A 206,987-nucleotide genomic window follows, 5' to 3' on the forward strand; every position below is an offset into this window, starting at 1 on the left:
AGCGTTGCGGAAGCTTCGTTCGGGAAAATCCCCAATGCTGATAGCAACGGATGTAGCGGCAAGGGGGCTTGATATTAAAGGCCTTACTGCTGTCGTTCATATTGATATGGCCGACAACATCGAACAATATATCCATAGATCTGGGAGAACTGGTCGTGCAGGTGCAGATGGCACTGTCATTTCAATCGTAACGGAAAGAGAAGAGCGAGAGTTGAAAAAAATGGCCCGTGAACTGGAGATTCCATTAACGAGAGTAACCTTCTATGGTGGAAACATTGTAGTAGATGAATGATACGAAAAAAGGGACAGCCATGGCGGCTGTCTTTTTTTTTCGCAAATGCCCGCTAAGATATAAAAATTAAAAAGTTGCTCATTGTGCAGAATTCCCAGTAGAAAAGTGTCTGTTATTGCTGAATAAATTGAACCATGGATGCCTCGGCAAATGGGCCGTTCAAAAAGAAATGATCCAATAAGGATCAGGATATTATCACCTAAAAGCATTTGATATTATAAAAATTGGATTGTGAAATGATTCTAAATTCAGGAGTTCATTAATGGGGGATAAAGATGCATGAAAACGCTTCCTTTATATGGTTTTTTGACATATGATAGCAATAGACATAGGTTAGGAGGAGACGGTATGACAGGAAAGTATAAACAGTTTGAAACGGCAGTCATCCATGAAGGATATGACTCGAAGAAGCATTTAGGAAGCTTGGCAACACCCTTATTCCAAACCTCAACATTCACTTTCGAAAATGCCGAGCAGGGGGAAAGGCGTTTTGCCGGTATGGAAGATGGATATATTTATTCTCGCCTTGGGAATCCAACGGTACAAGTACTTGAAGAAAAGATTGCCGCTTTGGAAGGAGGGGAAGCTGGCCTTGCTTTCGGTTCAGGTATGGCTGCCGTTTCAGCAGTGCTTTTTGCGTTAACAAAAACAGATGACCACATCCTGTGCTCACAGGGGCTATATGGTTGTACATTTGGCCTCCTTCAGCTAATGAAAAATAAATACCGCATCACACATGATTTTTGTGAAATGGATTCAGAAGAACAGGTAAGGAAAATGATCCGGCCGGAAACGACCTGCATATATGTGGAGACCCCTATCAATCCGACGATGAAAATGATTGACTTACAGATGGTGGTGAGAGTTGCGAAGGAATATAATGTGACGGTCGTAGTCGATAATACGTTTGCGACTCCCTACCTACAGAGACCGCTTGAATATGGCTGTGATATCGTCCTTCATAGCGCTACGAAATATCTTTGCGGGCATGGTGATGTCGTTGCAGGCCTTGTCGTCGGTAAGAAGGAATTCATGAATCAAGTAGCCGGGACTACACAGAAGGATATCGGTGGAATCATTTCACCATTCGATGCCTGGTTACTATTACGGGGGCTGAAGACCTTGCCTGTCAGGATGGACCGTCATTCGGCCAATGCAATGGCAATCTTTCAAGAACTTAAGAAACATCCAAAGGTGAAAAAGGTATATTATCCAGGTGATGTAGCTTCACCGGATCATTATATAATGCAAAAACAAATGAAACATGGCGGCGGCCTTATCTCTTTCGAACTGCATGGCACAAAACAGGATGCACAGGAATTCCTCAATAAATTGAAACTTATCAAAATTGCCGTAAGTCTAGGTGATGCTGAAACATTGATCCAGCATCCCGCTACCATGACGCACTCTGCCGTTCCTGAAGATTCACGGGAACAAATGGGCATCAGTGACCAGCTGGTCCGTCTCTCAGTTGGCCTTGAGGCTTGGGAGGATATCTGGCAAGATCTTCAGCAAGCATTTTAGGGTAACATATACCTTATTTGTTCTTCCTATTTTGAATGAAGATGGTGATGGATACGATAAAAGTGATGGCAGCCAGGATATAAGAAATGTCTGTGATTATCGGATAGGCGTCGCTATTTCGTATCCCGATGCCTATGAATGCCCAAACGAATACGAGAGGATAGCACCAATCCCGGTTTTTACCTGCAAAGACAAAGGCCAAGGCTGTTGCTGCAATCAGCAGGACGATCGTCCAGGTTATACGGGAAGCTCCAAAACCGTCCCATTTGATATAGGTGAGGTAATAAGAAATGTCAGCTATGGTTGCAACACTTACCCAGCCTGTATATACGGAAAACGGAAATAGGTCAAAAGTATCATGATCCACTTTTTTCATTTTTGTATATATGACCATTAAAGTAGCCAATAGAGCAATGATAATGAATACGGATAACAAAAAGCGTTCATAGTGCCAAGCCAAAAGCCAAGCGCCATTCAAGACACAGCTTAAAGCAAACCAAGGATAGGATGCCTTATATGCAGGGCTCTTTTGATTTAAAAACTGCCTGAATACCCAGATGGCGAGCAGGAAATAGATCAAGCCCCATATGGAAAATACATAACCGGCAGGAGTGAAAAGGACATCCAGTTTATCGGAAATCTCTCCTGATGTTTGGCCGTTCAATGGCAGGAAATTGGCTAAAAAATTCATCGTGACGACAAATAGATAGAAAATCAAGTTAATGATGGAAATAATCATCGGCTTCCTCCTTGTATGAATGGTGATCCTTCTAACCTTATTCCACATATTCAGCCTGGTTAACCTTTTCGGAGCACATCGGGGGTACTTGGAGACATTTTTCCATAAAAAGAGGAAGTTCCTGTAACAATGGAACCATTTAAGGTTAGAAATTTTACTTCTTCACTTTATGGTGATAAAATATTCAAAGATTCATATTATTTTAGTCCTTCGGGGTCGGGTGAAAATCCCAACCGGCGGTGATGAAGAAATTCTAAGCCCGCGAGCCTGATAAAGGCAGGATTTGGTGAGATTCCAAAGCCGACAGTACAGTCTGGATGGGAGAAGGACGTGTGGAACCCAAGTGTATACGTATGCCTAATTTTTCGAAAATGAAAATATTAGGCTTTTTAGGTATACAATTTTTTTCACTCATTTCTCCTGCTAACTCCTTAGGTCATCCTATGGGGTTTTTTATATTTTATAAAAGGGGGAAAAACATGTTTACGGGAATCATTGAGGATATCGGTACCGTGCATTCCTTAAAAAAAGGAAAAAGCAGTATGGAGTTATCGATTCGTTCTGAAAAAATCCTTGAAGATGTGCAACTGGGGGATAGCATTTCAGTCAACGGGGTCTGCTTAACGGTAACATCCTTCACGAAAAGTTTGTTTACGGTCGACGTGATGCCGGAAACGGTCAAAGCTTCCACGATCCGGACATTGAAATTGGGATCACCTGTTAATCTCGAACGAGCAATGAGTGCACAGGGGAGGTTTGGCGGTCATTTTGTTTCAGGTCATATCGACGGAACCGGAACGATCATAAAAAAAGAACGGAAAGAAAATGCCGTATATTATGTAATCCAATTGGATGAAGGGCTTAGTACCTTCTGCATTCCAAAAGGTTCCGTGGCCATTGATGGAACAAGCTTGACGATATTTGGGATCGAAAGGAACCTTTTGACTGTATCACTGATTCCATTGACTCATCAGGACACCATATTGGGACAAAAAGCGGCTGGCGATATCGTTAACATCGAAAACGACATGATAGGGAAATATATAATACATCAAATGAAAAATGGCAATCCGAAACCAGGACTGAATTTAGAGTTTTTGGCAGAGCATGGATTCTAATAAAAGGGCGGTGTAATGATGTTCCATACAATAGAAGAGGCAATAGAAGATTTGAAGGCTGGCAAGGTAGTAATCGTATCCGATGATGAAGACCGTGAAAATGAAGGGGATTTTGTAGTGTTGGCCGAAAAGGCGACACCGGAAGCGATTAATTTCATGGCGACCCATGGACGTGGTTTGATTTGTACCACCATCACTGAAGAACTGGCAGCGAAATTGAAACTGCATCCTATGGTAGGTGAAAATACCGACCATCATGGCACTGCTTTTACGGTAAGTGTCGATCATAAAAGCACCTCTACAGGAATCAGTGCTTTTGAACGGTCCTTGACCATCCTTGAACTTCTAAATGAAGATTCTGTCGCTGAAGATTTCCAAAGGCCTGGTCACACTTTTCCGATAGTCGCTAAAGAAGGCGGCGTATTAAGTAGGGCAGGACATACGGAGGCATCGGTGGACTTGGCAAAGTTATGCGGTGCCGCTCCAGCTGGTGTCATTTGTGAAATCATGAATGAAGATGGGTCAATGGCCCGCGTATCCGATTTAGAAGTCATCGCTGATAAATTTAACCTGAAATTCATTACGATAGCCGATTTGATTCGGTATCTTGAACAAAATGATTCAATTGGGAAACAGGAACTTGAACTGAACATCCCTAAAGCTTGAATGATTATTAGAAATTAAATCTTAACGTGAAAGAAATGATATTGTTTTTTAAAATTAGGAGGAATTAGACATGGGGAAAACTATTGAAGCACAATTAATCGGATCAGGATTGAAAGTCGGAATCGTGGTAGGAAGATTTAATGAGTTTATCACAAGCAAGCTTTTAGGAGGGGCATTGGATGGCCTTAAGCGTCATGGCGTTGATGAGAATGATGTTGACATCGCGTGGGTCCCGGGTGCATTTGAACTACCGTTAATTGCTAAGAAACTTGTGAATACAGGTAAATATGATGCTGTAATCGGTCTTGGAACGGTAATCAGGGGTGCCACTTCACATTATGATTATGTCTGCAACGAAGCAGCTAAAGGCATGGCTTCCGTTTCATTGGAAACAGGTGTACCGGTTATCTTCGGTTTGCTGACAACTGAGAATATTGAACAAGCCATTGAACGTGCAGGAACAAAATCAGGTAACAAAGGATATGAAGCTGCGGTTAGTGCCATTGAAATGGCCAACCTTGGAAAATTAATCGAACAATGATTTCACATAAGGAAGCCACAGGGAATAACATTCCTGTGGCTTTTTTTAGTTGTCCAGTTGGAAATACCTTTATTTCAGAGTAATGTGTTTTTGAGTATGAATCATGGAAAATAAAGAACAATTAGGGAATTTCAAAAAAAAAAAACGAACAAAAGCATCACGTAATGGAAGCATGATAAAATATGCGGATATGATTATGCTACAATTGTAAAGATTGCAATTGAAATTCATGACTTTAGGGAAAAGTAATTTTATTAGTTATTAGGAGGGGTTTGTGTGTACCATCTCTTTACACATAATGATTTAGATGGAGTCGGCTGCGGCATTGTAGCTAAGCTGGCATTCGGAGAAGATGTAGTGGTCAGTTATAATTCAATTGGGCGCCTTAACCAGAATGTAGGAGCATTTCTTGAGCAGGCTAAGATTGAAGATAAATTGATTGTTACTGATCTATCGGTTGATGAAGATAACGAAAAAATGATTACTCAGTTTGTGGAAGATGGAGGAAAGGCACTGCTGATTGATCATCATAAGTCAGCACTGCATTTGAACGAACATGATTGGGCATCTGTAACTGTCGAACAGGAAGATGGTAAACAGACGGCAGCGACATCTCTATTCTATCAGTATGCAGTTGAAAATAAATTGCTGGAACCTTCAAGCATTGTCGCTGAATTCGTTGAATTGGTTCGTCAATACGATACTTGGGAATGGGAAGTCAATAAAAATACGACGGCAAAACGATTGAATGACCTGTTTTTCATGATTCCGATAGAGGAATTCGAAATGAAAATCGCAAATAAGCTGTCCACGGCTGAAAGCTTTACTTTTGACGAAGTGGAGCAAACCCTTCTTAATGTTGAAGAGAGTCGAGTAGATCGGTACATAAACAGGAAAAAAAGAGAAGTCTATCAGGCTACGGTCGGTCCCCATACAGCTGGTGTGGTCCATGCAGAGTCATACCACTCGGAATTGGGTAATGAACTGTCGAAAGAGTTCTCGCATCTGGATTATATAGCCATTCTGATGGTAGGAAGTAAGAGAATCAGCTTCCGGACAATCCACGATGATATAGATGTTTCTGAGGTTGCCGGCAAGTACGATGGGGGCGGTCACCAAAAAGCCGCCGGTTGCACCATGTCCGAAAAGGCATATAGCCAATATGTTGAAAAGACCTTTCATGCCGAGCCCCTTAAACGAGACGCACATAAGAATCAATTGAATGTAAAGGAGTCCCCAGAGGGTTGCCTATATTCAACGAGGGACAAACAGGACATATTCATCTATGAAGATGAAGAAGAGGAATGGATTGTTGAAATCAACGGAAAACAACAGAAAAAAACATTCGATACTTTTGCGGAAGCGGAAAAATACATGAAGCGGAAACACGCTGCATGGCTGGCCCATGATGAAAGGTATGAAGAGTTCGTCAATAAAGGTTGAATAAGAAAGCGGCTGTCCGAATGGGACAGCCGCTTTTCAATCTTCCATTGTCATTCATGATTTACCTTTTAAGCGGGACAGGATGCACGATCGTGCGGGACTGTTTTTTCGGAATGGAATTTTGGCGATGTAGAATTGCATTGATTTCACCGCCGATTACAAAAATCAGACCACTCAAATACAGCCATAGCATCAAGATGATCACGCCTCCCAAACTGCCGTAAGTGGAAGAGTAGTTGGAAAAGTTACTGACATAGAATGAAAATCCAAGTGATATTCCCAGCCAAAGTACAGTTGCGGTCACTGCCCCTGGGATGACATGTTTAATGGGAAAACTTTTATTCGGTGCAAAGCGATATAAAAAGGCCAGGACAAGTGAGATGACCACAACCGCAATGACCCACCGTAATAAGCTGAATAATATTTGCGTTTCCTCAGGGATCGGAATGACCTGCTGTAATAAATCGATGATGACTTTTCCGAAGACGGGGAGACCCAACATGACGATGAATGCTACAACCAGGCCTAATGTCAATACAATGGAAATGATGCGGGCTTTGATGAAATTCCTTGTTTCTTCTACATCATAGGCGATATTCATGGAATGGATGAACGCATTCATTCCGTTGGAAGCTGACCAAATGGTCCCAAGGAAACCAAAAGTCAGTAAGCCGCCGTTCCGTTCAGATAATATGTTGATGATATTTTTCTCGACGACTTCCATCGTTTCCGCAGGCATGAAGGTTTTTAACGTGTCAAGGGCTGTCTGAATATCGATGTTCAGATAAGGTAATATGGACAGAAGTAAAATGAGCAAAGGGAATAGTGCCAGTAAATAGTAATAAGCTTGTTCTGCCGCCAGCCCTGTAATACGATCTTCCTTTATTTCTTTAATCAGCTTCTTTGAAAATTTTATCGACTTATTCATCTGGGCATCACTCCTGAATAGTTACTTAGGTTATCTCTTCTTTTCCCTCTGGTCATGTAAGTTAATCCTCAAAACAAAAGAAATTGAAAGTTCTAATCGGCGCACTTGTAGAAGCTTGTGATAATGACATAACCTCATAATAACCAAAAACAAATTTGGGGAGAGGAAAATCTATTTTAAATGCACCAGTAAAGTGCAAAATCAGAATGATGGAGCTGAAGAAATGGCAATCCAAGGATGATCGACTTTAGCCTATTTTTATGACACTCTTTTTTGGGGGATTTTACAGTTAACTAACTGTAAATAGGTGCTGTTGATACTTCAAGCCTATGAATAATATAGTTAAACACTACTACTAGGTGATTTTATGCCTTCTTTATAACAAGTATAATAATTATGATAGCAAGTTATGGAAGGTAAACAGAAAAAAGGCCAGACATCAATGTCTGGCCTTTTTTCTCTATTGCACTTCTTTTCCCTGTTCCTTTTGAACCTTCGGAGGGGTCCATTTGAAGACTTTATTTAGGATATTATAGATGTGTTTGGATTCCTTGGTCAGGATAGGTCCAAGAATCGCTAAGGTCAACACATATAATGCAGCAAACGGGGTGAGTATAGGCATTAAACCGCCTGCAATGCCTAAGTTGGCTAAAATGATGGAGAATTCGCCGCGTGAAACGATTGTTAAACCGATGTTTGCGGAAGCTCTGTGAGATAAACCGGATTTGCGTCCGGCAATCATACCAGCTGCAAAGTTACCGATTATGGTGATGATGACTGCTCCAAGAACCATCCAGACTGCTCCCCCAAGGGTCGTCGGATCGATACTCAAGCCAAAGCTGAAGAAGAATATGGCCCCGAAGAAGTCTCTAAAGGGAATGACAAGTTTTTCAATCCTGTCGCTATGTTCCGTTTCCGAAAAGACTAGGCCGAGCAATAATGCACCAATGGCTTCTGCAACATGAATCGTCTCCGAGAAACCTGCAATGAAGAATAGTAACGCGAACACGACAATGATAAATATCTCATCTGAGGTTATATTGAATAATTTATTCAATACCCCAGAAGCCTTCCGGGCAATAACGAAGAATATCAGCATATACCCGATCGCGATAAATGTAGAAAGTAATGTTCCCCAAACGGAACCAGAAGAGCTTAATACCAATCCGGATACGACTGATAAATAAACAGCGAGGAAGATATCTTCAAACATGATAATACCAAGGATTAGCTCCGTTTCATTGTTACCGGTCCTTTTAAGGTCCACAAGTACCTTTGCCACAATGGCACTTGATGAAAAGCTGATAATCCCTGTTAGTATCAGCACCTCTTTTAATGGGAGTCCGAGCAGGAAACCGTACAGCAAGGCCATTCCCACGTTGATTAAAATGTAATAGGTTCCGCCTGTCACGATATTCTTCCCGGACTTCATGAGTTTTTTTACGGAAAATTCAAGCCCTAGGTAAAACAGAAGGAATAAAATACCGACACGGCCAAGGAAGGCAATGATTTCATCACTTTCAATGAAACGCAGGTCAATTAATCCGAAGTGCGGGGCATGGGGGCCAACAAGCATCCCGATGATAATTAATAGTGGAACATTTGATATTTTGAATTTACCTGCTACGAGAGCGGCTAATGCCACTAGAAGTAGGGCAGTTCCCACTTCAAAGACTAAATGGTCCATATGAGCTTAGTCACTCCTTTCGTCAGTCAATAATTCTCTTGTCAAGTTACGGATATCTTTTCTTTCACCGGATATCACAAGAGTGTCGCCTGTTTCAATGATGGAGTCAGGACCAGGATTACTCAATTGTTTTTTTCCTTTTTTAGAATGGGCGATGACGGTCACGTTATAATTACTCCTGATATCAATCGAACCGATCGTTTGATTGATGGCCTTTGAACCTGGTTCGACTTTGAACCATTCAATCACCAAGTCACCCAATGACATTTCAATTGTTTCAAGTGCTTGTGGTTTATAAACCATACCGCCTATGATGGAAGCCATTTGCCGGGATTCCTGATCGTTAAGGGTGATGCTCGATATGACGTCCTCATGTTCATTATCAAAATGGTATAATTCCCGACGGCCGTCATCGTGAATGACGATTACTAACTTTTCATCATTTCTCGTTATGATTTCGAATTTTTGGCCAATACCAGGAAGTTCACTTTCTCTAATTCTCACTGGAATTCCTCCTTAAAATGTTGGTTAGAGTTAAAAGAAGATAGCAGGATGTTTATAAGTTAACGTCAATATTCGTTTTGAATTTCTTCTCCTTGGATATGCCGATGTACTTTAATGTCTCCGATGGACTGGAATGATGGTAATGCTTCTGTATCAAGGCCAGTGAAACTCCTTGTTTATAGGCATGGTAGCCAAAAGTTTTACGCATCGAACTTGCTCCGAATTTGCCTGTCAGCCCTGCACCTTCCACTGCATCATGGATGATTCGGTGCGCCTGTTGACGTGTTATCGGCTTTTTTGTCTTAGGGGAAAGAAATAAAAATTGACCTTCGATAACCTTAGAGCCTTTAAGGTATTCTTGTAACGCGGTACGGACTTTCAGATTCAAATAAATTTGATTGACTTCGTCATTTTCCGTCCGTTGTTCATAGAACTCCTTGATTTTTCCCGTTTCATCCAGAACGCTGGCCACGGTGATTTCAAGCATTTCATTTATCTTCATACCTGTATTGATGCCGAGTACAAACAATAAATAATCCCGACTGGAGTGAGCGCGTAGGTATGTTTTTATTTTGCTGATTTGGTTGATATCCTTAAAGGCTTCTACATATTCCATAAATCTTCTCCTCTTGCTAATGTAACATAATTACATTATAACACAAGTTATGTAACATTGCATACATTTAGTCCTGAGGTGATTTCTATCCAAACAGTAATGCATGCTATCGAACGTAAAAAAACCTTTTCTTTATTCTCTGCTCAAACGAGGTGAATTATTTCAGGGAAGTTATTTAATGTGGAGATTACTGTTTGCATCATCGAGGATATCAGTCTGGAATGATAAAAAAAAGAAACCCCAAGTTGGGGTTTCCTCATCTTTTTAGTACACGGCTTTTTGTAGTTTGTGAATGACCTCAAGTGAAAGCCCGGTTCCGATGGCAACTGATTCAAGCGGGTTATCTGCAAGTTGGACTGGGACGACAATTTCATTCGTCAGCCATTCTTGTATCCCGTTGAGAAGTGCACCCCCGCCGGATAAGATGACACCTTGATCGACGATATCCCCGCTCAATTCAGGAGGACAATCTTCCAAAGTGGCCCTAATTGCTTCCAGTATATGAAGAAGCGATTCCTGAATGGCTTCCTGGACGTCAGTGGATGATATTGTAATCGGCTTTGGAAGACCCGTTACAAGATCGCGGCCCCTGACTTCCATGCTGATCGCGGAATGTTTAACGAGTGCGTAGCCGATTTCTTTTTTTATTTCCTCGGCTGTTCTTTCCCCAATCAGCACATTATGTTTTTTTCTAACATATTGGCTGATATCTTCATCCAATTGATCTCCGCCAATTCTGATTGAATTGCAAGAAACGACGCCGCCATAAGAGATGATCGCGACCTCAGTCGTTCCGCCGCCGATATCAACGATGACATTGGCAACAGGCTCTTCGACAGGCAGGCCCGCACCTATTGCAGCTGCTACTGGTTCCTCGATCAGGTGGACCTGTTTCGCTCCGCAGCTTTTGACTGCATCCTGAATGGCCCTTCTCTCAACTGATGTGGAACCTGATGGTGTACAGACCACTACACTAGGTTTGCGAATCGATAAACCTAGGGCCTTACTTGCTTTTTTCATGATTTCCCGAAGCATTTGCGCGGTTACATTAAAATCCGCAATGACACCATCCTTAAGCGGACGGATTGCCACGATATTTCCGGGTGTTTTCCCGATCATGTTTTTTGCATCCACACCGACTGCCAATACTTTATTAGTCTCTATATCAATGGCCACCACAGATGGCTCATTAAATACGATTCCTTTATTTTTACTGTAAACTAGCGTATTTGCAGTCCCTAAGTCAATGCCTATTTCTGTATTTGATAACATTTAGTCACCCCTCCATAAGAGTTTGACCCCCTATATACTCATTCTACCTTTTATTGCGAGTTTGTGGGGGTGGGAAATCTAGTAAATGGTGGAATTGCCATGCCGTTTCTTTTCAGAGAGCGAAAAATGATTTAAATATAAAAATGCACTGGCGATGGCAAGCAAGCGGATAACGGCAAATGTCCAATTGTAACCAATCCACTGATATCGTAAAGGCTGATGGCGCCAACATTCTGCTATTGTAAATAGTGACCCTTCATATGTACCGTTCTTAATATATTTCACATAGCGCACCTCGCTTCAGTCGAAAACAAGCATGGGTGGCAGCTTTGAATCAGCTTATTTTATGTTAAGATATAGATGAAAATCCGCTTAGATAAAGAAGGTAATTTTGTGAGTGCAAATTTAATCGAGAGTAAGAGTTTTAGAGTCATCTTTACAGCTTTTCTAGCCTTCCTAGGTGGTTATGCGTTTGATAGCCTTGGAATATACCTGCCATGGATGCTTGGACCATTATTCGTCGTGATGATCGCGAAAGTTAAGTTAAGGAAGTACTTGTTTTGGTCTAAAACTTTTAGAAGTACTGGATTGGTCATTCTAGGTTTACAACTGGGCAGTTCATTCACGAAACAATCGTTGAATGAGATGATTGAATATCTGCCTGTTATGCTTTTTACAACAATTGCGATCATTTCATTTACAGTGTTGACTGGCTGGTTTGTAGGAAAACGGATGAACTTATCCTTGGGCACATCCATGCTTGGAAGTTTTCCGGGAGGTCTTTCGCAGATGGTGGTCTTAAGTGAGGAAATGAAGGATAGTGATGAAACGGTAGTGGGTTTCATGCAAACACTGCGGGTCATCCTGGTGATATCCATTGTTCCTTGGATTGTGACTCATGTAATGTCAGTTGAATCAGGTGCGGTAATGGCCGTATCGGAGCGGCCGTTTTTCTTATTTGAATATGATGGGAAATTAGCCATCATGATGTTGTTAACCTTGCTATTATTCATCCTCATCACAAAGAAGGCGAATTTTCCGCTGCCTTTTTTGCTAGGACCTCTCATGGCTGCAGCACTTTTCAATTTAGCAGGCCCAGGTGCCCCGCAGATTCCTGACTTTTGGTTGAATTTGTCGCAATTGTTGATCGGTGCACATTTAGGCTATACACTTAAGGTTGATAATCCCCGACTTTTCAGAAAGATGTTCGGGGCTGTATTCGTCAGTAATGTCCTATTGATTGGATTTTGCTATTATCTTTCCATTCAGTTTGCTCCGATCTTATCTTTGCAGCCGAATGAATTATTTTTGAGCATGGCGCCAGGCGGCGTCGCCGAAATGGCCGTCACAGCCATGTCTGTGCATGTGGATTTATCAGTTGTCACTAGCTTTCATTTATTCAGGATCCTATTCATTTTATTTTTTCTGTCCCCCGTCATAAAATGGCTGGTTGGAAGAAGCAAGGGAAAACAAGAACAGGGACAAAGCTGACAGGCTTTGTCCCTGTTTCTTTTCTGAAATACTGAAGTGTGAAAAGAATAAATGCCAGGCGTTATGCGGAAATCACGAGTAAAAGTAGAGAATTCACGAGTAAACCGCTGAAACTCACGAGTAAAAGCAGAAAATTCACGAGTAAACCGCTGAAACTCACGAGTAAAAGCAGAAAATTCACAAGTAAACCGCTGAAACTCACGAGTAAAAGCAGAAAATTCACGAGTAAACCGCTGAAACTCACGAGTAAAAGCAGAAAATTCACGAGTAAACCGCTGAAACTCACAAGTAAAAGCGCATATTCCAGACGTTATGAGAAAAGTACGAACGGAACATGCTTGAAATTTCCATTCTCGAAAGAATATTGTACCCGAACCATTGAAATGTGCTGTTGAATAAGCTCATGTAGGCGCCAAAGCTGGTAGCTTTTGTGATGATATATTGAAAATTGAATTCGAATAATAAAATAATCCTCACTTTTTTTGAACTTCATCCGATATAAGGAGGAGATGAGACTTTAAATGAATGGGTGAGTATTATGGATATAACATCAGTTTTGGGCGTAGTTCTCGGTATTGTGGCCATCTTGGTCGGAATGGTGTTGAAAGGCGTTAGTGTAACGGCGTTGATTAACCCGGCAGCTATTTTGATCATTATTGTAGGGACGGTAGCTGCTGTCGTAACGGCTTTCCCTTTGTCGGAATTAAAAAGACTACCAAAAATATTCAAGATTTTATTCTTTGAACAAAAATTGACAAAGCCTGAAGATTTAATAAAAACCTTTTCGGAATGGGCGGTCATTGCCAGGAAAGAAGGCTTATTGGCATTGGAAAGCATTTCGGATCAAGTGGATAATGCCTTTTTGAAAAATGGCTTGAATCTTGCAGTCGAAGGTCAGAGTGCCGATTATATTCGTGATATTTTAGCGGAGGAAATAGACGCGATGGAAGAACGTCATTTAAGCGCGGCAGCGATTTTCAGTCAAGCCGGTACATACGCACCGACTCTTGGCGTATTGGGAGCAGTAATAGGGCTGATTGCTGCATTGGGGAATATGGCTGACACGGAGGCATTGGGACATGCCATATCAGCCGCTTTCGTCGCAACCTTGATGGGGATTTACACGGGGTATGTGTTATGGCATCCATTTGCCAATAAGCTCAAACGGAAATCGCAGCAGGAAGTCCGAATCAAAGAAATGATGATCGAAGGTATTTTATCGATCATCGAAGGGGAAGCGCCAAGAACGATTGAACAGAAATTAACATCCTATTTGCCTGCTGGAGATCGTAAGAAGTGGTTGGAAGGCGATGTGAGAGAAGATGGCTAGGCGCAAAAAGAAACAAAGGCATGAGGAGCATATCGATGAATCATGGCTGGTTCCCTACGCCGATATCTTAACGTTGCTTCTCGCGCTCTTTATCGTCTTGTTCGCTTCAAGTTCGGTTGATGCAATAAGGTTCCAGCAATTGTCCAATGTATTTAATCAGGTTTTTACAAGCGGAACGGGTTTTATGGATTTCCCAAGTGATTCCCCCAGCAATGAGCCGACGTCACCAGAGCAGAGAACAGGTGCAGAAGAACTTGAGAAGCTTGGGAAAAACGAACAAGAAGAACTTATGGAGGTTCAGGAGCGTGTGAATGCCTACATAAAAAAGAATGATTTAACGGATAAATTGGGAACGAACCTTACTGATGAAGGAATGTTGATTTCAATTAGGGAAAACGTGCTGTTCGAATCGGGGGTGGCTGAGGTGAGACGTGAAAACCGAAAAATCGCTAAGGAAATCTCAGATTTATTGGTCATGGACTTACCCAGAAACATTATCGTAAGCGGGCATACCGATAATATTCCGATTAAAAATTACCAATATGAATCTAACTGGGATTTGAGCGTAATGCGATCCGTGAATTTTATGAAACTTCTTCTAGAAAATAAAAAGTTGGATCCCGAAATGTTCAGTGCTAAAGGACATGGGGAATTCAAGCCGGTTGCTTCTAATGAAACGAAAAAAGGAAGGGCGAAAAACCGGAGGGTTGAAATTCTAATTGTTCCACGGACAGCGATAAATGAGTGAAAACCTGTCAGGAATGGACGGGTTTTTCTTTTTGAAGGAGAATATATGGAAAGAGAATATAAGAATGTGATGGAAGAAATCGTTGTGACATGGGTGCATGTATTAATGTCTGGTATGGAATACCAAACATTTTGTTCGTGCAGGAAATGTAAGAATGACATCATCACATTATCATTGAATAACCTGCCTAATTATTATGTAACCACGGAAGAAGGGCGGAAAAGGATATTTGGAAATTTGAATACAGAAGAAAACAGGAAATGGATCAATAAAAGAATCATCAATGCGATACATGTAGTTGGCCAGTATCCTAAACATTGATCAAAAGGCTGCCATTACCTTTTTTTCGATATTAAAAAGGTGGACAGCGACGCCGAAGGGATGGCGGAAATATCTCGGAATATTACTCATAAACAAAAGGGAAAACCATTAATTATGTGTTTTATTTATGGTGTCAGAGGGAACATAAATAAAGTACAAAGTAGGTTCATTCGATAAAAATTGAGGAGTTGAATGATTATGGGTAAAAATATCGCATGTGTTGTAACGAATATGTTTGAGGACTCGGAGTATAGTGAACCGGCAAAAGCATTCGAGGAAGCAGGCCATACGGTAACGACGATTGAAATGGTAAAAGGGAAAACGGTTAAAGGGAAACAAGGGGAGGTAGAAGTAGAGATTGATGAAAGCATCGACTCGGTGAAACCGGAAAATTTTGATGCATTATTCATCCCCGGCGGTTTTTCCCCTGATCAACTGCGTGCTGACGAACGCTTCGTAACTTTCGCCAAATCGTTTATGGATGATAAAAAACCAGTATTTGCAATCTGTCATGGACCACAGTTGCTGATTACGGCCAAAACACTTGAAGGACGCCACGCAACAGGATATACATCCATTAAAGTCGATATGGAGTATGCAGGTGCCACATATTTGGACAAAGAGGTTGTGGTTTGCGGCAACCAGCTTGTAACCAGCAGGACACCTGAAGACCTTCCGGCATTTAACCGGGAATCGCTCAATCTATTGAAATAATGGAAAATCCCGGCATCTGCCGGGATTTTTCAATTTAAAGGATTCATATACTTCAATCTTTGCAGTAAAATAAAAGGAGAGACGAATTAAAAAGGAAGTGTCACGATTGATCGTATTAAAATCTGCACGTGAAATTCAAGCGATGCATGAATCGGGTAAAATTTTGGCAGCCTGTCATAGGGAGATTGCAAAGTTGATTGTTCCTGGGGTGACAACATGGGAAATTGAAGAATTTGTTGAAGGGTTCTTAAAAAAACATGGTGCGAAGCCGGAACAAAAAGGTTACAAAGGGTATGAGTATGCGACATGTGCTAGCATAAATGAAGAAATTTGTCATGGTTTCCCTCGTAAGACCCCTTTGAAAAACGGGGATATCGTAACGATTGATATGGTCGTCAATTATAACGGGGCCCTGGCTGACTCTGCCTGGACGTATACGGTCGGTAAGGTTTCAAAGGAAACCGAACATTTAGTGAATGTGACCAAGGAATCTTTATATAAGGCGATTGAAGTATGTGTGGAAGGCAATCGGATTGGAGATATAGGTCATGCCATACAATCTTATGTCGAAGCGGAAGGCTTCTCTGTCGTTCGTGATTTCATCGGACACGGGATAGGAAATGTCATTCATGAAGAGCCGCAGGTTCCGCATTATGGACTGCCGAATAAAGGTCCGCGTCTTAAGGAAGGCATGGTATTCACCATCGAGCCAATGGTAAACGTAGGTACATATAAAGCAAGCCGGGATCCGAATGGATGGACGGCATCCACTGCAGATGGGAAATACTCCGCTCAATATGAGCATACGATTGCCATTACGAAAAACGGTCCGCTTATTTTGACCGAACAATGAACATAAAAAAACAGCATCAATCATGATGCTGTTTTTTCATTTAATCAATAGGACGTTCCAATGAATACAAATCATCTTCAATATTTCCTAATCTGTCCTCAATGACTTTTTGAGCATCTTTAATACCTTCATTATAAATAAAAGGAGCAATATTTTCGAAAATGAACTGCAAATGATTTTCAGCTGCGATTTCACCGATTTCCTTGCCATGTTCCTGATACACATATTCTTGGATGCTTTCGATCATTTTGCGGCGTTTTTCTATGGGAAATTGTATGAACATTGTGCCCTCCTTCATATTTGTTCTAAAAACCATGTAATGAATTGATCCGAATCCAAAGGGAAGACGGGTACTGAAGCATGATTCCTTGTTCGTTCCAGACATTCGGGCCAAGCCACAGCTGCTTTGACATTAGTAAGCCGTTCCAATAACAGGAGGTCACTTTCTTCTTTTATTAAAATGACCTTAGGAAAGCCCTCTTGCTTATAACCTTCAATTAAAATCACATCAGGGAGAAATAGGCACAGTAATTGAACGAGCTCAGTGATAGGGGCTTTACCCTTGAAATTGCCGAGCAGCTCGATTGTGCCATCTCCTTCAACAAGTGATGCGGCCGCGCCTGCATGAAAGTGTTTATTAGAATCCTTCGTGCCTGTTACATCTGGTTTTCCGCCATGTCCATGATGTTTTAAAACGGCTGTCTCTAATTTTGCTTCGCGAAGCTGTTTGATTATATTCGTTATGAAGATCGTTTTTCCTCTATTTTGGTAGCCAACAACCTGAAAAATAAAGGGCTTTACCAAGGCCATTGGCATCCTTCTTGGTCATCGAGAAGCAGGATGTCCACAAAATCTCCAGTTTGGAAACCACGTGTCCCCCCAGGTAAGATTGTCAGTGAATTGGCACCTGCCAAGCTTGTAGTAATATTGGATTTATCCACACCGCTAGGAGTTACCTTCAACTGGCCGGATTCGTAAAATAATCGGGTCCGAAGCAGACGTGAGAATGGATTGGGTTTTAAGAAGTCTTCTGCCAATTGTGCCGTCTCTTTTCGTAAATGCGGATGCTCCGAAAACAGCATGGTGCGTATGATCGGTCTTACAAATAGTTCAAAGCCGACATAACTGGCGGATGGATTGCCGGATAAACCGAATAAAAATTTGTTATTATATACGGCTACGGTCGTCACGCTGCCGGGGCGCATGGCCACTTTGTTGAATAAGACATCAGCGCCAATTTTTTGATAAATATCCGGGAGAAGATCAAAATCACCGACAGAAACTCCTCCTGTCGTAATGAGCAGATCCACTTCCTCCAAGGCAGTGGAAATGGCTTCGTAGCTTAATTCGAATTCGTCCTTAAGCTTTCCATAGAAACGGACTTCTCCTCCTGCCCTTCGAATTTGAGCGGAGATGGCATGTGAATTGCTGTTGCGAATTTTGCCGGGCTGCAACGGTTCATTAACATCAAGAAGTTCAGACCCCGTAGCGAATAATCCAACGACAGGCTTAGTGGCAACTGGCACTTCGGCATAACCGAATGTTGCGAGCAAGCCGATGATCCCTGGATTGATCGCTGTTCCTTTTTTCACAAGAACATCGCCTTTCTTTGCATCCTCACCTTGAAAAGAAACGTTTTCGCCTTCCTTAAGAGAGCGTTTAAATGATATGTACTTCTTTCCTTCCTTTTCGAGTTCCTTCGTAAGCTCGAGCATGATTATGGCATCACACTCAGCTGGCATCTGAGCACCAGTCATGATTCTTGCCGCTTGATTTTTTTGAACAGGAATTTTCGATACCATACCCGCAGCCAACTCTTCAACCACTTCGAACTCGAGAGGGGTATTTATGGAACCTTCTGCCGTATCCTTGGACCTAAGGGCGAATCCATCATATGGTGAGCGGTTAAAATGCGGAACATCATTTGTAGCTACAATATCTTGAGCCAAAAAACGGTCGTGGCTTTCCTCAAGGGGGATCAGTTCCGTATGTCCTGTTAATTTATGCTTCATCACTTTTTCCACTGCTTCTGCAATACTGATGGGCGTTCTTCTTTCTACCATGCTTACAACTCCTGTCGGTTTTCAAATTCTATATCAAATGTAGCAGAATTTTTTTAAAAATGAAAAAAATCCTCACCGGAATGGGAGGATTTGAATGTTACTTATTACGCAGTCTTCCAAGTTCTTCAGCGATAGCTTCCATTTCACGGACACTGAAATTCGTTTTTTTCATCACCATTGTATAAATATCGTGCAGTTCTTCGTACATCTCGATATCAAAATGGGTCGATTTGATTGCACCGAAGTTCATAACTTTTAATTTATCCTTGATTGCTTCAATCATAAACTCTACACTTTCGGCTGTGTTTTGCGTTAAATCCATTTCCTTCATCCTTTCATACGTTCCTAAATATTTTCATCTTTGCATGATTACCTTGAGAAGTCAATGAATATTCGGGTGGGAAACGCGATATACTTGGTCATCTCCACGTTTTAAAGTGAGAGAGTTTGGGAAAAGATAGGAAAAAAAATATTTAAACATTGTATAATGGAGATAGCTACTATTATACATCAACTAATATATGACGAGGAGGAGAATATATGAGCAACATTCGTGAAGAATATAAGTGTGCCAAGAAAAGCAAATTTATGCAAGCGGTCTTTATTGGGGCGTTGGCTGGGGCAGCGATAAGCCTTTTTGATAAGGATACGCGTTATTCTGTATTGGAAAACAGTAAAAGCTGCATGGGTAATATGAAAGAATTCATAAAGAATCCCAATGGGGTGCTTACACAAGTACGTGAAACATCATCTAAGGTCCGTTCCACTGTTGAAAAAATTTCCGATGATGTCTCCTTCATTTCCCAAAAGGTGGAGGAAATGAAAGATATTCCTTCGCAAGTTGCCCAAGTGGTGATGGAGACGAAGGAAGTTTTTGCTGCAGAGGAAGAAGAGCCAACTTCAAGTCACCATGAACGGATTTCCTTAAATTAAAAAATGGGGTGGAGGTATGGCCAATAAAAAAGAATGGCTGAAAAGCTCATTCTTCAAGGCTTTCATAAAACGGTTGCAGGTCGATGATGTGTCTGGTCTTGCCGCACAACTGTCTTATTTCTTTTTACTTTCCCTGTTTCCATTACTTATTTTTTTATTCACTTTATTGGCCTATCTGCCATTTTCCCAAGAAGATATATTAAATACTGTCCGTACATATGCGCCTGACGATTCGATGAGAATTATTGAGGCTAACCTATCGGAAGTGATGGAAGCGAATGGGACTTTATTGTCGTTTGGTGTCATCGGAACGATATGGTCGGCATCGAATGGGATGAATGCAATCATTAAAGCTTTTAACCATGCATATGGTGTAAAAGAAAGTCGAACTTTCTTTATTTCCCGGGGAATGTCGATTCTTCTCACTTTAGCGATGATTTTTGTTTTTATTGTCGTTTTATTGCTGCCGGTATTCGGAAAACAAATCGGAGTGTTTTTATTTGCCGAAATTGGACAATCAGATGAATTTCTTACGATTTGGAACCAACTTCGCTGGGTGATCAGTACGCTTGTATTTTTAATTGTGTTCACCATCCTTTATTGGATTGCGCCGAACATAAAGCTGAAGTGCATAACCGTACTGCCTGGTGCTATCTTTGCAACGGCAGGATGGAGTCTCGCTTCCTTTTTGTTTTCATTTTATGTGGAGAACTTCGCTAATTATTCAGCAACATATGGAAGTCTTGGAGGAATCATCGTATTAATGGTCTGGTTTTATTTGTCTGGGCTCATAATCATAATGGGTGGGGAAATAAATGCGCTCATTAGTGAAAAGAAAAAACCGGAATGTGGATGATCTTCCTGGAGTTTCCGTAATAGCGGATTAACATGCTGCGGATACTATTCATGAAATGACAACTTTAGAAGAGGAGGAGTTCTTTAATGAGTAAAAAGGATGGCAGCACAAAGCAAAAAGGAAAAAATAAAGGTTCGAATCATAAAACTTCAGGTTCTGCAAACGGTAAGAACGGATATCACTAAATGAAACGATCATAAAAAAAGGGAGCCTTGGAAGGCTCCTTTTTCATGTTCAGTTTCTCAAAAGTCTTAAGCTGTTCAGTATAACGAGAATTGTACTTCCTTCATGGCCTATGACGCCATATGGGAGGTCTAGAAATTGAAGGAAATTGGATGCTATCAGGATCATGATGACCGAAATTGAAAAGATGACGTTTTGTTTGATGATCCGATTCATCTTCTTGGATAATTTGACTGCTTCCGCAATGCGCGGAAGGTCATTCTTCATCAGAACGACATCCGCTGTCTCCAAGGCAACATCCGTGCCTTCACCCATTGCAATTCCAACAGATGCTGTTGCAAGTGCAGGTGCATCATTGATGCCATCGCCAACCATTGCTACAGTGCCAAATTGTTCTTTCAGCTTTTTCACTTCAGTCACCTTGGTTTCAGGTAGACATTCGGCAATATATGCATCTATATGGCTCTCCGAAGCAATCGCTTTAGCCGTTTTTTCCCCATCCCCTGTAAGCATGACGGTATGGATGCCCTCATTTTTCAAGGCTTCGATGGCTGTAACGGTTTCTTCACGCACGACATCTTTCAAAGTGAGTATGCCTGCAATTCCTTGATCATCTTTTGCATAAACGATTGTCTTGCCTTGTTCAGCCAATGTCAGTGCAATGCCATTGTGGAATCGTTCTGCTTCACTGCGACCGACGAAATCAGCCTTTCCGACTTGCCAAAGCACGCCATTGATATAGGCTTGAACCCCATTACCTGAGATATCTTCCATGTTATTTGGTTTAATGATATCCTTTTGCAATTTCGATTTGGCATAACGTACGATCGATGTTGCCAAAGGGTGATTCGAATAATTTTCAACAGATGCAATATGAAATAAGAAGTCATCTTCGTTTAGATCTTCGCGGATAATAACATCGGTTACCTCTGGTTTTCCTTTTGTCAATGTACCGGTTTTATCTAAAGCAATTGCCTGCAGATTACCTAGATTCTCAAGATGGATGCCTCCTTTAAATAAAATGCCATGACGCGCTCCATTTGAAATGGCAGAAAGTGTAGCTGGCATGATAGAGGCCACAAGGGCACAAGGAGAAGCGACAACGAGCAGGATCATCGCTCTGTAGAATGTCTCGGTCCAGCTCCACCCCAATAGGAAATGGGGTATGAACATCATCAGGGCGACAACCGTCAATACTACTTTTACATAAGTTCCTTCAAACCGTTCAATGAACAGCTGGGAAGGGGACTTTTCACTTTGTGCGGATTGAACAAGAGTGATTATTTTTTGAAATAAAGTTTCACTTGCCGGTTTGGTGATTTCCACGGTAATCGTTCCACGGAGATTGACCGTTCCCGCAAATACTTCATCATCCAATGATTTACTGACTGGTATGGATTCGCCAGTGATGGCGGCCTCATCGATATTGGTACGGCCGTCCGTGATTTTTCCATCTGAAGGGACTCTCTCACCTGGTTTCACTAAAATTAAATCCCCGATATGCAGCTGTGAAACGGATACGGTTTCTTCATATCCGTTAGTGATGCGCAGTGCTTCTTCCGGCTGTAAGTCCATAAGTGCCGAAATTTCTTTATGGCTTTTATTCATCGTGTATGTTTCAAGGGCACCGCTTAAAGCGAAGATGAAAATCAATATGGCGCCTTCCGTCCAGTATCCGATGACCGCAGAACCGATTGCTGCAAAAATCATCAGCATCTCAACATTCAATTCCCGGTCGGCAATCGTATCTTCTATGCCTTCTTTTGCCTTGGCATATCCGCCAATCAAGAAAGAGGCCAAGTATATGATTATGGAGGCAGTTTCCATTCCGTTCTTTGAAAGGGCCCAGCCCAATACTATAAGTAAACCGCTGAATAATGCAGCAATAAGTTCTAGATGAGGTTTTGCTTTTTCCAACCAAGTGGTTTTGCATGCAGCCGGTTGGGTTAAATGTTTAGTATCTGTAGTCATAAGATTCCCTCCCACATTCTTCTCTATTTTTGTGTAAATGATATAGATTATCATTTGTGTTATATCTAATTGAGAAAGATAATCAACGTCATTTCTCTGGATAAAATATGAAAGCTGCCACCGGAATTGCGATGACAGCAATGTTTTCAAAGGTTTATATACGTGATGTCCCTTTTGTTATTATTATAATACCACATATCCTATTCGGAAATAAAGAAGAATGATTCTAATCTAGTAAAAAATATAAAGTATTTTCTAACAAGTCTATTGAAAAACTGAATAATAAAAGAATCAGTCAAGATAAAAAATTATACTACATTGCGGGAGCAGGCATTTTTTCCTTAAACAAGGCCAATGATATGAAGACAAGGAAAAGCATGATACTTATCATATAGAAAAAACTTCCTCCATCAATATGTTCTATAACCAGGCCGCCAAAGAATGGACCGCCGATGCTGCCGAGACTAAAGAATATACTGCATAATAAATTCCCGGCAGGTAACAGGTTTCTAGGTAAAAGATCTGCCATATAACTGATTCCCAGCGAGAAAGTCGAACCAACCATCATTCCGCCAAACATAAAACAGAGGAATAGGCCAAGCACTGAATAGGAATATATCCCTGCAAGCGTGAATATGGCAAACCCTGATATAAGAATCGTCAGTAAGGTCTTTCGCCGTCCAAAGCGGTCACTGACCATCCCCAAGGGAATCTGGGTAAGCAGAGTCCCTGCCGAAAATGCCGGAATGATGATGGATACTGCGGTTAAATCGATTCCGGAGCGCAGGGCGAATACAGGGAAATTGCTATTCAATGAGGCTTCAAGCACGCCAAATGTAAACGGAAGTAAAAAAGCGACCCAGGCTATGCGGCTAACTTTCGTAAACCTTTTGATTGTGCCAAGGAATGATGTGCTTTCAGAATCATCTTGTTCAGGAAGCTCATTTCTAATAAGGTAAACAGTGGACCAAGCCAGAAGGCTAAGTATGGATGTGATGATGAAAGGCAAAGACTGATTGATCTCAAGAAGCTTCGTCATCAGTGGGCCAACCATGAAGCCAAGACTGAAGAAGAGTCCATAAATGGCAAGATTCCTTCCGCGCTTCGCTATTGGTGAAATGGCCGTGATCCAAGTCTGTGTAGCAAAGTGAAGTGTATGATCGCCGATACCAATGAAGAAACGCAGTACGAACCAAAACCAGAATGATTTCCAGACAGGAAATAGGGCAAGTGATACGATGACCGTTATCCCGCCAAATAATATCAATGGCTTATAGCCGTATTTACGGAGTGGGGCTTCCATAAAAGGAGAAATCAATAAAATTCCAATATAAAGGGAGGCTGCATGAAACCCGTTTAGGGATGAGCTAATTCCTTCATTTTCAAAAATGATGGCAATGATCGGCAGAAGCATCCCTTGAGAAAACCCCGATATACCGACAATTAAGATTAAAACGCTTAAAAGCAATTTACTATTCATAAAATCATGTCTCCTAAGAATTGTATACCTTCTTGATGTTACAACTTAGGAAGAGGATTAAGCAATAGAAATTTGGGTAAATATTGTCAAGAAGAGAGGGTATGATAAAATTTTCCTTTGTCAACACCCGAAGATTATGTATGATAGCTTTTGTTACATAAAAAGAACTATAGGATTGTGAGGAGAAGTATCGTGAATAAAATATTTTTGGGGCTTGTCCTGTTAGGCGTCCCTTTATCTGTCATTGGGTCGTTATTGCATTGGCCGAGTGTAATCATGTTCATAGTATATTGCTTAACAATCGTGGCGCTGGCAGGCTTCATGGGCCGGGCAACCGAAAGCTTAGCGATTGTTATGGGACCAAGGATTGGCGGTCTCTTGAATGCAACCTTTGGTAATGCAGTAGAATTGATCATATCCATCTTTTCATTAAAGGCAGGGCTAGTTGGTGTCGTGCTGGCGTCTTTGACTGGTTCCGTTTTAGGGAATTTATTGTTGGTGGCAGGACTTTCATTCTTTATCGGAGGGACTAAATACAAACGGCAGAAGTTTAATGTATTCGATGCGAGGCATAATGCCGGTCTATTGATTTTTGCAGTAATTGTAGCTTTCGTCATACCGGAAGTATTCACACAAAACATGGGTGAATCAAGCACGATGTCGTTAAGTGTCGGAATTTCCATTATCATGATCTTATTATATCTTGCTGCATTATTCTTTAAATTGGTTACACACCGCGGGGTATATCAGCATAACGAGAAGCTCGAGGATCATGAAGCGGAAGTACCGGAGTGGAGCAGGAAAAAGGCAATTATAATACTTGCAGCCGCTACATTGGCTGTTGCTTATGTATCGGAAAAACTTGTCCATACGTTTAGCGAGGTAGGGGAAGCCTTCGGATGGTCGGAGTTATTCATCGGTGTCATTATCGTAGCGATTGTCGGTAACGCGGCAGAGCATGCTTCCGCCGTCATAATGGCCTATAAAAACAAAATGGATGTCGCTGTGGAGATTGCCGTTGGTTCCACGCTTCAAGTAGCGATGTTCGTTGCTCCTGTACTCGTATTGATTTCGTTAATGTATCCAACGAGTATGCCGCTTGTTTTCACAATGCCAGAACTAATATCAATGGTTACAGCAGTCTTTCTGGTGATCATGATCTCTAATGACGGGGAAACGAACTGGTTTGAAGGCCTTACCTTATTGGCCGCTTACTTCATTATGGGAATTGGATTTTATTTATTATAAGAATGCAGGCCTTCCGATGTGGAAGGTCTTTCTTTTTATAAAATGAAAAAATAAAAATGACTCTGCTCGGGTTAGATTTAGCAGAGTCATTTCTATATTAGTAAATTACCATTCATAAGTTATTCCAAAATTTTTCATCATGCTTTTGAAAAAGTTGAGAAAATATTCTAGAGGGTCACACCATCCTTTTACATCAGATTTAAGTATAGGCGAATTCGTTTTCTGTCATCCTTTAAAAGGGTGTCATGGATTGTTCGATAAGCATACCTCCTGAAGGTTTAATAGGTATGAACGATTTCGCCTCCTTTTTATAATGTAAAATAAGTATAACTGATTTAAATAGAAAAGTAAATATTCTGAACTTTACAAATTTATTACAAAGTTGAAATCGGAATGAAATGTATAGAATGTTGGCTAAAAACAAAATCTATAATCAATATGATTGAACCCCTCAAAAGGAGTGCGACAGAATGAAAAGAACTATTATTATTATTATGATTGCCCTAATTGCCTTCATTCAGGCGAATGTAAGTTTTGCAGCTGATATACCAGAAGTCAAAGCAAATCAGAATAAGGTGAACATCCCACCTTCAGTATTGAATATTGCAAAGGAGAATACGTATCCGAACCCGACCCAGGATCTTCCGATGCTGCAGCCAAGTAATCTGGCCAAACAATTGATCGATTCGTCGGATATCAAGATTGAAAACCCAGAACTAATCCAAATGTTGAATGAATCCGCAATTGCAAAAGCCCCGCTTGCTTTTGGATACAGGGCAACCATTTACCTTGGCCATTGGGCCTTGAATTATGAGTCTTCTGAAACTGCACCAAACTGGGAATACCAAAAGATCAATACGAATTACTATGATAATCGCGGTGGTGATGTTCCCTATAAGATCCGTTATGTCCAGGAAAGTCAGAAGGCAGTGAGTGGCGGTCTGACAGCGAAAATTCCAAAGGCTGAGGATGTTCAAAAGATGATGCTGCTAAAAGCCACTGAAAAAACGAATTTGCCTTTAGCTTTTGAAACGATCATCGGCGCTGGTACGAAAAAAGACCAAGTATATAATGTGGCTTCAAATAGGATTGGTTACTTATCCAGTTTTGCTTCCGCCGTCAATGAAAAAGGCAAGGTCACATATGGGGAAGTATATTTGAATCTAAAAGGAAATAAAAGAACCATTACGATAAAGAACATCACATCACAAGGCATCGGTGCATGGATACCGGTTCAGGACCATGTTTCCTTCAGCTTTACAGTCTCGCAGCAACCAAGGTAAATTTAAAAAACTCGCCGGATTGGCGAGTTTTTCTTCATATGGTTGACTTCCTGATCCTGAAGTCCTCATTCGGGTAGTAAGCATTTTTGACGAGAACATTCGGGCCTAGACATTTGACTGATGGGCAGTGGCAGTTCAATTCATTGGCCAGTTTCGAATTCATCCATGTGTCATAGGAATCGGTCAAGGGCTGATCTTTAATATTCCCTAATGTAGGCGCGTCCCCGAAATCGGTCACGATCACTTCCCCGGTGAAAATATTGATGTTTAACCTGGAACGTCCATCAGGGTCATTCCGTACGGTCACTTTATGTGAACCATAAAGGCGTTGAAGCAGCTTTATATCCTCTTTACTGTTATTGCAAGGATAAAATGGCAGGGTACCGAAAAGCATCCAAACATTCTCATCACGGATATCAAGCAAATGATGAATCGCTTCACGCATATTATCCAATGGTAAAGTTTCAAGTGCCGAAGCGAAATCGCTTGGATACATCGGATGAATTTCATGCCTTTGACATCCCATTTCATCGACGACCTGTCTGTGAATATGCTCAAGATGAGGCAATGTCCGTTTATTAAGCATCGTTTCAGCAGATACCAGCACACCAGCTTTTGTCAGGGCACGGGAATTTTCGATCATTTTATCGAATAGTTTCTTTCGCTGTTCCCGAGATGGTTTTCGATCCATCATGGCAAAGCCGATATCAATGAATTCATCGATCGTTCCCCAATTATGGGAAATATGCAGAACATCCAAATAAGGAATGATTTCCTCATACCGTTCCAAGTCAAGGGTCAAATTGGAATTGATTTGTGTCCGTACCCCGCGGCTGCGGGCATATTTCAATAGAGGCAAAACATAATTCTTCACTTGTTTTCTTGAAAGCATCGGTTCCCCGCCAGTGATGCTGAGCGAGCGAAGCAAGGGGATTTCATCAAGGCGCTGAATCAGTAATTCCAGAGGCAGGGCATCCGGGTCCTTGGGCTGAAGTGTGTAACCGACGGCACAATGCTCACAACGCATATTGCAAAGGGTGGTGGTGGTAAATTCCACGTTGGTGAGGCTGAGTTTTCCATATTGTTCAACGTCCATATATGCTTCCCAAGGATCATACTTGGGTGTAATTGGTGTTAAAAGATCTTGCTTGATTATTGACATATTTAAAACTCCTTACGTAATAATGCACTAACCCATTATGAACAATGGGAACAAAAATTGTCAAATCGCGGAGAGCTGTATTTATAGCTTGCCATTGCACTTTGAAGCAGATTTCGTTACGATGAAAGAAGAACGGAAGGAGAGTGCCTCATGGGAAAATCCATTACAGGTAAAAACGAACAATTAACATACTTAAAAGAACGCCTCACGATGTTCATGGAAGTTCTTGATCATATCGAACCGGAAACTACGGAGTTGGAAGATATAGACCGTTTAATCGGCATGATAGATGATTTGGAAGGCAAAGTGGAACAATTCAAAACCCGGGAAGACTAATATCTGTTTCGATAGTATGACTTTTTCAATGTTAATATTCATGAAGGGATGACGAGAAACCTGCGTCATCTCTTTTTAATATCAAATCTTACTGGAAATGATTGGCTATGATATTTGACCTATGGGCTATTTAAGGCGCTTTGATCATTTCTCTCCAAATTGCTGTTCATTAAGAAAAATAATTACTTGTTTTCGAAAGATTATGTTAGATGTATAATAAAACGGGTGTTGAATCATTCGCTATTTATAGAGAAGCAGGGAAATGATTAAATCTAAATCTAGGGGAAATAAGAGGGGGAAGAGAAATTTGGATATTCAAAAATTCCAAGAAAGTATGTACAGTCTTATCGTTGAAACTTCAACGAATCTTCCAAAGGATGTTCGTCGTGCGGTCAAAAGTGCAAAACAACGTGAAAATGCAGGTACTCGTTCTGCATTAAGCTTGGACACCATTACGAATAATATCACAATGGCTGACGACAATGTATCACCGATTTGTCAGGATACTGGTCTGCCGACTTTCAAAATAAAAACTCCAGTTGGCGTGAACCAACTTGAAATAAAAAAAGCAATCCGAAATGCGATCATTTTAGCGACTAAAGGCGGAAAACTTCGTCCAAACGCAGTTGACTCTTTATCGGGTGAAAATAGCGGGGATAACCTTGGGGAAGGTCTTCCGGTCATTAAATTCGATCAATGGGAAAAAGACTATATTGATGTTCGCCTTATCTTAAAAGGCGGCGGCTGTGAAAATAAAAACATCCAATACAGTCTGCCTATGGAACTTGAGGGATTGGGGAAAGCGGGCCGTGATTTGGACGGAATCCGTAAATGTGTACTTCACTCTGTCTACCAAGCACAAGGACAAGGCTGCAGTGCCGGCTTCATCGGCGTTGGTATCGGTGGGGACCGTTCATCCGGATATGATCTGGCAAAGGCTCAACTCTTCCGCAGTAATGAAGATGTGAATCCGAATGAAGACCTTCGTAAACTTGAAGATTACATCATGAAATCAGCTAATGAATTGGGAATCGGCACGATGGGCTTTGGCGGCGAAACTACACTGCTTGGGTGTAAAATCGGTGTCATGCACCGTATTCCGGCAAGCTTTTTCGTATCCGTTGCTTACAACTGCTGGGCGTTCCGCCGTTTAGGAGTGAAAGTCAATCCTGAAACAGGTGAAATCAATGAGTGGTTGTATCAAGAAGGCGAGAAAATTGACTTTGCTTTAGAAGCAGAAAAAGCAGCGAAGGACGAAGTGGCAGCCGCTGCTGAACCGGACGTTAAAGCTTCCCGTGAAATCACCCTGCAAGCACCAATCACGGAAGAACAAATCCGCGAATTAAAAGTTGGTGACGTCGTTCATATTAACGGCAGAATGTATACAGGCCGTGACGCGATCCACAAGCATTTATCTGAAAATCCTGCACCAATCGACCTGGATGGACAAATCATCTATCATTGTGGTCCGGTTATGCTGAAGGACGAAGAAGGTAAATGGCATGTGAAGGCTGCCGGACCGACAACGAGTATTCGTGAAGAACCATACCAAGGCGATATCATGAAACGATTCGGCATCCGTGCAGTTATCGGTAAAGGTGGAATGGGACCAAAAACTCTGGAAGCACTTAATGAACACGGCGGCGTTTATCTAAACGCAATCGGCGGGGCTGCTCAATATTATGCAGACTGCATCAAATCCGTCGAAGGCGTGAACTTCACTGAATTTGGTATTCCAGAAGCGATGTGGCATCTGAATGTTGAAGGATTTACTGCAGTAGTAACTATGGATTCACATGGAAACAGCCTGCATAAAGACGTTCAGCAATCTTCATTGGAAAAGTTGGCACAATTCAAAGAACCAGTATTTAAATAAATGTATGGAAAAAGACGCTCACCAAACGGTTGGGCGTCTTTTTCATAGCTTATTCTTCTATTTCCGGCAGTGGATCGATCCTTGATGCATCCTCTAAATTCAATCCACTTTTCACAAAATGAACAAACACTCCACCACTTAAACCAAGACAACCAACAAAGCCTAAAGTGATAACCCATTCCAGCATTTCATTCCCCCCCTGCTAATGTATATGAAAAAAAGGCGAAAATTACCTCAGAAAAGTACAATCTTTTGGAAAGGTCGCACATACATTAGAAGAGAAAGGGGGGATTTTCATGCAGAATAACTACTTCTTATTCTTTATGGCCATGCTAACTGGTTTTGCTTTCATCAAACTTCCTGTGGCAAACACGATTTTCTCCGGACTTGAAACATTCCTTGACGTAGTCGGAATTGTAATCGTTCTCATTTTCGCTATCGCCATTATTTGGAAGGCGGCACAAGCGTTATTTAAAGGATAAACAAAGCATGGGGGGCCTATCCTTTTTGGAGGATGGGCCTTTTTTTGGTGGATTTAAGTTTGGCGGGGAAATACCTCTAATAATTTGGCCCGCGGTACTAAAATTGGTTCCTGAGCGTAGTGAATTAGACATGGAATCCAATAATTCGACATTCACAATATCATGCATATAAATCTCCATGTTCCAAACAATAAGAAAAAAGGACATGGGGGATATTCCAATGAAAAAAAAGGTGATTTTATCCGCTTTAATATGCTTGATATGCTCTTTGGCAAGCCCAGCTTTTGCAGAATCCTATAACTGGGGTTTCAATAAAGGAAAAAATGGGACACCTGCCGATGCAGGTGAAAAATTCAATAAGATGCTGCCTGAATATGAAGCGATTTATAAAGGGGATACAAGGAAAAAAGTCGTTTATTTAACATTTGATAACGGTTATGAAAATGGCTATACGGCCCAGATTTTAGATGTTCTGAAGAAACATGGTGCTCCAGGAGCTTTTTTTGTCACGGGTCATTATTTAAAGACCGCACCTGAGCTTGTTGTCCGTATGGCTAATGAGGGGCATATCGTAGGAAACCATTCATGGAACCATCCGGATATGACCAGCGTGACGGACGATGTGATACGCATGGAACTTGAGCGGGTAAAAAAAGCAACGGAAAAATTAACGGGGCAAAAAGGAATGAATTACTTAAGGCCGCCTCGTGGGGTATTTAATGAGAGAACGATGAGAGTCGCAAAAAAAGAAGGGTATTACCACATCTTCTGGTCACTGGCATATAAAGACTGGATTGTTGATCAACAAAAGGGTGCCGCGTTCGCACACGATGAAGTGCTTAAGCAGATTCATCCTGGCGCGATTTTATTACTGCATACCGTATCGAAGGATAATGCGGAAGCATTGGACTCGATTCTGACGGATCTTGAAAAACAGGGGTACACATTCAGTAGCCTTGATGCTTTAATGATTGAGAAACAATTGCCGAACCGAATGCTTTATTAAAATGAGAAGCGGGTCCTGTAGTGATAATTCAGGTCCCGCTTTTATCCATTCTCTTTAATTTCAAGTAATATTTCTGGAAACATGCTATAATACGTGGAAAACTGCTAAAGGATGGATCGCTTGTGTGGACAGAAAAATTACAGGTTCAAGGACCCTATAATTTCGATCTAGTTCTCGAACGGTTATCGTTAGACCCACTTCAGGTAGTTGATTTTACTAACAGGACGGTAAAAGTTCCGCTATATATAGAAAAAGAACCAATCGTTTTGCAGGTTCAGGCAATAGGAAATATCGATGAACCATCTTTTATCATCAAAGGTCATTCAGAGGTTTACAAGTCAAAAGCAATCGAACGGTTAAAAAAGGTTTTTCATTGGCATCAGCCATTAGAAGGCGTTTCCCGGCATTTCCGGGAAACAGATTTAAGTAAAATCTTCGAAGAGCACCGCGGTACTGCCATAGTCTTGGACTTCGATTACTACAGTTGCCTCGTCAAATGCATCATACATCAGCAATTGAACTTATCCTTTGCCCATACGCTCACGGAACGATTCGTTAAAACCTTCGGCTACCAGTTGGAAGGTGCCTGGTTTTACCCGACACCGGAAACAACAGCCCAACTTCGAATCGAACAATTAAGAGCCATTCAATTCAGTGGCCGGAAAGCCGAATACGTCATCGGACTTTCAGAGCAGATCACTCAAGGCCATCTCAACCTTGATATAATGGAGAAGCTATCCGATCAAGAGGTTATGGACACACTAATAAAAATACGCGGTATCGGTAGATGGACGGCTGAAAACTTCCTGCTTTTTGGACTTGGCCGGCCGAACCTATTTCCTAAAGCCGATATTGGCATTCAAAATGCCTTGAAAATATTATATGGCTTACCGCAAAAGCCAACCCAAGAAGAAATGGAGTCCTACAGTGTGAAATGGGCCCCATATCTAAGCTACGCTTCCCTCTATTTGTGGAGAAGCATTGAAAAACGGAGTGAAAAGAAATGACAAACATTCAAGATACAAAACTGGAAGTGAATCAAACCCTTCCCCTTACGATTAAACGGCTTGGCATTAACGGGGAGGGAGTAGGTTATTTCAAAAAGAAAGTCGTCTTCGTCCCAGGTGCATTGCCTGGTGAAGAAATTGTAGCTTTGGTCACAAAGGTTCAGCCAAACTTCACCGAGGCGAAAATAAAAACCATCCGTAAAGAATCACCGCATCGCATTGCAGCGCCATGTCCAGTTTACGCTGAATGCGGCGGATGTCAGTTACAGCATTTAAGCTATGCCCAGCAGCTAATTGAAAAACGCGATATCGTCATTCAAGCGATGGAACGTCATTATAAATTCCCAGTTTCTTCATTAAATGTAAGAGAAACAATCGGCATGGAAGATCCTTGGAATTACCGCAACAAAAGTCAGTACCAAGTCGGCCAAAAAGATGGCAAATTGATTGCTGGCCTTTACGGCTTGAATTCCCACACACTGATCGATATCCCGAATTGCCTTGTACAGCATAAGGCAACAAATAAGGTAACGCGGACAGTGAAAAAAATACTAAAGAACCTGAACATCTCGATTTATAACGAAAGAAAAAGAAAAGGTGTGATCCGTACGGTCATCACACGGGTAGGATTTGAAACGGGTGAAGTGCAGGTTGTCCTCGTTACTGGTGCGGAGGAAATTCCACAAAAAGACCAGTTGCTTAAACAAATTCGTGACCAACTGCCAGAAGTGAAATCGGTCGTTCAAAACATCAACAACCGGAACACATCACTTATCTTTGGCGAAAAAACGATTCACCTGGCAGGCGAAAAAGTCATCAACGAAACATTGGGTGACCTATCATACGAACTATCAGCCCGTACATTCTTCCAGCTTAACCCGGTCCAAACTGTTCGCTTATATGATGAAGTGAAAAAAGCGGCAGCCTTAACCGGCACGGAAAAAGTGGTTGACGCTTATTGCGGTGTCGGGACCATTGGCCTGTGGCTGTCCGAAAATGCCAAGGAAGTCAGAGGAATGGACGTCATTAAAGAATCCATTGAGGACGCCAAGAAAAATGCAAAAAAACATAAACGGAACAATGTATACTATGAAACAGGCAAAGCCGAGAATATCCTTCCACGCTGGACCAAAGAAGGCTGGAAACCGGACGTATTGGTCGTCGACCCGCCAAGATCCGGCTGTGATCAATCGTTACTGCAGACAATCTTGAAAGTTAAACCGAAAACCATTGTGTACGTATCATGCAACCCGTCCACATTGGCGAAGGACTTACAAGAACTGGGCTCTTCTTATAGTGTGGAGGCCATGCAGCCGGTGGACATGTTCCCTCAGACGAGCCATGTTGAAGTAGTGACCTCATTGAAGCTGATTGAAGAATAAGCAGAGTGATCCGGGAATCTGTAAAAGGTTCTCGGATTTTAATCTGCGTTTATTTCCATCCATTTGTGAAATAATGAAAGTACTGTGAAAATCGAGAAATACGTAGGAGGGTTTTGGATGCATAATCATGATATATTAATTCGATTAAGATATGCGCTGGATATTAAAGATAAAGACATGGTTGAGATATTTAAACTCGGGGAGATTGAAGTGACAAGAGAAGAAGTCATGCAGATGCTCACAAAACCAAAAGATGATTATTATGATGAATATGATGATGATATGGATGAAGCTGAAGATGGGGTAAACTGTAATAACATGATGCTAGAGTCCTTCTTAAATGGTTTGATCATTTTTAAACGAGGGAGACAAGAGCCAAAACCTGGTCAGCCTCAAAGTCAGGCACCGGCTGTAAAGAATAAGGAAAGTATGAATAATATCCTTCTGAAGAAACTGAAAATAGCATTGACATTAACAAGTGAGGATATGATTGATATCTTGGAAGATGCAGGAGTTATGATAACCAAAGGGGAATTAAGCGCTATATTAAGAAAAGTGGGTCATAGGAATTATAAAGAGTGCGGGGATCGATACGCTAGGAACTTCCTAAAAGGATTAACTTTGAGATATAGGGGATAAGGGTTCTGTAACCTCATGATATTTAGGCCGTGATTTCGTGAAAAGCACTTTTTCGATTTCAGGGTCTTTTTCTATTCGAAGACATTAGAAAGTGAGAAATAATTTGAAAACAGAAGGCACCCCTTAGACACCTTCTGCACATTCATACAAGTTGATTAACCTCTTAAAAAGTCTGGTTTTGCGAAATGTGGGTTGGGATATTTATAGAAGCCTTCTCCTGCTTCTCTTCCGATTTTCCCTTTATCGATATATTCTGTTTTCAATAAGTTTGCCAGCTTTTCAACCTCTGGATCACCTGTCGCTTTCGCTTTTGCAAGTGAAATATTATAAGCGGTATTGATTCCTACCACATCTAAAATGGCGAAAGGTCCAAGCGGTGCTCCTGTTGCGACCATCCACGTTTTATCGATGGTTTCCGTATCAGCCACTCCTTTTAATAAGAGCATTTGGGCAGCATCCAAAAGAGGAACCAATAAGGAATTTAAAATATAGCCTGGCTGCTCTTTATGTAAAGGCAGAGGAACCATTCCAATCGCTTTTGCAAATTCAATCACTTCATCGAACACTTCATTATCCGTTCCTGGATGTTTCATGATTTCTGCGGTATTGTTTTTCCAGATTTCATTAGCGAAGTGTAAAGCCAGGAATTTTTTTGGACGGCCTGTCGCTTCGGCAAATTGGCTTGGTAATAATGTAGAAGAGTTCGTGGCGAAAATTGTTTTTTCAGGAGCAACTTTTCCTAACTCTGTGTAAAAATCCGTTTTGATTTGAACTACTTCTGGAATCGCTTCAATCACAAGGTCAGCTTCGGCAACTGCTACAGATAAATCACTGTGGAAAGATATGCGGGCATAAGCAGTATTAAGATCTTCCTCAGTAGCGCCTATGTCTTCTTTATAATATGGCTTCAAATTAATGATCCTATCTTTTGCACGTTCTAATGCTTCATCATTAATATCATATACTGACACGTTGAACCCTTTGAATGCGGTTTGAAATGCGATCTGACTTCCTAAAACGCCGCTGCCGGCAATCGTGATATTTTTATAATTCACAGCCATTCTCCTTTATTTCTTTAAATATCTCTTCTTGTTAATTATTTCACTTATCTTGAAAATAGATGCAGGAATAAACTTGATATAGTTTTTTTTCCTTTAAAAGAACGGATAAACACGCATATAGGCAGACCGTTTTTAATGGTCTATATCATTCGTATATGGGAAGAAGAATCATAGAGAAGCATGATAGGAGGAATGAAAGATGGCCAAAACAATTTTCATTACTGGAGCGGGCAGCGGGCTTGGTAGAGGAGCTGCACTCGGGTTAGCAAAGCAGGGACACCGTGTAATCGCCACAACGGAAATCACTTCCCAGAAAACGGATCTTATGAGGGAGGCGCAGGAACGGGGCCTGGATATGGAAGTCTTCAAATTGGATATTGCAAATGAACGTGATCGAGCAAGGATTGATAATCATGACTTTGATGTATTTGTTGCAAATGCGGCGATCAATGAAGGAGGACCGCTCGGAGAAATGCCGATGGATCGATTCAGGGCAATCTTCGAAGTGATAATTTGTAAGTTGTGCATGAATTGTGGACAAAGGAAAAGAAATAGGGAAAATCCTTATTCTTATTTTCTTTCTCCCATTCTTTTGCATGACTTTTTGTTTTTTTTGATCGCTATGTGAGACTTAATTGTATCCGAGCTGATCAGCAGCTCTCTTTTATTGTTGTATTGGACTTAAGCGTCCATTAGTACAATGTATAACAGACAAAAAAGAGGATGATTAATCCCCTTAGTTTACTTGTCTTCATTTGTTTGTTCATCAGGTTTTTGGACGATTTCTTTTAGTTCCCCAATGTCACCTTTTGCATTGATAATCTCAAAAATCTCATTTAGGCCTTCTGAGGTTTTTTCATCTTCTGTTTTCACTATATCCCTCCTTACTTGTGGTTATTTGTTAATGTCTCCAAAAAACAGAAGATAAAACATCGTTTACATTGAAAAGTGATGATGATTTTCTCTTCGTATTTCCGTTGATATAAGCGCATTCTAGGCGGATGTTTATTGTAAAACTACAAAAATTTCGATTTTTTTGTCCGCACAATATGGACAACGTTAAAATTATCTATTATTATGATTGTTATAACTCTTAGTATAAAGGGGTTTAGGTTAATCTGGTGTGTGTTTTTGGAGAAGACACATGTATTTTCAGAAAAAATGAAATAAATACAATGTTTTTTTTAATAGGGGTAAAACATATAAAAATCATACATTTATTCCAGCCAGCAATGAGGGGGTATATTAAATGTCAAGTGAAGTATTAAATCAATTTTTGAAAGAAAATTTGGAAGATTTAAAAGAAAAGGGACTATACAACGTAATTGATCCGGTGGAAGGTCCAAACGGTCCGGTAATCACGATTGCAGGCAGGAAGTTAATTAATTTATCATCAAATAACTATTTAGGTTTAGCAACAGATCGACGATTAATAGAGGCTTGCATAGAAGCGACGAAAACATATGGTGTCGGAGCCGGTGCTGTTCGTACAATTAACGGAACATTGGATATTCACGTCAAATTAGAAGAAAAGCTTGCAGAATTTAAACATACAGAAGCCGCAATTGCTTATCAATCTGGATTTAACTGTAATATGGCAGCGATTTCAGGAGTGATGGATAAACATGACGCCATCCTTTCAGATGAACTGAATCATGCTTCAATCATTGATGGATGTCGATTATCCAAGGCGAAAATTATTCCCTTTATCCATTCCGACATGGACGATTTACGGACAAAAGCGCGCCAAGCAAAGGAGTCCGGGTTGTATAACAAAGTCATGATCATTACTGATGGAGTTTTCTCGATGGACGGGGATATTGCCAAGCTTCCTGAAATTGTGAAAATTGCAGAAGAGTTTGACTTAATCACCTATGTTGATGATGCACATGGATCAGGTGTATTGGGTAATGGTGCAGGAACGGTAAAACATTTTGGGTTATCGGATAAAGTGGATTTCCAAATTGGAACATTATCCAAAGCCATTGGTGTTGTTGGAGGCTATGTAGCAGGAAAGAAAGATTTGATTGACTGGTTAAAGGTGAGAAGCCGTCCATTTTTATTTTCAACGGCTGCCACACCGGGTGCAGTTGCAGCTAGTATAGAAGCCATCGAGATTTTGATGAATAGCTCAGAACTTCAAAATAAGCTGTGGGAAAACAGCGATTACTTGAAAAAAGGCCTAAAGGAATTAGGTTTTGATATCGGGGAGAGCGAAACACCGATTACGCCTTGCATCATAGGGGATGAAGCAAAAACCCAGCAATTCTCAAAGAGGTTGAATGAAGAAGGTGTATATGCTAAATCAATCGTATTCCCTACCGTTCCAAAGGGTACAGGAAGAGTTAGGAATATGCCTACTGCTGCTCATACAAAAGAGATGCTGGACCGTGCAATTGCCATTTATGAAAAAGTGGGAAAAGAGATGTCGATCATATAAGAGATTGCTTGTTTCAGAGTTTAAAACATAGGGAGGGATTTTTGATGAAAAAGGTCTTAGTAACGGGGGCTTTAGGTCAAATTGGTTCAGAACTTACGCTGAAAATGAGAGAGATTTATGGAGCTGACAATATCATTGCAACAGATATTCGAAAAACGGACAGCGATGTTGCCCTATCAGGTCCATTTGAGATTTTAGATGTTACAGATGAAAAAGCGATGTTTAACATGGCAAAAAAACATGAAGTGGATACAATTATACATTTAGCCGCTTTATTGTCAGCAACAGCTGAAAAGAAACCTCTTTTAGCTTGGCATTTAAACATGGGCGGATTGGTCAATGCTTTAGAATCGGCACGGGAACTCGATTGCCAATTATTCACACCTAGTTCGATTGGTGCGTTTGGCCCAACCACACCTAAAGATTGGACACCGCAAGACATCATTCAACGGCCGAATACGATGTACGGGGTGAATAAAGTATCCGGAGAGTTATTATGTGATTATTATCATCATAAATTTGGGGTTGATACGAGGGGGCTTCGATTCCCGGGACTGATTTCGTATGTCACGCCTCCTGGCGGTGGAACTACCGACTATGCAGTTGAAATTTACTATGAAGCGATTAAAAATAAGCGATATACTTCTTACATTGATAAGGGAACGTATATGGATATGATGTATATGCCTGATGCTTTAGCTGCCATCATTAATCTAATGGAGGCAGATGCCTCAAAATTAAAACATCGCAATTCTTTCAATGTGTCAGCCATGAGCTTTGATCCGGAGCAAATTGCTGCCGAGATTAAAAGGCATATTCCGGAATTTATCATGAATTATGAGGTCGATCCTGTAAGACAATCCATTGCCGATAGTTGGCCGAATACAATAGATTCAACTTGTGCAAAGGAAGAGTGGGGATTCAAGGCGGAATATGATTTAGAGAAAATGACGAATGATATGTTGTTGAAGCTGAGGTTAAAGTCCCTTTTAGTAACAGCATGAATTAACCTGCCTGCCGAATAAAAGAGTTGCAATACTCTTTTATTCGAGTTATTTTATACAGAGGAATTTTAACGCTTAAGGGATGGGCTGTTATAAACGATAAAAAGTAAGCGCTTTCTATGACGCCTTGAACAGAATTAAGATATACATGAAATTTGATAGTAATCTTTCTAACTGTCAGGATTGATTAAGAGTGAAGAATGATTTTATGAGGCAGCTTTAAGAAAGATTCAAAAAAGTGGGGCCTGCTATATCATTTCTATACTAAATAGGGAGTGTATTAAGCATCTTGCATTAAATTTCGACTATTAGTAGTGTAGGGGGAAATGGAATGGCAAACAAAGATTTGAATAGGGACTTGAAAAGTCGTCATATTCAGATGATCGCTTTGGGCGGAACGATTGGTGTCGGTTTATTTATGGGTTCAGCCAGCACGATTCAATGGACAGGTCCGTCAGTGATGTTAGCTTATGCGATCTCTGGGATATTTATATTCTTGATCATGCGTGCAATGGGGGAAATGTTGTATTTAGAGCCAAGTACAGGTTCATTTGCAACATTTGGTTATAAGTACATTCATCCATTGGCAGGGTATATGACAGCATGGAGTAACTGGTTCCAGTGGGTTATTGTCGGGATGGCAGAAATAATTGCAGTGGGGACGTACATGCAGTATTGGTTCCCTGATCTCCCGGCTTGGATTCCAGGTTTAATCGCAATGGTGATTCTTGGAGCAGCGAACTTAATTTCCGTTAAATCCTTTGGGGAAATTGAATTTTGGTTTGCACTGATTAAAATCGTAACGATCATATTAATGATCGTTGCAGGATTTGGACTTATTTTCTTTGGAATCGGTAATGGAGGGGAAGTCTTAGGATTATCGAATCTTTGGGAACATGGTGGTTTATTTACAGGTGGTTGGAAGGGCTTCTTCTTTGCTCTCTCACTGGTGGTTGCCGCTTATCAAGGTGTAGAATTAATCGGGATTACGGCTGGTGAAGCAAAAAATCCGCAAGAAACGATAACCAAAGCAATTCAAAGTACCATTTGGCGTATTTTAATTTTCTATATCGGTGCGATTTTCATTATTGTAACCGTTTACCCTTGGGATCAATTAAGTGCGATTGGCAGTCCATTTGTTGCTACTTTTGCGAAGGTTGGTATCACGGCAGCAGCTGGAATCATTAATTTTGTCGTAATCACGGCTGCAATGTCTGGCTGCAATAGTGGTATTTACAGTGCAGGACGCATGCTTTACACATTAGGGATGAATGGCCAAGCGCCAAAATTCTTTGCGAAAGTATCTAATAGCGGTGTACCTTTATTCGGTACGTTCGGAGTGATAGTAGGATTAGCAATTGGGGTTGTTTTAAGTTATATTGCACCAGAAAATTTATTTGTGCATGTATATAGTGCGAGTGTACTTCCTGGTATGATTCCGTGGTTTGTCATTCTGATCAGCCAAATCCAATTCAGGAAAATTAAAAAAGCCGAAATGCACAATCATCCCTTCAAGATGCCTTTTGCACCTGTTACAAACTACCTGACCATCGCTTTCTTGATCATGGTATTAATCGGTATGTGGTTTAATGATGACACCCGTATATCACTAATGGTTGGAATAGGTTTTCTGGCTATCGTTGCAATTAGTTATTTCGCTTTTGGAATAGGCAAGCGTGTACAAGCCGATGCTCAGACAATGGCTCAGAAGGAAGATAAAGTGGGTTGATCCATCATTCACTTTGGGTTTTGAAAAGGGTTGCTTCGGCAGCCCTTTTCCAATGAAACTAAAAGGGCAGTTTAGTTACCAAGAGATGATAAAATGATAGTTGAAGATGAAAGTTGTGTCATAGATATTGCTTGTTGGATATATGAGGTGTATAGTGACCTTGGATATCCCGAGAAGCAACTGAAAACAGTAAGTAAGGTTCTTGTTGAGCTCCCTTAGTTAATTAACAGCTTTCTGGGCTATGGTGATTGGGGCGAGGGCAATCTAGTTAATGACATCAGGATACGTTTCCGCCAAAGTTTAGCGTAAGTTAACTGTGCGATGTGATTACTTCTTAAGATAGAATGTTAAAAATCATCAAAAAAGGAGACATTGACAATGACCACTTCAAAAAAGAATTTGAGGACTTGCGAAAAGGGTCACAAATACTATAAATCCAGCGACTGTCCGAACTGCCCTGTATGTGAGCAAGAACGCAAACCTGACATCGGATTTCTTTCAGTGCTTTCGGCACCAGCCAGACGCACATTGGAAAACAATGGGGTAACCTCTTTACATCAGCTATCAACATATAGTGAAAAAGAGATTTTGAAGTTTCACGGTATGGGACCAGCTTCCTTACCTAAACTTAGGGATGCTCTGGAGACAGGTGGGTTATCATTCAAAGATTAACCACCTAGAATGTTTAATCATGCAGGAACGCCCTTTATGCCTGCTAGTTCCATACATTCAACTTCTTTCATCAAGTCATAGGGTCTTTATGTAAATAAGGGATCAGGAACATCTTTTTTTATGGTCATCATCCTTGTTAAACTGATAGTAACTCTAAAAAGTGAGGTAACGAAAAATCATGAGTTCCTATACTCCCTATTATGAATTCAATCGAAAAAAGTGGGCATCTTTGCGAAACCATACCCCTCTTCCTTTAACTGAAGAAGAATTGGATAACTTAAAAGGAATTAATGAAGAAATATCCATTCAGGAAGTAGAAGAGGTTTACTTGCCCTTGACTCGTTTAATCAATTTATATGTTGAAGCATCTCAGCAGCTTAATACAGCCACTTCTTCCTTTCTAAAAACTGATGATAAAAAAGTACCTTATATCATTGGAATTGCAGGGAGTGTTGCTGTAGGAAAGAGTACGACAGCAAGGTTACTTCAGACCTTATTATCTAGATGGGATAATCATAGAAACGTAGGTCTTGTCACTACCGACGGGTTTTTGTACCCCAATGATCTATTAGAAGAAAAAGGACTGATGAAAAGAAAAGGGTTTCCTGAAAGTTATGATACGCAAAAATTAATTAACCTTATCGGGGATGTAAAAGCAGGAAAAAATAAAGTGGAAGTTCCAATCTACTCACATTTGAAGTATGACATTTTGCCAAATGAAGTGCAGACTATCTATAATCCGGATATTTTAATAGTGGAAGGTATTAATGTTCTTCAAGTTGATAAGGAAAATCAAGTATTCGTCAGTGACTTTTTTGATTTCTCACTTTATGTAGATGCAGACGCAAATGACATAGAGCGGTGGTATGTTGAAAGGTTCCTATTACTTCAAAAGACCGCATTTCAAAGTCCCGAATCCTATTTTCATCGTTATATTGACTTGTCCGAAGAACAAGCCATTAAACAAGCGACCCAAATTTGGGAAGAAATTAATTTGAAAAATTTACATGAAAATATACTGCCGACAAAAGGACGGGCAAAACTCGTTTTAACAAAAGGACCAGATCACAAAGCTGAAAATATCTATTTGCGAAAATGATAACTTGAATAATGTTTTTTTATAATAACAATAAAGGATAAAATTTCATTTATAAGGGACATGCAATAAGTCTTAAAATTAGGAATATTTTCAATGACCGTACCTAATATTGGTTTAATTATCAGTAATTATTGGTATTGTTATAATATCTAATTATTGGGTGAAATTTATGATCCGAGTTAAAAAGGTAGTAGTTTAGCAATTTCAGGAAGGGCCTTGTTTTTTCGGGAAATGGTTACAGAAACTTCTAATTCCACTTCCGATTTTGTCAATAAATGTGTATTTTCGTTACTTTTTCTGATGTGTCAATATTATTTCGCTAACAGTTTCTTCCTTCGATAAGGGGAAGTTGCTGAAGAAATCTTTTTCTTCGACTATCATGGCGGATAAGTTTAAGCTAATTTCTTCACAAAATCAATTTTCTAACAAAAAAAGTAATAGTAGAATATTTTAATCTATGAAATAATAATAATAGATTATGATATAGTTATAAGGAGACAGAAAAGGTGTGTTCCTAGTTCATGCCTGGCTTTTGGTGACACCTAAACAGGAGCGCCTACATCTTTTTTGCAAATATAGGGGATAAGGAAGGTTATAATGAGCAACATACAGAAACAAACAGACGTTATCTTAATTGGCGGCGGAGTCATGAGCGCGACTTTGGGATCATTACTGAAAGAGTTAGCACCGGAATGGGAAATCAAAGTATTTGAGAAGCTTGCAAACGCAGGAGAAGAAAGCTCTAACGAATGGAATAATGCGGGTACGGGACATTCTGCACTGTGCGAGCTTAACTATACATCCGAAAAATCTGACGGATCTATAGATATTAGCAAAGCAATTAAAATTAATGAACAGTTCCAAGTTTCATTGCAGTTTTGGTCGTATCTTGTAAACTGTAAGCTGATTGATAATCCGCAAGACTTTATCATGCCATTGCCTCATATGAGTATGGTACAAGGGGATAAAAATGTAGCGTTCTTAAAGAAACGTTTTGAAGCACTGTCAAAAAATCCTCTGTTCCAAGGTATGGAGTATTCCGATGACCCAGCAAAACTGATGGAATGGATTCCACTTATTATGCAAGACCGTCCATCGAATGATTCTATAGCGGCAACAAAAATTGATTACGGTACAGACGTTAACTTTGGTGCTTTAACACGCATGTTGTTTGACCATCTAAAGACTAAAAACGTCGATATCAAATATAAACATAGTGTTGATAATGTTAAACGTGCCAGCGATGGCTCATGGGAATTAAAAGTGCGTAATGTCGATACTGGCAGCGTAGAACGCCATAATGCTAAATTCGTCTTTATCGGAGGCGGGGGCGGAAGCTTGCATTTGCTGCAAAAATCCGGTATTCCTGAAGGGAAACATATCGGCGGATTCCCGGTAAGCGGATACTTCATGGTATGTAATAATCCTGAAGTTGTTGAGCAGCATCATGGAAAAGTATACGGAAAAGCTAAAGTTGGCGCACCGCCAATGTCTGTTCCGCATCTTGATACACGTTTTATCGACAATAAAAAATCGTTGCTATTTGGACCATTTGCGGGCTTCTCACCGAAGTTCCTAAAAACAGGTTCAATGTTCGATTTAATAACTTCCGTAAAACCGAATAATGTTTTAACTATGTTGGCGGCAGGCGCAAAAGAAATGCCATTGACAAAATACCTGATCCAGCAGGTTATGTTATCGAAAGAACAGCGCATGGAAGAGTTAAGGGAGTTCATCCCGAACGCTAAGAGCGAGGATTGGGATTTAGTAGTAGCTGGCCAACGTGTACAAGTCATCAAGGATACTGCAGAAGGCGGCAAAGGTACACTTCAATTTGGTACGGAAGTTGTCAGTGCATCCGATGGCTCGATTGCAGCATTGCTAGGTGCATCTCCAGGTGCTTCTACTGCTGTTCACGTTATGCTTGAGGTAATTAATAAATGTTTCCCGCAACGTATGAAAGAGTGGGAACCGAAAATTAAAGAAATGATTCCTTCTTATGGAGAATCACTCATGCAAAATCCAGAGCTGCTGCACGATATTCAAACTTCAACTTCAGAGACGCTTGGTCTGAGCAAAAAAAAAGAGCTAGTTTATAGTTAATTTTTGGATGTGAAGCAACATTGAAATTAAAAACAACAGAACCTTTAATCGATCTTTGATTGAAGGTTCTGTTTTTGTCTTGAAGCTTACTCAATTAATGGTGCTTACTTGTAGACAAACTCGATGAAAATTGAGTTTGTCTATATTTTTTTATGCGAAATCTTTTTGGGATGCATTAATTGCAACCCTCAGTTTGTAGGCAAAAAGGGTTCTATCTAAAAGTTAAAAACAAAGTTGATTGGAGCGGGTGTTCGAGACTCCAGCTTAGTAAAGTGCGTCTAGGGGAGACCCCGCAGGCGCAAGCCGAGGAGGCTCCCAGACTGCCCGCGGAAAGCGAATGCCCTTCGTTCCAATCTACGTCCAAATTGTACAAGCGCTTCTAATGTATATCTGAATTTATTTGGGAAATGGTCTCTTTATCACAAATGACGAAAAGCTGTGCATCGTCAGGAATTCGTTCATCTAATTTTTGGTTTATGTTGAGATCACCACGATTTGCTACCAGTGTGGCTCCTTTATTAAGGAGATCTATGAACGCATCACGATAGGTTAACCATTCATCTTGTTTAGAAATCTCATACATAGTTTCTTCATACTTTGTGCTCATAAGTTCAGAATACATATGGATGACTCCATGAGAAAATAATGACCGTACTGCAGCGTGGGAGATCATTTCTTGTGTAGGAATAAACTCATCCACCTGTACACGCTCGAATAAACGAATATGCTTTTGATTGATCACTTCGGCGGTGACATGAATGGACGTACTCGTTTTTTCCTCAATGGCCGTTATGGCAGTGGCGACCAATAATGTCTTTCCATCGACGAGTAATGGATCTTTTGTAGCATAATTATCTTGTGTTATTTGGTCAGCAAAAATGATAACACCTTTTGCTCTAGGAAGATTTGCACGGAGTAAAGTTTCTTCATCGGTAGCATCACCGCGAACATAAAACAGACGCTCCTCCAACATGGGGGCTTTTTCCAAGTTATCAATGATTACAATATCAATGGTTTCATCAGATTTAAAAATTTCTTGGAGTGCTGATTTTGACTTATCACTCCATCCAATCAGAATGATATGATTTTTACCTGTATATTTCATTTTTCCACCAACTTTACGTTTTTCGATAAGATATACAGATTTAATGATTTTTCCAATGAAAAGACTAACAAGCCCGATACCAGTGATGTAAAGACCAATGGTAAATGCTTTTCCAAGGTCGGTGACCGGCGCATAGTCTCCAAAGCCAACCGTAGCAAGCGTTGTAAGAACCCAGTAAACTGAGGTTAAATATGATTCGAAGGTCTGTGGCTCTATAGAATAAGCAACATACGCAGCAACTAATATGTATAAAATGGCAAATGGAATAAAGATTCTACCTCTTAATTTAATCAGGTAATATATTATTTTTTTTACCGTAATCCTCATCATACCCATCCTAGTTTTCAAGTCATCATCAATTAAATTTTATAATTCCCCAATTTAACAATTAATTAAACGTAAGTTTGTCATCCCTAATAAGAAATCCCCCTTTAGTTGCATAAGAAAAAACAATTCAATTAACATTTGAACGCTCATAAACTAGAATATAACCGCCCTCTAATGGTCTTGTTTTACAGGTATCGATGGCATGTCGGCTATTTTAAAAGTGAAGGTTTCCATATCCTTTTTTTGATTTTCCATCACTGAAAAAATATTGGGGGAAACATCCAAAAAAATTATTTAAAGAAAATAATGTATATTCTAAAAATTCATATTATAATACTTTATTCTTATGCTATATTATAGGGAGAATTATTTATTATCACGTATAATCTAAGAATTGGAGTGATTTGAATGAAGAAACTTGGTTTATTGAGTATGTTTTTGATTCTAACTATCTTTATCTCGGCTTGTGGAACCAATGAAGAAAAAAGTGCAGGTGAGGAAAAGGAACCAGAAAAGGTATATAAAATTGGTGTGGATACGACTTATCCTCCTTTTGAATTTAAAGAGGGGAACGAATATAAAGGTATTGATATAGAATTGATTAATGCAATCGCGAAAGACCAGGATTTTAAAATCAAATTGTCTCCGATGGATTTTGGCGGAATCATTCCGGCCATGCAAGCCAATCAGCTTGATGTGGCCATTGCGGGCATGAGCATTACAGAGGAAAGAAAAAAGGTAGTAGATTTCTCAACACCGTATTTTGATGCGGGATTAACAATAGTTGTTAAAAATGATAATACAAGCACTAAAACTGTTAAAGATCTTAAAGGAAAAACCATTGCAGTCAAAAAAGGGACAACAGGTGCTAAATATGCACAGGATAATGCTACGAAACTAGGAATTAAAGTAGTTCAATTCAATGATAGTCCAGCGATGTTCCAGGAAGTGGCCAACGGTAATGCGGATGCTCTTATAGAAGATTACCCGGTTATCTCCTATGCGATCGCCCAAAAAGATCTTGGGTTGAAAATCGTAGGTGACCGTTTGAATGGTGACCAATATGGAATTGCTGTATTGAAGGGACAAAACAAGGATTTATTGAAGAAAATAAATGATGGTCTTGCCAATCTGAAAAAAGACGGCACGTATGATGAAATTATTAAAACGTATCTTGGTGAATAAACAATAGATTAAAGCTCGGTAGGCGCGCTTATTGCGCGCTTTCTTTTTTAAAGGGGTGAAAGAAATGGATATAATTGTTGCGGCTTTGCCAATTTTATTAAAAGGACTTCAGGTGACACTTTATATCTTTGTGATTGCCATTATCCTAGGTTTTTTGATTGGTTTACTGGTCGCTTTGCTGCGACTTGCCCCCATCAAGATCTTGAACTGGATTGCAAAGGTTTATGTGGATGCGATACGAGGGACACCGTTCATCGTGCAGTTGTTCTTTATCTATTTTGGTGTGAATTCACTGAATTTGATTTCTTTGGACAGTACAACAGCTGGAATAATTACCGTTGCCATCAATGCAGGGGCATATTTTGCTGAAATAATAAGGGCGGGGATACAATCCATCGATAAAGGACAAACGGAAGCCGCAAGATCGATCGGGTTCACGGGTACTCAAACAATGAGGTATGTCGTGCTGCCGCAAGCCTTTAGAAGGATGCTGCCTACGATTACGAACCAATCGATCATCAGCTTGAAAGACACTTCGCTATTATCCGTCATTGGTATAGCCGATTTAACCCAGCAAGGTCAGATTCAAGCTTCGGCAACCTTTGAAGCATTCAAGATTTGGCTGGCCGTTGGTGTGATTTACTTTATCATCATCTATTTGTTAACCCTAATTGCTAATTTCATAGAAAGGAGGGTACAAGTTCGATGAGCATCATTACTGTAAAAAACCTGAGAAAATCATTTGGAACTGTCGAGGTTTTAAAAGATATTAATGCAGAAGTGCAGGAAAAGGAAGTAATTTGCGTAATAGGCCCTTCTGGATCTGGAAAGAGTACATTCCTGCGTTGCCTGAATCTCCTTGAGGAAGTTACGGGCGGTGAGGTGGTCATTAACGGACATGATATAACCGATCCTAAAAGGAAAATCAATATAAACAAAGTCCGGCAAGAAGTTGGAATGGTTTTTCAACATTTCAATCTATTTCCCCATAAAACCGTCCTCGAGAACATAACATTGGGCCCTATTAAAATTCGTGCCACCGAGAAAGCGGAAGCAGGAAGGTTGGCGCTTGAGTTATTGGATAAGGTTGGTCTTAGGGAAAAAGCAAATAGCTACCCAGGGGAACTTTCCGGCGGACAAAAACAGCGGGTCGCCATCGCAAGGGCATTGGCGATGAATCCGAAAATCATGCTATTTGATGAACCGACTTCGGCCCTTGACCCTGAAATGGTCGGCGATGTTTTGGAGGTAATGAAACAACTTGCCCAGGAAGGCATGACAATGGTCGTCGTTACGCATGAAATGGGCTTTGCCCGGGAAGTCGGGGACCGGGTCATATTCATGGATGGAGGGTATATCGTGGAAGAAAATGAGCCGAATGAATTATTCGGTAACCCTCAGCACGAAAGAACGAAAGCATTCTTGAGCAAAGTGCTTTAATGGGATGCCTGTTAGAGACCATGGTACATCATAAATGAAATTGTGCATGAAGTGTGGGAAAGGAATGCGGGAAATGAGGGGCAACCCAAACGCATCAGCCTTTCCTTATCTTTGTGCATGACTTTTTTGTTTTTTCAGAGCAGGAATCAGTCAGGCATGTTTATTAAATCATCGGGCAAGCATCAAAAAAACCTATGCATTCGACACATGCATAGGTTTTTTTCTTATTTACTTGGCACCGTAACTGATTAAGTTCGTCATGATTCGATATCCGCCTGGTACCTGGCTTTGAATTTGCCTATATAGGACAAGGTTGGTATAGAGGTAGGTGCCGTTGCCGTATTTAGTCATAAGGATTCCGCCATCAAACGGTTCTTCATTTGGATCGGCCATGGAAATGAATGTTTCAAACCGTTCATCCCATTCCATTGGAAAATACAATCCTCTTTCTTGGACCCAATTGCTCCAGTCATCACTAGTTATTTTATTTGGATAGTTAAAGAGAGTCGATTCTGGTTTCAAGACGTTTACCTTGGCATTTTCATCGGTTACCCGCCAACGAATGGAAGGATTCCCGAGGGTAAGGGGATATGGAGCTGTCTTCAGGGCATCCCATCCATCACCCGGTTTATGGTATTGAACGACGAGATGACCGCCGTTTTCCACATATTCAAGTAAGCGCGCGTTATTTGCCTTTAAATCTTCCCTTGATAGATAAGCACGGATGCCTGTAACGATCGTATCATATTGACTTAAATCACCTTCAGCTAAATCGGCTGCAGTTAACTTCGTAATGTTCAGGCCTGCATTGCTCAAATAATCTGCCACTTTATCGAATCCACTTTCAATGTACCCCACTTTTAATGAAGCTGGCTTCAAAAGCTCAAATGCAACGGTGTCGATAGCTGCTGGGTATTGGTAATAGAATGTTCCGATATGGTTATAGGACATTTCCTGAATGGTCGAATCAAAGGTTTTCCCATTGACAGTAGCAGCTGCCTTAACCTGATATTCACCATTTTGGATTGCCTTCGGCGGTCTGAGAGTGAACTTCACTTGTTTTTCCTCTGATTTTTCATTAAATGATACAGTGGCATTTTTGGGATGAACTCCCCAATTTTCTGGGACTTTTAAAGCGACCTTAGCTGATGTTTTTCCTTCTGTGTAGTTTTTCAAGGTTACAGTCACTGGGACTTCTTCTTTTACATCTGCTGTATTTACGACTATATCTTCAGGAGATAGTGTAAGGCCAACGTCGGGTAGGACAGCGATCGTTCCGTCCAATTCTTCCTTGATGGCCGTTTTTGTGCTGCCGTATTTATAAGAAATGCTCGTTGTAATGGTTGAGTTATCATAGGCATGGTAATAGGCTGCATCTTCTGGGACCTCGACCAGGTAGGTCATTGTCGCTGATTTATTTGGTGCCAGATTGACATCTTTAGCTTTTGTTTTGGTCTTCCATCCTTTAGGCACGTTCAATGCAGCAGTGACTTTTTTCAAAGTTTGTTTCCCGTTATTCTTCACGGTAACGGTAACATTCGTTCTTTGGCCTTTCGTAAGGATCTTTGAAGCTGCGTTAGCTTGAACTTCGAGTCCTGAAGAGACATAACTGACGTTTTGCAATTGCTCTTCTTTTAATAAGAGCTTATGAAGCAAGTCGTTCTTAATGGCAGGGCTTAGCTTTGCCTTTTTGACTTGCGCAGTAATTGAACGAACATTGGAGAGAGCATTTTGGGATGTTGAAAAAACACGTTTTTCATTTGGATAAGCCGCAATGACGGCGTCCAAATTCCGTTGCAGGTATTTAAATTCACCTTTCAATTTTGAGGCTTGGCGAGGGAGTTTTTCAGCCCATTCAGTAAAATTGTAAGGTACACCTGCAAAAAGGTCAGACTGGTTTTTTGTATCAACGGCGCTTTGCTTTAAATCCAGATGGATCTGGCGAGGTGCTGCAGGGATATCAGAACCCATGCCTTGGCTTTTATGCAGATAGCGTGATTGTTCTCCAAGCTGAGGGTAAGTCATATTATAAATTGGGTCAAATTTACCGATTTCAATCGAAGTGGTTGCTTGATCTGCCGAGGAAACGGGTAAATATAACTTTTTTACCTGCCATACCGAGAGACCTTGTTTCAATTGTTGTGGAAACACGGTTGGGTCGGCGGCATCCTTAAAGGCACGTTCACTTAAGATTGTCATTGTTCGGTGATGTCCATGCTGGGTATCATCATTTTGAAAGGATGGCATCAATATATCCGGCTGATACGTCCGAATAAAGCGGATTAGCCTTTCATAGGTGAGTTCCTCACCCCATTTTTCCAATGTTTCCTCTGGTGTTTTAGAGAAGCCGAAATCATAAATGGGATCTGAGGTAGTTTCACTTAAATGATAGGCCTTAACCCCGGTGATTTTTGCAGCTTCTATCATTTCCCTTGAACGGATGATCCCAAGGGCATTATCCAGTTCATCCCCAATTTCATTTTGTCCTCCTTCACCACGGTTTGCAATCAGGCTGGATGTCTTAACCCCTAACCCTCTAGATAGATAAGCGAGAAAGTCACTGCGTTCATCATCCGGATGTGCACCGCTGTTCAAGAATGTCACGGTCGTCTCGAGCGGCTTGACCGCATTCCATAACTCAACGTTGGCTTCCTCAGGATTTGCAGCTCTACCTCCAAGCGGCAATAATGCAAGGACCAACAAAAGGGAAAGCAACGATAACAGAGCTTTTTTCATTATTCTTTTAACCCCCTTCAATTTTATAAAACACCTAAAAAAATGTAGGTTAGTAATATTTTCTAACTAACCTAGACGAAAAAAACTTATCTAATAAATAGCATTAATGGTTATAAATGTAAATGATGCGAAGTAACTATTAAAAAGTAAACATTCTAAAAGTTCAGAAAAAAACTTGTGTACTGGATTTTTTTAAGTTATATTTTTACTTAATTAGGAAGATTTACTAACTAAATGATGTAAGGCCGTGATGTGATGAGTTTTAAAAGGACACCCAATCATCAAAAATATGTCAATAAAAAAAGAATCATTCAATGCATCCAAGAATGTTCGCCCATTTCAAGAGCTGAAATTGCCGTTAAGCTTCAGCTAAGTAAACCGACTGTTTCTCTTGCTGTGGATGAACTTATACAGGAGAAATGGGTATTCGAGAAAGGAATAGGAGAGTCCTCCTCTCAAGGAGGTAGAAGGCCTATCCAGCTCTTTTTTAATGAAAAGGCTGCCTATATCATTGGGGTCGATATAGGCGGGACGAAAGTGAAAATCATTTTAAGTGATTTAAGCGGCAACATCCTTGCCGACACTAGTTTTTCAACTAACACCTATTTACAATCAGGGCTTCTTAAACAAATGGCGATTGAAACGGAACGGTTAATTGCAAAGAATCAGATTACGAAAAGCAGGGTATTGGGGATGGGAGTCGGGATCCCTGGTATAACGCAAACGGCAAGCGGATTGGTAATAGAGGCACCGAGTTTAGGCTGGGTACAATATCCCTTCATAGCCGAAGCGAAACGGTATTTTGATTTCCCCATTTTTCTGGACAATGATGTAAACGCGGCTGCGCTAGGTGAACAGTGGCTGGGCAATGCCCAAAATAAGCGGAATTTACTGTTCATTGCGGTTGGTACGGGGATAGGAAGCGGCATCATCTTGAATAACCAGTTATACAGAGGAGCTTCCAGTGCAGCTGGGGAAATGGGATATATGGTAACGGACAAAGAGGATATGAAGCGTGAATTCAAGCCGGTTTTCCATAGATACGGCTATTTGGAAAGTGTCGCAGGAGGAAAGTCGATTGGCAGTCATTATACAAGGGAGGTACTCAAGGATCCTCAGCATTCTTTATTCGAACGGGCCAAATCTTCCGAACTGTCGGGGGAGGATGCCTTTTTGTCAGCAAAAAAAGGAGACGCGACAGCCATTGCCGTCATAAATGAAGCCATCGAGCATTTGGCCTGCGGCATTGTCAATGCGGCAAGTTTACTAAATCCAGAGGTAATTATTTTAGGAGGTGGTGTTTTAAATTCATCTGAATACATTTTACCTAGAATTCGGGAAATCGTTGATCGATATCTTCCTAGTTTAGTAGAAATGAAAACTTCACAACTGGGAGAAAACGCAGGAGTACTTGGAGCGGTTTCCCTTGTCTTAAGGGAACATGATGGCATTTTGAATTTTCGTGATGAGGGGGAGTATTAATGAAAAATAAGAAAAAGTCGCTTGTTTCAGTAATGGCCTTATCGGCAGCACTATTGATTTCGGGATGTAACGGTGCAGATACGAAAACGAATTCGGAAGCTGGCGGTGCCAAGGGAAAAAAAGGTGAGCTGGAAGATAAGATCGTTGTTTATTCACCGCATGGCAAAGATATTTTATCAAAATTCGAAAAACAGTTCGAAGATGAGTATGGTATTGATGTTGAGTGGCTTGATATGGGGTCTCAGGAAATCCTTGACCGCGTTCGATCAGAGAAAAGCAATCCGCAGGCAGACGTTTGGTGGGGGGCACCTTCCACGAACTTCAATCAAGCAAAGAGCGATGGGCTGCTGGCTGCTTATAAGCCTAGCTATTCCGATAGTCTTGATGAAGGATTCCGAGATCCGGAATGGTATTGGACGGGAACGAGCCAGACGCCGGAAGTCATCATGTATAACAGCAAAGAACTATCAAAAGACGAGGTGCCGAAAGATTGGGATCAGCTGCTTGATCCAAAGTGGAAAGACGAAATCATCATTCGCTATCCGTTAGCCTCCGGAACGATGAGGACAATTTTTTCTGCGATGATCTATCGTACGTATAAGGATACGAATGATCCAAAAGAAGGGTATGACTGGTTAAAGAAGCTTGACCAAAACACAAAGGAATATTCAGCAAACCCGGAAATGATGTATAACAAGGTGGCCAAAGGAGAGGGCTCACTTTCCGTTTGGGCAATGCCGGATGTTGTCATGCTTAAGGAAAATAAAAATTATCCGTTTGAGTTTGTCATTCCAGAAAGCGGAACGCCAGTATTGACAGAAGGTATCGCCATCGTTGAAGGTGCCAAGCACCCCAAAGCGGCAGAGGCCTTTTATGAGTTTGTGAATTCACCGGAAGCCGCAAAAATTCTAGCAGATGAATTTTACAGGATTCCGACCAGAAATGATGTGAAGGATCTACCTGAATGGATCACGGAAACAGAAATTAAAGCGATGGATATTGATTGGGATGCATTCGAAGAAAAAGGTGACGAGTGGATGAAATATTGGGACGAAAATATTAAAAGTGGAGATAAAGAAATTAAAGAATAAGGAAGTGTCGTTGGGATGGCGTCAATAAAAATAGAGAATGTCCAAAAAGCCTTCGGGAAAACGATAGCTGTCGACCATTTAAATCTGGAAATAAAAGAGGGGGAGTTTTTTACCTTTCTTGGTCCAAGTGGCTGCGGGAAAACGACAACGCTTCGGATGATTGCCGGTTTTTATTATCCGACAAAAGGTGTCGTCCGATTTGGCGACAAAGATATGACGCGTGTACCTCCGGAGAAAAGAAATACTGGCATGGTTTTTCAAAACTATGCCCTCTTTCCCCACATGACTGTTTTTGATAATGTAGCATTTGGCTTGCGTGTAAGAAAAGTTTCTTCTGCTGACTTAAAGAGGAGAGTGCTGGATGCCCTCCAAAAGGTCAGGCTGGAGAGCTACTCGAATCGGCAAGTGAGCCAGTTAAGCGGAGGGCAGCAGCAGCGGGTGGCCCTTGCGAGAGCACTGGTCATTGAACCGGAAATATTACTGCTGGATGAGCCATTAAGTAATCTGGACGCCAAGCTTCGTGATGAAATGAGAGTGGAAATCTTAAGGCTGCAGCGTGATTATAAGATTACCACCATTTATGTCACACATGATCAGGCCGAGGCATTATCCATGAGTGATCGGATCGCTGTGTTCAATTATGGTGTATGTCACCAGGTCGGGACGCCGACAGAAATTTATAATCAGCCGGCCAATGACTTTGTGGCGAGTTTTATAGGCGAGATTAATCTATTGCCCGTTCAGGTCGAAAACGTTCAACAAGAGAATATAGCGGTTGCCCTTAAAAATAGTGAACAACCGATTAAATTGATTGTAGAAAATCAAGCTAGGGAAGGAATTTCAATCGTACAGACTGATGCTGATCTTGCTGTTTCGATTCGTCCTGAAGCAATCAGAATTCTGGATGCAGTCGAAGAAGGAACGAATATCTTTAAAGGTAAAATAGATTCCGTCCAATTCTTTGGATCTGTTGTGAATGTCATGGTGGATGTTCAAGACGTGTTACTAAGGGTTGACGTATTCAACACTCAGGATTTTGGATACTTTCATCAAGGAAAGGAAGTGTATGTCCAGCTTCCTGAGAAACAGCTGCGTCTTATCCCTATCATAAGCGGTGATGCTCCATGATTAAAAATCGTGATACGAGATTGACGATTTTGCTCCTTATACCAGTTGTCATGGTGCTCGTAGCGTATGTTCTCTACCCATCGTTGAGGACCTTTATCGAAAGTCTTCAAAAAGACGGAACGATGTCCCTTGGAAATTATCAGGACTTCTTCGTGCAGGAATCGAAAACGAACCTAGAGGCGCTATGGAATTCCGTTTATATATCCTTATTGAGTGTATTGGTCAGTGCCTTGATTGGCATTCCGCTTGCATTTATCTTTAACCGTTATGACTTTCCCGGCAGAAGCTTCTTTTCATCGGCAGCGATTTTGCCGATTGTCCTTCCATCATTGGTAGGGGTCATGGCTTTTATGTTTTTATATGGAGAATCGGGATTGATTCCGAATGCCATCAAGGATCTGTTTGGTCTCGATAAAGTTCCATTTAAAATTGGCGGGGTATCGGGAATCCTTATCGTGCATGCCTATACGATGTATGTCTATTTTTATATGACCGTATCCGCTGCAATCAATAAAATAGATCCATCCCTTGAAGAGGCTGCTTATAACTTAGGAGCTAATAAATTCAAGGTTTTTTGGAAGGTGACATTTCCATTATTGACACCTGCCATCGTTGCCGCTTCTTTACTTGTTTTCATGATATCAATGGCCTCATTCAGTGCCCCGTTTTTATTGGCTGGCGGATACAGGGTGTTGAGCCTGCAAATTTATTTTTCAAAAATAAATGGTGATATGGAAATTGCCGCTACTCAATCCGTCATTCTATCCATCGTTTCGATTTCATTTCTATTATTCATGCGTTGGTATCAGAATAGGAAAGATTATCGCATGGCTTCGAAAGGGATTGGGGCACACAGGAGCGAAGTGAAGAGCCCGATTATGAAATGGGTGATGGTCGTAACGGGCATCATTGGCGTAATTATTTTGCTATTACCGCACTTTACGATTCTTTTGCTTTCACTTGTGCCGGATGGAACCTGGACATTTCAAACGTATCCAACAGTATTTAATGTGGAAAATTACAGGCTTTTGTTTGAAGATCCTAATATCTTCAAACCGTTACGAAATAGCTTACTGATGGCGGTTATGGCAACGTTGGCAAATCTGGTGTTTGGGGTCATAGCGTCCTATGTGCTTGTCAAACGCAAATTCGTCGGGAAAAGTTTTGTCGATATTCTGGTCATGATTCCTTGGGCGTTGCCTGCAACGGTCATAGGGATGAACTTGATATTCGCATTCAATGAACCTAGCGTTTTTTCTTTCGGTCAAATATTGGTAGGAACATTTTGGATTTTGCCTCTTGCCTATTTCGTCAGACATATTCCACTCGTTGTCCGCTCGACTAACGCCGTTCTGGAGCAGCTCGATGATTCGATTGAAGAAGCGGCCAGAAACTTGGGGGCAAAGTGGTTTTATACCTTCAGAAAGGTAATTTTTCCGATTATTATGCCTGGCGTTTTATCAGGGACATTATTGGCATTTATCGAATCTGTGGGGGAATTCCCGACCTCGGTCCTGTTGTACACGATTTCAAACAGACCCATATCCATTGAAATCATGAATCAGCTTCGAATGTTCAATATGGGGCAGGCAGCTGCCTATGGGATGATTCAAATCACGCTGATTGTAATCGTTCTCTTTATTTCGAACAAGTTTTTTGGAATCAAAGCGGAAAAAGCTTTATAAATTTGGAGGTATAAAGATGAGCAGGATTGAAGATTTTATCAAAAATGAAGGTAGTGTCTTTCCCGGAAAAACCTATGCAGAAGAGCTTCTGATGCCTGTTTTTAATGATCAAAGAGATTACTTATTTCATGCAATGTTCGATATTCATCGGGCGCATGTCATCATGCTTTCGGAACAAAAGATCATTAAAGAAGAAGAGGCGAAAACCATGCTTGACGGGATTCGGAAAGTGGCCCAAACAGATCTCGAGCAGTTGACCTATCAGCCCCAATTCGAAGACTTATTTTTCATGATGGAGGCAAAGATAGGTGAGGAAATCGGTCATGAACTTGCAGGGAAGATTCATATCGGCCGCAGTCGTAATGATATGGGAGTCGCGATGTACCGGCTTGTTTTGAGAGGCCATATGCTCCAGTTGATTGGCTATGCAAACCATTTGAGTGAGGCATTCCTGGTGCAGGCTGATAAACATACAGAAACCTATATAACTGGTTACACGCATACCCAACCGGCTCAGCCGACTACGATAGGACATTACTTTTTAGCCATTTATGATGTGCTTCAAAGGGATATTGGCCGGTTATGGGCAGCCTATGAAACGGTTAACCAATCGCCTTTGGGCGCTGCCGCGTTAACGACCACCGGATTTCCAATCAGCAGGAACCGTACTGCCGAACTGCTTGGATTTGATTCGGTGATCGAGAATTCCTATGATTCGATAGGAGGGGCGGATTATTTATTGGAAACCGCAACGGCCATCATGACGTGCATGGTCAATACAGGGAGATGGATTCAAGATTTCCTGCAGCATGTGACAAGGGAGTTTGGTACATTTCATGTGGCGGATCCTTATGTTCAAGTGAGCAGCATCATGCCGCAAAAAAGAAATCCGGTTTCCATTGAACATTCCCGTTCGATTGCTAGCAGTGCATATGGTGATGCACTCGCTGCAATGAATATGATCCACAATACACCATTTGGTGATATCGTCGATACGGAAGATGATTTACAGCCGCATTTATATCGAGCTTTTTCGAATGCGGGGCGTGTCATGAAACTTATGTATGCCGTCATATCGACTTTGAAAGTAAATGAAGAACATACAAAGAAAATGGCCGCAAAATCCAGTATAACAGTTACTGAATTAGCGGATACCTTATCAAGAGATTACGAGATATCATTTAGAAAAGCTCATTCCATAGCCAGTCATATTGCAAAACGGTCGATAGGTGATGGGAAGGAGCTTTATGATTGGGACACACAAGACATCAATAAGATCATCAATGAATTCGTTGCAGTGAATTTAACTGAAGACGAATGGAAAAAGATCATCTCTCCCGAATACTTTGTGGAAATTAGAAGTATTCAAGGCGGGCCCAGCCCGAAAGAGGTTACGAGGATGATCGTAAAAAGAAAACAAATTCTGGAGCAACAGTTGCACGAATATAAGGGAATCGTTGAAGCAATCAATGACGGCAGGAAGGCTTTAATGGATTACGGAAGGTGCGGGAAAGAAGGAAGTGAGTTTTAACGGGCATGAAATCCATGAGTAAAAGCCCGAACCTTTTAAAAAGAGTATTTTTTGTTGGCTTGGGTTTGGACGCAATACGATGCATTTCACTGCGAAAGCTCATATTTTATGATAAATAGTCATTCTTTATTAGGGTGACTATTTATTTTGGATTTTTTATTGCAACTGAGATATCCCTAGTGATACTGGATGTATATTATTTCCATTAGGTATGCTATTATTTGTCTAATGAACAATATAAGGCGGAATGTTAATGTCAAATAGATTTCAGTTCGGTTTTATCCTGGTTTTAATAACCTTCGTAATATCGATTACTTTATGCTTTAACCCTAAATTATTAATACCTAAAGGATATGATTTAGCTATTGATGGTCTGGTAGTATCCAGAACCTTGATGATTATTTTTTCGTTGCATTTATTAGTTAAAATAGGGGATTTGTTTATAAACAAAAAAGATTAGTAGTTTATTATGGGGCTTTGTCTTTTGGCTGCTATTAACTTTCTATAATCACTCTTAAGAAAAAGGCATTATGACTTTGGATGCCGATAATAAGGAAGGCTCAGTCTTTTGACTGAGCCTTCAATGTTTATTTATCCAAAAAACCAGTTTCAAATTTGTTTCATATGTCGTTAATGGATTTAGGTTCCAACTGAACCGCGTGCTTTCTTAAAGCAAGACTTACCGAGATCATCACAATGAAATTGACCGCCAAAGCTATGATTCCCACATTCAAATCTTTCGCGGCTTGCGGCAAGGTTGGAAACAGGGTTCCTATTGTCGATTGACTGAGTGTAATGCAAATTACGATGGCCAATCCGGTGATGATGCCGGCGATTGCGCCATATTTATTGATGGGATTATTCTTTTTCAGGCTAAAGAGCAGGGACGGGAATAGCTGTGTAATGAGACTGTATCCCATAAGAATTAATGCTGACATCGTTTCACCGCCGTTTAAGGTGAAGTAGACGGCTATAAGGGCAATGACTGGAACAAGGAACTTTGCCAATCGTACAACGTGGCGATCGGATACTGCAGGTGCAAATTCCTTATAGACGTTTTTCGCGAGCAGTGTAGCGACGCTCATCAAAAGCATGGATCCCGGCACCAAGGCGGTCAACAATCCAGCTCCGCCGATTATGCCAATAAACCATGGATCAAAGGTCTCGATCGAAAGGCGCAGCAATGAGAGGTCTGCATCTGCCCCAACGAGTCCGGGCACTTTCAATATAGCTGTAAACCCAACGAAAAACACGAATAACAGCATGAGCGTATATAAAGGGCTGATGATGGCATTTTTTCGAAATACCTTGCCGCTGCGTGCTGAAAAGACAGCGCTGAAAACTTGCGGCCACATATAGAAACCGAATACGAGCAATATTACCGTGGAGATAAACCATGCTACGCTAAGTCCCTGGTCAGGGAACTTTAGAAAACCAGGCTTGGCCGCATCAATCGCTTCAAACATCGGCTGAAATCCGCCAAAGTAATGAATCGGCAGATAAATCCCCAAAAATCCTATTATGGCGACCATCATGATATCTTTAATGACCGCTGTCCAAACGGAACCGTGTATACCGGAGATCATCACATAAATGGTAAGGCTGATCGCCCCCATCCAAACTGCCTCGGACATTGAGATGGCACCATAAGATGCTTCTGAGACAATGATTCCCAATCCTTTCAGCTGCACGACGATTACAGGAATCATCGACACCACACCTACAAGTGCAGCCAAAATTCCTAAACTGGGACTCTTATATTTGCTCACAAAGAAATCGGATTGGGACATCAGTTTATTTTCTTTGGCATATTTCCATATTTCCGGAAGGAGCCAATAGGATAATACGTAAGACAAAGTAATGTAAATTAGAACATATAGAGCGGGTGCGCCCTTGCCATATGCCCAGCCGCTGCCGCCAAGGAAGGAGAAGGTCGTATAGATTTCACCGGCCATCAGCAGAAAGACGAAAATCGCACCAAAACCACGTCCGCCCACCGTCCATTGTTCCAAGTCCATATCTTTTCCTTTTGAAGAGCGTATCCCTAAAAATATCGATAGAAGTAAAAATGCTAAAATGATTAAGAGAGCAATATTCATTCCTGGTCACCTTCCCGATTCCTGGGATCCAGTTTATACATGATGCCCAATATGGCAGAGGTAAGGACCACCCACATAGCCATCCAGAACATATTGAAAGGCATCCCTAATACGTATGGTTCTATTTTATTAACAAAAGGTAGAAATCCTAGTATGCCTATAAAAGGAACTAGAGTAAGGATATATATAATCTTCATTAAACAAACCCCTCCGTTTTAAATAAGTGAAACGTCCATCAATGGGGTTTATTCTTCAAGGCCACTGATGGCTGGGTGAAGCAATCGGGAAGGAAAATTCATGCAAGACGGATTTCCCTTCTTTTAAAAAGGTCCGATGATATATAATAGCTTACACTATTTTGATATAAAATTTAATGCAATTAGCTGATATATTTTAGCAAAAACACGCCAATTGCCTATTCTTGATCTGTTTCATGGACGGATAAAGCCTTGAATTCGAATCGAATTCAAGGCTTTATTTCCTTTAGTTATATTTTTTCCGATAGTTATAGAGTATCACCAAGAGTATGAACCAGATTGGGGTCAAGAGCAGTGATAGTCGTGTAGCTTCAGCGAATAGCATAACAATAAGGATGAATAGGAATAATCCTAAAATGGCGTAATTGACAAAGGGTGTAAAAGGAGCCTTGAAAGTCGATTGAGCTCTTAGATCAGGCCTTGTTTTCGAATATTTAATATGGGAGATCAAGATGATGCTCCATACCCAAATGAAACAGATGGCACTGATGGTCGTCACCACGGTAAACGCCTGTTCCGGTATCAGCTTGCTCAATAATGCCCCTATTGATACAACGATGGTGGATGTTAATAAGGCATTGCTTGGAACAGCCTGTTTATTTAATTTTTCCAGTTTAGCAGGGGCTTCGCCATTCCTGCTTAACGTATAGAGTATCCGGCTTGTTGAAAATAAACCGCTGTTGCATGCAGAAGCAGCGGATGTCAACACGACGAAGTTGATGATTCCTGCAGCGACAGGAATGCCGATTAACGCAAAGACCTCTACAAATGGGCTGCTCGAGGCATCAAGTTGTGTCCATGGGTTGACACAGAGAATGACGAATAGGGCACCAACATAGAAAAGTAAAATCCGGACAGGGATTTTATTGATGGCAGAGGGAATGTTCTTTCTCGGGTTCGCCGTTTCCGCTGCGGAGACCCCGACCAATTCGACACCGACAAATGAGAATACGACCAACTGTAAAGATAATAGGAATCCGGAAATGCCATTGGGGAACAAGCCCCCATGATTCCATAGGTTCGTTACGGAAACCGTTCCGGTATTGGTATTGAAGCCGATGATCAAAAGAATGATTCCTACGATGATCAAGGTAATGATCGTGATTACTTTAATGATGGCAAACCAGAATTCCAATTCGCCAAATAACTTAACTGTCAATAGGTTCAATCCTAACAGAATGACTAGGCAAATTAGAGCCGGAATCCATTGAGGGATATCGAACCAATATTGTATATAGACACCGACAGCTATAATATCGGCCATTGCGGTCATGATCCAACAGAACCAATATGTCCAACCTGTCACGAATCCAGCCCATGGACCGACATATTCGGTTGCAAATTCAGTGAATGATACATAACCCGCATTGGATAATAGCAATTCGCCCAGCGCCCTCATTACAAAAAACAAGGCAATCCCTATTATCAGATAGGAGAATATAATGGAAGGCCCAGCCAATTGTATGGCTTTTCCGGATCCTAAAAATAAACCGGTGCCAATGGTTCCTCCTATTGCAATCAGTTGTACATGCCGATTTTTTAAATCTCTTTTTAATTCCTGTTTAGCCAATTCTTGCGCCCCCGTTTTTAGTAGTCTTGTTAGTGAATGATTTCAACCTGCATGGACTTGGAGAGAGGGGCGTGATTTTTTGCCCTGCTTGCCTATTCCATTGGTTTTCAAGAGTGTAGTTTTAAGTCCATCACAAATTGGACAATAAAAAAAGAGATTGGATAATACCAATCTCTTAAAGGGTTCAGAATAACAATTCTATCATTCGTTACTCTTCTGTCCTTTTGCCTGAGATTGTGAATCCTTCGGCGCTGCATCTTGTACAGTCTCTCCAGAAGCTGCTCCTGCTATAGTGTCATCCATAGCATTCATCGCTTGCTTGTATGCGGTTGTGAAGAAATGTCTTTCAGTGTTAATCTTCCACTGTTGGATCATTCATTATGCTTATAAAATAATATTGGAATTCTATCATCTATTTTTCAGAAGGTCAACAAATTTTTTTGAAATGAAACAGGCATTATGTGCAGTTTAATGGTGGTCTGTATTAACTTAAGGTTTAAGCAGAAGTGATTGTTTTCTACTCTTTTTGAATTATCACTATTATAAAATACTGAATATCATTTTTTTAAAATGATATTTTTAAATTAAAAAGTCGACAAGATATTATTGGTAACTGTTTTTTTCAAAAATACAATTGTACTTTTACAGAATATTTACTATTATAAGATAAGAAAACATAATAGAAGTGTTATGTAATATTGATTACGATAAAGCATTTCTAATTAAAAGAGAGTGTTCGTGGCAAGGATGGAAAAGCATTACCGATATTGCATCTGGGGGAGTTAATCATGTCGAACAAGGAATTAAAGAGAGGGCTGGAATCAAGACATATTCAAATGATAGCTTTAGGCGGAACCATCGGGGTCGGGTTATTCATGGGTTCTGCTAGCACGATCAAATGGACCGGGCCCTCTGTTATGCTTGCTTATGCAATCGCAGGTATTTTTATATTTTTCATCATGCGTTCCATGGGTGAGATGCTATATTTAGAACCGACTACAGGTTCTTTTGCAACCTTTGCAAGTAGCTATATACATCCCTTGGCAGGTTATATGACTGCTTGGAGCAATTGGTTTCAATGGGTAATCGTCGGAATGTCCGAAATCATCGCGGTTGGGTTGTATATGAAATATTGGTTCCCGGAGTTACCTGCTTGGATACCAGGTGTGGTCGCCATGATCATCTTGGGGGCAGCAAACCTCATTTCCGTTAAATCCTTCGGGGAATTTGAATTTTGGTTTGCGCTAATAAAAATCATAACCATTATATTGATGATCATTGCCGGCCTTGGCCTTATCTTCTTTGGAATAGGGAATGGCGGGGATGCAATCGGATTATCGAATCTTTGGGCAAATGGCGGCTTCTTTACTGGAGGGTGGACAGGATTCTTCTTCGCTCTCTCCCTAGTCGTGGCTTCCTATCAAGGTGTTGAGCTTATCGGCATAACAGCCGGGGAAGCGAAAAATCCAACGAAGACCGTAACAAAAGCGATCCAAACAATCATATGGCGCATTTTAATTTTCTACATTGGTGCTATATTCGTCATCGTGACAGTATTCCCTTGGGATCAACTGGATGACCTAGGCAGTCCATTTGTTTCAACTTTTGCCAAAATAGGTATCACTGCTGCGGCAGGAATCATTAATTTCGTCGTAATCACCGCGGCAATGTCTGGATGCAACAGTGGGATTTTCAGTGCAGGACGTATGCTTTATACACTGGCATTGAATGGCCAGGCTCCGAAAGCCTTTGCTAAAGTATCTAAAAATGGAGTGCCGGCATATTGCACGATTGCTGTACTTTTGGGATTGGGCATCGGGGTTATCCTGAATTACCTTGCACCGCCGCAATTATTCCTTTATGTGTACAGTGCGAGTGTATTGCCCGGGATGATTCCATGGTTTGTCTTACTTATCAGTGAGCTTAAATTCAGAAAGGTGAATGCTGCTGAAATGGAGAAACATCCGTTCAAAATGCCTTTGGCCCCTTTCAGTAACTATGCGACAATTGCCTTTTTACTGATGGTGCTGGTCGGTATGTGGATCAATCCTAGCACAAGGATTTCCTTGGTTGTCGGGATCGTTTTCCTAGCCTTGGTCGCAGCAAGCTATTACATGCTGAAAATGGATAAGCGAATACCATTGGATGTTAAATCCGATGATGAGATTTCGGGATAAGATAACAAAAAGCCCTTCTCTTAATTCGAGAAGGGCTTTTTGTCTTTTGGGATCAATTGTGGAATTCACGAGTAAAACCGTTGAATTCATGAGTAAAGTAGTGGAATTCACGAGTAAAGTAGTGGAATTCACGAGTAAAACCGTTGAATTCACGAGTAAAGCAGCGGAATTCACGAGTAAAGCTGGAATTCACGAGTAAAACCGTTGAATTCACGAGTAAAGTAGCGGAATTCACGAGTAAAACCGTTGAATTCACGAGTAAAGCTGGAATTCACGAGTAAAACCGTTGAATTCACGAGTAAAGTAGCGGAAATCACGAGTAAAACCGTTGAATTCACGAGTAAAGTAGCGGAATTCACGAGTAAAACCGTTGAATTCACGAGTAAAGTAGCGGAATTCACGAGTAAAACCGTGGAATTCACGAGTAAAGCTGTTGAATTCACGAGTAAAACAGCGAAATTCATGAGTAAAACTTCAAAAATAACGAGTAGAGCTAGTTTGACACCATTACAAGGAAGTGTCAGCAGGGGGAATGTATCTTTCTGCGAGGTTTTTTCATAGGATGTAACATATTTACCCGAGGAAGGGGTCATCTTTTTGGAAAGAACAAAGCTTACCGGGCGTATCGTTACACCTAATGATGCTGAGTATGAGCATGCCAGGATAAATAATAACTTAAGTTTTGCTAAATTCCCAAAGGTTATTGTGTTTTGTCAAAATGCCAATGATGTGTTGAATTCATTGAAGTGGGCCCGGGAAAATCATGCACCTTTCCGGGTTAGGAGCGGCAGGCACAGTTATGAAAATTTTTCATTAGTGAATGGCGGTCTAGTCATTGATATTAGTGAAATGTACAATATCAAGGTCAATCGTGAAAAAATGATCGCAAAAATTGAAGCTGGAGCTGATTTAGGGCGAGTATATAATACGTTATGGAACTATGGCACGACGATTCCGGCTGGTACCGAAAGCAGTGTTGGTGTTGTAGGTCTTACGCTCGGCGGTGGTATAGGTATGTTAACGAGGCGCTTTGGTCTTACTTGTGATAATCTACTTGAAATAGAAATGGTGAGGGCGTGTGGAAAGAGGGGCGCCAAACTCATTAAAGCAAATAGGAAAATCAATAGTGATTTATTTTGGGCATGCTGCGGGGGAGGAGGGGGGAACTTTGGCATAGTCACTTCTCTTACTTTCAGGGTACACCCCGTATCAAGGGTATCCATTTTCTCCGTCACATGGGGGTGGGAAGATTTCGAAGAGGTATTTGAAGCCTGGCAGGATTGGGCCCCTCAAGCTGATGAATGCTTAACTTCAGAAATAGAATTCAAGGCAAAGGAAGCAAACGAAATTATTGCTCAAGGTGAATTTGTTGGAACGTCAAATAGATTGAAGCTGCTATTAAAGCCTTTGACAAAAACTGGTTCACCAATAAATGTCATGATAAAGGAAGTTCCATACATTGAAGCCGTAAGATTCTTTGATTATCCAGCTGGAAACCAACCGGCGTATCGAAAGAGGTCAGGATCTTTCATTGAAAAAGCTTTTCCACAGCAAGCAATCATGACCATGAAACATTTTTTAGAAAATGCTCCAAATGAAAATGCAGCCATTTGGCACCAATCCCTGGGAGGAGTGGAGGGCCTTAAAGATCCAAAGGATACGGCTTTTTATTATCGCGATGCCATCATCGCCCAGGAGTATCAGGCTACATGGGCCAATCCAGAAGAAGAACGGCTAAACATTCGTTGGATCAAGGACCTGAAGCATGCCTTGTCGCCATTTACTATCGGTGACTACGTGAATTGGCCGGATACTCTAATCAAAGATTGGCCAACTGCGTATTATGGAGGAAATTTCGAACGGCTTAGGGAAGTGAAAACGAGGTATGATCCATACAATGCGTTTAAGTTCCCTCAAAGCATACCGCCATTAAAGAAGTGGGTTTGAAAAAGCTTGGATTCACCATAAATATTCGTTATATAAAGGCCTATTCCTAAATTTGGATATAGGCCTCTTTCTTCTTGTTTTGAATTAATTAATCGAGATAATACTCAAAATCATTCCGCTTGCTGAGCTTGTACTGTATTGTAAACCTGATTTACGGAAGATTGGGCTTGGGCGATTTCTTGAGCAGCTTGTTTAATGGCTTCTTGTGCCAAAGTTGGATCAGAGGAAGATTTTTCAATTGCTTGTGAAAGTAAGGTTTGCGTAAGGGTAACGTTTGCTTTTGCTTGATTTAATTGATTGATATCAATTTGTTGCTGAGGCATGTAGTTTCTCTCCTTATGTCATTATTGGGATTACTCCATTAGGATGACCGTTCTTTTCTATTTTATAAGGAGAAAAAAATATAACCTAGACAGGATGGACAGCTTGGAAAAGTTCTGAAACGGCCAAAAAAGTATTCGTTTTATTTACTTAGAATCCTGAAATTTTCATTTGCATAATTACTATTACGTTCCTTGAATATCATAATGTATGAAAACGTAAAAAATATATCGTGATTTTTTGGTTGTTAAGTTAATTAAATTATACTTTACTTATTGGTTTTATCAGATTAAAATCGGAGAAAGAATTATTATAAGTGATGAGCTGATTGGACAACCGAAAGCTCCTGAACGTGATAAGCGAACAGGAGCTTTTTGCGTTCACTTGGAAAAAGGAGTTGGCAAGATGAATATTGATCATATTGAAGCTTTTATGTATGTTGTTCACCTTAATAGTTTTCATAAAGCCGCAGAGGCAATGTTTTTATCACAGCCAACGGTTTCGGCAAGAATTAAGACGCTTGAGAGTGAACTCGATTCAGTACTATTTGAGAGGCAAGGAAGAGGGATTATTTTAACCGAAAAAGGGAAAGCCTTCATTCCGTTTGCGGATCAAATTATTCGTACCTTTCACCAGGGGAAAAAGCAGTTGAAAAGAGGAAGCGAACTGGAGGAAATAACGATAGGGGCCAATATCATTACATCGCAATACTTTATTCCATTTGCTCTTCCTCTATGGAAAAAGGAAAACCCAAATTTACGCTTTAAATTTATTTCAGCAACAAATGATGCATTAATGGAAAAATTGCTTCAGAAACAGGTTGATATAGCCTTTATGAAGGATGTTACACATAGTGGTCTGCAAAATTACAAAACCCTTGATAATTCGATTCGTTTAGTTGTGTATCCAGGACATCCATTTCAACTTCGAACTGGGCTAACAGTACAGGAATTAGCAATGGAGCCGTTGGTATTTTTTGAGTGTGGTGCGTTTGACTGGAACCATGTTCATAAAATTTTTGAAGTATCCAATGTAGAGCCTCGCATTGAATTTCAGGTTGATCACCTGGAAGTGGCGAAGTCGCTAATTCTTAGCAGAAGCTGTATCGGATTTTTACCGTACTTATGTATTAAAAAAGAGTTAGAACAGGGAAATTTGATTGAAGTGGATGTGTCACATTTAATCAAGATAAAGCAGCACATCCATCTGACGCATTTAAATCACGGGATGGAATCCCCTTTATTATGGAAAGACATTCTTTTATCGATTCGGAAATTTGAGAAAAACCCTCAGCAATTACAGATACAATCGAATTGATAGATATTTTCTATCAATACAATATTTTTTTCTATTAGTAAAACCATTGCCATTAGCATGTTCTAAATGATAGGATATTTCAAAATATAATTATTCACATAAGTAAACTTTGAATTAAAGCGGGGGAGAGAATATGAGTTATAAGCTTGGTATTTTAGACCAGAGCCCGATATTTCCAGGAGCTTCAGCATTTGATGCACTACAACAAACCATTAATCTGGCTAGACATGCAGAAGAGTGGGGTTATACCCGTTTCTGGGTATCGGAACATCATCATGCCGAACAGTTGGCGGGGTCCTCCCCGGAAGTATTGATTTCTTATTTATTAGCCCAGACAAAATCGATTCGGGTAGGGTCCGGAGGAGTTATGCTTCAGCATTATAGTCCATATAAAGTGGCGGAAAACTTTCACGTATTATCGAATCTTTCGCCAGGCAGGGTAGACCTTGGCATCGGAAAGGCACCAGGTGGCCTTCCCTTATCAACGAAGGCGCTACAGTTTGGAACTGTGAATGATGGAAAAGATTTCGAAGAGCGGTTATCTTTCCTGCAAGAAATAATCGAAAATTCAGTTAATGAAACTCACCCGCTTGCAGGCATTCAAGCGACACCACTCCCTTCCAAAAAGCCTAAGATGTTTCTGCTTGGTGCAAGTGCTGACAGTGCCAGGCTAGCAGCCGATCTTGGTATAGCTTATGTATTTGCTCGATTTATCAATAGTAATGAGACTGTACTCGAAGATGCTTCACGCATTTACCAAAGTATCTATCCAGCTGGGAGCTTTAAGGTATCGGTTTCAGTGATTGCTGCTCCTTCACAACAAGAAGCAGAACAGTTAACAGGTGACCAGAAGATTGTGAAAGTTCATCTCAAAAGCGGTCGTTCTGTCACGGTCCAAACACTAGCGCAAGCAGAGTTATTCGGGAAGCAGTCTGGGGAGCCTTACGAAATAGAAGAACAAGATTCCAATATTATTGCTGGAACTCCTTCTTATGTAAAAGAAGTCTTAGCAAATTTACATGAAAAGTACGGGGTAGATGAGTTTATCCTACATTCGCCGATTTTAAAGGAAGCAGAAAGGTTCAGATCTTTTCGATTGTTGAGTCCACTTCAATTAGTCTTATCTGAAGAGAAACACGTTACGAGCCAAAATTAAAAAGACTTCAGCAATTAGGGAAGTTGGTGGATGTCAGCAAAGCTGAAAACCGATTAATTAAAGGAGGAGTATTGATGTCTGAGCAGAGAAAGTTGAAATTTGGAGCGCTTATTCATGGAGTTGGAGGGAGTATATCTGGTTGGAGACATCCAGACATTCAAGCAGATGCCAGTGTTAGTCTTGAATTTTATAAGGAGCAGGCCCAGAAGGCTGAAGAGGGAAAGTTCGATTTACTTTTCATTGCTGACGGATTGTTTATCAATGAGAAGTCAATACCGCATTTCTTAAATCGATTTGAACCACTTACCATTTTATCCGCACTCGCTGCTTTCACATCAAGAATAGGGCTTGTCGGAACAGTTTCCACCTCATACAGTGAGCCATTTACTGTAGCTCGGCAATTTGCTTCACTTGATCACATTAGTCAAGGTCGTGGCGGATGGAACCTTGTTACTACCCCTCTTGAGAGTACGGCCTTGAATTATAACAAAACGATTGAAGAACACCCTGATCATGCCAAACGCTATCGGATAGCATCAGAATATATACAAGTCACCAAAGGACTTTGGGATTCATGGGAGGATGACGCGTTTACTCGGGATAAAGAGTCCGGTGAGTTTTTTGATCCTTCAAAAATGCATCAATTAAAGCATAAAGGAGAATTTTTCTCCGTGCAAGGACCACTCAACATTGCCAGATCTAAACAGGGGAGACCTGTCGTTTTTCAAGCTGGTTCATCAGAAGCTGGCAAAAATTTTGCGGCTAAAGAAGCGGATGCAATCTTTACAGGTCAACCAACATTGGAAGATGCAAAGATTTTTTATCAGGATGTAAAAAACAGGGCTATTGCATTCGGGAGAAATCCTGATGAAATTGTTATTCTGCCAGGTATCGCGCCAATCATTGGTGCAACTGAGGAAGAGGCGGAGCACAAATATCAAGAACTCGCTAACCTAGTTTCTATAGATAAGGCGCTTGACTATTTGGGACGCTACTTCGATCATCATGATTTTTCCCAATATGAACTGGATGCACCTTTCCCAGATCTCGGAGACATCGGAAAAAACAGTTTCCGAAGTACGACTGATCGAATTAAACAGGAAGCGAAGGAGAAACAGTTAACGCTCCGTCAAGTAGCAGTTAAGGAGACAACACCCCGGACTTCTTTCATTGGAACTCCAGAGAAAGTAGCGCATTTGATTCAGCAATGGTTCGAAGAGAAGGGGGCGGACGGATTTATCTTTTCTTCAAGTGTTCCCAATGCTTTAAGTGACTTTGTAGACTATGTGGTTCCTATCCTTCAAAAAAGGGGAATATATCGTACTGAATATGAAGCAGAAACCTTAAGAGGCAACTTGGGGCTTCCATTCCCGGAAAATCGTTATGCGAAAGAAAGCATTAATCAATGATTGAAGAATCAATTTAAAAATTGAAGGAGGAATAAGAAATGGGAGAAGCGTTATCTGTCGTCGTTTGGTCAAAACAAGGATGTCACTATTGCGAGGAGGTTAAACAATACTTAAAAGAAAAGGAGATCGCTTATCAAACGGTGGATGTTACCAATCATGATGATCGGCGAGATATTTTAGAAATCAAATATGGTGTTCGATATGTGCCCATTATTGAAATTGGGCGAGGTAGTGTATATGAGAGCGTTACGGAAATTGGAATTCCTCATCTTGAAAAGTACTTAAACGTGTACAATAACAAAAAATCATGCGTTAAAATCTAAGTCTATAAGTATGACTGATTGAATTAAGGAAAGATTGTAGAAATAAATCCGACTATTCTTGTGTAATTAATAAGTTATAGAAATGGGGAGTAAATCATGACACAGTTAATCCGTCTTGCCACTGTAAAGGATGCTCCAGAAGTGCTAAACGTCACACTTCGGGCTTATGAACCAATCAGAGAATTGAATATTAACTTTCTTGCTGCGACAGCCGATTTACAGCTAGTGACGAATAATATTAGGCGGAATCTCACTTATGTTTTAGAGCAGCAGGGCCAAATTGTTTCCACTGTGACAGTTCGTCATCCATGGAATGATCCTGATCATTTCAGTCCGTACCCATTCATTTGGTGGTTTGCAGTCGACCCCCTATACAAACAAAAAGGTTTTGGCTCGACTTTGTTAACCTGGGTGGAAGAAAATGCACTTCGGAAACAGGTGAAAGCGCCGGCTGTCTATTTGGCGACAGCTGATCGTCACCCTTGGCTAGTTTCCATTTATGAAAGAAGGGGCTATGAGATTTTTGCTGAACGGGATCACGATGGAGAAAAAATTGTGTACCTTCGTAAAATTCTAGATGAAACGTTGTATCGCATTATTGAAAATAAAGAACCAATTGTTAGTAATTAAAAACGTACGGGGGAATTTAGATGAAAAAAACATTACTAATTGTTATGGCACTGCTACTAACTTTTTTAGGAGCTTGCTCTTCAAAAGAAACAACGAGTACAGCAAAATCTGGGGATTCAAAAGATAAAAAAGTTCAGAAAATCATTGTTGGAACAGGGACGCAATTCCCTAATATTTGCTTTTTGGATAAGAATGGTAAGCTAACAGGGTATGATGTCGAGTTGGTTCGTCAAATCGATGAAAAGCTGCCTGAATATGAATTTGAATTTAAAACGATGGAATTTTCTAATCTATTATTAAGTTTAGAAACGAACAAAATAGATTTTGTTGCTCATCAAATGGAAGTGAATGATGAACGGAAGGAAAAATTTCTATTTAATAAAGAACCCTACAATGTCTTTCCGCTTCAAGTTACAGTTCATCAGGACAACAATGATATCCATTCCATTAAAGATCTAAAAGGAAAAAAAGCGATAGTGAGTGCAACGAGCAATTCTGCTGTTTTTCTTGAAAAGTATAATAAAGAAAATAATGCCGGTATTGAAATAGTCTATTCTGGCCAAGGCACAGATGATACGAAGAATCAAATCAAAACTGGTCGGGCGGATGCTACCATTACTACACCATTTGCAGTCGACTTCTTAAATAAACAAGCAGATGCACAGCAAAAGGTTGTGGGTGAGCCGCTTCTTAATTCAAAAGTATACTTTTTGCTAAGAAAAGACGAAACGCCTTTACAGAAGAGAATTGATGAAGCACTTGTGGAACTGAAAGAAGAAGGGGCAGTTAGCGAACTAAGTAAAAAGTGGCTGGGCGCCGACTATTCAGTGGGATTTTAATTAGATAGTAGTAAGCGCGGAGGTGCTAAAGCATGGGGAGAGCATTTGATCCTTCATTAATCGTCGATTTCATTCCGACGTTAATATATTATCTTGGCGTAACATTGAAAATTCTGGCAGCATCCGTTTTATTAGGAATGGTCATCGGGATAGCGGCAGCCATCCTGAGATTATTTCGTATCCCTGCTTTGAATCAAATAGTCATTTTGTATATTTCATTCATTCGGGGAACGCCTATTTTAATACAATTATTTCTAGTTTTTTATGGACTGCCTGCAATCCTTATATTCATTAATATTGATATTTCAAGAATGGATGCTCTGTATTTTGTCATTATTACGTATGCATTAAGTAATGGGGCGCATTTCGCAGAAATATTCCGAGGAGCAATTAAGGCAGTCGATTATGGGCAAACGGAAGCAGCCTATTCTGTTGGCATGAATAATAGTCAAAGTTTTTTTCGAATTGTGCTTCCTCAGGCAATAAGGATTGCTTTTCCGAATATCGCAAACTCCATTATCGGATCCTTGAAGGATACCTCACTTGCCTTTACCATCGGCGTAATGGATATGATGGGTAGGGGAGAGACACTGATTGCCGCAACTGCACATGCTCTCGAAGTCTATCTCTCATTAGCCGTTATCTATTATGCAGTCGTGCTATTGTTCGAGAAAATATTCAGACTTTATGAAAACCGCATTAATCGGCATCAAACTGTTGATGTGTCTGTTACTGGATAACAAAGAGAGGAGGGAAGGACTTGACGATTGATATACCATTCATTTGGACTGCTTTTAAGGAGATTATTAGAGCACTTCCAATCACACTTATCTTAACGATTCTTCCTCTTCTTGCAGGTTTTATTATCGGTCTCACTGTTGCCTTGATAAGGATATATAAAGTGAAATTTCTAAGTAGAGTTGCAAATGGATATGTTTCCTTCTTTAGAGGAACACCGATTATCATGCACATCATGCTCATTTATTTCGGTTTTCCATTATTAATCGATCAAATTTCTAAAAAGTTTGATTTGGGTATTCAATCTAATTCCATTCCGATCATTTTATTTGTCTTAACCGCCTTATCGTTGAGTGCGGGTGCCTATTTATCGGAAATATTCAGATCGGGAATTATCAGTGTCTCCAATGGCCAAATGGAGGCAGCCTATTCCGTGGGCATGAATTCGTTTCAAGCCATGACGCGAATTGTTTTGCCACAGGCCATTGCTCAGTCCATCCCGAATTTCACGAATATTTTTATTGGATTCTTGCATACGTCATCCATTGCTTTCGTTGTATCGCAAAAAGAAATGACAGGAGCGGCCAATATTGTTGCATCCACCAATTTGAAATTTTTGGAGTCATTTATCGCTGCTGGTTTAATTTATTGGGGCCTCACAATCATTGCAGAGGGGCTTTCGTTTTTAATTGAGAAAAAGGCCACTGCCTATAATCGAGGAGGAGTACAATGATTTATTTAAAAGAAATAAAAAAATCATTTAACCAGCAGCCCGTTTTAAAAGGAATTAATTTGAAAATAGGCAAGGGAGAAGTAGTTACCATACTTGGACCGAGTGGATCTGGGAAAACAACCTTGCTTAGGTGCTTGAACTTTCTCGAGAAACCGGATGAAGGAATTGTTCAAGTGGGGGATATAAAGGTGAAGTCTAAGAAGGCGACCAAAAGGGAAATCCTATCCCTTAGAAGACAATCGGCAATGGTTTTTCAGCATTATAACTTATTTGCTCATAAAACTGTTTTGGAGAATGTAATGGAAGGGTTAATTGTTACAAAAAAATATAAGAAAGCTGAAGCGAAACGGGAAAGTGAGCTGTTATTGGAAAAAGTAGGTTTGGAAGATAAGCATAACCATTTCCCTTCGCAATTGTCAGGAGGGCAACAGCAACGTGTTGGAATTGCCAGGGCACTTGCTTTAAATCCGGAGGTCATTCTATTTGACGAGCCAACGTCGGCACTCGACCCTGAGTTGGTTGGGGAGGTGCTTTCTGTCATAAAAGCAATTGCCCAGGAAGGCATCACGATGGTGATTGTAACCCATGAAATGAGTTTTGCTAAAGAGATATCGGATCGCGTTCTTTTCATGGATGGCGGGGTCATTGTTGAAGAAGGGTCACCATTGGAGATTTTCAATGCTCCAAAGGAAGAACGAACACGACAATTTTTAAACCGGATATCAAGAGATTATTCCTTATCGTTATTACAAGAAAAGGCCAATTAAAGGAAGGGGCCAAGGAGGACGTATGATTAATACAATCGTAGTCGATGAATTGATTGAAGAAGATAAAGAGACGGTGCGCCGTTTATTGGTTGAAAGTTATCAACAATATGAACATGAATATTCGAACCCGGAAGCCTGGGAAGGGTATTTAAAAAACATTCAATCTTCCGTGGATAATCCACATGTTGATAAGGTGTTGGTTGCAAAGTGCAATCAGGATATCCTTGGTACATTACAGCTTTTTCAGTCATCTGAAAAAGCATATGAAAAGCCGGAACTTGGGATTTTTTCACCAATCATTCGGTTGTTGGCCGTTCATCCCGAATCAAGGGGACGCGGTATCGCACAGGAATTATTAAAAGCTAGTGTAAATTATGCAAAATCGCAAGGTGCGTCCAGTTTGTATCTACATTCTACTGATAAGATGCATAAAGCCATTAAACTATATGAATGGTTTGGCTTTAAACGGGATCGAACGAAGGAATTTCAAAATCATGATATTTTAGTAAAATGCTATCGCTTAGATTTATAGAAGGAGGCGACTGTATGAGTCGAGAGCTGGAAAAGCGCTTAATATCGATACGGCGCCATTTACATCAATATCCGGAATTATCTAATGAAGAGTTCGAAACGACAAAATCGATACAAACGTGGCTCGAGGAAGAGAGCATTGAGATCCGTCATACAGGATTGAAAACAGGTGTTTTTGCAGATATAAAGGGCGGCCACCCCGGACCGACAGTAGCCATAAGGGCGGATATCGATGCACTTCCGATTGAGGAACGAACCGGGCTGCCATTTGCTTCGAAAGTAAAAGGAGTGATGCATGCTTGTGGCCATGATTTTCATACGGCAGCTGTAATGGGTGCTGCCTACCTTTTAAAAGAATGTCAATCAGAGTTGTGCGGGACAGTGCGATTGCTTTTTCAACCCGCAGAAGAATTTGGTGGCGGAGCGGTGCATGTGATAAAAGATGGTCAAATTGACGATGTAGCGGCTGTGATTGGGCTGCACAATAAACCCAATTTGCCTGTCGGCACCATTGGAATAAAAGATGGCCCGTTAATGGCGGCAGTGGACCGTTTTCATATTGTTCTTCAAGGGAAGGGGAGTCACGCGGCCATCCCTCAACACGGAAAAGATCCAATAGTGGCAGCGGCTCAGCTTATTACCGCTCTTCAAACTATCGTCAGCCGGAATGTCTCCCCATTAGATAGTGCTGTTGTAAGTGTAACGAGAATTACAGGTGGAAACACCTGGAATGTAATTCCGGGTGACGTCATATTGGAAGGAACGATTCGAACCTTTAATTCTGAAATACGCGAAGAATTAAAGAATAAGTTTTATTCGATTGTGAATCATATCGCCGCTGCTTTTTCACAGGGAGCTGCGATTGGTTGGTTTCCTGGACCACCCGCGCTTCATAATCATCCAGCTGTCACAGAAATGGCACGCAGGTCTGCTTTGGAGCAATCATTACACGTAATCAATCCAGAACCTTCAATGGGTGGTGAAGATTTCGCTTATTACCTTCAACATATCCCCGGTACCTTTGCCTTTTTTGGTACAAACGGAAACGAAGACTGGCATCATCCAGCCTTTACTGTTGATGAAAAAGCCGTTATTAAAGCCGCTTATTTTTTATCTGGAAGTGCCAAGGATTTATTATCTAACCATGGTAAGTGGTGAACATATTTGACTTAGGTGCCAGACACGATTTCGTGCCTAGTACCTTTGTTGTTGTAACTCCAAAGGTTTCGGTCCACCTTAATTTCAAGTATAGTCATGATGCAAACATTCTCCCCTTTTTTTCCTTCAATACATAGCCACTCTTCTTTCATTCATTCCAGCTTTTCATAGACTCCTCTCTCTCTCATTGATGAATCTAATTCTGAAAGGGTCTAGAAGATTAAATCTCAAACCATTATAGGCGAGAGCTTGGTCAATTATTAGTCAGAGGTATTCCATACTCATAAGCGAATGATAGATTTTTTTAATCAATTAAATAAATTTTTCTATCAATTAAGGTGTTGTCAAGTGCTTGTTTACAATGTTAGGATGAATTTCAATCAAATTAAAACAACTAATTCTATTTGTTAACTTGGTTTTGATGATTGGAGAGAGAGATATGAATTTTAAGCTTGGAATATTAGATCAAAGCCCCATTTTTCCTGGGAATTCGGCAGTTGATGCACTTAAGCAAACCGTAAACCTAGCTCAAAAAGCTGAGGAATGGGGATATACCCGTTTTTGGGTATCTGAACATCATCATATGGAACAAGTTGCTGGCTCTTCACCGGAAGTATTAATTTCTTATTTATTATCGAAGACCACATCCATTCGTGTAGGTTCTGGAGGTGTCATGCTTCAGCACTACAGTCCTTATAAAGTCGCTGAAAATTTTCATGTTTTATCCACGCTTGCCCCGGGCAGGGTAGATCTTGGCATCGGTAAAGCACCAGGTGGATTTCCTTTATCAACAAAGGCATTACAATTTGGAACTGTAAATGATGGAAAGGATTTTGGGGAACGTGCATCCTTATTGCAGAAGATTATTGAAAATTCAATCAATGACGATCATTTGCTTTCTGGTATTCAAGCAACGCCGATACCGCCTGAAAAGCCCGAAACTTTTCTGCTGGGTGCAAGTTCAGACAGCGCTCAACTAGCCGCTAACCTAGGAATGGGTTTTGTATTCGCCAGATTTATTAATAGTGATGATACCATGCTGTATGAAGCTTCCTCTGCTTACCGAAGCAAGTACCCAGAAGGTCGTTTTATCGTAACAGTAGCGGTTGTGGCAGCTCCTACCCAACAAAAAGCAGAGGAGCTGGCAAGCGAACACAAACTATTTAAAGTTCATCTTCAAAGTGGCCGGACGCTTACAGTTCAATCACGTGAGCAGGCTGAGTCATTTGAGAAGCAGGCTGGTGAAGCTTACGAAATAGAAGAGCAGACCCCAAGTGTTATTGCTGGGACTCCAGGATATGTTAACGGGATTTTAAAGGAACTTCAGGAAGTTTTTCAAGTGGATGAATTTATTTTGCATACACCGCTTCGAACAGAAACAGAACGGATCCAATCTTTTCAGTTGTTGAGTCCGCTTCTCTTAGGGGATGAGACTATCATTTAGAAGGAAAAGAAATACCAGCAGATATGAAGCAGCTGAAAAATATTTGTTATTCCAATATAAAAAGATAAGAAAGAGGAGTGAGAAACATTGAAGAAAATTAAATGGCTGTCCGTAACGATTTTAACAATAGCATTGCTGGTATTGGGAGCTTGTGGAAATAATGAGCAAACAGGATCGGAGAGTAAAGGAGACAAAGATGAGGTAGTGACTTTGAAAATTAGTGCAGCCTCGATCCCACATGCAGAAATTTTAGAGTTTATCGCACCGGATTTAGAAAAACAGGGCGTGAAACTGGATGTAGTGATTTCTACGGATGGTATTCAAACGAATCAACAAACCGCAAACAAAGAATTGGATGCAAATTTCTTTCAACATACCCCGTATTTAGAGCAAGTAAATAAAGATAGTGGTTTAAATTTGGTTAATGTGAAGGGCGTACATATTGAACCATTTGGTGTCTATTCAAAGAAAATTAAGTCTATAGGGGAATTGTCAGACGGAGCGAAAGTAGCTATCCCCAAAGATCCAGTAAACTTTTCACGTGCGTTACAGCTTTTTGCAGCAAATAATATCATTGAGCTGGATGGTTCCAAGTCAGGGGAATATACGATTGAGGACATTACAAAAAATGATAAAAAAATAGAATTCATTGCAGTCGATTCCCCACTTTTAGTTCACTCGCTTGACGATGTGGAAGCATCGGCCATTAACACAAACTATGCTCTGGAAGGAGGGTTAAAACCTCTAGATGATGCACTGATAATTGAAGGAAAGGATTCACCATATGTAAACATTTTAGTGGCACGTCCTGATAATAAGGACGATAAAGCGATCCAAAAGCTTGCGAATGCATTAACGACGGAAAAGGTCAAAGAGTTTATTTTAGATAAATATGAAGGAGCCGTCGTGCCAGCGTTTTAAGGGAAGGGAGTATTCTATACCAAGCTAGTTAAAAAGAGGAGGTGGCCACTTTGATTGAATTTCGTCAGGTTTCAAAAGTATTTGATGATGGAGAGAAGAAAATCGAAGCGTTAAAGGAAATTAATATAACCGTTGAAAAAGGGGATATATTCGGGGTCATCGGTTTTAGTGGAGCCGGAAAAAGTACACTCATCCGAACTGTTAATCTGCTAGAATATCCTACTTTAGGTGAAGTGATTGTAGAAGGAAAAGATCTAACAAAGATGTCTGAAAAAGATTTGCGTGAAGCTAAGAAAAATATCGGCATGATTTTTCAGCATTTTAATTTACTTAATTCCAAAACAGTCTTTGATAATGTAGCGATGCCGTTATTGTTAAGTAAAAAAAAGAAAAAAGAGATTGAAGAACGAGTTTATGAGATTCTCCGCTTTGTTGGCCTAGAAAACAAAGCAATGAATTATCCAAATCAGCTATCAGGTGGACAAAAGCAGCGTGTCGGGATTGCCCGTGCATTGGCTACAAACCCCTCCATTTTATTATGTGATGAAGCAACATCAGCTTTGGATCCACAAACAACAAAATCAATCTTGAATTTGCTGAAACGGATAAATGATGAATATAAAATTACCATTCTTATTATCACGCACGAAATGGAAGTGATTAAAGAAATTTGTAATCGGGTTGCAGTGATGGAGGATGGTAGCGTGATTGAATCAGGGAATGTGATCGATATCTTTGCCCGTCCACAAACAGAAACAACACGTAACTTCATTCGATCGGTTGTTCGCGATGAAGTGCCATCAAGTGTTTATGGATTGCTCAATGAGAATACCTATTTCAGCCGTATTTTTAAAATTGATTTTTTGGGATTGAGCTCTGGGCAGTCAATCGTTTCAAGAACAGCGAAGAGGTTTAATGTGGAAATAAACGTTCTGTTCGGCAATATTACTGAGTTACAAGGCGTCCCATTTGGTAATTTAATTGTTGAAATAATAGGAAATGATGATGAAATTGATCGGGCATTACAGTTTATAAAGAATCAAAAGGTTGAAGTGAAGGAGGTTACGAAGGATGGAAGTAAGCAAAGAGCTCATTTTAAACGCCTTGTGGGAAACGCTGTACATGGTTAGTATTTCACTTTTTTTTGGAAGCATCATCGGAATATTCTTAGGCATTTTATTGGTTGTAACAAGAAAAGGTCATATTTATGAAAATAGATTTATTTTTTCTATATTGAATCCAATTGTAAACATTTTCAGGTCGATTCCGTTTATAATCTTGCTTGTGGCGATTATCCCATTTACAAGACTAATTGTTGGTACGTCGATTGGTACCACAGCAGCAATTGTACCACTCGTGCTTCATATTGGCCCTTATATCTCAAGACTAGTAGAGAATTCGCTATTGGAAGTGGATGAAGGCATTATTGAAGCCGCGAAAGCCATGGGAGCAACGCCGTTACAAATTATTTTCAGGTTTTTAATGCCTGAAGCTTTTGCGTCGTTAATTCTGAGTATAACAACTGCAACAATTGGTTTAGTGGGCGCTACAGCTATGGCAGGAGCTATAGGTGGCGGTGGACTTGGAGATGTAGCGATAACATATGGCTATCAACGCTTTAGCACCATTACGATATTCGTCACCGTTGTAATTCTAGTAATTGTAGTTCAGGGAGTTCAAAGTTTAGGAAATATGTGCGAACGAAAAATTAGAAGGGTGTAGTGGCGGTATTGAACAGAGGGAGAGGGGAATGAATGATGAAAAAATGTATTTTACCTATATTGCTTATCTTGGGGGTGTTATTGACAGGTTGCACAAGTGATTCAACGAATGCAGGAGGGAAACAAACGAAAGTGAAGGTCGGGATTAGAAATTCTGAACTTCGAACATGGGAATTTTTAAAGGAACAGGCTGAAAAAGAAGGGGTGGAAATTGAAATTGTTAATTTCTCATCGGCTTATGATCCGAATGCAGCGCTGGCAGAAGGGGATATTGATATCAACGCCTTTCAACATGTTGCCTATTTAGATTCATTTAATGCGAAAAACGATACAGACATCGTTCCAATTGGGACTACAATTATTGCTCCTCTTGGTTTGTATTCAAGTAAATATAAATCGGTGGAAGAGATTCCAAATGGTGCACAAATTGCTGTCCCCAATGACCAGGCTAACTGGGGGAGAGCTTTATTGTTATTACAAGAAGCTAAGCTCTTAAAGGTTGTTGATGACTTTGACGGGAATGGTGGACAGGATAAAATAAAGGAAAATCCGAAGAAAATCAAAATTGTTCCTGTCGATGGTGCAAGTGCCCCACGTGTGATGGAAGATACAGCTGGTTCGGTGATTAATAATGGAGTTGCGGTAGAAGCGGGACTCACTTTAAAAGATGCTCTTGTGCATGAAAGTAGTACTGCAAAGCCATATATAAATATTATAGCGGCCAGGAGTGAAGACCAAGACAATGAAGTTTTCCGAAAACTAGTTGATCTCTATCAATCAGAGAAAACGGCTAAGTTTATTGAAGAGACCTATAATGGAAACTATATTCCAACATTCATTACCTTGAAAGAATTGAGCAGTTATAAGGAGATATATTCTAATAAATAAGGAGAGATTAGAATGGCTCAAGACAGACAGATGAAGTTAGCTGCTTATCTGATTGGAACAGGCATGCATGTTGCGTCGTGGAGGCATCCGGCATCAAATCCGAATGCAAGTATCGATGTAAAAGCTTTGCAAAGACTCTCAAAAATTGCGGAGAAGGGGAAATTTGATCTTGCCTTTGTGGCAGATAGTTTGGCCATTAATCATGAATCACATCCTCAAATACTTAATCGGTTTGATCCGATTGTACTTATTACAGCATTAGCTGCAGCGACAGAAAAAATTGGCATTGGGGCGACAGCTTCTACAACGTACAGTGAACCTTATGTACTCGCTCGCCAATTTGCTTCTGTTGACCATATAAGCGGCGGACGGGTGGGCTGGAATGTTGTTACGACAGCTGATGCGACCGGAGAAACGGCCTTGAATTTCAGTCGCGATAAACATTGGGCGCACGATCATCGTTATGAACGAGCGGAGGAGTTCATCGACGTTGTCCAAGGATTATGGGATTCGTGGGAAGATGATGCGTTTGTGCATAACAAAGAAACGGGACATTTTTTTGATCCTGATAAAGTACATGAGCTTCGGCATAAAGGCAACTATTTTTCAGTTAAAGGTCCGTTGAATATTGCACGCTCGGCGCAGGGGCAGCCGGTTATTATTCAAGCGGGTGCGTCAATACCAGGGCAGCGATTAGCCGCTCGAACAGCCGAAGTCGTTTTCACTCATTGGGATAACATTGAAGAATCGAAACGATATTATCAAGAATTAAAATCGTCTTTAATGGATTTTGGAAGAAGCGGAGAAGAGCTCCACATCCTTCACGGAATTTCCCCTATTATCGGAGAAACCGAAGAAATAGCCATTCAAAAATACAATAAACTCCAAAGTCTCGTTGACCCTTATGAGAGTTTGAAATTCGTTTCTGGTTATATGGGCAACGTAGATTTTTCAAAATATTCTTTAGATACATCAGCGAAGGATGTTGATTTTCCATCAGTAAATAGCATACAAAGTAATTTTAATGAAATGAAGAAAATTATTGATGAAGAAGACATAAAAGTCGGTGAATTATATGCGAGATTTTTCAGTCCTGCCAGACGGGATAGATTTGTCGGTACACCAGCTCAAGTAGCCGATGAAATGGAGTTATGGTTTACTGAAAAAGCTTCAGATGGCTTTATGCTTCAATTTCCACTGTTACCAGGCGACTTAGAGGATTTCGTCGAGTTGGTGGTTCCAATTTTACAGGAGAGAGGTTTGTTCCGTTTGGACTACGAAGGAGACACTCTCCGTGATCATCTTGGATTAAAGAATCCAAAAAATCGCTTTGTTAACGAAGAAATAACAAATTAATGGGAATTAGGGATTAAATTACTCGCATTTTCATTAGAATCCATCAATTAAGTCATATATAAGGGAAGGACAAAGGAAAGAGGGACTATGGAGAAATCCTAGTCCCTCAAATTCTTTTCTCCTATCCATATACATAAAGGTCTCTTGTTTATAGAAGGGAAATATCAACAGCTACTAAAACTAACAAGTTAAGTTCAGCCCTTTCCTGCTTGGAATCCAGGATATTTGGTCATTCCGCCATCAGCATATAAGGTCATTCCCGTTACGTAACTAGATTCTGCGGACGCAAGCCAAGCGGCACAAGCGGCAATTTGTTCCGGTTTTCCGATGTATCCCATCGGAATCAGGTCGATGACTTCTTGTTTAGCTTTTGGGTCATTGAACTTTTCGGCATTGATGGGTGTGTCGATTGCACCAGGTGAAATATTATTAATGCGAATCCCTTTAGGGGCATATTCAAGTGCAAGTGTTTCAGTCATCATCTTCACTCCGCCCTTACTTGCTGCATAATGGACAAAATGAGGCCAAGGTATCCGGTCATGAACGGATGACATGTTAATGATATTGCCCTTGATACCATGATCGAGCATGTAATTGATTGCTTCCCTGCTTGCGAGGAACATCCCCGTTAGGTTTACATCGATGACTTTCTGCCAATCTTCCAGAGTCAACTTTTCGCTGGCCACTTCGTTTTCAATACCAGCATTGTTGATCATGATGTCAATCGTACCAAAGGTTTCAGCAGCGAATGAAAGCAATTTCTTCACATCCGCTTCCTTCGAAACGTCACCTTGAATCGCTGCTGCTTTCCCGCCAGCAGCTTCAATCGTTTTGATGATTCCCTTATGGTCGTCATTTTCAGTGTGATAATTTAATACGACATGTGCTTTTTCTTTACCGAACCTTTCGGCCATGGCTTTTCCCAACCCTTTTGCCGCCCCAGTAATGACTACCACTTTTTTCTCTAAATCTTTATACATCATTTATCGCTCCCTGACTATTCTTTTGTAAAGCCGATCATAACTCCGCCAGCAATTACGAGTACACACCCGATGAGGACGAAGGCCATTTGCTTTTTGGATTTTTTCTCTCCTAAAAGAAAGATGCCGCCTAAAGTGGAAATGACGATCCCCATTTGGGAAAATGAGAATGAGATGGCAACGCCCACTTTTGGATTAGCGAGCAGGAGACCGATATTACCGACTGCCCACATCAATCCGGTTAGGATATTACGCCTAGCATATTTATTAAACGGTTTATGTTTGATGGAAAGGAGCACGGCAGCCAGGAACATGCCGATTGCTTGCGGCAGGATCGCCGACCATCCGTCAACTTCATTCCATCGGATAACAATGACATATGTAACATAACCCACTGTTGAAATGGCAAGGTGAAAAACCCCTTTTTTCATGCTTCCTGCTTTTTTGTTATCACCATCGTCGTAGCTCGTCAGCAAGACACCTGTAATCAAACAGATTATTGCAACAATGCCGATGATGATTGTCATCCTGTCATTCCATTCCCTGAAAATGATAACCGCAAAAAATGCATTTCCTAGAATTTGCAGTCCTGTTGAGATTGGAACGGTTTTCGATACCCCGATTTCCTTGACGCTATTGAATTGAAATAACTGCCCGAATGCCCAGCCTATCCCGGAAATGATGCCGACAATCCACACTAGACTGCTCCATTCCGGCGGATTGATGAAAGACATCATGATGGCGAACAGTAATGAACCGATTGTAATGCCAAGTGTTTGATTATAAGAGTTGCCCCCGAGTTTTTCGGAAACAAGCACTAAGCTGCCCCATGTCAATGCAGGGAGTAGTGCAAAGAGAAAGCCTTCCACAAAATTTCATCTCCTAAACTAAAATACAATGATTTAATGAATATATAATAGGTAGTTAGCAAGCTATTGAATGTATTTAGAGTTTTCCCTTTACACGGGAAAGAAAAACATGGTTTTAATTTACCGATTTGTCATTTTTTTAAAGTGTGGGAAACAATGAAATAATAAGTGTTTTATGGTACTTTAAATGTAAAAATAGTTAGGAGAAATAGTATGACGACACTGAATGAATGGTTTGAAAAGGGGATTCCTGCTAAAGAATTTGTAGCTTCGATGAAAGTTCATAAAGAAAACTTACAATCGATTCAGGAGGGTTTTACCATTTCTGCAGAGGACCAAGGTTTTTTTGATGAATTAAAGACGAAGGAACTTCGAGCCATTGTCATTACTGAAGACTGGTGCGGGGACGCGATGATGAATATTCCTATATTGTTGAATATATCTGAAGCGGCAAATATTGAAACTCGCATGGTTTTACGAGATCAAAATCTAGAACTGATGGATCAATACTTAACGAATGGAACAGCGCGTTCGATTCCCATTTTTATATTCATTGATAAGAATGGTGAAGAAAAAGCTGTTTGGGGGCCTCGTGCACCAAAGGTACAAGAGTATGTGATGGAGTTGAGGTCTGACCTGCCGGCCAAGGATGATGAGCGTTTCGAGGCAGAGCAAAAAGCAGTTATTAAAAAGATAACTGCAGCTTTTGCTGAAGAAAAGCACCTGTGGGGCGAAGTATACAGCAGCATCAAGGAAGCATTGGGGAGCTGCTGACAGCGGGTATGGCACTTTTTAATCTGACCAAAAAAGGGTGGTTAAGCCCATTTTAGATTTTCTTCCATGATGTATGGCTGTTTCAAAACGGATACTGCAACCTGATTGGTTGAATAGATAATACGATTCCTTCTATAAGAATTCACCTTTCTAGAGTCCGTGGTTTTGGAACAGCCTCTTCTTTTTTTATGATTCTGGAATAATTGTGACGCCGATTGTTCGAATAGGAGAGTCTTGTTTAGCACTTTGATTCGTAGCTTTGTAGTATTTTACCATTAAATCGTTCAATTCATTTTGGAAGTTAATAAAGCTTTCATCATCAAGCTTTAGTTCTAAAAGGGAAAAGGTTGAGCCATCTTCCGCGCAGTCTCTTTCTTCTAATTTAGTTAGATAGTTTTGATATTGAGTCATAAGGGATAATTGATAATAAGAAAAATAGTTCACCTTTTTCTCATTAGAAGATTTTTTCCATTCTTCCCCGCTAAGTCGCGCTTCTTCTTCATTTAAAACATAGTATTTTTCGGAAACGGATCTCACTTTTTTTTCTTTTACAATGCGAATGACCCCTGAATCCAACAGAACCTGTATATGTCTATATAATGTTGCTTGGGGTACATCTTTAATGATTTTTAACATTTCCAATGGTGTTAAGCCACTTTCCCTGTTTCTCATTAAAGCTTGGGTAATTTTTATTCTTACAGGATGCATTAAAATTTCAGCTTTATTAATCATCTTATTCTCCTCACATTGGAAATTATAACTGGATAATCTTAAATCAATTTTAATGTTGGTCATGAATAATAAGTTTAATTCATCATAAATTGTAATGATTGAATCACTTTCATTTAAATAAAAATGACACAGTTCGAAAAATAATATTACAGAAATATTTTTTCGAAGTAAATCATAAGCCTTTTCGAATAAGTGTAAAAAAATAATGTCTTCATGAAATGAAATTTAATAAATAACACTATATTTTTATTATTATTCATTGTGATAATATTATCATTATAAATAACAATAAAAACTAAAACAATATTTTATTAAAGAAAAAAACAGGTGCAAAATTCCATTTTTCATGTTATCATTATCGATAATGATAATAATATTTCATTTTCAAAGGAGTGGTATATATGGAATTGCATTATGGATGGAATGAATTGAAAGATATTGATTTCATGTCGATTCTGCCGATTGTTTTACCGGTAATTGCTATTGGGATGATTTTAGTGCTTATAGCATTAATTGATTTATACAGAAATCGAAAGACGAGGAAAAATGTTTTATTGTGGACACTCATCATTATTTTTGCAAATACTATCGGTCCAATTCTGTACTTCGTTATTGGAAGAAAGGACAGTGAAAGAATATGAAATTAGAAATTAAAAATGTTACAAAAAAATTCAAAGAAAAAACAGCGGTCTATAATTTTTCAATGGAACTGCAATCAGGGGAATGTGTTGGATTGATAGGGCCAAATGGGGCTGGTAAATCGACACTAATAAAAGTGATTGCAGACATAATAGATCCAAGTATGGGAGAAGTATTGCTTGATGGCAAGAAAATTTCAAAAATGAAAAAGGAGATAGGCTATTTACCACAATACCCTAACTTCTTTCAATGGATGACTGCCAAAGAAACCCTCACTTTCATGGGCCAGCTCTCAGGTATCAAGAGGGAGGAATTATTAAGCGGCATTCCTGAGATATTGTCGAAAGTGGGGTTGAGCGGGGAAGAGAATTCCAAGGTGCGGACTTTTTCAGGCGGAATGAAACAAAGGCTTGGAATTGCACAGGCGCTGTTACATAAACCGGCATTGATTGTCATGGATGAACCGGTTTCTGCATTGGATCCAATCGGCCGGAGAGAAGTGTTAAACATCATAAAAGAGATAAAGAAAGATACGACAATTTTAATATCGACGCATATATTAAGCGATGCAGAAGAAATATGTGAGAGGTTTGTCATTATAAAAAGTGGTAAAAAAATTGAGGACACAACTATGTCGGAATTATTAAATAGGAATAGCGGAAATAAAATTAATGTCGACATAACCTCTAAAAGTCAAAAATGGATTGAAAACGTTAAAAGCTTGAACTTTGTCAAAGGTGTAGAGGTAATGGGAAATAAATTGAAGATTGAAGTGGAAAATATTGAGTCAAACAAGAATATGTTACTGGCGAATGCTTTGGAGCATAATGTTGATCTTGTAAGGTTCGAAATAGATAACGATACATTGGAAGAGATATTCTTAAAATTGGTGGTGGAAAAATGAATAATTTTGCCGTTTTAGCTAAAAAGGAATTTGTTCAGATGTTACGTGAATATAAAGTGATTTGGCTGCCGCTTGTATTTATATTTTTAGGAATAACTCAACCAGTCGTAAGCTATTATTTACCTTCAATATTAGAGGCACTGGGCGGGGGCCAAGGGATTACCATTGACCCAAGCATGGCTGCCCAAAAAGGCGGCGAAGTTCTTGCTAGTACATTGGGGTCTCAATTCGATCAGCTAGGGGTCATGATCATCATCGTTTCCATGATGGGAGTCGTACAATCCGATAAAGCGAATGGAATGCTGGCTTTCATTCTTACAAGGCCAGTGACGGTTGGAGCTTATATAAGCGGGAAAATCATTTCCAATTATCTGTTTGTTGCCTGCAGTGTAGCATTGGGATATTTGGTTTCATATCTGTATGTAGTTTTTTTGTTTACGAGTGTTGATTTTGCGGATTTAGTAGTGGCTTTGCTGTTCTATCTGCTGTGGGTCCTATTTATCGTTTCATTCACGACGATGATCAGTACCATTTTTAATAGTCAGGGTATAATTGCATTAATTTCGATAGTATTTCTCCTCGGCTGTAGAATCATAGTTGGGTTAAGTCCGGTTATAGACAATATGAATCCGGCAAGCATGAGTAAACATGCCATGGAAGTACTGATTTTAGGCACAGTCAATTCACAGGCGATTTGGGGTGCAATAGCGGCACTTGCGTTAACGGCAGTAACGATATTGGTAACGAACATATGGATTTCAAAAAAGAAATTCAATAACGAGTAAGTTGGGGATGGAAATGTGTTAATCATGAAGTGATGGGAGGATGATAACTTTGTTAAGCATCACAGATTTAGAGAAAAGCTACTCGGTCAAGAAGATTTTGAATGGTGTAAATCTAGAAATCAAAAAAGGGGAAATCTTAGGTTTTATAGGGGCAAATGGTGCAGGGAAAACGACGACGCTGAACATTATTACGGGCATTTTAGATTCTGAAAATGGAAAGGTTGAAATAAATGGCCTGACCAAAGAAGACGGCATAGAATATAAAAAACAATTTTTCTTCATCCCTGATACTATCAATGTTTTTAACAATGTTTCGGGATTTGATTGGATCCGTTTCTTGATGAACCTATATGGAAATGATGACAAAGAACGTTTGGGGAAATATATCAATCGGTTTGGGATGCAGGAGTCCATTAAAAAGCCAATGGGAAGTTATTCTTATGGGATGATGCATAAGGTATCCCTGATAGCGGCCTTTACCATTAATCCCCCGATCATCATTATGGATGAACCGTTAAATGGATTAGATCCAAACGCCGTTTTAGTTTTTAAGGGGTTAATCAAACAATATGTTGAAACGGGCGGTACAGTGTTTTTCTCGACGCATCTGCTGGATGTGGCAGAGAAAATTTGTAATACAGTGGCTATTTTAAAAGAGGGGAAAATCATCCTGCATGATGAAATACAAAATATAATAGGTGAAAGTTCATTAGAATCTACCTTTATGGAGGCTCAGGTATATGAAGGAAAAACTTCAGTTAACTAGATTTTTCATTTCTTCCTTCTATAAAATGCCCAAGCAGACAATGTTGCAGGCTGTACTGATAATAGCCGCTTTTTATATGTTTTTGCAGCTGACTGTCGTAAATGCCTTTGTTTATTTTCTTGGAGATACCGAGGTCTTCCTGTTTTATAATGTAACGATTTCCAGCATTCTCGTCTTTGCATTGGTTTGCTATTTGTCCACATCACAAATATTTGCTTATTATGAATTTAAAGTATTGGCGGCTCTGCCACTCACCTATAAAGAAATATCAAGGGCTAAGGTATTAAGTAGTTTATGGGTCCCCATCATCTTATCAATGGCAATCCAGGTGCCAACAATCGGCTTCTTGATAGTCGATCTAAAGTTTATGGAAGCGTTTAAATTATTCATATTTTTACCGATTGTCAACGGTTTGACGGCTTTGCTCCTGCTTTTAATCTTATCGTGCATTAATAGGTATTATTATAGATTCAAAAATAAAGTAGCATACTTACTTGTGAACATTGTTGTCATCCTCATGCTTGCGATTATTTCCATTGTATATTTTGCTGGAAAATCATCCATTGCCCTTTCAGAGGTCATCTCGGAAATAGATATGAATTCTATTGAAGGTCTAAAAAACTCGTTGCAATTCATAATGGGACATATGTTTGAAACCGCAAATATGATTCCGGTGATTAAATGGATACTGGATGCCTTTGTATCAAATGAAATAACAGTTCAATTTATAATTATTTATATTTCGATACTAGTAATTGGTTTCCTATTATATTCATTTATTATAGAAAACATTTCCGTTAATTATTTTAAAAACGGGTTATTGGGAAATAACAAAGCGAATATGAAAAACTCAAAGGTTAATATATCAAAAAATCAATGGAGTAACTATTTACAAAGAGAGATATGGATCATTAAGTCTGAAGCATATTTTAAGATGCAAATCGGTTTAGGCCTTTTATTGCCGCCAGTCTTTTCACTGGTCATGTTATTGCTGATTCAGAATGAAGTGTTCCCGAATTATTTGAATATAACGAAAGAGGGAGTCTTTGATAAATACTTTTCATATTCGATCCTTTTCTTGTGTTGTATAAATAATATAAGCGGAACCCCATATTCAAGAGAAGGAAAATATCATTATTTACTGAAAAGTGCCCCTTTTGATGAAAAATATGTTTATTTTTCTAAAGTGATATTTTCATCAATAATAGGGATTATAGCCGTATTGATCAGCTTTATGATATTTGCACTTTTTGGTTATTGGGAAATGGAAACTGCAGTCATGTTATTAATTACTTCTTGTTTAGTGGTTTGCTATAATCTTCTAACACCATTATATGATATGAAAAATCCAAGTATAGAATGGGAGAACCCATCTGCTGCCATTAAATCAAACCCCAATGTATTAATTAGCCTGCTTTATGGATTGCCATTATTAATCGTGGTTACATCCATTCATTTTGGCTTGGTTTGGTTCAGTGTCCAGCCCATGATGGGAGCGCTCATAATATTAATGATCGTAATAGCGATCAATTCCGTTTTGGTTAATAGGTTGAAATATAATTTATGAAAGTCGTTATATTAGAAAAGTATATAAAGGAAGTACAGAAAATCGGCACTAAATAAATTTAAAAAAGGAGTGTCTTATTATGGGGAAGCACCATGATAGAGATTTTAAAATTTATGCTGCTCGATTAGTATTGGAAGAAGGCAGAAAACCTAGGGAATTGGCTGAAGAACTTAATATCTCGACACCTACATTAAGAAATTGGGTCAACATCTATAAAGAAGCAAATGAAGAAGGCCTGGCGGACTCCAGTATTGGTTTTTCAGGTCTCAGTCAGAAAGAGGAAAAGGATAAAATAATTAAAGATTTACAGGAAGAGAATGAGATATTAAAAAAGGCAATGCACATTTTTACGAAACAACCAAAATGATCGAACCGCATTTAAGCCATATTTTATTTTTCACAAATTATAGTGAAAAATAAAATATGGCTTTTTTTAATTAGTATTTTTTTCATTTAATGTAATATTTTCTAAATTATTTAATACTAAACTCCCTATGAAAATATTACTAAAGAGGAAAAATAATAAAAATTGGTAAAGTTATTATGTAATGTAGATAATTTACAAATTTTTAATGGACTCGGCAAAATTCTTGTGATAAAGTGTTATCGATAATGATAATAGGTAATAATTAACCTAGAAAATGAAATAATTGTTTAAAAAAAGAAATTTTTGAGGGAAAAAATGGATAAAATCTACGGATTTCCAGAAAAAAAGAGAGGAGGAAAATTATAATTGATTGAATATTTTATGAATAAGAAAAAGATTTATAAATCTTACATCAATTTTTATGAAGCGGAATCAGTTAATTTGGACTATATGGATGATATTTTCAACGAAAAGGAATGGAATTATCTTAATTTGCAAAATGGCAAAAGAACCATCGAAGCAAAGAAAAGTTTGTACTTTGGAAAAAAAGCAATTATGGAGTTTTTAGATATAGGTTTGGATGAAATAAAGAATGTATCACTGTTGAAAGGAGTCTTTGGACAGCCGATTATTGTTAATAACCTGTTCTTATTAATGAACATGAACATGGGGATATCCATCGCTCATACGGATAAAACATTCGGAATACTGATTTTTGATCAACTGCATCCAATGGGAATCGATATAGAAACAAAAACGAAAACTGATTCTGAATTTTTAGAGACCTATTTAACTAAATCCGAGAAAAAGATGATTAAGGATAGTGAAGGTCTTTTAAATAATGAAATTTTCTTTAGTGCAAAAGAAAGTCTATCAAAAATACTAAAAACAGGATTGACCTCTCCACTTGAAATCTATGAGATTTCTAAGGCTGAAATGGATCATGATAACATCTCACTTTTCTATAAAAATTTTTCCCAGTACAAATCAGCGGTCGTACTCGTGAATGATGAAATAAGAAGCATTACCATTCCAATAAACTCTACGAAAATAATTAAGGGGGAATACCAATGGAATTAAAAATGGAAGCAAATGCTGAATTTAATAATAATAAATTAGTACAATATCTTTTTAAAAAAGAGGATAGAGTTCATAAGTTAATAATTTCGTTATTACTACTCAGTTTAATCGCAGGTATCGAAACGACGCTTTTGTTATATTCTGCGGATCAAAAAGGGATGAATGTATTAAATGGCATGTCCATTTCAGAGATTGGGGCCATGAGTTTTGCCATTAACACAATTGTAATGGGGGCTCTGGGATTATTTGTCACTTTCATCATTCAAATATTAATTGTGTGCCTATTATTTTTAGTTTTAAAAGAAAGACCGGTAAATATTAAAGGGATTTGCCAAGCTGTCATAAATGCTGGGATATGCATCGTCATTGGATCTGGTGTTAATGCAATAATCTCATTATTGGTCAAGAGCAAGGAAACGACATTTACTAGCTTATCCTTACTCGTGCATGATAAAAATTCCATCCTTCACACCTTCATGGCCGAATTTGAATTGTTTTACATTGTCAGTTTAATCCTATTCAGTTTTAGTTTGGAAAAGTTGGCGCTCGCCAAAAGAAGGAATGCAATAATCATAACGATTGTAATAGCTTTAATTTCTTTAGTTTTTCATATGTTGACAGTTGCATCAGGCACATATTTAAAATAATGGGGGAAAATGATGAAGATGAATTCTTTAGCGAATCTATTTGAAGAAAGTGTTAGGGAATATGGAGACAATATTGCAGTAAGAAATAAGGATCAGCAATTTACTTATAAAGAAACGAATATCTTGGCAAATAAAATGGCGATGTACATAAAAAACAAAGGGATAAATAAAGGTGATAATGTCGGAATCTATATTGAAAAGTCGGAGCATGTTTTATTTTTAATCATAGCACTCCTTAAATTGGGGGCTACCTATGTACCTATCGACCCTAAAAGTCCTGATGAAAGAGTAAAGCATATAATAAAGAACTCAGAATTGAAGTTATTGATTGGGGATAAAGGCCGGATTAGCGGCATTGATTGCAATTATGTAACCCTCGATGAAGTGATAGAGAATTCAAATGATATAACCGGTGAGAATTTCCATATCTTAATTGATCCAAAGGATCCAGCCTATATCATTTTCACATCGGGCTCTACTGGTAAGCCTAAAGGAGTTTGCGTTTCACATGAAAATGTCATGAACTTGTTTTTAGGCTGCGACGGTTTGTTCGAGTTTAATAATAAAGATATATGGACATTTTTCCATTCCTACGCATTTGACTTCTCCGTCTGGGAGATGTGGGGGGCTTGGATATATGGCGGAGAAGTTGTAGTGGTTTCATTTGAGGAAAGCAGAAATCCAATATCCTTTGTTGATTTATTGATAAGTACACAAACAACCGTTTTCAATTGTACACCAAGCGCTTTCTTCGAGGTGATTGGTGAGCTCATAAACCGACAAAATGAATTAAGTTTAAAATACATCATTTTTGGAGGGGAAGCATTAAACTTCAAGAAATTGACACAGTGGTTTTCTCCCGAAAATGACAGGCTGCCAAAGTTAATAAATATGTACGGAATAACTGAAACCACCGTTCATGTAACATACAAACACATCACTAAGAATGATGTGGAAAAAGGAATTACGAATATCGGAAAAGTCTTGCCTCATCTTGGGTTCAAGGTGATGAATCAAAATGGAGAAGAAGTAACTGGAGATGAAGAGGGCGAGTTATACGTTTCAGGAAAAGGTGTTTCGCTAGGCTATTATAAAAATACCATGATGAATAAGCTGAAATTTACGGATATTGATAATGTTCGCTACTATAAGTCAGGGGATGTAGTGAAAGTTTTGGATGATGGTGATCTGCAATATATCGCCAGGAATGATGAGCAAGTGCAGTTAAGAGGTTTCAGGATTGAATTAGGGGAAATAGAGAGCTCGTATAATGATTTGAAAAACATCAGGAATGCAGTCGTTACGATGGATAAAGCGTTTAATGATGATATGCACTTATTTTTATACTATGTTGCTGATGAAGAATTAGCTGCTGATTATTTGAGGGAAAGTGTAAAGAGCTCATTGCCAGCCTATATGATCCCAAGCTTTTTTATCAAGGTGGACAGCATCCCCCTAACGGTAAATGGCAAGCTGGATAAATCCTTATTACCCAAATTCGTCATAAAAGACAGTGAAGCTCCATCAAATATCGAGAGTCCAGTGGCTGAAACAATTAGTGAAAAAGTAAGAGAATTGGTTGGTGGCATCATAGGCAATGGGGTTATAAAAAATAATCAGTCCCTACTTGAATGTGGAATGAACTCATTATCGATAATGAGATTAATTGTCAATATTAAAAATCAATTTCAAATTGAAATGGCTCCTTCAGTTTTATTGGAGAACGACACGATTATGAAATTATCCCGAGTCATAGAAACTCGTCAAAAAGAAGGGGGAAAGCAAGATTATACACCGATCAATATTAATGCCAGAAATACATACCCTTTAACATATGAACAAGAAAATTTGTGGTTCATTCACCAAACCAATGCAGACAAGTCGTTATATAACATCGTTTTTTCGTATGAAATATCAGGTGAAGTGAATGAAGGAAATCTGGAACTATCTTTAGATAAGCTAAGCAATAAACATCAAATTTTAAAAAGTGTCATTAGAGAAGAAGCTGGAATGGGCACCTTGGCTTTCGATGAGTCGATTCATCATGACATTACCTATTTCGATGTTTCGGATCTTCCTCTAGACATGCAGGAAGAAAAAATAAATTACTTGGTGAAGGAAGAAACGGAAAGGCAATTTGATTTAGGAAATGGTCCCCTCTTATCGATTGCGCTAGTGAAGACAAATGAATGTGAATATCAATTATTATGTAACATCCACCATATTATTTTTGATGGTTGGTCGATTCCATTAATGATCAATGATTGGTTTTCCATTTATGAGGAAATCAAGAATGGTGAACGAAATGATAGAAATAACCAATCAATCCAATATGGAGATTATGCTTTATGGCAAAAAAACTCGCCAAATTATGTAAGTGGTAAGGATAATGAGTTCTGGAGTAATGAAATAACTGCATTACGGCAAAAGTCTTTATTACAATATGATCATCAAAAAACCGGAGAAGGTAAAAGCACTTCCGATATTATCAGCTTTTCGTTACCTAAAGAAATTCAAAACAACCTGGAAAGTCTTCATAAAAAAACGAAATCGACTTTGTTCATGAGTTTACTTACTGCCTATCAAACCTTTTTATCAGTGTACTTTGATGAAGAGGAAGTTGTCGTCGGGAGTCCTTTGGCAAAGAGAAACCATGTGGACACTGAACAATTGATAGGATATTTCGTTAACACATTGCCCTTTAAATTAAATGTATCCCAGGAAGATTCATTTGAAGAAATTTTGCGGAAAAATATAAAAAATATTGCAGGTGTTTTTGACCATCAAAATTTACCTACTAAGGAAATTTTGAAATATTTATCGGCAGAAAGAACCATGGAAACTACGCCATTATTCGATACAATATTTGTCCTGCAAAATAACCAGAAAGAAAAGCTGGCATATAGAAATTTCACGTTAAAGCCGAAAAAAATCAATACCTTTAAAGCTAAATTTGATTTAGTTGTTCAGGCAGAAGAAATGGATGGGGATGAAATATTCATTTCGTTTGAATTCAACAAATCATTATTTAATAAAGCGACGATTCAAAGAATGGCTAGTAATTTTCAGTATTGGCTGCAAGAGATTACAACCGAGGGAAACAAGAAGATAAAGGACATCACCTATTTAGAGCCTGCACAGTTACGATCGATAATCGAAATGGGTACAGGCAATGTAAATCAAGAAGTGGAAGATCATCGTTTTGAAGATGTAATTGCTAGGTTTGAGAATAAAGTACGTACAAATTTCAATGATGTTGCCATTGTTCATGGTGATGACCAGGTGACGTATAGCGAGTTAAATGCCCGGGCAAATCAGGTGGCACACCGATTATTCCGGAACCATGTAAATGTAGAAGATAGAATCGGGATTTTTATGGATCGATCGATCAATATGGTTACGGCCATTTTAGCCATTATGAAAGTTGGGGCGGCATATGTGCCTTTGGACCCGTCACAACCAGAGTCACGGCTGAAACATATGATTGAGGATTCTCAACTCACATATTGTTTAAGTAATGAAGAAGGACTTTCAAAGTATCCCGGTGATGAAGGGAAACTAATATGTATCGAAGACATACTAAAAGAGCGGGAAATTGAATGCGAAGAATTCGTTTCAAGAAAGATATCGGAAAGTGATCTGGCCTATATCATCTACACTTCAGGAACAACAGGTAAACCTAAAGGGGTCATGATTGAACATGGAGGGTTGGCTAACCTCTGTAATTGGCATATCAATTATTATTCTGTCGATGGAAAAGATGCAGCAGTACTAGTTTCGAATACATCTTTTGATGCTTCCGTTTGGGAGATATTCCCTTACTTGGCAAATGGGAATAAACTCCTGATATTGGATTACTATGATTTATTGGATGTAGAAATCCTTTCGGAGAAGTTAGAAAAGGAGAAAGTCACACTCGCGTTTTTTTCAACGGGACTGCTCGAGCAATTATTTATCAACGATATGAAATTTCCAGAATCAATCAGAGCCATTTTGACAGGGGGAGATCGTTTAAAAACGATACCCGATCATTTGAACTTTGATTTATATAATAATTACGGGCCGACTGAGGGCACCGTCGTTTCGACAGCATATAAGGTACTTCCAAGTGATGATACTGTGATTCCGATCGGAAAGCCGATCTTAAATGCAGAAGCATATGTGTTCAACACCAGGATGAAGCCAACTCCTAAGGGTCAAATAGGAGAGCTGTATATCGGCGGGAGAGGCATTGCAAGAGGATATATAAATAATCCGGAGAAAAACGTTGAAAGCTTCATCCCAAATCCGTTCAATCCTTCAAGGAAGCTATATAAAACAGGGGATTTAGTTAAGTATACCGAGGATGGAAATTTACTATTTGCAGGCAGAGCGGATGACCAAGTGAAAATCAGGGGATATCGTATCGAACTTGGCGAGATCAGTGCCGTTCTAAATAAATGCACAGGTATAAAGGATTGCTTTATAGCGATAAAAGATGAATCTAAGGCAAAGAAATTCATCATTGCTTATTATATATCCGACAATGACCTGGAAGAAAATTATATCCGGGATTATATGAAGAATCATCTTCCCCAATATATGATTCCTTCTTATTTCATTAAAATGGAGTCATTTCCGCTAACGGTTAACGGCAAAGTCGACATGAAGAGTCTGCCGGATACTAAAACGAATACGGAAGGAACCGACAACAAAAGTGCCATTAATGAAACGGAACAAAAATTGTTAAAGATATGGAAAGAGGTACTGAATAATCAGGAAATAACCATCTTTGATAACTTTTTCGAATGTGGGGGAGACTCCATCCTAAGCATTCAAATTTGTTCACTTGCCAAGAAAGAAAATCTTTTCATTACTTCAAAAAACATCTTTGAAAAACAAAGCATCGAAGAGCTGGCAAAGGTTGTGGAATTGACTGGCGATTTAACGATAAATCAGTCTGATGTTTTTGGAAAGGCGCCATTTACACCTATTCAAAATTGGTTTTTCACTCAACAAATAAATAATTATAATCATTGGAATCAATCTGTAACGTTAAAGGGCTACCCGAAGATGAATGAGAAACGGATGCAAAAGATCATGGCTCATATCGTTAGGCATCATGATGTGCTGAGATCAAGGTTCAATAAAGATGAAGCATTTTCGAAAGTGGAAAAGCATATCGACCCGACTGAAAATTGGACTATGAATTATGTAAATCTATCGAATGTGAATAAAGATGGACAGGAACGGGAAATAGCTAGACTCGGGAACGATGCACAGCAGGGCATGAACATTTCAAACGGTCCACTGATGAAAATTGAATGCATCAATACTGGCCAAAATGAGCATGTAATCATTTGGATCATTCATCACTTACTTGTTGATGGGGTTTCCTGGAGAATCTTGATCGAAGATTTTGATCGGCTATATATTCAGGATGTCAACGATCAAGAACTAAAACTGGATAATAAAACGACATCATATAAGGAATGGGCGAATAATCTAAACCAATACAAAAATAGCATTCCATTAGGCATTAAAGAGTACTGGCAGAATGAATATGAGGCAGTAAACGAAAGTGCCCTAGTCAAAACAGGGAATGTTTACGATGGAAAATCATTTGAATTGAAGCTGAATAAAGAGATTACAAACAAAATCTATAATGAAATGACAAAAGCGTATAAAGCATCCATTGATGAAATATATTTATCCATTTTCGCAACGCTAATCGGGAATTATTTTAATAAAAAGGATATTCATTTCACTTTGGAAGGACATGGTCGCGAAGAATTATTTGCAGGTGTCGATTTGTCCAGGACAGTAGGATGGTTTACGACTATGTGCCCGGTTTATATAGAAAATAAAGAAACCATTTCGAACACGATTCAAGGTACAAAGAAAAAGTTAAGGACACTGCCTAATAAAGGGATCGAGTATGGGATCCTGACCGAATTATGTGGCGAGACACATATGAAACGAAATAGGCCGATTATCAGTTTTAATAATTTAGGGAGATTTCACCAAAGTAATGAATTGGCTGCAAAAGAGGTCATCTTTTTTAGTGAACAAGATATTCAACATAATGCCTATACCGAGCATGAAGTCGATATTGAATTGCTTGTAGTGAACGAAGAGCAAACTATAAAAATAAACTATAACAGACATTTCGTAAAAGAAGATTTTGAGAGATATATTCAACGCAATTTGCCGGAATTGTTAAGGGCATTGGAAGAAGAAACAAAATTGGTAAAACAGATGTACCGTCCGGAGGACTTTCCATTGTTGGATATGCCTGAAGAGGAACTTAACCAACTACTGCGCAAAGAAACAGGAATTGTTGATATTTATGAATTGACTGCTTTGCAAAAAGGAATGTTGTACCATAGCTTGTTTGATAGTGAGAGCAGCCAGTATAAAGTGCAACTCATATTTGATATTAACGGTTTCCTGGACGTCGAAAAATTAAAGAATGCCATTGCGACAACGGCAGGGAAACATGACATTTTAAAAACGAAATTATATTCGAGTAAAAAAGGGTTATTCTACCAACTGCTAATGAATTCCGTGGATACCGAGATTGAATATGAAGAAATAATGGAACAACAAGAAAAGCTGGAAAAGTTGTTAGCGGATCAATATAAGATGATAGATATCGAGAACAATAGGTTGAATCGCTTCATGATCGTTAAGCATACGGACAATGAATACCAATTAATATGGACATTCCACCATATTATTATGGATGGCTGGAGTTATTCGATGGTTATTAATGACATCTTTAATTCTTATCATTCAATAACACCATCATCATCCGGTAGTGCTTCATTTAAAGAGTATGTTGAATATATGAAAGGTTATACGAGTAATGAGGAGCTGCGGAAATATTGGGCAGGGAAATTGGAGGGTGTCCGAAATTCCGGATCCAGTATAACGGGAGTATTGGAAGGCGAGGGATACATTGAAGATGGTTACTTGAAAGTACTGGATGAGGAATTGATTAATACCATACAACGATTCTGTCAGGAATACAAGATTACCATGAATACTTTCTTTCTAACTATATGGCTAGCCACTTTAAAAGAAGTAAAAGGTACGGAAAATGTATGCTGCGGCGTAGTTACATCCGGCAGGAATATCCCAGTCCGGAATATTGGGGCCATGGTTGGTCCATTTATCAATACTGTGCCATTTATAAAGCATATCAGCCAAGAAAAGACTTACATTGAGCTGCTCGATGAAGTTCAAAAAGAGTTTTTGGAACTAAGTGCCTATGAGAATACACCATTATCAGAGATTTATGAGTGGGCTAATTTGGAGAATCATTTGTTTGAATCATTATATGCCTTTGAAAACTATCCTATGGTACTAGCTAATAATGATGAAATCATTGTGAGTTTGAAAGAAGGACGGGAAACGACCCATTATCCAATCGTCATTATCATCACCCCTGGTTCAAGTGTTCAAATTAAGTTTAATGAGGCAGCGGTCACTTCAAAGTTAAGGTCATCAGTCCTTTCTATATTTAATCGAATCTTAAGCGAAATGTTAGAAAAAATGAAAGTTAAGTGAGGGGAATATATATGGGAACAACTATTGCTGTGAAGGAACGGTTAATTGAGGAAAAGCTTATAGGATTTTGGAAAGAGATTTTAGAACAAGAAACGATAGGTACAGATTCCAACTTCTTTGACTTAGGCGGGAATTCCCTTTTAGCCATGCAATTCATTCAAATGGTGAAGAATAACATGGGAGTGAAATTGCCAATCAAAGTGATGTTCGAACAATCAACCATCCAGGAACTATCCTTACTTATCAAACAATTGGATGATATTAATAAGTTAGGTTGAATGGAAAAGAATTGAGGTGTTTTTCTATGAACAGGATAATCAGTGAAACGGAAGATAGGCTATTAAACTTGATTTCAATTGTTATCAAACCTTTTAAAATTTCACTAATGGAGGATATGAATGAATCACTAAGCACAAATGAAAAAAAAGATGAGTTCTTGTCTTTGATAAAACGGGAGTTTGGTATTCAATTAACACCGGAAATCATTTCAAGTCAATGGAATATAGAAAAGCTGGCAAGTTTTCTGGACATGCTCATCAGCATGAGGGAAGTCGAGGTAAATAAGCCTTATAAACGTGGGAAAAGTGAAGGGATGCTATCTCATAATCAAGATCGGATGTATCTGTTTGACAGCCTGAATGAAAGGAAAATGCTCTATAATATGCCATTTAAATTCATTTTAAATGGCATAGTGGACATCGATGACCTGCAACAGGCATTAGATTTCATGATTGAACGTCATGAAACATTGCGAACCAATTTCAAGGGTGAAGAACATCAAATCCTTCAATTCTTATCAAAAAAAAGCAGAAACATAATTGCCTATGAGGACTGTCGGGAAGTAGATCCCGAAGTCAGTAATATAATGGTCACCTCCCATCTTACTGAAGAAATGGAAAGATGTTTCGACCTGGAAAATGATCATTTATTTAATATGAAACTATTTCGAATTGACGAAGAAAAGCATTATTTAGTATGCAATTTCCACCATATCATTTTTGATGGAGTATCGTTTGTCACCTTTTTCGAAGAGTTAATGGAGATTTATGAAAGAATTCAAACGGGCAAGGTTGGGGATATTCCTCCTCTGGACATACAATATTTAGATTATGCTGTCTGGCATAAGGAGTGGGTCAAGGAAAGTACGCCAAGCCAAAGGAGGTTTTGGGAGAGTTATTTAGATCAAGAGGAAGACGCATTGGAACTTCCATTTGACTTTCAACGTCCAAAATCACCTTCATACTCAGGTGGAAGGCTGGAAATGGCGATAACGGACGAACTCCGTGTATTGATAGACAGGATTTTAAAGGAGAAGGGCACGACTTTATATGCTTTTATGATGACAGCTTATCAAGTGTTTTTAAGTCAATATACCGGGAAGAATCAAATCATTGTCGGGAGTACCGTGGCAAACCGCGGCCAGGTAGAATTTGCCCGGACAGTTGGATGCTTTGTCAATACGCTGCCATTGAAGCTGACCGTGGATGCCACAGAATCATTTCATGAAATATTGAACCGAAATCGTAAAGTGATTTTTGATGTATTGGAACATCAGGCCTTTCCATTTGAAAAAATCGTTGAAATCATTAATCCGGACAGGGATCTCAGCCATTCTCCATTGTTCCAAACAGCACTGGCAATGGAAGAAAGCTTTGATGGGAACTTTAACAATTCATTCTTCACTCTTGAACAAGACAAATTCGAAATTCCTTATTCAAATTATGACCTGACCATAAAAGTGAAAGGTTCCCATAACCTGATCCTAGAGTTTGAGTATTCCGATGAACTTTTTAGACGGGAAACAATTGAAAGACTCATGTTGAGTTTTGAAAAATGGTTATTCCAAATTTGCAGAAATGGCGATAGACCTATACGTCTTTTGGAGCATTTAGATGACAATCAAATGAATCAATTGTTATTTGATTGGCAAGGTGAGGTTTCGGATGCACATCAAAATGAGACGATCACCTCTATATTCGAAAGAATCGTTAAGAAGCATTCGAACAAATTAGCCGTTGCTGATAATGGTAAGTCCATCACCTATTCGGAATTAGATCAACGATCAAATGTGATTGCTAAATTGCTTAGAAATAATATCGAAAATGGCTCCAATAAGGTAGGCCTGCATGTAAACAGATCGATTGATATGGTGATAGGCATGTTGGGAATCATTAAAGCCGGATGTGCATATGTTCCGCTTGATCCCATGCTGCCAGCTGAAAGGTTGGAATATATCATCAATGATTCGAAAATGGATATATGCATTACGAATCAAATTGAGGTTCCTGCCTTAAAAAAAATAGCTAAAGTGATCAATCTTGAATCCGTCCATTACGTGGATACCGATTGCTGTAACGAATCGATTGCGCCATCCGATCTGGCTTACATAATCTATACTTCGGGAACGACTGGAAAACCTAAAGGTGTCATGTTATCCCATAGAGGAGTAGTGAATTTAATAATAAGCCAAAACAAGTACTTACAACTTGATGAGACCTCTAGGGTATTACAATTTGCCACTTTTAATTTTGACGCTTCCATCTATGAGATTTTTGGAAGCTTATTAAATGGTGCAGAGCTGCATATCGGGAATAATAAGGAGGAAATGTTTGATTTATTCGCTTTGGAAAATCAAATCAAAAATGAAAAGTTAACTCACCTAGTATTGCCGCCTGCAGTTTTGCAAGAACTCAATATTGAGGAATCTGATGTGAAGTTCGTTGGTTCGGCCGGATCTGAATGTCCAATAGCTTTGCTGGATCGCTATCGAAATATAAACTTTTATAACGCCTACGGTCCAACGGAATATTCAGTATGGACCACGATTGAAATGTTTAAAGCGTTCGAAAACAATGAGACTGCTAATAATAAAGTATCGATAGGAAAACCTATCCTGAATACTGATATCTATTTACTAAGTCCGGAGCAAAAGCTTGTCCCGATAGGTGCCACAGGGGAAATATATATTGGTGGTGAAGGGTTAGCTGTTGGCTATGTGAATAATGATGATTTAACGAAAGAAAAGTTCATTGATCATCCTTTTAAATGTGGAAAGCGTTTATATCGCAGCGGCGACCTTGCAAAATTCACGAGTGATGGTGAGTTGATTTTTCTGGGGCGTAAAGATAATCAAGTGAAAATAAGAGGTTTCCGGGTGGAAGTTGATGAGATTTCGGTCAATCTCAATGCGTATCCTCAAGTAAGTGACTCATTCATTAAGGTTCAGGATCAGCCAAACTTAAATAAACAAATAATCGCTTATTTCACATCCAAACAACAAGTTGATTATGACCACTTAAAAGCATTTTTAAAAGAGAGATTACCAAGTTACATGATTCCTTCCTTCTTTATGCAAGTGGATAAATTTCCGTTAAATGCAAATGGGAAAATTGATTCAGCGCTTCTACCGGTACCCGTAACTAGAAGCAATACATTGGAAGAACCTGAGACGATCAATGAGAAAGTGCTTCTTCAAATTTTTAAGACGGTACTAGGGCTGGATGACATAAGTATCCGGGATAACTTTTTTGAACTTGGCGGTGATTCCATTCAGAGCATTCAAATATGTTCTCTAGCAAGGCAGGAAAATATAATCATCAGTCCAAAATCCATTTTTGAAAATCAAACGGTAGCAGAGCTGGCAGCGATCGCGAAAACCGAAAATAAGGTCATGATTCAACCAATAGCCACTAGGGGGAATGTGGAACTGACCCCCATCCAAGAATGGTTCTTTGCAGAACACACGACTTCCATCAATCATTGGAACCAGTCCATTGTTTTTAGTCAAGATTCCTGTGCTCAAATGGAGGACATTGAAAAAATTCTATCTCAAATCGTGGAACATCATGATGGATTGTTAACCCTATTTAAAAAACATGAAAATAAATATATCGGGAATATAGACTCAAAACATAAAACATGGGAGTTAGTCTATAAGGATTTACATCATTTAGATGATGAAACGCGAATAAGAATGAGAGATGAATGGGAAAGTAAGGCTCAGCGTTCATTGGACATAAGTAATGGACCGATCATGAAAATGCTTGTTTTAAAAGAACAATCAAACAAGTATCGCTTCTTTTGGGTAATCCATCATTTATTGATTGATGCAGTTTCCTGGAGAATTTTACTTGAAGATTTCAATGCTCTCCATGATCAAGCATTGAACAATCAAACAGGGAAGCTTACTTATAAAACTTCATCATTCAAAGACTGGTCAAACTTCTTGAAAAAATATAATGAATCGTTGATGGACCCTGAAACAATCCGTTATTGGGAACAAAAAACAAAAAGTGAAATAACGGATTTTAAGGTAGCGGAAGACTTTATAGCTAAAGAAGAAAGAACAATGGAGAAATCATTCAGTGAAGAAGAAACTGAATTATTGATCCAGGAATTTTCAAGGCAATCAAAAGCGACTGTGGAAGAAGTATTGTTGTCATTAATTGCAAAGAGTTTTAAAAAATCTTTTGAGGTGAAGAACTTCTGGATCGAAGTAGAAGGGCATGGCAGGGAAATGGCGGATGAAACAATGGATGTTACTCGGACCGTTGGCTGGTTTACTGCGATGTATCCGATATTGCTGCATTCAGGAGAGACATTTGATGACACTTTAAAAAACACGAAGAATGCTATAAGGGAAATTCCAAATAAAGGTTTTGATTATGGCGTTATCAAATATTTACGCCCTGGGGTCATTAAGGAGCCGGATATCCACGTTACTTTTAATTATTTAGGAAAATTGGACTCCCAATTTGAATCATCCAAAAGCAGGGACTTTGGTGAGTTTGAAAAAAAACCAAAAATCCATTTCCTGGCATTGATCCAGGACGGAAAACTATCAATAAAAATAATCTCAAAATTAGCTGAAGAAAAGATGAACTTAATAATAGAAGCTATTGGTAATGTCGTCATGGAAATCAAGGGAACTGAATTTGACCAAGCTTCTTTAATAGAAAGTGATTTTCCAGATGCGATGCTTACTGAGGAAGATTTGTTTCATATATTGAATTCCAATAAATAAGGGGTTAAAGAGTTTAATAGAATGATTGCAGTCGGCAGATATGGATGACACAAGAAAATGGAATCGGGAGGCGCAAAATTGGAGAAATCTATTCAGAATATTTACTCATTAACTCCGCTTCAAGAAGGAATCCTTTATGAACTGGAAATGAACAATACAGCAGAGAACCTTTACATTTCTCAAATGCGAATAAGGATAACGGGCTCTCTTGAAGTACATGCATTATGTCAGGCATGGAGCCAGGTTGTAGAACGTCATGAAGCATTAAGAATGAAGGTCATCTCTAAAAATATCGAAAACAATGTTCAGGTTGTATTCAATGCAATGGATTATCAACCAGAAATAATCGATATGATAGAGTTTAGTAAACATGATCAATTAAATGAAATTCAAAGAGTGATATCCAAATCCCAGGAGATGGATGTGAATAACTCCAATTTGATGAAACTCCAGTTAGTGAAAATTGAAGAAAATCAGTATATCTTGATTTGGACTCATCACCATATAATTTTGGATGGCTGGAGTACCAGCATAGTCATCGATGAACTCTTCGTTATTTACAGCCGAATTGTAGGAAAAGAATCCAAACGGCTTATTGAAAAACCAAAGCAATATGGAGATTTTATCCGGTACATGAATAAAATCGATGCGGAAGATCTAAACCATTTTTGGAAAGAACTAGCAAAGGATATTGAGCAGCCGACAATCACATTCCCCGCTCTGAAGCATGTGAAGGAAAACCAGCAGGAAAATGATCTATTTTGGGAGCTGGATAAGAAACAGAGTGAGCTTTTAAGGGAGTTTGCCGCCAAAAACCATGTAACGATGAATGTATTATTACAGTTAATTTGGTCGATCGTCCTAAAGGAAATGTCCAATCAAAATCGAATAGTCTTTGGAATTGTAAGCTCTGGCAGGTCGAATAACCTATTTAAATCCGAAGAAATTGTTGGGCTACTCATTAATACGATCCCGATGATAGTTGAAATGAACGAAACAGATAGCATTACTGATTTACTGAAACGCTTCCAGGAAACATTAAACAATATGCTGGATTACTCTCAAATTTCTTTAGTGGATATCAAAAGGCATACGAAATTAAAGAAGGAAGATCCCATTTTCGAAACTTTATTTGTTTATGAAAATTATCCGGAAGCGAAAAACGATGGATTTGAAATTAACTGGGAAATTGAAGGCGGGAAAGAGACACATAGCTTTCCATTATCATTACAGGCCCAGGATAATAAAGATACGATTAAATGCAAATTATATTTTAATCGCTGCTTCCTAGAACGTTCACTAGTAAATGGTATCCAATCAGCCTTCATGCAGATTGCCCATCAAATTACAAAAATACAGCAAATTGACGAAATATATGTCGATGTTGATTTTTCAAAACTAAAAAATAATGTGAGTAAGAACCATCAAGCAACAAGTAACAATAAGATCGCATCCACATCTGTTAATCAAGAACTTAAAGAAATATGGCAAGAGTTTTTCTTGAACAGTGAGATTAATGAGGATTCTGATTTCTTTCAATTGGGCGGGCATTCGATAACAGCCATGAAATTGGTGTCTAAAATAAATAAAAGACTTGATGCGAATATGAAACTAGCCGATTTGTTTGAAAATCCTACATTGAAAATGCTAAGTCATAAGATCTTTCCGGAAGTGAATACGCCTCCGAAAGATGTTACATCTTTCGTGGAAAAGACATTTTTGGAAGTCTTATCAACAAGTCAAATCGATAAAAAGGCCGATTTTTTTGAAGTGGGCGGACACTCGATTTTAGCCATGAAGTTATTGACGAAATTAAACAAAGAATACAATCAAATTCTAACCTTGAAAAATATTTTTCAAAATTCAACAATTGATTCGTTGACGGCCTTCATCATTAATGAAATGTCAGATCATGACTTAGATCACAGTGAAGCACAACAAAAAGATCATGTTTTATCCAGTAACCAAGAGGCTTTGTGGTTCAACGAAAAACTTAATGGTAAGACAACCAATTATAATATCCCTCAGAAATATAAAATTACTGGTGCAGTGGATACTTCGATTATGGAAAAAACAGTAAACTGTGTCATTAGTAGACATGAGATTTTAAGGACCACCGTCCGTGAAAATGCCGGGAAGGGCTACCAGGAAATCAAGGAAAATTTGTACATTAAAATAGATGAAATCGACCTAACTGCATTAAAGCCCGAACAGCAATCGACTCGTATGCTGCAAATCGAAGAAGATGTCCAGTCGGAAATTTTTGAAATTGAAAAAGGTCCTCTCATGACAGTGAAACTGGTTAAATTGAGCGAAAAAGAGTCTGTTTTATTTGTGAATCTCCACCATTTCATTTTTGACGGATGGTCAGTGAGTATATTTTTAGACGAATGGTTATCTTTTTATGACAGTGAAGTGAATGAAAAGGAACTCATCCTTGAAAACGACTTTAAACAATATAAGGATTTTGCCTTTGAGCAGAAAAGCTGGTTAGAACATAACATTAAAGAAGAATCGCTATTTTGGAAAACAAACCTATCTGGGGAATTACCTAAATTGGAGCTTCCTTTAGATACGATGCGTACAAAAGAAAACCGCACCGATGGCAGTAGTTTCATGGTGGAACTAACAAGTGAAGAGCTCCATGGTTTAAAGAGGATGTCCTTTGAACAAAACTCGACATTATTCATGACGCTGCTAACGATGTATCAGTCTTTTCTAGCAAAATATACAGGTCAAAACGATATCATCGTTGGAAGTCCTTTGGCGAATAGAATGATAGAAGGAACAGAAAAATCGATAGGTTATTTTGTCAATACACTGCCCTTTAGATTAAAGCTGGGACTTGAGGAGACATTCGAAGAGATTCTTGAAAGAAATACAAACCATATCATCGACATCTATGATCATCAGCAAATGACATTGGAGAAAATTGTTGAAGTCATTAACCCTGAAAGAAATTTAGCGAACACTTCATTATTTCAAACCGTCTTCATTTTACAAAATAATGCCAAAGCTTCATTTGAAAGTGAATACATAAAGTTAACGCCTGAAGTGATGAAATCAAAGGCAGCAAAATTCGATTTGAGTTTAGCTGCAGAGGAATATGAGGATAAGCTTTTGTTCGCTTTTGAGTATAATTCAGGGATCTTCAATGAACGAACGATTCAAACTCTAGCTGAAAATTTCTTAGAATGGATTAGGAAAATTACCTATCAGCCTGAACGATCGATTGACAAGGTATCTGTGGTGAGTATGCGGCAGGAAAAAGTATTATTGGAAGAATGGCAGGGAGAAACCATTCGCTTTGAGGGGATCAATGACACAATCCCAGAAGCCTTCCATAAAATTGTTGAGCGGTTTCCTGATAAGATAGCCATTGTTGATGGTCCGAGAACCATTACATATCGCGAATTGAATGATAAGAGCAATCGACTCTCACACTATTTACTAAGCAAAGGGATTTCTAAAGAAGAAAGAATCGGAATTTATATGAATCGATCAATTGATATGGTGACAGGGATGTTGGCAGTAATCAAAGCTGGTGCTGCGTATGTTCCATTGGATCCTCATTATCCTGATGAACGATTAAGCTACATGGTGGAAGATTCGTCCATTTCCTATTGCTTGAGTCACAAAGAACTCGGAAAGAATGGTTTGATTGACTCATCCAAAATAATATATTTTGAAGATATTGAAAAAGAATCGGATCTGTTAATGGAAACGAATCTTCACATTGCGAATCAGAGTGACTTAGCATATGTCATTTATACCTCGGGAACGACAGGCAGGCCAAAAGGAGTCATGTTGGAACATAGTGGAATCATTAACTTAGTTTATAACCAAAATGAAATGATGTGTTTGGATACGTCAGCTAAAGTGCTGCAATTCGCCACGTTTAATTTTGATTCATCCGTCATAGAGATTTTCAGCACACTCTTATTCGGTGCCGAGCTGCATATAAGTGTAGATAAAGAAAATCAATTTGACATGAGTAAACTTGTTGAACAAATTAAGCGTGAAGGAATTTCTCATATCATTTTACCGCCTGCTGTGTTGAAAGAACTGCCAATCATTGAATTGAGCACGATTAAAGTATTGGGATCTGCAGGTTCAGAATGTCCAGTTGAGCTCGTTTCAAAGTTTAAACATATAGCGTTTTTCAATGGCTACGGGCCTACGGAATATTCCGTATGTACAAGTTTTAAAATGTTTCCCCCGAATGAAGATGTTACAGATGAATTCGTTGTATCGATCGGGAAGCCTTTGACCAACACGGTTGTACTTGTGTTGGATGAAAATCGGAAACTAGTGCCGGCAGGGTCAGTTGGAGAACTTTACGTGGGAGGAATTGGGTTAGCTAGGGGATATTTGAATAATGAGAGCCTGACAAATGAAAGATTCGTAGCCAATCCATTCAACCCTGCCGAAAAAGTATACAGAACTGGGGATTTAGTTAAGCATAACGAAGCTGGGGAATTAGTTTATGTAGGCAGGGCGGACGATCAAGTGAAAATAAGGGGATACCGTGTTGAACTATCGGAGATTAATGTTTCATTACGAAAAATAGCAGAAATCAAGGATAGTTATGTAACGGTATTGGAAGATGGATTTGAGCATAAAAGGCTAATTGCTTATTATACGGTGAATGATGAGGTTTCGGTAGATTCAATCAGAAGAAGATTGAAAGAAACACTGCCTGCTTTCATGATTCCTGCTCATTTTATGCAACTGGATAAATTTCCTTTGACGCCGAATGGAAAAGTCGATCGGAAATCCCTGCCGAAATGGACGGAACAGTTTGATGAGAGGCAGGAAAAAGTGCTGGATGTGCAAGAATTGTCCAAAACTGAAATAGAGCTTCTGACAATCTGGAGAAATGTTTTAAACGATCCGACTATAGGACCGGAAGATAACTTTTTCGAATGTGGCGGTGATTCAATCATCAGTATTCAAATATGCTCTGCCGCCAAAGAAAAGGATTTATTTATAACTCCTAAAGATTTATTTGAATGCCAAACGGTCCGTGAGCTAGGGAATGTTGTAAATGAGCTGGAGCAAAAACAAGTGGTTCAAGAAACAGTATCAGGTTATGTCCCGTTGACGCCAATTCAATCATGGTTTTTTAATGAAAACCATGAGAATATCCATCATTGGAATCAGTCAGTCGTTTTGATGAAGGATAATGCGTTGACGTCTGAACACTATAAAAAAATCATCATGAAATTAATTGATCAGCACGATGTTTTAAGGACATTATTTGAAAAACATGGTGATTCATATATCGGCAATATTTCAAATGCTGATACGGTATACGGTTTTCATGAGTACCATGTTTCAAGTTTTAAAGATGAAAAAAGCTTGAAGGAAATTAATGAGCTAGAAGAAAACGCCCAACAAAGCTTGAATATACACAATGGCCCCTTGATGAAGTTCCTTCTATTCAGGGATCAAAGGGAGGTAAGGATTTTTTGGGTGATTCATCACCTTGTGGTTGATGGTGTTTCGTGGAGGATACTTCTTGAACATTTCGAAAGATGCTATCAACAGATAAAGAATGAACAAGAACCATCACTGCCTCTAAAAACGACTTCTTATAAACAATGGTCCGAAAAACTAAATGAATACAAGAACACTGACCTACCGGAAGAGGCCGTTCAATATTGGGAAAAGGAAATGAATGTTCCGGTTTCTCCGCTGACGGAAGACTTAGGAGAAACGTGTGATTTTGAAAACATGTACAAAATAGTAGTGGATGGGGCCCAAACACAAAACCTCATTAAAAACACTTTAAGAAAACATAAAACGACGATTGATGAAGTTTTATTATCCGTTATCGCACATGCACTTTCCAATCGAATGGGAATCGGTGAATTTTGGCTCGATTTAGAAGGACATGGAAGAGAGGATATTGATGATGATATTGATTTATCAAGGACGGTAGGGTGGTTCACCTCAATCTATCCAGTAAGGATTAAAGGAATGGCGACTTTGGGCTCAACCTTAAGAAATACAAAAAACATATTGAGAAATGTGCCAAACAAAGGGTTTGACTTTGGAATCCTAAAGTATATTTCCAATCGGAATCATAACTATCCAGATAGCCTTGTGAGTTACAACTATCTAGGCCAGTTTAATAACACGGGTGATATGGCACAAACCAATAGCAGCAATATCGATTCGAACTATAAATTCCCATATAAACTCAATTTTGTCGCCAGCATCGTAAACAATAGACTCATGCTGAATATTATTGGCGATAGCAATAATGAGAACTTCCGAATGATATGTAAAGAAGTTGAAGTACATTTAAACAAAATATTAAGTGGAAGTGCAGATTTGTATGACTCCATTGTCGAAACGGATTTTGAAGCTGAGAAAATAGTCGATGGAAGCACGATCACCCATTTCATAAATAAGTTTAATAATATTGAAGAGATTTACCCAGTGACATCACTTCAAGAAGGAATGTTATTCCATAGTGAAGTAACCCAAAGTCCTGAATATATTTCACAGCTATCCATTGATTTAGTGGGTGATCTGGACTTGGCTAAATTAGAAGAAGCCTGGAATGAAACCTGTAGAAAATACGATGTTCTAAGATCGGTTTTCAGGCGCAATCAATTGGGGGACCGTTATCAAATCATACTTAATGACATTTATTATGTGTTTAATCATGTGGATCTTACGATGTTTAGTGAAGACGAGTCAGGATCCAAGATAGACAACCTTTTAGAGCATAGCAAAAACAGACAAACGGATTTAGAAAACGGTCCGCTCATGAACATCACTTTGATACAGCTATCGGATCATCGCTATAAATTCATATGGACACATCATCATGCTTTAATAGATGGCTGGAGCCTGCAAATTGTCATTAATCATTTTTTGGATAATTACCGAAACCCATCCAATACGACAAAAGATAGTGATGAACATAAGAATGCTTATAAACAAGTCATGAATCATGTCAGAAATATTAATAAACAGGAAGAGGCAGCATTTTGGAATAAAGAATTGAGGGATTTCGAACAAGTAAAAGCACTAGTGAGTAATAAAGCGGATAAGGTAGCTTTTACATCGGATAAAGTTATTGAATATAGCGTACCTAAAGAGTTTACCGAAAGATTAATAGAATTATCCAAGCGACATAGAAAGACCATTAATACCGTTGTTCAAGGAGTTTGGGGCATCGTTCTATCCTACCTAAGTGAAAGCGACTCGGTATGCTATGGGGTGACAAGCTCAGGAAGGAACCTGAGCATTCCGCATATTGAATCAGCTGTAGGCTTATTGATCAATACTCTGCCATTCTCTTTGAAAATCGATTGGGATGTTGATTTGCAATCCTATCTAACTGCTATTCAAAACAAGCAATTACAAATGAGAGAGTATGAGTTCAGTTCACTTACGGATATAAAGAAATACGCTGAAATTCCATGGGATAAGGAATTATTCCAACATATATTTGTATTTGAAAATTATCCGAGCACAGAACTGGCAGAAGATTCGCAAATCATGATTGAAGATTCAGTTGGAAGTGAATCGACCAATTTTGATCTTACGTTCTCTGCGGCTGTAGTGCAATCCAAGCTGCATTATAAAATCATTTATAAAGAAAGTAAATTCGATGAAATTGAAATTTTACGTTTTATGGATTCCATGCAGGAAATATTCTTGAAACTAACAGAAGATGAAACACTACTATCTATTGGTAAATTAATAAATCACTTGAAAGTTGGGGCCCGATGATAAGTAAATCGATGACGACGAATAAATTGATGTCAATAACTGAAGCTTTTATAAAAGTTGCGGAAGATAAGCAGGCGAAAGCGGCACTTTGTGAAAATGGCAGGCAAATTACTTATAAAGAATTAGATATTCTTTCAGATAATCTTGCTAAAAGGATCATTGATTTGGGGATTCAAGAAGAAACAATGATCGGGATTCCAAGCAAAAGGTCCATTGAACTGATCATCGGTATGCTTGCCATAATTAAGTCAGGCTGTTGCTATGTTCCGATAGACGAAAAGTACCCATTAAAAAGATTGGAATATATGCTTGCGGATACGGATATGAAGTTCTTTTTATCGTTTAATGGCCAAGAAGGGAAGCTCCGTGAATTGGATATTGAGCCAATTCCATTTGAGATTAATGAACTAGGCAAGGAAGGGCACATCCCCGTTAACCGTTCTTCGCAGAATGGTCTTGCATATGTTATCTATACATCAGGAACGACTGGAAAGCCAAAAGGGGTAATGATAGAGCAAAAGAGTGTAGTCAATTTAGTATTGAACTCTGAGATACTTGAAATAAACGAAAATAATAGAGTGGCTCAATTTTCCAACCCATGCTTTGACGCCGCAACTTTTGAGATATGGGGAGCTTTATTGAATGGCGCAACTTTATTCTTGATGTCGAATGAGTTCACTTCTTTTGATGATTGGAGAGAAGCGATATCCGTTGGAAAGGTGGATGTAGCTTTTTTTACGACAGGTCTTTTTAATGCAATGGTTGATGAGGATCCATTAATTTTTGAAGGATTAAAGAAAATTGTGGTTGGCGGAGATAAAATCTCGGTTTCCCATGTAAAAAGATTGAAGCAAACAATCGGTCATTTTTCCTTGATTAATGGGTATGGACCAACTGAATGCACGACTTTTGCCATTTGCCATGAGGTCGAAGACAAAGATGTCGATGTTATTCCTATTGGAAAGCCGTTAAGCAATGTAGCAATCAAGATTCTATCTGAAGAACAAGTAGAGGTAGTGGATGGGGAAGCAGGCGAGATCTACATTGGCGGACAAGGGGTCATGAGAGGTTATTTAAATCAGCCGCAATTAACGGAACAAGCTTTGATCATGGATGATTTGAATCAGGCGAAGTGGTACAAAACAGGTGATCATGGCGTCCGGTTACACAATGGTGAAATCCTGTACAAAGGCCGAAAAGACAGTCAAGTGAAAATTCGCGGCTTTAGAATTGAATTGAATGAAATTCAGGAAAAGCTTGATAAATACATGAAGATTGAAAGTTCAGTAGTTGCGGTTAAAAACATCAATGGTGAGAATTATGTTATCGCTTATTACAAACATAAAGATGAAAAAGCGGTTGACGCTGAAAAGGATATTAAAGACTATCTGAGCAATGAATTGCCGAATTATATGATTCCCCATTTTTTTGTCAGAGTGGATGATTTCCCGCTTAATGCCAACGGTAAAGTGGATAAAGACAAATTATTGGATATGGATTTCATGCAAAATAAAACTTCCTTAACCAATCAAGAAACTGGAAAGAAAAAAGAAGTATTGGAGATTTGGAAAAATGTATTAGGAAATCCAAGTCTAGGATTGGACGACAACTTCTTTGAAAATGGAGGCCATTCCATTTTAGCTACAAAACTGGTCTATGTAATGAAGGAAACCGTACTTCCTGAGGCCACTTTACAAGTATTATTGGAAAATAACACAGTCAATAAATTTGTTGAGGCACTTGAAGTCGATTCAGCGGGCAGCATGGAAGCAGTGATGGAAAAGGATTCCATTCTCACTCCAGCGTTGATGGAGAAAATAAGGGAAATATCCACTAAACCAGTGGAGATTGAAAAAAATATAATGATTACAGGTGGAACAGGGTTTTTAGGGGCACATCTATTAAATAAATTGTTACTGGAAATGGAAGATGTCAAAATCTATTGTTTGGTTAGATTTCCTTCAAGAAATAGATTGAAAGATACTTTAATGAAATATGGTCTTTGGCAGGATGATTTCGTAAGTAGAATCGTTGTAATTGAAGGGGATCTTAGTAAGCATCAATTTGGTCTGGATGATATGACATATGAGAAATTAAGCAATGATGTTTCTCAAGTCTATCATGTCGGTGCCGAAACGAATTTCTTCGAGCCATATAGCAAATCAAAGATTTCAAATGTGGATGGTGTAGTGGAGATGATTAAGTTTGCTTCATCATACACTCGGAAAAACATTTATTATGCCTCAACGCTTTCTGTCTTGACCGGCGAAAGGAAATGGGACGAGGAAGACGAATTGGTTTACTCCCCCGATTTAATGATCGGGTACAGCCAGTCCAAATGGGTTGCCGAGAAATTGCTCCTTCAAGCAAGGGAACATGGACTGACCATCGATATTTTCCGATTAGGCAGGATTTCATCTAATTCAAACGGGGTTTGGAACGAGAAAGATATGTTGTACAAGGTTTTTGAATCATTTATTGAACAAAGGATATTGCCATTTAAAGAGGAAATTCATTTTGAATTGATGCCAGTCGACTTTGTAAGTGAGTTCATTTACAAAATATCAAGATTGAATGCGGATCAAAAGCTCGGGATCTATCATATGTTCAATGATCAGAGGGTTTCAAGTGAATTCGTGACCTCCTTCTTCGAAAAAAATGAAATACCTTACTCCAACATGGATTTGGAAGAATGGTTACAATCATTAAAAGAAAAGACCCAATCTAACGAGATTCATTCATTAAGTGCTTTGTCCCAGTTAATTGATGAATCAACAAAATTAAAAGAGTCGGAAATCCTGCAATCCAAAACCAAGAAGGAAATGGAATTGATATCAATGAAAATGCCGGAAATCGATTCAGGGTATGTTGAAAGCTTCATGAAGTTCATGCTGAAATAATCGATCCTGGAGAAGGGGGATGGAAGGGCTGAAGAAGACAATTTTTTGTTTCCCTTATGCAGGGGGAAGTGCATCTTTTTATAGGGAATGGAAATTTGATGATGATGTGATAGAGGTAGTCCCGCTGGAATACCCAGGACATGGCAGTAAATATAGTGAACCATTGTGTGACCATATGGCGGATTTGACGGATAAATTAATGAAAGAAATGGAAACGAAGCATCAAATGCATACACTGGGAAGCATATCTTTGTTTGGACATAGCATGGGTGCGATCGTTGCCTATGAAATTGCGGCAAAATTAGAAGAGAGACATGCTAAAAAAGTAGAGCATATATTCATTTCAAGTAAATCGTCTCCAAATTATAAAGTAGATCAAATCGATTGCTCTAATGCAAAACGTTTAAAGCAATCGCTTGAAAAAATCGGGGGAACCAACAAGGAACTCCTGGAAACCGAAGATTTCATGAATATATTCCTTCCGATAATCCAGTCGGACTTGAATGTTTTAGCCAACTATCACCATGAAATGAAGCGCAATAAAAAGGTGGGAAATAAAGCCGTTTTGCTTTTGGGCTCGGATGATTCCGTGACGAAGGAGAGTATCGAAAGCTGGAATGAATATATTGAACATATTGAAGGATTGCATATATTAAAGGGTGATCATTTCTATTTAAAGCAAAACCAAGATATTGTATTAAAAATCATTCAAGAGTATTTACTAAGAAGTCGTTGTGAAATTCTGATTTAGGTATATGCAATTGTTTGTGAAATCGGATTAGGAATAATTAATGTAAAAAGAATATGACCCAAAAGTGTTCGGATCATGACTCTAGAATTATGGATTATATCCAGATTTTAAAGATGAAATGATTTCAGACACTTTTGGGTCCTTTTTTTCTATCTAAGCTATAATGCGACTTTGGTTTTTAAGCTGGTTATTAATGCGCTAGACACAATTTATTCAAATCATGTATATTATCATGTAAGGCTCAAATTGGAGCAATAAAATCTCTAAAGTTAAAGGGGAACAATTATCATTGGTTGATATTGTTATTTTCAGCCAGTATGTTGGGGGATATGATTAAACATTGACTCATAACGGTACGAAAAATTTACCTTTGATATAAAGAATATGAAGCGAAAAAAATGATCCAAATAGTTTTTTTGAAAGAACGGATCTCTATACAGATTTTCATGTTTAATTAGAAAAAAAGAAGGGTTGACGCAATTGATAACAACGACCAAATTTTATAAGAAAAAACGATGGATGATTCCCATCTCTATCATGATCATTCCAATTATCTTTGTATTAATAATGGGGAATTTCACACCGGTACTTAATACCTTTATGATCAAGCAGCTTTTCGAAGCTGATTCTTTTGCATCTCCTAAAAACATTGAGATAATTAAGGAACAGGTTCATGTCGAAAAAGATTTAACTTATGATAAGCATGGAATGGATAATAGTATTTTAGATATCTATTATCCCAAAAATATGAATAAACCACTCCCCGTTATCATGTGGATACACGGAGGTGCGTTTGTATCAGGCAGTAAAGAACAAACAAAAGAATATGGAATGGCATTAGCCAATGAGGGATATGTCGTGGCAAATATAAACTATGCGATTGCACCAGGACAAAAATATCCCGGTCCAATTCTGCAAGCCAACCAAGCCCTCAAGTATTTACAGGAGAATATCGCAAAATACGGTGGTGATATGAATACTCTATTTATCGGGGGGGACTCAGCTGGTGCGCAAATCGCTAGTCAAACCGTTGCGTTAATAACGAATGAAGCACTGGCAAAGTCAATGGATATTCAACCTTCAATTGATAAAGAACAGTTAAAAGGTGCACTTTTATATTGTGGGATTTATAACATGGACGAAATGGGTACTCAGTCTTCTCCGGTGATAAAAAAGGGGATCGACTCGGTGTTTTGGGCATATACAGGGCAAAAGGATTATAAAGCTTTCGCTAGACTGAATGAGATGTCTACAGTTAAACATATAACATCATATTACCCTCCTACCTTTTTGACAGTTGGAGATGCGGATCCACTAGCACCACAATCAGCAGAACTTATAGACGTTCTTGAAAAACAAGGAGTGGAAATAGAAAGTGTTCTATTTGATGGAACAAATACGGACTTAGGTCATGAATACCAATTTGATTTTACCATCCCGCATGCTGAACAAACTTTTGAGCAAACCATTCAATTCTTAAAGGAACATAGTGAATGATTTTTTTGCTATATGATATTCAATTCGGTGAATTTCATCATTATCAGGCTAATATGTTAGTGTAACTGATTATACCCTATACATTTAGGGGTATTGCGATAATCCTTATATTAGAATTGCCACCTAAAAAACGAAATCCCCTGTTTCATTCATGCAGGGGATTTCGTTTTTTTATAAACAAGCGAGGTTGTGAAAGCAATAACCAGCAATAGAAAGAGGGAAGAACATTGCTTATAAACTGAAAATATTTGTTTCCTTTTCAACTGTTAGAGTAGGTTGATACGTCTTCGATAGATGCAGTTGCATATTTAGAGCATTAGCTTTCCCGCTTATCAAGCTATTTTGGGATGAGATTAAAGTAAGATATCGTACTTTATCGATCATCATCCGCTATGTCGATCGATTTAGGATTATTTAAAATCAATCTACCCTGTTTAGGAACACAGGAGTACATTAAGCTAAATGAGAAACATCGCGACAATTGTAGTGACTGCCAAACCAATGGTTACCGGAAGCAGGTTCCGGCGTGCAAGTTCAAAGGGACTGACGTTACATATTGCAGCGGCAGGTATCAATGCCCATGGAATCAGGGTACCTCCGCCAACCCAAATCGCGGTTATTTGCCCGAGTGCAGTCAAGGTGGCGGTTCCGCTTCCGATTGCCGTTCCAAATAGTTTGGCGACAGACCCTGCTAAAGAAATGCCTGAGAAGCCCGATCCATCCAAGCCAGTGATGGCACCGATGCCCGTTAATGTGACGGCGGCTATTTCTTTCGTTAAAGGAACGGAGGCCGCTAAGGCGGCACCGAGGTCATTGACGATGCCGAGTGATGTTTTTGGTAAGTAGTCCCCGATGATCTGGTTGAATCCCGAATCACCTAAATAGAAGAATGCTGCGATTGGAATCACAGGTCCGAATACCTTGAAGCCAAATTGAAAACCCTGAATCAAATAGGCCGTTGATTTTTCCAGTCCTTGCTGTTTATGTGCGACAAGGGATAAAATCAGCAAGATGAAAACGGCTGTACCGCCAACCAACGCCGTGGCATCTCCGCCTTGCAACTTCAAAACCGACAATGCCACAACATCCAACAGAAAGGCAATCGGAATGAAAACGGCAAAAAACTTCTTTTGTCCCAGTGTTAGCAAATCTTCACTGATTGTCTGATCTTGGACGATGCCCTCATTATCCGCCGCCTTGATTCTTCCAAGCTTCATATCCCGCTTTAAAAGGATAAAGGCGGAGAGGGTGGTGACGACCCCCATTGTAATGACAAGGGGAATGCTTGCAGCGATGACATCTCCTACTGGTATGGAAGCGGCATCCCCCGTTAGTTTAGGAGCAGCTTGAATGATGAAGTCCCCTGATAATGCGATTCCATGACCAAAAAGGTTCATCGCCATCGCCACGCCAAGAGCAGGTAAGCCAGCCCGTAAGGCAACGGGGAGCAGGACTGCCCCAAGTAAGGCAACGGCAGGTGATGGCCAGAAAAACCAAGATATGATCATCATGACGATTCCAATTACCCAAAAGGCAAGTGTAGGATTCTTAATGAATTTCGCAAACGGTGCAATCATGACATCATTAATGCCGGACCTCGTTAAAACCGTACTCATGGCAACGATGATTGAAATGATTAAAATCGTTGACATTAATTCCGTGATTGCGAAAATGAAACTGTTGAATATCCCGCTTATGGAAGAGGCTAAACTGTCTGTAGCCACTAAAGCCAATAGGAATATACCAATTATGCAGATGAGGGTAGTATCACGACGTTTTACCATAAACCCGATTATCAATGCAATAAATACAACATAAATCCAATGGAGTGCCGTTAATTCCATCTCCATGATCCGTCCCCCTCATAAATGTGCCTAGTTACAGATTATGAGGGAGGTACGGGGTGGTGAGTTGTTTCAAAAATTTTAAAGCTTATCTCATTTTCAACTTATGATGTAAATAACGAGTTTAAGAGGAGTATACTTGGTCAGAGTATTTTTTCTTTTGCTTAAGACTTTTCAAAGTTTTGCAAATAGAACTTAATAAGCAATACAATAAAAAGCTTGTTGTGGATGGTTAATAGGGAGCTAAGATTAAGTCTGCAACTATCTTAACTAACACCGTAATATCAATTATTTTGAAATTGATATTCCGTAATTGCAATAGCCCTATCTGGTCTTCTTATCTGAACTACTGACATGTGAAAATTAAATGCTTATCTTCTTTATTTTCAACAATACTTCAAGTATCCTTAATTTGAATAGCAACTACTGTAAATGAGGGATAAGCCGTGAAGCAAATATATAGTAATGTCATACAATTTCGGGGTACACATTATGAGTTTGGATACATGCAAGGGGAGGAATTAAAAGATTCACTAACGGTAAAAAATCGTGAAGATCAGTGGAAGATCAGGCAGCCGCGGTTTACGGTTGAGGAAGAAGAGGTCAAGAAAGCAATTACACAATTCGCCCCTGGAGTTTGGGAAGAATTACTGGGGTTGCAGGAAGCGTTGAAATGGCCAATTGACCGCGTACTGCAAGAGTTCGGTGGATACCGATTGGATTATGTTCGGTCGGGCTGCTCCATCATGACTGGCGATGATTATCTCATTCGCAATTATGATTACCACCCAAAGACCTATGAAGGACGCTATGTTTTATTCCAGCCAACCGATCAAGGGTATGCAAGCATCGGCCCGAGTCAGAGAGGGACAGGCCGGATGGATGGAATGAATGAAAAAGGTTTGGTGATAGGCTATAATTTCATGAATCGCAAGAACCCTGGTGATGGTTTCATTTGCTGCATGATTGGCAGATTGATTGTTGAATCTTGTGCAAACGTACAGGAAGCGGTCGCGATGTTGAAGGAAATCCCGCATCGTCATTCCTTCACTTACGTCGTCTATGATAAAAGCGGAAGTACCTATATCGTTGAAACCTCTCCGAGAAATGTAGAGGTGCGCACGTCAAATGCCTGTACAAATCACTTTGAAATCATGAAAAATGAGAACCGTAACCATCTTATCGATTCGAGGCGCCGATTGGAGATCATCCAAGATCATGAAGGGAGACTTTCATCTGCCTACGATGCTTACAGATTGTTTAATGATACCAATCAAGGTGTATTCTCGGATTTATATAGCAGCTGGGCGGGAACGATTCATACTTCCGCTTATTTACCTAACGAAATGAAAGCTTGGATTGCCTTGGGGGGGAACCAGGAGCCGACTTCAATAGATTTTGCGAAATGGCTCGAAGGGGAAAATGTTGAGCTAGAACGAATCAGAGGTGTGGTTGATACGGATATTCCCTTCGTGCATATGGATGAGGGAGCGAATTGGTTTCGGGATTGAGCGTATTATGGAAAGCCCTCGTTGGGTAAATGATGCTGGAATTAACATACATAATATAAGTGAAGTACATTTAAATGGCCAAGAATCAGTTGGTGAATAATTGTAAAAGAGGGGACATTTAATGGATGAAAATGAAAGTTTAAAAGGGTCAAGAACAGTTCAACGGTCAATTAATATAATGAACTGCTTTACTTTGGAAGAGCCAGAATTATCCTTAACGGAAATCTCGAATAAGATAGATTTGGCGAAATCAACAACTTCCAGACTATTGGATACACTAGTACAAAATGGTCTTCTGCAAAAAAAATTCTCCAATTCAAAATATCAGTTTGGCTATAAAATGTATCAGTTTGGTCGTATTGCAGAAAATACCATTTCATTTGAAATAACGGAACTTGCAAAACCATTCATGAAGAAGCTAAGAAATGAAATTGGAGAATCAGTAAGTTTATATATGCTTGAAAATAAAGAACGAAGGTGTATTGCACGATACGGAAGTAATCAATCAATCCGTCATGTAGTAAGTATCGGAGAGGCACTTCCATTGGAGAAAGGTTCAGGTGGGAAGGCATTATTGGCTTTTCAGTCTCCGGCGTTTGTTGAATCAATTCTAAAAAACTTAGATTCCGAAGCATTACGAATCAGTCTATCAGGCGAATTGCCAATTATTCAAAAGGAATCTATTGCTATGAGTTTAGACGAAAGAGGAGCCGGAGTTAATTCAGTTGCATCACCTATTTTTGGAAAGGATCAAGAAGTGAATTTTTGTCTGTGCGTATCTGGGCCAAGTACAAGATTTACGCAAGCTATAATCGATTCAATTAAAAATGAAGTGAAGATGAATGCTTTAAAGATTTCGGAATGTTTTAATGACCAATAAGAATAGCCACATTGTGGACAAGTTGTATTGACAGCGCCTTTTTACTGGGCGCTGTTTTTTATTTTAGTAATCAAAAGACAGAATTTTTTAATTTTTTTCGTGACAGATAAAAGTGGCTTTGTTATAATTCATTCATAAAGTTCCGTTTAGTGAAATTGATTGTTCCGCTAGATGGAACTTGATAAAAAGAGATTTATGTAAAAGTTCTTATTCACATTTTGTTTAACAAAATTAGCAGACTCATAACTTCGAGGAGGAAGTATTAATTATGGATAATCCAACAAATGGACCTCTGACTGGAATTCGTGTTATCGATGCATCGACTGTGATTGCTGCTCCGTTTGCAGCTACCTTATTAGCGGACTTGGGAGCCGAAGTGTTAAAAGTGGAACTTCCGGATAAAGGGGATCCTTTAAGGGGGCTTGGACCGTGGAAGGGTTCTGAACCATTGAGGTGGCCAGGTCTTGCACGTAATAAGCAGTCTATAACTTTGGACATTCGCACTATTGAGGGGAGGGAGTTATTTAAAAAATTAATTGGCACTGCAGATGTACTGATAGAAAATTTCAGGCCTGGAACAATGGAGAAATGGGGACTGGGCTATGAAGAGCTGAAAGAAGTGAATCCCCGTCTCATTATGACTAGGCAATCGGGTTACGGGCAAACGGGACCATATGCAGAAAAGGCAGGGTTTGGGACGCCTAGTACCGCCTTTTCGGGATATACCCATTTACAGGGATTTCAGGACCGCCACCCAGTAAGTCCTTCATTTTCATTACTTGATTATATATCTGGCATTTATATTGCCTTTGGAACTGTAAGCGCTCTCCTTCATCGCGAAACTTCTAAAGCTGAAAAAGGTCAAATCGTTGAGATGGGACTATATGAAGGAATGTTCAGGATGATGGATTTCTTAATTGCTGAGCATGATCAGCTCGGTAAAGTACGTGAGAGAGCACCTATGCTTCATGGTCATTCAAGTCCTTCAGGTACTTACCAAACAAAAGACGGACATTGGGTTGTTATGGTATGCAGTACACAAAAAACATGGGAACGTCTGGCTCAAGCTATGGGACGGTCGGATTTGATAGAAAACCCTGATTATATAACGAATAAAAAACGAATGAATAACGATAGCTTCCTTCAAGAACTTGTTATGACCTTTATGAAATCATTAAATAAACAAGAGCTTTTGAGTAAAATGGATGAGTTTGGTGTTCCCATTTCACCAATATTAAGCATCAAGGACATCTTTGAAGATCCTCATTATCAAGCAAGGGAAAATATTTTGGAAGTTGATCATCCTCGATTAGGAACAATTAAAGTCCCCGGCATTGTACCTAAGTTTTCAGAAACACCGGGGCGTATCCGCCATCGTGCACCGGAGCTGGGAGAGCATAACAAACAAGTGTTCAGTGAAGAACTTGGTTTATCTGAAGAGGAATTAACGAATCTAAAAGCCAAAGGGGTCATCTAACATGAAAAATGAACAAATGATCGTACCTGATGAAGTGAATATATGGGAAGTTCTCCCGCGAGATGGTTTTCAAATGGAAGACAAATGGATACCGACAGAAGAAAAGATTCGCATTATCCGTGGTCTGGCAAATACAGGAATCAAACATATTGAAGTTACATCTTTTGTGCATCCTCGAGCAATACCTCAATTAAAAGATGCTGAAGAGGTGGTAAAGCGGGTTCAAGACTTAGATGGAGTGAAGTTCCGAGCGCTGGTTCCCAACTTGCGCGGAGCGGAACGAGCCATTAATGCAGGAATGAAAAAAATAAAGATATTATTATCTGCCACGGATTCACATAGCCTATCCAATTCCAACTGTATGGTTAAAGAAGCACAAATGGATCACCTGCCGATTGTAGAACTGGCTGGAAAATATGGTGTAGAAGTAGGAGGTTCAATTGCGGTAGCATTTGGCTGTCCATATGAAGGTAAGGTACCTCTGGAAAAGATAGTATCCATTCTTGAAGGATACAAAGATATGGGGGTTAACGAAGTTTCTTTGGCAGATACGGCTGGAATGGGAAACCCAAAGCAAGTATCCGAAATGTTAAGTATCATTAGAGAATTATTCCCTAGTTTCAAGATCACTTTACATTTACACAATACAAGAGGAATGGCATTTGCCAATGCAGTGGCAGCCTTGCAGCAAGGGGTCACTGATTTTGATAGTTCCACCACTGGATTGGGAGGATGCCCTTATGCCCCTAACGCTGCAGGAAATATTCCCACAGAAGATATCGTACATGGCTTTCATGAAATGGGAATCCGGACAGCCATTAATCTTGACTCATTACTCGAGGTCGCCAGCAATATCAAAAGTACAATGGGGCACGATGGTGGAAGCTTTATTCTTAAGGCAGGGCCGAACGACAGGCTGCATTCTAAACCAAAGGGTCAAAAAAAGCTTGGTTGATTACTAAAGGGGATTCAAGTGAATCCCTTTAAAGTAATTATGAATGAAAACGGATACAAAACAAGGGGGGGTATATATGTTATCCATATTAGGGTTCATGATGATTGTTGTTTTTATGTATTTAATTATGAGTAAGCGATTGAGTGCACTTAATGCCCTGATTATCATTCCGGTCATTTTTGCTCTGATAGGCGGATTCACTGATTTAGGACCTATGATGATGAGTGGGATTGAAACAATTGCACCAACCGCGATAATGGTGATATTCGCCATTTTATATTTTGGAATATTAATAGATGCAGGCATGTTTGATCCTTTGGTAACAAGAATGGTGAAGATATCAAAAGGGGATCCATTAAAGATTTCCGTTACTACTGCAGTATTATCTTTATTGGTAGGATTGGACGGGGATGGAACGATCACGTATCTTATTGTCGTTACAGCATTATTGCCATTATACGAGAAGTTAGGGATGAATAAGTTAATACTTGCTTGTCTCCCAGCAATGTCAATGGGAATCATGAATGTACTTCCTTGGGGGGGACCAACTGCAAGGGTAATGTCCATCTTTGGATACGACGCTATGGAACTCCTGGGACCAATTATCCCATCTATCATCGCTGGGGCATTATATGTCATTGGGCTAGGCGTGTTTTTTGGTGTTAGGGAACGCAAAAGGTTAGGTGTATTTGGTCATTATACAGAAACAGAAGGTGAAATAGCCGTATCAATGGAGGACATTACGGACCAATCATTAAAAAGACCCAAATTGTATTGGTTCAACATCATTCTTACACTATTATTGGTTTTTGCCCTAGTTAAAGCAATTTTACCATTACCTGCTCTATTTATGATCGCATTTGTCATAGTCATAGTTGTAAACTATCCGAATTTAAAAGAGCAACAGAGAAGAGTTGAAGCGCATGCAGGAAACATTCTAACTGTCACTTCCTTGATCTTTGCTGCGGGTATTTTCGCAGGAATATTGGAGGGAACTGAAATGGTGGATGCCATGGCCTCAACTTTAGTGCATATTATACCAGACTTCCTAGGTCCACAATTGCCTGTAATTGTAGGATTGACCAGTATGCCATTTACGTTTGTGATGGCAAATGACCCTTATTATTTCGGTATTATTCCAATCATTGCTGAGACTGCTTCGGGATTCGGTATTGATAAACTGGAGATTGCACAGGCCTCTTTATTAGGGCAGCCATTACATTTATTAAGTCCATTGGTCGGGTCTGTATATGTATTGATTGGGCTTGTCGGCATAGAGTTTAGGGAGCATATTAGGTTTTCACTTAAATACGCTGTCGGATCAGCGTTGGTCATGATTATTACAGCTATCCTTTTCGGCACATTATCAATTTAGTTATTATTGTTTGCGGAATTGAAAGCAACGATCCATGAATAAATAGCAAAATGAGGTGTTAGCAATTGAATAGATTAACTTCAAAGCCTCCGTTATTACCCAAGTCCATCATTGAAAGAGCTAAAAAGTTAAATACGACCCTTATAGCAGACGCTTTGTATGAATCTAATGCTCGTGTAATGGATTATAAGATAAAGCCTGTGTCATCCGGAATGAAAGTGATGGCAACAGCAAATGACGGTTGATATGATTGCGGGGGATAATTTTCTCCTGCATCAGGCCATATATGCTGGAAGTGAAGGCTATGTGTTAATTGCGGATGGGAAAGGTCACGAAGGAAATGCCTACCTTGGAGAGTTAATGGCTGGGGTGCGCACGCAGTAGGACAAGATGGGATTATCATTGACTGTTTTGTTCGTGACAAAGAGGCACTTTGTGAATTGGGGTTTCCGATTTTTGCAAAGGAATTCACTCCAAACGGGCCGTGTAAAGATCGACCGGGAGAACTTAATGCGACGATCACATGTGGCGGTGTAACTGTTCATCCTGGTGATTTAGTCATAGGAGATGAGGATGGTGTAGTTATTGTTTCACCGGTTGAAATTGAAGAGGTATTTTCCAGGGCGGAGAAAAAATTAGCTTATGAACAAAAGCGTCTCGAAGAAATAGCGGAATATGGAAGTAACCGTAAACAAGGTGTTACAGAAGGAAATATTGAACCTTGCTGGTTGAAAAGTGAAATAGGGAATTTCAACAAGTGACGTAAGATGCTATGGTACTAAAATCAACTACTTGGTAGTCAGTAATTGGCTATAGAAATAATTAGGCCCAATACTTGGATTGGGCTTCTTTTGTTGTTCTATTTTTAGGAAAAGCTGGTACTATTTATTAGGGGATCTGCCAGTAATATAATATGATAGAGGAACATATTTTGGATGGGGGACAAGAAGCTGGAAGTCTGTTTGTGCCATACTTGTACAATGAATAAGGGGATGTGCGAATGTTTTCTACAGCTATTGGATGGTTTCGGTTTATTACAATAATTGAGGGAATCTCATATGTTCTATTGCTTGCCATTGGCATGCCCATTAAGTACATATTGGATATTGGGGAAGCAACACTCATTTTAGGCAGCATCCATGGTTTCTTATTTGTCGTGTTTGGGCTTTTATTACTTTATGTGAGCGTCATATCAAAATGGTCCTTTTTAAAAATGGCGATGATTTTCATCGTTTCATTCATCCCATTTGGGAATTTTGTAATCGACCGCCGGCTATTGAAGCAAAGTTAAATGATAAAGATCCATGCCCTAATACTTTACCTTTTGAAAAATCAAAAAAAAACGTCTTTCCATTTAAATGGAAGGCGTTTTTTTTTGGATTTAAGCTTGCTGTAAGGTTGGGACAAAGATGCTGTAAGAATGAGCATGTAAAGTATAAGTATCAACAATACTGAAGAGGTGAAACAAATGGAACCATTATTAAAAGTGGAAAATATAAAAAAAACATATGGTAAATCAAGCGCTGCCTACACAGCGTTGGAAAATATATCTTTTGACATTCATGAAGGGGAGTTTGTAGGGATCATGGGACCTTCTGGAGCGGGGAAATCGACGTTGCTCAATATGCTGGCAACCATTGATTCGCCGACTGAAGGGAAAATATTCATGAATGATACGAGCATTCACGATATGAAAGGGGCGGACTTAACGGATTTCAGACGTGATAATCTTGGTTTCATCTTCCAGGATTACAATTTGCTCGACTCATTGACTGTGAAGGAAAATATATTATTACCACTGGCTATTGCGAAAGTCCCAGCGAAAGAAATTACTAAATTGGTGAATCGTATTGCTAAAGTATTTGGGATTGAAGCTTTATTAGCTAAATATCCTTACCAAATCTCCGGTGGGCAAAAGCAAAGAACAGCTGCTGCAAGAGCGCTTGTGACAGAGCCTGCATTGATCCTGGCTGATGAGCCAACAGGTGCACTTGATTCAAAATCAGCAACAGGCCTTCTGGAAAGTTTAAGTGAACTAAATGAAAAAAATAATTCGACCATCATGTTGGTGACACATGATGCATATGCCGCAAGCTTCTGCCGGCGGATCATTTTCATCAAGGATGGAACGCTTTCTACAGAAATTTATCGCCGTGGCCAATCACGTAAAGCTTTCTTCCAAGAAATTATGGATGTCCTTGCAACAATTGGAGGTGAGGTAGATGACGTTATTTAGTCTGGCGAGGAAAAATATTGCCCGGAACCTCTCCCAATATTTTATATATATCGCATCCATGGTATTTAGCATTATCATCTACTTCACATTTGTAACATTAAAATATAGCGATACAGTTGCAGAACAAACGGCTTCATCACAGAAATTAGATTCATTGATGAGTGGTGCGGCAGTCATCCTGATTTTCTTCGTTGCCATTTTTATTGCCTATTCCAATTCATTCTTTATGAAAAGGCGTAAAAAAGAAGTGGCATTATATGCATTGCTTGGCGTACGTAATCGTCAGATTGGTTTTATGCTCTTCTTTGAGAACCTATTGCTAGGTTTGGTTTCATTGGTTGTGGGGATTTTACTTGGATTTCTTTGTTCAAAAGGGTTCATGACGATTTTGATCTATTTAATGGGCTATGATGTCATGGCACCATTTACATTTTCGGGATCTGCAGCTTTGAACACCTCTATCGTATTTCTTATGATTTTCTTGGTGACATCATTCCAGGGCTATCGTTTGATCTATCAATTTAAACTAATTGATCTCTTCCATGCATCGAAAAAGGGGGAAGCTGCACCGAAGCCATCGATGATTGTAGCCTTTCTGGGAATTTTCCTGATTGTCATGGGCTATTGGTTGGCGATGCAAGATATTTTTACTTCTAAAGTATGGGAAAAGGTCGGCTTTTTAATGACGGCACTCATTATTTTGACAACGGTTATTGCCGGTACGTTTTTATTGTTTCATAGCGTGACGGGCTTTGTTTTGGCCATGATCAAGAAAAATGAAAAATGGCTATGGAAAGGCCTGCATCTGATGACGATTTCGCAACTACTATATCGCATACGGGGGAATGCACGTACATTGACCGTAATTGCGGTGTTAAGTGCTACAACGGTAACGGCTGGCGGTGCGGTTTATGGTCTTTATTATAACGCGAATGACCAAGTTATGACCGTTGATCCGAATACCTTCATGTATCAGCAAACGGATGCAAAAAGCGATCATCAAGTCAGCGATGTATTGCCAAATACAAAGTATGATGAAAATGTCGAAGCACTATCTGTCACATTTAATACGAAAGAATTGAATAATGGATCGGCATTCGATAGCTCGGATAAAAGGATTTACACGATAATCGATGAAAGAACATATAACAAATTAGCAGAAGTGCAAGGCAAGGAAGCACTGCATGTGAGTAATGAAAAAGCAGTCATTTTAGATATTGGATATGACAAAAGATTCTCACCTGAATACAAGGACAAGACCATCAGGACAGAAAACAACACGGCAATCACATTCCAAAGCTTTAAAACACAAACCGTTTTAAATGCCGGAACAGCAGGCATTGCAGTGGTCGTATCGAATGAGCAATTTAAATTATTGCAAAAAGAAGGGGAAGCGCTAAAATATCGTGTCATCGGTGTTGATCAAGCTTCCACGGATTTATCGGAAAAAATTGCAACAAAAGTGCCTGAAGAAGCGCTATTTTCCAGTGCCCCTCAAGATTTCCAAACAAGCATCGAAAGTGTCGGCTCATTGCTCTTTATCGGAAGTTTTCTTGGTCTGGTTTTTTTAGCAGCAACAGGCAGTATCATTTACTTTAAAGTTCTAACGGAAGCAGAGGAAGATAAAACACAATACAATATGCTTCATAAATTGGGCGTTAACGCAAAAGAAATGCGGAAATCCATTGCCTCACAAGTGCTTGTAATCTTTTTCGTTCCACTGGCAGTGGGGTTATTACACAGTGCGGTTGCTTTAAAAGCCTTCTCGGGCTTATTGATGATGAATCTAGCAAAACCTGTGATGATCTGGATGGTCGCTTATACGGTTATTTACGGAATGTATTATATCTTAACGGCAGCTTCCTACAATCGTATTATCATACAAAATAATAAAACAGAAGGATGATCGAAGTGAAGAAATTTCTTATGGTAGTTGGCATTTTGTTTATACTTGGAGCAGCAGGAGTCATCGCGCTTACTAAAATCGACTTCAACCGCATGAATGCGGACAATTATTATTTGCAAATTACAGAGGATGGGGTACAACATGAAACCAAACTGGATGATGGTTCGGTGATGACGTACTATTCTTATAAACTTGACGCCAAAAATGCAGATGGTGAAACGATTCCGCTTGAATTCACGGCACAAAAAAATCTTCGGAAAGATGCTTACTTAAAGATGTACGTGAAAAATGGTGATGAAGTTTCGTCATATGATGAAGTGAAATTCGAAGACATTCCAAAAAAGGCACAAACAAAATAATAGGAATGAAGGGCTGTCTTGAAGTTGAGGACAGCCCTTTCTCTGCAAGAAAAATACTTATAAAAGTATCGTGATCGTGGTTCCTTTATTTTCAATGCTAGTCAAATCTATTTTACCTTTATGAGCCAGGATGATGTCCCTTGCAATGGCCATTCCTAAACCGGTCCCATGTGTGCTTGCAGTATTCGTACCTCGATAGTAGCGTTCAAAAACCTGTTCTAAATCTTTGGCGGGAATACCGCGGCCATTATCGGCAATGGTAATTTGGGTATGCAGTTCTGATTGTGGACCAATATCATCAATTTGTATTTTAACAACGACATTTTCCAGGTTATGTACGAGTGCGTTATAGATAAGGTTAAAAATCGCCCGTTTCAGTAATTTTTTATCCACTTTATGTGTTGCTTTGTCCACATTTGCCACGAACTCAACCTGTTGATCACCAAATTGTGAATCATTTAAAAGCTCGATCGTCATTTCTTTTATGAACCCAACGATATCAACATCTTCAAATTGCAAAGGAAGTCGTTGGTTGCGCAAACGCATCGTTAAATTCAGATCATCCAATAAATCTTTCATATAAACGGACTGTCTATTAATAATGGATGTAAACTCATACAATTCCTGTGGAGTTAATGCAGTGGCGTTATCTTTCATCAATTCTGTATAACCATGGATGGAAGCAAGTGGTGTCTTCATGTCATGAGAAATATTGCTAATCCATTCCTCACGCATTTGGTCTAGTTGATCACGTTCTTTCTCATACTGATCCAACTTCACCGATAGTTCATTCATATTACGAAATACATCTTCATAAACGCCTTTTGGTATGTTCATTTTTTTAAAGCGCCGCTCCCGAAGCTGCTGAATTCCTTCTATTAATATGTTCAGCGGACTCGTTAATTTTTTTCCAAATAAGAATCCAATGACTAATGCAATGATGATATCCACGATTAAAAATATTACAAGTAAGATGTTAAAGTTCTTAAAAACTTTTTCATAATCATAGGTTATTACATAGCGGCCAATTTTCTGTTCCTTAACTCCTACAAAATAGCTGAAATTATGGGCTTCGCCGACAAAAACAGTCGTCTCTGCATCAATTTCCTTATACTTATACATTTGGACGATTTCAACGGGAGAATATACGGTTTGCAATTTTTGAGGTGTATAAAAGGCTGCAACTTGCTCACCCTCATCATTCAAAAATTGTATCCAGGCGTTATTGCTCCGCAGTTTTTCCAGCCCTTCTTCATTTACGATCGGTTTGTTATCTATTAGTTCCACATATTGTGAAAATGTTCTGCTAAAGTTTTCAGCAGAAACTTCTTCTGCTTCGAAATTATGCATGGCTCGATAAATGAGAAGGGATAAAAGTAAAATTGTATTTACAATCCCTACGATTACAACAATTGTCACAACGGATCCTAAAAAGCGCCGTGTCAATTTCCACTTCATTTTGTTTCACCCTTGGTTTGTAATTTATAACCAAGCCCTTTAACGGTTATTAAAAAAGAAGGATTTGAAGGGTCAGTCTCGATTTTTTCGCGTAAACGACGAATATGTACCATTACTGTATTATCAGAGCCAAAGAAATCATCGCCCCACACATGTTCAAATAAGGTTTCCTTGCTTAAAATCTGATTTGGATGATGCATAAAACAGCTCATTAGTCCGATTTCTTTAGCTGTGAGCTCAAGCGTTTTGCCATCCTTTTTCACTTCATTTTCATTTGCACTAAGCTCAAATGGCCCAACTTGCCGTTTTTTCGGAACGGCCTTTTCCTCTGAAAAGCCCGCACGTCTCAGCTGCGCCTTTACTCGATATGCCACTTCTTTCGGACTGAATGGTTTGGTAATATAATCATCCCCGCCAATCGCCAACCCTAGAAGCTTATCAATTTCCTCATCCTTTGCCGACAAAAATAAAATGGGTACATTCGACACTTCACGAATTTGCTTGCATAAATCATAGCCTTCACCATCAGGCAGCATAATATCAAGCAAAACCAGTGATGGATCGAACTCCTGAAACTTTGCCCACCCATCCGCAATCGTCCCCGCCGTAACAATATTCGGGATACCTTCTTTATGTAAAACTGTCTCCATGAGACGTGCCAAATCTTCTTCATCGTCAATAATTAAAATCCACTGATCATTCGACATTCTGCTACCTCCCAAACATCAATCATACCCTACAGTATAGAGTACCCCTAAAGGGGAGGAAAGATATTTAACGAACTCATTCATTATTTTCACGAAACAAAGCGGAAAAAACGTAAGTGCCATTACCTGAAAAATCACTGTGAATTTCAGGATTCTGATGCCTGTCTTTATTTAGTTAAGGCAGTTTCGGAAAGAAGAGCGTACTTCATACTGATTTGGTAAAGGTTGTATGATAAACTGTTTAAAGTATTGTTAGGAAGATTATGCTAAGTAATATGATTAAGGAATTCGTTGCTGTTCTTTTGACCCAAACCTTTAATTAAGTATGCAGCGAATGTGGAAGAATAAAAGGAGAAAAAATAATGGAAACAAAAAAGGTGTTACCCGTTCTTTTTTTAGTGATGTTTTTAGTCATGGTCGGATTTGGGATCATCATTCCCGTCATTCCGTTCCTTGCCGAAAAGGTTGGTGGCAGTCCTACTGAGCTTGGTCTTTTAATGGCTGTTTATTCATTAATGCAATTATTCTTTGCCCCGATGTGGGGACGTATATCTGACCGGATAGGACGGAAGCCTGTCATGATTATCGGGATTGCTGGATTGGCCCTTTCGTTTTTCATCATGGCCTCGGCAGATTCCTTATGGGTATTATTTGTAGCCAGGATCATTGGCGGGATTTTGTCATCGGCAAACATGCCAACCGCCATGGCGTATGTGGCTGATATTACGACGCCGGAAGATCGGGGAAAAGGGATGGGAATAATCGGGGCCGCTACAGGGCTTGGATTCATCTTCGGACCTGCGATTGGCGGGGTATTCTCCAAATCAAGTTTGAACTTACCGTTTTACATTGCAGGAATATCCTCTTTGATTACTTTATTCTTAGTGATTGCGATACTAAAGGAATCACATACGGTTGAAAAGAGAGCCCAACAGTCAATAAATAAAGAGTCCATGTGGAAAGCTTTTAAAGGGCCACTTAAAACCATGTTCTTTCTGCAAATGATCGTCACCCTTTCAATGGCAGGACTCGAAACGACTTTTGCCTATTTTGCAGCCAAAAAGGCTGATATAAGTCTTGTACAATTAGGCTATATCTTTATGATCATGGGGTTTGGCAGTGCGATCGTTCAAGGTGGATTGGTGGGTAGGATGACAAAGAAATATGGAGAAGGCGCGGTTATCCGAATGGGAATCATTCTGTCGGCAGTTGGTTTCATTCTCATCCTGTTCTCTTCCGGTTTTTGGACATCGGCGATCTTCCTGACTATCTTCGGATTGGGTAATGGGTTCATCCGGCCGGCAATTTCGGCACTGCTGACCAAAAGTTCCATGACCGGCCATGGCAGTGTCACTGGCCTGCTATCTTCCTTCGACTCGTTCGGCAGGATTGCGGGTCCCCCGATCGGCGGTTGGTTATTTTCGATTTCGATTGAATTACCTTTTATATCCGGCGCCATCCTTTCCGTTTTTGCTTTGATTCTTTTTCAGTTATACCATGCACGGAAACAGACTGAGCAGGTCCAAGTATCTCATTAGTTTAATGATATGCAAAACCCCCATTTCCAAAAATGGGGGGAGTCGTGAGCGGTGCTTGAATAGCACCGTTTTTTATTGAATCATATTGAGGAATTTACGTGTACGCGCTTCTTTAGGATTTGTGAAAATTTGCTCGGGTGTTCCCCGCTCCATTATTTTTCCTTCATCCATGAAAATGACTTCGTCGGCGACTTCACGAACGAAACGCATTTCATGGGTAACCACGATCATTGTCATTCCTTCTTCTTTCGCCAGGTCTTTCATGACCTGTAGCACGTCTCCGACTAGTTCGGGGTCTAAAGCGGACGTGGGTTCATCGAATAGCATGACTTTAGGCTCCATGGCCAGGGCCCTTGCAATTCCGACTCGTTGCTGCTGTCCGCCGGACAATTGAAATGGATAAAAATCGATTTTTTCACCTAAGCCCACTTTTGTAAGCAGGGCAGCAGCCGTTTCTTTCGCTTGATGTTTGGCTATATTTTTTACAATGATGGGGCCTTCCATTACATTTTCCAATGCTGTTTTATGGGGGAAGAGGTTATAGCTTTGGAAAACCATCCCTGTCAAACTGCGAAAAGATGTAATTGAATTTTTTTTAACGGGTTTTTTGAAGTCCATTACGGTTTCATCGATTTCAATCGTCCCGTCCGTGGGTACTTCAAGGAGATTCAAACACCGAAGAAAGGTTGTTTTACCTGAACCCGAAGGACCGATCAATACAATGACTTTACCTTGCTCCACTTCCAAATCGATGCCCTTTAGTACGTCAAGGTCACCAAATGATTTATGAAGATTCTTAATGTTGATCATGTTAAAATCTCCTTTAACTACTGCGGTTCTTATTTTGCTACATAACGATTAAGTCTCTCCTCTAAACTTCCTTGAATGAAAGATAGAATGGTACACAAAATCCAATATAAAACAGCTGCCTCTATGTATAGTAGTAGAAATTCATAGTTTTTTGCAGCGATTTCCTGGGCTTTACGGAATAATTCCGTTACAAGAATGAGTGATGCAAGCGATGTATCTTTTAAAAGGCTAATGAACGTATTGGATAATGGGGGGATGGATACCCGAGCTGCTTGCGGCAAAATGATGCGCTTTAAAGCTTGGGTATATGTCATCCCGATTGAATAGCCTGCTTCCCATTGCCCTTTTGGTATCGATAAAATGGCTGCTCGTATAATTTCCGAAGCATATGCTCCTACATTTAAAGAGAATCCTATAATAGCCGATATGAAAGGATCGATGGTTACACCTAAATTTGGAAGTCCATAGAAAATGATAAATAATTGCACAAGTAAAGGTGTCCCGCGGATGATTGACACATATACACGCGCAATTATTTGAAGAATTCTCATGGAAGATAATCTAGCCAATGCTGTGAGTACAGCGAGAACAAGGCCGAGAACGAATGTGATCAATGTTAGTGGAATCGTATATTGAATAGCTCCCTCTATCATTGGATAGAGGGAGGTTTGAGCGATGGAAACAAGCTGGTTCATACGCTCGGGGTCCGTGAAAATATTACTTAGGAGAAACATCTTCGCCAAACCATTTATCCGAGATTTTCGCGTACGTGCCGTCGTCTTTCATTGCTTTAAGTGCTTTATTTACTTCTTCCACTAATTTGCCGCTGTCTTTTCTGAACATTAAACCACTGGCGACTCCGCTTTCTTCCTCATCAGCGACTTTGATAGGTGCATCCGGATGTTGCTTTTTATAATCAAGGTACGATAATTTGTCATTGATCGTCGCATCTACACGTTTAGAGCCAATAAGCTGTATGGCTTGAGAAAATCCTTCAATGCCTGTAACTTCAGCACCATGTGATTTGGCTAGATCATTGTAATTACTCGTTAAAGATTGTGCAGAGGTCTTACCTTTCAAATCATCGAAGGATTTAATATCCGAATTATCTTTGTGTACAAGCAATACGGCCCCTGATTGAATATATGGGTCAGAGAAATCATATTTCTTTTGACGGTCTTCATCGATGCCCACTTGGTTTGCGATCATATCAAAACGTTTAGCATCCAAGCCTGCAAACATGCCGTCCCATTGTGTTTCCTTGAATTCAGCTTTCACTCCAAGGCGTTTTGCCACTTCTTTAGCAATTTCAACATCAAACCCCGTTAGTTTATCTGAATCATCGTGGAATGTGAAAGGAGGGTATGTACCTTCAGTTCCAACAGTTAATACGCCATCTTTTTTGACTTTATCATATAGACTTTCTTGTGATGAAGATTTATTGCCGGTATCGTTTGCCTCATTTTTGTTATTGGTACCACAAGCGGTAAGTACAACCGTGAAAGCTAACAATAGCGATAAAAGTGCAACCATTTTTTTCATTTTGGTAAACCTCCTAGTAATCTGATAGGGATTGATACTCTGTGATACTATACAAGAAAAGGAAAAAAGTCAATGAAAATAACTTACATCATTAGTGTTAATGAAACTTGGTGAATTATACGGATTTTCGCGCATTGAAGTGAAATAATAATAAAAGAAAGATGCATCTTTATCCGAGGAAGGATTTTAAAGAAAAGGAAGGGCATTAAGAATCCAAGGAGACAAAAAGCCCCTCATCCACATGATTATCAGCTAAGTGGAAAAGGGGTTTTTTGGGCCATCGAGAACTATTGCAAGATTGTTTTTAACTTAGTGTTTATCATGATTCCTATCCTCTACGCTGACGAAAATAGGGTTCGAATAGAACCAAAGGTCTTTATAGTTACGTTTGTTTATTTCCGAAAAACGCGTTTCGTTATCCTCGATTTCAGTCTTTTTATCGATCAGCGGTTCCCCGTCCATCGTTTCTCCAGAGACATTTTCCCCTAGGTTCGTGCCTCTCAAACGGAAATATTGATCCTTATTCGCTTTGACTTTGTAAGTGATGGTATGAAAACCATCGCGATCGGTTTTCCAGTCTTTACTTGTAAAGCGTTTAACCACTTTTGTCGTATCATTGGTGGCTTTATTATAAGCAGGTGTTCCAGGAACTGCTTTCCCGGTTACTTCCCCCGAAATTAGGTCCACGTGATCCACTTTGACGGGGTCCCCGTTGTTGTTCTTTTGGGGGCTCTTAAATCGGATGGTGATCTTGACCATCTGACCCTCCTTTACCTTAAGGTCCCCGCCCATATCAACCGTGTTGTTCCCATTTTCAACTTGGAAATTAAGGGCATCGATCAAGTCACCAAAAACGGAGAAGGATTTCCCAGATCGCATGCCGTCAAGGACGGATTTTATTGATGAGCCATTTACCCATGTATAATTCTTGGAATATTCTCCTGGCCAGTAACCGCTGGAGTATAGGCGATTTTCACTGATTTCGAAATGGGAGTCCGAATTGGAAAAATTCCAGAACTTACGACCTTCCCCAAGAAGCGCATCCCATGCACCTCCTACCTTAGCAAGCATGTAATCGGATCCGCCATAGGTCCGGTTTTCCGGTGTTGTCAGATTTAAACCGCCTCTATCTGGCTCCATCTGGTTACCTGGCATACCTTCAAATCCGAACATGACATCCGGGGCGATATTGTTGAAGTCACGAAAATCAGAAATGTTGTACACCATTTTTCTTGATGGGTGGTTCAATATGGCATAACTTGTATGCTTATAATTTTTCTCAAGCCATGCCAATGCTGTTCGGGCATCCTCGGATGTCTTATTGGCTCTTTGATCCTGTGCTTTCCAAACGGCTACATCCTTAGAATCAAACATCTTTTCATCCTGGTTGGTGAACAGATATTCGAACTGATTGGCAGCTTTCAGACTTTTAGGTGAGCCCGGCTGATCTCCCAAAATGCCTATGCCGACATGCTCGTATGTAGGCATATCCCATTCGAAGCCTGAAAAGATGACTTTATTTTTAAACTTGCCCTCTTTTTGCAGTTGTTCCATTTTCGGGGCTTGATATTTAATGATTCCTTCAGACAGCGGTATCGGCCCGCCTGGAATCAATTGTCCCTGATCATCCCTTGAAGACATCCTTAAGTGGTCGGAAATTCCCATCCAATCCATGCCATACTTCTCAAATGCGTTATTTAGCAAGCTTTCAAGGCTCTGTGATCCCTCGGCATCATCTGACTGAGTGGTATGGGCATGATATTCCCCCTTCATCCATCTGCCTCCCGGATTTGTCTGATTGTCTTTTGCATCTTTTGCAGCACCCTCGACCGGTAGACCCTGAAAAAGGATGGCTATGCTTAGAATCGATACTGTGAAAGCCCTGAACTTATTAATCATCTTACCGACAACCTCCATATATTGAAATAATATTGAACAAGCTAATTTTATTGTAAAAATATTAAGAATCCGTTTGGGGTGGGTATGGTTTTTGTAAATGGAAAGACCGATTCTGGTAACAGTGGTTTGGAAATTGAAAGGGAAGAAGAGGAGGGCTCGAAACAAAAAAGGTTGTAGAGAAAATTTTCGTTCTCTACAACCTGTAACGACTATTTTGCCGTAAACATTATTTAGCTTGTAGTAGATTGATATGATCTACAGTTTGATCTTCACCGACAATGAATTGCAGTTCATAATTTCCTGTCTTGTAAATGTAGTTGATTTCATTCGTACTGGAAATATGGCGTATTTCGTCAGCACTGCCAAGTTGTTTTCCTAAAACTTTTGGTGTAATGCTTCTTAGGTTATGGTCCCGTTCTACATTTGTCCCAAAATATCGGATCTGTGAGATGGTCTTGTCATCGTTATAGGCAAATGCAAATCCCGGATGCCCCATTTCTGCATGGTAATAGTCAAAAGTTTCTGTGTTACCTGGTTCAGGGGGAGAACCAAATGTATCATATACGTCTTTTTGGGTGTTTTCATTAATTTTCAAACCCATGGCAGTATAAGGCATTTCTCCTGAAAAAGCTTTGTTGTAGATTTCATGTAAGGTGGTAAGAGCGTGTTCCTTAGCTATGTCAGAAGCGGAATCCATTGTGGATGCAGCCTCAACCGATTCTGTTGAAAACGATGCACCTGCCCCTAATAGAGAACCGGTTAGAATAACGGAGCTAACCATTCTGGCCGCTGTTTTTTTTGATAACATCATTTCTTATCCCTCCTTATCATTACTTTTCCACAATTTCCTAGCATGAAACATTTTCTTGGTGAACGATTGGAATGTTTGAAAATGGTGATGCATCATGAAATATGGTTGGGTTGTCTGCTAAGGAGACTATTTGAAACCCGCTCCCCGGAGGCTTCAGTAAAAATATAGGACCGCTTTTCGTCCACATTTAGAGAATATATAAAAATCATAGATTTGATTATGGCAAAGCTATCTTCGAACTCAGGTTATAGGTCAATAGGGGATGTTTATGCAGTCGAAAATAAAAAGGTGCTTCACCATGATGAAACACCCTTTGAAAACGATGTGATTAATCCCAAACGTTAATTCTAGGAACTCCAGCAGTTCTTAAGTAGTCTAATAATTGACCAGTATGTACAGACTCATGATAAGCGATTCTTAACAACATGTCTCCTAAATCCCTGATATATCCCATATCGGAGCGGTCGATTTTAATATTGGATAAGTCATCCTCGTTGAAGGACATGATTGTTTCCAAAAAGTCACGCCTGTATGGTTCGGCAAAGTTCAATTCCGCTTCAACAGATGTAAGTGGCTGTTTTTCAAATGGTGATTCATAAACTTGTAGGCTACCTTGATTTTTAATGGATAAATGATAGTAATGCTCACTATCAAGGACATGTCTAACCATTTCTAAACAGCTCATTGCCTTGTCGTCCGGTTTCCAATGGAGTGTGCTTTTAGGTATTGATGTCCATATTTTAATGTTTCTTCTTCTGACCTCTTCTAGATTTAAGATGATTAGTTCTGTCGATTTCATAATTATCTCCCCTTTTAGCAGGTATATTTCAACTATACACGAATGGATGCTGAGAATATGGGTTAATTTTGAAAAAACAGAAAATTTAATGATCTGTTCAAGTGTTAATCTTTGCGTATCCTTCTATTATGTAAAGTATCGCTCCTGTTTAATTCAATCAGGACCAGTTTATTTTCCTGGTTGCCTTTTATATGGGAGCTCTAATATAGAAGCAGCCTGGAGAGGGATTAAATCAAGGATTAGGGTTTCAAAAACTACAGGGAAAATGCCTATGAATTCGTGTAGAATTTACAGGCGATTTCATTCCCTAGTTGTTCCTTTGCGTGGGGATATGATTCATATATCCGTAAAACCTTAGTATCCCTTATTAGGGTTAGTATGAGACAGAGAAGTCCAGTTAAGAAGGGGGAAACAGATGAATGATTCGTATTAGATGAGCTCTGTATTACAAGATTCTAATAGGTTGCAGGAGGACTTTTTTAAATTAAGGATTGAATTAGAATGTCATCATGATAAATTAAAACCGGTTTAAACCCAAGGGCTTTAAACTTTTGTAATGCTTCTGGGTTGTTTTTGTTCACAAAACCGGACACTACAAGAATCCCTTGTTTTCTCACATAAGTTACTAATTCGGGTAAAAGGGATTGCAGAATTCCTTTTCCTCTATATTTCTTGTCAAGTACTACATAATTAATATGAGCCACTTTATATAAGTAAAGATTATAAGAAAGAAACCCCACTACTTTACCTTTATCATTACAAACTACGAGTACCTTATGTGCCTTTTGCAATATTTCATTCACTTTATTAGGCGAAACCTGAAAATTACTTACCGTAATATCCGTTAATTTCTTGATATCTTTTTTAGGTTTCCATTCTCGAAAATACATCATGATTTCTCCTTTAGCTCTATTAGATATAACAGCTATTCACCAGAAATATATAGCTTGTACATATGGAAAAATAATAAAAATATTTGAAATAAGTAATAATGTTTTATTAAGATGGAATTCCTTTAGAATAATTCCAAATGAATTCCATCTTAATCTCAAAAAAGCAATCTCTTAACCCCTTTTAAATTTAACCTTCTTGTTAGAAGTGGGTTGTACGATGGAAGTAGGTTCCTTGATGGAAGTAGGTTCCTTGATTGAAGTACCTGTATTATTGTTTAAAAAATTATTTAAGATTCTTCTCAAGGCTGACCTACGGCTATTTTCACTTTCGGAACTGCCAGTTCTTCTTAGTCTTTTGTTTGACACTGAATTCATCCCCTTTGTTTTATAAATTTCCACATTACTAATTTATGTGTAATATTCCTTTTTGCTTGGACAAGTTCACCAATTGTTGCACGCGTATGTAATTTATTCGTAATACCAATTAATGTAATTAGGTGATATACTTGTGAAGTAATTCACAAAAAGGTTGAAACTGGTTATAGCTCGGCCTATTCACTCTAAAAGAAAGAGGGTTGGTTATATGCTGAAGAAAGTGGTTTTAGCTGGCGGGACTGGTTTTGTCGGTCAATACTTTGAAAAGCATTTCAGGAATTTGGGATATGAAGTAAGGATCATCTCCAGGCAAACCCCGCATACTGGCTGGGAAGATAAAGAAGGAATAAGGGAAACGATCGATAATTCGGATATGTTAATCAACCTAGCAGGAAAAACGGTCAATTGCCGCTACAATGCCAAGAATAAGAAAGAAATATTGGATTCACGAACTGATACGACTGAAATGCTAGGTAAGGCGATTGAACAATGCGAAAATCCTCCTTCATTATGGATAAATTCAAGTACGGCAACGATATACAGGCATGCTGAAGATAAAGCAATGACGGAGGGAGATGGTGTGATCGGTTCAGGCTTTTCTGTAGATGTTGCGAAAGCGTGGGAGCGCTCATTTTTTGATTTTCGATTACCCAAGACGAGACAAATTGCTTTACGGATCGCCATTGTATTGGGCGATGGGGGAGTGATGAACCCATATAGGAATTTGGTTAAACTCGGACTGGGAGGCCATCAAGGATCGGGAAATCAGAAATTCAGTTGGATACATATAGAAGATTTATTTAACATTGTCCTTTTTCTGAGAAAGAATCAAGAGTTGAACGGGGTGTTCAATTGTTCATCGCCTCATCCAGTTACAAATCGTGAACTGATGGCTCATTTGAGAAAGCTCATGAATATTAGGATAGGATTGCCCTGTCCAACACCCATGCTTGAAATGGGGGCTTTCTTTATGGGGACCGAAACGGAATTGATATTAAAAAGCCGGTGGGTCATACCTGAGAGGTTGGAAAAGGCGGGGTATGCATTTAAATTCCCTCATCTTGATGAGGCTCTGGAACAGATACTGATGAATTCTTAAAATATTGGAGATTGATTGCTATAATGATAGATAGAAAATCATTAAGAGAGGGGAATCGTAGAATGAATATGACTCCATCTGAAAAAGTCGGAAGATTCACAACAGGAATATTTTCAGAGTTGGCGACCCGCAAGCAGGATGCGATGAAACGAGGAGTGGATGTTATCGATTTGAGTGTGGGAAGTCCGGATTTACCACCGCCTGATTTTGTAGTGGATACGCTAGTGAAATATGTGCAGGATCCCAATTCTTACGGGTATACGTTAAAAGGTACGCCTGAATTCAATGAGGCAGTCCGGTATTTTTATCGGATGCGTTATGGAGTGGAGCTGGAAGCAGAAAGGGAAGTCCTCCAACTGATGGGATCGCAGGATGGCCTTGCACACTTGGCAACGGCGATGATAAACCCTGGAGATTATGTGCTGGTGCCAGATCCAGGATATCCAATTTATGAAGCGAGTGTAGAGCTTGCCGGCGGAATCATTCATCCGATGCCGCTTACTGCCGCTAATGGATTCCTGCCGCAGCTCAACGTTATTCCTGATGAAATAGTGAAAAAGACCAAAATGATGATCATCAGTTATCCGGGAAATCCTGTCACCGCCCTTGCTGATGAAGCTTTCTTTTCGGAAGTCATATCGTTTGCGAAAAAGAACGAGATCATGGTGGTTCACGATTTTGCTTATTCAGAGTTGATTTTTGATGATCATCCGCAAATTAGTTTTATGTCCATTCCTGGTGCCAAGGAAGTGGGGATTGAATTTAACTCACTTTCCAAAACTTTTAATATGGCGGGCTGCCGCATCGGGTATGCGGTGGGCAATCGAGAGGCGCTGAACATACTGGGAACGTTGAAATCACACATCGATTATGGGGTTTTTTATCCAATCCAAAAAGCTGCCGAGATGGCGCTAACTTCCAATCTTTCGCTACTATCAGAACAGGTTAAGGAATACCAGTCCCGGCGTGATGCCTTGATATCAGGTCTTGCGGAAGGGGGATGGCATGTGCCGAAAACCTCAGCTACCATGTTTATTTGGGCCCAAATTCCTGCTGGCTGGAAATCACGTGATTTTTCCTATGCATTGATTGAAAAAGCAGGGGTTACGGTCGTCCCAGGCGATGCTTTTGGGAAGCAGGGTGAAGGGTATGTCCGGATGGCCTTGGTCCAGCCTGCCGAGAGATTGAAAGAGGCTGCTGAACGGATCAAATTGTTTTTGGGGGAAAAATTGGAGTGTGAAAAATCTAGCATTTAATATATTCAGGTTTTAAGAACGCTCGATCACGGATCGGACGTTCTTTTTTTATTCTCTCCCGCTTAATCACTATCCTTTATTTAAAATGATATGCAAAAAAGTTTGCGAAAGCTGCCGGAATAATGCCCCGCCGATATGCCCTGATCCTGAAAAATCCAGGGCATATGCCGCCGTTCATTCTCATACCTTTTCATGTTGATATTCGAAAGATGGTGTTCCTATATCAGGTTAAATTCAATTTGATATGGAGATAAAACCCAATTTGTGGTTGCGAAATGGATATCGGCAGGCTTGCCGATTACCTGATATTTTTAAACGGGGGGCAAATGGTAGGAGAGTTCGAAAAAGACAAATTGGCTCAGTAGTATAAACGTTTTGGCTGGCAGAGTACTTGCCCCAGGTATCCATTCCGGGGGAGATTGATAGAAATGGTTTGCGGACTGTGACTACCAATTTACTTATAGAGGCAGAAGCTTATTTTTAAAAGGAAGAAATCAACTTGCACGCTGAGGAGATTGTTACTTACTTGTTAAAGTGAGGAGCACTCTAGTGTTTATAAAAAAACTACTCTGAAGTTTAAGAGAAGGTCCATCCTCGGATGGGCTTTTTTATGTTTATGGGAAACTAGCGTGATAGATTATGAATGGAATTTCCGAACGTAAGATGGACAAGCCGCATAATATATAGCAAGTCCGTAACCCTCTTAAATGAAGTGGGCTTAATATGATAGAGAGGGGGGAAAGCAATGATCAACTGGAAAGTGCGTCTTAAGAATCCTACGTTTATTTTCACGGTACTCCTTCCTGGGCTTTTAATATTGGCGCAGATGGTTGCCGCGTTCATAAACAATTTCATTACCCCTATAGGCTTTACCATTACTGATGATGCATTGAACGGGGCTTTAGGCATCATTAACTTCATAGCGCTTACATTCTTTGGGGTCGGCGGTGTGGTCGATCATACAACTAAAGGTCTAAGCGACAGTGAAAATGCCCGCCAATACAAGGAACCTAAGTAATGGACACTATTCTTTCATCCATTGAAGAGTGGAATAAACCAGATAACACCGTTACTTGCTACACAACGGCGTTATCTGGTTATTTGTTTTTTGGGCAGAGATGATGATTGCTGAAAATGATTGTGGTCTAAAAACCGAAATTCAACATACATTTAAAATTGTGGTTCATTTTCAGCATGGGGAGGAAAAAGAATGAGTTATAGTTTACCAGTTTCAAAATGGCTTGCGGCCATAGTTTTAATCGGAGCATTATTGATGGCATTCATTTTCAGTCCGGCTAATGCTTCAGCCTCTATCAATTATGGTGATGAAGTTGCCGCTTTGGCAAAGAAGCAGGTTGGGAGCAAATATAAATATGGGGGGACGACTCCAAAAGGGTTTGATGCTAGCGGTCTTACCCAGTATGTATATAAAAATGCCGCAACAGAAATGAAGATTCCGAGAACGAGTGCGGAACAGTATAAAACCGGAAAGGCCGTGAAGCAAAATGATTTAAAAGCGGGCGATTTGGTCTTCTATGCGACAGGTAAGAAAGGGCAAGTCTCTTTTGTAGGAATCTATTATGGAAATGGTACATTTGTCGGGACCACCACCAAAGGGGTCAAGGTGGTCAAAATGAGTGATAAGTATTGGAAGGAAAAATATATAGGGGCAAAACGAGTCATTAAGTAACATTCTGATGTTCATATAAAAAAGTCCAGCAAAAAGAGCATCGAAAAACCGATGCTCTTTTTGCAGGTCATATCCGGTGGTTTATTCATTCAATGATGATATCGGTTAAAACAACGTTGCCATTACGAACTTTTACGACGGCCACTGAAGGATTGGCCAATGCGTCCTTCTCCATTTCCTTTGCCTTTTCTTCGGATGCGAAATAATTGTCCAGACCGTATCTGATCTGAATGGTTTCAGCATTTTGCAAGTCATAGGGGATTTCCAATTCCCCTTTTAGGTAAACGCCTTTGCCGGGTTTTTCTTTCGTTACGTAATCGACGGCATATAGTCCATCAGTGTTTTGTTTTAAACGTACATATACCCTTGTATAATCACCCATATTTCTTGTATTGAACCTAGTTTTAATCGAGTCATCGACTTGTGATGGCTTAACTGATTCAATTTCGTATTCCAAAGCCACATAGCTTCCCCTAAACAAATCAGTCGGGTCGACCGGGGCTGTTTTGATCTTGATTACATCTCCTGTCATTGTTGTCCAGACCGGAGGAAACGCCAAGATTAACAGAATCAAGACTGGGATGGAAAATACGATGAGTGGCCGGAATGATGGATTACTCATTGAGTTCCCCTCCTTTTTTTCGTTGATTTTCAAAGAAGAAACCAAAACCGATAAGCATGATTCCGCCAATGATGAATGTAAGCGATTTTGGCAGGAAGTCAAAGGAGTAGATGTAATATCTGAAAATCAGTGCACATATTATCACGATGCTGGTCAAACTGCCTTTTAGAATGAGATAAAGCAGAAAAACGAAATAAGCTAAAGGAAACCAGATTGAAAAATCAAAGGTAAGGAAGAGTGCGGTAATACCATGTAAGATATGCCCTTGTATGTGTGTGATGTTCTGTAATTTTGCTCTTACCGGAATATAGGCAAGCACGATCCCCAATACAAACAGAATGGAAAGGACAATCGTATTCGAATTTTCAAAACCCAGCTTCGGTACGAACTCCATAAGAAATAAGGCAATTGTATTGATGGCTAAAGCGTTAATGAAAAAGGCCAGATATTTAGGGTAATCGAATTTCTTTAACACAATGTATAAAGCCGGTAGAAATATAAGAATGGCAAGCGGATAAGACGTTTCATCAACGAATATACTTCCGTTAATATAAATGAAAAGCAGGAAAGATGTAAAAAGGAGAACAAAGACATCCTTCAAATAGTAACCAATGAATATCGTACCGATCGCCCATAATAAAAAGGAACTGTTGAAATTTATGCTGATGTTAAACATCTGCTCGATTAGAAAAATCCCTGCACCAAAAATCAGAATACCTGCATAATGCAGACTTCGTGACGTTTTGGGCAAGCGTGCCTGCACCTTCACGCCAGCAAAGTTCACTCCGGTGAGGCCTGCAATGATAAGCAGGAATTTAACCGCTTTACTTAAATAGATCCAGTTACTGGCTACAAAGGTCAATACGCCTAAACCTAAAAGAAGTGCCCCAATGGATAATAGAATAGTGATGAAGTTCAAATTACCTTTTACTTCATAGGAACCTAACATCCTCACTTTCTCTTGCTGGGAGATGACTCCTTCCTTTTCAAGGTAATTAAATTCATGTTCAAGAAATTCGAATTGCTTTTTTGTTATTTCTTTGTTGGCCAAAGTAACTCCCCCTTCCATATTTTACTATTATACATCGTATTCTCTTGCAGCTTTGAATATAATGTTAATTTCCTTCTACCCTAATTGAAATGCATGTAAGACCAAAAAATATTTATAGTACCTTGCAATGAACAGTACCATGTGGTAAATTATTTACATAAGATGTATTGTTCGGTGTTCAGTACTGTTTATTGAACTGTACTAAAAGACTCTTGGAAGGAGTGATGGTGCTATGAATGTACAATTTAAGAAAGGTGTCCTGGAACTATGTGTCCTGGTCTTACTGGATAAGCAGGATCGCTATGGATATGAACTTGTACAAAAGATTTCGGATCAAATTGAAATATCGGAAGGGTCGGTATATCCACTTTTACGACGTTTGACGAAGGAGGAGTATTTTACGACATATTTGCAAGAATCAACGGAAGGGCCTCCGCGCAAGTATTATAAATTAACGGAAAAAGGCCGGAGATACCTTCAAGAGCTGCTGAAGGAATGGTATGAATTTTCTAATGGGGTCAATCAATTAATCAAGGAAGGTGTGAACCAATGAATAAAGAACAATTTTTAAACCAATTGAATGCCTCTTTAACCAGACTTTCCTTAGAGGAACGGGAAGATATCCTTCAAGATTACGAAGAGTATTTCGAAATTGGAATGGAAGAAGGGAAGTCAGAGCGGGAAATCTCCAAATCCCTTGGTAATCCTAAACAGATTTCCAAGGAACTGACGGCATCCTATCATCTTGGTCAGGTCGAACAAACGACTTCTGCAGGTAATGTAATGCGGGCGGTTTGGGCAGTCATTGGTTTGGGATTCTTTAATTTAGTGATCGTTTTGGGACCATTTATAGCATTGGTCGGAGTTGTCATTGCAGGATGGGCTTCGGCGATCGCGTTCATTCTTGCTCCATTTGGCGTTCTTTTTAACCTTGCCATGGGCAATTTTCAATTATTCGATCTTTTCTCCGCATTGGGACTATGCGGGATTGGCATTTTCATTGCCATGGGAATGTTTGTCGCCACGAATGCTTTAACTAAAGGATTCGTTCGCTATTTAAAATTTAACGCTTCCCTTGTGAAAGGCGGTTTGAAAAATGATTAATGTAAAAAAATTATCGATCATTGCTCTTGTATTGTTACTGGTCGGAGTAATAGGTAGCCTTTTTACGTTTTCCCAAGTGACGAATAAGGAAACGACTACAGAGGAAAAAACGATTTCGGAGATTGTGACGGACATTCAGATCGACACTGACAATGCAGCTGTAGAAATTGTTCCAACGAATGATAAGGAGACCAGGATAGAATTGGTTTCAAAAGGGATGGATGTTTCCAAGTTGGATTTCACTGCCGATGTGGAAGGGAAGAAGCTTTCGGTACAATTAAAAGATCGACGTACCTTTAGCTTTGGTTTTCATATTCAATCCATACATTTAAAGGTGTATCTGCCTGATGAATCTTATAAATCCTTTGTCGTCGAATCCGATAATGGAAAATTGCAATTATCAGGATTGAAAAGTGATGATCTGTATGTGAAATCTCAAAATGGCCGGGTAGAATTAAATGATATAATAACCGAAAAAGTTGAAGTGAAATCTGCTAATGGAAAAGTAGATCTTAATAATGTGGAGGGAAAACTGGTTGGGTCATCGAATAACGGTAAAATTACATTGGACACGAAAAACCTGGATAGGGAGATCGACTTCAAAAGTAATAATGGTAAAATCATGATCAAAACGGAAAATGAACCGACAAATACAACTTTCGATGTTCATGTTGACAATGGGAGAGTGGATATCCTTGGTAAGTATGAGGGCGACACTGTCATTGGCAAAGGTGAAAACTTAGTGAAATTGGAAACAAATAATGGGAAAATCGAGATAAAGAAATAGTGAAGCATGAAAAAGCCGATCCAATTGGGAACGGCTTTTTTTAATTATGCGGCCATTTCATCTCCATGAACAGCAGGTGTTTTACAATAATGCCCATTTAGAAATGAACCATAAACAGAAGCCAATATTTGTTGGAACAAAGTACTGGCAGGCTGGAGAGGAATAGACGAGTTTCCGATAATGGAGAAGATGTCAGTGGTTCCTTTGCTTTCAATCTTATTACATATATGGTAATAAGATGGGGGTGTCCCCTTTCTAAGAAAATATATTTATAGTTTTTCCTTTTAGTTGTTTAGAATTATAATATGGAAAAGATAATTATGTTAAAAGTAATGAGTGTAAGTCCGCCATCAAATCTAAAGAAAAGATTTTAATGAAAATGACTTCAAAGTATGGGGGCTGTAGAATGAAATTCAATAAGTTGTCATTAGATATATTTAAAAGTATGATCTTCACTCGCAAAAAAAGGGAAGAGGACTATCTGAAGAAAGGATTCGAAGAGCAAAAAAATGTTTTTAATATAGTGGAAGGTTCTAAGGATATTATCTACTGCTACGAATCAATCCCAAGTTCCAAGTTCAGGTATCTAAGTCCGTCTATCAATACACTTCTAGGTCAAGGCGTCTTGGAAGAAGCGTACAATGACCCCTCCTCGCCTTTTGAAAGAATTCATCCTGATGATTTTGATATCCTAAATGAAAAGGTATACGTTGGGATTGATTATACTAAGCCGGTCATTCAACGCTGGAGAGATATAGAGGGAAATTATTGGTGGTTCGAGGAATATGCTACACCTTTATATGAAAAGGAGCAATTGGTAGCCGTTCAAGGAATTATTCGGAATATTGATGAAAGAGTGAGATTCATACAGGATATTGAATATCAAATGTCCCATGACCCATTAACGAATATCCATAATCGACAGTTTTTCGATAAAATATCTGCCAAATCCAATCTTGATTTTGACACTCCGGTTGCCATGATATTGTGTGATCTAGATGAGCTGAAATTTATGAATGATACGTATGGCCATAAGAAAGGGGATGAATTGATTAAAGAAGCGGCCAATCTATTGAAACGGATTTTCTCGGACATCGCTGTTGTAGCGAGAGTGGGAGGAGATGAGTTTGCCATTCTGCTGATTGATAGAAGCAAGCGGGAAATAGAATCTCTTTGTGAATTATTAAAGGAAGAAATCCTTCTGCAAAACTCCCTGAAAAAAGGCCCTCATATCAGTATGTCATTCGGGCATGCTTACCGTTCGCATTCCAAAGGGAATATGGATAGCTTATTCATGGAAGCGGACCAAAAAATGTTTCAAAATAAACGGCGAAGAAAGGAACAGAAACTCGTTCGGGCGTGGAGATGAAACATAGGGAATACAATTAGCTAGGGCAAGGACAATACCACCATTCCTCACTTGCAGAATGGTTGATACCTGGGTGGTTTCATGGAACTTTGAACTAAAACGATTTCAAGTCATTCCGCTGTAAGAATGATGAATAGAAAAGCTTGGCGAACTTAAATCGTTAGTTTTCATAAGGAAAGTAAATGGACGGAAACGAACATATCGGCATTTCGTTATGGAGGGGTAGCCCAGTGTCATACTGGGCTTTTATTTATATATATTTAGGTATACGAAATAAATCATTCGCTTATTTTAACCAATTTTAGTAAACTGGCAATGACTATTTTAATTAGAAGGTGAAGGGAAATGAGGGAAACCTTAGTGGATGAACGGGTTAGAGGCACTGATAAAATCTGGACACGTGATTTCATCATGATTTGTTTGGCAAATATGTGCATCTTCATGGGGTTTCAAATGACGATGCCGACCCTCCCGCTGTATGTTGAGCAGCTTGGCGGTGACGATCGCCTGGTGGGGGCTGTCCTTGGAATCTTCACTTTTTCGGCATTGCTTGTTCGGCCAATTGCCGGCAGATTATTGGAGACGAAGGGTAGACGCATCGTTTTTTCTGCGGGCTTGGCCATTTTTGCATTGTCCGTGGGTTCCTTCGGCTTCATGGGGAGCATCGGCCTGTTATTCATGATGCGGATTGTACAGGGCGTCGGATGGGGATTTTCTTCAACGGCATCAGGAACGATCGCTTCCGATATAATCCCTGCGAAACGGCGTGGTGAGGGGATGGGGTATTATGGATTATCGGGAAACTTAGCACTTGCATTAGGACCATCGTTGGGTCTTTTTCTAGTTCACGTCATTCCTTTTCAAGAGTTATTTTTGATCTGCTCATTAATAGGTTTGTTTGCCATCATTGCGGCATCGCTTATTCGGTATCAAAAGGTGGAAAGTGATCCTTTGGCGGCTGTCAGAGCCAAAAGGTTTGATATATATGAAAAAAGCGCCCTTCAGCCATCTTTGCTCATTTTCTTCATCTCCGTTACATTCGGTGGAATTGCAACCTTCCTTCCGCTATACACAGCGGAAAAAGGTGTAGATGGCATTCAGTGGTACTTTTTAGTATATGCAATGGCCCTCATGGTCACGAGATTATTCGCGGGGCGATTATATGACCGAAGGGGGCATCGAGCCATATTCGTGCCTTCAACATTACTCATCATGACTGGGATGCTGTTGCTTGCGTGGATGCCGAGTGAAACCGTTCTTTACATTGCAGCAGTGCTTTATGGATTTGGATTCGGTTCTGTCCAGCCAGCGCTTCAGGCATGGTCGATTGAAAAGACGCCACCAAATCGGGAGGCGATGGCGAATGCAACATACTTTTCATTTTTCGATCTTGGAGTGGGCATAGGTGCCATCGTGTTCGGGCAAATAGGCTTCCTCTTCGGCTATAGGAGCATCTATATCACGGCTGCCGCCTCCATATTCATTTCAATGATCGTTTATTTGTGCATCATCAGAGGCGAGGATAAAATAAAATCAGTGGAAAGACGTTGAATGGCTTCAATAGAAGCCATTCTTTTTTGATGCAGGAGAAACACCGCTGTTTTTCCATTCCACCCTCAATATTCAATAAATGTAAAAACTTTGTTATTATCAAAAAGAGAATATACATAAGATGATAGAAGGTCTATTTGAAGGAAGGGGAAGCTTGGGATGAATGATTCTTCAAACGAAGAAATGACAATAGAAAGAAGGAAGCGTATTTTCCAAGAAGAGCTGGGTGTTTTATGGGAAAGGCGGCTCATCCCTAAATCAGAATATATCCGGATTAGCAGGGCATATGATCGGCATTTCCAATTAGCCCTCCATAAACAAAAGCGCTTAGGACAGGAAAAAAAGATCCAAGGACATGAAACGATTATCGGTGAAAGTGCAGAGGTGAGGGGACAAGATAGCCTAATCGAGAAATCTTCATTGAAATTACGTGAATCCAGTGGAGTGAACGAAACGATAACGAAAGATGAGAAGACCTCGTATGAAACTAATGGATCGGCTTTCGAGGAAAGTCTTGAACCTGTCAAGGAGATCACTGATAGGAAACCTGGTATTCAAAAGCAGGCCATCAAGCGGGAGAAACAGGTAAAACCGGCAAAGCCGAGGAAAACACCTGAGCAAATCAGGGAACGGAATATCTCAGTCATCTTGCTCACCGGGGTCATATTGCTTCTGTTCGGCGGGTTGATTTTAGCAACTTCCTCATGGGGGGAGCTGAATGCGGTCCTGAAAGTTTTCTTCATTGGAATGGTATCCGTCATTTTTGCAGGGATGGCGTTCATCGCTTCAAAGCTGAAGATTGAACAGACCGCTTTTGCATTCCTGACACTAGCGGGTTTATTCATTCCGATTACGATTTTATCAGCTTCATATTATCGGATTTTTGGAGAGTACCTTTCACTTAATGGTGGGGGGAGGGGGCTACTGGGGTTTCTTGGGGGATTACTTTGTTTAGCGATTTATTGTAAGATTGCTGACTACTTTAAGTCGAAAATATTCATTTTCATTTCGATATTCACGTTTGGCATAACCGGCTATTTCGGATTGGCTTTTGTGACGCCGACTATCGAGTGGATGTTTTTGGCGATGGGCATTCTTAATTTAATACTATTATGGAATATTGAGCAATTGAAGAATCAACAAGCATTAACGTTATTCAAACCATTCATTTTTCAATTCATCCAGTTTAAGATCATCGTGGAAGCCTTTGTGGTCCTGACGTTATTTTCAAGTAACTTGGTGTACTCGCTAACGTTGATGGTCTTTTCTGTTTTGTTTTTAATTTTTTCGGTCAAATTCCAAAAAAAATATTATGAAATGGCTTTTAGTGCCGTTTTCACGTATGGATATATCCATTTAATCTTTAACTCATTTTTAAGTGATTATATGATCATTGCTTTTGCACTTGTACCAATCATTTTTACTATGCTATCAAAATATCTGGCTAAATCCAAAATGACGAAGCTTTCCAAGAACTTCATGTTCACCAGTTTGATTGAGAGCGGGATCGTTTTCTTATATTGTAACGCGATGGTGTACCAGGAGAACTATGCGCAAATATTCGTCGCGCTCATGATAGTATCCGCCCAGCTTGTCCATGTTTCCCTTCAATCGAAAAATTCAGGCTTCACGTACCCGGCTGTTGTTGTTTTCAACTTAGCGTTCCTGTATCTTTTCTTTGCTTTGCCAGTCTCTTTTTCTACCATTTTATGTCTTGTTTTCGTTCTTCAGGCCATTCAATATGTTGGAGTATATTTATATAACCGTCACCCAAAGTACGGCCTGTTTAAGAAGAGTATCTTACTTATCTCCCCAATGATCATGTTAGTGATACTGACCATTAAAGTCAGTGAAATGGATTGGCTTGCAGTTAGTGCCGCACTCGCCATGATCTCGGGACTTTTCTTCATCACATATATAAAAGACGATTCAAAGCATATGAAGGAAAACGCCATATACGGATTTCCAATCACTTTCGTACTGGCTCTGGTTGCTTTCAATCCATATTTGTTGGAGAGTTTAGAGTGGGCCCGGTCAAATATAACGCTCAGCGTCTATTTAATGGGGGTTTCACTGATTTCCATCGGTGCAGCTTACACATTTAGAAGGGGTTATCATAAATTCTTTCCTGTTTTTTCATATAGCGCGCAGATTCTTTCCTTCCTTTCCTTGGTATCGATTCCATTCGATTCACTGAAGCCTTTGGAGGAAAGCGGAGTCATTGCCATTGCTACGGCAATAAACGGCTGGGCCGTCCATATACATCGGAAGCACATATTCTGGGTGCCTGTCGTGATTACAAGTGCAGGCCTATATGCCTCACTCTACGATGTTTTTGATTTTGGTTTAATGGTATTGAAGCTTGCGTTTGTACTGCTAGGTCCTATTATCTTTTTCCTTTTAGGAGAATGGCTTGGTAAATATTCGTACAAAGGGAAATTGTACTTCCAATATACTAGTCACCTTGCCAATTTACTGGCGATTCCTGTTGGATATTTGCTCATTGTTTATACGGAAAGTTCTCCGTTCCTATATGCTGCACAACTGTTGATTTATATGTTGAGTTCTTTAAGGACACATGTGAAATGGGAAAAATATGTTTTTACGTACCTAGGGTTTTCAGCCCTTTTCCTGCAGGTCCATTTATTTTTTGCAAACGAGGGGCAAAGGGCATTCATAACACCAATATCCATGATGATTACAGCAGGGATCATAACCATCCTGTGGTCGGTTTCCAATAAGAATTGGAAAGGAATCATGGAGTATTATCTTATTCCATTCATTCATTTAGGAATAAGCATATCCATATTGGAAACGGCCATCCGGGGTCTTCCGCTTAATAGGGAATTGGTCTGGGTAGGAGTGATGACTGTACAGTTCTTGTTTGCCTGGTATCTGCTCATGAAAAGGAATTGGCGGAACTATGTTGTCGTTCCTCTAAGCATGGCCTTCATCTTTTATAATATGTATGTAAATACACTACCTTTGGTTATGGCGATCATCGTATTGCTTGTATGCATGACTGTGATGGTGATGGTTAGCAGACGCCATTTCAAAGGATTGGTCAACCAAGAGGGAACGAAGAGAGTCATTGATTATTATCGGATTTTTGGCTTGTTATATCTGTTCACCCTGAATCTGGAAGTGTTTATGAGCGATAAGGGTTCAGCAATTTTGGGGATTTTTGTTTCCCTGCTGTTGCCTGGCTACTTCATCCTTATGGAAAGATTCACGATCCATAAGAAAGAAAGAATCATTTATTTGGGAATAGCGGCCATCATCGGACTTTTCCCGTTCATCAATATCATGGACTTTGCCCATGCACTCCCAATCATCACGAGCTTGGCCGTTCTTTTTGGCTGTATGGCAGGAATGCTATTGTTAAGCAGGCTGTATTCCAGACGGTTACTCAAGAAAGACGGATCAGCAGGCATCGTAATCTTTGATCCTTTCAGGATTTATGGTTTATTCTTTTTGATCGATATGAATGCGGAAGTTTTTAATGATACTAAACATCCGTTACTCCAAGTCTTTGTATCGCTTCTGTTAACCGCTTATTTCATTTTCCTGAGAAGCATGACAGCGGAAAAGCCAGAAAGGAAAATCTATTCCAAAATTGCTGCACTAGTCAGTCTGTATCCCTTCCTAGTCATCGTCGGCTATGCCGACAGCCTATCGGTTGAAATGGGATTGATGATCCTTTTCGGCTGTATGTCAGGGATGTTGCTTTTAAGCCGGCGTTATTTCGATGGTTTAATAAAAAGGGAAGAAACAGGCATTTCCATCGATGCATACAGGATATATGGCCTGCTTTTCTTACTTGCCATGAATAGGGGAATTTCAGTAACTGAAACATCAAGCCAGTTACTCGAGGTTGTCGTATCGCTCTTGATCACGGTTTACTTCATCTTGATTGGAAGTTTCACAAAGGATGTAAAAGAAAAGGGCATCTACGTTTGGCTGACGGGAATTCTCAGTTTGTATCCCTATTGGACCATCATCATGTACGCGGACACATTACGGCCTTTCATTGGCGTGGCAGTCCTTTTTGGGTGTACGGCCATAATGGTACTGCTAAGCAGGAAATTCTTTAAAGGCTTGCTATATAAAGGTAGGTCAGGACTTCAATTGGATTTTTACAGAGTCTATGGTCTGCTGTTTCTTCTTGCCATGAACATGGATGTTTTAACGGGGGGACCAGCACATTTCATTTTGGAAATCTTCGTGGCGCTTCTGATTCCGGCCTACTTCATTTTGATGAGAAGCACGACGACAGGAATGTTGGAAAGAAAATCCCAGTTGGCTGCAGCGATATTGTTCAGTTTATATCCATATTGGGTCATTGTCGATCAGCTCACGATACCTCCTGTACTTGAGGAGGAGGTGAATATTCTGCCGCTGTTCATTGTCAGTACCACTCTGCTGAGGAAAATCTTCGTTAAAGGCAAAATCACACAATATATCGAAAGTGGTATTGTTTTTCTCTTGTTTTCAGCCCTGATCATTGATGCGATGGCAGGAAACACCTTATTTGATGCGCTCATTATCGGCACGGTGTCATTGGCAGCAATGCTCTTTGGATTCATGATGAAATACAAATCCTATTTCATCGCTGGAACTGGGACCATTTTATTCAATGTTTATATGAATACCAATTCGATGTGGGGCGAGATGCCATGGTGGCTGTATTTAATCATCGGCGGCGGGCTGCTTATCGGAATTGCATCTTTCTTTGAATGGAAAAAACAAAAAGAAAACCGGACATCGAAAGAAGTACTTGAGAAAAATAAACAAAGGATAAAGAATTGGTTCAATCGGTGGAATTAATGAAGAGGGGAAATTCGGCAAAATAAAAACGCTTGGGCATCCAAGCGTTTCAGACTGTAGGCAAACTCGTTAATAATTGAGCTTGTATACAGTTTTTTTTGGTTGCGTTCCACTCCAGGGACTCGCTTTCCGCGGACGGTCCGGGAGCCTCCTCGGAGCGTCCAATGCACCTGTAAGGTCGGTTACTCAGAAACTATCTAAGGTTTCCCGAAACCAATCAATTTACGCTTCCATTGATAAAAAAAGATGGACAATTGGACAAGGCAAGGCAGAGGCCCCATCGCTACAAAACTGAAACGCTTGGGCATACCAAGCGTTTCTTGTGGAGTTCAAGACGAGCAAGAGCTGCATGAAGAACAGCTTGAAGAGGAATCAGAACTGCCGTCATGGGAACCGTTATGACCGCCATGATCGGCATGGCCGGATCCAGAGGAAACTGTGCTCGCTTCATTCCCGAAAATATCTTTAAATTCGCTGTCAAAATCATCGGTGCTTGCATAAGTGAAATAGGCAGGAGCGGCATAGTCCGTCTGGTCGTACGTTTTCCGCCAATTCAATTCTGGCATGGGGCGATTTTCTTTAAATTGGGAAGTGAAAGATTCAAAGGTCCGTTCCGCTTGCATACTTGTCGGTTTCCTCATATATTTCTCTTTTAACTGCTCCAGTTCCAACGTTTCAAAATCACAGAGAAGCGTTTGCCCTTTATCATGTTTGAAAAATTTGCCCCATTTTTGAATGGAATGGGAATCCACGGTAAATAGCTGAACATAGTAAAAGTCGAAAAGAGTGCGCTCATCGGGTTTGAAAACAGGTTCTGAATGAGGATGGTGCTGAATGGTCCTACCGATGAAAGCCTGGCAAAACTCATCATATTCCCGTCTGGATTTCAGCATGATGTGCCACAACTCATCGATGACTGAATTAAACATTTCAACTTTTCCAAACACTGCAGCCATGATCAAGTAGCGTTTCAATTCACGCCAAGCCTGATTGACCTTTAACTGTGAGTACCGTGGATGCTTCAGGCGGAATTCAGTATTGACCTTCTCCATATAATTGAAATCCAGTGCATGATTAAGCTTTTCTATCAATGCTTCTGAAACGATTTCCGTTGCATGCAGATCTAAAGTTTCAGCATGGTATTTACGGAATTCATTTTGATAGCGTTCTAATTTAGCTGGTTCACTTAGTCCTTTAACGAAATTGACCAGTAAAACAGCAAAAATTGCCGCAAGAATGACATAAAAGAAAGTCATTTTTGTCCACTCCTCTAAATATATGGGTATATTACTTTAATATTATCTTACATGTTCTTGGAAGGGATTGTAAGTTTATTTGAACAAATCGTTCCATTGACGAAACTCGATTAAGCTGAGGAGGTTGCATGCCGGTTTCGTCCTCAGGCAAAGGGGGTTTAAATCAAAAAACCAAGCACTTCAAAATATGCTTCATATCTAGTATAGTTAGGAGGAAAAGGGGTGAAGGCATGTACTTGACAGTAAAAGAGACTGCGGAATATCTATCGATGCCGGAATCTTATATAGAAAGTTTGATCGTTCAAAATAAAATTCGCACCGTTTATGATGGTGAGCAGCATTTGATTTTTAAAGATCAGTTTAATATGCATCTTGAACAGATGGAGAAGTATAAGAGGGAATTGGCGGATTATTATAACGAACCCATTCCAGAAGATATCGATGTGAAGGATGAAGATTAGCATCTGCCGGTTTGGCAGATGTTTTTTCATGCAGAAATGGCTTTGGATAAAAGCTTGGATTTTCCTAAAAGGTCTTAACCGCGTTTTACTGATCATTCAAATAATTTTGTTGTCAATGGAAGGTAATTGTAGTAGAATTCCTCAATTCCGTGTAAAATAAAAGGTAAAGGAATTATTACGGCAGAATGGTAGTTAGGAGATAGGTAAGTGGTAAAAGAGTATTTGCAAAGCGAAGGTTTTTCAAGGTTAATTACATTAATTGTGTTAGTCCTCTTTTTAATTAGCATCGGTAGTATGGTTAATATCGTGTTATTCACATTTGTTTTCACTTTCCTGATGGGAAGGCTGGAGCAAATTATCATGATTCGGCTGAATAAAGTGATGCATATCAATCCCAAGGTTGTTATAAGCTTTTTATATGTAGTCGTCATTTCTTGTTTAGTCATCGTTCTTTATAAATATCTACCGGTCATTACGCTACAATTCACGGAATTAGTGACACAGATCGTTTTCTTCTTTCAACATCCACCAGATAGCAGGGTCATTCAATATGCCATTAATATAATGAACGAGCTGAAATCTCCGCTCGATCTTCAAACACAGATGAATACACTCTATCTTTATATATCCGATTTCGGTAAACTGGCATTTCAAATTTTCATTTCCATGTTGCTTAGTCTATTTTTCTTATTGGAAAAAGATAAAATCATTCGTTTCACTTCTAAATTCAAGCGGGCCAAATTTAAATCTTTCTTTATAAACTTAAGCCACTTTGGCGTCAAATTCATCAATTCATTCGGAAAGGTGATTGAGGTCCAGTTCTTGATAGCCATCACGAATGCCGTCCTATCTGTAACTTTCTTATGGATTCTTGGCTTCCCGCAGTTGCTCGGTCTAGGGATCATGATTTTCTTCCTGGGTTTGATTCCTGTTGCAGGGGTCATCATCTCCCTCATTCCACTTAGCATGATTGCCTATAGTATCGGTGGCATGCCCAAAGTGATTGCTGTATTAATCATGATTGTTGTGATCCATGCAATTGAAAGCTATATTTTAAATCCGAAATTCATGTCGGCAAAAACAAATCTTCCAACATTTTTCACCTTCATCATCCTATTGTTTTCCGAGCATTTCCTTGGGATATGGGGATTGATCATCGGAATACCGATCTTCATCTTCCTGTTGGATATGTTGGATATTGAAGAGGGGAATACGGAAGTCCCATAATAATCATTCGAGCAGCGGCCACGCTAATATGGCTGCTGCTTATTTTTGTTCCATTAAACCTTTTGAAAGATGGCGCTAACTGTTTTCAATATAATATCCATTAATTTGAGTAAAGGGGAAAAGGATGCGTCTTTCCCAATTAGAGCATAGTTGCGTTTTTGGTTTACCAAGTTAATTGATTAAATTTTTATTTTACTAAAGTTATTTATCGACTTTTTATTGCATAAAAAAACAAATAAACGTATAATATTCTTAAAAGAATATACTGAAAGTTCTGTTAAGTTAGATTTATCTGTTTTTTTCAAAAAATAGAGTTTACGAGAGAGAAGAGGGGATAATTTTGAAAAAGGTTTCTTTTTTAGTGTTTGCCATGGTTGCTTCTTTGTTACTTGTCTTGACAGGATGCGGGAAGGATAAGGAAGTCTCGACAACTGGTAAAGAAGAAGGGTCCAATGGGAAAACACTGAGGATCGTGACGGACGCCAACTATGCTCCATTTGAATATCTTGAAGGGGATAAGATTGTAGGATTCGATGTTGATTTCATCAATGCCGTTGCAAAAGAAGCGGGTTATGAAGTTAAATTGGAAAGTGTTGGTTGGGATCCGATTTTTGTTGAAATCGAAGGTAAGAGAGCGGATGTCGCCATATCTGCGATTACAGTGAATGACGAAAGAAAACAATCTTATGACTTCTCTGTTCCGTATTTCTTATCCACAAATAAGATTCTGGTTCCTGAGAATAGTGATATAAAATCAGGAGATGAATTGAAAGGAAACGTCATTGCCGTTCAGACTGGTACTACTGGACAGGAAGCGACAGAGAAACTCCTTGGAAAGAATCACAAGGATATCAAAAAATTCGAAAATAATAACCTGGCCATTCAGGAATTACTAAAAGGCGGAGCTTCGGCTGTCGTAGCTGATAATACGGTCGTTGAAGAATATGTGAAAAATAACCCCGATCAAAAACTGAAAGTCGTTGAAGATAGTAAAAGCTTCAATGAGGAGTTTTATGGACTTATGTTCCCAAAAGGCAGTGAATTAAAATCTGAGTTCGATAAAGCCGTGAATGCCATTTATGAAAATGGGAAATATGCGGAAATCTATAAAGAGTGGTTTGGTACTGATCCAGATATTGAAACGTTGAAAGCACAACAATAAAAACAAATGGATAGTAAAAGATTGCGTAACTTTACGTGTGAAGTTACGCAGTTTTTTTGGTCTTAGGAGGGAAACAATATGAGTTTTCGCTGGGATATTATTTTTGAATATGCTCCTTTCTTATTAAAAGGAACGTTGCTTACAATAGGGCTGTCGGTTTCCTCCATCCTCATCGGAACTTTTTTGGGGTTATTGATCGGTTTAGGGAAAATCATGAGAAACAAAGTGCTTGCCTTTCCATTTTACTGTTATGTCACGGTTTTTCGCGGAACACCGCTTTTAGTTCAAATCTTTTTAATCCATTTTGGAATTGTGCCCTTTTTTACTGGGGAAACGAATGCAGTAACTGCCGGTGTCATTGCTTTATCTTTAAATGCAGCCGCATACATTGCCGAAATTTTCCGGGCGGGCATTCAATCCATCGATAAAGGGCAAATGGAAGGGGCGCGTTCATTGGGAATGACCCATACCCAAACAATGATACATGTTGTATTGCCCCAAGCTTTCAAACGAATGATTCCTCCGTTAGGAAATGAATTCATCGTATTATTGAAGGATTCATCCCTGCTTTGTGTCATTGCTGCCCCGGAATTGATGTATTGGGGGAAAGCGATGGGGAGTCAATACTTTAAAGTGTGGGAGCCATACTTGGCGTGTGCCTTCATCTATTTATTCCTGACCCTCATTTTAAGTTTCGTATTAAATAGACTCGAAAGAAGGTTGAAAACAGAATGATCAAGGTGGAGAATCTAAAGAAGTCATTTGGCGAAAATGAGGTATTGAAAAATATCAATGCAATCGTTTCCCCTCGGGAAGTAGTCGTGGTGATTGGTCCTTCTGGGTCGGGTAAATCCACTTTCCTCAGGTGTATCAATCAACTTGAAACGATAACGGGAGGCCATATTTTCATTGAAGGGCTTGATACGACAGACAAGAAGGTCAATATCAATAAAGTCCGGACGGAAGTTGGCATGGTATTTCAGCATTTTAACTTATTTCCACATAAGACTGTTCTTGAGAATATAATGCTTGCGCCTATAAAGGTCCGCAAAATATCCAAAGAACAGGCTTCCCAAAGAGGGATGGAACTGCTTAAGAAAGTGGGACTTGCCGAGAAAGCGAACGCATATCCGGATTCATTATCGGGGGGACAAAAGCAACGTGTCGCAATTGCCAGGGCGTTGGCGATGGAGCCCAAAATCATGTTATTCGACGAGCCGACTTCCGCTCTAGATCCGGAAATGGTCGGTGAAGTTCTTGAGGTCATGAAGCAACTGGCTAAGGAAGGCATGACCATGGTAGTTGTGACCCATGAGATGGGGTTTGCAAAAGAAGTTGGAGATCGCGTGATTTTCATGGACGAAGGTTATATTATTGAAGAAAACATTCCAATTGAGATTTTTAATAATCCCCAGCAGGAAAGAACCAAAGCCTTTTTGAGTAAAGTGCTTTAATTACACATAAAGAAAAAAACCTTCCATTAAGGGAGGTTTTTTTTGGAGCATATCAGGTTATCAGGGTGCTTTATTTGATGTATGAAGCACCTAAAAGCGATTCAGGGCTTTTACCGAGCACGAGCATACTGATTTTGGCATAACCAATATTTTGAATTTGGGAGAAGGTCTGAAGTAATACCTGGATATTCGGATCATCCTTTAACTTTTGAACTTCCTCTATATATAATCCGATAACGGAGGGCATAACGAATTCAGGGGTATATTCGTTTGGGTTTTCATCCATGATTAATGTGCCCATAAATTGATATTTAAATTGAAGAGCCCGTGTTAAGGCAACGACATGGAGCAGTTTATTAAATAGTTCGGGGTAAGAATATTTAATTTTCTCCAGAGCTGCTTCTGTTGCCTGTAACTCATCGACACTAGATAAAGTGATCATGAATATCTCCTTTTTAGAATATATTGGATCCATCAGCATTTACCGTGCATTTTACTTTACTAGTCTACTCTCGCCGTAGCGCCTTGTAAAATGGTTAGATGTTATCATGTGCATAACTCAAATCTATGATAGTGCTTACATCAATCATGCTAGATAATTCACTACTTACGAGACAGCGCTTCCTTCGTATATTTCAGCCATTCTTTTGCAGCGTATGAAAGGTAATGGTCCTTACTCCATATAAATCCTAAATTCCAACTGATGGAGGGGTTTTTAACCTTGATTGTCTTTACGCGCTCATCATGGCGGCATAAACCTTCCGGTAATAGAGCAACGCCAAGTTTACAGTAGACCATTTCCTCAATAAAATCCCAGCGTGAGCTTTCAGTAACAATATGTGGAGAAAAACCAGCTTCATTACAGGATGAAATGATGAGATCTCGGAGGACGTAATCTTTATTGAATAAGATGAAAGATTCGTTTTCCAGGTCGGCCAAATCGATTTCTTCCTTACATGCATGCGGATGGGTGGGATGAACAATCAAGTTGATGTCTTCTTCCAAAAAGGCAAAGTGATGAAAATGTGCGGTGTTGGTTGGCAGGACTATTACTCCTATATCAATTAAGTCATTTTGGACGGATTCTTCTATCTTCTTTGAACCATCCTCTACTAATTGAAAGGTAATATTGGGATAGTCCTCATGAAAACGGCTAAGAATCCGGGGGAAAAAAGAAGCGTCGATGATCGGCGGCAGCCCGATGCGTATATGTCCCTTTTTTAAACCTAATAAATTGTCCATTTCAGTTTCTAAATTGTGAAAGGCCTTATCAATCAATTTTGCCTGTTCTAAGACAACCCTGCCTGCATCGGTCAAGATCAGTTGCTTGCGTGAACGATCAAAAAGCTCAACACCTAGCTCGGTTTCCAGGTTTTTAATCATCTTGCTGATGGTCGGCTGGGTAATGAATAAATGGTCGGCAGCACGAGTGAAGCTATTGAAATTAGTTACTTCTATAAAGTATTGCAAATGTTTAATATCCATTGCGTCACCTGTTATCCTCGTTTAAAATTAGTTTCATTTTACCCGTAAACGGAAGTGTTTGTAAAACATGATAAGCTTTACTTGGTTTTCATGCACGCATAAATAATCTGGATTCCCAAGGGGAACCCAGATTATGAAAAGACCGGCAATAATATCCGCCGTGAATTTTATTTGACCAACAAGACGGGCACTGGGGAATGTTGAACGATGTAGTGGCTTACACTGCCAAGGAATTCCTTGAAACCACTCAATCCGCGGCTACCCATGATGATAAGGTCACAATTCTGGGATTTTGCATGTTCCAATAATGTCGTGATGGCTGAGCCCTCTACGACAAATGTTTGGGATGAATTCGGGATTTCGGATAAAAGCGCCTCCGCTTTTTTAATCACTTCCTTGCCATACTTGAGCATGGATTCTTCAATTTCCTGAAATGCATTGCCATATATATTTGATTTGATTGGCAATGTTACAGCGTGAAGCACTTGGATTTCGATAGCGGGATCCAGCTTCGCTAATTCAATCGCTTTTTCTAAAGATTTAAGTGCCAATTCAGATTCATCATAAGCAACTAATATCCTTGAACATAGCATTGGTCGATCATTCCCTTCTTTAAATTAATATACCTATAGTATATCAATTTAAATCTTTCATATAGTTTCATATATTATAAATTTTGTGAATATTTATTGAAGTTTACGTTTACGTCAATGTTAGAATAAAGGTAAATAATCCCTTTGCAAAGTGTGGTTTTAACATGTACACCATTTCTGAGTTAGCAAAAGAATTCGGATTGACGACAAGGACCCTCCGTTATTATGAGGAACTGGGTATGCTTAGGCCAAAGCGTACCGAAACGGGAAAAAGAGTTTATGGAAAGAAAGAATATGCACAGCTCAAAATCATAATGCGCGGTAAGAAGTATGGTTTTTCGTTAGTGGAAATAAAGGATATAGTCCTTTTATTCGATAAGGATAGGACAGGCATTAAGCAGTTGGAAAAAACGATTGAAACTGCAGGACAGAAATTAAACGAAATTAATGAACGCATTAAAGAGCTGGATGGATTAAAGCAAGATTTTGAACAGGTAATCAAAGGCTTTACCGAAACCCTACATGACTTGAAAGTGAACGATAAAACAGGCAAGCGGTGTAATTAATCTTGAAAATAGGTTTTGATGATAGTAAGAGATGAATATATATTCTTAAAAACAAATGGGGTGGGAATTTGGAAATTCAAGAAACCATTGCAGTTGTGACAGGCGGGGCTTCTGGTCTGGGAGCTGCAACAGTAAGAAACATCATTAAAAAAGGTGGAAAAGCGGTCATATTTGACCTCTCGGAAGAAAACCGCGCTAAAATGGCGCGGGAATTGGGAGATTCAGTGCTGTTTATAAAAACGGATGTAACTAGTGAAGAAAGCGTATCGGTAGCATTGGCTGAAGGAATGAAAAAATTCGGGAGCATCAATACAGTCATCAACTGTGCAGGCATTGCGATTGCAGAGAAGGTCATAGGCAGAAAAGGTATACATGAATTGAAAGCGTTCTCAAATGTCGTGCAGATCAATTTGATCGGTACGTTTAACGTAATCCGGCTTGCGGCTGAAAAAATGGTCGAAAATGAACCGAACCAAGAGGGGGAGCGTGGGGTCATTATCAATACAGCTTCGGTAGCTGCCTTTGAAGGACAAATCGGACAAGCCGCATATAGTGCCTCTAAGGGGGGGATTGTTGCCATGACTCTCCCGATTGCAAGGGAGCTTGCCACCAAAGGGATACGTGTCGTATCGATTGCACCCGGTCTATTCCATACTCCGATGTTCGATTCATTGCCTGAAGAAGCCAGGACGTCATTAGGTAAAACCGTGCCATTCCCACCAAGGCTCGGGTATCCCGAAGAGTACGCTAAACTAACGGAAAGCATCATAACGAATCCAATGCTGAATGGGGAAACCATCAGGCTTGATGGGGCCATTAGAATGGCACCCAGGTAAGTTGTTAATTCCTTCAGGGAAATCCATTGTAAATCTGGAAAAAGAGCCTCCGGCAAGGAAATGGAGAGGAGAGAAAACAGATGAAGCATCCATACCTAAGTGAAGATCATGAAATTTTCCGTAAGTCATTCCGAAAGTTTTTAGAGAAAGAAGCAGTTCCCAACTATGAACGGTGGGAAGAAGAGAGAATCATTCCCCGGTCATTTTGGGTGAAAATGGGGGAACAGGGTTTTTTATGTCCGGACCTTGGAGAAGAGTATGGGGGTTCCGGGGTAGATTGGGGCTTTGCTGTCATAATTAATGAAGAATTGGAAAGAGTGGGTTCTGGTTTCATTGGTTTCGGACTTCACAGTGACATCACCGTTCCGTATATTTCCGCATACGGAAATGAGTCGCAGAAACGGCGTTGGCTTCCTAAATGCACGACAGGGGAAATCATTACAGCCATTGCCATGACAGAGCCTGACACAGGTTCAGATTTGGCCAATATTAAAACGACTGCCATTTTGGATGGAGATCATTACATATTAAATGGCCAAAAGACATTCATCACAAATGGTATTCATTCGGATTTGGTCATCGTTGCCTGTAAAACGGATCCAAGTGCCGTTCCGAAACATAAAGGCGTTAGCTTAGTCGTGGTCGAAAGGGATACACCCGGATTTTCCAGGGGGAGAAAACTGAAGAAACTTGGCTTGCACAGTCAGGATACAGCAGAACTCATCTTCGAGGATTGCCGTGTTCCAAAGGAAAACCTGCTTGGTGAAGAAGGCAAGGGGTTTACTTACTTAATGGAAAAATTGCAGCAGGAACGCCTTGTGGTGGCGATTTGTGCTCAAACCGCATCTGAGGATATGCTGGCCGATACGATTGAGTACGTGAAGGGCAGGGAAGCGTTCGGAAAATCCGTAAGTCAGTTTCAAAATACCCAATTCAAAATGGCGGAAATGGCAACGGAAATCAAAATGGGGCGTGCCTTCCTAGATCAATTGATCGCCAAACATATGTCTGGTGAACAGGTTGTAACGGAAGTTTCGATGGCAAAATGGCGTTTGACGGAGACTGCCCGAAAAATATCCATTGAATGCATGCAGCTCCATGGCGGCTATGGATATATGGAGGAATACAAGATTGCCAGAAGGTATCGGGATGTTCCCGTAGCAAGCATCTATGCCGGGACAAATGAAATCATGAAGAAAATCATCGCCAAGAATCTGGGTCTATAATAAAACGATGAGAAGGGGAGAGAGTATATGCGGGAAGTGGTTATCGTTGAAGGGATCCGCACGCCAGTTGGCAGAAGGAACGGTGTCTTGAAAGACGTTCGCCCTGATGATCTGGCAGGGGAAGTATTGAAGAAGCTGATTGAAAAGGCGGGCATCGATCCGGCTATTGTCGATGATGTCATTTTAGGTTGTGTTTCACAGTCGGGCGAACAGGCCGGTGATATAGCAAGGGTTGCTGCACTGATTGCCGGATTTCCAATTGAAGTGCCGGGAACGACGATTGACCGTCAATGCGGATCAAGTCAGCAGGCAGTCCATTTCGCTTCCCAGGCCATCTTGTCAGGTGATATGGATGTCGTAGTGGCCGGTGGTGTGGAGAATATGTCACGAGTTCCCATGGGGTCTAATTATCAAGGTGCTGGAACAAGCCAAAAGTATATGGACTCGTATGAGGTGATCAACCAAGGTTTGTCAGCTGAGAGAATCGCCGATAAGTGGGGAATAACACGGGAAGATTGTGATCAGTTTTCCGTTGAGAGCCATGCCAAGGCAATACGCGCTCAAAAAGAAGGGCATTTTACCCGTGAAATGATATCAGTAACGGGTACTGATAAAGAAGGAAATCAAATCGAAGTTACGGAAGATCAAGGCCCAAGGGATGGAACCACGCTTGAAGTACTTGCTGGATTGAAACCGGTTTTTCAAGACGGCGGTTTAATCCATGCAGGGAACTCAAGTCAGATCAGTGATGGTGCTGCCGTTTTATTATTGATGGAACGCAGTAAAGCCGAAGAACTTGGATTGAAACCGCGCTTTAAAGTGCATACACGGGTTGTTGTCGGATCAGATCCCACCCTGATGCTTACGGGACCGATTCCCGCCACCAAAAAAGCTTTGGAAAAAGCAGGTCTTACAATTGATGATATCGATATCTTTGAAGTGAATGAGGCTTTCGCTCCTGTACCGATTGCCTGGCTAAAAGAAACGGGGGCAGACCCCCAAAAGCTGAATCCAAATGGCGGGGCGATTGCCTTGGGTCATCCTCTTGGCGGAAGCGGGGCCCGATTGATGGTGTCGATGATCCATGAGTTAGAAAGGACGGGCGGCCGTTATGGGCTGCAAACAATGTGTGAAGGCCACGGCATGGCTAATGCAACCATCATTGAAAGATTGAACGGAAGCCGGACTATCGATTTATGAACATTCGTAATTCGCACGAAAGTAAAAGCTGAAAAAGGGATGAAGCCGACCATCGGCAGGCTTTGCCTGAACTCTGCCTGTTGATGGTGGTTACTTGAGGAGGAACATGATATGTCAGTAACGATTAAAAATATCTTTGATCATACGGTTCAGAAATTTCCCATTAAAGAAGCTATCTACGACGTGAGAAGAAATATCCGCTATACGTACATTCAATGGAATGAGCAGGTGAATAGGTTGGCGGCGGCCCTCCAAGCGGAAGGGGTGCGAAAAGGGGACAGGGTCTCTACGTACCTTTACAACAATGAAGAGCTTGCAACAGCATTCTTTGCCTGTGCAAAAATCGGCGCAATCTTTAATCCGATCAACTTCCGATTAATGCCGGAAGAGTTGGCCTTCATCTTGAACGATGCTGCTCCAAAGGTCGTTTTATTCGAACACGAACTGGAAACGAACGTTGCCGCGGTTGAAAAGCGATTTCCGGAAACGGCTTTTTGGTATATTGATGATAATGTGCCTGGATATGCAAAAGGTTACCGCCAGAAGATGGCAAGTATCTCATCAAAGCCAGATGAAGTGGACGTTCACGAAGATGATATCTATGCCATCATGTATACGAGCGGGACAACCGGTCGTCCAAAAGGGGTCATTCACCTTCATAAAGATATGGTCAAACAAGCTGAGATTTTAATTGAGGCCATGAAGTATGAACGCTCTGATATCGGTTTGATTACTGCACCGATGTTTCATTGTGCCGAATTACACTGTTCCTTTTTACCTCGCATACAGGTCGGTGCCGCAAATGTCATATTGCATCAGTTTAATCCCAAAAAGGTCATGGAACTGATTGAATCGGAAGGGATCACCAAGTTTTTTGCTGCACCTACGATGTGGAACATGCTCCTCCAGGAAAATTTGGATGAGTACAAATTCCAGAGTTTGAGGCTTGGGCTTTATGGGGCAGCCCCGATGGCTCCAACACTTGTACGTGCCTGTCAGGAGAAACTCGGCATCCAGTTCATCCAAGCTTATGGAATGACTGAAATGGGTCCTGCCATCACTCTCCTATTGGAGGAAGACCAAATTAGAAAAGCGGGTTCTGCCGGCAAGGCATGTTCCGATCATGAAATAATCATTGCCCGTCCGAATGAAGAAGGGCCATCGGATCCCGAGGATATGCTGGAACCTGGGGAAACAGGGGAAATTCTTGTGAAGGGTCCGTGTATCATGCAGGGGTATTTTCAAAAAGATAGAGAGACCGAAAAGGCGCTTTACAAAGGCTGGTACCATTCCGGTGACATCGGTTTCCTGGATGAAGACGGATATCTGTGGGTCAAGGACCGGGTGGACGACATGATTATTTCTGGAGGGGAAAATATTTATCCACGTGAAGTGGAAGATACACTATATGAGCATCAAGGAATTCTCGACTGTGCAGTACTTGGTCAGCCGGATGATCAATGGGGGGAAACGGTGACGGCCTTCATCGTAGCCAAAGACCCAACGCTTGCGGAAAACGATTTAGAAGCCTGGTGTAAAAACAGTGTTACGCTAGCAAACTATAAACGTCCAAGAAGATATATCTTCTGTAATGAGCTGCCTCGTAACGCAAGCGGGAAGATACAAAAGTTCATGCTTCGTAAACAGTTAGAAGAAAACGTTAATGGAGAAAGTTTAGGGAACTTTCTTTAATGCAGGGGTCAGTAGCGGATGCAACCACTGACAAGTTAGGGGGAAAAGTCATTTAGAATTTGCTTGGCTTGCAATCATACTTGGAAGGAAGAAATTTAATAAAGAGCCGTATGGATGAATGATTATATAAATAATAATAATCCTGTGGAACAAATCAAGCAGAGAGAATAGTTATCCACAACAAAAATACAGCGTGGGCAGCATAACATCCCCTTTATCCACATAACCCACAGGGTTATCCATAAATAACATTATTTTCATGTTAATAAAGTGAGTTATTGTACTTATATTTTATCAGTATTTTCAGAATATATCCACAATATACACAGGGGTGTGGATAAGCTATATAAATAAAGAAAACACAAGGGGATGATTTACAACCCCTTGGTTTGATTTATCATGCTTATTAACGGCGATTATGAGCACGGCGGTCAGCTGCATTTGCCCGGGCCTGTGCCTCGATGTCTTCCTGGTCAGCCAGTTCGGAAGAATATTCCACGTCAAGTCCGTCACTCTTCAGGTTTTTAGGAACCTGAGGAAGTTTTTGTTTGTTCTTATCTCGATTATGGTGTATGCTTTTTCGTCCCATGTTAGCGCCTCCCTAGAATGAAAAAATAAGCTGGAGATGAATTCACTAATCATCTCCAGCTTATTTTGTGTTGGGTGGCTATTCAAAATGTACGGGAAAAAACTCCAAACTTAACGACGGGATTTCTTCTCGGTATAACCGCCAGCTCGATCTGCTTTTTTAAATTCACGAGCATAAAGAATAGCTTGGGTACTAGTTAAGTTACTTTTCTCTTTATCGTGTTTTTTGAGCAATTAGATCATCTCCATTTCACTTAATATCCCTATTTTTTCCTAAAATGACCCTTTCATACGTGAGAATCTTCATTCAAGATATTTTGTAAAGCTTCTTTAAGGATTGGAAAGGAGAAAGTGAATCCTTCGTCTTTAAGTTTAGTGGGAAGGACATTTTGTCCTTCAAGCACAAGTATGCTCATTTCCCCCAGCAGTTTTTTGAGGAAGATGGGTGGTACGGGTAACCAATGTGGCCGGTGCAGGACAGCTCCTATCGTTTTCCCGAATGTATCCATCTGAACGGGGTTCGGCGCCGTAAAATTGACTGGACCCTCTATCCGCTGATCGTTCATGCAAAAGATGATTGCCCGGACCACGTCATGGATATGAATCCAGGAAAGCCACTGATTCCCTTTGCCCATCTTTCCTCCGCCGAATAGTTTATAGGGAAGGACCATCATTGGCAGTGCGCCATCTTTTTCTCCAAGAATCACCCCAAATCTTGTTAGGACCAACCTATTACTGTAAGAGCGTGATTTAGCCGCTTCCTTTTCCCATAGTTGAACAGTACGGGCCAAGAAATCATCACCAACGGATCCAGAGGTTTCGGTAAAGGTCTCATCGTCCGAAATACCATAATATCCGACTGCACTTGCATTAATGATGACGGACAATTTATCGGGCAGCATAGAGATAATCCGGTTCATCTCTTTGGAAGCTTCGACCCGGCTTTCGACAATCCGGCGTTTTCGTTCAGGTGTCCAACGCCCGCTGTTAAGGGATTCACCAGCAAGGTTAATGAAAACATCTAGCCCCGCCAAGTGCTTTTCCGGCTGTGCCTCCTTGGCCAACCAGTTAATATATGTCAAATTAGTCTGTTTTTTAAATTTTTCGGGATGACGGGTCAAAATATATATATCATGATTTTCTTTTGATAATTCATCAATAAGGGCTGTGCCGACAAAACCGCTTCCACCAGCAATGGCTATTTTCATCAGAACCACTTCCTTTCCCTTTCTTTCCTTCACTTTAACATGTCCATGTTCTTTTTTCATTTTTAGACATGCTATATATAGAAATGGTAAACGTAAAGGGGTAAAGTAGTGGTGGGGGTGGATTTATGCCAAACATAACAAAAATAACAACCCAAAAGAAACGTAAAGATCGTTATAACATTTTCGTTGACGAAAAATATGCCTTCAGTGTAGATGAAGAAGTGCTATTGAAATTTCATTTGAAAAAGGGGATGGAACTTGATGACCTGCTTTTGGCAGAAATACAATTCCATGATGAAATCCAAAAAGCATTTACCGATGCAATTAATTATTTATCATACCGAATGCGCTCGGAATCGGAAATTCGCCTTTATTTAAAAAAGAAGGAGACGGAAGAGCCGATCATTAAAGAAGCGATACATAAACTATACAGTTTTAACTATTTAGATGACCTTGAATTTGCCAAGGCTTACGTACGGACCCATGTGAATGGAGGTAATAAAGGGCCCACTACCCTTAAGCTCGAGCTTAAGGAAAAAGGGGTGCAAGAAAAGTTAGTTATCGAGGCATTGAAGGAATACCCCTATGATATTCAGATTGAACATGCAAGGAAACTTGCTGGAAAAGCGGTCAAAAAGGAAAAAAACATTTCCGAACGAGCTTTAAGGTTGAAAGTTGAACAAACCTTGTTACGGAAAGGTTTCCCTAGAGATGTCATCCATGAAGCACTTGAAGATGTGACGGTTGAAAAGGATGAAGATGAACAATGGGATTCTCTTTGCCACCATGCCGAAAAAATGCAACGCCGATATAAAAACCATGAAGGCTTCGAATATGAACAAAAAATGAAGCAGGCATTATACCGAAAAGGTTTTCCAATAGAATTGATTGAGCGTTTTCTTTCCCTTTCAGATGCGGAATAAGTGCATCGATAGCCAAATCACTAAATTTTGTTTAATATAGAAGTAAATTAATATTTCATTTAAGGAGTCATATATATGAGTGACGTAAGATACAGCAAGTTGTCCGCCTATGAACTACAACAGGAAATTGCAGCGTTGACTGAAAAAGCGAGAAAAGCAGAGCAATTGGGAATGGTTAATGAATACTCTGTATTGGAACGAAAAGTGACGATGGCCAAGGCCTATTTGTTAAATCCGGATGATTTCAAAAAAGGTGAAATATATCAAATTGACGGAGATCCCGGGGTCTATTTCAAAATTGATTATATGAACGGCGTATTCGCCTGGGGTTACCGCTTAGGTGGTAGCGGAAAGGAAGAAGCACTTCCGATTTCAATGCTGAAATAAAAAAGGAATCGGGGAAAACCCGATTCCTTCTGGTGTACGAGTTAATTCGATCGCTCGTTTGATGCTTTCATTCTTTCTTGAGGGTGTGTATTAATACTGCCATCTGCACGCTTTGAAGCATATCTTGCCTTTGCACGAGGCTCGCCTTGGAATTTATTATTGTTTTGGTTGGGGAATCCTTTTTGTTTATTTCGCAAATTTTTCTCCTCCAAGCATCAGATTAAAGAAAGAAGCGTTTCCGCTTACAACTAGTATGGGTATGGGACAGTATAGTTCATTCTGTAAAAATATTGGCAATGAGGTGGTTCAAATGAATGATTACCATGAAAGGTTAACCAAGATACTGCTTGAGAAAAATGATCACATCACGTATGAGCAAGCTTTGACTTGGGTGGAATTATTATGGGAAGATTTCGAAGCGACCTATGCAAAGGCTGGGCATGAATATGCCGGAGAAGAAATGACATCGCGCGTTGTAAGGACCTGGATTGATAACTATGGTGAGCAATTCCACGAATTCATTGCAAAGAATCCTAAATACCGACAGTTATTAAATCAGCAGAATCGACTGCATTAAAATAGCTGATTCCAGGGGGGGCCTGGAATCAGCTATTTTTCAATATACAGCGACTACAAAATAATATTCAATTTCTTCTGCAGTTTCGCTTCGCTGAAAATCCAGCCGGTATAAGAATTCAAGATATTCAATTCGCTGTCTAAATGGACCACCGCCACAAACGGGTAATATCCATTGCTTCTGTATCTTAAATCGATGAAACGGACTTCATAATATTCTTTTATCTGTTCAATTTCAAATCGGTAAACCGGAGAAAAGGACAGAAAGGCTGCCAAGTTGATATCCTTCTTGGCGGCTTCGAGAATTTCACTTTCAGGTAAGGGCACTCGATCGAACGTATCAAGAATCGTCACATATCCATTATCGGCTCGTGCCACATAATAATTCTTTTCAGTAATAACCGCAATTTTCCAGCGGTGAAAACGCATGGTCGGTGATAAAAGAATTTTCCTTGCTCCAGGAATTTGCCGTTTGACCACTTTCTTTATAAAAGCTTGTTCCCTGAATCTGGAAATGTAGTAAATGACGAGTATTCCGTAAATGGAAAGAAATAAATAGCCTGGAGGAAATCCAAAGCCCCATAATATCAAGCCGGCAACATGTATTCCAAAAATGAACGGATCAAATGTATTGATGACTCCTAAAGCTACCCATTTTGATGAAATTGGCCTAAGAGCCTGGGTCCCATAAGCATTGAATATATCCACGAATACATGAAGGAATACGGCTAAAAAGGTCCAAAGCCAAAGATGAAGGTAATTTGCTTCAGGTATGAAGGCGAAAAGTGCTCCACTGATTATCAAGGGCCAAAGTAATACAGCGGGAATGGAATGCGTGATTCCACGGTGATTTCGAATATATACAGCGTTATTCCTTAATTTTAAAACGGTGTCAATGTCTGGAGCTTGTGATCCCAATATCGTACCTGCTATGACTGCACTTGCGGTGACTGGGCTCTGCGCAATGACAGGATCTAATGTGGCAAGACCTCCAAGAGCAATTCCCATGACAAAGTGAGTACCTGTATCCAAAAAACTAACCTCCCTGCCACAATTTGAAAAAAATGATCTTCTTTCATCATACCGTATTTATATATTAACCATCAAATGAATAAAATTTTTACTTATTTCCGTGCCCGTTATAAATAAATGGATATGAACATGCTATTAAAAAAAGAATGACCTATTATAGGTATTCCCATTTTTGATAAGAGTTTAACATCTTTGGAGGAACTGATGTGAAAGAAATAACGATCCCCACAATAGAAAAAATAACAATCGAAGAATTTCAAAAAGATTTGGTTTCCTGGTTTCTCGAAGAACAACGAGAATTGCCATGGAGGAAAAATAAAGATCCATACCGTGTTTGGGTTTCTGAAATAATGTTGCAGCAAACGAGAGTGGATACGGTGATTCCTTATTTCAACCGATTTGTGGAATGGTTCCCAACACTCGAGGATTTTGCCAATGCCGATGAAGAGAAAATCCTAAAAGCATGGGAAGGGCTGGGATATTACTCACGTGTAAGGAATCTGCATAGTGCCGTTCAGGAAGTGAAGGCTTCCTATAATGGAATCGTACCGGATGATCCCGCGGAAATTTCAAAATTGAAAGGTGTCGGTCCTTATACAGCTGGTGCGATTCTTAGTATCGCATACGGCAAGCCTGAGCCAGCCGTTGATGGAAACGTCATGCGTGTTTTATCAAGGATATTGATGATATATGAAGACATAGCAAAGCCAAAGACAAGAAAAACATTCGAAGCTGCCGTCAGAAAGCTGATCGATCATGAACATACCTCTGCCTTCAATCAAGCCTTGATGGAGCTTGGTGCATTAATCTGCACACCAGGTAAGCCTGCCTGCCTATTATGTCCTGTTCAAAGTCATTGTCTAGCATTTGAATCCGGGGTTCAGTCGGAATTGCCGGTGAAAATCCAAAAGAAAAAAACACGGGATGTACCAATTGTAGCTGCTGTTCTAACGAATGAAAAAGGTGAATATTTAATTCATAAGCGAGCATCAGAAGGGTTGCTTGCAAATCTTTGGGAATATCCGAACTTCGAAAACAATTCATCCTTTTTGCATAAGCGGGAATTCTTCGTGAGTCGGTTTCAGGAAATGTATGGCGTCAAACCTGAAATCACTGAATCACTTGTGAGAATTGAACATGTTTTCTCACATCTCGTTTGGAAAGTGGACACATATATCGGAGCGGTCAAAGAGGCCATCAGTGAAGAGACACTAAGAGAACAGCAACTTAAGTGGGTGAGTGAAGCAGAGATGGAGGAGTTGGCATTTCCGGTTTCCCACCAAAAAATGATGAAGGCGTATAAAGAGAAAGAACATGTTGAATAAAGGATTTTTTTAAGTGTATGGTAAAATAAGGGTGTTAGGGGGCGGGGGAATGAGGATAGTCATTCAAGCATTCATGGGTTCAATCATCATTCATGCTTTATATTTTGGGAGTATGATAATGGTCGGGACCATAAAAACGAGCAGATATAAACCGGATATTGAAAATGCATGGGAACAAGTAGGGGCACTCCAGAATGAAACGGTATTCGGTAATGTCCTTTCACCTTCTTTATATTCGTTAACATTTTTGGGGACAGCCCTGATTTGCGCAATGGCTATAACGTCTTATAATAAAAATGTGATTAAAAAAAGGCGCTAGTGAAATGGGTAGCATGAAAGAGGATATCGGCTAAGATATCCTCTTCCTTTTGTTGATTTTCAAAGTCATATCCGTATAAAATCAATCGTAAATGGTTTTCGTTCCATGAGTATAATCGGCTTCCTGCCTGTTAAGTCCGCCTCTATTTTCAATTTCTTTGATGATTTCGCTATGGATACTCTGTCCTTCTTGGTTTAAATAAGGTACCATTTGTTGAAGGGAGTGATGAAAATAGGCAAGTTCACTATTTTCCCAATCCGATTTTTTCATCATCGACAACTCTGTCATATCACGTCCAACATACATAACAGTAACACTCCTTAAAAAAATGATTTTTATTACTCGGTGTTTACTCAGAAAGGATGAATAAACGAATGGAACAAAAAGTGGCACTCGTTACAGGTAGCAGTAAAGGTTTAGGCAGAAGCACGGCAATAAAACTTGCGGAGGAAGGTTACGACCTCGTTATTAATTATGCCCGGAGCAAGTCAAAAGCATTAGAAGTGGCAGCCGAAATTGAAGCGTTGGGGCGTAAAGCCCTTGTAGTTAAGGCAAATGTCGGTGACGTTGCGAAAGTGAAAAGCATGTTTGAGGAAATCGATGCTTATTATGGACGTTTGGATATATTCATCAATAATGCGGCCTCAGGAGTGCAGCGTCCATTGATGGAGCTGGAGGAATCCCATTGGAACTGGACCATGGACATCAATTCAAAGGCCCTTCTTTTCTGTGCACAGGAAGCGGCAAAATTAATGGAGAGGAACGGCGGGGGGAAAATCGTCAGCATCAGTTCACTTGGATCCATTCGCTATTTGAAAAATTATACAGCTGTTGGAGTTTCCAAAGCTGCGCTTGAAGCCCTGACAAGATATTTAGCGGTCGAATTGGCTGAAAAAAATATTTGTGTCAATGCCGTTTCAGGCGGTGTGATCGATACAGATGCCCTGAAGTCTTTCCCGAATCGGGATGAAATGCTTGCCGAGGCGGCAGAACAGACTCCGGCCGGACGGATGGTCGAGGTGGAAGATATGGTGAATACCATCCTATTTTTAATTTCCGACGGAGCCAGTATGATTCGTGGACAAACCGTAATAGTTGATGGAGGCATTTCATTGCTTGTTTAATGTAACTGGAAAAATTTAAATGTTTTTAGTGGGATAACACTCCTGGATAATGGTTATCTTATTATCGTGGAGGTGATATCAATGGCTAAAAACATGAATAAATCACAAGCAGGTACTGATGTTCAACAAGTGAGACAACAAAACGCTCAATCTCAACAAGGTCAAGGCCAATTCGGCACAGAATTTGCTTCTGAAACTAACGTTCAAGAAGTGAAACAACAAAACGCGCAATCTCAGCAAAAAAAGGGCCAAGGTCAAGCACAAGGCCAATTCGGTACAGAGTTTGCTTCTGAAACTAACGTTCAAGAAGTGAAACAACAAAATCAAAAATCTCAAAGCAATAAAAGCCAAGGCTAATCGCCGATAAAAGCATCCTTCTTTTGAAGGGTGCTTTTTTTGACTTTCATTGGATTCGACAAATGTTTCTTCGTGTTTACATATTATGTCAAAGGAAAAAACGGATAAAAATAGAATATACATATTATAGAAAAAATACAGATTAGGAAGGTGCATTCATGGAGGAATTTAACCGGCTTATAAACAACCAGTTGAAAACGATGGATAAGCTTTTACTTTTACAATCCGAAATCGAAAGATGCCAAGATATAGAGAAGCAACTCCTTGCCCTGGAAGAGGAGAGTGAAGCAGACACCATTCAGGAAGAGATTCAACTCAAAAAGCAGGAATTGAAAAGTATCCATGATATGTTCGAGAAGCAAACGGAAGAAGTCATCCGATATTTTCAGCAAGGACAGGCTGCCATACGATGAATAACCGGCTAATTTCTTAGTTAAAATGGGTGGATGGTCAGACTTTTTCGACTTATTTACACATTTTCACTGGGAGATTAGCCACTTTTGTTTTAAATTTATGAATAAATCGCTATAATATAGGAATATAGGGTAAATGGAAAAAAGTATATATTTTTAAATACACACAACAACTGCAAACGGAATAGGGCACAGTACGCTGTCAGGGTGTCTATAGAAAGTAGGGAGAGATAAATGGGGATTGTTCCTGCCGAAGGAGGAAAAATCCAAATCCATAGCTATAAACATAATGGGCATATCCATCGTATCTGGGAAGAGACGACCGTTTTAAAAGGGACCCAAAATCTGGTGATAGCAGCGAATGACCGTACTATGGTAACGGAATCAGATGGAAGGACCTGGATTACGAGAGAGCCGGCGATTTGCTATTTTCATTCAAAGTATTGGTTTAATGTTATTGGTATGTTGAGAGAGGACGGGGTTTATTACTATTGCAATATCAGTTCGCCGTTCACATACGAATCGGGAGCATTGAAATACATTGACTATGACCTGGACATTAAAGTATTCCCAGATATGACGTTTAATTTGCTGGATGAGGATGAATATGAAAGGCATCGGAAAGAAATGAATTACCCGGATGCCATCGATTCAATATTGAAACAGAACGTAGACTATTTGATTTATATGATACGCCAGCGAAAAGGACCATTCTCCGCAGAATTTATTGATAGTTGGTATGAACGCTTTTTAACCTATCGATGATAGAAAAGGCCTGCTGCATAATTGGCAGGCTTTTTCATTATGTATCGTGCCTACACATCTGATTCAATCTTTCAAGAATGCAGGAACCATTAAACCTCCTATATATGGTTATGAAAGTTAGTGAATGAAATCCTTTTGATAGTTAATCATCGAAAAGGAAAATATAATTGAATGGTGTATTTAAGATATAAGATTCCAAATTGACTGTTATGGACTTTTTTTATCATTTGGATTTAATGATTCAGAAAAGGAGGAAATCCGTGGGGAGTATTAAGAGATATTTGCAATTCGTCAAACCATATAAATGGCAGATAATCGGGACGGTACTGATTGGATTGCTAAAGTTCGCGATTCCGCTTTTGCTTCCATTGCTCAGTAAGTATATTGTGGATGACATCATCGGAAATGGTGACCTGTCCAAAGCCGTGAAGTCCGAACGCCTTTTATGGGCAATGGCCATCATGATATTCATTTTCGTTGCAGTCAGACCGCCGATTGAGTATTACCGTCAATATTTCGCTCAATGGACCGGAACGAAAATCTTATATGATATTCGTAATGATTTATTTACTCATATACAGAAACTGAGTTTTAAATATTATTCCAACACAAGAGTGGGCGAGGTCATTTCAAGGATGATCACGGATGTGGAACAAACGAAGAACTTTGTCATCACGGGTCTGATGAATCTTTGGCTCGATATCGCAACGATCATCATAGTGATAGTCATCATGTTTACGATGGACGTGAAGCTAACCATTGTATCCATCATCATGCTTCCATTTTACGCATTTTCGATCAAGCATTTCTTCGGCAAGCTGAGAACCTATACAAGGATTCGGTCCCAAGCGTTGGCGGATGTACAGAGTCACCTACATGAACGGGTTTCAGGGATGTCGGTCATCAAAAGCTTTGCGATAGAGGACAGGGAACAGGAATTGTTTGCGAAGCAGAACAAGAATTTCCTTGATAAGGCCCTAAAGCATACGAGCTGGAATGCTAAGTCATTTGCTGTCGTGAATACGATCACGGATATTGCCCCCCTGCTCGTGATAGGATTTGCCGGTTATCAGGTCATTCATGACCAATTGTCACTGGGTACCATGGTTGCTTTCGTCGGTTTCATAGACCGGCTATATAATCCCCTCAGACGTTTAGTTAACTCTTCTACGACAATGACCCAGACATTGGCGTCCATGGACAGGGTTTTTGAGTTTGTGGATGAGAAGTATGATATCGATGACGAACCAGGGGCGAAAGAGTTGAAGCATGTGGATGGCGGTATAACCTTTCAGGATGTATCGTTTGCTTATGACGAGAAAGAGGCACCCGTTTTAAAACATATCAATTTGGATGTTAAACCAGGGGAAACCATTGCACTTGTCGGGATGAGCGGAGGCGGGAAATCCTCGATCGTCAGTTTGATTTCCCGTTTCTATGATGTGACGGAGGGAAGGGTATTATTGGATGGGACGGATATCCGTAAATATCAAGTCCGCAGCCTAAGAGATAAAATAGGAATGGTTCTACAGGATAATATCTTATTTAGTGAATCGGTTAAGGCCAATATCCTTATGGGCCGGCCTGATGCAAGCGATGAAGAAGTATTTGAAGCGGCAAAGGCGGCGAATGCTCATGACTTCATCATGGGTCTAAAAGAAGGATATGAAACGAAAGTCGGGGAGCGGGGAGTTAAATTATCCGGAGGCCAAAAACAACGGGTGGCCATTGCGAGGGTATTTTTGAAAAACCCGCCAATCCTTGTTCTCGACGAAGCCACATCGGCATTGGATTTGGAAAGTGAACACTATATCCAGGAGGCGCTGGATATTTTGGCGAAAAACCGGACCACCATCATCGTGGCACACCGGTTATCGACCATCACCCATGCCGACCGGATCGTTCATATCGATAATGGGGAAATTACGGAAATGGGAACACACGAAGAACTCATGAAAAAGCAAGGGCATTATTACAACCTATTTCAAGTGCAACAATTGGATGCTTAAGGAGAAAAGGAAAAACAATATATAAAAGAAGACCATTCCGCTAACGGGAATGGTCTTTCTTATTCTTATCCGAACCGGTGGATAATGTTATGAAATCCTTTTTTCATGCAGCGTTTTTTTTCTGTCAGGAAGAAATCGCGGCAGATGCTTTATTCCCTCAGGCAAGGCGATGCCGACAATGATCAAGCACATCCCGAACCATTGCAGTGACGTAACCTGTTCATTCAAGAAGATGACGGAAACGACCATCGCTGAAGGAAGCTCTGCTGCACAAAGAATCGTTCCAAGCCCGACACCCACTTTCGGCAAACTGACTGCAAAGAAAAAGAAAGGAACTAAAACACCCAATGTGCCGAGGAGCAGACCGTAGTACCATAGGTTCGTTTGGACAAGATTCGTCACAAGTGTGACGGGGTTAGTCGTGAATACAGCAGTCAGCATGGCACCTGTTGCAATGAAAAACAACCGTTTCATTGAAGATTCCCCAACTGCGAATTGAGAGTTGCAGTACATATACAGTGCAAAGAGCAACGCAGACAATAATCCGAACAATACGCCTTTCAGGCTTAGACCGGATAGTGGCTGACCAAAAATCGCCCCCGCCAATAATGTACCGATGAAGAGAACGAAAATAGCAATGAGTTTATTTTTATCCGGGCGTCTTTTATTTAAGAAACTTTCTATAAGGACGCCTATCCAGGTAAATTGAAATAAAAAGACAACGGCAATCGAAGCGGGAAGCTCGGATACGGAAACGGCATATGCCTTTCCGACGAAAGTGGACATCATGCCCGTGATTAATAGTAATCCGGCACTCTTCCATGAAACTTTATATTTAAACGAAAAAAGAAATAACACAGAGACAATCAGCCAACCGACGAGGTATTGACTGCCGACCAGTTCTCCGGAAGAATGGCCATCCATGAATCCAAATTTGATCATCGTGGATAATGTACCATATGAGATCGAACCGATTAAGACCATTATGGAATACTTCAAAAGTTGCATGTTTTTCCCCCCTGTAAAAATAAAAATCGCCACCTGCCAAAAAGGCAAGTGACGAACGAAAAAAGGAAATCCTTTTAAAATTCCGTCTCTCAACAAAAGTTGAGTTTAAAAAATTGTTTGTGTTGCATTACCTTAGCTTAAAGTCTTTGTGAATAGTTGTCAACCAGAAAAATAAGTTAAACCAGCAGTCGATCTTTAAGCTAAAGGCGGCGGCGGAGGTCGGAAATGTTCCTTTCATGCATAGTAATTGAAAACCCAAAAAGAGGCGAATAGCCGAATGGGGCGATGTGTTTCAGTCACGATTTTCCTGGAAGTCTTCCAAAGTACCACGATATTCCGCGTCTTTCATTTTGCGAAGATTAGGTTTTTTTTCTGCAGTTGGCTCATCATTTGGCTTTTGATTGTGAAGCTTGGAAAGAGCCAAACGATAATCCTGATCTTTCATTTTCAATTCATCATTGTCTGTTGGGGAGATGATTTCGGTAACGGAATCATCTGCCGAAGAGATAGAGGACTCTTCCAACGAGTTCTCTTCCTCGACACCCGGCGGCTTATCATCAGGTGATAAGGCTTTGATATTGAATGTGATCAAGCCCGTAACCGCTATTATGGCAACGATGATAATTAGAATTATGCCCATTGAATCAAGCCTCCTAGAGCTCGTTTATGAATGAACGTGTGACATGGGCTACCCGTTTTCCTAATGCTTCTCCAAGCTGCAAGTCATTTTTGGTGATGTTGTCATCCACACCGGGCGGACAGCTTATCCCTACTCCATAGTAGGAACCGTATAAGGCGTTTTCCGGAACAGTGCCGGGTAAGCCCACAATGATCATGCCTTGATGAAGCATTGGGGTGATTAAGTTCAGCATGGTAGCCTCGAGTCCGCCGTGTACGGTGGCCGTCGTACAGAATACTGCCCCCACTTTATTGATCAGCGCACCCTCCGCCCATAGATAACCAAGTTTATCAATCCATGTTTTCAAACTCGAACTGATGGTGCCGAAATGACCGGGACAGCCCCAAATGATTGCATCCATTTCCTGAAGCTTATAAACATCCGCCTCGTTAACATGGTCAATGAGAACCTCAGCCCCAGGAACCGAAGCGGCTCCTTGAGCTATTGATTCGGCAAGTGCTTTCGTATGGTTGCCTTCACTGTCGTAAACAACATAGATCTTCATTTTTATTCCCCCATTTAGTTAAACCGATTTTTTTACTGGTGAAGGAAGCAAAGGTACATCCAAATGTTCCTGTTTAGCTTTTTTCATTGCTTTGTCCTTCCGAACGTCACGCAAAAACAGTGAGAGAACGATACCGGCAATTGCGAAGCCTGTTGCCCAAAAAAATGCATCATTGATTCCCATTACATTTGCTTGACCCTGGATTTGGGAAGAAATCAGCGACATGGCAGTTTCCTGTGCCTGTTCACTAGTTTGATTCATCGAACTCATGATGGATTGGACGATTGTTTGGTAATTCTGAACAAAACCGGGATCACTCGTACTCATTTCCGTTCCTAAAGAAGTTCCATGGAATGAAGCACGGGTAGTATAAATGGTCGTAACGAAGCTCGTACCAATGGCTCCGGTAACTTGTTTCAGCGTATTGCTCATTGCCGTACCATGGGTATTCAAATGCTTAGGAAGCTGGTTCATCCCAGCTGTCATGATCGGCATCATCAGTAAAGACATTCCTAGTGCACGGATGGCATAGATGATGACCAAAGTCGAATAGGAAGTTTCCGTAGTCAAATTAGCAAATTCGAAGGTTGTGACTGCAGTGATCGCTAACCCAAAAAGTGCTAATGGACGAGGACCGATTTTGTCAAATAATGCTCCTGAAATGGGCGACATCACCATCATCACAAGTGCTCCGGGTAACATCAATAGACCGGATTGAACTGGTGTGAAGCCTCTTAAGGTCTGCAAATATATTGGCAATAAGAATATCCCGGTAAACATGGCCACTGTGACGATGGCGGAAATGATATTCGATAATACGAACATGTCATACTTGAATACACGGAAGTCGAGCATAGGTGTTTCCGATTTTAGCTGTTGAACCACAAATAAGGTCAATAGGGTCAGCCCGATGATGATCGTTCCCAGAACGAGTGAATCCGTCCAGCCTTTGGAACCTGCTTCACTGACACCGTATAGTAATGATGCAACACCTAGCAAGGATAAAGAGGCGCCCAATAAATCCAATTTGATTTTCTTTGGTTCTGCTACATTATGCATGCTTAAAAGGGCAAGTATTATTACGATAATGCCTAATGGCACCATTGCGTAGAACATCACCCGCCAGCTATATTCCTGAATGACCCAACCTGATAAAGTCGGGCCGATGGCAGGGGCAAACATAATGGCAAGTCCGAATATCCCCATTCCTTTTCCGCGCATTTCCGGAGGGAAGATGAAAAGGATAATCGTCATGACCAATGGCTGGAGAATCCCGCCGCCAGCCGCCTGGATCAGCCGGCCTGTAAGGATGACGGGGAAATTAGGTGCAATCCCGCAGATGAATGTCCCGACAGTGAATAGAAACATGGCAGCAAGGAATAAAACGCGCGTGCCAAACCGTTCTATTAAGAAAGCGGAAAGTGGGATCAAGGCTCCGTTCACGAGCATGAATCCAGTTGATAGCCATTGAATCGTAGTCGCAGCTACATTGAATTCTGCCATCATCCTCGGCATGGCGACACTAAGCAGAGTTTGATTCAAAATGACCATGAACAAACCTAGCATTAAGATAATTAACATGGGGGCAAACTGTTTCATTCCCTTGTTTTCATTTACTGAGATGGTTTGAGAAGCCATTTATTGAAAAGCCTCCTTTCTGTATAACTGTGTAGCCGGTTTATTTAGTTGAAATTTTCACTTCTGCGTTCATTCCAGGCAGAACTTTATCGGATGGTGCTTTAATGGAGATTTTAACTGGTACTTTTTGAGTGACTTTCGTATAGTTCCCGCTGCTGTTTTGATTGCCCATCACTGAAAAGACAGACGTTGTGGCATAACCGATCTGTTCCAATGTACCTTCGAAAACAGTATCGGGATCTCCATCGATGATAATATCGACGCTGTCACCTTTTTCGATATCCTTCAATTTATTTTCCTCAATATTAGCCGTTATGGACAGGTCATCCATATTGATGGTCTGAGCTAGCGTTTGACCCGCTTGAACAAGCTGCTCATCATGCACTTGTGTTTTAACGATTGTACCTTGTGCTGCGGTTTTTACTGCTTCTTTTCCATCTAAGGTGGTTACATTGGCAACTTGGTCATTCTTATTTACACTGTCTCCTTCGTGTAAGTCCCAATCTGCTAATTTACCGGCAGCGGGGGCAACGATGGTATATAGCTCTCCCGACACTTTCGCTTCATCCGTTTTAATGAAATTCGTGCTTTCATAATAGTAATAAGCCCCACCGGCTAATACCGCTACTATAATAACCAAACCAATGACATTGATTAAAACTAAACGTCCTCTATTCACTTGTTTCGCCTCCAAAAATATTGATGATGTATTCCCTTTGATTAACGTTCATTAGCCAGAAATGATATCGCCTCCTATTCTTAATTGTATTTATTAATTTTAATAAATATTAATTTTTGTAAGTATTAATATTATAAGTAAAGAGTTTACCAGTTTAATTATTTTTTGTCATGTGAAATATTCTGAAAAATATTGGGAAATAAATACAGTTAAATAGTGAAAATTTGAATTTTTTTAGATTTTTAGGATATATGGAAAGTAAATTTGACAATGGAATGGCATTTAATTAAATTTAAGAGGTAGGATTGTCCTATATAAGGAGTGAGAAGGCTGGAATTCAAATGGGAAGTAACTAATAGTATAGAAATGCAGATATTTCGGATTAGGAAGAAGCTTAGGGCCATCGTAGCAAAAAATCTTCAGCCTTATGGATTAACGTCGCCTCAGTTTTTCATATTATTGATTTTGAAAAAAGAGGGGTCGATCAAATCGACCAAGCTGGCTGACTTCTTAACAGTAAAGCCAAGTGCGATTACCGTATTTGTAGATAAGCTGGTCGAAATGGATTATGTGAAACGGCAGCCCTCTGAAAAGGATCGCAGGGTCATCAATCTTGAATTGAAAGAGGCAGGGGAAGCTATTTTGGGGAGAGTCCTTGCGGATCATAACCAATTGATGGGCAAGAACTTCAACTCATTCTCAGAAGATGAGCTGCAGGATCTTTTGCATAAATTGGATACGATTGAAAAGGCTGCTGATAAGAACCTTTTGGATAATTGAATGAGGGGCCTGCTCGAAATAGAGACGAAAAAAGACGGTTCCCGGGAACCGTCTTTTTTTAATCTTCTACATACTGGACAGATAATTCGTTATCTTCCTTATGGAAGGACTGGAAGCTGACGATCAGCTTTTCAAGATGTTCCAATTGTTCGTCATATTCTATGACTGCAGAAATCAATGGTACAAGGCGGGCAGAGAGATGGCCCAGATTATCATGCATTTCGTCCACTTGATTTTGCTGTTCGAAAAAGTGGGCGAGCAGCTCTTTACGACTTAGGCAATCCTGGTCCCAATCTTCAATTTCGTCGATGGACTTGATTTTTTCGATATGCAGTAATATCAACTGTTCATGCTTGCGGATCAAGGAATCAAGCTGCTGTAAGATGCTCCGTTGGAAATCTTCAGGCATTTGATATACTTCATTCTCGAATTTATGGACTCTCTTCAAAGTTTCAAACGCTTTTTTTGTCGTTATGATCATCTGCCGATAAACGACAAGCTTTCTTGCTTTAGCTACACTGTTCTTCTTGAAATATTCCCGTTCCTCTTTGTACATGGAATAGATATGTTCCAGATCGAGTAACTCCGCCTTCAATCGGCTGATGTCTTTTTTCAATAAAGTGTGTTCTGTAGCATGCCTTGTGCTGATTCTGATCCATTTCAAGATGTCTTCCGTTACATCCGTGATGCGTGCATAAAGCTTTGCTTCGTACTTTGGAGGAATGAAAACCAGATTCACGATGAACGAAGAAATGATACCAAGCAAAACGGATGAGAGACGAATAAAGGCAAAATTCAGGAATTCCCCGTCCTGGCTTTCCATGATGGCAATGACCGTAACGATGGAAAGGACGATCGTTTTATCCATTTTCAGTTTTAAATTGATGGTTATGACAACCATTACGGCAAGACCGATTATAAAAATATCATTTCCGAACAACAAAACGAAGGAGACAGAAACCAATGCTCCGATGATATTTCCTTGAATTTGCTCCAACACCGTTTGATATGAACGGTAAATGGTCGGCTGTATTGCAAAAATTGCAGCAATCCCAGAAAGGACAGGAGCAGGAAGATTAAGCAGTTCCGATAGATAAAGCGCTAAAACAATTGCTATTCCTGTTTTGAGAATGCGGGCACCAAACTTCATATATGGGTTAATCCTTTCTTTGTGTTGTAATGGAACGTGGTATGAATAGACTCTATTTATATATAGGCTTTTGCCTAAAGTTGTATTCTAACTTATTTGTTAGTACTTTACACTAAAATAAGAAGATGTAAACAAAAAGTAATATACAGGATTTTCCTAAGGGTTACAATAGCTAAAATCAAGTTTAATATATAAAGATACGATAGGCAATTTCTTGAGCCTTTCAACTGTGTTTTCCATCGTTTAAAGACTATCCCAGAGGTATATGACTGGAAAAGGCTGATGCTCGAATTGAAGAGCACCAGCCTTTTTTTATATACTTTTGGCATCACTCCGTGGATACGGCAGGATCCGCCTGTTCTTTAACTGGAACGACCTGAAGGAAGTGCTCCCCAGGATTTTGAAGCAGTGTCTCTAAAGAGGCCGCTTCTTCGGGTTGACCATGATCCTTCAAGAGGGCCGTGTATTTGCCCAGAAGTTCGGCAACATCCTGCAGGCCTTTTTCGGAAAGGGGCTCAATGGAAATCTTTGCCCCTTTCGCAACCCGTTTCTTAATGACCTCTTTGGTTAATCCGGATTCGGCCTGTTGCCGTAAATAAACGACACCGCCTGTCATCCCTGCGCAAATCCATGGACCGGGATCACCCAGAACTAAACCTCTTCCATTTGTCATGTATTCAAAAGCGAATCCCTTAATATTGGAAGTTACCGCAATATTACCGTTTTCCTTTTCAGGAAGCGGTTGTTTTAATAATCCCCCAATGATCATATCCGCTCCGGAAAGCCGGATTCCCGCCCTGGCATCGGCATCGCCTTGGGCAATGAGGAGACCATGCTGTGCACCGTAACCAAATCCCTTACCGACGGAGCCATTGTAGAACTTCCCATCTTTTCCTGGAGATTTAAAGATGGCAATATTACCGCCAATCGATGTTTTGCCAATGCCATCCTGGGCACCGCCATTCACGCTGATTGAAATTCCCTCCGTATTGTATGCCCCAAGTCCGTTGCCCGGGATGGAACCATCCTGGTAGGATAGGTGAACGGGAGGAAGTTTTTTGTATGATCCATCCAATCTGCCCCTAACGCGGTGACAGGACACCCTGCTGCCGAGTACACGCTGCTCGGAAGTGATCGAGTTATAGCTACGGGATTGCTGCAGATCATCTACATGCGAATCAAGATATTCAGCGCCAACGGCTACCTGCATGGAGCCTTCATTCAAATATGCCGCCGTTTCTTTATGGGAGAACGGTGTAATATCCAGGTTTTTTAATAAATAGGTTAAATCCAATGATTGTTGACCTTTAACTTGCTGGAGCAAATCGGAACGTCCGACGATTTCCTGAAGATTCTTCACCCCAAGTGATCCGGTCAAAGATTTGAGTTCTTTTGCAAATGCACTGAACATATTCGTTAATCCTTGAACGGCTAAATCGAATTTTCGTGGAACAAAACGGCGCAGCCCATGTTCTTTCGCCTGCGCTTCCGATTCAATTTGGGTGGCAATTCCCACATGGCAAGTATCAAGGTGACATCCGCGGCACGTTGTACAGCCGACGGCAATCATCGAAAGGGTCCCAAAACCTACACGGTTTGCACCAAGCAGCATTACCTTTAATACATCCATCGAGCTTTTTAACCCACCGTCAGCCCAAATTTCAACATTCTGTCGGATACCTGACTCAAGCAGTGCATTATGGGCCGCTTTCACACCAATTTCAACTGGTAGACCGACATGTGCGAGTGCATGGATCCTGGCAGCACCCGTTCCTCCATCAAAACCGGACAGCGTAATGATATCGGCCCCCGCTTTTGCGACGCCGACAGCAATCGTACCGATGTTTGGAACGACTGGTACTTTGACAGCAACTTTCGCTTTGTCATTTGCCGTTTTTAGCTCATGGATCATTTGGGCCAAATCTTCAATTGAGTATATATCATGGTTATTGGAAGGGGAGATCAAATCGGAACCGATTGTTGCATTTCGGGCTTCTGCGATTTTCGCTGTGACCTTGGAACCGGGAAGGTGACCGCCTTCACCAGGTTTTGCCCCTTGCCCAATTTTAATTTCCAATAGATTTGAAGAGTTCAAGAGTTCTGCATTGACACCGAAACGGCCGGAAGCGATTTGCTGGCCGCGGGATTTCGGGTACTTGCCAAGCATATCCTTTATTTCCCCGCCTTCACCATTCATGCTGATCATGCCTAACCTCTCGGCAGCTTCCGCATAGGCACGGAAGGCAATCTCATTTTGTGATCCAAAGGACATGGATGCTATGACGAACGGCAATTCCTGTTCGCCGACCGAAAGACTGACTTCTTCAGAAGGGATGGAAGCATCTGAAGTTTTTAATGATGTCAAGTGGCGGATCGTCGTAGGATTGGATTCTTCCTGTTCGGTGATCTTCTCGCGATAAGCATCATAGTCCCCGGTTGAAGCAACCTCCCCGATAGACTTCCAAATCCTAGGGAACAGATGGAAGGTCTTGCCCATCCGTTCTTTTTCATTGGCGTAATCTTCCGCCCGCTGAATGGCATCTGCCTTGATTTTATCAAAATTATAGTCCAGATCATTCGATCCGAAGAAGTTAGCCACATTTAAATATTTCGCGATTTCCTCATGTAAACCGATGCTTGAGAAAAGTCTTCCATAGCCGCGCAGCTCATGAATGCCAATGGTGGAGATGACTTTCTCAAGCCCTTTCGTCAAGGAGTTATATAGATTGGTAACCCCCTTGATGTCATCTGAAGATAAGGAAAGGAACATATAATAGGGGCTTATTAAGTTGGCCCCTAGACCATAAGAAACGATGATATCATGCAGTGACCTTAGCGATGCTGAACGTAAAAGGATGGAACAATCACGGCGCTTGCCTGTGCGGACCAATGCTTGGTCGACGGCTGAAGTGACAAGGTGGGGATCAAGCCAAAGGTTGCCGTTTTGATGGGCAAGGGCATCATCCAGAACAAGCAGCGTTTTTCCTTCATCCACTGCATTGACACTTTCATCCGTTATCCTGGTCAAGGCATCTTTGATGTTTTCATCCTCTTTGAACGTGCTTGAAATGAAGTGCACGAGTTTTTGATCTTGGTTATATTTAATGAACTGATCATAGCTTGGCTGCGATAAGATTGACGAGCACTCATAACCCGTTGACCCTTCAATCAATAAGGGAGTCAGCAGCTCAGTGACATTTCCTTCCTTATTCGCTTCGAATAGGGCAGGACGTTTTCCGATGATGGTTCTTGTTGAGAAGTGCTCGGTTTCCCGGTCACGGTCGATCGCTGGGTTAGTTACAACGGCTACACTTTCCTTGATGAAATCAGCAATGTTGGTCCTTTGGGGATTAAGTGCTGCCAGTGGCGCATCGTGACCAAGTGAACGAATGGGCTCAGCGCCTTTTTCGGCCATCTGTTCCACTAATTGTACATGCTCCCTTTCCCACCCAAAGGCTTTATATTGACCATTATGAATGGCTTGCGTGTTTGTCATGGAGGTAACCTTTTCAAAAACTTGGGACTGTAAGCGGACTCGGTCATTGGAAAGGACGAAACGATCATTGAAGAGTTCAAATACTTTATCCTGGTAATCCTTGTATGTGTACAATTCAATACGGTCGCCGTTCCATTTCAAACCGATTTTTTCCCCAGGACCCATCGGTTTTGGATCTCCGGCATATTCACTGGAAGGGATGATTCCCGGTTCGGAAGTGAACATATAGGATGATTCCGTTTCAATATTCCATAGTGGGCGCAAGCCTAAAGAGTCGACAGAGAACACGGCTTCATCGCCGAAACGGGAGATGATGCCTGCCGGACCTTGTGCAAAATGACCCCATGCTTCCCTTAAATACGTATATAAGTCTTGTAAATGCTCTGGATACTCCTTGATTTCGTTGATGATTGGCGGGAACATAAGATCGACAGCTTCAAATAAAGAGTAGCCATGACGGCAGATGAAAGTCTCGATCGTCTTGTTTAAATCCTGTGAGTCGCTTCCATCTTTAGCGATGGGAACTCCGATCATTTTCGCTTCATCACGCAATTTGGCGATGGTATTGATTTCGCCATTATGACCAAGTACACTGAAAGGCTGGACCCGGAAGAAGCTTGAGAGGGTATTAGTTGAAAAACGATTATGTCCCAGTGTCATGGTGGAGGCAGCCAAAGGGTCAGCAAGATCAAGATAATAGGCAGGGAGCGTATCCCCCGCACCCATCACTTTGTATACCGCATGATGCTGGCTTAAAGATGCAACATGGATGAAATCACTTTTTTCGATGTCGGAAGTCAGCTCAAAAAGAACATTTGAAAGCTCCTGGTCATTATTGATGGTGGAGGTACAGGCAAATTGCCAGAACACTGGGTCTTCTTGAATGGCAATCGGTCCCAATGCCTCGGAACGGTAGGCTTTATCCGTTTCGAATATCAATGAGAGACCATGCTGGAGCAGTTTCTCCTTGACTTCGATTTTTAAGTCGTTAGCTTCTGTTTTTTTGCTTAAAAATAAGTGGGCGACTATGAAGGAATCTTGATCGACGATGCTTGAATCGACATTTACCGCTTCAAGCTTCTTTTTCCAAAGAGCCCGGGGAATATCGATATGGATGCCGGCGCCATCGCCCTCACCATTGATGAAGCCGCAGCGATGGTTCATTTTAACCAGGGCGTCGATACAGGCAAAGATGTTTTCGTTTGTAGGGATTTTCTTTTTTTCGATGCAGGAAACGATACCGCAGGCATCATGTTCTTCTTTGTGAAATTCCTTGAATGTAGCAGGTGTCCATTGTTGGGCCATAAATGTGGCAGGAATAAGGTTACCCTTATTCTCTGCCTTTCACCTCCTGTAGCATGTGTTTAGTGGGGGAAATATTAGTAAACCCGAACAATAGTCCAAGTTTTGTTAGATTGAAAGAAAGTGTATAAATGTATCCATATCATATCATTTAAATATTCAGAAATCAATTTTTTATACAGTGGGATGGATGCTGTGATTGATGGGATTTAGGTGGAAAGTGGCCTGAAATGCCAATATTAAAGATTTATTACAGGGGAATAAGAAACCCCCAAGATTGATGTACAACCTGGGGGTGTATAAAAAATGAATAATTATGCTGATTCGATTTATTATATTAGGTTTTTGAATGCATGTTCAACCGCTTTTAGAGTATAAGCGATATCGTCATCCGTGTGAGCAATTGTCAAGAACCAGGCTTCGTATTTTGACGGTGCCAAATTGATTCCCTGGTTGAGCATGAGCTTGAAGAACTTAGCGAACATTTCACCATCCGTATTTTCCGCCTGCTCATAGTTTTCAATTTTTTCTGTCGTGAAATAGATCGTCAGCGCTCCTTTAAGGCGGTTGATGGTGATCGGTACATTATATTGGCGAGCCGCTTTCAGGATGCCTCCTTCAAGGATTTTCCCCAGCCGGTCAAGCTCGTCATACAGCCCGTCTTCTTTAAGTACTTCTAAGCAAGCGATCCCGGAAAGCATGGAAGCTGGATTTCCTGCCATTGTACCCGCTTGATAGGCTGGTCCCAGCGGGGCGACAGAATCCATGATCTCTTTTTTACCGCCATAGGCTCCAATAGGAAGCCCGCCCCCGATGATTTTTCCGAGCGCGGTCAAATCGGGTTGAATTCCCAAGTAGTCCTGTGCCCCTCCATACATGAAGCGGAATGCTGTGATGACCTCGTCAAAAATGACGAGTGATCCGGCTTCGTGAGATAATGAAATGACTTCTTCCAAGAAGCCTGGGCTTGGTTCCACGATTCCGAAGTTGCCGACAATCGGTTCAACCAGAACGCCAGCAATTTCATTGCCCCATTTATCCAGTGCTTCTTTAAATGACTTGATATCATTGAAAGGTACCGTGATGACTTCTTGTGCGATGCTTTTTGGAACGCCGGCAGAGTCCGGTGTACCTAAAGTGGACGGGCCGGAACCTGCAGCGACGAGAACAAGGTCGGAGTGTCCGTGGTAACAGCCTGCAAACTTGATGATCTTATCCCGTCCTGTGTAAGCGCGGGCAACGCGGATGGTGGACATGACGGACTCAGTTCCTGAATTGGTGAAGCGGACTTTATCCATGGATGGTATGGCTTCTTTCAACATTTTGGCAAATTTGACCTCATGTTTTGTCGGTGTGCCGTATAAAACGCCTGTTTCTGCAGCTTTAACGATAGCCTCCGTAATATGTGGATGCGCATGACCTGTGATGATCGGGCCATATGCAGCTAAATAATCGATATATTTATTGCCGTCAACATCCCAGAAATAAGCACCCTGGGCATGATCCATCGCAACCGGTGAACCGCCTCCTACAGCTTTGTAAGAACGGGATGGGCTGTTAACCCCGCCAACGATATGTTCCAATGCCTCTTTATGTAAAAGCTCCGAATTACTAAAATCCAATCTTAAAACCTCCTAAGAATATAAACATATTTCCTCTTAATCATAGCACTTTTCCGTCCGTAAATCTGGGGTCGAAGGCTAGGAAATGTGATGCGTCCCCTCATGGAAGCGCTGCAACCCTAGAACATCAGGATTCAGGGCCTTCATTTTGTTTGCGAAAGGGGGTTGGATCCCAAAACCCCGGTTATGAAAGTAAGAATGGCCAAGATGGTGTCAGGGTTTTCGATGTCGAATGATTGGCGGTTCATTTCGCCCTGGGCTTGGTAATAGATTAGTTGGCCGGTCCCTTTCTCTTCATTAATGCAAAGATGGAAGCTGATGGGGGTGCTTTCAATCGACCCGCTGGAATCCCTTTGGATGACCTGGCATAATAATTCACCGTACTCATCTTCATAAAGGAAGTCATATCGAAGGTCGAAAACGACTTTTTCAATTTGGGATAGTAATAATTTTTTGATATTCATAGCATACTCGTCTCCTTTATATATGTAACTGGTACAACGGCTATTCCCTCCCTGAAAATGGTAAATGGCAGCCAAGCATTTTTATTGTCTAAAAAGGGTAGGTTGGATAAACTAATTCATTAGGACAAGAGATTACGGAGGATGTAACAGGATGAGTGATGCAATTCAAGTGAAACAGCTTCGGAAGGAATTTAAGTCGGCATCAAGCCGTTCAGGGCTAAAGGGTGCCTTCCGGGATTTACTTACCAGAAATTATAAAATCGTCCCTGCCGTCAATGATATCAATTTTACTGTAAAAAAGGGTGAGATGGTAGCGTATATCGGGGAAAATGGTGCAGGGAAATCGACCACGATCAAAATGCTGACAGGTATTTTGGAACCGACAGCAGGTGAAATCACGGTCAATGGCATGAACCCACATAAAGAAAGGGAAAAGTTCACTCAGACAATCGGAGTCGTATTCGGTCAGCGCTCACAGCTTTGGTGGGATATTGCGGTTCAAGAGTCGTTTAGGCTGTTAAAAAAGGTCTATAAGGTAACAGATGAACAATATAACGGTCATATGGAACATGTCATCAAGACGCTTGATATCGGTCCTTTGCTGGACAAACCAGTGCGTAAACTCTCGCTTGGTCAGCGGATGCGCTGTGAGCTTGCGGCAGCTTTGATCCACAATCCGCCTTTACTGTTCCTGGATGAGCCGACAATTGGACTTGATGTACTCGTGAAAATGAAGATTCGTGAGTTCCTGAAAGAAATCAATGAGAAATATAATACGACTATCCTTTTGACTACACATGATCTAGGAGATATTGAAGCTTTATGTGAGCGTGTAATCATGCTTGATGAAGGACAAATCATCTATGATGGGGAATTGCAGAGTTTGAAAAATAACTGGGCGGAGGAAAAACAGATCCATTTTCAATTCATCGAGCCAATCGCATTGGAGGAATTACAATCATTAGCACTCCCATTTACCGCTAACTGGGTTTATGATGAGAAAAATCAAACTTACATTGCCTTGTTGAAAGAAGAAAGTGATCATATTTCACAGCTTGTTTCAGCTGTCGTATCTCATTTTAAAATTAAAGACATCAAAATCCATGAAACGTCCATTGAAGAGATCGTTCGCAATATTTACGAAGAAGGCACTGTCTGACTCTCTTATCATTAAGAAACAACGTGTCTATCAAGAAGGGGGAGGGCCATGGGGAAGTATGTTGCCATGATCCGCATGCGTTTTTTGATGATGCTTGCGTATCGAACGGATTATTATACCGGCATTTTAATTTATAGCATTAATATCGGTGCTTATTATTTCTTATGGAATGCCATATATGGAGAAAAAAGCTCAATTGAAGGACTTTCAAGCATGCAGATGACAACCTATGTCGCGGTTGCATGGATGGCGCGCGCATTTTATTTCAATAATATTGACCGCGAAATCGCCACTGAAATTAAAGACGGCAAGGTTGCCATTGAGATGATCCGGCCTTATAACTATTTAGGTATGAAAACGATGCAAGGACTTGGGGAAGGGATATTCCGTTTCTTCTTCTTCTCGATTCCGGGGATGCTTCTGGTAGCATTCATTTTTCCTATCGAATTGCCGCACGAGCCGGCTACGTGGGGGATGTTCGGCATTTCCTTGCTGTTCAGCTTCATCATCAATACACAAATTAACTTACTGACGGGAATCACTACCTTTTTCTTATATAATAATGCCGGATTAATCCGCGCTAAAAGGGTTATCATTGATTTATTTTCCGGTCTGCTGCTGCCCATCAGTTTCTATCCTATATGGGCGCAGGAAGTGATGAAATATTTACCCTTTCAAGGGATCAGCTATGTACCAAGCATGATTTTTACGAACGGGTACAGTTCAGGCGAAATTGGCATGGCACTTTTACAGCAGTTAATTTGGTGCATCATTCTCATAATACCGATTCAGCTTTTATGGATAGTCGCAAAAAAACAGCTGATTATTCAAGGAGGTTGACAGGATGTTTTATGTATCGATGTTTTTTCAATATGTGAGTCAATATATGAAAACAAGACTGCAATATCGAGCCGATTTCTTCATGGAAATCCTATCTGACCTGCTGAATCAGGTCGTGAATCTGGTATTTATCTTAGTCGTTTTTGGACATACACAATTTTTAAGCGGCTGGAGCCGAGAAGAAATCATATTCATTTATGGATTTTTCCTTATCCCATTCGCCCTTTTTTCAGCCTTTTTCAACATCTGGGATTTTAATGACCGCTATATCGTCAAAGGTGAAATGGACCGGATATTAACAAGGCCGATACATAGCCTATTTCAAGTCATTTTAGAAAGAATCGAGCTTGAAGCGTTATTTGGTGTTGTGACCGGTTTGATCATTATATTCTATTCGGGGATTTCATTGGATTTGCAGCTAGCGTGGTATGACCCGATCCTTTTCATCATTTTTGCTATAGGCGGGGCCCTTGCTTATGCAGCCATATTCGTTGCGATAGCAAGCATTGGTTTCTGGTCGGATGCGAAAACCTCCATCATGCCAATGATGTACAATATCGGGAACTATGGGCGCTATCCTGTAGATATTTATAATAAGGTCATTCGTTTTGTCCTTACGTGGGCGCTGCCATTCGCGTTTGTTGGTGTCTATCCGGCATCTTATTTCCTAAGAAAAGAAGAGTGGTATGCATATGCATTTGCCACACCTGTAATCGGGGTTGCCTTTTTCGTGATATCCGTTTTCATATGGAATCAGGGAGTGAAGAGGTACCGCGGGGCAGGGAACTAAAAAAACCCCTTCAACAGCATTCATGTTGAAGGGGTTTTTGTTTAGTTCCTTTTTTTCTTTCTTTCAATATATCTTGCTTGTGCTTCATCATATTGCTGCTTTTCCTCTTCCGTTTCCGGAATGACCTGAGGTACTTTTGTCGGCTTACCGTCTTCATCAATGGCCAGCATCGTTAAAAAAGCGCGTGCCGTAAGCTGTTTTTCACCTGTTAATAGGTTCTCACGCTCCACTTTCACGAATACCTCCATTGATGTGCGATGAGCACAGGTGACATAAGCTTCAAGATTGATCGCATCCCCTGTCTTGATGGGGGCCAAAAAATCAAAAGAGTCGCTTGAAGCAGTCACAACGGGTTTTCGACAATGGCGCATAGCTGAAATGCAGGCTATTTTATCAACATAGGCCATTACTTTTCCGCCAAAGATGGTATTGTGATGATTTGTATCCGGTGGAAAAACAAGGTCGGTTAAAAAAGTCCGTGACTGCTGTGTTGGATGGGCAACATTCTTTTCCATCATTGGCCTGTTGGTTTGGCCAAAAGGTTTTCACGGACGATTTTTGCTGCTTCGACCATGTTATTCAGGGAAGCGACGGTTTCCGGGATACCCCTTGTTTTCAGGCCGCAGTCGGGATTGATCCAAAACTGGTCTTTATTTAATACCTTGATGCCCCGTTCAATCATATCGACCATTTCTTCCACTGCCGGAACACGCGGGCTGTGAATATCATACACACCCAGGCCAATGCCTTTTTCATATGTTTTTTCCTCGAATGCGGAAGCAAGCTCCCCATGACTACGAGATGTTTCGATGGAAATTACATCGGCATCAAGGGAGGAGATGACATCCATGAAACTGTTGAAGTCGCAATAGCACATATGCGTATGAATTTGGGTTGTTTCCTCCACGCTTGATGTGGATATCAAGAATGAATTTACAGCCCAGTTCAAATACTCGTCGCGATCGCTTTTTTTCAATGGCAGACCTTCTCTAAGTGCAGGCTCATCAACCTGAATCATTTTAATTCCAGCAGATTCCAATGCAATGACTTCCTTTTCCAAAGCGAGCGCCAGCTGATAACAAACATTCTCCCTGGAAATATCATCACGGACAAATGACCAATTCAAAATCGTAACAGGACCTGTAAGCATTCCTTTTACCGTCTTCTTCGTCAGTGATTGTGCGTAAACACTTTCCCTGACTGTCATCGGTTCGATGAAATGGATGTCGCCATAGATGACTGGTGGTTTTACGCAGCGGGATCCATAGGATTGGACCCAACCCTTTTCCAGAAAGACGAATCCGCCTAACTTATGGCCGAAGTATTCAACCATATCCGTCCGTTCGAATTCCCCGTGAACGAGAACATCCAAACCGATTTCTTCTTGGATTTCGATCCATTTGCCGATTTCTTCGTTAACGAATGTTTCATATTGCTGAGCGGTCCAATCTCCTTTTTTGAATTTCCCGCGTGCTTGTTTAACTTCAAGTGTCTGCGGAAAGCTACCGATCGTAGTCGAAGGAAGGAAAGGCAATTTGAAAAATTCCTGCTGTTTTTGGTAACGCTCTTTAAATGGAATTTGACGGCCGGCGGTCCTGGTTTTAACCTTTTCGACTTTCGATCGTACAGTCCCATGATTCCGTGCATTCGAACTTGCTAACGTTTGAACCGTAATTTTATTGGCATCGACTTTTTCGGCGATTGCTTCAAAGCCTTGATTATTCCCTTTGACCAAGAGTGTGATTTCCTCAAGTTTCTCGTCAGCGAAAGCAAGGGCCTGTTTCACTTCTTTTGAAAGGGCGGATTCATTACGAACGGTCACTGGGACATGAAGCAGGGAACAAGAGGGCTGAAGCCAGATTTGGTCTTCGGCTACCTTTTTCTTAAGAGTCTCGATCAATTGAATTTTTTTCGATAAATCAGATAGCCAAATGTTTTTTCCGTCAATCACACCTGCAGCAAGCACTTTGTCCTTCGGGAAGCCGGATGCTACAAGATTACTTAGATTCCTCCCTTTATCATGTACAAAATCAAGACCGATTCCTTGGACTTTTAATTCGATGACTTCTTGGTAGTGTTCCACGGCATCAAAGTATGTTTGTAGCATGATGTTCAGGTTTGGTGCTGCTTCATTCAGCTTTTCATAGAGGTAAGTAACAGTTTGCATATCATCCTTGGAAATGGATGAAACAAGAGCAGGTTCATCCATTTGTACCCACTTCACGCCTTCTTGCTCCAACTCCCGCAGGATTTGCGTGTATAGGGGAAGCAAGCTCAAGATGATGCCAGGGATCTCTTGTTTATTGAAGCCTTTGGAGAGGGAGATGAAGGTATAAGGTCCGATCAACACGGGCTTCGTTTCAATCCCTAGCTTTTCCTTGGCTTCCCGATATGCTGCAAGTGGTTTATTTTCTGTTAAAGTCAGCTGTGGCAGTTTTAATTCAGGGACAATATAGTGATAGTTCGTATTGAACCATTTCGTCATTTCGGAAGCGACTTCATTATTGTTTCCGCGAGCCATTGAATAATAGACCGAAAGGGGAACGCTACCGCCTTCATAGGCTGTATAACGTTCAGGAACAAGACCGAACATGACGGACATATCGAGCATTTGATCATAGAAAGTGAAGTCGTTGACAGGAATGATATCAATGCCCCGCCGCTTCTGTTTTTGTACGTTGCCTAAACGGATTGCTTTTAGTTGTGCCGTAAATTCGGCTTCATCGATTTTACCTGACCAGTAAGCTTCCAATGTACGTTTCCATTCACGATCTTCCCCGATTCGAGGGTAACCCAAACTACTGCTTTTCAAAATTCCCATCCTCCCAATTCATATTATTGAACAATAAAAAAAGCATCCCTAACCGTCAAAAGAGAAAGTTAGAAATGCTTAAAATAAGAGGCACGCAGAATGCCCCTTACAATTATAAGGTCCCTAACACCTCCCTATCTCCCGTAGGTTAAAACAGTGTTGTTGAAATAGGCAGGTCTCCTGACTTGGGGATTATCATTAGCGGCGGGCCTTCCCGATCCGTTGATCAGTGGCATATTGGATGGCGCTAACACTCCCATTACAGTGGCGGGACCGTGCCGGAATTACACCGGACTTCCCTTTTAATCCTAATTTATAATTAGGAACCTATTTCCACATATGAAATTTTACAAAACCTGCCTTTATAAACTGTTTGCAGGTTGAAGATTTTTAAAATAAAAACTATTTTAAAAATTTAGACAACCTTAACATATCCAACCAAAAGGGTCAACATGAGATTCGGGAAAAGAATCCGTTTTTTGAGTGTGTTGGTGATGAGGATAAGGTCTGTTCCTAAAAAAGAATATATTGTTTGGACAGGGAGTATGTATAGAGGGAGTGGCGTATTGAAATGGGGCGTTGGGGATGACTTTCTACATCTTGATTGCAGGAATCATTTTTTGCATGGTGATGAGCATTCGTACGTTATTTCTTGTTGAGTCGGGAGGAAAGAAGTTTTCTCTGGAGGATATGCTGTGGCTTGGCAATTTATATGCGACGATATTGGTTGGATTTGCACTGATTTATTTATTATACGAGCTTCAGAATCATTCGGTGATTCTTGATATGGGCAATCGGTTGGATGGCACTTTCTATGAACAGTTGAAGACTTCCTTTTACTTTAGTGCGATGACGATGTTTTCTGTAGGTTATGGAGATATAGCCCCGATTGGCATGGGAAGGATGATAGCTACCATTCAGGCTTTCATCGGGTATACACTGCCGGCAGCGTTCGTGATTCGGACAGTTATCGATTTGGAGCAGAAAGATAGGAAGGATAAATGAAAGTTGTGTTTCTTTCGATTATTGGGTACTCTTACCATAATGAAAGAAATGGAGGGTTCAATATGACTGTTAAAATTGGAGAAAAAGCACCTGATTTCAAACTCCCTGCAAACAATGGTGAAATGGTTTCCCTATCGGATTTTAAGGGGAAAAACATTGTTTTATATTTTTATCCAAAAGACATGACGCCAGGTTGCACGACGGAGGCCTGTGATTTCCGGGACCATAATGAGCAATTTGAGGAATTGGACGCGGTCATCATTGGTATCAGCCCAGATCCAGCGGCACGTCATGAAAAGTTCATCGAAAAGCATGGATTGCCTTTTCTGCTGCTTGCTGACGAAAATCATGAAGCGGCTGAATCATTTGATGTTTGGCAATTGAAAAAGAACTTTGGCAAGGAGTATATGGGCATTGAACGTTCAACTTTCCTGATAGATAAGGCTGGTAAGGTAGTCAAAGAATGGCGTAAAGTAAAAGTCAAAGGCCACGTCGAAGAAGCTCTTGAAACTCTTCGCGACCTCGAAAAATAAGGGACAGGCAGATGAAGGATGAGCGAATAACGAAGCTTGCAGCCAGGCTGATTCATCATTCGATACAAATACAGCCAAAAGAGAGAATCCTCATACGGGGGCATATCAACACGAAACCATTATTGAAAGAGCTGATTGATGAAATATACAGAGTGGGTGCTTATCCATATGTAGAACTCGAAGACGATGAGATAAGCCGCCACCTGTTACAAGGGAATGTGAAGGAACAACTTGACACATCTTCGCAATGGGCTCTGAAGAAATATACGGATATCGATGCAGTCATCATCATCACAGGGGAAGAAAACGAAGTGGAAATGACTGATGTTCCCATCGAGAGGCACCGTCTTCAGGGGGAGGCCATGAATTCCCCCACTCTTTTCTATGTAAACAACCGACGTTGGGTCTTACTTAATTATCCAACCAACGCATCAGCGCAAAAAGCCGGCATGCCCTTCAACACGTACCAAGACTTTCTGTTGAACGTTTGCACCATGGATTACGGGAAAATGGAGGCGGCCTTGAAACCGTTAAAACAATTGATGGAACGGACTGACAAAGTCAGGATCGTTTCACCAGGGACAGATTTGACCTTTTCCATTAAAGGTATGCCGGCCATCATATGTGCCGGAAAAAAGAATTTACCGGATGGGGAAGTGTTTACGGCACCCATAAAAGATAGTCTCAATGGAAGGATATCCTTCAACACACCCACAACCTATGAAGGAATCACCTTTAGTGACATAGAATTAAACTTTGAAAAGGGAAAAATCATTAAAGCAACTTCCAATCGTGACTCAGAAATGAACCAAATTCTTAATATTGATGAAGGGTCCCGGTTTATAGGGGAGTTCGCAATTGGAATCAATCCATATATATTGGAACCTATGGACGATATATTGTTCGATGAGAAAATAAGCGGGAGTCTGCACTTGGCTATTGGACTCTCCTATGAAGAAGCGGATAATGGAAATCGTTCATCGATACATTGGGATATGGTCTTGATCCAGCGTCCGGAATATGGGGGCGGTGACATCTATTTTGACGACGTCCCGATCAGAAGGGATGGCGATTTCATTTTGCCTGATTTACATGCATTAAACCCAAATTGTTTAAAATAAAGCCTTTTTTAATAAGGGGAAGGCTTTTGTCCAACTCAAAAAGGGGACACCTGAATATGCTTTATTAAGGGAATACCTCCTCAGAGAAAGTTGCGCGGGACACATAGAGCCCGTGTTTTTTTTATGTTAATTAAAAGGGAGAGATAAACATGTTAATACTTTCGACTGTCATTCCGAATGAAGGTATCCAAACGAAGATGGTGGAAGCTTTTCCAGATTTGAACTTCATTTATCAAAAAGGATGGACGGATGGGCCGCTTCGTGAAGCGGAAATCCTAATTACATATGGTGAAGACTTAACTGAAGAAATCATTGGGAAAGCGGCGAACTTGAAATGGATCATGGTCATGAGTGCAGGGATGGAATTAATGCCATTTAAAGCCATTGAGGAACGTAGCATTCTGGTGACAAACGCAAGAGGCATTCATAAAATCCCGATGGCCGAGTATACGATAGGGATGCTTTTGCAATATGAAAAGAAATTGAAAATGCTTATCAAGAATGAAAAGGAAGAATTGTGGGATAGAAAGATTGAAGTAGGGGAATTGAATGGCAAGACTATGCTCGTTATTGGTGTCGGTGCAATTGGAGGGGAGGTAGCTCGTCTTGGGAAAGCCTTTGGGATGACGACGATGGGAGTGAACCGGAGCGGGAAGCCAGTGGAATCCATCGATCACCTTTATACTCTGGATAATTTATTGGAAGCCTTACCGGGAGCTGATTATATCGTATCTGTCCTGCCAAGTACGGATGAAACGAAGGGCCTTCTGGAAAAAGAGCACTTTAAAGCAATGAAAGAATCTGCAGTTTTCGTGAATATTGGCCGCGGAGACCTGATTAACGATGAAGTGTTGATCGAAGCCCTGGATGCCGGGGAGTTGTCTCATGCCATCTTGGATGTATTTGACCCGGAGCCTTTGGGAAAAGGGCATCCGTTTTGGAGGATGGAGAAAGTCACAGTCACACCGCATCTATCAAGTAAAAGCGGAGAATATCTACCAAGAACCTTTGCCATTTTCGAAAAAAACATGCGTGAATACCTGAAAACTGGAAATGACTTCACCAACGTAATCGACTTATCTAGGGGATACTGAACTCAAAGCAGAAATGGTATAGATTCATTGTGTTCATGAATAAACTAAAAAAGAATGGTTAAGCCATTGAATTATTGACAAATTCAACGCATAAAAGGTACACTATTTATAAATATTACAATTTAAGAATTCATACTTAATTAGAAAAAGAGGTGGACGACGGTGTCTGAAGTTCAGTTAAAAGAAGCGTTGGATTCCTTAAAAGATACCGGTGTAAGAATAACTCCTCAACGCCATGCGATACTTGAGTATTTGATAAACTCCATGTCCCACCCCACCGCTGATGATATATATAAAGCGCTGGAAGGCAAGTTTCCGAATATGAGCGTGGCAACGGTTTATAACAATCTGCGTGTGTTCCGTGAGGTAGGTTTGGTAAAAGAACTTACGTATGGTGATTCTTCAGCAAGGTTTGACTTTGTGACGACGAATCATTATCATGTAATTTGCCAAACTTGCGGGAAAATTGTGGATTTCGATTATCCTGCATTGGATGAAGTCGAGCATTTTGCTGCACAAGTCACAGGTTTCAATGTTAGTCACCATCGGATGGAAATCTACGGCGACTGTACGGATTGTGCGAAAAAAGAATCGCATTAAAAAAAGTTCCTCCACTTGGTTGGAACTTTTTTTCATGTTATCTAGAAATGATACAATTGTTAAAGACTTCTTGAAAGGGAATTCAGCTAGCGGAATTCCTCTAGTCATGCAGGCTTTTTCGGTTATATTTTTCGTTGAATTCTTCGCCTTCCAACTTTTTGTCAAGTGTCAATGGTTCTTCACAATGCATGCAAATATCTACACGCCCTAGTATTTTTGTGGGTTTGCTGCAATTAGGGCAGACAACTTGGATCGATTTTGTAGAAAGCATTCCAATCCAAAAATAAACCCCTGTGCTTGCGATGATGAATAAAAGGCCCAGCCCCATGAAAATCGTCATGACAACAGGATTCGTTTTGAAGAAAAGTCCAAGGTACATTACGATGAAGCCGATGAAAATCAAACTCAAAGCAAAAGTACGTATTTTATTGATTTTGCTAGAATATTTAGCCATGGATTGTCCCTCCTAAAATATAACTTTAACTATAACATAAACAATGGATGGAACAAAAAAGAAATAAAGGATACATATTACTTTTGAATTCAAATAGTTTGGGTAAGGGAAATAAGCAGGAATTTGAAGAGTTTTGTCGAAAATCTAAAAAAAAAGGTTTTGGAGGAATTTATGATGGAAGATATCCTTCGCCCGATTTATCAAGAGCGAGCAAGTTTAAAATCTACACTTGGAATCTTGTTAATAGAAAAAAGAGATGATAATAGCGCAATCACCGATACATTTGACTACATCCTTTTTGTAATTGCAGACGAAGCCGAAGAGGCCGTGTTTTTAAAGCATTACACTTATCAGGATAAAAAGGCAGCCTTGCATATCGTAAAGGAAGACCAGTTAAAAGAATGGCTTCTATTAGGCACGAACCGAAAAGTGATTGACTGGATATATAACGGGAAGGTCATTTTTGACCGGAATGAATATTTGGACCGTTTGAAAACCGAAATCCGTGAGTTCCCCTTCTATGGAAGGAAGTTAAAGATGGGGATGGAATTTGCAAAGTTAATTCGCAGGTACATGGATGGGAAAAGCTTCTTTGAAAAAGGCCATCATCTTGAGGCATACAACCATATCGTTCATTCCTTGCATCACTTGGCCCGTTTGGAAATAATTGAACAAGGCTTTTATCCGGAGGTTACGGTCTGGAACCAAGTGAAGCATATGGAACCTGAAATTTTCAAGTTGTATAAAGAATTGATCAGCAGTGAGGAAACTCTCGAAAAAAGATTGGAGCTTCTATTCCTTGCGAGTGAGTTTCTTATTTATTCTCGGACGAATGCGGGTTCACAGCATTTGGTTGAAATAATGGGGACGAAAGAAGATCCGTGGACGATTGCGGAGCTAATGGAGCATCCGGAAGTGAAGTTTTATTCAGTGGACCTAGGTGTTTTATTGGAATATTTGATAGAGAAGAAGGTAATCGACGTCATCAAAGCGGAGACCAAAGGGCACGAGGTATATCATCGGTTTTATAGGGTTTCAAAAAACTTTTAAAAAAATGCAATTTTATTGTTGACCATTAATAATATAGGTGTTATATTAATACATGTCGCTGCGGGACATCAGCTTTCGCAGCTTCATCAAAACGAAAACAACTTAAAAAAAATAAAAAAACATGTTGACAATGAAGTTGAAAACATGATAAGATGTAAAAGTCGCTTACGAGGTAAACGACAGCGAAATTGCTCTTTGAAAACTGAACAAAACAAAGCGCCAACGTTAAATTTTAAGTGAGCACACACTATCAAAAAGCAAATGAGCAAGTCAAACATTTCTTCGGAGAGTTTGATCCTGGCTCAGGACGAACGCTGGCGGCGTGCCTAATACATGCAAGTCGAGCGAATCGACGGGAGCTTGCTCCCTGAGATTAGCGGCGGACGGGTGAGTAACACGTGGGCAACCTGCCTATAAGACTGGGATAACTTCGGGAAACCGGAGCTAATACCGGATACGTTCTTTTCTCGCATGAGAGAAGATGGAAAGACGGTTTACGCTGTCACTTATAGATGGGCCCGCGGCGCATTAGCTAGTTGGTGAGGTAATGGCTCACCAAGGCGACGATGCGTAGCCGACCTGAGAGGGTGATCGGCCACACTGGGACTGAGACACGGCCCAGACTCCTACGGGAGGCAGCAGTAGGGAATCTTCCGCAATGGACGAAAGTCTGACGGAGCAACGCCGCGTGAACGAAGAAGGCCTTCGGGTCGTAAAGTTCTGTTGTTAGGGAAGAACAAGTACCAGAGTAACTGCTGGTACCTTGACGGTACCTAACCAGAAAGCCACGGCTAACTACGTGCCAGCAGCCGCGGTAATACGTAGGTGGCAAGCGTTGTCCGGAATTATTGGGCGTAAAGCGCGCGCAGGTGGTTCCTTAAGTCTGATGTGAA

Annotated in this window: 185 protein-coding genes, 1 rRNA gene, 3 pseudogenes and 3 riboswitches (2 of these 192 cut by a window edge); of the genes and pseudogenes, 127 read left to right on the forward strand and 62 right to left on the reverse strand. The window is 40.2% G+C overall.

Going from position 1 to position 206,987, the window contains the following annotated elements:
* Together JNUCC41_RS11885 and megL are read left to right on the forward strand one after the other, a co-directional pair.
* Positions 1-292 carry the 3' portion of a DEAD/DEAH box helicase gene (locus JNUCC41_RS11885; protein WP_192207749.1) on the forward strand. It extends 845 nt beyond the left edge of the window, so the window shows 292 of its 1,137 coding nt (coding positions 846-1,137); its start codon lies off the left edge, out of view; the stop codon is at positions 290-292.
* A gap of 348 nt (positions 293-640) precedes the next feature.
* Positions 641-1,816 (forward strand): methionine gamma-lyase, encoded by a 1,176-nt coding sequence (megL, locus tag JNUCC41_RS11890; RefSeq protein WP_192207750.1) that lies wholly within the window; start codon positions 641-643, stop codon positions 1,814-1,816.
* A gap of 13 nt (positions 1,817-1,829) precedes the next feature.
* Here the strand turns inward: megL and JNUCC41_RS11895 are convergent, their stop codons facing one another.
* Positions 1,830-2,555: a TspO/MBR family protein gene (locus tag JNUCC41_RS11895; protein WP_192207751.1), complete on the reverse strand. Its 726-nt coding sequence runs from the start codon at positions 2,553-2,555 to the stop codon at positions 1,830-1,832.
* Positions 2,556-2,757: 202 nt separating this feature from the next.
* Positions 2,758-2,888, forward strand: a riboswitch (FMN riboswitch).
* A 146-nt stretch (positions 2,889-3,034) separates the two neighbouring features.
* Between JNUCC41_RS11895 and ribE the strand changes: the two genes are divergently transcribed.
* The 4 genes and pseudogenes from ribE to JNUCC41_RS11915 all read left to right on the forward strand — a co-directional run bounded on the left by ribE (position 3,035) and on the right by JNUCC41_RS11915 (position 6,323).
* Positions 3,035-3,673, forward strand: a complete 639-nt coding sequence (ribE, locus tag JNUCC41_RS11900) for a riboflavin synthase (RefSeq protein ID WP_192207752.1) — start codon at positions 3,035-3,037, stop codon at positions 3,671-3,673.
* Positions 3,674-3,691: 18 nt separating this feature from the next.
* Positions 3,692-4,330: pseudogene (gene ribB, locus JNUCC41_RS11905) on the forward strand (3,4-dihydroxy-2-butanone-4-phosphate synthase); the annotation flags it as partial.
* 79 nt (positions 4,331-4,409) lie between these two features.
* Positions 4,410-4,880, forward strand: a complete 471-nt coding sequence (gene ribH, locus JNUCC41_RS11910) for a 6,7-dimethyl-8-ribityllumazine synthase (RefSeq protein WP_048685088.1) — start codon at positions 4,410-4,412, stop codon at positions 4,878-4,880.
* Between the two features lie 276 nt (positions 4,881-5,156).
* Positions 5,157-6,323, forward strand: coding sequence for a DHH family phosphoesterase (locus JNUCC41_RS11915; protein WP_192207754.1), 1,167 nt, complete (start codon positions 5,157-5,159; stop codon positions 6,321-6,323).
* A gap of 61 nt (positions 6,324-6,384) precedes the next feature.
* Here JNUCC41_RS11915 and JNUCC41_RS11920 read toward each other — a convergent pair whose 3' ends face one another.
* The 6 genes from JNUCC41_RS11920 to JNUCC41_RS11945 form a co-directional block, all read right to left on the reverse strand.
* Positions 6,385-7,251 carry a YihY/virulence factor BrkB family protein gene (locus tag JNUCC41_RS11920; protein ID WP_192207755.1) on the reverse strand — a complete coding sequence of 289 codons (867 nt, stop codon included), beginning with the start codon at positions 7,249-7,251 and terminating at the stop codon, positions 6,385-6,387.
* Positions 7,252-7,711: 460 nt separating this feature from the next.
* Positions 7,712-8,938, reverse strand: a complete 1,227-nt coding sequence (locus JNUCC41_RS11925) for a cation:proton antiporter (RefSeq protein ID WP_098370480.1) — start codon at positions 8,936-8,938, stop codon at positions 7,712-7,714.
* 6 nt (positions 8,939-8,944) lie between these two features.
* Entirely contained in the window at positions 8,945-9,442 is a 498-nt protein-coding gene (locus tag JNUCC41_RS11930) for a cation:proton antiporter regulatory subunit (protein ID WP_098370481.1), read from the reverse strand.
* Between the two features lie 52 nt (positions 9,443-9,494).
* On the reverse strand, positions 9,495-10,058 hold the full coding sequence (locus JNUCC41_RS11935) for a tyrosine-type recombinase/integrase (RefSeq protein ID WP_063234693.1): 564 nt from the start codon (positions 10,056-10,058) through the stop codon (positions 9,495-9,497).
* Between the two features lie 264 nt (positions 10,059-10,322).
* A complete protein-coding gene (gene mreBH / locus JNUCC41_RS11940) occupies positions 10,323-11,330 on the reverse strand; it encodes a rod-share determining protein MreBH (RefSeq protein WP_192207756.1) in 1,008 nt (335 codons plus the stop codon).
* A 78-nt stretch (positions 11,331-11,408) separates the two neighbouring features.
* Positions 11,409-11,615 (reverse strand): hypothetical protein, encoded by a 207-nt coding sequence (locus JNUCC41_RS11945; protein ID WP_192207757.1) that lies wholly within the window; start codon positions 11,613-11,615, stop codon positions 11,409-11,411.
* A gap of 108 nt (positions 11,616-11,723) precedes the next feature.
* Here JNUCC41_RS11945 and JNUCC41_RS11950 point away from each other — a divergent pair, with 108 nt between their 5' ends.
* Positions 11,724-12,821: an AbrB family transcriptional regulator gene (locus JNUCC41_RS11950; RefSeq protein ID WP_192207758.1), complete on the forward strand. Its 1,098-nt coding sequence runs from the start codon at positions 11,724-11,726 to the stop codon at positions 12,819-12,821.
* A gap of 61 nt (positions 12,822-12,882) precedes the next feature.
* On the opposite strand, the gene JNUCC41_RS11955 is transcribed toward JNUCC41_RS11950, so the two are convergent.
* On the reverse strand, positions 12,883-13,086 hold the full coding sequence (locus tag JNUCC41_RS11955; RefSeq protein WP_192207759.1) for a hypothetical protein: 204 nt from the start codon (positions 13,084-13,086) through the stop codon (positions 12,883-12,885).
* 273 nt (positions 13,087-13,359) lie between these two features.
* On the opposite strand from JNUCC41_RS11955, the gene motA reads away from it, so the two are divergent.
* The 5 genes from motA to map all read left to right on the forward strand — a co-directional run bounded on the left by motA (position 13,360) and on the right by map (position 16,787).
* The gene (gene motA / locus JNUCC41_RS11960; RefSeq protein WP_192207760.1) at positions 13,360-14,151 is read left to right on the forward strand and encodes a flagellar motor stator protein MotA; all 792 of its coding nucleotides are present in this window, start codon (positions 13,360-13,362) and stop codon (positions 14,149-14,151) included.
* On the forward strand, positions 14,144-14,899 hold the full coding sequence (motB, locus tag JNUCC41_RS11965; protein ID WP_192207761.1) for a flagellar motor protein MotB: 756 nt from the start codon (positions 14,144-14,146) through the stop codon (positions 14,897-14,899). Before motA ends, motB begins: the two co-directional genes overlap by 8 nt.
* Before the next feature lie 45 nt (positions 14,900-14,944).
* Positions 14,945-15,220 carry a late competence development ComFB family protein gene (locus JNUCC41_RS11970; RefSeq protein ID WP_228467608.1) on the forward strand — a complete coding sequence of 92 codons (276 nt, stop codon included), beginning with the start codon at positions 14,945-14,947 and terminating at the stop codon, positions 15,218-15,220.
* Positions 15,221-15,418: 198 nt separating this feature from the next.
* Positions 15,419-15,934 carry a type 1 glutamine amidotransferase domain-containing protein gene (locus tag JNUCC41_RS11975; protein ID WP_192207762.1) on the forward strand — a complete coding sequence of 172 codons (516 nt, stop codon included), beginning with the start codon at positions 15,419-15,421 and terminating at the stop codon, positions 15,932-15,934.
* A 106-nt stretch (positions 15,935-16,040) separates the two neighbouring features.
* Positions 16,041-16,787, forward strand: coding sequence for a type I methionyl aminopeptidase (gene map / locus JNUCC41_RS11980; protein WP_192207763.1), 747 nt, complete (start codon positions 16,041-16,043; stop codon positions 16,785-16,787).
* 40 nt (positions 16,788-16,827) lie between these two features.
* Here map and JNUCC41_RS11985 read toward each other — a convergent pair whose 3' ends face one another.
* The 4 genes from JNUCC41_RS11985 to JNUCC41_RS12000 form a co-directional block, all read right to left on the reverse strand.
* Entirely contained in the window at positions 16,828-17,070 is a 243-nt protein-coding gene (locus tag JNUCC41_RS11985; RefSeq protein WP_192207764.1) for a DUF2164 domain-containing protein, read from the reverse strand.
* An 11-nt stretch (positions 17,071-17,081) separates the two neighbouring features.
* Positions 17,082-17,597 carry a molybdopterin-guanine dinucleotide biosynthesis protein B gene (gene mobB / locus JNUCC41_RS11990; RefSeq protein ID WP_192207765.1) on the reverse strand — a complete coding sequence of 172 codons (516 nt, stop codon included), beginning with the start codon at positions 17,595-17,597 and terminating at the stop codon, positions 17,082-17,084.
* Positions 17,585-18,850: a molybdopterin molybdotransferase MoeA gene (locus JNUCC41_RS11995; protein ID WP_192207766.1), complete on the reverse strand. Its 1,266-nt coding sequence runs from the start codon at positions 18,848-18,850 to the stop codon at positions 17,585-17,587. The genes mobB and JNUCC41_RS11995 overlap by 13 nt, the downstream gene beginning before the upstream one ends.
* A gap of 97 nt (positions 18,851-18,947) precedes the next feature.
* Positions 18,948-19,172: a DUF1128 domain-containing protein gene (locus JNUCC41_RS12000; protein ID WP_034305672.1), complete on the reverse strand. Its 225-nt coding sequence runs from the start codon at positions 19,170-19,172 to the stop codon at positions 18,948-18,950.
* 218 nt (positions 19,173-19,390) lie between these two features.
* Between JNUCC41_RS12000 and JNUCC41_RS12005 the strand changes: the two genes are divergently transcribed.
* Together JNUCC41_RS12005 and JNUCC41_RS12010 are read left to right on the forward strand one after the other, a co-directional pair.
* Entirely contained in the window at positions 19,391-19,783 is a 393-nt protein-coding gene (locus tag JNUCC41_RS12005) for a YtxH domain-containing protein (RefSeq protein WP_192207767.1), read from the forward strand.
* Positions 19,784-19,799: 16 nt separating this feature from the next.
* Positions 19,800-20,639 carry a YihY/virulence factor BrkB family protein gene (locus tag JNUCC41_RS12010; protein WP_192207768.1) on the forward strand — a complete coding sequence of 280 codons (840 nt, stop codon included), beginning with the start codon at positions 19,800-19,802 and terminating at the stop codon, positions 20,637-20,639.
* A gap of 234 nt (positions 20,640-20,873) precedes the next feature.
* On the opposite strand, the gene JNUCC41_RS12015 is transcribed toward JNUCC41_RS12010, so the two are convergent.
* Positions 20,874-22,793, reverse strand: coding sequence for a heavy metal translocating P-type ATPase (locus tag JNUCC41_RS12015; protein WP_192207769.1), 1,920 nt, complete (start codon positions 22,791-22,793; stop codon positions 20,874-20,876).
* A 313-nt stretch (positions 22,794-23,106) separates the two neighbouring features.
* Entirely contained in the window at positions 23,107-24,273 is a 1,167-nt protein-coding gene (locus tag JNUCC41_RS12020; RefSeq protein WP_192207770.1) for an MFS transporter, read from the reverse strand.
* A 189-nt stretch (positions 24,274-24,462) separates the two neighbouring features.
* Between JNUCC41_RS12020 and cax the strand changes: the two genes are divergently transcribed.
* Positions 24,463-25,521, forward strand: coding sequence for a calcium/proton exchanger (gene cax / locus JNUCC41_RS12025; RefSeq protein WP_228467651.1), 1,059 nt, complete (start codon positions 24,463-24,465; stop codon positions 25,519-25,521).
* Between the two features lie 470 nt (positions 25,522-25,991).
* Complete coding sequence (locus JNUCC41_RS12030; protein ID WP_192207772.1) at positions 25,992-26,804, forward strand: YfkD famly protein; 813 nt, start codon at positions 25,992-25,994, stop codon at positions 26,802-26,804.
* Positions 26,805-26,838: 34 nt separating this feature from the next.
* On the opposite strand, the gene yfkAB is transcribed toward JNUCC41_RS12030, so the two are convergent.
* On the reverse strand, positions 26,839-27,966 hold the full coding sequence (yfkAB, locus tag JNUCC41_RS12035; RefSeq protein WP_192207773.1) for a radical SAM/CxCxxxxC motif protein YfkAB: 1,128 nt from the start codon (positions 27,964-27,966) through the stop codon (positions 26,839-26,841).
* A 150-nt stretch (positions 27,967-28,116) separates the two neighbouring features.
* On the opposite strand from yfkAB, the gene JNUCC41_RS12040 reads away from it, so the two are divergent.
* Positions 28,117-28,302, forward strand: a complete 186-nt coding sequence (locus tag JNUCC41_RS12040; RefSeq protein ID WP_192207774.1) for an SE1561 family protein — start codon at positions 28,117-28,119, stop codon at positions 28,300-28,302.
* 307 nt (positions 28,303-28,609) lie between these two features.
* On the forward strand, positions 28,610-30,178 hold the full coding sequence (locus JNUCC41_RS12045) for a fumarate hydratase (RefSeq protein WP_286182405.1): 1,569 nt from the start codon (positions 28,610-28,612) through the stop codon (positions 30,176-30,178).
* Positions 30,179-30,227: 49 nt separating this feature from the next.
* Here the strand turns inward: JNUCC41_RS12045 and JNUCC41_RS12050 are convergent, their stop codons facing one another.
* Complete coding sequence (locus JNUCC41_RS12050; protein WP_170971547.1) at positions 30,228-30,365, reverse strand: hypothetical protein; 138 nt, start codon at positions 30,363-30,365, stop codon at positions 30,228-30,230.
* A gap of 109 nt (positions 30,366-30,474) precedes the next feature.
* Between JNUCC41_RS12050 and JNUCC41_RS12055 the strand changes: the two genes are divergently transcribed.
* The 5 genes from JNUCC41_RS12055 (at position 30,475) to JNUCC41_RS12075 (ending at position 34,694) form a co-directional block, all read left to right on the forward strand.
* On the forward strand, positions 30,475-30,660 hold the full coding sequence (locus JNUCC41_RS12055; protein WP_192207775.1) for a hypothetical protein: 186 nt from the start codon (positions 30,475-30,477) through the stop codon (positions 30,658-30,660).
* Between the two features lie 220 nt (positions 30,661-30,880).
* Positions 30,881-31,666, forward strand: a complete 786-nt coding sequence (gene pdaA, locus JNUCC41_RS12060) for a delta-lactam-biosynthetic de-N-acetylase (protein ID WP_192207776.1) — start codon at positions 30,881-30,883, stop codon at positions 31,664-31,666.
* 122 nt (positions 31,667-31,788) lie between these two features.
* On the forward strand, positions 31,789-32,673 hold the full coding sequence (locus JNUCC41_RS12065) for a DNA-3-methyladenine glycosylase family protein (protein ID WP_192207777.1): 885 nt from the start codon (positions 31,789-31,791) through the stop codon (positions 32,671-32,673).
* Positions 32,670-34,055, forward strand: coding sequence for a 23S rRNA (uracil(1939)-C(5))-methyltransferase RlmD (gene rlmD, locus JNUCC41_RS12070; protein ID WP_192207778.1), 1,386 nt, complete (start codon positions 32,670-32,672; stop codon positions 34,053-34,055). The genes JNUCC41_RS12065 and rlmD overlap by 4 nt, the downstream gene beginning before the upstream one ends.
* A 117-nt stretch (positions 34,056-34,172) precedes the next feature.
* Positions 34,173-34,694 carry a YehS family protein gene (locus tag JNUCC41_RS12075; protein WP_192207779.1) on the forward strand — a complete coding sequence of 174 codons (522 nt, stop codon included), beginning with the start codon at positions 34,173-34,175 and terminating at the stop codon, positions 34,692-34,694.
* A 155-nt stretch (positions 34,695-34,849) separates the two neighbouring features.
* Here JNUCC41_RS12075 and JNUCC41_RS12080 read toward each other — a convergent pair whose 3' ends face one another.
* The gene (locus JNUCC41_RS12080; RefSeq protein ID WP_192207780.1) at positions 34,850-35,749 is read right to left on the reverse strand and encodes a 3-hydroxyacyl-CoA dehydrogenase; all 900 of its coding nucleotides are present in this window, start codon (positions 35,747-35,749) and stop codon (positions 34,850-34,852) included.
* Between the two features lie 205 nt (positions 35,750-35,954).
* Here JNUCC41_RS12080 and JNUCC41_RS12085 point away from each other — a divergent pair.
* Positions 35,955-36,263, forward strand: a pseudogene (locus JNUCC41_RS12085) (SDR family NAD(P)-dependent oxidoreductase); the annotation flags it as partial.
* A 233-nt stretch (positions 36,264-36,496) separates the two neighbouring features.
* On the opposite strand, the gene JNUCC41_RS27065 reads toward JNUCC41_RS12085, so the two are convergent.
* On the reverse strand, positions 36,497-36,628 hold the full coding sequence (locus tag JNUCC41_RS27065) for a hypothetical protein (RefSeq protein ID WP_258832873.1): 132 nt from the start codon (positions 36,626-36,628) through the stop codon (positions 36,497-36,499).
* Between the two features lie 376 nt (positions 36,629-37,004).
* On the opposite strand from JNUCC41_RS27065, the gene JNUCC41_RS12090 reads away from it, so the two are divergent.
* The 6 genes from JNUCC41_RS12090 to JNUCC41_RS12115 all read left to right on the forward strand — a co-directional run bounded on the left by JNUCC41_RS12090 (position 37,005) and on the right by JNUCC41_RS12115 (position 44,802).
* The gene (locus JNUCC41_RS12090; protein ID WP_192207781.1) at positions 37,005-38,195 is read left to right on the forward strand and encodes a glycine C-acetyltransferase; all 1,191 of its coding nucleotides are present in this window, start codon (positions 37,005-37,007) and stop codon (positions 38,193-38,195) included.
* A 44-nt stretch (positions 38,196-38,239) separates the two neighbouring features.
* Positions 38,240-39,199, forward strand: a complete 960-nt coding sequence (locus tag JNUCC41_RS12095) for an L-threonine 3-dehydrogenase (protein WP_192207782.1) — start codon at positions 38,240-38,242, stop codon at positions 39,197-39,199.
* 331 nt (positions 39,200-39,530) lie between these two features.
* Positions 39,531-40,928: an amino acid permease gene (locus JNUCC41_RS12100; RefSeq protein ID WP_192207783.1), complete on the forward strand. Its 1,398-nt coding sequence runs from the start codon at positions 39,531-39,533 to the stop codon at positions 40,926-40,928.
* Positions 40,929-41,306: 378 nt separating this feature from the next.
* A complete protein-coding gene (locus JNUCC41_RS12105) occupies positions 41,307-41,600 on the forward strand; it encodes an RNA polymerase alpha subunit C-terminal domain-containing protein (protein ID WP_192207784.1) in 294 nt (97 codons plus the stop codon).
* Between the two features lie 178 nt (positions 41,601-41,778).
* Complete coding sequence (coaA, locus tag JNUCC41_RS12110) at positions 41,779-42,699, forward strand: type I pantothenate kinase (RefSeq protein ID WP_192207785.1); 921 nt, start codon at positions 41,779-41,781, stop codon at positions 42,697-42,699.
* A 597-nt stretch (positions 42,700-43,296) separates the two neighbouring features.
* The gene (locus tag JNUCC41_RS12115) at positions 43,297-44,802 is read left to right on the forward strand and encodes a malate:quinone oxidoreductase (protein WP_192207786.1); all 1,506 of its coding nucleotides are present in this window, start codon (positions 43,297-43,299) and stop codon (positions 44,800-44,802) included.
* 379 nt (positions 44,803-45,181) lie between these two features.
* Here JNUCC41_RS12115 and JNUCC41_RS12120 read toward each other — a convergent pair whose 3' ends face one another.
* Complete coding sequence (locus JNUCC41_RS12120) at positions 45,182-46,234, reverse strand: potassium channel family protein (RefSeq protein WP_192207787.1); 1,053 nt, start codon at positions 46,232-46,234, stop codon at positions 45,182-45,184.
* 408 nt (positions 46,235-46,642) lie between these two features.
* Between JNUCC41_RS12120 and JNUCC41_RS12125 the strand changes: the two genes are divergently transcribed.
* From JNUCC41_RS12125 to JNUCC41_RS12135, 3 genes are all read left to right on the forward strand, one after another.
* Entirely contained in the window at positions 46,643-47,419 is a 777-nt protein-coding gene (locus tag JNUCC41_RS12125) for a transporter substrate-binding domain-containing protein (protein ID WP_192207788.1), read from the forward strand.
* 64 nt (positions 47,420-47,483) lie between these two features.
* Complete coding sequence (locus JNUCC41_RS12130; RefSeq protein ID WP_076370951.1) at positions 47,484-48,128, forward strand: amino acid ABC transporter permease; 645 nt, start codon at positions 47,484-47,486, stop codon at positions 48,126-48,128.
* A complete protein-coding gene (locus tag JNUCC41_RS12135; protein ID WP_286182406.1) occupies positions 48,125-48,859 on the forward strand; it encodes an amino acid ABC transporter ATP-binding protein in 735 nt (244 codons plus the stop codon). The genes JNUCC41_RS12130 and JNUCC41_RS12135 overlap by 4 nt, the downstream gene beginning before the upstream one ends.
* Before the next feature lie 228 nt (positions 48,860-49,087).
* Here the strand turns inward: JNUCC41_RS12135 and JNUCC41_RS12140 are convergent, their stop codons facing one another.
* Positions 49,088-51,595, reverse strand: coding sequence for an NEW3 domain-containing protein (locus tag JNUCC41_RS12140; RefSeq protein ID WP_192207789.1), 2,508 nt, complete (start codon positions 51,593-51,595; stop codon positions 49,088-49,090).
* A gap of 255 nt (positions 51,596-51,850) precedes the next feature.
* Here JNUCC41_RS12140 and JNUCC41_RS12145 point away from each other — a divergent pair, with 255 nt between their 5' ends.
* Genes JNUCC41_RS12145 through argH form a run of 5 tightly spaced genes read left to right on the forward strand, consistent with a single transcriptional unit; the run spans position 51,851 to position 58,512 of the window.
* On the forward strand, positions 51,851-53,077 hold the full coding sequence (locus tag JNUCC41_RS12145) for an ROK family transcriptional regulator (RefSeq protein ID WP_192207790.1): 1,227 nt from the start codon (positions 51,851-51,853) through the stop codon (positions 53,075-53,077).
* Positions 53,077-54,168, forward strand: coding sequence for an extracellular solute-binding protein (locus JNUCC41_RS12150; RefSeq protein ID WP_192207791.1), 1,092 nt, complete (start codon positions 53,077-53,079; stop codon positions 54,166-54,168). The genes JNUCC41_RS12145 and JNUCC41_RS12150 overlap by 1 nt, the downstream gene beginning before the upstream one ends.
* A 15-nt stretch (positions 54,169-54,183) precedes the next feature.
* Entirely contained in the window at positions 54,184-55,296 is a 1,113-nt protein-coding gene (locus tag JNUCC41_RS12155) for an ABC transporter ATP-binding protein (protein ID WP_192207792.1), read from the forward strand.
* Complete coding sequence (locus tag JNUCC41_RS12160; RefSeq protein ID WP_192207793.1) at positions 55,293-56,981, forward strand: ABC transporter permease; 1,689 nt, start codon at positions 55,293-55,295, stop codon at positions 56,979-56,981. Before JNUCC41_RS12155 ends, JNUCC41_RS12160 begins: the two co-directional genes overlap by 4 nt.
* A gap of 16 nt (positions 56,982-56,997) precedes the next feature.
* A complete protein-coding gene (gene argH, locus JNUCC41_RS12165; protein ID WP_192207794.1) occupies positions 56,998-58,512 on the forward strand; it encodes an argininosuccinate lyase in 1,515 nt (504 codons plus the stop codon).
* Positions 58,513-59,132: 620 nt separating this feature from the next.
* On the opposite strand, the gene JNUCC41_RS12170 is transcribed toward argH, so the two are convergent.
* The 3 genes from JNUCC41_RS12170 to JNUCC41_RS12180 form a co-directional block, all read right to left on the reverse strand.
* Entirely contained in the window at positions 59,133-60,611 is a 1,479-nt protein-coding gene (locus JNUCC41_RS12170; protein ID WP_192207795.1) for a sodium:solute symporter family protein, read from the reverse strand.
* A complete protein-coding gene (locus JNUCC41_RS12175; RefSeq protein WP_048685209.1) occupies positions 60,608-60,808 on the reverse strand; it encodes a DUF3311 domain-containing protein in 201 nt (66 codons plus the stop codon). The genes JNUCC41_RS12170 and JNUCC41_RS12175 overlap by 4 nt, the downstream gene beginning before the upstream one ends.
* A 286-nt stretch (positions 60,809-61,094) precedes the next feature.
* Positions 61,095-62,438 carry an amino acid permease gene (locus tag JNUCC41_RS12180; protein WP_192207796.1) on the reverse strand — a complete coding sequence of 448 codons (1,344 nt, stop codon included), beginning with the start codon at positions 62,436-62,438 and terminating at the stop codon, positions 61,095-61,097.
* A 206-nt stretch (positions 62,439-62,644) separates the two neighbouring features.
* Positions 62,645-62,723: riboswitch (glycine riboswitch) on the reverse strand.
* 503 nt (positions 62,724-63,226) lie between these two features.
* Between JNUCC41_RS12180 and JNUCC41_RS12185 the strand changes: the two genes are divergently transcribed.
* Together JNUCC41_RS12185 and JNUCC41_RS12190 are read left to right on the forward strand one after the other, a co-directional pair.
* The gene (locus tag JNUCC41_RS12185) at positions 63,227-64,615 is read left to right on the forward strand and encodes an amino acid permease (RefSeq protein ID WP_192207797.1); all 1,389 of its coding nucleotides are present in this window, start codon (positions 63,227-63,229) and stop codon (positions 64,613-64,615) included.
* Between the two features lie 46 nt (positions 64,616-64,661).
* Positions 64,662-64,814: a hypothetical protein gene (locus JNUCC41_RS12190; RefSeq protein ID WP_192207798.1), complete on the forward strand. Its 153-nt coding sequence runs from the start codon at positions 64,662-64,664 to the stop codon at positions 64,812-64,814.
* On the opposite strand, the gene JNUCC41_RS12195 is transcribed toward JNUCC41_RS12190, so the two are convergent.
* Positions 64,786-65,079 (reverse strand): hypothetical protein, encoded by a 294-nt coding sequence (locus JNUCC41_RS12195; protein ID WP_192207799.1) that lies wholly within the window; start codon positions 65,077-65,079, stop codon positions 64,786-64,788. The genes JNUCC41_RS12190 and JNUCC41_RS12195 overlap by 29 nt on opposite strands.
* A 133-nt stretch (positions 65,080-65,212) precedes the next feature.
* On the opposite strand from JNUCC41_RS12195, the gene JNUCC41_RS12200 reads away from it, so the two are divergent.
* Entirely contained in the window at positions 65,213-66,562 is a 1,350-nt protein-coding gene (locus JNUCC41_RS12200) for an FAD-binding oxidoreductase (protein ID WP_192207800.1), read from the forward strand.
* A 110-nt stretch (positions 66,563-66,672) separates the two neighbouring features.
* On the opposite strand, the gene JNUCC41_RS12205 is transcribed toward JNUCC41_RS12200, so the two are convergent.
* Entirely contained in the window at positions 66,673-66,885 is a 213-nt protein-coding gene (locus tag JNUCC41_RS12205; RefSeq protein ID WP_057278656.1) for a hypothetical protein, read from the reverse strand.
* 403 nt (positions 66,886-67,288) lie between these two features.
* Here JNUCC41_RS12205 and JNUCC41_RS12210 point away from each other — a divergent pair, with 403 nt between their 5' ends.
* From JNUCC41_RS12210 to JNUCC41_RS12290, 17 genes are all read left to right on the forward strand, one after another.
* A complete protein-coding gene (locus tag JNUCC41_RS12210; RefSeq protein ID WP_192207801.1) occupies positions 67,289-68,200 on the forward strand; it encodes a LysR family transcriptional regulator in 912 nt (303 codons plus the stop codon).
* Between the two features lie 133 nt (positions 68,201-68,333).
* The gene (locus tag JNUCC41_RS12215) at positions 68,334-69,356 is read left to right on the forward strand and encodes an LLM class flavin-dependent oxidoreductase (RefSeq protein WP_144527926.1); all 1,023 of its coding nucleotides are present in this window, start codon (positions 68,334-68,336) and stop codon (positions 69,354-69,356) included.
* Positions 69,357-69,430: 74 nt separating this feature from the next.
* Positions 69,431-70,765 (forward strand): LLM class flavin-dependent oxidoreductase, encoded by a 1,335-nt coding sequence (locus JNUCC41_RS12220; protein WP_192207802.1) that lies wholly within the window; start codon positions 69,431-69,433, stop codon positions 70,763-70,765.
* A gap of 38 nt (positions 70,766-70,803) precedes the next feature.
* Positions 70,804-71,088: a glutaredoxin family protein gene (locus tag JNUCC41_RS12225; RefSeq protein ID WP_192207803.1), complete on the forward strand. Its 285-nt coding sequence runs from the start codon at positions 70,804-70,806 to the stop codon at positions 71,086-71,088.
* Between the two features lie 96 nt (positions 71,089-71,184).
* Positions 71,185-71,718 carry a GNAT family N-acetyltransferase gene (locus JNUCC41_RS12230; RefSeq protein ID WP_141992635.1) on the forward strand — a complete coding sequence of 178 codons (534 nt, stop codon included), beginning with the start codon at positions 71,185-71,187 and terminating at the stop codon, positions 71,716-71,718.
* Between the two features lie 20 nt (positions 71,719-71,738).
* Positions 71,739-72,557 (forward strand): transporter substrate-binding domain-containing protein, encoded by an 819-nt coding sequence (locus JNUCC41_RS12235; RefSeq protein ID WP_141992634.1) that lies wholly within the window; start codon positions 71,739-71,741, stop codon positions 72,555-72,557.
* Positions 72,558-72,589: 32 nt separating this feature from the next.
* The gene (locus JNUCC41_RS12240) at positions 72,590-73,297 is read left to right on the forward strand and encodes an amino acid ABC transporter permease (protein ID WP_192207804.1); all 708 of its coding nucleotides are present in this window, start codon (positions 72,590-72,592) and stop codon (positions 73,295-73,297) included.
* Between the two features lie 20 nt (positions 73,298-73,317).
* The gene (locus tag JNUCC41_RS12245; protein WP_098370537.1) at positions 73,318-74,028 is read left to right on the forward strand and encodes an amino acid ABC transporter permease; all 711 of its coding nucleotides are present in this window, start codon (positions 73,318-73,320) and stop codon (positions 74,026-74,028) included.
* Positions 74,025-74,795 (forward strand): amino acid ABC transporter ATP-binding protein, encoded by a 771-nt coding sequence (locus JNUCC41_RS12250; protein ID WP_192207805.1) that lies wholly within the window; start codon positions 74,025-74,027, stop codon positions 74,793-74,795. Before JNUCC41_RS12245 ends, JNUCC41_RS12250 begins: the two co-directional genes overlap by 4 nt.
* A gap of 22 nt (positions 74,796-74,817) precedes the next feature.
* Positions 74,818-75,327, forward strand: coding sequence for a GNAT family N-acetyltransferase (locus tag JNUCC41_RS12255; RefSeq protein WP_098370539.1), 510 nt, complete (start codon positions 74,818-74,820; stop codon positions 75,325-75,327).
* Between the two features lie 14 nt (positions 75,328-75,341).
* Positions 75,342-76,484: an amidohydrolase gene (locus JNUCC41_RS12260; protein ID WP_192207806.1), complete on the forward strand. Its 1,143-nt coding sequence runs from the start codon at positions 75,342-75,344 to the stop codon at positions 76,482-76,484.
* A gap of 439 nt (positions 76,485-76,923) precedes the next feature.
* Positions 76,924-77,928, forward strand: a complete 1,005-nt coding sequence (locus tag JNUCC41_RS12265) for an LLM class flavin-dependent oxidoreductase (RefSeq protein WP_192207807.1) — start codon at positions 76,924-76,926, stop codon at positions 77,926-77,928.
* Positions 77,929-78,015: 87 nt separating this feature from the next.
* A complete protein-coding gene (locus tag JNUCC41_RS12270; protein WP_370662511.1) occupies positions 78,016-78,849 on the forward strand; it encodes a MetQ/NlpA family ABC transporter substrate-binding protein in 834 nt (277 codons plus the stop codon).
* A gap of 50 nt (positions 78,850-78,899) precedes the next feature.
* Positions 78,900-79,979 (forward strand): methionine ABC transporter ATP-binding protein, encoded by a 1,080-nt coding sequence (locus JNUCC41_RS12275; RefSeq protein ID WP_192207808.1) that lies wholly within the window; start codon positions 78,900-78,902, stop codon positions 79,977-79,979.
* Positions 79,921-80,571 carry a methionine ABC transporter permease gene (locus tag JNUCC41_RS12280; protein WP_192207809.1) on the forward strand — a complete coding sequence of 217 codons (651 nt, stop codon included), beginning with the start codon at positions 79,921-79,923 and terminating at the stop codon, positions 80,569-80,571. The genes JNUCC41_RS12275 and JNUCC41_RS12280 overlap by 59 nt, the downstream gene beginning before the upstream one ends.
* 35 nt (positions 80,572-80,606) lie before the next feature.
* Positions 80,607-81,458 (forward strand): MetQ/NlpA family ABC transporter substrate-binding protein, encoded by an 852-nt coding sequence (locus tag JNUCC41_RS12285; protein ID WP_179086149.1) that lies wholly within the window; start codon positions 80,607-80,609, stop codon positions 81,456-81,458.
* Positions 81,459-81,470: 12 nt separating this feature from the next.
* A complete protein-coding gene (locus tag JNUCC41_RS12290) occupies positions 81,471-82,814 on the forward strand; it encodes an LLM class flavin-dependent oxidoreductase (protein WP_144527932.1) in 1,344 nt (447 codons plus the stop codon).
* Positions 82,815-83,008: 194 nt separating this feature from the next.
* Here the strand turns inward: JNUCC41_RS12290 and JNUCC41_RS12295 are convergent, their stop codons facing one another.
* Positions 83,009-83,794 (reverse strand): glucose-1-dehydrogenase, encoded by a 786-nt coding sequence (locus JNUCC41_RS12295; RefSeq protein ID WP_192207810.1) that lies wholly within the window; start codon positions 83,792-83,794, stop codon positions 83,009-83,011.
* Positions 83,795-83,811: 17 nt separating this feature from the next.
* Positions 83,812-84,663, reverse strand: coding sequence for a GRP family sugar transporter (locus tag JNUCC41_RS12300; RefSeq protein ID WP_192207811.1), 852 nt, complete (start codon positions 84,661-84,663; stop codon positions 83,812-83,814).
* A gap of 213 nt (positions 84,664-84,876) precedes the next feature.
* Here JNUCC41_RS12300 and JNUCC41_RS12305 point away from each other — a divergent pair, with 213 nt between their 5' ends.
* Complete coding sequence (locus tag JNUCC41_RS12305; RefSeq protein WP_192207812.1) at positions 84,877-85,437, forward strand: thioredoxin family protein; 561 nt, start codon at positions 84,877-84,879, stop codon at positions 85,435-85,437.
* Positions 85,438-85,623: 186 nt separating this feature from the next.
* Here the strand turns inward: JNUCC41_RS12305 and JNUCC41_RS12310 are convergent, their stop codons facing one another.
* Complete coding sequence (locus JNUCC41_RS12310) at positions 85,624-86,169, reverse strand: helix-turn-helix domain-containing protein (protein ID WP_192207813.1); 546 nt, start codon at positions 86,167-86,169, stop codon at positions 85,624-85,626.
* Positions 86,170-86,570: 401 nt separating this feature from the next.
* Between JNUCC41_RS12310 and JNUCC41_RS12315 the strand changes: the two genes are divergently transcribed.
* From JNUCC41_RS12315 to JNUCC41_RS12385, 15 genes are all read left to right on the forward strand, one after another.
* Entirely contained in the window at positions 86,571-86,810 is a 240-nt protein-coding gene (locus tag JNUCC41_RS12315) for a PLD nuclease N-terminal domain-containing protein (RefSeq protein WP_192207814.1), read from the forward strand.
* Positions 86,807-87,712, forward strand: coding sequence for an ABC transporter ATP-binding protein (locus JNUCC41_RS12320; RefSeq protein WP_192207815.1), 906 nt, complete (start codon positions 86,807-86,809; stop codon positions 87,710-87,712). Before JNUCC41_RS12315 ends, JNUCC41_RS12320 begins: the two co-directional genes overlap by 4 nt.
* On the forward strand, positions 87,709-88,497 hold the full coding sequence (locus JNUCC41_RS12325; RefSeq protein WP_192207816.1) for an ABC transporter permease: 789 nt from the start codon (positions 87,709-87,711) through the stop codon (positions 88,495-88,497). The genes JNUCC41_RS12320 and JNUCC41_RS12325 overlap by 4 nt, the downstream gene beginning before the upstream one ends.
* A 49-nt stretch (positions 88,498-88,546) precedes the next feature.
* Positions 88,547-89,263 carry an ABC transporter ATP-binding protein gene (locus JNUCC41_RS12330; protein ID WP_192207817.1) on the forward strand — a complete coding sequence of 239 codons (717 nt, stop codon included), beginning with the start codon at positions 88,547-88,549 and terminating at the stop codon, positions 89,261-89,263.
* Positions 89,238-90,830 (forward strand): hypothetical protein, encoded by a 1,593-nt coding sequence (locus JNUCC41_RS12335; RefSeq protein WP_192207818.1) that lies wholly within the window; start codon positions 89,238-89,240, stop codon positions 90,828-90,830. The genes JNUCC41_RS12330 and JNUCC41_RS12335 overlap by 26 nt, the downstream gene beginning before the upstream one ends.
* Before the next feature lie 79 nt (positions 90,831-90,909).
* A complete protein-coding gene (locus JNUCC41_RS12340; protein WP_192207819.1) occupies positions 90,910-91,197 on the forward strand; it encodes a transposase in 288 nt (95 codons plus the stop codon).
* A 366-nt stretch (positions 91,198-91,563) separates the two neighbouring features.
* Complete coding sequence (locus JNUCC41_RS12345) at positions 91,564-92,277, forward strand: 4'-phosphopantetheinyl transferase family protein (protein WP_192207820.1); 714 nt, start codon at positions 91,564-91,566, stop codon at positions 92,275-92,277.
* Entirely contained in the window at positions 92,268-92,924 is a 657-nt protein-coding gene (locus tag JNUCC41_RS12350) for a hypothetical protein (RefSeq protein WP_192207821.1), read from the forward strand. The genes JNUCC41_RS12345 and JNUCC41_RS12350 overlap by 10 nt, the downstream gene beginning before the upstream one ends.
* A 12-nt stretch (positions 92,925-92,936) precedes the next feature.
* On the forward strand, positions 92,937-100,475 hold the full coding sequence (locus tag JNUCC41_RS12355; protein ID WP_192207822.1) for a non-ribosomal peptide synthetase: 7,539 nt from the start codon (positions 92,937-92,939) through the stop codon (positions 100,473-100,475).
* A gap of 11 nt (positions 100,476-100,486) precedes the next feature.
* The gene (locus JNUCC41_RS12360; protein WP_192207823.1) at positions 100,487-100,753 is read left to right on the forward strand and encodes a phosphopantetheine-binding protein; all 267 of its coding nucleotides are present in this window, start codon (positions 100,487-100,489) and stop codon (positions 100,751-100,753) included.
* Positions 100,754-100,779: 26 nt separating this feature from the next.
* On the forward strand, positions 100,780-105,498 hold the full coding sequence (locus JNUCC41_RS12365; RefSeq protein ID WP_192207824.1) for a non-ribosomal peptide synthetase: 4,719 nt from the start codon (positions 100,780-100,782) through the stop codon (positions 105,496-105,498).
* A 78-nt stretch (positions 105,499-105,576) separates the two neighbouring features.
* Entirely contained in the window at positions 105,577-113,250 is a 7,674-nt protein-coding gene (locus JNUCC41_RS12370; RefSeq protein WP_192207825.1) for a non-ribosomal peptide synthetase, read from the forward strand.
* Positions 113,247-116,150 (forward strand): non-ribosomal peptide synthetase, encoded by a 2,904-nt coding sequence (locus JNUCC41_RS12375; protein ID WP_192207826.1) that lies wholly within the window; start codon positions 113,247-113,249, stop codon positions 116,148-116,150. The genes JNUCC41_RS12370 and JNUCC41_RS12375 overlap by 4 nt, the downstream gene beginning before the upstream one ends.
* 19 nt (positions 116,151-116,169) lie before the next feature.
* Positions 116,170-116,901, forward strand: a complete 732-nt coding sequence (locus tag JNUCC41_RS12380; protein ID WP_192207827.1) for a thioesterase II family protein — start codon at positions 116,170-116,172, stop codon at positions 116,899-116,901.
* Positions 116,902-117,438: 537 nt separating this feature from the next.
* Positions 117,439-118,398 carry an alpha/beta hydrolase gene (locus JNUCC41_RS12385; protein ID WP_228467611.1) on the forward strand — a complete coding sequence of 320 codons (960 nt, stop codon included), beginning with the start codon at positions 117,439-117,441 and terminating at the stop codon, positions 118,396-118,398.
* Between the two features lie 458 nt (positions 118,399-118,856).
* On the opposite strand, the gene JNUCC41_RS12390 is transcribed toward JNUCC41_RS12385, so the two are convergent.
* On the reverse strand, positions 118,857-120,248 hold the full coding sequence (locus tag JNUCC41_RS12390) for a hypothetical protein (protein WP_192207828.1): 1,392 nt from the start codon (positions 120,246-120,248) through the stop codon (positions 118,857-118,859).
* A gap of 440 nt (positions 120,249-120,688) precedes the next feature.
* Between JNUCC41_RS12390 and JNUCC41_RS12395 the strand changes: the two genes are divergently transcribed.
* The 11 genes and pseudogenes from JNUCC41_RS12395 (at position 120,689) to JNUCC41_RS12440 (ending at position 130,941) form a co-directional block, all read left to right on the forward strand.
* Positions 120,689-121,753, forward strand: a complete 1,065-nt coding sequence (locus tag JNUCC41_RS12395; RefSeq protein ID WP_192207829.1) for a C45 family autoproteolytic acyltransferase/hydrolase — start codon at positions 120,689-120,691, stop codon at positions 121,751-121,753.
* A 121-nt stretch (positions 121,754-121,874) separates the two neighbouring features.
* Positions 121,875-122,633 carry an IclR family transcriptional regulator gene (locus JNUCC41_RS12400; protein WP_192207830.1) on the forward strand — a complete coding sequence of 253 codons (759 nt, stop codon included), beginning with the start codon at positions 121,875-121,877 and terminating at the stop codon, positions 122,631-122,633.
* A 268-nt stretch (positions 122,634-122,901) separates the two neighbouring features.
* The gene (locus tag JNUCC41_RS12405; RefSeq protein ID WP_192207831.1) at positions 122,902-124,110 is read left to right on the forward strand and encodes a CaiB/BaiF CoA transferase family protein; all 1,209 of its coding nucleotides are present in this window, start codon (positions 122,902-122,904) and stop codon (positions 124,108-124,110) included.
* A 1-nt stretch (position 124,111) separates the two neighbouring features.
* Positions 124,112-125,065 carry a hydroxymethylglutaryl-CoA lyase gene (locus JNUCC41_RS12410; RefSeq protein ID WP_192207832.1) on the forward strand — a complete coding sequence of 318 codons (954 nt, stop codon included), beginning with the start codon at positions 124,112-124,114 and terminating at the stop codon, positions 125,063-125,065.
* A gap of 76 nt (positions 125,066-125,141) precedes the next feature.
* Positions 125,142-126,440, forward strand: coding sequence for a CitMHS family transporter (locus JNUCC41_RS12415; RefSeq protein ID WP_192207833.1), 1,299 nt, complete (start codon positions 125,142-125,144; stop codon positions 126,438-126,440).
* 65 nt (positions 126,441-126,505) lie between these two features.
* Complete coding sequence (locus JNUCC41_RS26740; RefSeq protein ID WP_228467612.1) at positions 126,506-126,685, forward strand: RraA family protein; 180 nt, start codon at positions 126,506-126,508, stop codon at positions 126,683-126,685.
* Between the two features lies 1 nt (position 126,686).
* Positions 126,687-127,201: pseudogene (locus JNUCC41_RS12420) on the forward strand (RraA family protein).
* Positions 127,202-127,440: 239 nt separating this feature from the next.
* Positions 127,441-127,731 carry a DUF3817 domain-containing protein gene (locus JNUCC41_RS12425; protein WP_192207834.1) on the forward strand — a complete coding sequence of 97 codons (291 nt, stop codon included), beginning with the start codon at positions 127,441-127,443 and terminating at the stop codon, positions 127,729-127,731.
* Between the two features lie 177 nt (positions 127,732-127,908).
* The gene (locus JNUCC41_RS12430; protein ID WP_192207835.1) at positions 127,909-128,676 is read left to right on the forward strand and encodes an ABC transporter ATP-binding protein; all 768 of its coding nucleotides are present in this window, start codon (positions 127,909-127,911) and stop codon (positions 128,674-128,676) included.
* Entirely contained in the window at positions 128,663-130,582 is a 1,920-nt protein-coding gene (locus JNUCC41_RS12435) for an ABC transporter permease (RefSeq protein WP_192207836.1), read from the forward strand. Before JNUCC41_RS12430 ends, JNUCC41_RS12435 begins: the two co-directional genes overlap by 14 nt.
* Positions 130,583-130,587: 5 nt before the next feature.
* A complete protein-coding gene (locus tag JNUCC41_RS12440) occupies positions 130,588-130,941 on the forward strand; it encodes a YxeA family protein (RefSeq protein WP_076371055.1) in 354 nt (117 codons plus the stop codon).
* A 57-nt stretch (positions 130,942-130,998) separates the two neighbouring features.
* Here the strand turns inward: JNUCC41_RS12440 and JNUCC41_RS12445 are convergent, their stop codons facing one another.
* Together JNUCC41_RS12445 and JNUCC41_RS12450 are read right to left on the reverse strand one after the other, a co-directional pair.
* Positions 130,999-132,399 (reverse strand): sensor histidine kinase, encoded by a 1,401-nt coding sequence (locus JNUCC41_RS12445; RefSeq protein ID WP_192207838.1) that lies wholly within the window; start codon positions 132,397-132,399, stop codon positions 130,999-131,001.
* Entirely contained in the window at positions 132,396-133,106 is a 711-nt protein-coding gene (locus JNUCC41_RS12450; RefSeq protein ID WP_192207839.1) for a response regulator transcription factor, read from the reverse strand. Before JNUCC41_RS12450 ends, JNUCC41_RS12445 begins: the two co-directional genes overlap by 4 nt.
* Before the next feature lie 362 nt (positions 133,107-133,468).
* Here JNUCC41_RS12450 and JNUCC41_RS12455 point away from each other — a divergent pair, with 362 nt between their 5' ends.
* On the forward strand, positions 133,469-134,644 hold the full coding sequence (locus JNUCC41_RS12455) for an MFS transporter (protein WP_192207840.1): 1,176 nt from the start codon (positions 133,469-133,471) through the stop codon (positions 134,642-134,644).
* Between the two features lie 72 nt (positions 134,645-134,716).
* Here the strand turns inward: JNUCC41_RS12455 and JNUCC41_RS12460 are convergent, their stop codons facing one another.
* From JNUCC41_RS12460 to JNUCC41_RS12490, 7 genes are all read right to left on the reverse strand, one after another.
* Positions 134,717-135,454: an amino acid ABC transporter ATP-binding protein gene (locus tag JNUCC41_RS12460; protein WP_192207841.1), complete on the reverse strand. Its 738-nt coding sequence runs from the start codon at positions 135,452-135,454 to the stop codon at positions 134,717-134,719.
* A gap of 29 nt (positions 135,455-135,483) precedes the next feature.
* Complete coding sequence (locus tag JNUCC41_RS12465) at positions 135,484-136,188, reverse strand: amino acid ABC transporter permease (protein ID WP_192208144.1); 705 nt, start codon at positions 136,186-136,188, stop codon at positions 135,484-135,486.
* The gene (locus JNUCC41_RS12470) at positions 136,172-136,996 is read right to left on the reverse strand and encodes an amino acid ABC transporter substrate-binding protein (protein ID WP_192207842.1); all 825 of its coding nucleotides are present in this window, start codon (positions 136,994-136,996) and stop codon (positions 136,172-136,174) included. Before JNUCC41_RS12470 ends, JNUCC41_RS12465 begins: the two co-directional genes overlap by 17 nt.
* Positions 136,997-137,305: 309 nt before the next feature.
* Positions 137,306-138,895 (reverse strand): PHP domain-containing protein, encoded by a 1,590-nt coding sequence (locus JNUCC41_RS12475; protein ID WP_192207843.1) that lies wholly within the window; start codon positions 138,893-138,895, stop codon positions 137,306-137,308.
* Between the two features lie 226 nt (positions 138,896-139,121).
* Positions 139,122-139,706, reverse strand: coding sequence for a YjgB family protein (locus JNUCC41_RS12480; RefSeq protein ID WP_228467613.1), 585 nt, complete (start codon positions 139,704-139,706; stop codon positions 139,122-139,124).
* 328 nt (positions 139,707-140,034) lie between these two features.
* A complete protein-coding gene (locus tag JNUCC41_RS12485; protein ID WP_192207844.1) occupies positions 140,035-140,505 on the reverse strand; it encodes a DinB family protein in 471 nt (156 codons plus the stop codon).
* 479 nt (positions 140,506-140,984) lie between these two features.
* Positions 140,985-141,395, reverse strand: a complete 411-nt coding sequence (locus JNUCC41_RS12490) for a GNAT family N-acetyltransferase (protein ID WP_192207845.1) — start codon at positions 141,393-141,395, stop codon at positions 140,985-140,987.
* A 586-nt stretch (positions 141,396-141,981) separates the two neighbouring features.
* On the opposite strand from JNUCC41_RS12490, the gene JNUCC41_RS12495 reads away from it, so the two are divergent.
* The 4 genes from JNUCC41_RS12495 (at position 141,982) to JNUCC41_RS12510 (ending at position 145,818) form a co-directional block, all read left to right on the forward strand.
* Positions 141,982-142,872 (forward strand): TIGR01777 family oxidoreductase, encoded by an 891-nt coding sequence (locus tag JNUCC41_RS12495; RefSeq protein ID WP_192207846.1) that lies wholly within the window; start codon positions 141,982-141,984, stop codon positions 142,870-142,872.
* 62 nt (positions 142,873-142,934) lie between these two features.
* Positions 142,935-144,128, forward strand: a complete 1,194-nt coding sequence (locus JNUCC41_RS12500; RefSeq protein WP_192207847.1) for an LL-diaminopimelate aminotransferase — start codon at positions 142,935-142,937, stop codon at positions 144,126-144,128.
* Positions 144,129-144,873: 745 nt separating this feature from the next.
* Positions 144,874-145,146: a phage holin gene (locus JNUCC41_RS12505; RefSeq protein ID WP_063577356.1), complete on the forward strand. Its 273-nt coding sequence runs from the start codon at positions 144,874-144,876 to the stop codon at positions 145,144-145,146.
* Positions 145,147-145,338: 192 nt separating this feature from the next.
* Positions 145,339-145,818, forward strand: a complete 480-nt coding sequence (locus JNUCC41_RS12510) for a C40 family peptidase (protein ID WP_192207848.1) — start codon at positions 145,339-145,341, stop codon at positions 145,816-145,818.
* A gap of 85 nt (positions 145,819-145,903) precedes the next feature.
* Here JNUCC41_RS12510 and JNUCC41_RS12515 read toward each other — a convergent pair whose 3' ends face one another.
* Positions 145,904-146,440, reverse strand: coding sequence for a GDYXXLXY domain-containing protein (locus JNUCC41_RS12515; protein WP_192207849.1), 537 nt, complete (start codon positions 146,438-146,440; stop codon positions 145,904-145,906).
* Positions 146,433-147,491 (reverse strand): DUF2157 domain-containing protein, encoded by a 1,059-nt coding sequence (locus JNUCC41_RS12520; protein ID WP_192207850.1) that lies wholly within the window; start codon positions 147,489-147,491, stop codon positions 146,433-146,435. The genes JNUCC41_RS12515 and JNUCC41_RS12520 overlap by 8 nt, the downstream gene beginning before the upstream one ends.
* A gap of 232 nt (positions 147,492-147,723) precedes the next feature.
* Between JNUCC41_RS12520 and JNUCC41_RS12525 the strand changes: the two genes are divergently transcribed.
* The 6 genes from JNUCC41_RS12525 (at position 147,724) to JNUCC41_RS12550 (ending at position 157,129) form a co-directional block, all read left to right on the forward strand.
* Positions 147,724-148,044, forward strand: a complete 321-nt coding sequence (locus JNUCC41_RS12525) for a PadR family transcriptional regulator (RefSeq protein WP_192207851.1) — start codon at positions 147,724-147,726, stop codon at positions 148,042-148,044.
* A complete protein-coding gene (locus tag JNUCC41_RS12530) occupies positions 148,041-148,595 on the forward strand; it encodes an HAAS signaling domain-containing protein (RefSeq protein ID WP_192207852.1) in 555 nt (184 codons plus the stop codon). Before JNUCC41_RS12525 ends, JNUCC41_RS12530 begins: the two co-directional genes overlap by 4 nt.
* Complete coding sequence (locus JNUCC41_RS12535) at positions 148,588-149,382, forward strand: DUF4097 family beta strand repeat-containing protein (RefSeq protein ID WP_192207853.1); 795 nt, start codon at positions 148,588-148,590, stop codon at positions 149,380-149,382. Before JNUCC41_RS12530 ends, JNUCC41_RS12535 begins: the two co-directional genes overlap by 8 nt.
* 406 nt (positions 149,383-149,788) lie before the next feature.
* A complete protein-coding gene (locus JNUCC41_RS12540) occupies positions 149,789-150,751 on the forward strand; it encodes a sensor domain-containing diguanylate cyclase (protein WP_192207854.1) in 963 nt (320 codons plus the stop codon).
* A 345-nt stretch (positions 150,752-151,096) separates the two neighbouring features.
* Entirely contained in the window at positions 151,097-152,302 is a 1,206-nt protein-coding gene (locus tag JNUCC41_RS12545) for an MFS transporter (RefSeq protein WP_192207855.1), read from the forward strand.
* 159 nt (positions 152,303-152,461) lie between these two features.
* Complete coding sequence (locus tag JNUCC41_RS12550; RefSeq protein ID WP_192207856.1) at positions 152,462-157,129, forward strand: hypothetical protein; 4,668 nt, start codon at positions 152,462-152,464, stop codon at positions 157,127-157,129.
* 329 nt (positions 157,130-157,458) lie between these two features.
* On the opposite strand, the gene JNUCC41_RS12555 is transcribed toward JNUCC41_RS12550, so the two are convergent.
* Positions 157,459-158,385: a glycine-rich domain-containing protein gene (locus JNUCC41_RS12555; RefSeq protein WP_192207857.1), complete on the reverse strand. Its 927-nt coding sequence runs from the start codon at positions 158,383-158,385 to the stop codon at positions 157,459-157,461.
* Positions 158,386-158,615: 230 nt separating this feature from the next.
* On the opposite strand from JNUCC41_RS12555, the gene JNUCC41_RS12560 reads away from it, so the two are divergent.
* The 5 genes from JNUCC41_RS12560 to JNUCC41_RS12580 all read left to right on the forward strand — a co-directional run bounded on the left by JNUCC41_RS12560 (position 158,616) and on the right by JNUCC41_RS12580 (position 162,689).
* Positions 158,616-158,846, forward strand: coding sequence for an excisionase family DNA-binding protein (locus JNUCC41_RS12560; protein WP_192207858.1), 231 nt, complete (start codon positions 158,616-158,618; stop codon positions 158,844-158,846).
* 207 nt (positions 158,847-159,053) lie between these two features.
* Positions 159,054-160,073, forward strand: coding sequence for an AI-2E family transporter (locus tag JNUCC41_RS12565; RefSeq protein WP_228467614.1), 1,020 nt, complete (start codon positions 159,054-159,056; stop codon positions 160,071-160,073).
* Positions 160,074-160,413: 340 nt separating this feature from the next.
* On the forward strand, positions 160,414-161,235 hold the full coding sequence (locus tag JNUCC41_RS12570) for a basic amino acid ABC transporter substrate-binding protein (RefSeq protein WP_192207859.1): 822 nt from the start codon (positions 160,414-160,416) through the stop codon (positions 161,233-161,235).
* A 78-nt stretch (positions 161,236-161,313) separates the two neighbouring features.
* Positions 161,314-161,970: an amino acid ABC transporter permease gene (locus JNUCC41_RS12575; protein ID WP_061461716.1), complete on the forward strand. Its 657-nt coding sequence runs from the start codon at positions 161,314-161,316 to the stop codon at positions 161,968-161,970.
* Complete coding sequence (locus JNUCC41_RS12580) at positions 161,967-162,689, forward strand: amino acid ABC transporter ATP-binding protein (RefSeq protein ID WP_192207860.1); 723 nt, start codon at positions 161,967-161,969, stop codon at positions 162,687-162,689. The genes JNUCC41_RS12575 and JNUCC41_RS12580 overlap by 4 nt, the downstream gene beginning before the upstream one ends.
* Before the next feature lie 70 nt (positions 162,690-162,759).
* On the opposite strand, the gene JNUCC41_RS12585 is transcribed toward JNUCC41_RS12580, so the two are convergent.
* The 3 genes from JNUCC41_RS12585 to JNUCC41_RS12595 all read right to left on the reverse strand — a co-directional run bounded on the left by JNUCC41_RS12585 (position 162,760) and on the right by JNUCC41_RS12595 (position 164,767).
* Positions 162,760-163,131, reverse strand: coding sequence for a hypothetical protein (locus JNUCC41_RS12585; protein WP_192207861.1), 372 nt, complete (start codon positions 163,129-163,131; stop codon positions 162,760-162,762).
* A 161-nt stretch (positions 163,132-163,292) separates the two neighbouring features.
* Entirely contained in the window at positions 163,293-164,174 is an 882-nt protein-coding gene (gene cidR / locus JNUCC41_RS12590) for a cidABC operon transcriptional activator CidR (RefSeq protein WP_192207862.1), read from the reverse strand.
* A 167-nt stretch (positions 164,175-164,341) separates the two neighbouring features.
* A complete protein-coding gene (locus JNUCC41_RS12595; RefSeq protein ID WP_192207863.1) occupies positions 164,342-164,767 on the reverse strand; it encodes a universal stress protein in 426 nt (141 codons plus the stop codon).
* Positions 164,768-164,931: 164 nt separating this feature from the next.
* Here JNUCC41_RS12595 and JNUCC41_RS12600 point away from each other — a divergent pair, with 164 nt between their 5' ends.
* From JNUCC41_RS12600 to JNUCC41_RS12620, 5 genes are all read left to right on the forward strand, one after another.
* Positions 164,932-165,333, forward strand: coding sequence for a MerR family transcriptional regulator (locus tag JNUCC41_RS12600; protein ID WP_192207864.1), 402 nt, complete (start codon positions 164,932-164,934; stop codon positions 165,331-165,333).
* A 68-nt stretch (positions 165,334-165,401) separates the two neighbouring features.
* Positions 165,402-166,169 (forward strand): 3-hydroxyacyl-CoA dehydrogenase, encoded by a 768-nt coding sequence (locus tag JNUCC41_RS12605; protein ID WP_192207865.1) that lies wholly within the window; start codon positions 165,402-165,404, stop codon positions 166,167-166,169.
* Positions 166,170-166,249: 80 nt separating this feature from the next.
* Positions 166,250-167,395, forward strand: a complete 1,146-nt coding sequence (locus JNUCC41_RS12610) for an acyl-CoA dehydrogenase family protein (RefSeq protein WP_192207866.1) — start codon at positions 166,250-166,252, stop codon at positions 167,393-167,395.
* Between the two features lie 27 nt (positions 167,396-167,422).
* Positions 167,423-168,595 carry a thiolase family protein gene (locus tag JNUCC41_RS12615; RefSeq protein ID WP_192207867.1) on the forward strand — a complete coding sequence of 391 codons (1,173 nt, stop codon included), beginning with the start codon at positions 167,423-167,425 and terminating at the stop codon, positions 168,593-168,595.
* Positions 168,596-168,706: 111 nt separating this feature from the next.
* Positions 168,707-170,287: a fatty acid--CoA ligase gene (locus JNUCC41_RS12620; protein ID WP_192207868.1), complete on the forward strand. Its 1,581-nt coding sequence runs from the start codon at positions 168,707-168,709 to the stop codon at positions 170,285-170,287.
* A 406-nt stretch (positions 170,288-170,693) separates the two neighbouring features.
* On the opposite strand, the gene JNUCC41_RS12625 is transcribed toward JNUCC41_RS12620, so the two are convergent.
* From JNUCC41_RS12625 to JNUCC41_RS12635, 3 genes are all read right to left on the reverse strand, one after another.
* Positions 170,694-170,876, reverse strand: coding sequence for a YfhD family protein (locus tag JNUCC41_RS12625; RefSeq protein ID WP_192207869.1), 183 nt, complete (start codon positions 170,874-170,876; stop codon positions 170,694-170,696).
* 110 nt (positions 170,877-170,986) lie between these two features.
* Entirely contained in the window at positions 170,987-171,109 is a 123-nt protein-coding gene (locus JNUCC41_RS12630) for a YfhE family protein (RefSeq protein WP_081088510.1), read from the reverse strand.
* 53 nt (positions 171,110-171,162) lie between these two features.
* Complete coding sequence (locus JNUCC41_RS12635) at positions 171,163-172,083, reverse strand: TIGR01777 family oxidoreductase (protein WP_192208147.1); 921 nt, start codon at positions 172,081-172,083, stop codon at positions 171,163-171,165.
* A 125-nt stretch (positions 172,084-172,208) separates the two neighbouring features.
* Here JNUCC41_RS12635 and recX point away from each other — a divergent pair, with 125 nt between their 5' ends.
* Together recX and JNUCC41_RS12645 are read left to right on the forward strand one after the other, a co-directional pair.
* A complete protein-coding gene (recX, locus tag JNUCC41_RS12640; protein WP_192207870.1) occupies positions 172,209-173,006 on the forward strand; it encodes a recombination regulator RecX in 798 nt (265 codons plus the stop codon).
* Positions 173,007-173,081: 75 nt separating this feature from the next.
* On the forward strand, positions 173,082-173,393 hold the full coding sequence (locus JNUCC41_RS12645) for a YfhH family protein (RefSeq protein ID WP_034305394.1): 312 nt from the start codon (positions 173,082-173,084) through the stop codon (positions 173,391-173,393).
* A 41-nt stretch (positions 173,394-173,434) separates the two neighbouring features.
* Here JNUCC41_RS12645 and JNUCC41_RS12650 read toward each other — a convergent pair whose 3' ends face one another.
* Positions 173,435-173,590 carry a small, acid-soluble spore protein K gene (locus JNUCC41_RS12650; RefSeq protein ID WP_034305387.1) on the reverse strand — a complete coding sequence of 52 codons (156 nt, stop codon included), beginning with the start codon at positions 173,588-173,590 and terminating at the stop codon, positions 173,435-173,437.
* A gap of 113 nt (positions 173,591-173,703) precedes the next feature.
* On the opposite strand from JNUCC41_RS12650, the gene JNUCC41_RS12655 reads away from it, so the two are divergent.
* Positions 173,704-173,970, forward strand: coding sequence for a YfhJ family protein (locus JNUCC41_RS12655; RefSeq protein WP_192207871.1), 267 nt, complete (start codon positions 173,704-173,706; stop codon positions 173,968-173,970).
* A 53-nt stretch (positions 173,971-174,023) separates the two neighbouring features.
* Here the strand turns inward: JNUCC41_RS12655 and JNUCC41_RS12660 are convergent, their stop codons facing one another.
* Positions 174,024-175,001, reverse strand: coding sequence for a metal-dependent hydrolase (locus JNUCC41_RS12660; protein ID WP_192207872.1), 978 nt, complete (start codon positions 174,999-175,001; stop codon positions 174,024-174,026).
* A gap of 206 nt (positions 175,002-175,207) precedes the next feature.
* Between JNUCC41_RS12660 and mutY the strand changes: the two genes are divergently transcribed.
* On the forward strand, positions 175,208-176,326 hold the full coding sequence (gene mutY, locus JNUCC41_RS12665) for an A/G-specific adenine glycosylase (protein ID WP_192207873.1): 1,119 nt from the start codon (positions 175,208-175,210) through the stop codon (positions 176,324-176,326).
* Between the two features lie 49 nt (positions 176,327-176,375).
* Complete coding sequence (locus JNUCC41_RS12670) at positions 176,376-176,645, forward strand: hypothetical protein (RefSeq protein ID WP_192207874.1); 270 nt, start codon at positions 176,376-176,378, stop codon at positions 176,643-176,645.
* 81 nt (positions 176,646-176,726) lie between these two features.
* Here the strand turns inward: JNUCC41_RS12670 and JNUCC41_RS12675 are convergent, their stop codons facing one another.
* Positions 176,727-176,951: a hypothetical protein gene (locus JNUCC41_RS12675; RefSeq protein WP_192207875.1), complete on the reverse strand. Its 225-nt coding sequence runs from the start codon at positions 176,949-176,951 to the stop codon at positions 176,727-176,729.
* A 68-nt stretch (positions 176,952-177,019) separates the two neighbouring features.
* Here JNUCC41_RS12675 and fabL point away from each other — a divergent pair, with 68 nt between their 5' ends.
* From fabL to JNUCC41_RS12700, 5 genes are all read left to right on the forward strand, one after another.
* The gene (fabL, locus tag JNUCC41_RS12680; protein ID WP_192207876.1) at positions 177,020-177,769 is read left to right on the forward strand and encodes an enoyl-[acyl-carrier-protein] reductase FabL; all 750 of its coding nucleotides are present in this window, start codon (positions 177,020-177,022) and stop codon (positions 177,767-177,769) included.
* Between the two features lie 81 nt (positions 177,770-177,850).
* Positions 177,851-178,126 (forward strand): gamma-type small acid-soluble spore protein, encoded by a 276-nt coding sequence (locus JNUCC41_RS12685; protein ID WP_192207877.1) that lies wholly within the window; start codon positions 177,851-177,853, stop codon positions 178,124-178,126.
* 158 nt (positions 178,127-178,284) lie between these two features.
* On the forward strand, positions 178,285-178,539 hold the full coding sequence (locus JNUCC41_RS12690; RefSeq protein ID WP_192207878.1) for a YgaB family protein: 255 nt from the start codon (positions 178,285-178,287) through the stop codon (positions 178,537-178,539).
* Between the two features lie 234 nt (positions 178,540-178,773).
* Positions 178,774-179,304 (forward strand): nucleoside tri-diphosphate phosphatase, encoded by a 531-nt coding sequence (gene ntdP / locus JNUCC41_RS12695; protein ID WP_063234823.1) that lies wholly within the window; start codon positions 178,774-178,776, stop codon positions 179,302-179,304.
* A 260-nt stretch (positions 179,305-179,564) separates the two neighbouring features.
* A complete protein-coding gene (locus tag JNUCC41_RS12700; RefSeq protein WP_228467615.1) occupies positions 179,565-181,313 on the forward strand; it encodes an ABC transporter ATP-binding protein in 1,749 nt (582 codons plus the stop codon).
* Between the two features lie 87 nt (positions 181,314-181,400).
* Here the strand turns inward: JNUCC41_RS12700 and JNUCC41_RS12705 are convergent, their stop codons facing one another.
* The 5 genes from JNUCC41_RS12705 to JNUCC41_RS12725 form a co-directional block, all read right to left on the reverse strand.
* Positions 181,401-182,321 (reverse strand): EamA family transporter, encoded by a 921-nt coding sequence (locus JNUCC41_RS12705; protein WP_192207880.1) that lies wholly within the window; start codon positions 182,319-182,321, stop codon positions 181,401-181,403.
* 292 nt (positions 182,322-182,613) lie between these two features.
* A complete protein-coding gene (locus JNUCC41_RS12710; RefSeq protein ID WP_192207881.1) occupies positions 182,614-182,961 on the reverse strand; it encodes a hypothetical protein in 348 nt (115 codons plus the stop codon).
* Between the two features lie 13 nt (positions 182,962-182,974).
* Entirely contained in the window at positions 182,975-183,505 is a 531-nt protein-coding gene (locus tag JNUCC41_RS12715; RefSeq protein ID WP_192207882.1) for an NAD(P)H-dependent oxidoreductase, read from the reverse strand.
* Positions 183,506-183,523: 18 nt separating this feature from the next.
* Complete coding sequence (locus tag JNUCC41_RS12720) at positions 183,524-185,143, reverse strand: DHA2 family efflux MFS transporter permease subunit (RefSeq protein ID WP_192207883.1); 1,620 nt, start codon at positions 185,141-185,143, stop codon at positions 183,524-183,526.
* 40 nt (positions 185,144-185,183) lie between these two features.
* Positions 185,184-185,822 (reverse strand): biotin/lipoyl-containing protein, encoded by a 639-nt coding sequence (locus JNUCC41_RS12725; RefSeq protein WP_192207884.1) that lies wholly within the window; start codon positions 185,820-185,822, stop codon positions 185,184-185,186.
* A gap of 366 nt (positions 185,823-186,188) precedes the next feature.
* Between JNUCC41_RS12725 and JNUCC41_RS12730 the strand changes: the two genes are divergently transcribed.
* Positions 186,189-186,602 carry a MarR family winged helix-turn-helix transcriptional regulator gene (locus JNUCC41_RS12730; protein ID WP_192207885.1) on the forward strand — a complete coding sequence of 138 codons (414 nt, stop codon included), beginning with the start codon at positions 186,189-186,191 and terminating at the stop codon, positions 186,600-186,602.
* Positions 186,603-186,660: 58 nt separating this feature from the next.
* Here JNUCC41_RS12730 and JNUCC41_RS12735 read toward each other — a convergent pair whose 3' ends face one another.
* From JNUCC41_RS12735 to JNUCC41_RS12750, 4 genes are all read right to left on the reverse strand, one after another.
* Entirely contained in the window at positions 186,661-187,752 is a 1,092-nt protein-coding gene (locus tag JNUCC41_RS12735; protein WP_192207886.1) for an FUSC family protein, read from the reverse strand.
* A 328-nt stretch (positions 187,753-188,080) separates the two neighbouring features.
* Positions 188,081-192,553, reverse strand: a complete 4,473-nt coding sequence (locus JNUCC41_RS12740) for a glutamate synthase-related protein (protein WP_192207887.1) — start codon at positions 192,551-192,553, stop codon at positions 188,081-188,083.
* A 329-nt stretch (positions 192,554-192,882) separates the two neighbouring features.
* Positions 192,883-194,172, reverse strand: coding sequence for a glutamate-1-semialdehyde 2,1-aminomutase (locus JNUCC41_RS12745; RefSeq protein ID WP_192207888.1), 1,290 nt, complete (start codon positions 194,170-194,172; stop codon positions 192,883-192,885).
* Between the two features lie 143 nt (positions 194,173-194,315).
* On the reverse strand, positions 194,316-194,636 hold the full coding sequence (locus JNUCC41_RS12750) for a hypothetical protein (protein WP_192207889.1): 321 nt from the start codon (positions 194,634-194,636) through the stop codon (positions 194,316-194,318).
* 151 nt (positions 194,637-194,787) lie between these two features.
* On the opposite strand from JNUCC41_RS12750, the gene JNUCC41_RS12755 reads away from it, so the two are divergent.
* Genes JNUCC41_RS12755 through JNUCC41_RS12765 form a run of 3 tightly spaced genes read left to right on the forward strand, consistent with a single transcriptional unit; the run spans position 194,788 to position 197,425 of the window.
* The gene (locus JNUCC41_RS12755; RefSeq protein ID WP_192207890.1) at positions 194,788-195,795 is read left to right on the forward strand and encodes an ABC transporter ATP-binding protein; all 1,008 of its coding nucleotides are present in this window, start codon (positions 194,788-194,790) and stop codon (positions 195,793-195,795) included.
* Positions 195,796-195,843: 48 nt separating this feature from the next.
* Positions 195,844-196,635 carry an ABC transporter permease gene (locus JNUCC41_RS12760; RefSeq protein ID WP_192207891.1) on the forward strand — a complete coding sequence of 264 codons (792 nt, stop codon included), beginning with the start codon at positions 195,844-195,846 and terminating at the stop codon, positions 196,633-196,635.
* A gap of 4 nt (positions 196,636-196,639) precedes the next feature.
* Positions 196,640-197,425 (forward strand): ABC transporter permease, encoded by a 786-nt coding sequence (locus JNUCC41_RS12765; RefSeq protein WP_192207892.1) that lies wholly within the window; start codon positions 196,640-196,642, stop codon positions 197,423-197,425.
* Positions 197,426-197,466: 41 nt separating this feature from the next.
* Here the strand turns inward: JNUCC41_RS12765 and JNUCC41_RS12770 are convergent, their stop codons facing one another.
* Positions 197,467-197,940 (reverse strand): acyl-CoA thioesterase, encoded by a 474-nt coding sequence (locus JNUCC41_RS12770; RefSeq protein WP_370662512.1) that lies wholly within the window; start codon positions 197,938-197,940, stop codon positions 197,467-197,469.
* Positions 197,940-200,246 (reverse strand): 5-methyltetrahydropteroyltriglutamate--homocysteine S-methyltransferase, encoded by a 2,307-nt coding sequence (gene metE, locus JNUCC41_RS12775; protein WP_192207894.1) that lies wholly within the window; start codon positions 200,244-200,246, stop codon positions 197,940-197,942. Before metE ends, JNUCC41_RS12770 begins: the two co-directional genes overlap by 1 nt.
* A 144-nt stretch (positions 200,247-200,390) precedes the next feature.
* Positions 200,391-200,583, reverse strand: a riboswitch (cobalamin riboswitch).
* A 239-nt stretch (positions 200,584-200,822) separates the two neighbouring features.
* On the opposite strand from metE, the gene JNUCC41_RS12780 reads away from it, so the two are divergent.
* The 5 genes from JNUCC41_RS12780 (at position 200,823) to perR (ending at position 204,590) form a co-directional block, all read left to right on the forward strand.
* Positions 200,823-201,242 carry a potassium channel family protein gene (locus tag JNUCC41_RS12780; RefSeq protein WP_034305333.1) on the forward strand — a complete coding sequence of 140 codons (420 nt, stop codon included), beginning with the start codon at positions 200,823-200,825 and terminating at the stop codon, positions 201,240-201,242.
* Positions 201,243-201,304: 62 nt separating this feature from the next.
* Positions 201,305-201,775, forward strand: a complete 471-nt coding sequence (bcp, locus tag JNUCC41_RS12785) for a thioredoxin-dependent thiol peroxidase (RefSeq protein ID WP_192207895.1) — start codon at positions 201,305-201,307, stop codon at positions 201,773-201,775.
* Positions 201,776-201,786: 11 nt separating this feature from the next.
* Positions 201,787-202,896 (forward strand): aminopeptidase, encoded by a 1,110-nt coding sequence (locus JNUCC41_RS12790; protein ID WP_192207896.1) that lies wholly within the window; start codon positions 201,787-201,789, stop codon positions 202,894-202,896.
* Positions 202,897-203,045: 149 nt separating this feature from the next.
* A complete protein-coding gene (locus JNUCC41_RS12795) occupies positions 203,046-203,990 on the forward strand; it encodes a D-2-hydroxyacid dehydrogenase (RefSeq protein WP_192207897.1) in 945 nt (314 codons plus the stop codon).
* Positions 203,991-204,152: 162 nt separating this feature from the next.
* On the forward strand, positions 204,153-204,590 hold the full coding sequence (gene perR, locus JNUCC41_RS12800) for a peroxide-responsive transcriptional repressor PerR (RefSeq protein WP_192207898.1): 438 nt from the start codon (positions 204,153-204,155) through the stop codon (positions 204,588-204,590).
* Between the two features lie 100 nt (positions 204,591-204,690).
* Here perR and JNUCC41_RS12805 read toward each other — a convergent pair whose 3' ends face one another.
* A complete protein-coding gene (locus JNUCC41_RS12805) occupies positions 204,691-205,044 on the reverse strand; it encodes a YgzB family protein (protein WP_076371179.1) in 354 nt (117 codons plus the stop codon).
* Between the two features lie 174 nt (positions 205,045-205,218).
* Here JNUCC41_RS12805 and JNUCC41_RS12810 point away from each other — a divergent pair, with 174 nt between their 5' ends.
* Both JNUCC41_RS12810 and JNUCC41_RS12815 read left to right on the forward strand, forming a co-directional pair.
* The gene (locus JNUCC41_RS12810) at positions 205,219-206,094 is read left to right on the forward strand and encodes a nucleotidyltransferase-like protein (RefSeq protein WP_192208148.1); all 876 of its coding nucleotides are present in this window, start codon (positions 205,219-205,221) and stop codon (positions 206,092-206,094) included.
* A gap of 279 nt (positions 206,095-206,373) precedes the next feature.
* Positions 206,374-206,987: ribosomal RNA gene (locus JNUCC41_RS12815) — 16S ribosomal RNA — on the forward strand (it continues 937 nt past the right edge of the window).

This window comes from Brevibacillus sp. JNUCC-41, from assembly GCF_014844095.1.
In the GTDB taxonomy this organism is placed as follows: domain Bacteria; phylum Bacillota; class Bacilli; order Bacillales; family DSM-1321; genus Peribacillus; species Peribacillus aracenensis.

Coding starts and splice junctions, on each gene's coding strand:
- megL (WP_192207750.1), top strand. CDS start 641: ATGACAGGAAAGTATAAACAGTTTGAAACGGCAGTCATCCATGAAGGA.
- JNUCC41_RS11895 (WP_192207751.1), bottom strand. CDS start 2,555: ATGATTATTTCCATCATTAACTTGATTTTCTATCTATTTGTCGTCACG.
- ribE (WP_192207752.1), top strand. CDS start 3,035: ATGTTTACGGGAATCATTGAGGATATCGGTACCGTGCATTCCTTAAAA.
- ribH (WP_048685088.1), top strand. CDS start 4,410: ATGGGGAAAACTATTGAAGCACAATTAATCGGATCAGGATTGAAAGTC.
- JNUCC41_RS11920 (WP_192207755.1), bottom strand. CDS start 7,251: ATGAATAAGTCGATAAAATTTTCAAAGAAGCTGATTAAAGAAATAAAG.
- JNUCC41_RS11925 (WP_098370480.1), bottom strand. CDS start 8,938: ATGGACCATTTAGTCTTTGAAGTGGGAACTGCCCTACTTCTAGTGGCA.
- JNUCC41_RS11935 (WP_063234693.1), bottom strand. CDS start 10,058: ATGGAATATGTAGAAGCCTTTAAGGATATCAACCAAATCAGCAAAATA.
- mreBH (WP_192207756.1), bottom strand. CDS start 11,330: ATGTTATCAAATACAGAAATAGGCATTGACTTAGGGACTGCAAATACG.
- motA (WP_192207760.1), top strand. CDS start 13,360: ATGGATATAACATCAGTTTTGGGCGTAGTTCTCGGTATTGTGGCCATC.
- motB (WP_192207761.1), top strand. CDS start 14,144: ATGGCTAGGCGCAAAAAGAAACAAAGGCATGAGGAGCATATCGATGAA.
- JNUCC41_RS11970 (WP_228467608.1), top strand. CDS start 14,945: ATGGAAAGAGAATATAAGAATGTGATGGAAGAAATCGTTGTGACATGG.
- JNUCC41_RS11975 (WP_192207762.1), top strand. CDS start 15,419: ATGGGTAAAAATATCGCATGTGTTGTAACGAATATGTTTGAGGACTCG.
- JNUCC41_RS11985 (WP_192207764.1), bottom strand. CDS start 17,070: ATGTTCATACAATTTCCCATAGAAAAACGCCGCAAAATGATCGAAAGC.
- mobB (WP_192207765.1), bottom strand. CDS start 17,597: ATGGCCTTGGTAAAGCCCTTTATTTTTCAGGTTGTTGGCTACCAAAAT.
- JNUCC41_RS11995 (WP_192207766.1), bottom strand. CDS start 18,850: ATGGTAGAAAGAAGAACGCCCATCAGTATTGCAGAAGCAGTGGAAAAA.
- JNUCC41_RS12000 (WP_034305672.1), bottom strand. CDS start 19,172: ATGGATTTAACGCAAAACACAGCCGAAAGTGTAGAGTTTATGATTGAA.
- JNUCC41_RS12005 (WP_192207767.1), top strand. CDS start 19,391: ATGAGCAACATTCGTGAAGAATATAAGTGTGCCAAGAAAAGCAAATTT.
- JNUCC41_RS12010 (WP_192207768.1), top strand. CDS start 19,800: ATGGCCAATAAAAAAGAATGGCTGAAAAGCTCATTCTTCAAGGCTTTC.
- JNUCC41_RS12015 (WP_192207769.1), bottom strand. CDS start 22,793: ATGACTACAGATACTAAACATTTAACCCAACCGGCTGCATGCAAAACC.
- JNUCC41_RS12020 (WP_192207770.1), bottom strand. CDS start 24,273: ATGAATAGTAAATTGCTTTTAAGCGTTTTAATCTTAATTGTCGGTATA.
- JNUCC41_RS12030 (WP_192207772.1), top strand. CDS start 25,992: ATGAAAAGAACTATTATTATTATTATGATTGCCCTAATTGCCTTCATT.
- yfkAB (WP_192207773.1), bottom strand. CDS start 27,966: ATGTCAATAATCAAGCAAGATCTTTTAACACCAATTACACCCAAGTAT.
- JNUCC41_RS12040 (WP_192207774.1), top strand. CDS start 28,117: ATGGGAAAATCCATTACAGGTAAAAACGAACAATTAACATACTTAAAA.
- JNUCC41_RS12050 (WP_170971547.1), bottom strand. CDS start 30,365: ATGCTGGAATGGGTTATCACTTTAGGCTTTGTTGGTTGTCTTGGTTTA.
- JNUCC41_RS12055 (WP_192207775.1), top strand. CDS start 30,475: ATGCAGAATAACTACTTCTTATTCTTTATGGCCATGCTAACTGGTTTT.
- pdaA (WP_192207776.1), top strand. CDS start 30,881: ATGAAAAAAAAGGTGATTTTATCCGCTTTAATATGCTTGATATGCTCT.
- rlmD (WP_192207778.1), top strand. CDS start 32,670: ATGACAAACATTCAAGATACAAAACTGGAAGTGAATCAAACCCTTCCC.
- JNUCC41_RS12075 (WP_192207779.1), top strand. CDS start 34,173: ATGCATAATCATGATATATTAATTCGATTAAGATATGCGCTGGATATT.
- JNUCC41_RS12090 (WP_192207781.1), top strand. CDS start 37,005: ATGTCAAGTGAAGTATTAAATCAATTTTTGAAAGAAAATTTGGAAGAT.
- JNUCC41_RS12095 (WP_192207782.1), top strand. CDS start 38,240: ATGAAAAAGGTCTTAGTAACGGGGGCTTTAGGTCAAATTGGTTCAGAA.
- JNUCC41_RS12100 (WP_192207783.1), top strand. CDS start 39,531: ATGGCAAACAAAGATTTGAATAGGGACTTGAAAAGTCGTCATATTCAG.
- JNUCC41_RS12105 (WP_192207784.1), top strand. CDS start 41,307: ATGACCACTTCAAAAAAGAATTTGAGGACTTGCGAAAAGGGTCACAAA.
- coaA (WP_192207785.1), top strand. CDS start 41,779: ATGAGTTCCTATACTCCCTATTATGAATTCAATCGAAAAAAGTGGGCA.
- JNUCC41_RS12115 (WP_192207786.1), top strand. CDS start 43,297: ATGAGCAACATACAGAAACAAACAGACGTTATCTTAATTGGCGGCGGA.
- JNUCC41_RS12120 (WP_192207787.1), bottom strand. CDS start 46,234: ATGAGGATTACGGTAAAAAAAATAATATATTACCTGATTAAATTAAGA.
- JNUCC41_RS12125 (WP_192207788.1), top strand. CDS start 46,643: ATGAAGAAACTTGGTTTATTGAGTATGTTTTTGATTCTAACTATCTTT.
- JNUCC41_RS12130 (WP_076370951.1), top strand. CDS start 47,484: ATGGATATAATTGTTGCGGCTTTGCCAATTTTATTAAAAGGACTTCAG.
- JNUCC41_RS12135 (WP_286182406.1), top strand. CDS start 48,125: ATGAGCATCATTACTGTAAAAAACCTGAGAAAATCATTTGGAACTGTC.
- JNUCC41_RS12140 (WP_192207789.1), bottom strand. CDS start 51,595: ATGAAAAAAGCTCTGTTATCGTTGCTTTCCCTTTTGTTGGTCCTTGCA.
- JNUCC41_RS12145 (WP_192207790.1), top strand. CDS start 51,851: ATGAGTTTTAAAAGGACACCCAATCATCAAAAATATGTCAATAAAAAA.
- JNUCC41_RS12150 (WP_192207791.1), top strand. CDS start 53,077: ATGAAAAATAAGAAAAAGTCGCTTGTTTCAGTAATGGCCTTATCGGCA.
- JNUCC41_RS12155 (WP_192207792.1), top strand. CDS start 54,184: ATGGCGTCAATAAAAATAGAGAATGTCCAAAAAGCCTTCGGGAAAACG.
- JNUCC41_RS12160 (WP_192207793.1), top strand. CDS start 55,293: ATGATTAAAAATCGTGATACGAGATTGACGATTTTGCTCCTTATACCA.
- argH (WP_192207794.1), top strand. CDS start 56,998: ATGAGCAGGATTGAAGATTTTATCAAAAATGAAGGTAGTGTCTTTCCC.
- JNUCC41_RS12170 (WP_192207795.1), bottom strand. CDS start 60,611: ATGAATATTGCTCTCTTAATCATTTTAGCATTTTTACTTCTATCGATA.
- JNUCC41_RS12175 (WP_048685209.1), bottom strand. CDS start 60,808: ATGAAGATTATATATATCCTTACTCTAGTTCCTTTTATAGGCATACTA.
- JNUCC41_RS12185 (WP_192207797.1), top strand. CDS start 63,227: ATGTCGAACAAGGAATTAAAGAGAGGGCTGGAATCAAGACATATTCAA.
- JNUCC41_RS12195 (WP_192207799.1), bottom strand. CDS start 65,079: ATGAATTTCGCTGTTTTACTCGTGAATTCAACAGCTTTACTCGTGAAT.
- JNUCC41_RS12205 (WP_057278656.1), bottom strand. CDS start 66,885: ATGCCTCAGCAACAAATTGATATCAATCAATTAAATCAAGCAAAAGCA.
- JNUCC41_RS12210 (WP_192207801.1), top strand. CDS start 67,289: ATGAATATTGATCATATTGAAGCTTTTATGTATGTTGTTCACCTTAAT.
- JNUCC41_RS12215 (WP_144527926.1), top strand. CDS start 68,334: ATGAGTTATAAGCTTGGTATTTTAGACCAGAGCCCGATATTTCCAGGA.
- JNUCC41_RS12220 (WP_192207802.1), top strand. CDS start 69,431: ATGTCTGAGCAGAGAAAGTTGAAATTTGGAGCGCTTATTCATGGAGTT.
- JNUCC41_RS12225 (WP_192207803.1), top strand. CDS start 70,804: ATGGGAGAAGCGTTATCTGTCGTCGTTTGGTCAAAACAAGGATGTCAC.
- JNUCC41_RS12230 (WP_141992635.1), top strand. CDS start 71,185: ATGACACAGTTAATCCGTCTTGCCACTGTAAAGGATGCTCCAGAAGTG.
- JNUCC41_RS12235 (WP_141992634.1), top strand. CDS start 71,739: ATGAAAAAAACATTACTAATTGTTATGGCACTGCTACTAACTTTTTTA.
- JNUCC41_RS12240 (WP_192207804.1), top strand. CDS start 72,590: ATGGGGAGAGCATTTGATCCTTCATTAATCGTCGATTTCATTCCGACG.
- JNUCC41_RS12250 (WP_192207805.1), top strand. CDS start 74,025: ATGATTTATTTAAAAGAAATAAAAAAATCATTTAACCAGCAGCCCGTT.
- JNUCC41_RS12255 (WP_098370539.1), top strand. CDS start 74,818: ATGATTAATACAATCGTAGTCGATGAATTGATTGAAGAAGATAAAGAG.
- JNUCC41_RS12260 (WP_192207806.1), top strand. CDS start 75,342: ATGAGTCGAGAGCTGGAAAAGCGCTTAATATCGATACGGCGCCATTTA.
- JNUCC41_RS12265 (WP_192207807.1), top strand. CDS start 76,924: ATGAATTTTAAGCTTGGAATATTAGATCAAAGCCCCATTTTTCCTGGG.
- JNUCC41_RS12280 (WP_192207809.1), top strand. CDS start 79,921: ATGGAAGTAAGCAAAGAGCTCATTTTAAACGCCTTGTGGGAAACGCTG.
- JNUCC41_RS12285 (WP_179086149.1), top strand. CDS start 80,607: ATGAAAAAATGTATTTTACCTATATTGCTTATCTTGGGGGTGTTATTG.
- JNUCC41_RS12290 (WP_144527932.1), top strand. CDS start 81,471: ATGGCTCAAGACAGACAGATGAAGTTAGCTGCTTATCTGATTGGAACA.
- JNUCC41_RS12295 (WP_192207810.1), bottom strand. CDS start 83,794: ATGTATAAAGATTTAGAGAAAAAAGTGGTAGTCATTACTGGGGCGGCA.
- JNUCC41_RS12305 (WP_192207812.1), top strand. CDS start 84,877: ATGACGACACTGAATGAATGGTTTGAAAAGGGGATTCCTGCTAAAGAA.
- JNUCC41_RS12310 (WP_192207813.1), bottom strand. CDS start 86,169: ATGATTAATAAAGCTGAAATTTTAATGCATCCTGTAAGAATAAAAATT.
- JNUCC41_RS12315 (WP_192207814.1), top strand. CDS start 86,571: ATGGAATTGCATTATGGATGGAATGAATTGAAAGATATTGATTTCATG.
- JNUCC41_RS12320 (WP_192207815.1), top strand. CDS start 86,807: ATGAAATTAGAAATTAAAAATGTTACAAAAAAATTCAAAGAAAAAACA.
- JNUCC41_RS12325 (WP_192207816.1), top strand. CDS start 87,709: ATGAATAATTTTGCCGTTTTAGCTAAAAAGGAATTTGTTCAGATGTTA.
- JNUCC41_RS12335 (WP_192207818.1), top strand. CDS start 89,238: ATGAAGGAAAAACTTCAGTTAACTAGATTTTTCATTTCTTCCTTCTAT.
- JNUCC41_RS12340 (WP_192207819.1), top strand. CDS start 90,910: ATGGGGAAGCACCATGATAGAGATTTTAAAATTTATGCTGCTCGATTA.
- JNUCC41_RS12350 (WP_192207821.1), top strand. CDS start 92,268: ATGGAATTAAAAATGGAAGCAAATGCTGAATTTAATAATAATAAATTA.
- JNUCC41_RS12355 (WP_192207822.1), top strand. CDS start 92,937: ATGAAGATGAATTCTTTAGCGAATCTATTTGAAGAAAGTGTTAGGGAA.
- JNUCC41_RS12360 (WP_192207823.1), top strand. CDS start 100,487: ATGGGAACAACTATTGCTGTGAAGGAACGGTTAATTGAGGAAAAGCTT.
- JNUCC41_RS12365 (WP_192207824.1), top strand. CDS start 100,780: ATGAACAGGATAATCAGTGAAACGGAAGATAGGCTATTAAACTTGATT.
- JNUCC41_RS12375 (WP_192207826.1), top strand. CDS start 113,247: ATGATAAGTAAATCGATGACGACGAATAAATTGATGTCAATAACTGAA.
- JNUCC41_RS12380 (WP_192207827.1), top strand. CDS start 116,170: ATGGAAGGGCTGAAGAAGACAATTTTTTGTTTCCCTTATGCAGGGGGA.
- JNUCC41_RS12385 (WP_228467611.1), top strand. CDS start 117,439: ATGATCATTCCAATTATCTTTGTATTAATAATGGGGAATTTCACACCG.
- JNUCC41_RS12390 (WP_192207828.1), bottom strand. CDS start 120,248: ATGGAGATGGAATTAACGGCACTCCATTGGATTTATGTTGTATTTATT.
- JNUCC41_RS12400 (WP_192207830.1), top strand. CDS start 121,875: ATGGATGAAAATGAAAGTTTAAAAGGGTCAAGAACAGTTCAACGGTCA.
- JNUCC41_RS12405 (WP_192207831.1), top strand. CDS start 122,902: ATGGATAATCCAACAAATGGACCTCTGACTGGAATTCGTGTTATCGAT.
- JNUCC41_RS12410 (WP_192207832.1), top strand. CDS start 124,112: ATGAAAAATGAACAAATGATCGTACCTGATGAAGTGAATATATGGGAA.
- JNUCC41_RS12415 (WP_192207833.1), top strand. CDS start 125,142: ATGTTATCCATATTAGGGTTCATGATGATTGTTGTTTTTATGTATTTA.
- JNUCC41_RS12425 (WP_192207834.1), top strand. CDS start 127,441: ATGTTTTCTACAGCTATTGGATGGTTTCGGTTTATTACAATAATTGAG.
- JNUCC41_RS12430 (WP_192207835.1), top strand. CDS start 127,909: ATGGAACCATTATTAAAAGTGGAAAATATAAAAAAAACATATGGTAAA.
- JNUCC41_RS12435 (WP_192207836.1), top strand. CDS start 128,663: ATGACGTTATTTAGTCTGGCGAGGAAAAATATTGCCCGGAACCTCTCC.
- JNUCC41_RS12445 (WP_192207838.1), bottom strand. CDS start 132,399: ATGAAGTGGAAATTGACACGGCGCTTTTTAGGATCCGTTGTGACAATT.
- JNUCC41_RS12450 (WP_192207839.1), bottom strand. CDS start 133,106: ATGTCGAATGATCAGTGGATTTTAATTATTGACGATGAAGAAGATTTG.
- JNUCC41_RS12455 (WP_192207840.1), top strand. CDS start 133,469: ATGGAAACAAAAAAGGTGTTACCCGTTCTTTTTTTAGTGATGTTTTTA.
- JNUCC41_RS12460 (WP_192207841.1), bottom strand. CDS start 135,454: ATGATCAACATTAAGAATCTTCATAAATCATTTGGTGACCTTGACGTA.
- JNUCC41_RS12465 (WP_192208144.1), bottom strand. CDS start 136,188: ATGTTTCTCCTAAGTAATATTTTCACGGACCCCGAGCGTATGAACCAG.
- JNUCC41_RS12470 (WP_192207842.1), bottom strand. CDS start 136,996: ATGAAAAAAATGGTTGCACTTTTATCGCTATTGTTAGCTTTCACGGTT.
- JNUCC41_RS12475 (WP_192207843.1), bottom strand. CDS start 138,895: ATGATTAATAAGTTCAGGGCTTTCACAGTATCGATTCTAAGCATAGCC.
- JNUCC41_RS12480 (WP_228467613.1), bottom strand. CDS start 139,706: ATGATGTTATCAAAAAAAACAGCGGCCAGAATGGTTAGCTCCGTTATT.
- JNUCC41_RS12485 (WP_192207844.1), bottom strand. CDS start 140,505: ATGAAATCGACAGAACTAATCATCTTAAATCTAGAAGAGGTCAGAAGA.
- JNUCC41_RS12490 (WP_192207845.1), bottom strand. CDS start 141,395: ATGTATTTTCGAGAATGGAAACCTAAAAAAGATATCAAGAAATTAACG.
- JNUCC41_RS12495 (WP_192207846.1), top strand. CDS start 141,982: ATGCTGAAGAAAGTGGTTTTAGCTGGCGGGACTGGTTTTGTCGGTCAA.
- JNUCC41_RS12500 (WP_192207847.1), top strand. CDS start 142,935: ATGAATATGACTCCATCTGAAAAAGTCGGAAGATTCACAACAGGAATA.
- JNUCC41_RS12505 (WP_063577356.1), top strand. CDS start 144,874: ATGATCAACTGGAAAGTGCGTCTTAAGAATCCTACGTTTATTTTCACG.
- JNUCC41_RS12510 (WP_192207848.1), top strand. CDS start 145,339: ATGAGTTATAGTTTACCAGTTTCAAAATGGCTTGCGGCCATAGTTTTA.
- JNUCC41_RS12515 (WP_192207849.1), bottom strand. CDS start 146,440: ATGAGTAATCCATCATTCCGGCCACTCATCGTATTTTCCATCCCAGTC.
- JNUCC41_RS12525 (WP_192207851.1), top strand. CDS start 147,724: ATGAATGTACAATTTAAGAAAGGTGTCCTGGAACTATGTGTCCTGGTC.
- JNUCC41_RS12530 (WP_192207852.1), top strand. CDS start 148,041: ATGAATAAAGAACAATTTTTAAACCAATTGAATGCCTCTTTAACCAGA.
- JNUCC41_RS12535 (WP_192207853.1), top strand. CDS start 148,588: ATGATTAATGTAAAAAAATTATCGATCATTGCTCTTGTATTGTTACTG.
- JNUCC41_RS12540 (WP_192207854.1), top strand. CDS start 149,789: ATGAAATTCAATAAGTTGTCATTAGATATATTTAAAAGTATGATCTTC.
- JNUCC41_RS12545 (WP_192207855.1), top strand. CDS start 151,097: ATGAGGGAAACCTTAGTGGATGAACGGGTTAGAGGCACTGATAAAATC.
- JNUCC41_RS12550 (WP_192207856.1), top strand. CDS start 152,462: ATGAATGATTCTTCAAACGAAGAAATGACAATAGAAAGAAGGAAGCGT.
- JNUCC41_RS12555 (WP_192207857.1), bottom strand. CDS start 158,385: ATGACTTTCTTTTATGTCATTCTTGCGGCAATTTTTGCTGTTTTACTG.
- JNUCC41_RS12560 (WP_192207858.1), top strand. CDS start 158,616: ATGTACTTGACAGTAAAAGAGACTGCGGAATATCTATCGATGCCGGAA.
- JNUCC41_RS12575 (WP_061461716.1), top strand. CDS start 161,314: ATGAGTTTTCGCTGGGATATTATTTTTGAATATGCTCCTTTCTTATTA.
- JNUCC41_RS12580 (WP_192207860.1), top strand. CDS start 161,967: ATGATCAAGGTGGAGAATCTAAAGAAGTCATTTGGCGAAAATGAGGTA.
- JNUCC41_RS12585 (WP_192207861.1), bottom strand. CDS start 163,131: ATGATCACTTTATCTAGTGTCGATGAGTTACAGGCAACAGAAGCAGCT.
- cidR (WP_192207862.1), bottom strand. CDS start 164,174: ATGGATATTAAACATTTGCAATACTTTATAGAAGTAACTAATTTCAAT.
- JNUCC41_RS12595 (WP_192207863.1), bottom strand. CDS start 164,767: ATGCTATGTTCAAGGATATTAGTTGCTTATGATGAATCTGAATTGGCA.
- JNUCC41_RS12600 (WP_192207864.1), top strand. CDS start 164,932: ATGTACACCATTTCTGAGTTAGCAAAAGAATTCGGATTGACGACAAGG.
- JNUCC41_RS12610 (WP_192207866.1), top strand. CDS start 166,250: ATGAAGCATCCATACCTAAGTGAAGATCATGAAATTTTCCGTAAGTCA.
- JNUCC41_RS12615 (WP_192207867.1), top strand. CDS start 167,423: ATGCGGGAAGTGGTTATCGTTGAAGGGATCCGCACGCCAGTTGGCAGA.
- JNUCC41_RS12620 (WP_192207868.1), top strand. CDS start 168,707: ATGTCAGTAACGATTAAAAATATCTTTGATCATACGGTTCAGAAATTT.
- JNUCC41_RS12625 (WP_192207869.1), bottom strand. CDS start 170,876: ATGGGACGAAAAAGCATACACCATAATCGAGATAAGAACAAACAAAAA.
- JNUCC41_RS12635 (WP_192208147.1), bottom strand. CDS start 172,083: ATGAAAATAGCCATTGCTGGTGGAAGCGGTTTTGTCGGCACAGCCCTT.
- recX (WP_192207870.1), top strand. CDS start 172,209: ATGCCAAACATAACAAAAATAACAACCCAAAAGAAACGTAAAGATCGT.
- JNUCC41_RS12645 (WP_034305394.1), top strand. CDS start 173,082: ATGAGTGACGTAAGATACAGCAAGTTGTCCGCCTATGAACTACAACAG.
- JNUCC41_RS12655 (WP_192207871.1), top strand. CDS start 173,704: ATGAATGATTACCATGAAAGGTTAACCAAGATACTGCTTGAGAAAAAT.
- JNUCC41_RS12670 (WP_192207874.1), top strand. CDS start 176,376: ATGAGGATAGTCATTCAAGCATTCATGGGTTCAATCATCATTCATGCT.
- JNUCC41_RS12675 (WP_192207875.1), bottom strand. CDS start 176,951: ATGTATGTTGGACGTGATATGACAGAGTTGTCGATGATGAAAAAATCG.
- fabL (WP_192207876.1), top strand. CDS start 177,020: ATGGAACAAAAAGTGGCACTCGTTACAGGTAGCAGTAAAGGTTTAGGC.
- JNUCC41_RS12685 (WP_192207877.1), top strand. CDS start 177,851: ATGGCTAAAAACATGAATAAATCACAAGCAGGTACTGATGTTCAACAA.
- JNUCC41_RS12690 (WP_192207878.1), top strand. CDS start 178,285: ATGGAGGAATTTAACCGGCTTATAAACAACCAGTTGAAAACGATGGAT.
- ntdP (WP_063234823.1), top strand. CDS start 178,774: ATGGGGATTGTTCCTGCCGAAGGAGGAAAAATCCAAATCCATAGCTAT.
- JNUCC41_RS12705 (WP_192207880.1), bottom strand. CDS start 182,321: ATGCAACTTTTGAAGTATTCCATAATGGTCTTAATCGGTTCGATCTCA.
- JNUCC41_RS12710 (WP_192207881.1), bottom strand. CDS start 182,961: ATGGGCATAATTCTAATTATCATCGTTGCCATAATAGCGGTTACGGGC.
- JNUCC41_RS12715 (WP_192207882.1), bottom strand. CDS start 183,505: ATGAAGATCTATGTTGTTTACGACAGTGAAGGCAACCATACGAAAGCA.
- JNUCC41_RS12720 (WP_192207883.1), bottom strand. CDS start 185,143: ATGGCTTCTCAAACCATCTCAGTAAATGAAAACAAGGGAATGAAACAG.
- JNUCC41_RS12730 (WP_192207885.1), top strand. CDS start 186,189: ATGCAGATATTTCGGATTAGGAAGAAGCTTAGGGCCATCGTAGCAAAA.
- JNUCC41_RS12735 (WP_192207886.1), bottom strand. CDS start 187,752: ATGAAGTTTGGTGCCCGCATTCTCAAAACAGGAATAGCAATTGTTTTA.
- JNUCC41_RS12740 (WP_192207887.1), bottom strand. CDS start 192,553: ATGGCCCAACAATGGACACCTGCTACATTCAAGGAATTTCACAAAGAA.
- JNUCC41_RS12750 (WP_192207889.1), bottom strand. CDS start 194,636: ATGAATATCAAAAAATTATTACTATCCCAAATTGAAAAAGTCGTTTTC.
- JNUCC41_RS12755 (WP_192207890.1), top strand. CDS start 194,788: ATGAGTGATGCAATTCAAGTGAAACAGCTTCGGAAGGAATTTAAGTCG.
- JNUCC41_RS12760 (WP_192207891.1), top strand. CDS start 195,844: ATGGGGAAGTATGTTGCCATGATCCGCATGCGTTTTTTGATGATGCTT.
- JNUCC41_RS12765 (WP_192207892.1), top strand. CDS start 196,640: ATGTTTTATGTATCGATGTTTTTTCAATATGTGAGTCAATATATGAAA.
- JNUCC41_RS12770 (WP_370662512.1), bottom strand. CDS start 197,940: ATGGAAAAGAATGTTGCCCATCCAACACAGCAGTCACGGACTTTTTTA.
- metE (WP_192207894.1), bottom strand. CDS start 200,246: ATGGGAATTTTGAAAAGCAGTAGTTTGGGTTACCCTCGAATCGGGGAA.
- JNUCC41_RS12780 (WP_034305333.1), top strand. CDS start 200,823: ATGACTTTCTACATCTTGATTGCAGGAATCATTTTTTGCATGGTGATG.
- bcp (WP_192207895.1), top strand. CDS start 201,305: ATGACTGTTAAAATTGGAGAAAAAGCACCTGATTTCAAACTCCCTGCA.
- JNUCC41_RS12790 (WP_192207896.1), top strand. CDS start 201,787: ATGAAGGATGAGCGAATAACGAAGCTTGCAGCCAGGCTGATTCATCAT.
- JNUCC41_RS12795 (WP_192207897.1), top strand. CDS start 203,046: ATGTTAATACTTTCGACTGTCATTCCGAATGAAGGTATCCAAACGAAG.
- JNUCC41_RS12805 (WP_076371179.1), bottom strand. CDS start 205,044: ATGGCTAAATATTCTAGCAAAATCAATAAAATACGTACTTTTGCTTTG.
- JNUCC41_RS12810 (WP_192208148.1), top strand. CDS start 205,219: ATGGAAGATATCCTTCGCCCGATTTATCAAGAGCGAGCAAGTTTAAAA.